The 230,686-nt window shown below is 65.2% G+C and carries 185 protein-coding genes and 3 pseudogenes (2 of these 188 running past the window's edge); 56 read left to right on the top strand and 132 right to left on the bottom strand.

All coding sequences use genetic code 11. From position 1 onward, the window contains the following. Positions 1-867 carry the 5' portion of an NAD(P)H-hydrate dehydratase gene (locus QM590_RS07705; protein ID WP_269594417.1) on the bottom strand. It extends 567 nt beyond the left edge of the window, so 867 of the gene's 1,434 nt are visible here — the first part of the coding sequence; its start codon is at positions 865-867; its stop codon lies off the left edge, out of view. Between the two features lie 8 nt (positions 868-875). Continuing rightward, the gene (gene glmS, locus QM590_RS07700) at positions 876-2,738 is read right to left on the bottom strand and encodes a glutamine--fructose-6-phosphate transaminase (isomerizing) (RefSeq protein WP_269594416.1); all 1,863 of its coding nucleotides are present in this window, start codon (positions 2,736-2,738) and stop codon (positions 876-878) included. 100 nt (positions 2,739-2,838) lie between these two features. Here glmS and QM590_RS07695 point away from each other — a divergent pair, with 100 nt between their 5' ends. Further along, the gene (locus tag QM590_RS07695; RefSeq protein WP_269594415.1) at positions 2,839-3,699 is read left to right on the top strand and encodes a dienelactone hydrolase family protein; all 861 of its coding nucleotides are present in this window, start codon (positions 2,839-2,841) and stop codon (positions 3,697-3,699) included. Between the two features lie 12 nt (positions 3,700-3,711). Here the strand turns inward: QM590_RS07695 and QM590_RS07690 are convergent, their stop codons facing one another. The 3 genes from QM590_RS07690 to QM590_RS07680 are packed head-to-tail and all read right to left on the bottom strand — an operon-like array spanning position 3,712 to position 6,124. Next, a complete protein-coding gene (locus tag QM590_RS07690; protein WP_149405354.1) occupies positions 3,712-3,981 on the bottom strand; it encodes a hypothetical protein in 270 nt (89 codons plus the stop codon). After that, positions 3,978-5,822, bottom strand: a complete 1,845-nt coding sequence (locus QM590_RS07685) for a hypothetical protein (protein ID WP_269594414.1) — start codon at positions 5,820-5,822, stop codon at positions 3,978-3,980. The genes QM590_RS07690 and QM590_RS07685 overlap by 4 nt, the downstream gene beginning before the upstream one ends. Continuing rightward, positions 5,819-6,124 (bottom strand): type VII secretion target, encoded by a 306-nt coding sequence (locus QM590_RS07680; RefSeq protein ID WP_094639145.1) that lies wholly within the window; start codon positions 6,122-6,124, stop codon positions 5,819-5,821. The genes QM590_RS07685 and QM590_RS07680 overlap by 4 nt, the downstream gene beginning before the upstream one ends. Before the next feature lie 151 nt (positions 6,125-6,275). On the opposite strand from QM590_RS07680, the gene QM590_RS07675 reads away from it, so the two are divergent. Then, a complete protein-coding gene (locus QM590_RS07675; protein ID WP_269594413.1) occupies positions 6,276-7,316 on the top strand; it encodes an LLM class F420-dependent oxidoreductase in 1,041 nt (346 codons plus the stop codon). 6 nt (positions 7,317-7,322) lie between these two features. On the opposite strand, the gene glmM is transcribed toward QM590_RS07675, so the two are convergent. From glmM to eccCa, 18 genes and pseudogenes are all read right to left on the bottom strand, one after another. After that, positions 7,323-8,678, bottom strand: coding sequence for a phosphoglucosamine mutase (glmM, locus tag QM590_RS07670; protein WP_269594412.1), 1,356 nt, complete (start codon positions 8,676-8,678; stop codon positions 7,323-7,325). A gap of 107 nt (positions 8,679-8,785) precedes the next feature. Then, positions 8,786-9,310 (bottom strand): 30S ribosomal protein S9, encoded by a 525-nt coding sequence (gene rpsI, locus QM590_RS07665; protein WP_269594411.1) that lies wholly within the window; start codon positions 9,308-9,310, stop codon positions 8,786-8,788. Next, positions 9,307-9,750, bottom strand: coding sequence for a 50S ribosomal protein L13 (gene rplM / locus QM590_RS07660; protein ID WP_037188282.1), 444 nt, complete (start codon positions 9,748-9,750; stop codon positions 9,307-9,309). Before rplM ends, rpsI begins: the two co-directional genes overlap by 4 nt. A 174-nt stretch (positions 9,751-9,924) precedes the next feature. Next, positions 9,925-10,158 (bottom strand): annotated as a pseudogene (locus QM590_RS07655) (TraR/DksA C4-type zinc finger protein); the annotation flags it as partial. A gap of 28 nt (positions 10,159-10,186) precedes the next feature. Further along, positions 10,187-10,657 (bottom strand): hypothetical protein, encoded by a 471-nt coding sequence (locus QM590_RS07650; protein ID WP_269594410.1) that lies wholly within the window; start codon positions 10,655-10,657, stop codon positions 10,187-10,189. Positions 10,658-11,871: 1,214 nt separating this feature from the next. Then, positions 11,872-12,384, bottom strand: a complete 513-nt coding sequence (locus tag QM590_RS07645; RefSeq protein WP_269594409.1) for an AAA family ATPase — start codon at positions 12,382-12,384, stop codon at positions 11,872-11,874. 573 nt (positions 12,385-12,957) lie between these two features. Continuing rightward, entirely contained in the window at positions 12,958-14,223 is a 1,266-nt protein-coding gene (locus tag QM590_RS07640) for a phage major capsid protein (RefSeq protein WP_269594408.1), read from the bottom strand. A gap of 13 nt (positions 14,224-14,236) precedes the next feature. Further along, a complete protein-coding gene (locus QM590_RS07635) occupies positions 14,237-14,803 on the bottom strand; it encodes an HK97 family phage prohead protease (protein WP_269594407.1) in 567 nt (188 codons plus the stop codon). Positions 14,804-15,216: 413 nt separating this feature from the next. Continuing rightward, positions 15,217-15,456 carry a hypothetical protein gene (locus QM590_RS07630; RefSeq protein ID WP_269594406.1) on the bottom strand — a complete coding sequence of 80 codons (240 nt, stop codon included), beginning with the start codon at positions 15,454-15,456 and terminating at the stop codon, positions 15,217-15,219. Between the two features lie 399 nt (positions 15,457-15,855). Further along, positions 15,856-16,116, bottom strand: coding sequence for a helix-turn-helix domain-containing protein (locus QM590_RS07625; protein WP_269594405.1), 261 nt, complete (start codon positions 16,114-16,116; stop codon positions 15,856-15,858). A gap of 261 nt (positions 16,117-16,377) precedes the next feature. Further along, the gene (locus tag QM590_RS07620; RefSeq protein WP_269594404.1) at positions 16,378-17,748 is read right to left on the bottom strand and encodes a hypothetical protein; all 1,371 of its coding nucleotides are present in this window, start codon (positions 17,746-17,748) and stop codon (positions 16,378-16,380) included. Positions 17,749-17,912: 164 nt separating this feature from the next. Beyond that, positions 17,913-18,122 carry a helix-turn-helix domain-containing protein gene (locus QM590_RS07615; RefSeq protein ID WP_269594403.1) on the bottom strand — a complete coding sequence of 70 codons (210 nt, stop codon included), beginning with the start codon at positions 18,120-18,122 and terminating at the stop codon, positions 17,913-17,915. 359 nt (positions 18,123-18,481) lie between these two features. Next, positions 18,482-19,969, bottom strand: coding sequence for a recombinase family protein (locus QM590_RS07610; protein ID WP_269594402.1), 1,488 nt, complete (start codon positions 19,967-19,969; stop codon positions 18,482-18,484). Between the two features lie 15 nt (positions 19,970-19,984). Then, positions 19,985-20,113, bottom strand: a complete 129-nt coding sequence (locus QM590_RS07605; RefSeq protein ID WP_269594401.1) for a hypothetical protein — start codon at positions 20,111-20,113, stop codon at positions 19,985-19,987. Between the two features lie 97 nt (positions 20,114-20,210). Next, entirely contained in the window at positions 20,211-20,492 is a 282-nt protein-coding gene (locus QM590_RS07600) for a WXG100 family type VII secretion target (protein WP_068051312.1), read from the bottom strand. A 64-nt stretch (positions 20,493-20,556) separates the two neighbouring features. Next, a complete protein-coding gene (locus QM590_RS07595; RefSeq protein ID WP_269594400.1) occupies positions 20,557-20,922 on the bottom strand; it encodes a WXG100 family type VII secretion target in 366 nt (121 codons plus the stop codon). Between the two features lie 158 nt (positions 20,923-21,080). Further along, on the bottom strand, positions 21,081-22,535 hold the full coding sequence (locus tag QM590_RS07590; RefSeq protein ID WP_269594399.1) for a type VII secretion-associated protein: 1,455 nt from the start codon (positions 22,533-22,535) through the stop codon (positions 21,081-21,083). Next, a complete protein-coding gene (eccCa, locus tag QM590_RS07585) occupies positions 22,532-26,530 on the bottom strand; it encodes a type VII secretion protein EccCa (RefSeq protein WP_269594398.1) in 3,999 nt (1,332 codons plus the stop codon). Before eccCa ends, QM590_RS07590 begins: the two co-directional genes overlap by 4 nt. Before the next feature lie 232 nt (positions 26,531-26,762). Here eccCa and QM590_RS07580 point away from each other — a divergent pair, with 232 nt between their 5' ends. The 3 genes from QM590_RS07580 (at position 26,763) to mycP (ending at position 30,841) form a co-directional block, all read left to right on the top strand. Beyond that, positions 26,763-27,752: an LLM class flavin-dependent oxidoreductase gene (locus QM590_RS07580; protein WP_269594397.1), complete on the top strand. Its 990-nt coding sequence runs from the start codon at positions 26,763-26,765 to the stop codon at positions 27,750-27,752. Positions 27,753-27,881: 129 nt separating this feature from the next. Further along, complete coding sequence (gene eccD, locus QM590_RS07575) at positions 27,882-29,453, top strand: type VII secretion integral membrane protein EccD (protein WP_269594396.1); 1,572 nt, start codon at positions 27,882-27,884, stop codon at positions 29,451-29,453. After that, a complete protein-coding gene (gene mycP, locus QM590_RS07570) occupies positions 29,420-30,841 on the top strand; it encodes a type VII secretion-associated serine protease mycosin (RefSeq protein ID WP_317813170.1) in 1,422 nt (473 codons plus the stop codon). The genes eccD and mycP overlap by 34 nt, the downstream gene beginning before the upstream one ends. 8 nt (positions 30,842-30,849) lie before the next feature. Here the strand turns inward: mycP and eccB are convergent, their stop codons facing one another. Continuing rightward, complete coding sequence (gene eccB, locus QM590_RS07565) at positions 30,850-32,304, bottom strand: type VII secretion protein EccB (RefSeq protein WP_269594395.1); 1,455 nt, start codon at positions 32,302-32,304, stop codon at positions 30,850-30,852. Positions 32,305-32,435: 131 nt separating this feature from the next. Here eccB and eccE point away from each other — a divergent pair, with 131 nt between their 5' ends. After that, on the top strand, positions 32,436-34,124 hold the full coding sequence (gene eccE, locus QM590_RS07560) for a type VII secretion protein EccE (RefSeq protein ID WP_269594394.1): 1,689 nt from the start codon (positions 32,436-32,438) through the stop codon (positions 34,122-34,124). 6 nt (positions 34,125-34,130) lie between these two features. Here eccE and QM590_RS07555 read toward each other — a convergent pair whose 3' ends face one another. From QM590_RS07555 to infA, 9 genes are all read right to left on the bottom strand, one after another. Further along, entirely contained in the window at positions 34,131-34,688 is a 558-nt protein-coding gene (locus QM590_RS07555; protein ID WP_269594393.1) for an NADPH-dependent FMN reductase, read from the bottom strand. Positions 34,689-34,718: 30 nt separating this feature from the next. Next, complete coding sequence (truA, locus tag QM590_RS07550; RefSeq protein ID WP_269594392.1) at positions 34,719-35,615, bottom strand: tRNA pseudouridine(38-40) synthase TruA; 897 nt, start codon at positions 35,613-35,615, stop codon at positions 34,719-34,721. 5 nt (positions 35,616-35,620) lie between these two features. Next, complete coding sequence (gene rplQ, locus QM590_RS07545; protein ID WP_068051325.1) at positions 35,621-36,208, bottom strand: 50S ribosomal protein L17; 588 nt, start codon at positions 36,206-36,208, stop codon at positions 35,621-35,623. Positions 36,209-36,242: 34 nt separating this feature from the next. Next, entirely contained in the window at positions 36,243-37,307 is a 1,065-nt protein-coding gene (locus QM590_RS07540; protein WP_008718222.1) for a DNA-directed RNA polymerase subunit alpha, read from the bottom strand. Positions 37,308-37,406: 99 nt separating this feature from the next. Further along, a complete protein-coding gene (rpsD, locus tag QM590_RS07535) occupies positions 37,407-38,012 on the bottom strand; it encodes a 30S ribosomal protein S4 (protein WP_032397528.1) in 606 nt (201 codons plus the stop codon). Positions 38,013-38,033: 21 nt separating this feature from the next. Then, complete coding sequence (gene rpsK, locus QM590_RS07530; protein WP_027496331.1) at positions 38,034-38,447, bottom strand: 30S ribosomal protein S11; 414 nt, start codon at positions 38,445-38,447, stop codon at positions 38,034-38,036. Further along, a complete protein-coding gene (gene rpsM / locus QM590_RS07525) occupies positions 38,447-38,821 on the bottom strand; it encodes a 30S ribosomal protein S13 (protein ID WP_008718227.1) in 375 nt (124 codons plus the stop codon). Before rpsM ends, rpsK begins: the two co-directional genes overlap by 1 nt. Positions 38,822-39,025: 204 nt before the next feature. Then, positions 39,026-39,139 carry a 50S ribosomal protein L36 gene (gene rpmJ, locus QM590_RS07520; RefSeq protein ID WP_025347279.1) on the bottom strand — a complete coding sequence of 38 codons (114 nt, stop codon included), beginning with the start codon at positions 39,137-39,139 and terminating at the stop codon, positions 39,026-39,028. Between the two features lie 89 nt (positions 39,140-39,228). After that, positions 39,229-39,450 (bottom strand): translation initiation factor IF-1, encoded by a 222-nt coding sequence (infA, locus tag QM590_RS07515; RefSeq protein WP_005140011.1) that lies wholly within the window; start codon positions 39,448-39,450, stop codon positions 39,229-39,231. Between the two features lie 348 nt (positions 39,451-39,798). On the opposite strand from infA, the gene QM590_RS07510 reads away from it, so the two are divergent. Next, the gene (locus QM590_RS07510) at positions 39,799-40,692 is read left to right on the top strand and encodes a glycosyltransferase family 2 protein (protein ID WP_269594391.1); all 894 of its coding nucleotides are present in this window, start codon (positions 39,799-39,801) and stop codon (positions 40,690-40,692) included. 18 nt (positions 40,693-40,710) lie between these two features. Here the strand turns inward: QM590_RS07510 and map are convergent, their stop codons facing one another. The 9 genes from map to rpsH all read right to left on the bottom strand — a co-directional run bounded on the left by map (position 40,711) and on the right by rpsH (position 46,399). After that, complete coding sequence (map, locus tag QM590_RS07505) at positions 40,711-41,508, bottom strand: type I methionyl aminopeptidase (RefSeq protein WP_269594390.1); 798 nt, start codon at positions 41,506-41,508, stop codon at positions 40,711-40,713. Next, a complete protein-coding gene (locus tag QM590_RS07500) occupies positions 41,508-42,062 on the bottom strand; it encodes an adenylate kinase (protein WP_094639134.1) in 555 nt (184 codons plus the stop codon). The genes map and QM590_RS07500 overlap by 1 nt, the downstream gene beginning before the upstream one ends. Then, positions 42,059-43,381 carry a preprotein translocase subunit SecY gene (secY, locus tag QM590_RS07495; RefSeq protein WP_032397531.1) on the bottom strand — a complete coding sequence of 441 codons (1,323 nt, stop codon included), beginning with the start codon at positions 43,379-43,381 and terminating at the stop codon, positions 42,059-42,061. The genes QM590_RS07500 and secY overlap by 4 nt, the downstream gene beginning before the upstream one ends. A 316-nt stretch (positions 43,382-43,697) precedes the next feature. Continuing rightward, a complete protein-coding gene (gene rplO, locus QM590_RS07490; RefSeq protein ID WP_032397532.1) occupies positions 43,698-44,141 on the bottom strand; it encodes a 50S ribosomal protein L15 in 444 nt (147 codons plus the stop codon). 2 nt (positions 44,142-44,143) lie between these two features. Continuing rightward, complete coding sequence (rpmD, locus tag QM590_RS07485; RefSeq protein ID WP_008718256.1) at positions 44,144-44,323, bottom strand: 50S ribosomal protein L30; 180 nt, start codon at positions 44,321-44,323, stop codon at positions 44,144-44,146. Beyond that, positions 44,323-44,994 carry a 30S ribosomal protein S5 gene (gene rpsE / locus QM590_RS07480; RefSeq protein WP_032397534.1) on the bottom strand — a complete coding sequence of 224 codons (672 nt, stop codon included), beginning with the start codon at positions 44,992-44,994 and terminating at the stop codon, positions 44,323-44,325. Before rpsE ends, rpmD begins: the two co-directional genes overlap by 1 nt. Positions 44,995-45,028: 34 nt before the next feature. After that, a complete protein-coding gene (gene rplR, locus QM590_RS07475) occupies positions 45,029-45,445 on the bottom strand; it encodes a 50S ribosomal protein L18 (RefSeq protein ID WP_032365631.1) in 417 nt (138 codons plus the stop codon). Between the two features lies 1 nt (position 45,446). Next, complete coding sequence (rplF, locus tag QM590_RS07470) at positions 45,447-45,986, bottom strand: 50S ribosomal protein L6 (RefSeq protein ID WP_032397535.1); 540 nt, start codon at positions 45,984-45,986, stop codon at positions 45,447-45,449. Positions 45,987-46,000: 14 nt separating this feature from the next. Next, positions 46,001-46,399 (bottom strand): 30S ribosomal protein S8, encoded by a 399-nt coding sequence (gene rpsH, locus QM590_RS07465; RefSeq protein ID WP_008718266.1) that lies wholly within the window; start codon positions 46,397-46,399, stop codon positions 46,001-46,003. A gap of 481 nt (positions 46,400-46,880) precedes the next feature. Between rpsH and QM590_RS07460 the strand changes: the two genes are divergently transcribed. The 7 genes from QM590_RS07460 to QM590_RS07430 all read left to right on the top strand — a co-directional run bounded on the left by QM590_RS07460 (position 46,881) and on the right by QM590_RS07430 (position 51,925). Beyond that, positions 46,881-47,213, top strand: coding sequence for a WXG100 family type VII secretion target (locus QM590_RS07460; protein ID WP_269594389.1), 333 nt, complete (start codon positions 46,881-46,883; stop codon positions 47,211-47,213). Continuing rightward, positions 47,210-47,500 carry a WXG100 family type VII secretion target gene (locus QM590_RS07455; protein ID WP_269594388.1) on the top strand — a complete coding sequence of 97 codons (291 nt, stop codon included), beginning with the start codon at positions 47,210-47,212 and terminating at the stop codon, positions 47,498-47,500. The genes QM590_RS07460 and QM590_RS07455 overlap by 4 nt, the downstream gene beginning before the upstream one ends. Further along, complete coding sequence (locus tag QM590_RS07450) at positions 47,500-48,705, top strand: colicin E3/pyocin S6 family cytotoxin (RefSeq protein WP_269594387.1); 1,206 nt, start codon at positions 47,500-47,502, stop codon at positions 48,703-48,705. The genes QM590_RS07455 and QM590_RS07450 overlap by 1 nt, the downstream gene beginning before the upstream one ends. Positions 48,706-48,707: 2 nt before the next feature. Further along, positions 48,708-48,947 carry a DUF7683 domain-containing protein gene (locus QM590_RS07445; protein ID WP_269594386.1) on the top strand — a complete coding sequence of 80 codons (240 nt, stop codon included), beginning with the start codon at positions 48,708-48,710 and terminating at the stop codon, positions 48,945-48,947. Between the two features lie 15 nt (positions 48,948-48,962). Next, complete coding sequence (locus tag QM590_RS07440; RefSeq protein WP_269594385.1) at positions 48,963-49,214, top strand: DUF7683 domain-containing protein; 252 nt, start codon at positions 48,963-48,965, stop codon at positions 49,212-49,214. Positions 49,215-49,857: 643 nt separating this feature from the next. Continuing rightward, positions 49,858-51,225 carry a type I glutamate--ammonia ligase gene (locus tag QM590_RS07435; protein ID WP_269594384.1) on the top strand — a complete coding sequence of 456 codons (1,368 nt, stop codon included), beginning with the start codon at positions 49,858-49,860 and terminating at the stop codon, positions 51,223-51,225. Between the two features lies 1 nt (position 51,226). Further along, positions 51,227-51,925 carry a DUF6885 family protein gene (locus QM590_RS07430; RefSeq protein WP_269594383.1) on the top strand — a complete coding sequence of 233 codons (699 nt, stop codon included), beginning with the start codon at positions 51,227-51,229 and terminating at the stop codon, positions 51,923-51,925. Positions 51,926-52,018: 93 nt separating this feature from the next. On the opposite strand, the gene QM590_RS07425 is transcribed toward QM590_RS07430, so the two are convergent. From QM590_RS07425 to rplN, 4 genes are read right to left on the bottom strand one after another with little or no spacing between them, the layout of a single operon-like run. After that, complete coding sequence (locus QM590_RS07425) at positions 52,019-52,204, bottom strand: type Z 30S ribosomal protein S14 (RefSeq protein ID WP_008718273.1); 186 nt, start codon at positions 52,202-52,204, stop codon at positions 52,019-52,021. 4 nt (positions 52,205-52,208) lie between these two features. After that, complete coding sequence (rplE, locus tag QM590_RS07420) at positions 52,209-52,781, bottom strand: 50S ribosomal protein L5 (RefSeq protein ID WP_008718275.1); 573 nt, start codon at positions 52,779-52,781, stop codon at positions 52,209-52,211. Position 52,782: 1 nt separating this feature from the next. After that, positions 52,783-53,100, bottom strand: coding sequence for a 50S ribosomal protein L24 (rplX, locus tag QM590_RS07415; RefSeq protein ID WP_032397537.1), 318 nt, complete (start codon positions 53,098-53,100; stop codon positions 52,783-52,785). Beyond that, a complete protein-coding gene (gene rplN / locus QM590_RS07410; protein ID WP_032397538.1) occupies positions 53,101-53,469 on the bottom strand; it encodes a 50S ribosomal protein L14 in 369 nt (122 codons plus the stop codon). A gap of 238 nt (positions 53,470-53,707) precedes the next feature. Between rplN and QM590_RS07405 the strand changes: the two genes are divergently transcribed. Genes QM590_RS07405 through QM590_RS07390 form a run of 4 tightly spaced genes read left to right on the top strand, consistent with a single transcriptional unit; the run spans position 53,708 to position 59,901 of the window. Next, entirely contained in the window at positions 53,708-54,745 is a 1,038-nt protein-coding gene (locus tag QM590_RS07405) for an endonuclease domain-containing protein (RefSeq protein WP_269594382.1), read from the top strand. Then, a complete protein-coding gene (locus QM590_RS07400) occupies positions 54,742-55,407 on the top strand; it encodes a hypothetical protein (RefSeq protein ID WP_269594381.1) in 666 nt (221 codons plus the stop codon). Before QM590_RS07405 ends, QM590_RS07400 begins: the two co-directional genes overlap by 4 nt. Positions 55,408-55,424: 17 nt before the next feature. Further along, positions 55,425-58,550, top strand: coding sequence for an ATP-binding protein (locus QM590_RS07395; RefSeq protein ID WP_269594380.1), 3,126 nt, complete (start codon positions 55,425-55,427; stop codon positions 58,548-58,550). Between the two features lie 28 nt (positions 58,551-58,578). After that, positions 58,579-59,901, top strand: a complete 1,323-nt coding sequence (locus QM590_RS07390; protein ID WP_269594379.1) for an AIM24 family protein — start codon at positions 58,579-58,581, stop codon at positions 59,899-59,901. 72 nt (positions 59,902-59,973) lie between these two features. Here QM590_RS07390 and rpsQ read toward each other — a convergent pair whose 3' ends face one another. From rpsQ to rpsJ, 11 genes are read right to left on the bottom strand one after another with little or no spacing between them, the layout of a single operon-like run. Further along, positions 59,974-60,252 (bottom strand): 30S ribosomal protein S17, encoded by a 279-nt coding sequence (rpsQ, locus tag QM590_RS07385; RefSeq protein ID WP_032376635.1) that lies wholly within the window; start codon positions 60,250-60,252, stop codon positions 59,974-59,976. Continuing rightward, positions 60,249-60,494: a 50S ribosomal protein L29 gene (gene rpmC / locus QM590_RS07380; RefSeq protein ID WP_032376634.1), complete on the bottom strand. Its 246-nt coding sequence runs from the start codon at positions 60,492-60,494 to the stop codon at positions 60,249-60,251. Before rpmC ends, rpsQ begins: the two co-directional genes overlap by 4 nt. Beyond that, the gene (rplP, locus tag QM590_RS07375) at positions 60,494-60,910 is read right to left on the bottom strand and encodes a 50S ribosomal protein L16 (RefSeq protein WP_027496313.1); all 417 of its coding nucleotides are present in this window, start codon (positions 60,908-60,910) and stop codon (positions 60,494-60,496) included. The genes rpmC and rplP overlap by 1 nt, the downstream gene beginning before the upstream one ends. 3 nt (positions 60,911-60,913) lie before the next feature. Next, a complete protein-coding gene (gene rpsC, locus QM590_RS07370; protein ID WP_027496312.1) occupies positions 60,914-61,723 on the bottom strand; it encodes a 30S ribosomal protein S3 in 810 nt (269 codons plus the stop codon). Next, positions 61,723-62,145, bottom strand: a complete 423-nt coding sequence (gene rplV, locus QM590_RS07365; RefSeq protein WP_037188319.1) for a 50S ribosomal protein L22 — start codon at positions 62,143-62,145, stop codon at positions 61,723-61,725. The genes rpsC and rplV overlap by 1 nt, the downstream gene beginning before the upstream one ends. After that, positions 62,142-62,423 carry a 30S ribosomal protein S19 gene (rpsS, locus tag QM590_RS07360; protein WP_008718309.1) on the bottom strand — a complete coding sequence of 94 codons (282 nt, stop codon included), beginning with the start codon at positions 62,421-62,423 and terminating at the stop codon, positions 62,142-62,144. Before rpsS ends, rplV begins: the two co-directional genes overlap by 4 nt. Positions 62,424-62,436: 13 nt before the next feature. Next, on the bottom strand, positions 62,437-63,273 hold the full coding sequence (rplB, locus tag QM590_RS07355; protein WP_008718311.1) for a 50S ribosomal protein L2: 837 nt from the start codon (positions 63,271-63,273) through the stop codon (positions 62,437-62,439). A gap of 39 nt (positions 63,274-63,312) precedes the next feature. Beyond that, entirely contained in the window at positions 63,313-63,618 is a 306-nt protein-coding gene (rplW, locus tag QM590_RS07350) for a 50S ribosomal protein L23 (protein WP_027496310.1), read from the bottom strand. Further along, positions 63,615-64,292: a 50S ribosomal protein L4 gene (rplD, locus tag QM590_RS07345; protein WP_008718317.1), complete on the bottom strand. Its 678-nt coding sequence runs from the start codon at positions 64,290-64,292 to the stop codon at positions 63,615-63,617. The genes rplW and rplD overlap by 4 nt, the downstream gene beginning before the upstream one ends. Continuing rightward, a complete protein-coding gene (rplC, locus tag QM590_RS07340) occupies positions 64,289-64,954 on the bottom strand; it encodes a 50S ribosomal protein L3 (protein WP_027496309.1) in 666 nt (221 codons plus the stop codon). The genes rplD and rplC overlap by 4 nt, the downstream gene beginning before the upstream one ends. A 14-nt stretch (positions 64,955-64,968) precedes the next feature. Further along, positions 64,969-65,274 carry a 30S ribosomal protein S10 gene (rpsJ, locus tag QM590_RS07335; protein WP_003938093.1) on the bottom strand — a complete coding sequence of 102 codons (306 nt, stop codon included), beginning with the start codon at positions 65,272-65,274 and terminating at the stop codon, positions 64,969-64,971. Between the two features lie 491 nt (positions 65,275-65,765). Here rpsJ and QM590_RS07330 point away from each other — a divergent pair, with 491 nt between their 5' ends. The 8 genes from QM590_RS07330 (at position 65,766) to QM590_RS07295 (ending at position 72,998) form a co-directional block, all read left to right on the top strand. After that, a complete protein-coding gene (locus QM590_RS07330; RefSeq protein WP_269594378.1) occupies positions 65,766-66,260 on the top strand; it encodes a hotdog fold domain-containing protein in 495 nt (164 codons plus the stop codon). 12 nt (positions 66,261-66,272) lie between these two features. Next, positions 66,273-67,175: a prephenate dehydrogenase dimerization domain-containing protein gene (locus tag QM590_RS07325; RefSeq protein ID WP_269594377.1), complete on the top strand. Its 903-nt coding sequence runs from the start codon at positions 66,273-66,275 to the stop codon at positions 67,173-67,175. A gap of 34 nt (positions 67,176-67,209) precedes the next feature. Then, positions 67,210-68,163, top strand: coding sequence for an AurF N-oxygenase family protein (locus QM590_RS07320; RefSeq protein ID WP_269594376.1), 954 nt, complete (start codon positions 67,210-67,212; stop codon positions 68,161-68,163). Positions 68,164-68,285: 122 nt separating this feature from the next. Then, positions 68,286-69,257 carry a daunorubicin/doxorubicin resistance ABC transporter ATP-binding protein DrrA gene (locus QM590_RS07315; RefSeq protein WP_068051396.1) on the top strand — a complete coding sequence of 324 codons (972 nt, stop codon included), beginning with the start codon at positions 68,286-68,288 and terminating at the stop codon, positions 69,255-69,257. Next, positions 69,254-70,111: an ABC transporter permease gene (locus tag QM590_RS07310; RefSeq protein ID WP_149405331.1), complete on the top strand. Its 858-nt coding sequence runs from the start codon at positions 69,254-69,256 to the stop codon at positions 70,109-70,111. Before QM590_RS07315 ends, QM590_RS07310 begins: the two co-directional genes overlap by 4 nt. Before the next feature lie 10 nt (positions 70,112-70,121). After that, positions 70,122-70,976, top strand: coding sequence for an ABC transporter permease (locus QM590_RS07305; protein WP_149405330.1), 855 nt, complete (start codon positions 70,122-70,124; stop codon positions 70,974-70,976). Between the two features lie 46 nt (positions 70,977-71,022). Then, positions 71,023-71,913 carry a glycosyltransferase family 2 protein gene (locus QM590_RS07300; protein WP_269594375.1) on the top strand — a complete coding sequence of 297 codons (891 nt, stop codon included), beginning with the start codon at positions 71,023-71,025 and terminating at the stop codon, positions 71,911-71,913. Positions 71,914-72,062: 149 nt separating this feature from the next. Continuing rightward, positions 72,063-72,998: an esterase/lipase family protein gene (locus QM590_RS07295; RefSeq protein ID WP_411741305.1), complete on the top strand. Its 936-nt coding sequence runs from the start codon at positions 72,063-72,065 to the stop codon at positions 72,996-72,998. Positions 72,999-73,067: 69 nt separating this feature from the next. Here QM590_RS07295 and QM590_RS07290 read toward each other — a convergent pair whose 3' ends face one another. The 9 genes from QM590_RS07290 to QM590_RS07250 form a co-directional block, all read right to left on the bottom strand. Further along, positions 73,068-78,923 (bottom strand): non-ribosomal peptide synthetase, encoded by a 5,856-nt coding sequence (locus QM590_RS07290; protein ID WP_269594373.1) that lies wholly within the window; start codon positions 78,921-78,923, stop codon positions 73,068-73,070. A 111-nt stretch (positions 78,924-79,034) separates the two neighbouring features. Beyond that, positions 79,035-100,787: a non-ribosomal peptide synthase/polyketide synthase gene (locus tag QM590_RS07285; protein WP_269594372.1), complete on the bottom strand. Its 21,753-nt coding sequence runs from the start codon at positions 100,785-100,787 to the stop codon at positions 79,035-79,037. A 53-nt stretch (positions 100,788-100,840) separates the two neighbouring features. Beyond that, positions 100,841-121,711, bottom strand: coding sequence for a non-ribosomal peptide synthase/polyketide synthase (locus QM590_RS07280; protein WP_269594371.1), 20,871 nt, complete (start codon positions 121,709-121,711; stop codon positions 100,841-100,843). A gap of 283 nt (positions 121,712-121,994) precedes the next feature. After that, positions 121,995-122,420 (bottom strand): PPOX class F420-dependent oxidoreductase, encoded by a 426-nt coding sequence (locus tag QM590_RS07275; RefSeq protein ID WP_269594370.1) that lies wholly within the window; start codon positions 122,418-122,420, stop codon positions 121,995-121,997. Between the two features lie 88 nt (positions 122,421-122,508). Then, the gene (locus QM590_RS07270) at positions 122,509-123,702 is read right to left on the bottom strand and encodes a glycerate kinase family protein (RefSeq protein ID WP_269594369.1); all 1,194 of its coding nucleotides are present in this window, start codon (positions 123,700-123,702) and stop codon (positions 122,509-122,511) included. Between the two features lie 30 nt (positions 123,703-123,732). Next, positions 123,733-125,232 carry an SLC13 family permease gene (locus QM590_RS07265; RefSeq protein WP_269594368.1) on the bottom strand — a complete coding sequence of 500 codons (1,500 nt, stop codon included), beginning with the start codon at positions 125,230-125,232 and terminating at the stop codon, positions 123,733-123,735. Positions 125,233-125,355: 123 nt separating this feature from the next. After that, positions 125,356-126,846 carry a sensor histidine kinase gene (locus QM590_RS07260; protein ID WP_269594367.1) on the bottom strand — a complete coding sequence of 497 codons (1,491 nt, stop codon included), beginning with the start codon at positions 126,844-126,846 and terminating at the stop codon, positions 125,356-125,358. Beyond that, positions 126,843-127,292, bottom strand: coding sequence for a hypothetical protein (locus QM590_RS07255; protein WP_269594366.1), 450 nt, complete (start codon positions 127,290-127,292; stop codon positions 126,843-126,845). Before QM590_RS07255 ends, QM590_RS07260 begins: the two co-directional genes overlap by 4 nt. A 100-nt stretch (positions 127,293-127,392) precedes the next feature. Then, on the bottom strand, positions 127,393-128,850 hold the full coding sequence (locus QM590_RS07250; RefSeq protein WP_269594365.1) for an amidohydrolase: 1,458 nt from the start codon (positions 128,848-128,850) through the stop codon (positions 127,393-127,395). A 52-nt stretch (positions 128,851-128,902) separates the two neighbouring features. On the opposite strand from QM590_RS07250, the gene QM590_RS07245 reads away from it, so the two are divergent. After that, on the top strand, positions 128,903-129,358 hold the full coding sequence (locus QM590_RS07245; protein ID WP_269594364.1) for an acyl-CoA thioesterase: 456 nt from the start codon (positions 128,903-128,905) through the stop codon (positions 129,356-129,358). Here QM590_RS07245 and QM590_RS07240 read toward each other — a convergent pair. From QM590_RS07240 to mftE, 13 genes are all read right to left on the bottom strand, one after another. Further along, positions 129,334-131,280: an acetoacetate--CoA ligase gene (locus QM590_RS07240; RefSeq protein WP_269594363.1), complete on the bottom strand. Its 1,947-nt coding sequence runs from the start codon at positions 131,278-131,280 to the stop codon at positions 129,334-129,336. The genes QM590_RS07245 and QM590_RS07240 overlap by 25 nt on opposite strands. Before the next feature lie 13 nt (positions 131,281-131,293). After that, positions 131,294-132,928 carry an AMP-binding protein gene (locus QM590_RS07235; protein ID WP_269594362.1) on the bottom strand — a complete coding sequence of 545 codons (1,635 nt, stop codon included), beginning with the start codon at positions 132,926-132,928 and terminating at the stop codon, positions 131,294-131,296. A gap of 53 nt (positions 132,929-132,981) precedes the next feature. Further along, positions 132,982-133,758 carry an ethanolamine ammonia-lyase subunit EutC gene (eutC, locus tag QM590_RS07230; protein WP_269594361.1) on the bottom strand — a complete coding sequence of 259 codons (777 nt, stop codon included), beginning with the start codon at positions 133,756-133,758 and terminating at the stop codon, positions 132,982-132,984. Then, entirely contained in the window at positions 133,755-135,167 is a 1,413-nt protein-coding gene (locus tag QM590_RS07225; protein ID WP_269594360.1) for an ethanolamine ammonia-lyase subunit EutB, read from the bottom strand. The genes eutC and QM590_RS07225 overlap by 4 nt, the downstream gene beginning before the upstream one ends. Further along, entirely contained in the window at positions 135,164-136,618 is a 1,455-nt protein-coding gene (gene eat / locus QM590_RS07220) for an ethanolamine permease (protein ID WP_269594359.1), read from the bottom strand. Before eat ends, QM590_RS07225 begins: the two co-directional genes overlap by 4 nt. A gap of 136 nt (positions 136,619-136,754) precedes the next feature. Beyond that, complete coding sequence (locus QM590_RS07215) at positions 136,755-137,738, bottom strand: cation diffusion facilitator family transporter (RefSeq protein ID WP_269594358.1); 984 nt, start codon at positions 137,736-137,738, stop codon at positions 136,755-136,757. Positions 137,739-137,818: 80 nt separating this feature from the next. After that, a complete protein-coding gene (locus QM590_RS07210; protein ID WP_269594357.1) occupies positions 137,819-138,358 on the bottom strand; it encodes a DUF779 domain-containing protein in 540 nt (179 codons plus the stop codon). Beyond that, positions 138,358-139,881 carry an acetaldehyde dehydrogenase ExaC gene (exaC, locus tag QM590_RS07205; RefSeq protein ID WP_269594356.1) on the bottom strand — a complete coding sequence of 508 codons (1,524 nt, stop codon included), beginning with the start codon at positions 139,879-139,881 and terminating at the stop codon, positions 138,358-138,360. Before exaC ends, QM590_RS07210 begins: the two co-directional genes overlap by 1 nt. Before the next feature lie 121 nt (positions 139,882-140,002). Next, entirely contained in the window at positions 140,003-141,298 is a 1,296-nt protein-coding gene (locus QM590_RS07200; protein WP_068051494.1) for a sigma-54-dependent transcriptional regulator family protein, read from the bottom strand. 109 nt (positions 141,299-141,407) lie between these two features. Then, complete coding sequence (locus QM590_RS07195; RefSeq protein WP_176460347.1) at positions 141,408-141,545, bottom strand: hypothetical protein; 138 nt, start codon at positions 141,543-141,545, stop codon at positions 141,408-141,410. A 92-nt stretch (positions 141,546-141,637) separates the two neighbouring features. After that, on the bottom strand, positions 141,638-143,119 hold the full coding sequence (mftG, locus tag QM590_RS07190; RefSeq protein WP_411741302.1) for a mycofactocin dehydrogenase MftG: 1,482 nt from the start codon (positions 143,117-143,119) through the stop codon (positions 141,638-141,640). Between the two features lie 33 nt (positions 143,120-143,152). Continuing rightward, entirely contained in the window at positions 143,153-144,550 is a 1,398-nt protein-coding gene (gene mftF, locus QM590_RS07185; RefSeq protein WP_269594456.1) for a mycofactocin biosynthesis glycosyltransferase MftF, read from the bottom strand. Between the two features lie 125 nt (positions 144,551-144,675). Further along, positions 144,676-145,362 (bottom strand): mycofactocin biosynthesis peptidyl-dipeptidase MftE, encoded by a 687-nt coding sequence (gene mftE, locus QM590_RS07180; RefSeq protein ID WP_068051498.1) that lies wholly within the window; start codon positions 145,360-145,362, stop codon positions 144,676-144,678. Positions 145,363-145,432: 70 nt separating this feature from the next. Here mftE and QM590_RS07175 point away from each other — a divergent pair, with 70 nt between their 5' ends. The 3 genes from QM590_RS07175 (at position 145,433) to QM590_RS07165 (ending at position 148,657) form a co-directional block, all read left to right on the top strand. Next, positions 145,433-146,149, top strand: a complete 717-nt coding sequence (locus QM590_RS07175) for a GntR family transcriptional regulator (protein ID WP_269594455.1) — start codon at positions 145,433-145,435, stop codon at positions 146,147-146,149. 200 nt (positions 146,150-146,349) lie between these two features. Further along, the gene (locus tag QM590_RS07170) at positions 146,350-147,903 is read left to right on the top strand and encodes an NCS1 family nucleobase:cation symporter-1 (protein ID WP_269594355.1); all 1,554 of its coding nucleotides are present in this window, start codon (positions 146,350-146,352) and stop codon (positions 147,901-147,903) included. 10 nt (positions 147,904-147,913) lie between these two features. Next, positions 147,914-148,657 (top strand): aspartate/glutamate racemase family protein, encoded by a 744-nt coding sequence (locus QM590_RS07165; RefSeq protein ID WP_269594354.1) that lies wholly within the window; start codon positions 147,914-147,916, stop codon positions 148,655-148,657. An 18-nt stretch (positions 148,658-148,675) separates the two neighbouring features. Here QM590_RS07165 and QM590_RS07160 read toward each other — a convergent pair whose 3' ends face one another. The 4 genes and pseudogenes from QM590_RS07160 to QM590_RS07150 all read right to left on the bottom strand — a co-directional run bounded on the left by QM590_RS07160 (position 148,676) and on the right by QM590_RS07150 (position 152,446). Further along, positions 148,676-148,927 (bottom strand): hypothetical protein, encoded by a 252-nt coding sequence (locus tag QM590_RS07160; protein ID WP_269594353.1) that lies wholly within the window; start codon positions 148,925-148,927, stop codon positions 148,676-148,678. 48 nt (positions 148,928-148,975) lie between these two features. Further along, positions 148,976-149,062: pseudogene (locus QM590_RS25840) on the bottom strand (hypothetical protein); the annotation flags it as partial. 55 nt (positions 149,063-149,117) lie between these two features. After that, positions 149,118-149,861 (bottom strand): annotated as a pseudogene (locus QM590_RS07155) (WD40 repeat domain-containing protein); the annotation flags it as partial. Next, positions 149,765-152,446: an AAA family ATPase gene (locus QM590_RS07150; RefSeq protein ID WP_269594351.1), complete on the bottom strand. Its 2,682-nt coding sequence runs from the start codon at positions 152,444-152,446 to the stop codon at positions 149,765-149,767. The pseudogene QM590_RS07155 and the gene QM590_RS07150, both read right to left, overlap by 97 nt. Before the next feature lie 224 nt (positions 152,447-152,670). Here QM590_RS07150 and QM590_RS07145 point away from each other — a divergent pair, with 224 nt between their 5' ends. Beyond that, entirely contained in the window at positions 152,671-152,997 is a 327-nt protein-coding gene (locus QM590_RS07145) for a LuxR C-terminal-related transcriptional regulator (protein ID WP_269594350.1), read from the top strand. 81 nt (positions 152,998-153,078) lie between these two features. Here QM590_RS07145 and mftD (QM590_RS07140) read toward each other — a convergent pair whose 3' ends face one another. Genes mftD (QM590_RS07140) through mftA form a run of 5 tightly spaced genes read right to left on the bottom strand, consistent with a single transcriptional unit; the run spans position 153,079 to position 157,117 of the window. Continuing rightward, complete coding sequence (gene mftD / locus QM590_RS07140) at positions 153,079-154,266, bottom strand: pre-mycofactocin synthase MftD (RefSeq protein WP_269594454.1); 1,188 nt, start codon at positions 154,264-154,266, stop codon at positions 153,079-153,081. Further along, the gene (mftD, locus tag QM590_RS07135; RefSeq protein ID WP_269594349.1) at positions 154,263-155,441 is read right to left on the bottom strand and encodes a pre-mycofactocin synthase MftD; all 1,179 of its coding nucleotides are present in this window, start codon (positions 155,439-155,441) and stop codon (positions 154,263-154,265) included. Before mftD (QM590_RS07135) ends, mftD (QM590_RS07140) begins: the two co-directional genes overlap by 4 nt. Beyond that, complete coding sequence (gene mftC / locus QM590_RS07130; protein WP_037188381.1) at positions 155,441-156,673, bottom strand: mycofactocin radical SAM maturase; 1,233 nt, start codon at positions 156,671-156,673, stop codon at positions 155,441-155,443. Before mftC ends, mftD (QM590_RS07135) begins: the two co-directional genes overlap by 1 nt. Before the next feature lie 34 nt (positions 156,674-156,707). Then, positions 156,708-157,001 carry a mycofactocin biosynthesis chaperone MftB gene (mftB, locus tag QM590_RS07125; RefSeq protein ID WP_068051521.1) on the bottom strand — a complete coding sequence of 98 codons (294 nt, stop codon included), beginning with the start codon at positions 156,999-157,001 and terminating at the stop codon, positions 156,708-156,710. 2 nt (positions 157,002-157,003) lie between these two features. Then, complete coding sequence (gene mftA, locus QM590_RS07120) at positions 157,004-157,117, bottom strand: mycofactocin precursor MftA (protein WP_094639111.1); 114 nt, start codon at positions 157,115-157,117, stop codon at positions 157,004-157,006. 105 nt (positions 157,118-157,222) lie between these two features. Between mftA and mftR the strand changes: the two genes are divergently transcribed. Further along, the gene (gene mftR, locus QM590_RS07115) at positions 157,223-157,876 is read left to right on the top strand and encodes a mycofactocin system transcriptional regulator MftR (RefSeq protein WP_269594348.1); all 654 of its coding nucleotides are present in this window, start codon (positions 157,223-157,225) and stop codon (positions 157,874-157,876) included. A 56-nt stretch (positions 157,877-157,932) separates the two neighbouring features. Here mftR and QM590_RS07110 read toward each other — a convergent pair whose 3' ends face one another. Next, on the bottom strand, positions 157,933-158,574 hold the full coding sequence (locus QM590_RS07110; RefSeq protein WP_269594347.1) for a TetR/AcrR family transcriptional regulator: 642 nt from the start codon (positions 158,572-158,574) through the stop codon (positions 157,933-157,935). 49 nt (positions 158,575-158,623) lie between these two features. On the opposite strand from QM590_RS07110, the gene QM590_RS07105 reads away from it, so the two are divergent. Continuing rightward, the gene (locus QM590_RS07105) at positions 158,624-159,343 is read left to right on the top strand and encodes a TetR/AcrR family transcriptional regulator (RefSeq protein WP_269594346.1); all 720 of its coding nucleotides are present in this window, start codon (positions 158,624-158,626) and stop codon (positions 159,341-159,343) included. 312 nt (positions 159,344-159,655) lie between these two features. Continuing rightward, positions 159,656-160,483 (top strand): mycofactocin oligosaccharide methyltransferase MftM, encoded by an 828-nt coding sequence (mftM, locus tag QM590_RS07100; protein ID WP_269594345.1) that lies wholly within the window; start codon positions 159,656-159,658, stop codon positions 160,481-160,483. Positions 160,484-160,564: 81 nt separating this feature from the next. Here the strand turns inward: mftM and QM590_RS07095 are convergent, their stop codons facing one another. From QM590_RS07095 to QM590_RS07045, 11 genes are all read right to left on the bottom strand, one after another. Then, positions 160,565-161,830, bottom strand: coding sequence for an acyl-CoA dehydrogenase family protein (locus QM590_RS07095; protein WP_269594344.1), 1,266 nt, complete (start codon positions 161,828-161,830; stop codon positions 160,565-160,567). A 149-nt stretch (positions 161,831-161,979) separates the two neighbouring features. Then, on the bottom strand, positions 161,980-162,780 hold the full coding sequence (locus QM590_RS07090) for a helix-turn-helix domain-containing protein (protein ID WP_269594453.1): 801 nt from the start codon (positions 162,778-162,780) through the stop codon (positions 161,980-161,982). A 363-nt stretch (positions 162,781-163,143) separates the two neighbouring features. Beyond that, a complete protein-coding gene (locus tag QM590_RS07085; protein WP_032405004.1) occupies positions 163,144-163,797 on the bottom strand; it encodes a MadR family response regulator transcription factor in 654 nt (217 codons plus the stop codon). Between the two features lie 23 nt (positions 163,798-163,820). Further along, positions 163,821-165,176 (bottom strand): MadS family sensor histidine kinase, encoded by a 1,356-nt coding sequence (locus tag QM590_RS07080; protein ID WP_068051604.1) that lies wholly within the window; start codon positions 165,174-165,176, stop codon positions 163,821-163,823. Further along, positions 165,173-166,360: an iron-containing alcohol dehydrogenase gene (locus QM590_RS07075; protein WP_269594451.1), complete on the bottom strand. Its 1,188-nt coding sequence runs from the start codon at positions 166,358-166,360 to the stop codon at positions 165,173-165,175. The genes QM590_RS07080 and QM590_RS07075 overlap by 4 nt, the downstream gene beginning before the upstream one ends. A gap of 185 nt (positions 166,361-166,545) precedes the next feature. Next, on the bottom strand, positions 166,546-168,063 hold the full coding sequence (gene madC / locus QM590_RS07070) for a MadC family VWA domain-containing protein (RefSeq protein WP_269594343.1): 1,518 nt from the start codon (positions 168,061-168,063) through the stop codon (positions 166,546-166,548). Further along, positions 168,060-169,097 carry a MadB family AAA-type ATPase gene (locus tag QM590_RS07065; RefSeq protein ID WP_149405306.1) on the bottom strand — a complete coding sequence of 346 codons (1,038 nt, stop codon included), beginning with the start codon at positions 169,095-169,097 and terminating at the stop codon, positions 168,060-168,062. The genes madC and QM590_RS07065 overlap by 4 nt, the downstream gene beginning before the upstream one ends. A 73-nt stretch (positions 169,098-169,170) precedes the next feature. Then, positions 169,171-170,442 carry an NDMA-dependent methanol dehydrogenase gene (gene mdo / locus QM590_RS07060; protein ID WP_269594342.1) on the bottom strand — a complete coding sequence of 424 codons (1,272 nt, stop codon included), beginning with the start codon at positions 170,440-170,442 and terminating at the stop codon, positions 169,171-169,173. 197 nt (positions 170,443-170,639) lie between these two features. After that, the gene (locus tag QM590_RS07055; protein ID WP_269594341.1) at positions 170,640-171,824 is read right to left on the bottom strand and encodes an MFS transporter; all 1,185 of its coding nucleotides are present in this window, start codon (positions 171,822-171,824) and stop codon (positions 170,640-170,642) included. 122 nt (positions 171,825-171,946) lie between these two features. Further along, positions 171,947-172,723 (bottom strand): glutamate racemase, encoded by a 777-nt coding sequence (locus tag QM590_RS07050; RefSeq protein ID WP_269594340.1) that lies wholly within the window; start codon positions 172,721-172,723, stop codon positions 171,947-171,949. Continuing rightward, the gene (locus QM590_RS07045; protein WP_269594339.1) at positions 172,720-173,892 is read right to left on the bottom strand and encodes a cystathionine gamma-synthase; all 1,173 of its coding nucleotides are present in this window, start codon (positions 173,890-173,892) and stop codon (positions 172,720-172,722) included. The genes QM590_RS07050 and QM590_RS07045 overlap by 4 nt, the downstream gene beginning before the upstream one ends. A gap of 81 nt (positions 173,893-173,973) precedes the next feature. Here QM590_RS07045 and QM590_RS07040 point away from each other — a divergent pair, with 81 nt between their 5' ends. Then, the gene (locus QM590_RS07040) at positions 173,974-175,146 is read left to right on the top strand and encodes an acyl-CoA dehydrogenase family protein (RefSeq protein ID WP_269594338.1); all 1,173 of its coding nucleotides are present in this window, start codon (positions 173,974-173,976) and stop codon (positions 175,144-175,146) included. A 53-nt stretch (positions 175,147-175,199) separates the two neighbouring features. Here the strand turns inward: QM590_RS07040 and QM590_RS07035 are convergent, their stop codons facing one another. Next, positions 175,200-176,585: a cystathionine beta-synthase gene (locus QM590_RS07035; RefSeq protein ID WP_121870491.1), complete on the bottom strand. Its 1,386-nt coding sequence runs from the start codon at positions 176,583-176,585 to the stop codon at positions 175,200-175,202. A gap of 97 nt (positions 176,586-176,682) precedes the next feature. Here QM590_RS07035 and QM590_RS07030 point away from each other — a divergent pair, with 97 nt between their 5' ends. Beyond that, a complete protein-coding gene (locus tag QM590_RS07030; protein ID WP_269594337.1) occupies positions 176,683-177,696 on the top strand; it encodes an SGNH/GDSL hydrolase family protein in 1,014 nt (337 codons plus the stop codon). Positions 177,697-177,767: 71 nt separating this feature from the next. Next, complete coding sequence (locus QM590_RS07025; protein WP_269594336.1) at positions 177,768-178,988, top strand: acetyl-CoA C-acetyltransferase; 1,221 nt, start codon at positions 177,768-177,770, stop codon at positions 178,986-178,988. A gap of 66 nt (positions 178,989-179,054) precedes the next feature. Here QM590_RS07025 and QM590_RS07020 read toward each other — a convergent pair whose 3' ends face one another. Continuing rightward, positions 179,055-179,903: a Bax inhibitor-1/YccA family protein gene (locus QM590_RS07020; protein ID WP_269594334.1), complete on the bottom strand. Its 849-nt coding sequence runs from the start codon at positions 179,901-179,903 to the stop codon at positions 179,055-179,057. Between the two features lie 197 nt (positions 179,904-180,100). On the opposite strand from QM590_RS07020, the gene QM590_RS07015 reads away from it, so the two are divergent. Continuing rightward, positions 180,101-180,526: a hypothetical protein gene (locus QM590_RS07015; protein WP_068051629.1), complete on the top strand. Its 426-nt coding sequence runs from the start codon at positions 180,101-180,103 to the stop codon at positions 180,524-180,526. A gap of 3 nt (positions 180,527-180,529) precedes the next feature. On the opposite strand, the gene QM590_RS07010 is transcribed toward QM590_RS07015, so the two are convergent. The 4 genes from QM590_RS07010 to QM590_RS06995 form a co-directional block, all read right to left on the bottom strand. Beyond that, entirely contained in the window at positions 180,530-181,657 is a 1,128-nt protein-coding gene (locus QM590_RS07010) for a class I SAM-dependent methyltransferase (protein ID WP_269594333.1), read from the bottom strand. 229 nt (positions 181,658-181,886) lie between these two features. Further along, positions 181,887-182,411 (bottom strand): peroxiredoxin, encoded by a 525-nt coding sequence (locus QM590_RS07005; RefSeq protein WP_269594332.1) that lies wholly within the window; start codon positions 182,409-182,411, stop codon positions 181,887-181,889. Positions 182,412-182,427: 16 nt separating this feature from the next. Next, positions 182,428-183,195, bottom strand: a complete 768-nt coding sequence (locus QM590_RS07000) for a tyrosine-protein phosphatase (RefSeq protein WP_269594331.1) — start codon at positions 183,193-183,195, stop codon at positions 182,428-182,430. 24 nt (positions 183,196-183,219) lie between these two features. Further along, positions 183,220-183,792, bottom strand: a complete 573-nt coding sequence (locus QM590_RS06995) for an antibiotic biosynthesis monooxygenase (RefSeq protein WP_269594330.1) — start codon at positions 183,790-183,792, stop codon at positions 183,220-183,222. A 170-nt stretch (positions 183,793-183,962) separates the two neighbouring features. On the opposite strand from QM590_RS06995, the gene QM590_RS06990 reads away from it, so the two are divergent. Further along, a complete protein-coding gene (locus tag QM590_RS06990) occupies positions 183,963-184,460 on the top strand; it encodes an Lrp/AsnC family transcriptional regulator (RefSeq protein WP_094686552.1) in 498 nt (165 codons plus the stop codon). Further along, the gene (locus tag QM590_RS06985) at positions 184,457-185,602 is read left to right on the top strand and encodes an NAD(P)/FAD-dependent oxidoreductase (RefSeq protein ID WP_269594329.1); all 1,146 of its coding nucleotides are present in this window, start codon (positions 184,457-184,459) and stop codon (positions 185,600-185,602) included. Before QM590_RS06990 ends, QM590_RS06985 begins: the two co-directional genes overlap by 4 nt. A 39-nt stretch (positions 185,603-185,641) precedes the next feature. Here QM590_RS06985 and QM590_RS06980 read toward each other — a convergent pair whose 3' ends face one another. Then, complete coding sequence (locus QM590_RS06980) at positions 185,642-186,289, bottom strand: TetR/AcrR family transcriptional regulator (RefSeq protein WP_262498277.1); 648 nt, start codon at positions 186,287-186,289, stop codon at positions 185,642-185,644. 130 nt (positions 186,290-186,419) lie between these two features. Between QM590_RS06980 and QM590_RS06975 the strand changes: the two genes are divergently transcribed. After that, entirely contained in the window at positions 186,420-187,901 is a 1,482-nt protein-coding gene (locus QM590_RS06975; protein WP_269594328.1) for an MDR family MFS transporter, read from the top strand. A gap of 1 nt (position 187,902) precedes the next feature. Here the strand turns inward: QM590_RS06975 and QM590_RS06970 are convergent, their stop codons facing one another. From QM590_RS06970 to pdhA, 4 genes are read right to left on the bottom strand one after another with little or no spacing between them, the layout of a single operon-like run. Next, positions 187,903-190,050 (bottom strand): thiamine pyrophosphate-dependent enzyme, encoded by a 2,148-nt coding sequence (locus QM590_RS06970; RefSeq protein WP_269594327.1) that lies wholly within the window; start codon positions 190,048-190,050, stop codon positions 187,903-187,905. A gap of 51 nt (positions 190,051-190,101) precedes the next feature. Continuing rightward, positions 190,102-191,391, bottom strand: coding sequence for a dihydrolipoamide acetyltransferase family protein (locus tag QM590_RS06965; protein ID WP_269594326.1), 1,290 nt, complete (start codon positions 191,389-191,391; stop codon positions 190,102-190,104). Between the two features lie 48 nt (positions 191,392-191,439). After that, positions 191,440-192,435: an alpha-ketoacid dehydrogenase subunit beta gene (locus tag QM590_RS06960; RefSeq protein WP_269594325.1), complete on the bottom strand. Its 996-nt coding sequence runs from the start codon at positions 192,433-192,435 to the stop codon at positions 191,440-191,442. After that, positions 192,432-193,514 carry a pyruvate dehydrogenase (acetyl-transferring) E1 component subunit alpha gene (gene pdhA, locus QM590_RS06955; RefSeq protein ID WP_269594324.1) on the bottom strand — a complete coding sequence of 361 codons (1,083 nt, stop codon included), beginning with the start codon at positions 193,512-193,514 and terminating at the stop codon, positions 192,432-192,434. The genes QM590_RS06960 and pdhA overlap by 4 nt, the downstream gene beginning before the upstream one ends. Positions 193,515-193,648: 134 nt before the next feature. On the opposite strand from pdhA, the gene QM590_RS06950 reads away from it, so the two are divergent. Beyond that, the gene (locus tag QM590_RS06950; RefSeq protein WP_269594323.1) at positions 193,649-194,128 is read left to right on the top strand and encodes an Lrp/AsnC family transcriptional regulator; all 480 of its coding nucleotides are present in this window, start codon (positions 193,649-193,651) and stop codon (positions 194,126-194,128) included. 249 nt (positions 194,129-194,377) lie between these two features. Then, positions 194,378-195,406, top strand: a complete 1,029-nt coding sequence (locus QM590_RS06945) for a Glu/Leu/Phe/Val family dehydrogenase (RefSeq protein WP_269594450.1) — start codon at positions 194,378-194,380, stop codon at positions 195,404-195,406. Between the two features lie 88 nt (positions 195,407-195,494). On the opposite strand, the gene QM590_RS06940 is transcribed toward QM590_RS06945, so the two are convergent. Together QM590_RS06940 and gabT are read right to left on the bottom strand one after the other, a co-directional pair. Further along, the gene (locus QM590_RS06940; RefSeq protein ID WP_269594322.1) at positions 195,495-196,946 is read right to left on the bottom strand and encodes an NAD-dependent succinate-semialdehyde dehydrogenase; all 1,452 of its coding nucleotides are present in this window, start codon (positions 196,944-196,946) and stop codon (positions 195,495-195,497) included. Then, positions 196,946-198,310: a 4-aminobutyrate--2-oxoglutarate transaminase gene (gene gabT / locus QM590_RS06935; RefSeq protein WP_269594321.1), complete on the bottom strand. Its 1,365-nt coding sequence runs from the start codon at positions 198,308-198,310 to the stop codon at positions 196,946-196,948. Before gabT ends, QM590_RS06940 begins: the two co-directional genes overlap by 1 nt. A 131-nt stretch (positions 198,311-198,441) precedes the next feature. On the opposite strand from gabT, the gene QM590_RS06930 reads away from it, so the two are divergent. Then, complete coding sequence (locus tag QM590_RS06930; protein ID WP_269594320.1) at positions 198,442-199,938, top strand: PucR family transcriptional regulator; 1,497 nt, start codon at positions 198,442-198,444, stop codon at positions 199,936-199,938. 28 nt (positions 199,939-199,966) lie between these two features. Beyond that, entirely contained in the window at positions 199,967-200,752 is a 786-nt protein-coding gene (locus tag QM590_RS06925; protein WP_269594319.1) for a YoaK family protein, read from the top strand. Here QM590_RS06925 and QM590_RS06920 read toward each other — a convergent pair. From QM590_RS06920 to QM590_RS06910, 3 genes are read right to left on the bottom strand one after another with little or no spacing between them, the layout of a single operon-like run. After that, entirely contained in the window at positions 200,668-202,353 is a 1,686-nt protein-coding gene (locus QM590_RS06920) for a flavin monoamine oxidase family protein (protein WP_269594318.1), read from the bottom strand. The genes QM590_RS06925 and QM590_RS06920 overlap by 85 nt on opposite strands. Continuing rightward, complete coding sequence (locus tag QM590_RS06915) at positions 202,350-203,186, bottom strand: carbon-nitrogen hydrolase family protein (protein ID WP_269594317.1); 837 nt, start codon at positions 203,184-203,186, stop codon at positions 202,350-202,352. Before QM590_RS06915 ends, QM590_RS06920 begins: the two co-directional genes overlap by 4 nt. Further along, positions 203,186-203,821, bottom strand: coding sequence for a helix-turn-helix domain-containing protein (locus QM590_RS06910; RefSeq protein WP_269594315.1), 636 nt, complete (start codon positions 203,819-203,821; stop codon positions 203,186-203,188). Before QM590_RS06910 ends, QM590_RS06915 begins: the two co-directional genes overlap by 1 nt. 111 nt (positions 203,822-203,932) lie before the next feature. Here QM590_RS06910 and speB point away from each other — a divergent pair, with 111 nt between their 5' ends. After that, a complete protein-coding gene (gene speB, locus QM590_RS06905) occupies positions 203,933-204,892 on the top strand; it encodes an agmatinase (protein ID WP_149405281.1) in 960 nt (319 codons plus the stop codon). Positions 204,893-204,896: 4 nt separating this feature from the next. On the opposite strand, the gene QM590_RS06900 is transcribed toward speB, so the two are convergent. The 7 genes from QM590_RS06900 to QM590_RS06870 all read right to left on the bottom strand — a co-directional run bounded on the left by QM590_RS06900 (position 204,897) and on the right by QM590_RS06870 (position 212,315). Beyond that, the gene (locus tag QM590_RS06900; protein ID WP_269594314.1) at positions 204,897-205,796 is read right to left on the bottom strand and encodes a universal stress protein; all 900 of its coding nucleotides are present in this window, start codon (positions 205,794-205,796) and stop codon (positions 204,897-204,899) included. Further along, on the bottom strand, positions 205,793-207,235 hold the full coding sequence (locus QM590_RS06895) for an amino acid permease (protein ID WP_269594313.1): 1,443 nt from the start codon (positions 207,233-207,235) through the stop codon (positions 205,793-205,795). Before QM590_RS06895 ends, QM590_RS06900 begins: the two co-directional genes overlap by 4 nt. A gap of 123 nt (positions 207,236-207,358) precedes the next feature. Continuing rightward, entirely contained in the window at positions 207,359-207,994 is a 636-nt protein-coding gene (locus tag QM590_RS06890) for an ABC transporter ATP-binding protein (protein ID WP_269594312.1), read from the bottom strand. After that, positions 207,991-208,902 (bottom strand): ABC transporter ATP-binding protein, encoded by a 912-nt coding sequence (locus tag QM590_RS06885; RefSeq protein WP_269594310.1) that lies wholly within the window; start codon positions 208,900-208,902, stop codon positions 207,991-207,993. The genes QM590_RS06890 and QM590_RS06885 overlap by 4 nt, the downstream gene beginning before the upstream one ends. Further along, a complete protein-coding gene (locus tag QM590_RS06880; RefSeq protein WP_269594309.1) occupies positions 208,899-209,717 on the bottom strand; it encodes an ABC transporter permease in 819 nt (272 codons plus the stop codon). Before QM590_RS06880 ends, QM590_RS06885 begins: the two co-directional genes overlap by 4 nt. Then, the gene (locus QM590_RS06875; protein WP_269594308.1) at positions 209,710-210,753 is read right to left on the bottom strand and encodes an ABC transporter permease; all 1,044 of its coding nucleotides are present in this window, start codon (positions 210,751-210,753) and stop codon (positions 209,710-209,712) included. Before QM590_RS06875 ends, QM590_RS06880 begins: the two co-directional genes overlap by 8 nt. Then, positions 210,708-212,315, bottom strand: a complete 1,608-nt coding sequence (locus QM590_RS06870; protein WP_269594307.1) for an ABC transporter substrate-binding protein — start codon at positions 212,313-212,315, stop codon at positions 210,708-210,710. Before QM590_RS06870 ends, QM590_RS06875 begins: the two co-directional genes overlap by 46 nt. Positions 212,316-212,426: 111 nt before the next feature. Here QM590_RS06870 and QM590_RS06865 point away from each other — a divergent pair, with 111 nt between their 5' ends. From QM590_RS06865 to QM590_RS06855, 3 genes are all read left to right on the top strand, one after another. Next, positions 212,427-213,641 carry a PucR family transcriptional regulator gene (locus QM590_RS06865; protein ID WP_269594306.1) on the top strand — a complete coding sequence of 405 codons (1,215 nt, stop codon included), beginning with the start codon at positions 212,427-212,429 and terminating at the stop codon, positions 213,639-213,641. A 353-nt stretch (positions 213,642-213,994) separates the two neighbouring features. Continuing rightward, positions 213,995-215,062 (top strand): TerC family protein, encoded by a 1,068-nt coding sequence (locus QM590_RS06860; protein ID WP_269594305.1) that lies wholly within the window; start codon positions 213,995-213,997, stop codon positions 215,060-215,062. Between the two features lie 78 nt (positions 215,063-215,140). Then, on the top strand, positions 215,141-215,689 hold the full coding sequence (locus tag QM590_RS06855; RefSeq protein ID WP_032397614.1) for a Dps family protein: 549 nt from the start codon (positions 215,141-215,143) through the stop codon (positions 215,687-215,689). Between the two features lie 66 nt (positions 215,690-215,755). Here the strand turns inward: QM590_RS06855 and QM590_RS06850 are convergent, their stop codons facing one another. Continuing rightward, a complete protein-coding gene (locus QM590_RS06850) occupies positions 215,756-216,199 on the bottom strand; it encodes a hypothetical protein (protein WP_269594449.1) in 444 nt (147 codons plus the stop codon). A gap of 140 nt (positions 216,200-216,339) precedes the next feature. On the opposite strand from QM590_RS06850, the gene QM590_RS06845 reads away from it, so the two are divergent. Further along, positions 216,340-216,537 carry a CsbD family protein gene (locus QM590_RS06845; protein ID WP_269594304.1) on the top strand — a complete coding sequence of 66 codons (198 nt, stop codon included), beginning with the start codon at positions 216,340-216,342 and terminating at the stop codon, positions 216,535-216,537. A gap of 82 nt (positions 216,538-216,619) precedes the next feature. Here QM590_RS06845 and QM590_RS06840 read toward each other — a convergent pair whose 3' ends face one another. Together QM590_RS06840 and QM590_RS06835 are read right to left on the bottom strand one after the other, a co-directional pair. Then, positions 216,620-217,348 carry an EAL domain-containing protein gene (locus QM590_RS06840; RefSeq protein ID WP_262498276.1) on the bottom strand — a complete coding sequence of 243 codons (729 nt, stop codon included), beginning with the start codon at positions 217,346-217,348 and terminating at the stop codon, positions 216,620-216,622. Next, positions 217,345-218,601, bottom strand: coding sequence for a PucR family transcriptional regulator (locus QM590_RS06835; protein ID WP_269594302.1), 1,257 nt, complete (start codon positions 218,599-218,601; stop codon positions 217,345-217,347). Before QM590_RS06835 ends, QM590_RS06840 begins: the two co-directional genes overlap by 4 nt. Positions 218,602-218,873: 272 nt before the next feature. Here QM590_RS06835 and QM590_RS06830 point away from each other — a divergent pair, with 272 nt between their 5' ends. Continuing rightward, positions 218,874-220,061: an esterase/lipase family protein gene (locus QM590_RS06830; RefSeq protein ID WP_269594301.1), complete on the top strand. Its 1,188-nt coding sequence runs from the start codon at positions 218,874-218,876 to the stop codon at positions 220,059-220,061. An 88-nt stretch (positions 220,062-220,149) separates the two neighbouring features. Here the strand turns inward: QM590_RS06830 and QM590_RS06825 are convergent, their stop codons facing one another. The 4 genes from QM590_RS06825 to QM590_RS06810 are packed head-to-tail and all read right to left on the bottom strand — an operon-like array spanning position 220,150 to position 224,160. After that, positions 220,150-220,968: a glycosyltransferase family 2 protein gene (locus QM590_RS06825; protein WP_269594300.1), complete on the bottom strand. Its 819-nt coding sequence runs from the start codon at positions 220,966-220,968 to the stop codon at positions 220,150-220,152. After that, positions 220,965-221,972: a glycosyltransferase gene (locus QM590_RS06820; protein ID WP_269594299.1), complete on the bottom strand. Its 1,008-nt coding sequence runs from the start codon at positions 221,970-221,972 to the stop codon at positions 220,965-220,967. The genes QM590_RS06825 and QM590_RS06820 overlap by 4 nt, the downstream gene beginning before the upstream one ends. After that, positions 221,969-223,078 (bottom strand): glycosyltransferase, encoded by a 1,110-nt coding sequence (locus QM590_RS06815; RefSeq protein ID WP_269594298.1) that lies wholly within the window; start codon positions 223,076-223,078, stop codon positions 221,969-221,971. Before QM590_RS06815 ends, QM590_RS06820 begins: the two co-directional genes overlap by 4 nt. After that, complete coding sequence (locus QM590_RS06810) at positions 223,075-224,160, bottom strand: glycosyltransferase family protein (RefSeq protein WP_269594297.1); 1,086 nt, start codon at positions 224,158-224,160, stop codon at positions 223,075-223,077. Before QM590_RS06810 ends, QM590_RS06815 begins: the two co-directional genes overlap by 4 nt. Positions 224,161-224,328: 168 nt before the next feature. On the opposite strand from QM590_RS06810, the gene QM590_RS06805 reads away from it, so the two are divergent. From QM590_RS06805 to QM590_RS06790, 4 genes are all read left to right on the top strand, one after another. Further along, the gene (locus QM590_RS06805) at positions 224,329-225,255 is read left to right on the top strand and encodes a WcbI family polysaccharide biosynthesis putative acetyltransferase (RefSeq protein WP_269594296.1); all 927 of its coding nucleotides are present in this window, start codon (positions 224,329-224,331) and stop codon (positions 225,253-225,255) included. Next, entirely contained in the window at positions 225,252-227,573 is a 2,322-nt protein-coding gene (locus QM590_RS06800; protein ID WP_269594295.1) for a glycosyltransferase, read from the top strand. The genes QM590_RS06805 and QM590_RS06800 overlap by 4 nt, the downstream gene beginning before the upstream one ends. A gap of 85 nt (positions 227,574-227,658) precedes the next feature. Beyond that, positions 227,659-227,892: a hypothetical protein gene (locus QM590_RS06795; protein WP_231893824.1), complete on the top strand. Its 234-nt coding sequence runs from the start codon at positions 227,659-227,661 to the stop codon at positions 227,890-227,892. Between the two features lie 10 nt (positions 227,893-227,902). Beyond that, entirely contained in the window at positions 227,903-228,727 is an 825-nt protein-coding gene (locus QM590_RS06790; RefSeq protein WP_269594294.1) for a CDP-alcohol phosphatidyltransferase family protein, read from the top strand. Here QM590_RS06790 and QM590_RS06785 read toward each other — a convergent pair. Both QM590_RS06785 and QM590_RS06780 read right to left on the bottom strand, forming a co-directional pair. After that, the gene (locus tag QM590_RS06785) at positions 228,675-229,511 is read right to left on the bottom strand and encodes a YihY/virulence factor BrkB family protein (protein ID WP_269594293.1); all 837 of its coding nucleotides are present in this window, start codon (positions 229,509-229,511) and stop codon (positions 228,675-228,677) included. The genes QM590_RS06790 and QM590_RS06785 overlap by 53 nt on opposite strands. A 39-nt stretch (positions 229,512-229,550) precedes the next feature. Further along, the gene (locus QM590_RS06780; protein ID WP_269594292.1) at positions 229,551-229,943 is read right to left on the bottom strand and encodes an OsmC family protein; all 393 of its coding nucleotides are present in this window, start codon (positions 229,941-229,943) and stop codon (positions 229,551-229,553) included. 213 nt (positions 229,944-230,156) lie between these two features. On the opposite strand from QM590_RS06780, the gene QM590_RS06775 reads away from it, so the two are divergent. After that, a protein-coding gene (locus QM590_RS06775; protein WP_068050324.1) for a hypothetical protein crosses the window boundary here: on the top strand, positions 230,157-230,686 show its 5' portion. Its footprint extends 424 nt past the window's final position; only the first 530 of its 954 coding nucleotides appear in the window; it begins with the start codon at positions 230,157-230,159; the stop codon falls past the right edge of the window.

Raw genomic sequence — 230,686 nt, 5'->3', positions numbered from 1 at the left:
CTGCACCCTCCCAACCGTGTCGAGATCCGGGGCGGCAACGACCTCCGGATAGTGCGACACGACCTCTGCGCCTGCGCTTCCCACGTAGCGGACCATCCCGGAGGTGGCCGCGACAGCCGCGCCCGCGCAGAGCAGTGCGGCACCGGGGAACGTGGCGCTGCCGGCCAGGACACCCACCACGCCCTGCGAATACTTGTCGTCCGCGGCCGTGGGAATCGGCCACACCCGTCCTACGTCGGCCGGCTCGAGCGACGCCATCGCCGGCGCGGGCAGCTCGAGGCCGATGTCCACGAGTTCGATTCGGCCACAACGAGGTACGGCCAGTACATGCACAGGCTTGCGGGCTCCGAACGTCACCGTCACGTCGGCGGTCACGGCCGGGCCCGGTGCGGCACCGGTCTCCGCGTCGACTCCGCTGGGAATGTCCACGGCCACGATCGGTGCGGTGATCTGCTCGACCACCGCAGCCGCATCGGGCCGCAACGGACCCTTGCCGGAAATTCCCACGATGGCGTCGACCACGATGTTGGCAGGTCCGCACCGAGTCACCACTCGTCCGCCCGACGCTCGCAGGGCTGCAAGACCTTCGGCGTGCACCCGCATCGGGTCGAGCAGAAGAGCCGACACCGAGACACCGCGGCGACGCAGATATGTCCCCGCCCACAGACCGTCGCCGCCGTTGTCGCCCGTGCCCACCAGAATCGTCACGCGCCGCCCGGCGACGCCTCCCGTGCGCGCGGCCAGTTCGCCCGCCACGACGGTCGCCAAGCCGTACGCGGCGCGCCGCATGAGAACACCGTTGGGCAACGAGTTCAGCAGCGGCGCTTCCGCATTCCGAATCTGTTCGGGTGTGTAGTAACCGCGCATGCCGAGCGCTACTCGACGGTGACGGACTTGGCCAGGTTGCGCGGCTTGTCCACGTCGTAGCCGCGCGCCTGCGCGACCTCGGCGGCGAACACCTGCAGCGGAATCGTCGACAGAAGGGGCTGCAACAGCGTCGAGGCTGCCGGGATCTCGATGAGATCGTCGGCGAAAGGCCGTACGGCCTCGTCGCCTTCTTCGGCGATGACGACCGTTCGCGCACCACGAGCCTGAATCTCGCGAATGTTGCTCAGCATCTTCGAGTGCAACACCGCACGACCCTTCGGCGACGGCATCACGATGATCACCGGCACGCCGTCCTCGATCAGCGCGATAGGACCGTGCTTGAGCTCGCCCGCTGCGAATCCCTCCGCGTGCATGTACGCGAGTTCCTTGAGCTTGAGCGCGCCTTCGAGCGCAACCGGGTACCCGACGTGTCGGCCGAGGAACAGAATGGTCGTGGCCGTCGAGAGCTCTCGTGCGAGCGCCCGAACAGGTTCGACCGTCTCGAGCACCCGCTGCACCAACTCGGGCATCGCTTCGAGTTCGGCGAATTCACGCGCGACCTCGTCGGGATACTTGGTGCCGCGAGCCTGCGCCAACGCCAACCCGACCAGATAGTTCGCGGTCACCTGCGCGAGAAAGGCCTTGGTCGACGCGACGCCGATCTCCGGACCGGCACGCGTGTAGAGCACGGCGTCGGCCTCACGCGGAATCTGCGAGCCGTTGGTGTTGCACACCGCGAGAACCCGGGCCTTCTGATCCTTGGCGTGCCGAACTGCTTCGAGAGTGTCCGCAGTCTCGCCGGACTGCGAGATGGCGACGACCAGGGTCGATCGATCGAGAACCGGGTCGCGATAGCGGAATTCGCTGGCCAGTTCCACCTCGACCGGAAGCCGAGTCCAGTGCTCGATCGCGTACTTGGCGAGCAGGCCCGAGTGGTACGCGCTACCGCAGGCCACGACGAACACCTTGTCGACGTCGCGCAACTCCTGATCGGACAGTCGCTGCTCGTCGAGCACGATTCGACCGTTGTCGAAGTGGCCGAGCAACGTGTCCGCCACTGCGGCGGGCTGCTCCTGGATCTCCTTGAGCATGAAGTAGTCGTGGCCGCCCTTCTCGGCGGCTGCCAGATCCCAATCGATTCGGAACGGACGCCCCTGCGCCTCGTTGCCCTCGAAATCGCTGATGTCGTAGCCGTCGGCGGTGATGACGACAACCTGGTCCTGGCCGAGTTCGACAGCGTTGCGAGTGTGCTCGATGAAGGCAGCGACGTCGGACCCGAGGAACATCTCGCCCTCGCCGACGCCGAGAACCAATGGCGTGGAGCGGCGCGCCGCGACGATCGTGTCCGCATGATCGGAATGGGTGAACACCAGGGTGAACGCACCTTCGAGACGACGCAGGACTGCTTTTGCGCTGGCCACGAAATCGCCCGCGGTCGGGCCATCGGCGTAAGCACGCGAGACCAGGTGTACCGCGACCTCGGTGTCGGTATCGGAGAGGAACTCGATCCCGACCGCTTCCAGTTCGGCACGCAGCGGTCCGAAGTTCTCGATGATGCCGTTGTGCACCACCGCGACCGTTCCGGACGCGTCCCGATGCGGATGCGCGTTGCGATCGGTGGGACGGCCGTGTGTCGCCCACCGGGTGTGACCCATTCCGGTCGTGCCGACGAACGTATCGGTACCGATGTCGTCCAGTTCGGCTTCGAGATTCGCCAGTCGACCCGCCTTGCGCTCGACGGCTGTCGCTCCCGAACCGTCGAGAATGGCGATGCCCGCGGAGTCGTAACCCCGATATTCCATACGCCGAAGCGCTTCGACCACCACACCCAGAGCTGGGCGGTGGCCGACGTAACCCACGATTCCGCACATGGACAATCAGGGTACTCGGCGGGGCGCGCACGACCCATTCGCTCAGGTTGACGTGTCCGGTGTCCCCCTGACGCGCCGCGGTTCGGTAGCGTCATCTCTCGTGGCGAAACCGAAGAAGCTGGCATCTGCTCTCTCCAAGCGCGGCCCGCACAAGGTGCTGCGAGGCGACCTGGCCCTCGCCGGGCAACCCGGTGTCGTCTACACCCCAGCCGAGGGTTACGGCCTGCCCGGCGTCGCCTTCGCACACGGCTGGATGCTGCGTCCCAGTCATTACACCGACACCCTGAAGCATCTCGCGTCCTGGGGCATCGTGGTTGCGGCTCCGGACACCGAGCACGGTCTCGTACCGTCTCATCGCGGCCTCGCCACCGATCTGGGCACTGTGCTCGACATCATGACGGGCGTGCGACTGGGCCCAGGCAACATCAGCGTGCATCCGGACAAACTTGCCACGGCGGGCCACGCGATGGGTGCAGGCACCGCAGTGCTCGCCGCTTCCCGACGATCGGACATCAAGGCCGTCGCCGCGCTGTTCCCCGCACCGACTGCGCCCTCGTCCGAGGACGCCGCAGCCGGCCTTTCCATGCCGGGACTCGTCGTCGGAGACAACTCGAACGCCGATTCGCTCACCGACAATTCACTCGCTCTCGCCCAGGCCTGGCACGGGCCGTCCATCCTGCGGCGAATCGACGGCTCGACCGCAGATGGTTTCGTCGAGGGTCGCCGGATACTCGGCGCACTCGGTATCAACAAGCCCGACCGCAAGACTCAGCAGCGCACCCGCGCCGTCCTGACGGCCTTCCTGCTGTTCCATCTGACCGGTGACTCCGACTACGAGGAACTGGCCGGATCGACCGGCGAGATCGACGGCACCAGAGCTGTCGATCCACACGCGCCTCTCGACGCGCAGCCCAAGCCCAAGGCGTCCGCGTCGATCAAGGCGCTGCTCGGACGGGGTTAGTCCAGGCTGTTGTCAGACCAGCCAGGACCTCGGCCGTTCGTCGGGTTCGGTCTCGACGTGCGGTGGGGGCTCTCGCTGGTCGAGATGAGCCGGTTGCAGCACCGAGCCCGACCCTGGCTCGACGTCGGAGTCCGCTCCGCTCACCTCTGCTGAACTCCGTCCGCCTCGGTCGACTGCCGGAGCCTGTGCCCGACTCAACGTCTCCGCCGCCCGCCCCATCGCGATGCGGTGCTCATCGCGTATTCGATGCAACTCCCGACGCCACCCACTGTCGGTGCTCACAGCTCCCCTGCTTCACTGAGGCCCGCGCCGCTACCCGTGTCGGCGGGTTGCGGATCGGTGACCGGTCGATCCGCAACCACCGGATGCTGCACAGCAGGCTGCTCGATGTCGGGTGACTCCGGCGTGCACTGCACCGATGCATCCGAGTCGAATTCGGACGTGGGTGCCGGTTCGGCAGCCGGTACAGGTTCGACAGGAGGCACGGGTTCCGCCGCCTGCACGGGTTCCGCCGCCGCGACGGATTCGGCAGTGGGTTCCGGTTCGGACGGGGGTTCCGGTTCGGACGGGGGTTCCGGTTCGGACGGGGGTTCCAATTCGGACGGCACCGCTGCCGCCGGGGCCGGCGCGTCCACCGCGTCGACGACACCGGGGACCTCGACGATCTGAGGTAGGCCGAGCGGTCCGATTCCGAGCTCGAACGAGCGAGTTCCGAGTCCGGGAGTCTCGAGTTCGACAGACACCGTGCCGTCGTGTTCGAGTGCGATGCGGGCGCGATGCCCGTCGAGCTCGGCCTCGAGATGGCCGCGCTCGTCACCGGCCCCGGGCAACGACTGCCCGGGCTGCGGCAACGGGTCCGACTCGGGTTGCCGGTAGGCGCTCATGTCCGGAGAAGCTCCCTCGGTGTTCTCGTCACCTGTCCGGCTGTCGACTGCGGTGTCGCCTGAGCCCTGGAGATCTCCACTGTCGATCGTCTCGGCCAGCGCGTCGTCGACACGGTCGACGATCTCGGCGACGACTCGATCCACGAGTCCGTCCAGAGAATCGGCCAATCGATCGACGACACGACCGTCGGCGATCAGGGATTCGGCCGGATCCACACTGTCCGATCCGGCGAGTGCGTTGCCGCCGGATGGCGAGACGGCCGGGCCGACAGCGGCGGGTCCGACCGCTGGCGGCCCGACAGCGGCGGGTCCGACCGCTGGTCCGACTCCGGAACCGGCAGGCGTGGAACCGATCCCGGCAGGAGTCGGGTCTACCGAAGAGCTGTCGGGCCCCGTCCACGGCACTGCTGTACCGGGCTCGAGTGCCCAACTGCGCTCGTCGAGTCCGCCGAACGAAGGCTCGTGGACACTGCCCAGAATGTCCACCACCAACTTCAGACAGTCTCTGACGGCGGTGTCCGTGGCGCTGCATGCTGCGAGGACGGCCTCGCACGTGCCCTGCACCCGCGGAACGAACTCGGTGTCGATCCAGCGCCCGCAGCGTTCGGTCACCTCGGCAGCGAACTCGTCGGAGACATCGCCGCTGCGCACACCGTCGTTCAGATCCTCGAACGCAGACGCCAATCGTGGGAACACCGACTCTCGATCGACCGGCAGGCACTCGATTCCCGACGCAAGCAGAATCGCATCGATCTGGACGACGTCTTTGCCGTCCACCAGGTCGGTGTCGAGGCCGCCGACGAGCTCGGCCTTGTCGGTCACTGCCTCACGGAGAACGTCGACGGCCGCACACATCGTCTGGTGAGAATCTTCGATCGACGCGAGGAACTGGGAAGCCTTTTCCTGTTCGGCCGAAAGGTAGGTCTGCACGGCATCCCCCGCGTCGCCGTGCCAGCGCAACTGCAGGACTCTACGAAGCTGAATCTGCTCCTCGAGTTGATCGGCGAGTACTGCGGACACCGTCCCCACGGCGTCTGCATCGTGTCCGAGTGCACCGAGGTTCAGCCCACGCTGCTCGTCGTACCTGGCGCACATGTCCTGGTACTGCGGAACCTCGACGCCCGGGACACGGCCGACCAGCGGCAGAAAGCGCTCGAAGAACAGCAATCCTTCTGCGTTCGCATCGAGAATCTCGTCGATCGACGCCCTGTCACCGGACGAGGCCGAAGGAGGTGTCACCGGGGTGACTCGATCGCGTACGCGGTGGCGTCGTCCTGTTGCTCGTACTCGTTCATCGCGGTGGTGAGGGCATCGGCAATGTCGTCGACCGCGGACCGCCATGCCCCGACTGCACGCCCGAGCCCGAGGTACGCCTGGGAGTACGCAGCGCCAAGGTCACCGTAGTTCCGTCCGGCCCCGGCTGCGCCGAAGCCTGCGTCGGCGACGGAATCGGCGGCGTCACCGAGCACTTCCGCCGACGACACCAATGCATCTGCCACCCCGCGAACCCGGTCCGCGTCCACCCGAACTCCGTCGCTCATACGTTCCCGTTCCCCCTCCGAGTACCCCTTTCTCACTATGACGTGCGCCGACTCACATCGGTTCCCCAGGGAGCGGTAACGTCCCGATGTGAAATGTCCGTAACAGGTACCTGAAGTGGCTGCACCAGCTACTCACCGAACGAGGAGTCCCATGCACATCGGAACGATGCTGAACTACAGCGGTGGTTTCAACGAGACCGTTGCCGAGGTCGCCGAGCTCGAGAAGGCAGGTCTCGACATCATTTTCGTGCCCGAGGCCTACTCGTTCGACGCCGTCAGCCAACTCGGATTCCTCGCGGCCAAGACGAACACGATCAAGATCGCGTCCGGCATCTTCCAGATCTACACCAGGACACCATCACTGACCGCCATGACCGCCGCCGGTCTCGACTACGTCTCCGAGGGCCGATTCGTGCTCGGGCTCGGCGCATCGGGACCGCAGGTCGTCGAGGGCTTCCACGGCGTCAAGTACGACGCACCGATCGCCAGAACCCGCGAGGTCATCGAGATCTGCCGCCAGGTCTGGCGTCGCGAGAAGGTGCAGTATCAGGGCAAGCACTATCAGATCCCGCTGCCGGCCGACCAGGGAACCGGTCTGGGCAAGCCGCTCAAGCTGATCAATCACCCTGTGCGCGATCGCATTCCGGTCGTCATTGCCGCACTGGGCCCCAAGAACGTCGAACTCACCGCCGAGATCGCCGAAGGCTGGCAGCCCATCTTCTACTTCCCGGAGAAGGCCGCCGACGTGTGGGGCGATTCCCTCGCAGCAGGCAAGGCCAAGCGTGACCCGTCACTCGGCGAGCTCCAGGTCTTCGCAAGTCCGACGCTGGCCATCGGCGAGGACGCGGAGAAGTACCTCCCCTGGGTCAAGCCACATCTGGCGCTGTACATCGGCGGCATGGGAGCCAAGGGCAAGAACTTCTACAACTCCCTGGCTCAGCGATACGGATACGAGGCCGAGGCCGAGAAGATCCAGGACCTCTACCTGGCCGGCAAGAAGGAGGAGGCCGCCGCGGCAGTTCCCGACGAGCTCGCGCGCGCGGTCAACCTCATCGGCCCGGAAAGCTTCGTCAAGGAGCGGGTCGCAGCCTTCGCCGAAGCGGGTGTCACCACCCTCAATGTCGCGCCGCTCGCCGAGAACACCGCAGGCCGCGTGGCGCAGCTGACCGCACTGCGCGAACTGACGGCCTGAGAAACGTCAGACAGACGCGACCCGGCCCGCCAGCTCTTCGGCGAGCCGGGTCGCGACGTCGAGTTCGGACGCTTCCACCATCACCCGCACCAACTGTTCGGTACCGCTGGGGCGCAACAGAACTCGACCCGATTCCCCGAGTTCGCGCTCGGCCGACGCGACGGCGTCCGATACCGACGGTGCCGACGCCACCGCTGCTTTGTCCGACACGCGGACGTTGATCAGCACCTGCGGCAGTGTCCGCATCGCCGACGCCAGGTCCGCGAGGGACCGCCCGGTCTGCGCCATCCGCTCTATCAGTCGCAGGGCAGTGGCAATTCCGTCTCCGGTCGTTCCGACTGCGGGCAGCACGACGTGTCCACTCTGCTCACCCCCGAGCGCGAACCCGCCGCGGCGTAGCTCCTCGAGCACGTATCGATCTCCGACCGCGGTGGTACGCAACGTGATTCCGGCCTCGCGCATCGCAATGTGCAGACCGAGGTTGCTCATCACCGTTGCGACCAACGTGTCGTCGGTCAGGTGGCCGGCGTCGTGCATCGCGATGGCCAACACCGTCATGATCGCGTCGCCGTCCACCACGGAACCCGATGCATCGACGGCGAGACAACGGTCGGCATCTCCGTCGTGCGCGATACCGAGGTCGGCACCGTGCTCCACGACGGCCTTCTGCAATCCCTCCAGGTGCGTCGACCCGCACCCGTCGTTGATGTTGATGCCATCGGGTTCTGCATTGATCGCCACGACCGTCGCACCGGCCCGTCGGTAGATCTCGGGCCCGACGACAGAGGCGGCACCGTGCGAGCAATCCACCACGACGGTCACGCCGTCGAGTCGATGCGACACCGACGAAGCGAGATGCTCGGTGTAGCGGGCTGCCGCGTCGTGCGCGACGTCGATGCGGCCGATCGCGGCACCGGTGGCGTCGTAGGGCTGTGCGTCGTTCCGGGAGCGCCCCTCGGGATCCAGGGCAGCTTCTATCCGGTCTTCGACGTCGTCGTCGAGCTTGTGTCCGCCTGCGGCGAAGATCTTGATTCCGTTGTCGGGCATCGCATTGTGAGACGCCGAGATCATCACGCCGAGCGCCGCGTCGTATTCGGCGGTGAGGTAGGCAACCGCAGGCGTGGGGAGAACTCCGACGTCGATCACGTCGACACCCGACGCGGTCAGTCCCGCGGACACGGCTGCGCTCAGCATCGCCCCACTGATACGCGGATCACGACCGACCACTGCCACCCGCCGGACGCCGTCGACGTTCGGTGCCAACACGGCGGCTGCGGCTCGCGCGATCGTCAACGCCAGTTCTGCGGTCAGAACCCCGCCTGCCAGTCCGCGAACTCCGTCGGTGCCGAACAATCGCGCCATGAACCAAGAACTCCTTCGAGCGGAGAGAATGTGGTGGGAAATGCCTCGAGGGCAGGCGTCCGATACTGCTGGATGCCTGCCCTCGAGGATGAAACGGGTAAGACGCGTCAGCGCTTGGAGTACTGCGACGCCTTACGGGCCTTCTTCAGGCCGTACTTCTTGCGCTCGACTGCACGCGCGTCACGCGTGAGGTAGCCCGCGGCCTTGAGCGGCGGGCGATCGTCGGGTGCGAGTTCGATCAGTGCGCGCGAGATGGCCAGACGCAGTGCGCCTGCCTGTCCCGACGGTCCGCCACCGTGCAGCAGTGCGACGATGTCGAAGGACTCCGCGCGGTCCACCAGAACGAGAGGAGCCTTGATCAGCTGCTGGTGCACCTTGTTCGGGAAGTAATCCTCGAGGGTGCGGCCGTTGAGCTTGAATCCGCCGGTGCCCAAGGACAACCGAACACGAGCGACGGCTTCCTTACGGCGACCGACAGTCTGGATCGGGCGATCGAACACGATCGGGGCCGGAGCGGCTGCGGCTTCGATGTCCGAGACGACCTCGGGATCTTCGACTGCCACGAACTCGTCGGCGGCGATCTCTTCGATGTTCTCCTGCGACGTCACGTCATTTCCCTCCGGTGCCGTCACTGGGACACCTGCTTGATCTCGAACGGAACGGGCTGCTGAGCGGCGTGCGGGTGGTTCGGTCCCGCGTAGACCTTCAGCTTGCTCGCGATGGCACTACCGAGCTTGTTCTTGGGGATCATGCCGACGACGGCCTTCTCCACGAGACGATCGGGGTTGCTCTCGAGGACCTGACGGGTCGAGCGCGACTTCAGACCGCCCGGATGGCCGGAGTGGTGGTGGTGGAACTTGCCATCGAGCTTGTTGCCGCTGATGGCAACCTTCTCGGCGTTGATGATGACGACGAAGTCGCCGCCATCGACGTTGGGTGCGTAGGTGGGCTTGTGCTTACCGCGGAGCAGTGTCGCGGCCTGGACGGCGAGGCGTCCGAGCACGACGTCCGTGGCGTCGATCACATGCCACGTCCGGGTGGTGTCCCCGGCCTTCGGGGCGTAAGTAGACACAGAAAATTCCTGTCTTCATGATGTCGCTGCTGGCCAAGACGTGTGGATGCCCTCGGCGGCCAGTTGAGACCCGAGGACAAGAGCTCGATACGCACGTGAATACGTGGCGAGCCCATACACGCCAACGGGGAACGATACCGGGAGCGGACGCCCAGGTCAAAACGCCTCCGCTCGTCAGCGCAGGCGCACACACTGCACGCACCGACGGGCAGCGGGCAGCGCCTCGAGCCGGATCGCCGGAATCTCACCACCGCACCGCTCGCAGAAGCCGTACGTCCCGGCCGTGAGCCGCGACAACGCCGCACCGATCTCGCGTATCTCGGATTCGGTGTCGGTGATCAGCGCCGCGATCTTCGCTCGCTCGAACGCGATCGTCGATCCCTCAGGATCGTGCTCGTCGTCGTCGGTGATTGGGGCTTACCGGACCCTTCGCGCGTCAGCGTGTACCCACCAGCTCCGGCAGACGCGATTCGACCCCGACGTATCCGGCCAGCAGTAGCGCAGCTACCCGCTGAATTCCCGGCCAGTGCTCTTCGAGTTGCACGTCCCACGCCTGATCACGCCGCCCGCCATGCACTTCTCGCAGCGCCTTCCGGTAAAGCACCCCGTCCGATGTCGGTCCCGCAGTCTGCTCTTTGAGCGCGTCTTCGACGGCCCGTCTAAATCCCCTGGCTTTCGAGTGACACTTCAACCGCGTCTCGGCCCATGGACCGGCGTAGGTTATGAATGCCTCGTCAGCGTCGACGGAGGTGATTCCGCTGGGCGAGAAAGAGGTATAGCTCCATTCCGACGGCCCATGATGCGTCAGACCGCGAGCGTCTCCGTCTCCGTCGATGTCGATCTTCCGAACGTCGCAACCAGAGAGGAACGCAGCGACGGCGTGACCTGCTTCGTGATGCGCCGTCACGAGACGAGCCTCAGCCGCTTCACGACGGCGTTTTCCGCGTGACCACTGTTGCCGACACTTGGGCGAACAGGTGACCGCGTCCTCCCGACCCCTGAACCGGGAGACGCACACAGCGCAGTAGTGCAAGGAATTCATATCCGTGACGATACACGTCACACATAGCCGTGACAATAAATGTCACTCTTATTGTGGAGAGCTACCAAACAGACCCTCGAACGCACGAAAGCCCCGACCAACCGGAATCGACGACCGGATGTTCGGGGCTTTCGTCGCACTGGGAGCGAATCAGCGCGGTACTCATCAACAGAACGGGGAGAGCTTTCGATCTCCCGCACGCTCAGCATACCCGCGATCCTCGGCGCGCGCTGGCCCGATCCGAATGCATGATTATGCAGAATGTCTGTTCCGTAGAGTTCGATCGGCGTAGACTTTCATGCCATTTTGCCCGCAGATTCGGCGTGCCCAATCGGCAAAAATCGGCAGAACGCTGGTGAGAGGTGCTAAGCCCCAGGTAGGAGGCGTAGAGAGAGGCGCGGCTGACTGGTCGCGGGGTCAGCCAGGCCCCCCGAACGGTCGGTCGGTATCCCCCCTACCCCAGTCGGGGGCTCCGTATGTCATTGCATGAACCTGCATGATCATTCATCGGGTGCCGACCTGGACAACGGTTCACAGTCGTGTCACTCTCGAGTTATGGGATCGAGCGAACCCATTCACACACAGGATCGGCAGGCACCAGACATGTACGCAGACATCGCATTCGGAGGCAGTCCACTACTCCCAGCGCCCACCACTCCAGCGGCACCGAGCACGGACACGATCGACACCGAGACCATCGACACGAACGATGACAGTTCAACTGAGACAACAACAATCACAACAACGATTACGAATATTGTTGTGAGAGTGTGGAACACAGGAACGATACAGACGATCACACGTTGGGCACTGCGACTGCTGGTGGTCTACGTAGTGGTGGGTGTGGCATGCGCTGCTGCACTGTTGGTGCATGTGTTGCCAAGGTCTGTGCAGTTGATGGTCAACACAGTGTCATTCAGTTGGTGGACAGCACAGTTGGTCATGTTCGTTGGGTGTGCAGCGACAGGACAGGGGGCACGGTGCTCACGTCGACCACGTCTGCTGCAGGTCCACCCGACCACACCATGGTTCAACACCGAGAACGCCCGGCTCGTGTGGACCCGAACGGCGTGGATGGTCTAACCCCACTGGCGAGAGGTGCGAGGCTTGAACGGCACTCTGCGGCCTTCGGAGGTGTACACGAACTGTTGAGCCTCGGCGGCTTTCTTCTGCGCCCTGCGGATCTCTCGGCGCTCGGGGTAGTAGTAGTCGAGGGCAACGTCTTTCAGATGCGGCGGGCGCTCGGCAGCGATACGTTGCATGACAGTTTCCTCGCCAGGATCGAGCACGTGGATCGTGGCATCGACTTCGGCATATCGTGTGCGCTGGTGAGCATTCGGAGCTGTGTGCACGATGTAGGCATCGAGAGCGAGCCCGCGCCAGTGATCGGACTTGAGAACGTAGTCGACCGCAGCGCGTCGTGAGGCCTGGACCATCCGAGCGAACGCCTGGTCGTACGTTCGAGATCCACCCGCGCCGAACGCGTCGGCCATCACGTCGAAGTCGATCACGAGATCCACACCGGCCCGCGCATGCTCGGCGACGAACGTCGACTTCCCCGACGCTGGTGGTCCTGTGACGACGTGGATCATGATGATTCTCGGCTCTCAGTCGATCTGTGGCAGCGTTTCGAGGCGCTGGTGATACTGGAACACCCCCGCCGATCATCGGAGACTGCTGCGGCTTGGTGGGGTAGCCGAGCGCTCGACAAAGATCGGTCGGGGGTGTCGATCCCGCTCGGGAGGCTCCGCGAAGAACTACCGAGCGGGAAGTGTTGCTCTGTAGGCGAACTCGGACCAACACGTCCAGTCGCTTACGCCGGGGTGAAAGAAGTCACAAGCCCCTCGGCGTACATCGGACTACTGAGCTATCGGATCACGCGGACCCGACCTCTCGACCCCGCAATTGAGTCGAGAGAAATCTAGGGACCTGCAGTGCGGTAGCCGCGTCCGACGAATACCGCACTGCAGGTGGTTCTTACTGCCTGAGCTTGTCAGGCTCGGCGGTCGGACTATCGGGCAGTGAGCGCCACTGAGAGACAGGAATACCCTCCCGCAGTGGCTCACCGATCAGATCGTCCTCGCCAGCCAGGAGACGCTGAGCCTGCGACCACTCGGAGGCGAGCCAGTCGACTCCCCCGGCACTACCGCCGACGATGCTCGGCATTACGCACGGAGCCCGAGATCGACCTGGAAGGCCTTGGGCTGAGCAACTGCCACGTCCCAGCGGCTGGACGCGAGGAATGCGACCTGTCCGGTATCGGCGTAACGCTCTTCGAGCACCTTGATCGTGAACTCGCTTCGGAGACCGATGTACAGCTGAGTGAAGTCACCGGTAATCAGGTAGCTCGTGTCGGTGCTGGTGCCCTGCAGCACGTTGTTCGGGACGACCGAACTGACCAGTCCCGAAGGCAGATTCGCGGGCGGTGCGAGGTAATCACCCTGCGAGTTCTTGAGAAGCGCCAGCGACGTAGCCGTACGGGGCGATCCGATCTGCGCGGTAGGCAGGAAGTTCTCGGAGAGCACGTTGCCGTAGGCCTGGATCAGCCAGTCGTAGTTCGTGACCGCGGTACCGTTGGATCCGTGCGAAACCTTCGGCACTGCAGGCACGTTCACGATACCGAGCGGATTGGGAGCTACCCCGTCGCCGAACAACGCGAACTTGTCGATACCCACGGCATACTGTGCCGCAAAAGCATTCGAGATCACGTCGCCGATATCGGGGTTCGAGTCTTCGAGCAGTTCCTTCGAGATCAGGATCAGCCGGTCGAACGTCTTGGCGTCGAGGGTCACCGAGTCGAACGTGAGGTCCTGCGCGACACGTTGCGCACCCTCGGCATAGAAAGCGGGCTGCCCCTCGCCGGTCAGTCGCGGCACCCGCAAGGTCTTCGAGGTCATCGGGACGACGGTAGCGCCAGCCTGCAGAACAACGGCTTTCGCGCGCGCCAGGTCGATCACCTCGGACCCGAGTGGTGTCGGCACGATCGCAGTCGAGTTGGTCGTCACGAGAGCGCGCTCGTCTGTTGCGCCTTCCCAGCGACCGGTAGCCATACCCCGCAGGAGCTTGTCGAGACTGAGACCCGTTCCGCGGCCTTCGATGTGGCCGTTCTGAGCTTCCCACTGGCGCAAGCTCTCACCCTTGGACAGAGTGAGCTTTCCGCGAAGTGCGTTGGCCGACTTGTCGTCCCGGTTCTGCGGCTTCGGATCGTCGGTGTGGTCGGAATTCGCCCCGAACTGCTTGAGCGCGTCCATCCGTGCCTCGATCTTCGCCAGGTGCTCGCGGGCTTCCTTGTGCTGAGCTTCGAGGGTGTCGAAACGCTCGGCGTCCTCGCCCACGAGATCGGTTCCGCGGGTCGCCAACTCGGTGAGTTCGGCACGTGAGTCTGCGAGGAATTTGGTGACTGCCTCGCGGTTCATCTTCGAGATATCCATGATTATTCCTTGTCTAGTTGTCTAGGGAGAGCAAACGCAAACGTCGCTGCGCTGCTTCGGAACTGAGTGATTGTGTGTCCGCGTGTCGTGAACCTGTAACGGCTGCAGCATCGCCATAGGCCCCTTCGAGGACCAGTGAGACCTCGGAGAGTGCTACCTCGGTGAGCGTGCGCTGTGTCGACTTGCGATCCCAGATCTCGGTGATGGCGCGGAACCCGATCGAGAGATGATCGAGGCTGCCGTCCCGTACCAATTCGAGCGCCTCGTCGCCTGCCTGAGTGCGTGAAACTCGGAACTCGGCATAGAGACCCTCGGTGCGCTCTTCCAGAAGTACGGCGCGGCCCAGGGGCATCTGCGAGCGGTTGTGCAGACCGAGCAACTTGACCCGATCGCCACGCTCGCGAATGGTCTTCGCGAAAGCGCCCTTGCGGATCACTTCGGTGAACGTGCCCTCCCAACTGTTGATCTCGGCAGGCGAGTCGAAAGGGGCGGCGATACCGGCGATGATCCGTTCGTCTGCGGCGTCGGACCTGAGTTCGAGCTGTAGCGGAGTGGTGCGGTGAAGGAGACTGGTAGACATGGGATTTCCGTTCGAGGTTCTGCGCGGCGTGGACACACGTATCCTTCGAGAACGGCCCTAGGTGCGCTGCGACCAGTGGGTTTCCTTCCCCGGCTGGTGCTTCTTCGCTGGTGAGCGTTGCTGCGGCGCTGGCGTATTCCCGTGGCTCGTGAGAGCTGAGTCGGGGCGACCTGCTATCGCTCAGGATACCCCCCTGGGGTACCAAGGTCCAGGCGCGCGCCTTGGATCGGTCGATACCCCCTCGGGTCAACGGAGCTTGACGGGCCGATGACGCTTACCGGGCCGTGCTGGCGCTACGTCGATCCGCTCGCCAGGATGGACCCAGCGCCCGAACGACTTGCCGGTGTCACCGATATACCCGATGGTCTGGAACATCAGCCGTTGACGGCACTCGGGGCACGTACGGCGGCGTCTCAGTGTTGGACCAGGTTCGGCAACAACTGATCCTCGTCGTCATCGAGCCACCACCGCGGTACGGCCACGATCACGCGATCCTCGGCCCTGACTTCGACGAACTCGGGAGTGATGTACGGCTGCAGCATCGGCAGGGCGGCACGGGCGTCGGGGTCCATCTTCGACAGCACGTAGTCCAGGCAGGCACCCAGCTTGATAGCTACCAGCTCCTCGTGCAATAGAGATTCGGGCGCGGTCAACGTATCTTCTCGGCCACCGGCAACGATTGACCACACGAGGTGCAGAACTTCGTCGGTGTGTTGCCTGCCTGGCATTGACCGCCGCCGCACACGAGCTGCCTACCGCTGGCGGTGTCGAGGTACTTGACGAGCATTCCTTTTTCTATTTTGCGGGTGCAGCGGCCACACTGGCCGGATGAGAATCGGGCTGGAAAAGGTCTCGGAGCCTTGTTCACTGATTTGTCTCCTGACTCGGGTCTATTGCGATGTAGTGCAGTCTGTCGGCACCGGACAATCGGATGCGCTTGCTTTGAATGAGGGTCGCGATATCGGTTGTCGTGAATCCTGAATCGAGTACCGATCGAACAGTGCAGCCGGATATATGGGTGCGGATGTGTAGCGTCAAGCGATCGAGGTCGTTCACGGTAATTCGCCCTTGGACTTCTCGGTTATCTTATATTCGCCGCTGTGAATTTTGGTCGATCCCACGAAATGCGCCGGAGACTTGGTGATGTCATCGACACGAACGAGGGCGGTGAGAATGCGCCTGGTGGCGACGGAGGAAAATCCGACGATCGCGCTTATCTCGTCGTCGGTCATCGGGCGATCGTGCGAGGCGAGAACCTTGAGGACTTCGATCTCGCGGGCGGTGCGGTAGCGGGGTGCGCCTGCTTCGGACATGGGTGCTCCTTGGGTGGTTGAGGGTGAGGTGACGAGACGATTTGGAAATGACGAGACGACGAGACGTGACGAGACAGGGGGGTGTGTATTTTTCGAGAGTGAACCGACGAAGCGCCTCGGTCACTCGAATGCGCGCTGTGACCAGGTAATATATAGAGAAGATTAAATTTCTATACAGGCGCTTCGTCGGGCGGTCTTGTCGAAAACACCCACCCCCTTCGTCTCGTCACGTCACGCGTCTCGTCATTTTTCGGTGGCGAATCAGTCCGGCGCTTTGCCGACGACGAGGTTCTGGAACTGTCGACCGTTGGGCGCTTTGTACGAACGGCGGTGGACCAGGTTGTCGCCTTCCATGGTCTCGACAGCGTTATCCATGTAGCGGCGCAATCCTGGGGTGATGCTCCGGCGCACTTCGGACATCATTCTCCCGTCAGGCCTGTCTTTGATCAGTCCCAGGATCTTGTCGCACGTCTCGTCGATTCGCTTCTGGTCGTAGTTGGCCCGATAGTTGTCGGCGTTGGCATCGACGACCGCTCGCTCGAATGCAACAGCGCTTCGACGTTCGGTTTCCTTGTCGGCTATGGCGCGCTTGATATCCTCGCGGGTTTCGTCGGACTTCGTGTAGATCGTCTCGGCGGTATCCCAATCGTCCTGAGTGACATCGAGCCGGCCGTCGAGGCAGGCCAGCGCAATAGCGACCCGTTCGATTCCTTGCAACCGGTGGCCGTCCATTCCGCTGCCGTTGATAGACAGATTCGCCTCGGCCACTTTCCGGTAGATCATTTCGGTTATCGACTCCGGCAATCTGAAGTCGATGTACTCGCCGGGTTTCGGCATATGCCAATTGATGCCCTGCCAGATGATCGGTTCGGGCATCTCGGGAATGATCGACCTGATAGGACGATCCTCGAAAGGATTCGCCGGACCGTACCGATTCGATGCCGGTAGCCATACGAGGCGCTGAGGAAAGCCGTCGGCCTCGCCGGACATCAACCAATTGGACTCCGACGGCTGCGCCCCGACGATCATCGAGAACCGGTAGCTATGCGCCTTGAGGATGTTCCGCTTGTCGTCGCCTGCGTACGCGTAACCGAGTTCCGAACCGGTCCATGCTTGCTTGATGGTGTCCCTGAGCGTGTTGGATGATTCAGCGAGCGCACCGACCGAATTGACCTCCATCGCTGTGAAGATCGCTCGGTCGGTGATGGTCTCTATGTGACCCGGCTCGGGAGGCTCGCCCTTGAGCGCTCGTTTGGGAGGTACGTACCGCTGATACGTCTTGGGGATGCCCTGAGCGGAACCCAGGGGCGCTACCGGTACGTCGTCAGCGAACACCACTGCAGCGTTCGCAACGGCGCGTGAGGAATCTTTCGATGTGCCGGAGCCGCCGACGGCGATGCCGATCAGATTGAGCGGCTGCCTGCCGCCGACGATCGCGGGCAAGGTGTAGCCGGGTGCCACGTGGGCCGTGACGTTGACGAGCACGTTGAGCAGGACTGTCCAGGGGCCGACTCCACGAGCGAGCGCGCACTGGTGAATGTGTCGGAGGATGGGCCTCGATTCCCAGAACGGGCGTTCCGGGTCGGGGTTGGACGGGTGACCGTAGTAGTCACCGTTCGGGGTGGTGGTCATAGGTGGTCATGCGTTCCTTGTCTGTCGTGGCTATTCGGCGTGCACGATGCAGCGGTCACCCAGGACGGCCGGACGATCGCACTCGGCGCATCGGGGCTTGGGTGCGGCCGGGTGTTCCGAGATCTCGTTGCAACACGTCCCGTTGACGGTCCCGTACGAGCGCATCAAGCTTGCTTCTCACGCTGCGCCACAAGGGCTTCGACTTCCCGGCGATCGACGAGTGTCATGCGCCCTACGGGCAGCCGGTAGCCGGTCAGGTGCTTGAGGTCGATGTGCTTCTGGACTGTCGGCAGAGAGCAACCCAGGGCCGCTGCGGCCACCTCGCGGGTGACGAGGTTCGGGTCGATGGGGTGCTCGATGGTGAATGTGGGCATGGCTGTGTCCTTCTCGTGTTTCGGGCATGAAAAAACCCGGCCCCATCATGGGTAACCGGGTTGGATTGCGAGGTCTCGCTGTACGTGAGTCTACTGCTGAAAACGTCACGCCGCTTGCGTAGAAATCTCGCTGAAGCTCAGCTTACAGGGTGGGGCGTCACGGCGCTGGTGTGAAATCTCGCTGAAGCGAAGCCTACAGGCTGGGTGGTGTCACCGCTTGCGTAGAAATCTCGCTGAAGCTTAGCGTACCGGGCAAAGGTAATCACCGCTCGCGCGTCAGCGCCGATGCGTGGTCTGCAGGTAGACTGGGGTCTGCGCTCCTTGCTCATGGATGCACGAAAATCCCCCTACTCGGCTGGTCACCGGGCAGGGGGATTTTCGCCGTCAAGGGGTCCGTAGTGCTCGAATCCCTCGGGTTGGGTGCGGAGATTCTTGTGCATCGTGATCTGAATCCGGTCAGGGTCGAAGGTGCGCCCCTCGGCAGGCAGCATCACTATGTCAGCGGCCGATCTGATGAACTCCCGCTTCTCGTCGAGCGACCATGACGCCCATAGGTCCTCGGCCGGGGTGTTCAGGATTCGCGCTGCCGGATCGGACACACGAGCGGCACTCTGGGCGGCTGCATTGGCGGCGTCGATTCTCTTGCGCAGTCGGGCGGTCAGTCTCAGATACTCGGGCCTTTCGATCACTCCGTCGGCGGCATCATCGGTGTACCCGTCGAGAACCTGCTGTAGTCGCCGCGCCTCGGCTAGGTGCACTCCCACCTCTGCCATCGTTGGGTCGACCGGTTGGTCGTCATCGTCGTATTCTGCTGTGACGAAGACCAGTTCGAGGCGATAGTGCTCGATCGCCTGCAGAATTCGTTGCACGACAACGTCATCCACCTTCGATAGCTCGCGCGCCATATGCGATGGCCGACCCGAGCACTTGTAGATCGGCCTGCCGTGGTTTGCGCTCTTGTACAACGGGATTCCGCAGACTCCACACTTCGCGATGCCCGACAGTAGGTAGCGCGGCGGCGTGCCACGCGGGATATGGGCAGTCCTTATCGGGTCGGTCAACACGGCCTTGAGTCGCGCATGCTCTTCCTCGGAGAGAATCGGTTCCCAGCTACCTCGAATCAAGGTGCCCTTGTGGACCCGAAAACCTGCATAGGCTGGCCGCATCACCATGTTTCGGATCGTGTAACCGTGCCAGCGCTCGGTCCCGTTCGCGGTGCGCAGTCCGCGCCCCTGGAAGTCGAGCCCGATGCTGCGCAACGATTCGCCGGTCAGTACTCGCTCGGCCGCTTCCCTGACGATCGGTGCCGTCGACTCGTCGAGTACCCGTTCGATGATCTTCCCGGTGTTCGGGTCGCGTACTGCCCTGTATCCGTAGATAGTTCTGCCGTGCCAGCGCCCGTCTGCGGCGTTGGATGCGAGCGTGCGGCGTACTCGGTCCCTGGTCTCCTCGGCCGCTTTCTCTGCAATGAGCGCGTCGAGCCCCGTCGAGAAGCGAGAGTCGCCCTCGGTCAGGTCGTAAGTTCTGCCGCTGTAGTTCAAGAGAACGTCACGCTCGGCGCAGAGGTTGCGGAGCGCCAGATAGGTATCCATGTCCCGAGCGGCGCGGGAGGCTTCCCAGATCACCAGGACCATGCCGGGGCGCAGCACTTCGGTCAGTCGGGCGTACGCGTCACGAGTGCCTCTGGAGTGTCGCGAGGCTCCCCTGTCGTTGTCCTGGAGCACCTCGGCAACCGGCCAACCCTCGCGCTTGCATACCTCGCGACAATCCGTTTCCTGGTCGTTGACGCTGCGACCGTGGTTCTTGTCGCTGCTCACCCTGGTGTAGATAACAGCTCGGCGTGTCATCTGACCAGCGTATACCTAAAGCGCAACGTCGTCGGTGGTGAGCCGCGATCCCTCGATCACCGACGCGAGTTCGCCACGAAGCGACTCGAGACGATGCAGGGAGCGCGACCGCTCCGTCCCGAGTGCTGCTGCGAAGTCCGTCACCACTCCAGTAGACTCCGCGACGGACCGGCGTGCGACGAAACGACGTCTGCCCCGACCGATGTTCTCGGTCGGGGCAGATGCGTGGTGTCGAGACCGGTCAGCGAGCCATCCGCGCCTTGTTGGCCATCTCGACGCCGTGCATCGTCTCGCCACCGGTACGGGCGGCTGCGACGAGGCTCGACAGAATGAGGTTGAGCTCGTCGGATGCAGAATTCCACTGACGCTGCAGCTCGTAGTAGGACGTCATCGCGTCGCCCTCCCACGACTGGTAGAGCCGCTTCGCGGTGCTGTCCACGTCCCCGAGGAGGTCCTTGGTCACGTTCGCCTGCTTGTTCATCGCCTCTGTCAGCGCCGCGATCTGCGCGAAGTCGTATTTCATATCGGATCGGTCTCCTTGGTCGAGCGTGGTCGTGTGAGTTGTCGTGTGGTCACCGGATGCGGCGTCACTTGAACGAGGACAGTCCCGAGTTCAGGGATCCGGCCACCTGGTTCACGGCCGACACGTTGTCGTCGTCGGCGTCCGAGTAGCCGTGGCCGTTGGTCTTGATGTCCGCGGAGATCTGTTCGAGCGCACTGCGCATCTTCTGCGCACTGGTGTCCCACTGGGCCATCACGTCCTGAAACGATTTGCCCGCCTTGCCGACCCACGCCTCGGCGGTCTGCTCGACGATCGAGCGAACGGCCGAATTGGACGCGTTGATCGACACGCTCAGGCCTTCGATCGTGGCTCCGGCAGCCATGAGCTCCTGCGGCGTGACCGTGACGCCGTTCGACGAACCCGTAGATTCCGGTCCCCCTGGATATCCCACTTCGACTCCTTGTCTTCGATACTCGATTCACCTGCACCCGCGGCGCACGTGCTGCTCGACCGAGAGGCCACTGTCGGCCCGCTCACTCCCCTACATCTCCTTGGACGCAACGACCCCTCGATTCGGTTCCGGCCGTGCGCGAAAAATGTGGGCCGCTCTCACGAGGCCGGAACGATGTCCAACGTCTGCGTCGCCTGCCCGCATTCGACGTCGATCACCGCCGCGTCGTCTCCCTCGAACTGACAACCGATGCTGACCTGCAGGTCGGATTCGACGAACACCCGCCACAGCACCGTCGAATCGTCGATTGGCCTCTCGGTGTAGGCGATTCCGACGCGGCCGCCGAAATCTCGTGTGGATTCGAGAGATCCGATGGTCGAATCCGGCCCACGGGCATCGACGGCCGACCGGAGCTCGGCAGCGACCTGCTCCTGCGTCGAGCCCGGCAACAGGTCCGCCACGGTGACGACGATCCGACGCTCGGGCGGGGTCGGTGGAATCAGCACCATGCGGTCGGGGTCGTCCAGCTTCGTCCAGGTGCTCGGCAACTGCATCGACACCCGCCCGGACACGAAGGTGACCGTCTCGACCGGCGGTGGCGCATCCGCTGTCGTGGTCGGTAGCGGTGCGGCTACGGACGAGGATGTAGCACTCGGGACCACGACCGGCGAAAACGGTTGCGCTGCAGTCCCATCCGGCTCTATTGGAGACTGTCCGGCGAAATACCCAGCTGCGCAGACGAATACGAGGATCGCCGCCACGGCACCCACGGCTGCGAACAAAGGGCGACGTCTTTTCTCCCGGGACCGCGGCGGCGCGGCGACGTCGTCGAGCCATGCCGCCGATCGCGTCGTCGCGGCACGTACCGACGGTGCCGGGACGAGATCCGCCCCGGCTCGCCGGTACAGCGATCCGGCGACATCGAGACCGGTCAGCCATTGCGTGGGGTGATCGACGACGGGATCCGCTCCGATGGGCGCCCCCACCACGTACACCTCATCGGGGCAGCGCGTGATCGACGACCGAACGTAGTCCCCGATCGCTCGTCGCCACGCATCGTCGTCACCGATGCCGAACGGAAGGATCGCGCCGGTGTCTCCGCCGTGCGCCCCCGACTCGTCTAGCACGACGACGGACGTATCGAGAGCTCCGACTTCTACGACCACGGCGGCCGACGGTGCCCGTTCACCCGAGGACGCAACGGCGGCCTCGGACGTCTCCACGAGCACCACCTCGTTTGCCGAGGTCGCGAACATTGCACGAACGATGCCCACACGTTCCTCGCCCCAGGTCGACGGATACGCGATCTCGAGCACGTCGAGTCGGTCGTGTACGCCGGCACCGCGCAGGGCCGACCACACGATTCCGTGGAACACCGCCTCTCGATCCCACACCGTGGTCCCGACCGGGATCGACGCATCGTCGATGCACAGCAGCGGCGGTATCTCGTCTTCGGCTGCGCCCCGGCCGAACACCAGTCGGCCACCCTCCTCGGTGGCGAACGCCGATCCGACGCTCTCTCTCGGCCCCTCGAAGGCTGCGCCCGTGGCGACGACGGAAATTTCCGTGTAGCCCAGATGCACTGCGGCATAACGCCACGAGTGGCCCGTCAACTCGAATGTCCGAGCTGGACGAGCGACTGGCCGGAGCGGTCGACGAAGACCCCGCGTCCGGGTGGCATGGCACTGGGACGAACCGTCCCGAGCAGGTTCCCCTCGTCGCGGCTTCCGCTCATGACCAGTCTCGGCGTCACCAGATCGCGCAACCGTCCGATCACCGGGTCGAACAGCGCCCGGCCTGCCCCGCCCGAACGACGCGCCACGACGACGTGCAGCCCGATGTCCCGCGCATGAGGAAGGTGTTCCACCAACGGGGCCAACGGATTTCCCGACGACGTGGCAACCAGGTCGTAATCGTCGACGACGACGAACACCTCGGGGCCGTTCCACCACGACCGCTCGCGAAGCTGTTGCTGGGTCACGTCTGCTCCTGGCATGCGATCGGCCATGCGGCCGGCGAGGTCGACGAGCATGGCCGTCAGCGTCGCCTGCGAGGCCGCGTACCCGGCCAGATGCTCCGAATCGACGGTGCCGAGCAGCGTTCGGCGGTAGTCGGCGACGATGAGTTTGACGCTGTCGGGCGAGTTCGCCTCGACGAGCGATCGACAGATTCCACGCAACAAGGAAGTCTTGCCGCACTCGCTGTCACCGAACACTACGAAATGTGGATTCTCCGCGAAATCGACCACCACCGGCGCCAATTCGGCCTCGTCGATGCCGATGGGAACTGCGAGCTCAGGGATGCCGCCACGGGTTCGTGGCCACGCATCACCGAGCTGATCGAGCACCGCTGATCGTTCGAGCAGCTCCGGCAGCATCCGCACCGGCGGCGCTGGAGTTCCCGCAGATGCAGCCGCGATCGCGGCGACCGACTCACCGACTGCGCGAGACAGGTCGTCGACGGAACAGACGTTGTCCACTCGCGGAAGTGCGATCAGCAGATGCAGTCCGTCCCTGGTCATGCCCCGGCCCGGCCGCCCCTCGGGAACGCTCGCCGCCTTGGCGCGACCCATGTCCGAATCCGACGGGTCACCGAGCCTCAGTTCCAATCGGGTACCGATCAGGTCCTTGGTCGCGGGCCGAACTTCCGCCCACCGCGAGGCGGTGAGGATCAGATGCAGACCGAAGGCGAGGCCCTGCGTCGTCAAAGTGGCGATCTGCTGTTCGAGACTCTCGAAATCGGACCTGATCGACGGCCAACCGTCGATGACGAGAAAGACGTCGCCGAAACGATCCTCCGGGTCGACGGGTTGCGTTGCACGTCGCCGTCGGAACTCGGCCATCGAGTCGATCCCGCGATCCCGGAACGTCCTCTCTCGCTGCCGAACGACGCCGGCGACCTCGGCCACGGTCCGCCGAACCCGATCGACGTCGAGCCGGTTGGCCACCGATCCGACATGCGGCAGATCGGCCAACCCGGCCAGCGTTCCGCCGCCGAAATCCAAGCAGTAGAACTGGACCTGCGCGGGCGAGTGCGTCATCGCGAGCGCCAGGATCAACGACCGAAGCGCCGTCGACTTACCCGATTGCGGGGCACCGACGATGGCGACGTGGCCCGCAGCACCGGACAGATCGACGGTCAGTAGATCGCGGCGCTGATCGAAAGGCCGGTCGATGATCCCGATCGGGGCGCGGAGGGTGCTGAGCGGACCGATCCGCTCGGTCAGAACCGATGCGGGCAGCAACCGGTTCAATGTCGGTGCGGTGTCCAACGGCGGCAACCACACCTCGTGGGCCGGCACTCCCCGACCCCGAATTCGTCCGACGACAACGTCGAGCACCGTCGCACCGGTGCTCTCGGAGTCGACCGGATCCGGTTCTGCCGCCGGCGCAGTGGCAGCCTCGATCCGGCCGACATCGATGGAATCGAGTGGTACCGCGTAGGCAGTGAAGGGCTTCGGCCTGATGTCACTGCCGAGCGAGGGCCGCGCGCCAGGACCGGAACGCGGCGGCGAGTAAGGACCGGAGACGTATGCCGCAGCGAACCTGACGATCTCGGCCGAGTCGCACTTGAGATAGCCCGCACCCGGCTGAGCAGGAAGGTGATACGCGTCCGGAACCCCGAGCACCGAACGAGACTCGTTCGCGGAGAACGTCTTCAGACCGATTCGGTACGACAGATGACTGTCGAGACCGCGTAGTTTTCCTTCTTCGAGGCGCTGGCTGGCCAGCAGCAGGTGCATGTGCAGCGAGCGCCCGAGCCGACCGATCGCGACGAACAACTCGGCGAATTCGGGTTGCTGACTGAGCAATTCCGAGAACTCGTCGACCACCACGAACAGGGCGGGCATCGGTGCCAGATCCGCTCCCCCGGCGCGCGCCCTCTCGTAGTCGGAGACGTTCGCGAAGTTGCCGGCCGAGCGCAGCGACTCCTGCCGCCGGTTCATTTCGCCGGCCAACGCATCGCGCATTCGATCCACCAACGCCAAGTCCTCGGACAGGTTGGTGATGACCGCGGCCACGTGCGGTGCCGATTCGAGACCCGCGAACGTCGCGCCGCCCTTGAAGTCGACGAGCACCAGGTTCAGCTGTTCCGGCGAGTGAGTCGACACCAAGCCGAGCACCAGCGTACGGAGAAACTCGGATTTACCGGAACCCGTTGCGCCGATGCACAATCCGTGCGGCCCCATACCGTTCTCGGCAGATTCCTTCAGGTCGATCTCGACAGCACTGCCGTCGGGGGCGACACCTATCGGTACCCGCAGCCTCTCGCGTCCCCGGCGCATCGTCCACGCTCGGTCCGTGTCGAGTGCGCCCACATCGGCGATACCGACCAGGCTGTTCCACCCCGAAATCCGGACTCCGCCGTCGTCGACCACATCGACGACCGACGAGGACGACGGCGCGCGGTACGGCGACAGGCGTCGCGCAACGGCGTGTGCTTGCGTGGTGCTCATCGAATCCGCGACGGCGAACACCTCGACCGTGGTTCCGCTGACCGCTCCGATCGACCCGTTCTCGACGAACAGCTGGATTCCACGCAATGCAGCCAGTCGTGGGCACAGGCCGGACAGATCGATGATCGTGACGGAATCGAGGCCCGTGTCGGTGAGATCGGTCGAACGGTTGTCGAGAAGCCCGCCGTCCACCACGATCACCAACTGCACGACGCCGGCAACAGGCACAGCTCCACGCGCAAATCGATTCCGCACACTCAGCACGTCGCCCAGCGCACCCTCGAGTTCGAGAAAACTACCGAAGATCATCCGAGCGGACCCGGCCCCGTCGCGCAGAACGTCGTGCTGAGTGTGTGGAAGCCACTTGGCCCACTCCCACTGCTGCACGGTGTCCGGACCACAGACGATCGCGACCGCGACGTGGTCGGGCCCGTGAAAGGTGCACAGCGAGGCCAACATCGCGCGCACCATCGCGCGGGCACCGTCCCGGTCGCCCGCTATGGACAGCGCCGCGAACCCCCTCAGTGACACCGCAGTCGGCAGCGCGGGCACCACCGAATGCGCCCGCACGAATCGACGCAGGGACACCGCCGAAACCGGTTCGAGTTCCTCCACCGGCCCGGTCTCGGGCGGAACCAGTCGAGTGGCAAGCCGCTGATCCCCCAGGCCGACTCGGACGTGAGCGAAATCCGGATCCGACAGTCGCCGTTCCCACATGCGCTCGGTTCCGGCGACCGACCACAACGTATCGGGGCCCGGGTGGCTCCATTCGAGGGCTCGGCGCTGCGCGCGTTCGGTTTCCGCGACGTCGCGGCGGAGCTGATCGAGATAGCGGAGGTAATCCTTGCGGTCCTCATTGGCCTCGGCGGTGCGCGCCCCGCCGGACTTCCCGCCGCCGGCCAACATCCCCACCATGGACATCAGCATCATGGCCGGGAACATCAACATCATCGGGTTCGCCGCTGCGCCGGAGGTGAACATCAGCGCGACCATCCCGACCATCGCGGCAACCATCACGAGCGGCATCAGCTTCATCAGCAGATTGCCCGGCACCGCGCGTGGGATCTCGGGCGGCGGCTGCAGGGTCACTTCACCACCAGGAGATCGAGGCACTTCCCGTCGGGCACCGCGAACGAAGCGCACGGTACTCATAGATCCGCCCCCACGGCCACGCCCCCAGAACTGCATCGCGGCAGCCTCCCCCCGAGGCTGCAGGACGACAGGCTAACGCATCGAAGACCGGGCGGTCCACAGTCGGCATCGCCACCCCGGACGGACATGACCACCGGTACGTCCGACGAGAAATAGAACGCTGCCCGACACCGTTGCAATTGAATGCGGCTCTTCGGCCGCGTGCTCGACGAACGAAAGGCTGGCCCCAACCGTGTCCGTACCTCTGTCCATCCTCGATCTCGCTCATGTGGGCGAGGGCGAAACAGTCCGCGACAGCTTCGATGCAAGCGTCGCACTCGCTCAGCATGCCGAGAACTGGGGATACCGACGCATCTGGTACGCCGAACACCACAACATGAAGACGATCGCGTCGTCGGCCACGTCGGTTCTCATCGCGCACGTAGCTGCCCACACCGAGCGCATCCGGCTCGGATCCGGCGGAATCATGCTTCCCAATCACGCGCCGCTGACCATCGCCGAGCAGTTCGGCACCTTGGCGACGCTGTACCCGGGACGGATCGATCTGGGGCTGGGCCGCGCACCCGGCAGTGACCAGGTGACGATGCGGGCGATGCGGCGCGATCCCGCGTCGGCCGATCGCTTTCCGCAGGATGTCCAGGAATTGCAGGGCTACCTGTCGGAAGAGTCTCTGATCCCCGGAGTGAGCGCGACTCCCGGCGCAGGTACCGAGGTACCGCTGTACATCCTGGGGTCGTCGCTCTTCGGCGCGCAGCTCGCCGCTGCACTCGGCCTCCCCTATGCCTTCGCCTCGCACTTCGCACCCGACGCTCTCGAGCAGGCCGTCGAGATCTACCGACGTGACTTCCGGCCGTCCGCTCAATTGTCCGAGCCACACCTGATCGTGGGCGTCAACGTGATCGCGGCCGACTCTCTGGCCGACGCGCAGGCCCAGTTCCTCCGCACCAAGCGCAGCCGCGTCAGCCTCCTGCTCGGCCGCGGCCGGACCTTCACCGACGAGGAAGCCGACATGGTCCTCGAAGCGCCTGCGGGCCAACAGATCACGAAGATGACCAAGTACTCGGCCGTCGGCACTCCGGACATGGTGAAGGACTACCTCGACCGTTTCGCCGAACGCACGGGAGCGGACGAGCTGATCGTCGCGTCCGGTGTGTCCGACCGCGCATCGTGGCTTCGCTCGTTCGAGTTGCTCGCACAGGTGAGTGACCTGGTTCCTGCCTGACGGCGGTGCCGCGTCACCGGCAGATCCCGACGGGCGATTGCTTGTCGCCGCGATGTCGTAAGGTTTGGACACCGATGCCCACTGGGGCGGGCATCGGAACGCGAATCGAACGTATCCGGGGGGATATCCATGACACGCGCCGACAGCCGTCCATCGGCCGGCATTGCGCCGTCACGCACGGCACCTGCCGATCCGACACAGTCACCCGCCGCGTCGGACGTGGGTCGGCGGGCATCGGGTGGGCAGTCCGTCTTTGCGCAGGAAGTCTGTCGGGTGACGGTGTTGGCCAGGTCCACGCAGGTGGACATGGCGCTGCCGGTTGACGTTCCGGTCTCGCTTCTCGTACCGGGAATCGTCGACCTGATCGCGGCGGGAGTGGAGCCTGCGGAACGAGCGGTGCGCTGTGAACCCGGCGACGAGGATCCCGCGTCGGACGGGTTGCCCGTGGCGTGGACGCTCGCGCGGATCGGGTTCCCACCGTTGTCACCGACTGCGACGTTGGCGGAGCTGTCGGTGCGTGACGGTGAGTTGCTCGTGTTGGGTGTGGCCGAGCGGCCCGCGCCGGTTCCACTGTTCGACGACCTCATGTATTCCGTTGCGCGATCGGGTACCGACGATGTTCCGCACTGGATTCCGCGTACCGCGCGCACGGTGGGTTCGGTTGTCACCGGTGCGCTGGTGTTGCTGGCGTGCGCGGTCCTGTTACGTGGGCCGATCCGGGCCGGAGCCGAGCACGTCGGCAGTCTCGTCGAGGGGCTCGCTGCCGTCACTGCGTCGATACTCTTCGCGATCGCGGGAGTGATTCTGGGGCGGGTGTATCACCAGCACGCCGTTGCAGTCCTCTTCGGCGGGTGTGCTGTCGCGCTGATGTTCACCGGCGGAATCGTGCTGGTACCCGGGCAAATCGGCGCGGCTCAGCTGATGCTGGGTTCGGCCATGGCGGGTGCGACAGCTCTGCTGTCCCTTCGTATCGGCGGGACCGGGTTCGCACTGTTCACCGCTGCGATATCGGTGGCGCTTCTGACGTTCGCTGCCGCGGTGTGCGCATCGTTCACCACGATGGCACCACCGGCGATCGGTACTGCCGCGGCCCTCACCGGCCTGGCGGGTATCGCGCTCTCTGCCCGCGTGTCGATGATGCAGGCCAAATTGCCGCTTCCACCGGTCCCCACCGCGGGAGCACCGCTGGACACCGTCGAGGAAGCCGAACTCGACGCGATCTCGTTCGAAGATCTGCAGGTCGCCGCGGCCGAAGCGCGTAGTTACCTGACCGGTCTGCTGTCGGCGTTCAGCGTCGCCGTGGTGGCGGGCGTGCTTGTCGCGGCGGGAGCCGATCCAGGAGGTGGCGTCCGTTGGCCTGCGGTTGCGCTCGCGGCGCTGTGTGCGCTCGTCCTGCTGCTGCGTGGACGCACCTATGCCGTTGTGACGCATGCCGTTCCGCTGGTCGCAGGCGGAGCGACGATTCTGCTGGCAATCCTCGTCGGTGCGGTCGTCGCACTACCGGATCTCGTCCTCGCCCTGTTCGGGGTGGCACTGGCCGGCGCGGTGGCCTCGTCGATCTTCGGGGCATTGGTGCCCACCCGCACGTACTCGCCGGTGATGCGGAGAGCGGCCGAACTACTCGAATACGCCGCCATCGCCCTGGTCATTCCGATCGCAGTGTGGGTGTGCGGTCTGTACAGCGTCGTCCGCGGGCTGTGACGCCGCACCGACGGCGAACGGTCGTCATCGCGGCGTTCACTGCTCTGTCGCTGTCGTCCAACGTAGTCTTCGGCGGGTATCCCGCACGCGCCGAACGTCCGCTGATCGACCCTCTCCAGCTGCCTGAGCCGAGCGCTCCCGGCCCACTCGAACCCACCGAACAGAAGAACTCCTGCGCGCTGCCGTCCTCGACCGCCGATGCCCAGGACGTCCCGACCGCGCTGAAGGCGCTCGACTTCGCATCGGTTTGGCCCATCACCCGTGGGGCAGGTCAAGTGGTTGCCGTCATCGACACCGGCGTCACCGCACATCCGCGCCTGCCGGGTCTGATCGCCGGCGGCGACTATGTCAGCGCAGGCGACGGGCTGTTCGACTGCGATGCACACGGAACGATGGTCGCCGGCCTGATCGCCGCGCAGACCGCACCGGGCAGCGGATTCGCGGGGGGCGCGCCCGACGCCCGCATACTGTCGATTCGTCAGTCCAGCAGTGTCTTTCAGATCGTCGACAACCGGCCCGAGGAGGAGAAGACGGCAGAGCCGGAGAATGCCGCGGGCTACGGCAACGTGCGCACCATGGCGATGGCCATCCGCACCGCGGTGGACTCGGGTGCCTCGGTCATCAACATCTCCGAGGTTGCCTGTGTGCCTGCGGGAGGCGGTGTGGCCGACGGTCCGCTCGGTGCGGCCGTGCAGTACGCCGTCCGAGAAAGAAATGTCGTCGTCGTCGCAGCAGCTGGAAATCTCGGCAGCGCTGCCTGCCAGGCACAGAACCCGATGGCCGATCCGCTTCGGCCCGACGCGGACCCGTGGTCGTCCATCGCGACCATCGCGACTCCGGCGTGGTTCGACGACGTGTTGACTGTCGGTTCGGTCGAGTCGGACGGCACACCGTCTCCGTTCAGCCTGGCCGGTCCGTGGGTCGACGTCGCCGCTCCGGGCGCGGATATGACGTCGCTGTCGCCGACGGGCAACGGACTGGCGAACGGTACCCGGGGCACCGATGGCGTGATTCCCATGACCGGAACGAGTTTTGCGGCACCGCTGGTTGCTGCGGTGGCAGCGCTGGTGCGCTCCCACCGGCCCGAACTGTCGGCGCTGGAGGTGGTGGATCGGATCGAACGAACGGCGCACGAGCCGGCCGAAGGGTGGAACCCCTTTGTCGGCCACGGCATCGTCGATCCGCTCGCAGCGGTGACCGATTCGGTGACGCCCATCCCCCGGTCGGTTCCTGCAGACAGCATTGCGATGAGTGCGCCTTTGCCGCCGCCCACGCCGGATCATCGCCCGCGGACCGCAGCGGTCACCGGTTCGGTGCTGGTGGCAGTGATCCTGGCACTCGGACTCGCACTGTCGGTACCGTTGCGTCGGCGCGGCAGAACCGACTGAGCCAGGCGCTACTTCGTCGGAAGTGCCGCGGCCTGCGGGTCGGGAGCAACACCGTCGTGCATCGTCAGGGCCTGGCTGCGCCCGAGAGTGGGTCCACTGCCGAGCAATTGGAGTATCTGCCAGGGCGCGGGTGCCGGCGGTCCGAACCCCAGCGCCGACGCAGCCTCGGCACCGTCGACGCCGTAGCGCACTCCGGTATCGGCCACGAAGAAGACGCTGCCCTGACGTGTACTCGACGCGGAGATACCGGTACTGCGCACGAAACCGCCGCTACCGGGTGCCAGATAGACCTGGTCGACTGCGTCGCCGCCACCATCGGCCTGAGCCAGCGCAACCGGTTGTGCATCTGCCTCCAGCGGCAGCCCGCGACCGGCGGACTCGAACAGTCGAGCCGACGGCCCGCCGTCGGCAACTGCGAGTGGCTCCCACGTCAAGCAACCCACCGGGCGCTCCCCGGTATCGACGATCGTGGGAGCGCTCTCCGGAAACGTCGAAACTTCCAGCCCGAAGGACGTTTTGGGAGCATTCGCGAGCAGGTCGGGATTGACGGCTGCGATTTCGGGACTGCCCTGCGAATCGGTGAATTTCAGGAGCAGGGCCGCAGTTTCGTTGATCGCTTGTATTCCGTCCTCGAGAACCACGTAGTACTGGACGTCGCGACCGGCGACCTTGACGACCGAACCGATCGTCCGGCCGTCGAACGGAAACGCAGGAGCCTCACCCGCTCGAGGCACGAACGGTGCTGCGACGGGGGGCGATTCGGGTACGGAATTGAGCAGACCGGCACTGACCGGAGACGGTGTCGCGTCCTCGAGTCCGAGTGCGCGGACCACTGCCCTGTTGTTCAGGTCGACCGGCGATTTGGTGCCGTCGTGCACGAGATAGGCAGTGCCGTCCGATGTCCAGAGGAACGCCTCGGAATCGGCGAGCGCAGCCGTGCTTTCACCGAAGCGAGGATCAGCCACCACAACCGTTGTCGAGGTCACTCCCGTGATCCGGTCGACGGTGTCGCAGACGGTCCACGTTTCTGCGCTGCCGTCACTGTCGTGCGGTAGCGCAGACGGAGCACCGGGAATACCCACCAGCGCCCCGCGGGGTCGTGCGGACAATTCGGATTCCTTGACCGTCAACGGGTCGTCGGGCTTGCCTACGATCAATCGAGCCGACGCGAGATTGAGCACCGGATGGAACACGTCGTCCACTTTCACGAACATCGCGGCCGAATCCTTGCCCACCACGATCGACGCGTCGCCGATCTTGTCCTGCGGCCGAAACAGCGCCAGCGCAGCACATCCCGCCAAGCCGATGCAGGCGACGACGACTCCCACCAGCAGTGCCCGCGACTGCGACTTCATCGGATCGTGCAGCATCCGCACGTCGCGTCTGATCAGTGCATGTTCCATTCTGCGGACGAGAAAGCGGTAACCGCCAACCTGCCACTTCGTTGTCGGCGTCGACGCCACGCTTCCTCCCCAGGATTGTGCGGACCCAATCCCCATTCGGGTCACGCGACACAGTACAGTTCGTCCGCACACCTCGGCGACCGCGTTGGCGTTCGTCGATGGGCACTGCGACCTTCGGGGGGAGGGTTTCGATGACGCGTACCGATCGGGCAGGGCGTGGGCGAGCCGCCGTTCCTTTCGTCGCGCCCACGGTGCGGCGGGTGATCGTGGCCGAGACCGCAGCCGTGGCGATCGGCTCGGCTCTGTTCGCGGCACAGGTGAAACCAGGGCTGACTCTGCTCGCTGTTGCGACGGTAGCGCTCGTTCCGTTCGTCGCCGTTCGGCGCAGATCGGTCGTGGACTGGGTCCGGACAATCTGGCGGTTCCTCGCCGATCGTGCCCCCGACGTCGGTGTGACCACGGACCACACCGACACGGCAGTCGGCCCGGTCGGGGTCCACTGGCAGCGCGACACCGTCACCTGCACCATCGAGATCGTCCCGCCCGGGCACGCCACCACGGTCCTCGGCAAGGCGAGCGCCGAAACGCAACACACGCTTCCTGTCGACGCGTTGGCGTCGTGTTTGCGACAGCACGACATCGAGGTCTGCTCCATCGACGTCGTTGCACTCGGATTCCGCAGCTCGGCAGGCTCGGTCGCCACCGAGGTGTACGAGTCACTCATCGGTCCGCTACCGGCAGTAGCGGTGCGAACGGTCTGGGTGGCAGTCACTCTCGACCTGCGTGCGAATGCTCGTGCGATCGGGGCCAGAGGCGGAGGTAGGGCCGGGGCAGCCCGCGCCGCTGTCGTCGCGACCACTCGCGTACATCGCGCTCTGAACGCCCACGGGCTGTCCTCGCGACTGTTGACGAGCTCCGAAGTACGATCGGCTGTATTGCACCTGTGCCGGGGCGTGAATATCGACGACCTGACCCAGACGTGGTCGACAGCACCCCTACCGGGTGCGTCGAGTACCGGCTTCGGAATCGATTGCAGCACAGTCACTGCCGAGGACATCGCCACCCTGTGGGCAACACCGTCCCTCGGCACGACGCTGTCCTTCCGCCTGCAACCGACCCACGACACCGGGAAGGTGCGCATCCGTGGGTCGTGCAGATTCGCCACTCGAACACCGATCACGAAGCCTCGTGTACGCGCGCTGACCTCGATGAGCGGGAGTCAACGCGACGGCATCTTTTCCCAGCTCCCGTTGGCCGTACCCGCCCTGGATTCGTTGTCTCCCAGCCGAATTATCGACACAAAGACGATGAACGAGCTGAAACTCCCGGTAGGCGGGTGCGGCCAGCTGTTGGGATCCGACGCTCACGGATACGGTGTCGCGGTGCGGCTGTTCGGACCGGGCCTGACGCGAGTTCGAATCGCCGGAGAGCTCTACCTCGCCCAGCAACTGATCTTCCGCGCCATCGCCACCGGTGCCAGGGTTCTCGTCCGCACGGATCGCCCGCACGCCTGGCGCGCGATCCTCGACGCCATCGGCGCACCCGATCGACTACTGGTCGACGGCACCGCGACCCGATCCCGGCCGTCGTACGACGTGATCCTGATCGACTTCGCCGACGGTTCGGCACCGCCTGTGCAACAGGGACTTTCGGGTGTCACCGTGATCTCGTTGTCCGAGCACCTACCGCGAACCGGCCGCCCCGAACAGGAGCGAAGCGTGCCGGAGCCGGATCTGACGATCGTCCAGCCCCATGCGTCGGGAGATCGAATTCGAGTCCGTTCCGGTCCACTCGACGTCGAGCTGACACTGGTCACCATTCCGCAGGAAACGGCGTTCATCGGCCGCCCCAGGAGTCTGCGCCCCGCGGTTCGTGCATGACCGTCTTCAGCCGGGGTAGTCGGCGTTTCCACGAGCGCCGGCCACCGCGTCGGCCCACCACTCCAGCTGGTCGAGAAGACGCCCGAGAGCGTCGACGGCTGCGGCATCGTCGATCCGTCCCGACTCGTCGAACCGCTTGCGCACCCGGTGCAGCGACACGGCATCTCGGACCGAGACCATGTGCAATTCGGCCGTGATCTGCCGCAGCTGTTCGGTCGCTCGAATCCCACCGCCCAGCCCGCCGTAGGAGACGAATCCCACCGGCTTGCCACGCCACTCGTACTTCACCGTGTCGAGCGCACTCTTCAACGCACCGGGTACGCCGTGGTTGTACTCGGGAGTGACGAACACGAAGGCGTCGGCGGCACCGATGATCCCGGTGAAGCGTTCGGAGTCCTCGCACGGAACGAGAGAATTCGGTAACTCGAAATCGGCCAGGTCGACGTCCACCACCTCGACGGTGGTGCGTTCGGCGGCAACACCTCGAACCCAGGCCGCGACGGTCGGTCCCACTCGACCGGCACGCACACTACCGACGACGATGGCGAGCTGTATCGGCTGCATCGCTCCGACACTAGACCCGGTGACGCTCGGTCAGCCCTCTCCCCCACAGCAACCGTCGCCGGTGATCGCCGAGCGCACTTCTCGGGTGGCCGCGTTCCGGGTAGCCAACTCGCCGGCCGGCGGGTAGTCGACTCGAACCAAGGACAGGCCGTGCGCCGGAGCCACCGCAACCTCGCTCGCCCGCTCGCGGCGAGTCAACAGCGACCGCGCCCAGTCGGGAGTTCGGCGTCCTTCGCCCACGGCCTGCATGGCACCGACGAGGCTACGGACCATCGACCAGCAGAATGCGTCGGCGCTGACGTATGCGGTGAGACGATCGCCGTCGCGCTCCCAGTCGAAGCGCTGCAGTTCCCGAACGGTGGTGGCACCGTCACGTCGCTTGCAGAACGCGGCGAAATCGTGCAGACCGATCAATCCCGCGGATGCCTCACGCATCGCACCCAGATCGATGGGCCTGGGCCAGGAGACGACACCGGCGACGTCGAGGGGGTCGACACCGTATGGCGCAGTGCCGAAACGATATTCGTAGTGCCTGCGGTATGCCGAGAATCGCGCGTCGAAATCACGGGAGACGGCGGTGATGGCCCGCACTCGAACATCGGTGGGCAGAAACCGGGCCATTCGGCGGACCAGTCGGTCGTGATCGTCGGGAACGTCGACGGCGTCGAAGTGCGCCACCTGTCCCGTCGCATGGACTCCCGCGTCGGTTCGTCCCGCCACGGTCAGCTCTATCGATTGCCGCAGCACCGTGGAGAAGGCTTCTTCGAGCACTCCACAGACGGTGCGGATACCCGGTTGGCGCGCCCACCCGGAGAAGCTCGTGCCGTCGTACGAGATGTCGAGCCGAAATCTGGTGGGGACCGACAAAGCGGGCCCGCCTTCCCCTGGGGGAATGGCGGGCCCGCTTCGATCGTGCGCGGAGCTCAAAAGGACTAGTCCTTCTTGGCTTCCTCGGCCTCGGGGGCGTCCGACGCGTGTGCGTCGTTGTCCTCGATGCCTTCGATGACTGCGTCGGCGTTGGCCACCTCGGCGTCGGTCGCGTCGGCTTCGACAGCCTCGACGACGTTCTCGTCGGTCGCGTCCTCGGCCGGAGCCTCGGTTGCGGCGGGAGCAGCCTGCGAAGCCTTCACGCGGCGAGCGCGATCGGCTTCGTTGGACACCGTCTGCTCGTTGACGAGCTCGATGATGGCCATCGGCGAGTTGTCACCCTTGCGGGGGACGGTCTTGATGATGCGCGTGTAGCCACCGTCGCGATCGGCGAAGAAAGGCCCGATCTCGGCGAACAGCTTGTGCACGACATCTTTGTTGTTGATCGTCTTGAGAACCTCACGACGATGCGCCAGATCACCCTTTTTGGCGTGGGTGACGAGCTTCTCGGCGTGGGGACGAAGGCGCTTGGCCTTCGACTCGGTGGTGGTGATGCGGCCGTGCTCGAAGAGTGACGTCGCCAGGTTGGCCAGGATGGCCTTCTGGTGCGACGCCGACCCGCCGAGACGGCGGCCCTTGGTGGGCTTGGGCATGATGAATCTCCTAGTAAGAGCTCCAGCGAGCTGATTACAGCTGTTCTGTCTCGGCGTAGTCCTGCTCGGCACCTTCGGTGTCGCTGAAGGAGCCGGCGTCGGTGTCACTCCACGTGCCCGTGGTGGCGTCGTAGCCAGGCACGGTGCTCGGATCGAACGACGCGGGGCTGTCCTTGAGGGAGAGGCCGAGCGAATGCAGCTTGACCTTCACCTCGTCGATGGACTTCTGCCCGAAGTTACGGATGTCGAGCAGATCGGACTCGGTACGACCAACCAACTCGCCGACGGTGTGAACACCCTCGCGCTTGAGGCAGTTGTAGGAACGGACGGTGAGGTCCAGATCCTCGATGGGGAGTCCGAAGGAAGCAATGTGATCGGCCTCGGCGGGCGAGGGTCCGATCTCGATGCCTTCTGCTTCGACGTTCAGCTCACGGGCGAGGCCGAAGAGCTCAACCAGGGTCTTGCCCGCCGAAGCGAGCGCGTCCCGCGCGGTGATGGAATTCTTGGTCTCCACGTCGAGAACGAGCCGATCGAAGTCGGTGCGCTGTTCGACGCGGGTGGCCTCCACCTTGTAGGTGACCTTGAGCACGGGTGAGTAGATCGAGTCGACCGGAATACGGCCGATCTCGGCACCCGAAGCCTTGTTCTGAACGGCGGGGACGTAGCCGCGACCGCGCTCGACTACGAGCTCGATCTCCAACTTGCCCTTGTCGTTCAGGGTCGCGATGTGCAGATCGGGGTTGTTCACCGTGACGCCGGCCGGAGGCACGATGTCGCCTGCGGTCACAGCGCCGGGGCCCTGCTTGCGGACGTACATGGTGACCGGTTCGTCTTCTTCGGAGCTCACCACGAGGCCCTTGAGGTTCAGGATGATGTCGGTGACATCTTCCTTGACTCCGGGGACGGTGGTGAATTCGTGGAGGACGCCGTCGATACGGATGCTGGTGACAGCAGCGCCGGGGATCGACGACAGCAGGGTGCGGCGGAGCGAGTTGCCGAGTGTGTAACCGAAGCCGGGCTCGAGCGGCTCGATGACGAATTTCGAGCGGTTGTCGGCGATGACCTCTTCGGTCAGCGTCGGGCGCTGTGAAATGAGCATTGTGTGTTCCTCCTGTACGGGCGTCCGCTATTTGACGCCCACGTGTGGAGGCGAAGACGCATGTGAGCCTCACGGGGAGACTCACATGCGTGCTGCGCCTTACTTCGAGTAGTACTCGACGATGAGCTGCTCCTGGAGCGGCACGTCGATCTGTGCGCGCTCCGGCAACCGGTGCACCAGGATGCGAAGACGGTTGGGGACGACCTGCAGCCACGGCGCGACGGGACGGTCGCCGTAGCTTTCGCGGGCGATCTGGATCGGCAGAGTCTGTGCCGACTTCTCACGCACGTCGATGATGTCGTACTGCGAGACGCGGTAGCTGGGGATGTCGACGCGCTTGTTGTTCACCAGGAAGTGACCGTGCGTGACCAGCTGACGGGCCTGACGACGCGTGCGTGCCAGTCCGGCGCGGTAGACGACGTTGTCGAGACGACTCTCGAGGATGGTCAGCAGGTTCTCGCCGGTCTTGCCGACCGTCCTGTTGGCTTCCTTGTAGTACAGACGGAACTGCTTCTCCATGACGCCGTAGGTGAAGCGAGCCTTCTGCTTCTCCTGCAGCTGGAGGAGGTACTCGCTCTCCTTGATCCGCGCGCGGCCGTGCTGGCCGGGCGGGTAGGGACGACGCTCGAACGCCTGGTCGCCTCCGACGAGGTCGACGCGCAGACGACGCGACTTGCGGGTGATAGGACCGGTATAACGTGCCATTTTCTAAACCTTTCCTTCCCGCTAGACCCGACGCCGCTTGGGCGGACGGCAGCCGTTGTGCGGCTGAGGGGTGACATCGGAGATGGTGCCGACCTCGAGGCCAGCGGCCTGAAGCGAGCGGATCGCGGTCTCACGGCCGGAGCCGGGACCCTTGACGAACACGTCGACCTTCTTGACGCCGTGCTCCTGTGCCTTGCGCGCAGCGTTCTCGGCTGCGAGCTGTGCGGCGAACGGAGTCGACTTGCGCGAGCCCTTGAAGCCCACGTGTCCCGAGGACGCCCACGAGATGACGTTTCCGGCGGGGTCGGTGATCGACACGATCGTGTTGTTGAACGTGCTCTTGATGTGCGCAGATCCGTGCGGGACGTTCTTCTTGTCCCTGCGACGCGTCTTCTGCGCCTTCTTCGGACCGGTACCGCGTGCTTTGGGGGGCATTACTTCGCCTTCTTCTTGCCGGCAATGGTGCGCTTGGGTCCCTTACGGGTACGCGCATTGGTCTTGGTGCGCTGTCCACGGACGGGCAGACCACGACGGTGGCGAAGACCCTGGTAGCAGCCGATTTCGATCTTGCGACGGATGTCGGCCTGAACCTCGCGGCGCAGGTCGCCCTCGACCTTGAGGGACTCGTTGATGTAATCGCTGAGCTTGCGCAGATCGTCGTCGCCGAGATCCTTGCTTCGCAGGTCGGGGCTGACGCCCGTCGCTGTGAGGATTTCCTTGGAGCGGGTACGGCCGACGCCGTAGATGTAAGTCAGTGCGATCTCCATGCGCTTTTCGCGCGGCAGATCCACACCTGCGAGACGTGCCATGTGGCATTTCCTTTTCTTGTCCGGAGGTCTGCTCCCAGTCCGTCCCCTGTGTCCTTCTCACCGCTGGGGTGTGAAGCGTCTTTCAACTAACTCAGTGGGGCCCCGGCCTCCGTGCCGGGGGTCTGCCGCGACGCGTGTGTCGCGGTTGGTGCTGGGAGGTCATCTTCTAGCTGTTGCCAAGCCGACGTGCGAAGTGCTCGGTGGTTATCCCTGACGCTGCTTGTGACGCAGGTTGTCGCAGATCACCATGACGCGTCCGTTACGACGAATCACCTTGCACTTTTCGCAGATCTTCTTGACGCTCGGCTGAACCTTCACGTCGTTGATCTCCTGTGTGTAGCTCGGTCCCGCTGCGTGCAGTGGACCCGAGCATGGTTCTCCCCGACCGGACGTGGCCGGGGAAGCTGTTACTTGTAGCGGTAAACGATGCGTCCACGCGTGAGGTCGTAGGGCGAAAGCTCTACCACGACGCGATCCTCGGGAAGGATGCGGATGTAGTGCTGACGCATCTTTCCGCTGATGTGAGCGAGTACCTTGTGGCCGTTTTCGAGCTCAATGCGAAACATCGCATTGGGCAGCGGTTCGACAACTCGGCCCTCTACCTCGATAGCACCGTCTTTCTTGGCCATATCCTCCGCGATCCTGGCTCTCACACCTGGTTGATTGCATCTGTTTCCGTTACCGTGATGCCCACTGACCGACCCGAATCAACGGGTCGACGTATCGCCGGAACGGTTCGCAGCCCACCAGGGCACGCGAACATCCGGTACGCAGGGCGCACCGTCGATCCATGCTACCGGGTAATGCACGTCTGGCCAAATGCGTCCAGTGTCCATACTCCAGGTCAACGTTTGCCCCAGTTCGATTTCCTGAGCTAACGTTCCGCCGGGCTGCATCACAGCCGCACCACCACTGGCCGTACCGACTGCGTTCGCAGCGGCGGCCGTGTCCGCGACGACGACTACAAGGCACCCCTCTTGAGATCAGACACGCGCGCCGGCGACCCGGTCGTATCCGTCATCATCCCGGTTCACAACGCCAAGGATGTTCTCGACGATCAATTGCGAGCTCTCGCTCGACAGGACTACGAGCATCCGTTCACGGTGATCATCAGCGACAACGGCTCGACCGACGGCCTTCGCGAACATATCGAAAGCCATCGCCTTCGTGGCGCTCTGGACCTGAGATACGTCGATGCTGCGGGAACCCCGGGGGCATCGTTCGCACGCAACAGGGGTGCAGACGCCGCCCGCAGCGAATTGCTTGCATTCTGCGACGCGGACGACGCGGTGCACCCGAGCTGGCTCCGACGCATCGTTGCGGGCCTCGACAAGTACGACCTCGTGGGTACCGGCCTGGAGACGGAGACACTGAATTCCGTTGCCACGCGAGAATCGACACCTTTCGCACCGCCCACGGATCAGGGCAAGTCGACATTCCTGCCGTTCGTCATCGGTGCCAGCATGGCGTGCCGTACATCGACCTACCGTCAGCTCGGCGGCATGCTCGAATACGTACACGCCAGCGAGGACATGGAATTCTCGTGGCGCGCACAGCACGCGGGCCGTCGGTTGCACTTCATCGCCGAACCACTGGTCTCGTACCGACTGCGCACCGGCCACCGGGAGAACTGGAAACAAGCGGGAGCTCTGGGATACGGATCGGCTCACGTGCGCGGCCTCTACCGAGTCCACGGCTGCCCGCCGTTCCGGGCCCGCTCGATCTCCGTCGCCCTGCTGATGCTGGGCGTACGAAACCCTCTGCTTCCGACCGCCGTGACCAGGATGCCCACTCGACTCTGGCTACGTCTGGTGGCTGCGCACCTCGGCCTGCTCCGTGGCGGGCGGCGCTACGGCTCGTTGGCCTGGTGACCCCGGCCGGGTCTGCCCCTAGCTGGGTCGTAGCGTCAGGATCCGCGGCCCGTCCTCGGTGACGGCAACGGTGTGTTCCCAGTGCGCGGATCGGGATCCGTCGGTGGTCACGACCGTCCACCCGTCGTCGAGAATGTCGGTCTCGTACGTTCCGAGGGTCAGCATGGGCTCGATCGCGAGGGTGGATCCGACCACCAACTCCGGCCCCTTGCCGGGCGCACCCTCGTTCGCGAGGAACGGGTCCATGTGCATTTCACGGCCGATGCCATGACCGCCGTACCCGTCGACGATTCCGTACTTGCGGCCGTGCGCCTGCTCGGCCGCGTGGGTTCCGGATTCGATGGCGTGCGAGACGTCCGTGAGCCGGTTGCCGGGAAGCATCGCGGCGATGCCGGCCTCCATCGACAGCCTCGTCGCCTCGCTCAGCATCGCATCGGCCTCGATGATGTCGCCGACACCGAACGTCCACGCAGAGTCTCCGTGCCAACCGTCGAGAACTGCCCCACAGTCGATAGAGACCAGGTCGCCTGCGACCAGCAGCTCATCCGCCGACGGAATGCCGTGCACCACACGGTCGTTCACCGACGAGCAGATGCTCCCGGTGAAGCCGTGATACCCGAGGAACGACGGCACTGCACCCGCGTCGCGAATGACCGCCTCGGCCACTCGGTCGAGTTCGAGAGTCGAGACACCGGGTACCGCCGCTGCCCGGACGGCCACCAGAGCCGCGCCGACGACCGCGCCGGCCGCAGCCATGGCGTCGAGTTCGCCGGCACTGCGGAACGGTACGACCTTACGTTTACGGCCGAACGCCATTACTTGCCGTGGTCCTCGATGGACTTCAGCGCGCGAGCGTTGACCTCGTCCACCTCACCGATCGCGTCGACCGTCACGAGTTGACCCTCGTAGTAGTCCAGCAGCGGCGCGGTCTCGTCCCGGTACACCTTGAGTCGGTTCCGGATGACGTCTTCCTTGTCGTCCTCGCGTCCGCGCGAGAGCATGCGTTCGACGACGACGTCCTCGTCGACGGCGAAGGAGAGTACTGCGTCGAGCTCGGCGTTCAGATCCGCCAGGATGCCGACCAGCGCCTCGGCCTGACCCACCGAACGCGGGAAGCCGTCGAGCAGGAAGCCGTTCACCGCGTCGGGCTCGGCGAGGCGACTGCGGACCATGTCGATGGTCAGCTCACTGGGAACAAGGTCGCCTGCATCGAGGTACTTCTTCGCTTCGAGTCCGAGCGCCGTCTTCTCACCGATGTTCGCGCGAAACAGGTCGCCGGTGGAGATGTGCGGAACGCCCAGCTTCTCGGACAGGAGGACGGCCTGGGTGCCTTTGCCGGCACCGGGGGGACCGAGCAGAACAAGTCTCACTTGAGGAACCCTTCGTAGTTACGCTGCATCAGCTGGCTTTCGATTTGCTTCACGGTATCCAAGCCCACGCTGACCATGATCAGTACGGCGGTGCCGCCGAACGGGAGGTTCTGTCCTCCACCCGAACTTCCGATGTCGAGGAACAGGTTCGGGAGCACGGCAATGGTGCCCAGGTAAACCGCACCCGGCAACGTGATGCGACTGAGGACGTAGTTCAGATAGTCGGCGGTCGGCTTGCCCGGGCGGATACCCGGGATGAACCCGCCGAACTTCTTCATTTCGTCGGCGCGCTCTTCGGGGTTGAACGTGATCGCCACGTAGAAGTACGTGAAGAAGACGATCAGACCGAAGAAGATCGCGATGTACACCGGGTTTGCGGGGTTCACCAGGTACTCGTTGATGATGCGCTGCCACCAACTCGGGTCGACCGCGGTGCTCGCCGAGGTGAGCTGGGCGATGAGGTTCGGCAGGTACAGCAGCGAGGACGCGAAGATCACCGGGATGACGCCGGCCTGGTTGACCTTGAGCGGAAGGTACGTGGACGAGCCGCCGTACATCTTCCGACCGACCATCCGCTTGGCGTACTGGACGGGAATTCGGCGCTGACCCTGCTCGACGAAGACCACACCGGTGATGATCAGGAACGCTGCGAAACAGACGAAACCGAAGACCAACCCGCCGCGGCTCTCGAGGATCGAGTTGCCCTCGGACGGGATACGCGAGGCGATTCCGGCGAAGATGAGCAGCGACATGCCGTTGCCGACGCCGCGCTCGGTGATGACCTCGCCGAACCACATGACGACGGCTGCGCCGGCGGTCATGACGAGCACGATGATGACGAGGCCGAAGATGGACTGGTCGGCGATGATGTCCTGCTGGCAGCCCTGAAGCAGCTGGCCGCGCGAAGCGAGTGCAACCAGGCCGGTCGCCTGCAGGATGGCCAAGGCGATCGACAGATAACGCGTGTACTGCGTCATCTTGGCCTGCCCGGACTGGCCCTCCTTGCGGAGTTCCTCGAACTTCGGGATGACGACGGTGAGCAGCTGCACGATGATGCTGGCGGTGATGTACGGCATGATGCCGATCGCGAACACCGAGAGCTGAAGGAGCGCTCCACCGGAGAACAGGTTGATCAACGAGTAGATGCCCGCCGAGTCTCCACCGGAGACCTGGTCGATGCATGCTCGGACATTGGCGTAGTCGACGCCCGGCGACGGCAGCGTGGCACCGAAGCGATACAGGGCGACCAGACCGAGCGTGAAGAGGATCTTCCGTCTCAGGTCAGGAGTCCTGAGGGCCGACACGAAGGCGGAAAGCAAAGATCCTCCTGGCACGACTGCATTGACGCTGCGAGTACTTCGTCGGGAGCGCAAACCGGTGCTCCCGTGAGCCTCACGAGCATGGACTGCAAGCGACATGCGTCGCCCGCATCGAAACGAACTTCTGTGAACTCTAGAACTCTAACAGTGCGTATCGAACCGCCCGACGGTCAGTGTTGGACCCCGTCCGTTCGGTCGACCACGGCACGTGGTGCCGAGGCAACGATGGCCGCAGCTCAGCTGCGAGAGCTGTGGCTGCGGCCATCGTCACGAACTGCTGGTCGATGCACTGCTACTCAGCACATCGAACCGATGCTCATACCTCGGTTGCAGAACCGCCGGCAGCGGCGATCTTTTCCTTGGCGGAGCCCGTGAACTTGTTGGCCGAGATCTCGACCTTCACGGTCAGGTTTCCGTCGCCGAGAACCTTGACGGGCTCGTTCTTGCGAACGGCACCCTTGGCGATGAGCTCGGGGATACCGATCTGACCGCCCTCGGGGAACAAACGCTCGATGTCGCGCAGGTTCACGACCTGGAACACGACACGGTTGCGGTTGGTGAAGCCCTTGAGCTTCGGGAGCCGCATGTGGAGGGGCATCTGGCCACCCTCGAAGCGTGCCGGCACGTTCTTGCGTGCGCCGGTTCCCTTGGTACCGCGACCTGCGGTCTTGCCACGCTTGCCACCTTCACCACGGCCGACGCGAATCTTCGTCGACTTGGATCCGGCTGCGGGGCGCAGGTGGTGCAGTTTGATGGTCATGGTTAGACCTCCTCAACAGTTACGAGGTGGCGCACCGTGTTGACCAGTCCGCGGTTCTGCGGGTTGTCCTCGCGGACGACCGTCTGGCGGATGCCCTTGAGCCCGAGAGTACGCAGGCTGTCACGCTGGTTCGCCTTCTGGCCGATGGTGCTCTTGATCTGGGTGACCTTCAGCTGAGCCATTACTTCACCGCTCCTGCCTGTGCGCGTGCGCGCAGCATTCCGGCGGGTGCAACCTCTTCGAGGGTCAGGCCGCGGCGAGCCGCAACTTCCTCGGGACGCTGCAGACCCTTGAGGGCTGCGACGGTCGCGTGCACGACGTTGATGGCGTTGTCGCTACCGAGCGACTTCGACAGCACGTCGTGGACACCGGCGCACTCCAGCACGGCACGCACAGCGCCACCGGCGATGACGCCGGTACCGGCGCTGGCCGGACGCAACATGACGACGCCTGCTGCGGCTTCGCCCTGGATGGGGTGCGTGATGGTGCCGGCGATCATCGGGACGCGGAAGAAGCTCTTGCGAGCCTCCTCGACACCCTTCTGGATGGCCGCGGGAACTTCCTTGGCCTTGCCGTAGCCGACGCCGACCAGTCCGTTGCCGTCACCGACGATGACGAGGGCGGTGAAGCTGAAGCGTCGACCACCCTTGACCACCTTGGAGACGCGGTTGATCGTGACGACCTTCTCGATGAAGTTCGACTTGTCCGCAGCGTTGCCGCCACGGCCGTTGTCACGACGGTCACGACCGCCACCGCGGTTGTCGCCGCGCTGGTTGTTGTCGCCACCTGCGTTGGGGCCACTGTTCTGTCCGGCGGGGCCGCTTCCGCCGTCACGCCGTTGACGTCCCGGCATCAGGCTGTCCTTCCGTTGTCAGTCATTGTCATCATCAGAACGTCAACCCGCCTTCACGGGCTGCGTCTGCGAGTGCCGCGATGCGGCCGCTGTAGTTGTTGCCGCCGCGGTCGAACACGACTGCCTCGACGCCGGCTGCCTTCGCGCGGCTGGCGATGAGCTCGCCGACCTTCGCGCTGACGGCCTTCTTGTCGCCCTCGAGGGCGCGCACATCTGCTTCGATGCTCGACGCGCTGGCCAGCGTGTGGCCGGCGAGGTCGTCGATCAACTGCACGTGGATGTGACGCGAGGACCGGTTGACGACCAAGCGGGGACGCTCGGGCGTGCCGGAGATCTTCTTGCGAAGGCGGAAGTGACGACGTGCCTTCGACAGGCGACGCTTCGTCGAGACGTCGGTGCCACGCGGAGTGCGCTTGACGACGTTCGCCTTGTCTGCTGTTTGCTGGCTCATATCACTTACCCGTCTTTCCGACCTTGCGGCGGATCACTTCACCCTCGTAGCGGATGCCCTTGCCCTTGTACGGGTCCGGACGCCGCAGACGACGAATGTTGGCAGAGATCTGACCGACCTTCTGCTTGTCGATGCCGACAACGGTGAATCGCGTGGGCGACTCGACCGTGAACGTGATGCCCTCGGGTGCTTCGATCAGCACGGGATGGCTGTAACCGAGTGCGAACTCGAGGTCCTTGCCCTTGAGTACGACGCGGTAACCGACGCCGTGAATCTCCATCTTGTTGGTGTAACCGTTGGTGACACCGGTGATGAGGTTCGCGACGAGAGTGCGCGAAAGTCCGTGCAGTGCACGGCTCTTGCGCTCGTCATCGGGCCGGGTGACGGCGATGGTGCCGTCGTCGGCGCGAGCGATCTGGATGGGCTCGGCGACCGTCAGGCTCAGGGCACCCTTGGGGCCCTTGACCGCAACGTTCTGGCCGTCGATGGTGATATCGACTCCAGCGGGGACCGGTACCGGCAATTTTCCAATACGTGACATGGTGGTGGCCTCCCCTACCAGACGTAGGCGAGGACTTCTCCGCCCACACCCTGCTTGGCCGCCTGACGCTCCGTGAGCAGACCTGTGGACGTGGAGATGATCGCCACGCCCAGGCCGCCGAGAACCTTGGGCAGATTGGTGGATTTTGCGTACACCCGGAGACCGGGCTTGGAGACGCGTCGCACGCCGGCGAGGCTGCGCTCACGGCTCGGGCCGTACTTCAGATCGACGATGAGGGTCTTGCCCACCTCGGCGTCTTCCGTGCGGTAGTCGGAGATGTAGCCCTCGCGCTTGAGGATCTCGGCGATGTTCGCCTTGAGCTTCGAGTGGGGAAGCTTCACCTCGTCGTGGTACGCCGAATTGGCGTTGCGCAGACGGGTCAAGAAGTCTGCAATTGGATCGGTCATCGTCATGGTGTGACCTGTGCACCTTTCTCGCAGCGGTTCCCATGCAGCACGCGCGAGCTGGTGCCCCTGGATTCTCGAGAACCCGGCGGGCCTGGCTCGTCACATCGTGGGCCTACAACGAAGTGAACATGTCCTGACCGACTGTTGCCGGTCAGGGGTTGCGCTCCAAGCAATGCATCGCTGCACTGCCAGGTGTTTCGAGCTTCCGCATTTCGATGCTGACGTACGGAGAACTCGAGGTTGCGTTTCCATTGCAAGGACTCGCGTGCAGGCACGACGAAGCCCGGGCAACCGCTCTAGTGTAGGGAACCGGGTGCCATTCTCAAAATCGGTCGTGGTAGAGCTCGAGCGGCACCCTGCCAGTAGAACTCGCGAGACACAGCCGTGCTCGTCAGTTCGGTGCAGTAGTCTTCCGACATCATTTCATCGCTCCGGGGGGTTCGATGCGCACAACCGATTCCGTTGCCAGGACGGTCGACGTCCCACCATGGCCGGGTTCGTCCCGCACGACGCAGTGAAAGCCGATCCCGATCGGATCCGCCGTGCCTCTGCTCGGATGTCCGGCCTCGCCGACGGTTTGTGGGATGACATCGATCTCGTCCGTCTCGCCGTGGAGGAATTGCTGGAGACCTCCTGGACAGGCGCTGCGGCCGATTCCCATGCAGTTCTGTGGGCGGAGTGGGTCGATTCGGCTCGGAAGATATGCGGCGCGCTCGCCGAGGACGCGTGGCTGCTCGATGGCATTGCGACCGAATATGCGGCAACGGACAACGTGATCGATGAACACGTGGTGGATTCCGGCCTTCGGTTGGACCGTTGACGGCGCGCTACGTCGCCGACGTCGAGCAGATTCTCGCTCTTGTGGATCGCGCACACATAGTTGGAGCCACGATCGAATCGGCTGTCGCCGATGTGGAGCGCGAGGTGAACGATCTCGGCATCGAATGGAAGGGCGAAGCGGCTGAGGCTCACCGCTCGAAGCACGAGCTGCTCCGGCAGGAATTGAACGATATGCGAACCGCGCTCGCGCAACTCGGCACGCTGGCGCGAGGCGCCCATGATCGCTACCGCGCAGCCGTCGACCACAACAAGCGAATGTGGCCCTGATGGCCCCGATCAGCGTCGACCCCCACATCCTTGCCGATGCGGCCTCCCAGTACAGCAGCGCCAAGACCATCTCGAGCGGCGCGATAACTGAACTCGCCGCGGAACTCCACCGGAACCGGGGCTGCGCAGGCACCGACAACGCCGGAAAGTCTTGGGCAGACAGCTACGATTCCGCGGCATTCGACGCAGTCACCGCGGCGACCGACATCGCGAATGCGTTCGGCAAGCTCCACGACCTGCTTGCAGCAACCGGCGTCAATCACGCCAACGCAGAGAATGCGAACACCGTTCCGCCGACCCCGCCGCTGCCCGCTCCCCCACAACTTCCTCATACGAATACACCGCGGTTCAACGGTTCCTACGGCGGCGACACCGACGCCCCGATGGGGTGGGGGCTGATCACGCGATGGCTACAGGGCCACATGTGGCCCAACGGTGATCCGGAGAAGTTGCGGGGGCTCGGAAGCGCGTGGCGCACCGCCGCCGAAGAGCTGAGACGAGCGAGCGACGCCACGAACTCCGCGTGGACCGACATCGAGAAACTTGCCTCCGACGAATTGCCACAGGTCCTCGCCCAGATGGACGGCGTCCACAGCGCTGCGCACAACGTCGCCGACCAATTCGACACTCTCGCGAGCGCTTGCGGCGAATGGGCGTCGACCATTCAGGACGCTCACCAGAGCGTCATCGATATCGTAGGAACCGCCATCGTTGCCGGCACGATCGCCGGTGCAGTTGCCGGCTTCTTCACCCTCGGCGTGGGAACAGTCGCCGTTACCGGCGCGACGGGAAGCGTCATCGCCGGAAGTGTTATCGCCGTCCTGACCGGAGTGGAAGCGGCGTCCGCAATTGCCGTCGGTGTCACCGTGGCAACCGGGGCGGCGGCCATTGGAATTGCATCGGACGTGCAACCGCTCCTACAAGCAAGTCCGACCACCTTCAACGCAAACACCGGCGGAGGAAATTGGCGCTACAACCCTCCCCCGGCTGATCGACGGCTTCCTGGCTTTCCTGATGCCAAACAGACGAAGCCGTTGAATAATCGACCGCGTTGGACTGACAGCAGAGGAAATATTTTGGAGTGGGACTACCAGCACGGAGCTATCGAAAAATACACGAAAAATGGAAAACACCTAGGCGAGTTCGACCCAGTAACGGGCGACATGACCAAGGGGCCAGTGCCCGGCCGAAAACCAGGGAGATGACAATGTGGTACTTGGACGCGTACGAGAACAAATCTGAACTTCTTGCAAAAAGCTATCCGCTTCAGGGCGCAACCAGCACGACTATAGAAGAATTGATCGGGACAAATGAAGAAAGCGGACCGATTGAAGCCGCAATGCACGAGGTTGCGCTCGCAGACTTACCCAGATTCGCCAGATATATTGATGGCAAGCTGCTGATCGACCTCGGCTGTACATACTTCGTAGGCCTTTTCGCAGACTGACTAAAGTAGAAGGAAATGTGGTACTTGCAAGAATTCGATGATGAAACCGAGTTGGGAACAGAAATACACCTTCTTCGCGACATGACTGTCGAATTCGTCAAACGCACGCTCCAGATCGATGACAGCGACTTCGACCTACCCGTTGCAGTCGGCCAGAACGACGTTCCGGCGGAGAAGATACCCAACTTTGCTCGGTTCATGCCAATGCCGTTCGAGGCGAAGGAGAATCATTCGTACGAAGTCTCGTTTCTTGCCGAACCGAAATAGAGTTCACACTCCGCCGCCATGGCCGGTAAGCAAGAAGTAGCGAGACGGCGTGTGGTATTTGGAATCTTATAACAAACGAACCGATACGATCGCACACAGCTATGTCCTGACTGCTATCACCGGAGACGAATCAGAGAACTGATTGACGTCGACGAAAGTGAACTTCCCCTAGAAATGGGACCATATCCAGTCGGATTGGCCGACGTGCCGAAGTTCGCGCGGTACATCGAGGGCGATTTCAGGATCAGCTCCGATAATGAGTACTTCATCGGCCTGTTCACCGACTGAGGAAGGGCAGTCTGGCACCTGGAGACCAGCTGTAACGCGACTGAAACCAGGCCCGAAATTCACGTGCTCGGGAACATGACTGTAGACATTCAGAATCTGTCATTCGGCACCTGACATCACAACGCGCCCTGACACGGCCCGGAGGTTCAGATACAAGCCTCGGGCACGTTCCAACCCTGTTCCAACTTCGTCCGTGAGACTCACGCCGCGTCGACGCCGCTCTGGACTCCACCGCAGACACGGTAAAGCGCACTCAACGGCTCAGTTCGGCGCGGCACACGCTCAGCCCAGCCATTTCGCAACCCGCAGGCCCACTTGGACACCCGGACTTCGACTTCTTCGCTAACGTCGGACCATGACGGACTCGAAGGCAGTCGACATCGACCATCTCACCCACTCGCTGCGCGACCGCAACATTGCCGGGGTGACCATCGGCTGGGTCGACAACAACGGCATCGTCCGATCCCGCACCGTGCCCACCGCAGAATTGACGGCAGTCGCGCGACGCGGAGTCGGAGTCACCGCGGTGTTCGCGGTGTTCGATTCGCACGACGGGATCACGTTCGCCCACGACGGACTGTCGACTCCGTCCGGCGATGTGCGGTTGATTCCGGTGATCGACAACGCGTCGAGCGTGGTCGCACTGGCTGGCCAACCAGGGCTTGCCTGGGTACACGGCCGGCAGCTCTCGGCGGACGGCTCTCCCTGGTCCTACGATCAGCGCGCGGTTCTCGAGCGTCAGGTGCAGAAGGCGTCCGATGCCGGATTCGAGGTGCGGGCGGGATTCGAGATCGAGTTCGCGCTGACTCGCGAATCGGACGGCCTGTCCGCTCATCGCGGACCTGCCTACTCCGCGAACGCAGTACGCGATGTCGACGAATTCGTCGTGCTGCTGCTCAACGCGCTTGCCGCGAACGGTCTGAATATCGGCCAGATTCACGCCGAGTACGGCGCTTCCCAGATCGAGATCGCGCTCAGTCCACTCGATCCACTCGCCGCGGCCGATGCGCAGATCCTCGCGCGGCAGACCATCCACTCAGCGGCACGTGCTCTGGGTCTGCGGGCCAGCTTCGCTCCCTTGCCGTCGTCGAGCAGTGCAGGCAATGGTTGGCATCTGCACACGTCGCTGGTCCGCGACGGCCGGAACGCTCTGACCGGAGACGGAGAGCACGGATTGTCCGAGACCGGGCGGTCCTACATCGCCGGCCTGGTTCGAGAACTGCCGGGACTCACTGCCATCACGGCACCGAGTTCGGGATCGCTGCTGCGTCGTCGACCCGGCTACTGGGCCGGTGCCTTCGGGTTCTGGGGCGTCGAGAACCGGGAGGCTGCAGTGCGGCTCGTACCGTCGTCGCCGCTGCTCGGTCCGAATCACACAAACGTCGAGTTGAAAGCGTGCGATGCGTCCGCCAACCCGTATCTGGCGCTGGCCGTCACGATTGCGGCCGGCCTGTCGGGAGTAGCGGATTCGGCCCAGTTGCCGCCATCCGTTCAAGAGGATGTGGGCGGCTGGGACGACGCACGTCGTGAGGCCGCGGGTATCTCCCCACTCGCGACGACCCATACTCAGCAGCGGGAGAACCTGCTGTCATCCGAACTCGTCGCGAACGTGTTGGGCGAGGATCTTCTGGGCGCGTTCGTTGCGTGCCGGGACGCCGATGCCGCGTGGGCAGAGAGTCACACCGAGGACGAACTGCTCGAGTCGTTGCGCTGGATTTACTGAGATGCTGCGACGGTTCCCCGGCGCAGATGCAATCGTCTCGGCACTCGATCGTGTTCTGCCGCAACCGGATCAACTCTGCGGACCGTTCTCGGCATCGGTAGCGTTGACCGCTGTTCTCGACGAGGACGCACCGGATGTGACGGCACTCGCGGTCGCATCGGGATCCGCGATCTGGCCGGGCGAGATCGAGTCGGCCCGTCCTCCCGGAACGCCCCGGCTCACCGATGGGTGGGATGTGTTGCCGAGGGCCGTATCGACCGACACGGCCGGGACCACGGCGGCAGGTCTTGCGGCGGGCATCGAGACGGCGACCGTCCACCGCGTTGCCGTCGTTCCGATCATGGGGCCCGGTGCCGAGGGACTGCGCCTGCTACTTGCTCGCCTTGCCGACGCGCCCTTCCGATTCGGCCTGGTGGCGAATGTACATACCGCAGAGTTGACCGAATTCGATTGGAGTGTAGGACATTTCGTGACCGTCTGGGGATTCGATCCGGTCGCGGACGTAGTAGCGATTGCCGACACCTATCGAGAACTCGGAGACCCGGATATGCCACCCGGATGTAGGACCGTCTCCGCCGATGCTTTCGCGTCGGCGATGTCCGAACGTGGCCTGCTCGTGATCGTCGAGAGCGGTGATCACGATGCCGCACTGGCTCTGACCCGATCGCTCGACCTGCGACACGACGTGTGGTCGGTATGAAGCTCCGGGCCTGAGAAACACGAAATGGGCGTGGGCTCCTCGGAAGGAACCCACGCCCATCAGCGTGGTGTGGTGAAGCCCGGAGGCCTCAGATCACCAGGAGCTCTTGCGAACTCCGGGAAGCTCTCCGGCGTGTGCCATCTCGCGCACGCAGATACGGCAGAGGCCGAACTTGCGGAACACGGAATGGGGACGGCCGCAGCGGTTGCAGCGAGTGTATGCACGCACCGCGAACTTCGGCTTCTTGTTGGCCTTGTTGACCAATGCCTTCTTCGCCATGGACTCAGTTCTCCTTGAACGGGAAGCCGAGGTGCTTGAGCAGCGCGCGGCCTTCTTCGTTGTTGGTTGCGGTGGTTACTACGGTGATGTCCATGCCGCGCGGACGGTCGATCTTGTCCACGTCGATCTCGTGGAACATCGACTGCTCGTTGAGGCCGAACGTGTAGTTTCCGTTGCCGTCGAACTGCGTACCCGAGAGTCCGCGGAAGTCCCTGATTCGGGGAAGGGCAATGGAGACCAGACGGTCGAGGAACTCCCACATGCGGTCGCCACGGAGGGTGACGCGTGCGCCGATGGGCATTCCTTCACGCAGCTTGAACTGTGCGATGGACTTGCGAGCCTTGCGGATCTCCGGCTTCTGGCCGGTGATGGCAGCGAGGTCGGCAACTGCACCGTTGATCAGCTTGGCGTCACGGGCGGCGTCGCCGACACCCATGTTGACGACGACCTTGACGATGCCGGGGATCTGCATGACGTTCTCGTATGCAAATTCGGTGTTAAGGGCGTCTTTGATCTCGGCGCGGTAGCGCGCCTTGAGGCGGGGCTGTTCGCCCGCGATGTTTTCGGTGGTAGTCATCTCAGATGTCCTTCCCGTTCTTCCGGGAAACACGAACGCGCTTGCCGGTTTCTTCATCGGTCCGGTAGCCCACGCGAGTGGGGTTTCCGTCCGAGTCGACCACTGCGACGTTCGATACGTGGATCGGAGCTTCCTGGGTGACGATGCCACCCGAGGATGCGCCGCGCTGGTTGGCGGAGACCGCGGTGTGCTTCTTGATGCGGTTCACACCCTCGACCAGAACCTTGGAGTCAGCGGGGTAGGCCTGAATGACCTTGCCCTTGGCACCCTTGTCCTTGCCTGCGATCACGAGAACGGTGTCGCCCTTGTGCACCTTCATTTACAGCACCTCCGGGGCGAGCGAGACGATCTTCATGAACTTCTTCTCACGCAGCTCACGGCCGACCGGGCCGAAGATACGAGTTCCACGGGGATCGTTGTCGGGCTTGATCAGCACCGCAGCGTTCTCGTCGAAGCGGATGTACGAGCCATCCGGACGGCGACGCTCCTTGATGGTGCGGACGATGACGGCCTTGACGACCTCACCCTTCTTGATGTTTCCACCGGGAATGGCGTCCTTCACCGTAGCTACGATGATGTCGCCGATTCCGGCGTAGCGACGTGACGAACCACCGAGAACGCGGATGCAAAGGATTTCCTTCGCGCCCGTGTTATCAGCGACGCGCACTCGCGACTCCTGCTGAATCACTAACTTCTCCTTGACCTGGATGTACGTACGTGCCGGATTTCCGTCCCGACACGCGCGGTCGGCTGCCGGGAGCGGGCGCACGAAGGCACACCGCTGCCACAGGCAACCGGTCAAGTGTAGGGGAACGGATCCCTGGGATCCAAATCGCCATCGCGCGAGCACCGGCTGTCGCCTGCGAACCCGGAACTCTCGGTACGGTTTCGGGGATGGGACATCTTCGGATCAGCGGGGCGCGGCGATGACGTCGACGGGCGACGGCGGCCACTGGTGGTCGAGTCTGCCACTGGATCGGGTCGTCCGACTGCACGGTGCCACCGAGCGTGAACTCGCCGAGTCGGTGAACCCTCTGCCGTCGGACGCGCCCTCGATCGTGTTCTTCGCGGTCGATCCAGCGACGGCGAATCGTGCCGTCGATCTCGTCGATGCGGTGGTCGCAGAACTCGAGAACGCTGCAGTCGACTCGGTTCCGCTGTTGCTGACGGAATTCGACCATCAGGAAGGCTCGTCGACGTTGCATCGACGCGCTGCACGCGCCGCCGCTGTGCGGCTCGCCGGCGACACAGCGCACTTCGGTCCGTACGTCGGGGCCCTCGCAGATGCCGCAGTCGCGGGGCGGTCGCCGCGTCGAACCGCATTCACCGTCGAGACCCGAGCAGCAGGGTCGGCCCGAGTACTTGCCTCCGCTCAGCACAGAAGCACTGTTGCCCTCGTGTTGGTCGTGCCCGTCGGAACGGACGCCGGAGTCGTCGCGGGAGCCGCGGAATGGTTGTGTGCCCACGCCGGGGCAGGGGTCTGGGTGACGGGCGACGGGGCGTCGAGCATGGACCGATTCCCGTCGGTCTCGGTACGTGCGCCGGAAGTACCCGACGGCGTCAGCACTGTCCTCGATCGATTCCGGCCGCTCAGCTATCCCCCGATCGCGGGTCACCCCCACCCGGCGAGCGAACCCGAGAAGCGTCTGTGTCGCGCGCTGAACGCGCATGACTGGGCCACCGGGCGTGAGCACAACCGCTCGATTCGGCTCGACGAACTCAGCCGACCGTTCACGGTCGACGTACTGTGGCGCACCGAGAAGGTCGTGGTGGAAATCGACGGAAACGAGCACCGGGCCGTCGATCGGTTCGCCGAGGACCGCGTCCGTGACAACCAACTGCAGACACACGGCTACATGGTGTTGCGCTTCACCAATGCTCAGGTGATCGACGATCCGCAACGTGTGGTCGCTACCATCCGCGAGGCAGTATCGAGAAGACGATCGAAGGGGGATCCTCGATGAGCACCGAAGACCTGAACGGGACGGAAGCGGCAGTGCTGCTCGTCCTGATGGCCGAGGCAAGTCCGGTCAAGAACTCCGAACTCAGAGGGATGGGACCCGAGCTCGCGAAGCCGTCCCGGGACAAGCTGAAGAACGCCGGTCTGATCGAGGTGAATGCATCCGTCCGACCGATGACTCTCGAACTGACCGACAAGGGTTGGCGCACCTGCGGCGAACTCATCGGTGGTGAGCCACCGGCCCGGTCGACAGGAGCAGGAAAGGCCATGTTCACCATCTTGGCCGGGTTGCGTCGGTGGCTCGACCGCACCGACAGCCGTCCGGCAGACGTGTTCTCGCCCCGCGGAGACAAGGCTGCACCGGACGAACCTGCAACCGACGAGAAGGCCGTCGATTCCGATACCGTCGACATCGAAGCCTCGATTCGTGCGGCGTATGCCCGGATCGCGCGCGAACCCGGCAGCACCGTGAGACTCTCGCGCCTGCGAAACGAGTTGCGCGACATACCCAGAACCGATCTGGACGACGCCCTCGCACGTCTGCGTCGTGCGGCGGACGTCTCGTTGATTCCCGAAGAGAATCAGAAGACCCTGACCGACGAGGAACGCGCCGCGGCCGTCGTCGTCGGTAATCAGCAGAACCACCTTCTCTCGATCGAACCATGATGGGCGTTGACTCGACGATGACGGACAACGAGCAGATCAGAGCTCTCGAATCGGTGCGGTTGAGCTGGGCACCGACCCCCGACGACGTGTGGCGTTCGCAGTCGAACGTGCACGTGCCGGGAATGCACGAACGAGTGTTCCTAGAAGTGATGAACGCATACGACGACGCGGACGCCTCCGACGACGCCAGTCCCCTCGGGGTCGTCGTGCGCGGCCCGGCCGGTTCGGGCAAGACGCACCTGCTCGGCCAGGTACGCGAAGAAGTGCAGCTCAAGGGCGGCTACTTCTTCCTGATCAGGTTGCTCGACGCTGCCGGATTCTGGCGCTCGACGCTGATGGGGATGCTCGACGACCTGATGCGTCCGTCCGGCCGCGGATCGGACAGCCAGCTCGGACTGTTGCTCCGACGCCTGTGCGAGATCGGCGAGATTCCCGACGATCGACGCGCAAAGATCATGGGCGAGAACATGATCGACGCGGACACGTTGAACGACTTCGTCACCGCGGTGTACAAGGTTCACCCCCGCCACCGCCGGACGTCGCAGCACACGCTGCGCGCACTCGTGCTGTCCATCGCCCCCGACTCGGCAGTGCAGGACCTGGGTGACGCGTACCTGCAATCGATCGACGATGTCGATCCCGACGAGTTCTCGGCCTGGGGCATCCGCCGGGCCGAACTCGGCCATCAGGGCATCGCCGAGAACATCTCGCGTCTGCTTGCCATCACCGGTCCGACGATTCTCGCGATCGACCAGATCGACACACTCGTGGCGCAGTCTCGTACCGGATCGGATCAGGAGTTCGCCGACGCTCAGGAAGACAAGGTCGTCGAGCAGCTCGCGCACGGCTTGATGTCGTTGCGCGAGACCCTCCCCCGCACCGCCTCGGTACTTTCTGCGCTGTCGAGCGCCTGGGAACTGATCGCCGCCCGCGGAGTCGCGCCGATGCGTGACCGCTTCCGAGTCACTCAGTCGCTCAAGCCGATTCCCTCGTCGGACATCGGACGCCTCCTTCTCGGGCGACGTCTGGCAGCGTGCTTCCTCGAAGCCGGGTTCACTCCGCCGCACCCCACGTGGCCGGTCGCGCCCGACGCGTTCGAGCAGGCCCCCGATTTCACTCCGCGCCAGCTGCTCATCGCCGTCGATCGCCACATCAGGCACTGCCTCGACGCCGGCGTCGCGTCGGAGTTGGAGAGCTTCACCGACAGGTCGGGTCCGGCCGATGCGCCGGATCTACCCACGGCGCGGGTCAACGAACTCGACGCGCTCGACGATCGCTACAAGCAACTCCGCGAGCAGGTCGACGTCTCGATTCCGCTCCGACCCGACAGCGAGGACTCGATCGTTCCCGCACTACTGTCCGCGGGCCTGACCGCGTGGATTCACGAGCATCAGTCGTCCGACGACAGCCTGGCCCAGGATCCGCCGCCGAGCGGCAAGCCCGCGCTGCACGCTCGCCTGCGCCACACCGTCGACACCGATACCGACGACGAAGAGCACTGGTGCTTCCGCGCGGTCACGTCCGGTAACGCCCGCGCCGCGCTGGCCCGAGTGGAACGGGCCGTGACGACGGCTGGCCTGCGGATAGACATGCCGAGGCGTCGGCTGATCCTGATCAGAAACGATCCGTGGCCGAACGGAGCGAAAACCGAGCAGACAATCGCGGCCCTGCGCCGCGCCGGCGGCATCGTGGTGCCCTTCGGTGACGAGGACCGCAGGGCTCTGGCGGCGTTGTCGACCCTGTTGACCGAGAACTCCCCCGCACTCACGTCCTGGCTGCTCGCACGCAAGCCGGCGCACGATGTGGAATTGTTCCGGGCGGTGCTTCCCGCTGTCAGTGTCGTCGACGACGACACAGCCCTCATCGAACCCGAGACGCCGAGCGTCTCCGCGCAGCCCGCGGCGCCGCGGCGGCCGTCCATCGTGGTCGGTGCCGAACTCAGCACAGGTGCGGACGTCGCCGTTCCACTCGAAGCGTTGCGCAAGCACACTGCGATCTTCGCGGGCTCCGGTTCGGGCAAGACGGTGCTGATCCGTCGCCTGGTGGAAGAGTGTGCACTGCAGGGAGTTTCGGCGATCGTACTCGACGTCAACAACGACCTGGCTCGGCTCGGCACCGCGTGGCCCGAGGACGAGAGGACGTGGCCACCGGGGGACGAAGCGAAGGCGACCGCGTATCTGCGCGACACCGACGTCGTGGTCTGGACGCCTCGCAAGTCCTCGGGTCGGCCGCTGAGCTTCCAGCCACTTCCGGACTTCGTCAGCGTCCTCGGCGACGCCGACGAGTTCGAGGCCTCCGTCGAGTCCGCACTGGCCTCACTCGAACCGGCTGCGGGAGTTCTGGGCACGTCACAGAAGGCCAAACACGGTCGGGCCGTGTTGAAGTCAGCGCTCGATCTGTTCGGTCGACGGCCGCAGGGCGGGGACCTGACCGCCTTCATCGACCTGTTGGAAGAGTTCCCCGAGGACGCCAGCGAGATGCGCGATGCGGTGCGCATCGCGGCCGGACTGGCCGAGAATCTCAAGGCCGCCGCCGCGAACGATCCGATGTTCGCGGGAGCGGGTACCCCGGTCGACCCGGCCGTTCTGCTCACTCCTGCCGAGGGCAAGAAGGCCAGGGTCTCGGTGATCAACCTCGCCGGCCTGACCACCGACGAGCAGAAGCAGAGCTTCGTCAACCAGCTGCAGATGGGTTTGTTCGCCTGGATCAAGAAGAACCCGGCGGGCGACCGGCCGCTGGGTGGGCTGTTCGTGATGGACGAGGCGCAGAACTTCGCGCCTTCGGACAGGACGACCGCTGCGACACACAGCACTCTCGCTCTGGCCTCGCAGGCACGCAAGTACGGACTCGGTCTGGTGTTCGCCACCCAGGCCCCGAAAGGCCTGCACAATCGAATCGCCGGCAATGCGTCCACTCAGTTCTACGGCCTGCTCAACAGTCCCTCGCAGGTCGAGGCAGCCAAAGAGATGGCGCGGGTGAAGGGTGGCTCGGTTCCCGACGTCGGACGCCTGCCCGCCGGTCAGTTCTACGCGGCCGTGGAGGGCGCAGAATTCCGTCGTACGGCCACTCCGCTGTGCCTGTCCTACCATCCGAAGAGTCCGCCGACCGAGGAAGAGGTCATCGAGCTGGCGCGCCAGTCCTGACGCCCTCGACAGTGGCACACTGGATTCGATGAAAACCCTCGCACGCGGGGAGAACTGCCCCGCTCCTGCCGGTCCCCTGACGGTGACACTCGCAGCGTCGACCTCGGTCGACGTCTCCGCGCTGCTTCTGGGGCCGGACGGGCGGGTCCGTTCGGACGCGGACCTGGTGTTCTACAACCAGCCATCCGCCCCCGGTGTCGAGTATCGCCGTGCATCGACCGGGCACCTGCTGATGTTCGACGCCACCGCCGTCCCCGCCGGCGTCGATTCCGTGGCCGTTGCCGCGTCCCTCGACGGAACGGGGCCGGCAACGTTCGCGGCTGCGGGTCCGACGGCGGTGACGGTGTCCGATGTGTCGGACACAGCCCTGGTGGCATTCACTGCCGATGCACTCGGAGACGAGAGCGCGCTGGTGTGTCTCGAGTTCTACCGCCGCGGCGAGCAGTGGAAGATCCGTGCCGTCGGCCAGGGCTACGCCGATGGTCTGGCGGGGTTGGCCACGGCGTTCGGGATCAGTGTCGAAGACGACGAGCCGACGCCCGACACCCCCGACGAGCCATCAGCAGACGCCGCCGCGCCACCCGTGAATTCACCCGTCCCTCGAGGAGTCCTGGCCATGAGAAGTGAACTGTTCACGCCCGCCCACGCCGAGGTTCCCGGCTCGGGCATTCAGAAGCAGGGCAGCAAGATGTGCCGAATCGGGATGAACGGTGACGTGATGGCCCGGGCCGGTTCGATGGTCGCGTACCAGGGCGATCTCCGGTTCGAGGCCAAGGGCTCGGGTGGTATCGGCCGGGCGCTCAAGCAGGCGCTCTCGGGCGAAGGTGTCCCTCTGATGAAAGTCACGGGCCGGGGCGACCTCTTTCTCGCCAACGCAGCTCAGGACGTCCATCTGATCGACCTGGACGGGTCCGACGGTCTGACCATCAACGGTGCCAACGTTCTGGCTTTCGAGTCCACGCTGAGCTACGACGTCAAGCGCGTGCAGGGCGCTGCGGCAGGCGGTAACGCGGGCTTCTTCAACTGTGTGTTCACCGGGCGCGGACGGATCGCCATCACCACGGACGGGATTCCGGTGGTGCTGAACGTCGATCAGCCCACATTTGCCGATCCGCAGGCTGCGGTTGCGTGGTCGTCCTCGTTGCAGACGAGAGTCAAGAAGAACGATTCGTTCGGTCTCGGCACGCTGATCGGCCGATCGACCGGTGAGCGGTTCACCCTCGAGTTCGCGGGCCAAGGGTTTGTCGTCGTACAGCCGTCGGAGCAGCCGCCGGGCGGGATGATCGGTGGCAGCGGCAGTGGTGAGCAGGCCGGTGTGGGCGGCGCGCTCGGCGGCTTGTTGGGCAGGTAGTCGGCAGATGTGCCGATACGACAAGACCCACCCCCAATCTTCCGGGGGTGGGTCTTGTCGAGCACGAGGTGCTTACTTGGCCTTTTCGAGAACCTCGACCAGTCGCCAGTGCTTCGTGGCGGACAGCGGACGGGTCTCCATGAGCTGAACGCGATCGCCTACGCCGGCGTCGCCCTTCTCGTCATGTGCCTTGACCTTGGTGGTGCGACGGATGATCTTGCTGTAGAGGGGGTGCTTGACCCTGTCCTCGAGCTCGACCACAATCGTCTTTTCCATCTTGTCGGATACGACGTAGCCGATCCGAACCTTACGGTTGTTGCGCTCTTCAGTCACAGTGTTTTCCTCGCTCATGCTGCGTCACCTGCTGTGTCCTCGGAAGGACCAGAGGCCAAGCCGAGCTCACGTTCACGAAGCACCGTGTAGATACGCGCGATTTCGTGGCGCACCACGCGCAGTCGACGGTTGTTGTCCAACTGGCCGGTAGCCATCTGGAAACGAAGGTTGAACAGCTCTTCCTTCGACTCACGCAGCTTGGTGACCAGCTCTTCACCGGTGAGCTCGCGGAGCTCTGCGGCTGGGGTTCCGGTAGCCATCAGAACTGCTCCTCCCTGGTGATGATGCGTGCCTTGATGGGCAGCTTGTGGATGGCGCGAGTCAGTGCCTCACGCGCGATGGTCTCGTCGGGGTACGACAGCTCGAAGAGCACACGACCCGGCTTGACGTTGGCGATCCACCACTCGGGCGAACCCTTACCGGAACCCATGCGGGTCTCGGCAGGCTTCTTGGTGAGCGGGCGGTCCGGGAAGATGTTGATCCAGACCTTGCCGCCACGCTTGATGTGGCGAGTGATCGCGATACGAGCGGACTCGATCTGACGGTTGGTGATGTAGGCGGGCTCGAGAGCCTGGATGCCGTAGTCACCGAATGTCACCTGAGTTCCGCCCTTGGCGGCACCCGAACGCTTCGGGTGGTGCTGCTTGCGGTGCTTGACCCGGCGGGGGATCAACATGCGTCAGCCCTCCTGAGTGGGCTCGGTCGAGGCCGGAGCCTCGGTTGCGGATGCCGCGCGGCCGGCCTCGGTGCTGGTCGCCGTGGTGCCCGAGGCACCGCTGCGACGCGGACGAGTGGGACGCTCACGACGGGGACGGTCTGCACCGGCGGCCGGAGCCGCAGCGGCAGCGAGTTCACGCCGTCCGCCGACGATGTCGCCCTTGTAGATCCAGACCTTCACGCCGATGCGGCCGAAGGTGGTCTTGGCCTCGTACAGTCCGTAGTCGATGTCGGCACGGAGCGTGTGCAGGGGAACGCGTCCCTCGCGGTAGAACTCCGAGCGAGACATTTCGGCACCACCGAGACGGCCGGAGCACTGAACACGAATGCCCTTGACGTTCGGCTGACGCATGGCCGACTGGATGGCCTTACGCATTGCGCGACGGAATGCGACGCGGTTGCTGAGCTGCTCGGCAACACCCTGGGCCACGAGCTGAGCCTCGGACTCGGCGTTCTTGACCTCAAGGATGTTGAGCTGAACCTGCTTGCCGGTCAGCTTCTCGAGAGCTCCGCGTATGCGGTCGGCCTCGGCGCCACGACGACCGATGACGATGCCCGGACGTGCCGTGTGGATGTCCACGCGAACACGGTCACGGGTGCGCTCGATCTCGACCTTCGCGATGCCTGCGCGCTCCATGCCGGTGGCAAGAAGCTTGCGGATCTCGACGTCTTCCTTGACGTACTCCGAGTACTGCTTGTCTGCGTACCAGCGCGACTTCCAGTCAGTGGTGATACCCAAGCGGAAGCCGTGCGGGTTGATTTTCTGACCCACTACTGAGCCCCTTCCTTGGACGCCTGGCCCTTACGACGGTTGCGAGACGTTCCGCCGGTCTTGGGCAGGCTTTCGACGATCACCGTGATGTGGCTGGTGCGCTTGCGGATCCGGAATGCCCGGCCCTGAGCGCGCGGCTGGAATCGCTTGAGGGTTGCACCCTCGTCGACGAATGCAGTGGCGACGATCAGTGTGCTGGGATCGAGATCCAGGTTGTTCTCGGCGTTGGCCGCTGCGGAGGCGATCACCTTGGCGACCGGCTCGCTCGCTGCCTGCGGCGCGAACTTGAGGATGTTGAGCGCGTCCTCGACGGAGCGCCCGCGAACCAGATCCACGACGCGACGTGCCTTCATCGGCGTGACGCGAACGTGCTTCGCTACGGCCTTGGCAGTCGGATTGGCGGTGGGGGTGAAGTTGGTCATCGCCTCTTCGCCTTCCGGTCGTCCTTGATGTGACCCTTGAACGTGCGGGTCGGTGCGAATTCCCCGAGCTTGTGGCCGACCATGGAGTCGGACACGAACACCGGCACGTGCTTGCGACCGTCGTGGACGGCGAAAGTGTGACCGATGAAGTCGGGCAGGATTGTCGATCGACGGGACCAGGTCTTGATGACCTGCTTGGTTCCCTTGTCGTTCTGGACGTCAACCTTCGCGAGGAGGTGATCGTCTACGAACGGGCCTTTCTTCAGGCTGCGTGGCATTCTGAACTCCCTCCTAGCGCTTGTTCTTGCCGGTACGACGACGACGGACAATCAGCTTGTCGCTCGCCTTGTTCTTGCGGGTACGGCCTTCCGGCTGTCCCCAGGGGCTGACCGGGTGGCGTCCACCGGAGGTCTTGCCCTCGCCGCCACCGTGCGGGTGGTCGACCGGGTTCATCACGACACCACGAACGGTCGGGCGCTTGCCCTTCCAGCGCATGCGGCCGGCCTTGCCCCAGTTGATGTTCGACTGCTCGGCGTTGCCGACCTCGCCGACGGTTGCGCGGCAGCGCACGTCGACGCGACGGATTTCACCGGACGGCATACGCAGCGTGGCGTAGGGGCCTTCCTTACCGAGGAGCTGGATGCTCGCTCCGGCGGAGCGGGCCATCTTGGCGCCACCACCCGGACGGAGCTCGACCGCGTGGATGGTCGTACCCGTCGGGATGTTGCGCAGGGGCAGGTTGTTGCCGGGCTTGATGTCGGCATTGGCACCCTGCTCGATCGGCGAGCCCTGGGCGATGCCCTTGGGTGCGACGATGTAGCGCTTCTCGCCGTCTGCGAAGTGCAGCAGTGCGATGTTCGCGGTGCGGTTGGGGTCGTACTCGATGTGAGCGACCTTGGCCGGCACGCCGTCCTTGTCGTTACGACGGAAATCGATGAGACGGTACGCACGCTTGTGACCGCCACCCTTGTGCCGGGTGGTGATACGACCGTGTGCGTTACGTCCACCGCGACCGTGCAGCGGGCGGATCAGCGACTTCTCGGGGGTCGAACGCGTGATCTCAGCGAAATCGGAAACGCTGGAGCCACGACGGCCCGGGGTTGTCGGCTTGTATTTACGGATTGCCATGAGTCTTCTCGTCCTCTATATCCGAAGAGTCCCAGTCGCTTACGCGACCGGACCTCCGAAGATCTCGATGGGCTTGCTGTCGGCGGAGAGCGTTACGAGCGCGCGCTTGGTGTCCTTGCGCTTGCCGTAACCGAACCGGGTCCGCTTACGCTTGCCCTGACGGTTCATCGTGTTGACGCTGGTCACGGTGACGTCGAAGATCTTCTCGACGGCAATCTTGATCTGCGTCTTGTTCGAGTCCGGGTGCACCAGGAACGTGTAGGTGCCTTCTTCGATCAGTCCGTAGGACTTCTCGGAGATGACCGGTGCCAGCAAGATGTCGCGGGGATCGGCGATCGTGGTCACTTGCTTGCCTCCTCGTTCTTTGCAGGCCCAGCGATGAAGGTGTTCAGCGCTTCCACGCTGAAAACGACATCATCGGCGTTGAGCACGTCGTAGGTGTTGAGCTGGTCGGGTGCGATGGGATGCACGCCGTCCAGGTTCTGAACGCTCTTCCAGGCTGCGATGTCCTCGCGGCCGACGACGAGCAGGACCTTCTTGCGGTCCGAGATCTCGGCGAGGAACGTCTTCGCACCCTTGGTGGACGGAACCTGTCCGGCAACCAGTTCGGTGATGACGTGCAGACGCTCGCTGCGGGCCCGATCCGAGAGGGCTCCGCGCAATGCGGCGGCCTTCATCTTCTTGGGGGTCCGCTGGCTGTAGTCGCGCGGCTGCGGTCCGTGGACCGTGCCACCGCCGACGAACTGAGGAGCGCGGGTCGAGCCCTGACGGGCGCGGCCGGTGCCCTTCTGCCGGTACGGCTTCTTGCCGCCGCCGCGAACCTCGCCACGAGTCTTCGTGGAGTGGGTTCCCTGACGAGCAGCTGCCAGCTGTGCGATGACGACCTGGTGCAGCAGCGCGATGTTCGCCGGAGCGTCGAAGATCTCCGCGGGGAGATCGACGGTGCCGTTGGTCTTGCCGCCGGCTTCCTTGACATCGAGCGTCAGCTTGGTCTCGGTGTTCTTCTCGAGGCTGGTCATGCCCGTGCACCACCCTTCAATGCAGACTTGACGATCACGACGTTGCCGCGACGGCCCGGGATCGCTCCCTTGATCAGCAGCAGACCGTTCTCGCTGTCCACCTTGTGGACCGAGAGGTTCTGCGTCGTGACGCGGTCGCCACCCATACGTCCGGACATGCGCATTCCCTTGAAGACGCGACCGGGCGTTGCGCAGCCACCGATGGATCCGGGACGACGGTGCACGGCCTGTGCACCGTGGCTCGCGCCCTGACCCTTGAAGCCGTGACGCTTCATGGTTCCGGCGAAGCCCTTGCCCTTGCTGGTGCCGGTGACGTCGACGTAAGCGCCGTCCTCGAACACTGCAGCGGTGAGCTCCTGGCCGACCTCGAACTGCGAGGCGTCGGCAACGCGAATCTCCACGATGTGGCGACGCGGCGTGACACCTGCCTTCTCGAACTGGCCGGTGGTGGGCTTGTTCACCTTGCGCGGGTCGATCGCACCGAATGCGACCTGGACGGCGCTGTAGCCGTCACGTTCCTGGGTGCGGATCTGGGTGACCACGTTGGGGCCTGCCTTGATCACGGTCACCGGAACGACGCGGTTGTTCTCGTCGAAGACCTGGGTCATTCCGAGCTTGGTGCCCAGAATTCCTGTTGCAGGCCGGTTCTTGTTATCAGTCATCGTTGTCTCCGCGCTCACTGGATGTTGACGTCGACACTGGCCGGGAGGTCGATGCGCATGAGCGCGTCCACCGTCTTCGGTGTCGGGTCGAGGATGTCAATGAGCCGCTTGTGAGTACGCATCTCGAAGTGTTCGCGCGAGTCCTTGTACTTGTGCGGCGAACGGATGACGCAGTACACGTTCTTCTCTGTCGGCAACGGCACCGGTCCGACGACGCGGGCACCCGTACGGGTGACCGTTTCGACGATCTTGCGCGCTGACGCGTCGATCGCCTCATGGTCGTAGGCCTTGAGCCTGATGCGGATCTTTTGTCCCGCCACGCTTAGTGTCCTTTTCTTGCCGCTTGGTCGTAGAACGGGCCGTTCGGCCTGCTCCACCTCGTCTGCACAGTCCCCGAGCCGTGGGAAACCCACCGACTCGAACTGCCTTCGTGCACACACGACAGTGAAAAACGTTGACGACCAGGCGTGACCTGATTCCGTTGCCGCTCTTCATCTGTCATGGTTCTCCGGTCCACGCGCTCGGGCGTGTCGCGATTCCGCTCATTCTTCTGGGCTGAAACTTTCGCTTCAACCATCCGAATCCAACGAAATCCGCACCGATCGAGCTGGTGTTCCGGACGCGCTCACGTGGAGCGCTGGTCTCATGTTCTTGCTCAGTCGGCTTTTCGGCCAACTCACCTGTGTCAGGCCGCACGCATGCGCGTCCCGTGTCCAGGCAACCCGACCAGTATGCCGCAGACCGGGCATCAGATCAACTCGGGGCCGATCGATCGTCACCGCGCTACCTTACCGAGCAGTAAGGTAGCGCCATGACCACCGTCGAGAACACCACCGGCGCCACGTATCGCGCCTGGTCGAAGCTACCCAACAACGGTATCGGCTCCACCCTCTTCTCTGTCGGCATGTGCCTACGGGTTCCGTACTTCGCATCCGTACTGCCCCGTGTCGTCGCGCTCGAGCCGGGGCGCTGCGAGGTCACTGCCCCCAAGTGGTTCGGCATTCGAAACCACCTGGGCACCTTCCACGCCATCGCGGCCTGCAACCTCGCCGAGGTCGCGATGGGCATGCTCGCCGAGGCGACCGTCCCCACCTCGCACCGATGGATCCCCAAATCGATGACGGTCCAGTATCTGACGAAGGCCACCACATCACCGCGCGCGGTCGCCGCACTCGACGATCTCCCCGACTTCGGGACGGTCACCGATGGCATCGACATCGTCGTGCCGGTCGCGATCCGAGACACAGCCGGCGTGGAGGTGGTGCACGCGGACATCACCATCTGGGTCTCTGCCGCATCTCGTTGACATACTCGACCGATGAACTCGGTGACGCGGTCGGAGCCCGACAACTCCGTGATTGTGGTCGGAGGTTCGGGAGCGGTCGGACGTCTGATGGTCGACCTGCTGCGCGGTGACGGCGCTTCGGTCACCGTCGTCGACATCCACGACGGTCCCGACGCCTTTCCCGTCACGGTCGGTGACATCACTGCGCCCGACGAACAGCTCGCAGCGGTGCTGGCACGTGCGGCGACGGTCATTCTGGCGTTGCCCGAATCCGTGGCGCTGGCGGCGGACCTGTCTGCGCTGCGGCCCGACGCTCTGCTGGTGGAGACCCTGTCGGTCAAGTCCGGCTTCTCGCGCCATGTGCAGGGCGCACGTCCGATCGGTGCCGTGGTGGGAATCAATCCCATGTTCGCCCCGTCGCTCGGAATGGCCGGACGTCCCGTCGCCGCCGTCGTGCACCGACCCGGCCCGCCGGTGGATCTCTTCATCGAGGGAATCTCGCGGTGGGGCGGTCGAGTAGTGCTCCTCGACGCTGCACGCCATGATCGCCTCGCCGCCGCGACGCAGGCGCTGACACACGCCAGTGTGCTGGCGTTCGGCCTGACTCTGGCCGAACTGGACCTTCCGTTCGTCGACATCGACGCCGTTGCGCCTCCCCCACACGCGACGATGCTCGCGGTGCTGGCGCGCATCACCGGCGGTGAACCCGAGGTCTACTGGGACGTACAGGCAGGCAATCCGCACGCCGCCGATGCCAGGGCGGCGCTGCATCGAGCGACGCAGACGGTGAGCGAGACCGTCGATTCCGGCTCCGAGGCCGACTTCGCTCGCCTGTTGACGCAGGCCGAAGCCGCTCTGGGCGGGAACGGCGATCGGTATCGAGCATTGTGTGCGGAGATGTTCGGTATCGTTCGAGGCAGCGGCGGTAACCGATAGCCGCAGTCGGACGAGCGGAAAGCGGGGGCACGCGATGTTGGAGCAACCGTCGTTGCCGGAATTCGACTCCACCGATGTCGTGGAGAGCGCCGTCGTCGCGCGGTTGGCGAAGAACTGGTCACAACGCGCGACGGTCAAGAAGCCCGAACCCGAACTGGACGATCTGTTCGACGTCGCCAAGCAGGATTTCCCCGACGCTCTGATCCCGTTCGGTGAGCACGACACCTTCACCGGTGCCACTCCCGAGCAACAGAATCGACTTCGGGCGTGGGGCTGGATCGCGTTCAACAAGAACGTGATGGACGTCGAGCAGCATGTCGTTCATCCCGGCTTCGCCCTGCTGGCGCAAGACGTGTTCGAGACCGGGATGGGTGACACCCTCGCAGTTGCGGTGACCCAGGCCATGGTGGACGAGCAGTACCACACCCTCATGCACCTCAACGCGAGCGCAGCCACCAGGCGCGGACGCGGTTGGGCCCTGTCGGAACGCTCTCTGCCGTTCAGCTCCACCGTGCGCCGGCAACGCGCGGCACAGGCGAACAGTGACGACCCCTGGTCGGCCGCGATCAGCTCCCTCGCGTTCATGACGGTTGCAGAGATCTCCATCACGTCGTACCTGGACCTGATCGAGGACGACGACGTCATTCAGCCCATCAATCGGGCAACGGTCAAGCTGCACAACCGCGACGAGTACTGCCATGCGTCCATCGCCGACGACATGGCCGCGATCGTCTTCGAGCGACTCGGTCCCGACGACCGGCAGAAGTTCCTGGACGGCCTCGTCGATGGCATGGACGCGTTCTCGAGCAGCGATTTCTCCACCTGGGGACGCATTCTCGAACTCGAAGGCGTGCTGGGAGCCGAGTCGATGCTCGCCGATGTCGAGCAGGACAAGAGCCGGCGCGCGTTGGTTCAGGACTACAGCGGGTTGCGGTCTCTGTGCCGAAAACTCGACGTCGAGAACAGTATCGATATCGACTGGGGCTGACTGCGGAACTCACGCAACGACGCCCCTCCACGTAACATCCACGGCGAATTTCGCTATCAAGTAGTGGCCCTCGACTCCACGGGGTCCGGTCCCACCACTCCCCCCGACAGCTCGGAGATTCGATGTCGTCAGCTCAACACGCAGCCGTACACGTGGAGGACGTACACAAGTCCTTCGGCGATGTGCAAGCGTTGCGCGGCATCAGCTTCTCCGCGGAGCGGGGAACAGTTCTGGGCATTCTCGGCCCGAACGGTGCAGGCAAGACGACGACCGTGAAGGTGCTCTCCACCCTGATCGCACCCGACAGCGGCAGAGCCTTCGTGGCGGGTCACGATGTCGCAACCGACGCTCCGGCAGTACGCCGCTCGATCATGATGACCGGGCAGTACGCGGCCCTCGACGACACACTGTCCGGCCGGGAGAACATCGAGCTCTTCGGTCGTCTGATGGGTCTGGACAAGAAGGCCGCGAAGGCCCGCGCCAAGGCGCTGCTCGACGAGTTCGACCTCTCCGATACCGGCAAGCGCCCCGTGCGCGGCTACTCGGGTGGTATGCGTCGCCGCATCGACATCGCCTGTGGCCTCGTCGTGCGGCCGGAGGTCGTGTTCCTGGACGAGCCGACCACCGGACTCGACCCACGCAGTCGGCAGGGAGTCTGGTCGCTGGTCGAGGCACTCAAGGCGCAGGGCATCACCGTGCTGTTGACGACGCAGTACCTCGAAGAAGCAGACGTTCTGAGCGACAACATCATCGTCATCGACAAGGGCACGGTCATCGCAGAGGGCACGTCGGACCATCTCAAGGCCATGACCGGAGGAAGCTACTGCGAGGTCGTTCCCCTCGATCCCGGCCAACTCCGTGCGGCCGCCGAAGCCCTGGGCGACATGGTCCCCGCTGCAGTTCACGCCGAGATCACTGCTGCCTCGGACCGGCTCTCCGTTCCCGCACCCGACGGCGCGGCAACGCTGTCGGAGATTCTGCGCCGTATCGATGCGAGGGGAATCGTGCTCGCCGACATTGCCCTGCGCCGCCCGTCGCTCGATGACGTGTTCCTCACCCTCACCGGGCACTCACAGACGAGCACCACACCGTGACGGCCACTACGCGAGGCGTCGCCGATTCGAAGGCCAGGACCGTCCAACGGGCCGATGTCGGTTCGACCGCTCAGCAGCCGAAGCGGCGGTCGAGGACGAAGCCGTCGGGGTTCGTGCAGTGGCAGGCCCTCACCGGCCGCGCACTGTGGACCATGCTGACCAAGGGCGAGTTGCTGGTCGCAGTCATCGCACCGCTCATCTTCACCGTCGGCTTCTATCTGCCTCTCAAGTTCGTCATGGGTTTGCAGGGCATCGATTACGCCCAGTTCCTGATGCCGATCATCGTGTTGCAGGCCATGGCGTTCACCGCGATCTCGGCGGCACAGCGCGCCTCGGCCGAGGCGATGAGTGGTCTGAACTCACGGTTGAAGACCATGCCCGTCGTACGGGGCGTGCCACTCGTGGCACGAATCTCGAGCGGTGTCGTCCGCTCGTTGGTCTCGCTCGTATCCGCCCTCGGTTTCGGCTATGTCATCGGTTTTCGCTTCACGGCAGGGTTCGGTCAGGCCCTGTTGTTCTGCGCACTCGCCATGCTGATCAGCACCACGTTGTCGATCGGGGCCGATGCGATCGGAACTCTGTCGAAGAGTCCCGAAGCAACCAGCCAGGTGTTGACCCTCCCCCAGCTCATTCTCGGGATGGCGTCGTGCGGGTTCGTTCCGGAAAGTGGATTCCCGGAACTCATCCGACCGTTCGTACGCAACCAGCCCATCTCGCAGTTCTCCTTCGCAATGCGAGATATGGCCGAAGGAGGAGTCACCTTCCAGGTGTTGTGGCCGTCGCTCGCGTGGGTGACCGGATTGATCCTGTTCTTCGTACCGCTCGCCATCTGGGCGAGCTCCAGGCCAGAGTGAAGAGTCCGACATGACGATGTCCGAAGCGTCGGTGAACACGACCCGCGTGTCCGGCTTGACCTTCCCCGAACCCAACATGGTCCTGGGCGAGAGGTCTGTCCGTGCCCTCTGGACCCACAGTCTGATCCAGGCCAAGCGTCTGTTGATGCGATGGATGCGCGATCCGTCGACGATGATCCAGGCGTTGTTGTACCCCGCCTTGATGCTGGTCATGTTCCGTGTCGTACTCGGGAACTCGATTTCGGCGGCCACCGGTGCGCCGGCGATCTACGGCCAGGTGCCGATGATCGCTCTCGTCGGAGCCATGTTCGGATCGATCGTGAGTGCTGTCGGTCTCAAAGGCGAACGCAAATCGGGTTTGCTGTCACGGTTCTGGACGACACCGACGCACCGTGCCGCCGGTCTGCTGGGCAGGATGATCGCCGAAGCAGTTCGAGTGCTCGTCACCACCATCGTCATCACCTTGGCGGGTGTCGCGATGGGGTTCCGATTCACCCAGGGAATTCCGGCCGGCATCTTGTTGATTCTGGTGCCGATCGTGTTCGGTATCGGGTTCGCGGTCATGGTGACATTCCTGGCCACCGTCGCCGGCGACGCACCCCTGGTCGAAGTCGTGTCGATCTTCGCCACTCTTCTCATGTTCTTCAACGCCGGCTTCGTACCTGTGCTGGCCTACCCACCATGGCTTCAGCCCGTCGTCGCGGCGCAGCCGATGTCGGTGGCGGTCGATGCAATGCGAAACCTGGCAATGGGTGGTCCGGTCCTGACACCGGTGTTGCAGACTCTCGCGTGGTCGCTCGGAATGGCAGCAGTGTTTCTGATCCCGGCAATTCGCGGCTACAAGAAGGCGTCGTCGGACGGCTGATCGAAGTGGCTCCGGTCGACCCACGGCCCGGAACGGAGGTGACGTCGTGAAGCATGCGCACTCCGCACATCCGTCGATCTCGGTGATCATTCCTGTGGGCTCGTTGGATCCCCTGCTCGACGCCCAGTTGCAGGCGTTGGCGGAGCAAGATGTCGACCATCCGTTCGAGGTTCTGATTTCGGACAATGCAGGCGACGGACGAGTCAGCGATCACGTCGCTTCGCATCCCCTGCGGGATCGACTGCAGTTGACCTGCGTAGACGCGTCACAGCAGGTCGGTGCGGCGCACGCACGCAATCGCGGTGCCGAGAGCGCCTCCGGCGACCTGTTGATGTTCTGCGACGCGGACGACGTGGTGCATCCGTCGTGGCTACGAACGCTCGCCGAACTGGCTCGGACGTTCGACGTGGCAGGTACCGCAGTGGAGACGCACACGTTGAACAGTGCGCGAGCGCTGTCCTGGACTCCGACCACACCGCCCGAGAACCAGGGCCGTACGGATTTCCTGCCGTTCGCCATCGGGGCCAGCATGGCCTGTTGGGCGTCGGTCTATCGCGATGTCGGTGGCATGGACAACCGGTTCAGGGCCAGCCAGGACGTCGAATTCTGCTGGCGCGCGCAACTGTCCGGCTACACCCTCGGTTTCAGTACCGACACTGTCGTGGCCTACAGACTGCGCGCCGAGCTCCGACCCATGCTGCGCCAGTCGTTCCGGCTCGGATTCGGCTTCGCCAAGCTGCGGGGAATCTATCGGCCCCAGGGGTGCCCGGCCATGAAAGTTCGTACGGTCCTGTCGTGGTGGACAGCCCTGTTGGTTCGCAATCCGCTGCTACCGACGGCATGGACCGGGCTGGCCCGTGGTCACTGGTCGAGGGCTCTCGTCATCCGGGTCGGCGAAATTCGCGGGGGCATTGCCTATCGCGCGTTCAGCTGGTGACGTCGGACACACCCACTGGCTCACCGACCCACCCGGCCTGCAGTCTTGATCCGCGCGACTGTAACGGATGGATGACCGATGTTACGGTCGACAACACAGGCCTGCCGAAACCGGCGGCGCGTCCCACGCCTTCACACGAGATCGAGGCCATGTCGAACACGCTTTCCCGAGTGCTGCCCACGGCGGTTGCTGCCGCCGTCGCCGGTGCCCTGGGCTTGACCGGGGCGGGAACGGCGACCGCAGCACCCTCTCCCACCGGCACCTCGGTGTCGGCCACCCCCGTACTCGAGGGTGCCAACGACTTCGGCTGCGTACCCAGTGCGGCCCATCCGCGCCCGGTCGTTCTCGTACACGGAACCAAGATGGATGCGTCGACGTGGAAGACACTCGCACCACAGTTGAAGAGCGAGGGGTACTGCGTCTTCGCCCCCAACTACGGTGGCGTCTCGCTCCTGCTCGATCCGAGCACCACCATCTGGGGTTCGGGCGACATCGCCGAGTCGGGACGTCAGATCGGCCGCTTCGTCGACGAGGTACTTGCCGCCACCGGTGCCGAACAGGTCGATCTCGTCGGCCATTCACAGGGTGGTACTTCTTCACGCCAGTACATGAAATTCGACGGCGGCACCGATCCGCAGGACCCGGCCCGCAACAAGGTTCACACCTTGGTCACCCTCGGTGCCACCAACCACGGGACGACGTTCGGCGGATTGCAGCAGCTCTCCGAACTGCTGACCTCGCTCGGACTCCCCGGCGACGCGCTCACCCCGTTGACGTACAACATGGCCGGTGCACAGCAGTTGGTCGGTTCGACGACGTTGACGAGCCTGAACGACGGCGGTGACGTCCAACCGGGAGTCGAGTACACCGTCGTCGCCACACGCAACGACACGGTGTCGACACCCCCGGGGAACACCTTCCTCCGGTCGGGTGATCCGTCGACGGTGCACAACGTCTGGGTCCAGGACGTGTGCCCGGCCGCCACGACATCGCACATCGGCCTCGTCACCGACCCTGTGCCTCTGTACATGGTCAAGTCGGCGCTCGATCCCGACTACGCAGCGACGACGCCTGCACCCTGCTGACACAGCACGAACCTTCACCACCGGGGCCTCACGACATCACGTCGTGAGGCCCCGGTCGTGTTCGACGGTCTACCGGTCCAACTCGGACTGCAACACCGGTCCGATTTCGGCGAGCGCAGACTGCGACGCCATCTGCCAGTGGGTGGAATGCACGGGCACCACGTTCACGCCCCCGTCGACCGCGTCCTCCCACGTCGACGCTGCAACGGTTCCGGTCGGATCGTCGACGACCGACGCGAAGAGGATCGACCGCCCGACGAATGTCCGTGGCACGTACGAGTCGATCAGCTCCGCCGAGCGGGCGATCCCGTCCAGTATGCCGGCTATCCGTTCGCGGGATATCGCGTCGAACGGAGCAGGCATCGATGCCAACAGTTCCGCCACGGAATCGACCGTGAGCTCTCCGATCTCGATATCGGAGTCTGTTCCCAGGCCGAGGCCGCCGAGCATCTCTCCGGCCGACACGGGGCGGTCCACGAGGTGGTCGGTCCTGCCCGCGACGAACGAGTCCATCATCGCCAGCGTTGCTACCGACTCGCCTTCGTGCTGCAGTTGCACAGCCATGGCGTGCGCGATCGATCCGCCCATCGACCAACCGAGCAGGTGGTACGGGCCGGACGGCTGCACGCTGCGAATCCTGTCGACGAACAGGGCGGCCCACTGTTCGATGGATTCCGGCAGGGGTTCGGCACCGGAGAGGGCAGGTGACTGCAACCCGTAGATCGGACGATCTTCGCCCAGGTACGCCGACAATCCTCCGAAGGCCCAGGAGAGCCCGACGATGGGATGGATGCAGAACAGCGGTGACGCGGAACCACCGATCCGAAGGGGAATCAATGTGTCCAGCCCGCTGGATTCGGCCCCCTCGACAGGCGACGCTGTCGCTGCGGTGATCCGCGCGGCGAGCGAGGCCACGGACGCGTCGACGAACAACCAGTTCAGCGGTATCGGCCCGCCCACGGCCGCTCCGAGCTTGGACACCAACTTGACCGCCAGCAGCGAGTTGCCACCCAACGCGAAGAAGTCGTCGTCCAACCCGACGCGCTCGACTCCCAGGACGTCCGAATACACCGCCGCGATCGATTCCTCGACCGGTGTCCGCGGAGCGCGGAACTCGCGGATCTCGAATTCCGGGGCAGGCAACGCCCGACGGTCCAGCTTGCCCGCCGCATTGAGCGGCAACGCGTCGAGCACCACGAACGCGGACGGCACCATGTACGACGGCACCGCCGACCCCAACTCCGACCGGACCGCCTCGACCTCGATGTCGGCTCCGACCGCGGGCACAACGTACGCCGCCAACGACTCCCCCACCGACAACTGCGCAACCACCACAACGGCCTGACTCACCGCCGGAGACGCCGTCAAGGCAGTCTCGATCTCCCCCAACTCGATTCGCTGCCCACGGAACTTGACCTGGAAGTCCGTCCGACCGATGTACTCGAGCCGCCCGCCATCCATCGACCACCGAACCAGATCGCCGGTGCGATACATTCGCGCCCCAGCATCGCCGAACGGGTTCGCGACAAAACGCTCCGAAGACAGGTCCGGCCGCGCAACGTAACCCCGAGCCAACTGCACCCCGGCGAGGTAGAGCTCGCCCGGCACACCCGCAGGCACCGGATGCAACCGCGAATCGAGAACGTGGACAGAGGTATTCCACTCCGGCACCCCGATGGAGACCGAGCCATCCACCCCGACGTCCTCGGAGACGTCGCGATACGTGACACTCACCGCCGCCTCGGTCGGTCCGTACAAGTTGTGCACCCGAGCATCCGACACCGCGCGGCACGTATCCACGGTCCGCGCGGGCAACGCCTCACCGATCACGAAGATGTGCCGAAGCGAAGAGATGGACTGTGCAGCAACCGATTCGGCGAACACCGTGAGCATCGACGGCACGAAATCTGTCACCGTCACACCATGACGGGCGATCTCGGCCGCGACGGCCTCCACGTCGCGCTGCGCGCCCGGGGCCGCCACGATCAACCGACCCCCGGTACGCAGCGGCAGGAAGAACCCCCACAACGACACGTCGAACGTCGTAGCCGTCTTCTGCAAGTAGACGTCCGACGCGTCGAGACCGTACTCCTGCGCCATCCACACCATCTGGTTGACGATGGCACGATGCTCGACGGCCACCCCCTTCGGCCGACCTGTCGACCCGGACGTGAACAGCACGTACGCGAGATCGACACCGGAGGCACGAGGGAATGCCACCGACCCGACCGGCGGCGGCGGATCCGTGATGTCGACAACCGGAATCGCTGTCCCCGTGGCGAAGTCGTCTCGCGCCGTCGACAGAACGACAACCGGCGACGCCGTGTCGAGAATGTAGTCGTTTCGCTCGGACGGCTGATCCGGATCCACCGGAACGTACGCCGCACCGGACCGCAGCACGGCATACATGCCGACCACCAGCTCGATCGATCGACGCATGGCCAACCCCACCGACACACCCGGCCCGGCACCGTGCTCCTGCAACAACCACGCAGTCGCATCCACCCGGTCCGAGAACTCCCGATACGTCAACGACTGTTCGCCGAACACCAACGCCACCACATCAGGCGACTCGGCCACCACCCGGTCGAAACCATCCAGCAGCACCTCGTCCGAATCGACAGCCACCGCGCTGCCGTTGCCCCGCAACGAGAGTTGTTCACGCTCAGCCGAATCGAGAACGTCGATGTCGCCGACCGCGAGTTCGGGTCGAGCGGTCACGGAGTCGAGAACGGCCACCAGCCGGTGCCCGAAGGACGTCACTGTCGGCTCGTCGAACAGATCCGTGGCGTACATCAACTCGACGGCGAGCCCTGCGCCGTCGCCCCGCTCGGTGAACGTCACCTGGAGGTCGAACTTGGCCGATGCCACGCCGGACCCGAACGCCTCGACGGCGAGATCGGGCAGCTCGAACGAACCCTGCGAGAAGTTCTGGAAGAACAGTGCAACCTGCACCAGTGGGTGTCGTCCTTGCGAACGCACCGGATCGAGTACCTCGACCAGACGCTCGAAGGGAACGTCGACGTTGTCGAACGCCTCGAGGTCGGCCGTACGTACCGTGTCGAGAACCTCGACGAACGAGGCACCCGAGTCAACAGGGGTTCGAAGCACCACCGTATTGACGAACATGCCCACCAAATCGTCCAGCCGCGCGTCACCACGGCCACCCACCGGCGCTCCGACGGCGATGTCGCCCGTACCCGACAGTGTCGCCAGCAACACGGCCAACGCGGCGTGCACCACCATGAACGGGGTCGACTCGTTGGCCCGGGCGCATTCGACCACTCGGGTGTGCAGCTCGGGATCGATATCGAACGACACCACCGCCCCTCGTCCCGACGCGACTCGGGGGCGCGGCCGGTCGGCGGGTAAATCCAGTTGTTCGGGTAGGCCGTCGAGTGCGTGCTGCCAGTACTGAATCTGCTTGCTGGCGACGGATTTCGGGTCCGATTCGGAACCGAGCATGTCGAGTTGCCACAGCGTGTAGTCGACGTACTGAACCGGCAGCGGCGTCCACTGCGGTGCCGATCCACTGCGTCGCGCGAGATATGCCGTCATCACGTCCCGAGACAGCGGAGCCATCGACAGCCCGTCGGCCGAGATGTGGTGTGCCACGAAGGCCAATACGTACTCCGGCATCGGACCGGCGGGGTCGGTGACCTCGAACAGCCGAACGCGGAACGGAATTTCGACCGTCACGTCGAATCCACGGCTGAAGAATTCGGTGACGTCGGCCAAGGCGCTGTCACGGGTGACGGAAACCGCGGCCGTGTCGACCTGCGCATCGGCCTCGTCGAGCACCTGCTGATAGCCGCTGCCGTCGATGTCGGGATAGATGGTGCGCAACGATTCGTGGCGACCGACCACATCGAGGACGGCGGCCTGCAGCGCATCGATGTCGAGGGAACCGCGCAGCAGCAGAGCAACCGGCACGTTGTTGAGCGCCGACGCGGTGTCCAGTCGGTTCAGAAACCACATGCGTTGCTGAGCGGACGAGAGCGGAATGTGTTGCGGCCGAGCCCTCGAGGCGTCGAGCTGGGCCCGGACCGGAGCGTCGACCGAGTCGACTGCGTTCGCGAGCGCCTCGACGGTGGACGACTCGAACACAGAACGCGCGGGCACGTGCACGCCGAGAGCCGAACCCAGTCGCGCGGCGAGTTTGGTGGCGATCAGCGAGTTGCCGCCGAGCGCGAAGAAGTCGTCGCCTGCACCGACTCGTTCGACTCCGAGCAGCTCGACGAATATCTCTGCTACCGCCTGTTCGGTGGGGGTCGACGGAGCCCGGAACTCCGTGGCCTCGAACACCGGTTCCGGCAGTGCGTCTCGGTCCAGCTTGCCGGTGGGAGTCAGCGGGATCGTATCGATCCGCGTGATCACCGAGGGCACCATGTGCGCGGGCAGACTCCGCCCGGCCTCGTCCAGCACCCGGTCCAGGTCGACGTCCGCCCCTGCCACCGGCAGTACGTAGGCTGCGAGAACGGTTGCGCCAGTAGGACTGCGGTGACCGAGGGTCACAGCGAAATCGACCCCGTCCTGCGCTGTGAGAACGGCGTCGATTTCACCGAGTTCGATCCTGAAGCCTCGGATCTGGACCTGAAAGTCGTTGCGGCCCAAATATTCGATGGCACGTCCGGACGCCACTTCCCGCCACCGCACCAGGTCACCGGTGCGGTACAGTCGACTCTGATCCGAGATGCCCTCGGCTGCATAGGGATTGGCTACGAATCGCGCCGCGGTCAGCGCAAATCTTCGATGGTAACCCCGCGCAAGGCCGGCACCGGTCAGATACAGCTCCCCCGGCACCCCGGCCGGTACCTGCCGCAACCGGTCGTCGAGCACGTGGTAGCCCATGTCTTTGGTGGACGGCCCGAGCAGCACGGTTTCGCCGGCGTTCAACGGCGGCGAGATGTTGCACACCATCGACGCTTCGGTCGGGCCGTACACGTTGAGAAACCGTCTGCCCGGTGCCCACTTCGACATCAGCTCCGAGGTGAATGCCTCGCCGCCGATCGCGAGCACTCGCATGTCGGGAACCTCAGCCGGGTCGAGCGAGGCCAGCGCTGCCGGGGTGATGAACGCATGGCTGACGCGGTGGCGGCGGAGCATGTCAGCCAGATCGGAACCGCCGTAGACGCCGGGTGGGACTATGACCATCGTCGACCCTGCGCCCACGGCCATCAGTAGCTCCAGCACGGATGCATCGAAGCTGGGGGACGCGAAATGCAGTGTGCGCGAATCGGAGTCCAGCCCGTAGGTCTCGACCTGAGTGGAGGTCAGCGGAGCCAGTCCGGCGTGGGAGACGGCGACGCCTTTCGGCAGACCGGTCGAGCCGGAGGTGTAGATGACGTACGCGAGCGTGGACGGGCGAATCGGTGCCCGTCGGTCTTCCGCTACGACGGGATCGTCGGAGAACCCCTGGAGTGCGCCTTCGGTGTCGGACGAGTCGAGGCTGATCCACGACACCGACGTCGGCATCGTGTCCTCGAATTGTGTTGCAGTGACACCCATTCGCACGCCGGAGTCGTTCACCATGTGCGTGATGCGGGCGGCCGGGTAATTCGGGTCGATGGGCACGAAAGCAGCACCGGTCTTCGCCACGGCCCACACGGCCGTGACCGATTCGATCGAACGGGTCAGTGCCAGAGCCACGAAATCCTCGGGACCGACCCCGCGTTCGATGAGCAGCCGGGCGAGCCTGGACGACCGGGAGTCGATCTCCCGATAGGTGAGCGACCGGGTGCCGAACTCCACCGCGGTACCGTCCGGGTTCTTTTCCACCGCCGCGGCGAGCAGAGTCGGCAGCGCGACCGTACGGGCCGGTCGCTGTCGGGTGGGTCGTGCACGGGTAGGCCTGGGGCGGCTCGACCGTCCACCCACTCGGCCGCCCGACTCGGACGGTGTGCCGGTCGATCCATCCGAACTCATCTGAACTATGACTCCTCACCAGTGTTGCCCCGCGCTCGGTCGTGGACGACGCGTCGGCCGATCCGACCGTTCATCGTCCGCGACGCGGCGAGCGTTGCAGTTCGCTTCACCCTATCGGTCGGCGGTTCCCATCGACCCGGGCAGACGATGCACCGGAATGTCGACACCGCTCATCTCAACACCGTCACCGTCACCGTCGACCGACACGATCGCAACGAGGTCCTCGATGTCCTCGGGTTGCAGTCGATCGACCGCGGCGATGTCTGCTGCGGCGAGGAACGCATGGGTCACCCATTCTGCGGACACGATGTCTGCGGCGTCTTCGGCGGACTCCGCCCGGTCGGTCACCAGAGCTGCACCTGCCGTCACGGCGACCACGCCGGCCAGAACTGCTGCAGCGGAATCGAACCGGGTGGGAACGGCCAGCCGTGAATCGAACGCCACTGCCCACTCCGTCACTGCGCTCGTCGCCAGTGCGGCGAGTGTTCCGTGGTCGATCACGGTGTCGTCGTCGACCGAGACCAACGCTGGGCTGTCGGGTCCCAGAACCGCCGTTCGGTCCGAATACGTCACCGGCCGCGCAGAACTCGCGGCAATGGCGTCGACCACGTCCGGTTGTCCGAGGTGGACGGTCGTGGCGGGCCCGGCCGAGCTCGGCGCATCGTCACCGTCCAGAACGAGGACGGATGCGCCTGCCCGCTCCAGAACGTCGGAGGAGTTCGAAGTGGTGATCGGTGCCACAGCTCCGCCTGCCTTGGCCACCGCCCACCGCGTCACGACGGCCGCGACGTCGCCGGTGACGGAGACGCCGACCACGACTCCGGGCCGGACGCCACGCTCGATCAGTACCCGAGCCATCCTCGACGACTGCTCGTCGAGCTGACGATAGGTGGTCTCGACTCCGTCCGACGACAACGCGGGCGCATCGGGATCTGCGTCCACCGCCGAGGTGAGTACCTGCGGCAAGGTCAGGTCCGACCGGACCGGTGCCGCAGGGGAGTCGGCGGTCTGCGGGGTCTCGGTCAGTGCGGCCCGCTCGGCGGCGTCGAGCACGTCGATGTCGCCGACGACGACAGCTGGTGTTGCCGCTACCGCACCGGCGATACGAGCGAATCGTTCCGCCAAGGAGGCGACCGTGGACTCGTCGAACAGGTCGGCGGCGTACACCCATTCGACGTTCAGGGTTCCGGTGCCGCTGTTCCCGTCGGCGTGTTGGGTCTCCACCGTGACCTGCAGGTCGAATTTCGCCGTCGGCTCGAAGCCGCTGACGGGTTCGACCACCAGGTTCGGCAATTCGAACCGCGCCTCGCCGTGGGGCTCCACCGACAGAACCGTCTGGAACAGCGGGGTGTACCCGGCGTTCCGGTCCGGTGCGATGGTGTCGACGACCCGCTCGAACGGCACGTCCGAATTCGCGAAGGCCCGCAGGTCGGTCTCGCGGAGGGCGGTCAGCAGCTCTGCGAACGTCGCGTCCGGGTCCACGTCCGTGCGCAGCGCCAGCGTGTTGACGAACATGCCGACCAGTTCGTCGAGCGCCTCGTGCCCGCGGCCGGCGATAGGCGTGCCGACGGCGAAGCTGCGGGAGCCACTCATCCGCGACAACAGCACCCCGAGTACCGCGTGCAACACCATGAACAGAGTCGCGTTGTTCTCGCGCGCGATCGCCGCGAGCCCGGTGTGTACCGACTCGTCCAGCTCGACACTCACACTGGCTCCGCGCAGGTTGGCGGTAGCCGTGCGCGGCCGATCCCACGGCAACGACACGACCGGGGTGATCCCGCTGAGCTCGTCCGCCCAGAAGGCCAACTGCTGCGACAGAATCGACGTGGGGTCGCTGTCCGAGCCCAGCACCTGCCGCTGCCAGACCGCGAAGTCCGCGTACTGCACCGTCAGCGGTTCGGGCGTGTAGTCGGTTCCCGACGCGGCAGCGAGGTACGCGGTCATGACGTCACGGGCCAGTGGTGCCATCGATGCGCCGTCTCCGCTGATGTGGTGCATCACGATGACGAAGACGTACTCGTCCGGACCGAACCGGAACAGTGCTCCCCGGACCGGGGGTGCGACGGTGACGTCGAAACCCTGGTAGACGAGTGCGCGAATCCGTTCGGCGGTGTCGGAGTCGTCGGTCGCGTCGATCGGAGTCAGATCGGGTACGACCGATCCGGCGTCGACGAACTCCTGATACGGCGAACCGTTCGCATCTTCCGGGTAGCGCGTGCGCAGTGCCTCGTGGCGTTCCACGGTGCTGGACACGGCGGTCTGCAGTGCCGCGACATCCAGCTCGCCTCGCAGACGGAGCGCCAGCGGCATGTTGTAGGCCCCGGACTCGGGGTCGAGTCGGTTGAGTACCCACATGCGCTGTTGCGCGAGCGACAACGGCACGGTCTGTCCGGCCGGTCGGCGGCGCAGCGGCACATCGTTCGCGTCGTCGATACGCGACTCGGCACGAGCTGCGAGCGCGGCAACGGTCGACGCCTCGAACAGGTCTCGGACACCGACCTTCTTGCCGAGCGCCGCCGACACCCGTGCCGCCACTCGCGTGGCGATCAGCGAGTTACCACCGAGATCGAAGAAGTCGTCGTCCGATCCGACACGCTGGACGCCGAGCAGCTCGGCGTAGATCTCCGCCACGATCTCCTCGACCGGCGTTGCCGGAGTACGGAACTCGCGAACCTCGAACACCGGCTCCGGCAGTGCTTTTCGGTCCAGCTTGCCGCTGGTGTTCAGAGGGAATTCGGCGAGCACCATCACCGTCGCCGGCACCATGTACTTCGGCAGCGCGCCGCCGACGAAGGTGCGTACCTCGGCCGGGTCCAGTGTGCTGCCCGGTGCAGGCACCACGTATCCGACGAGCTGGTCGCCGGCACCGGTGGTCGCCACCACGGCCGTGGCCTGGTTGACGTCGGGATGGGCCAACAGCGCGGTCTCGATCTCACCGAGCTCGATCCGCTGGCCACGGAACTTGACCTGGAAGTCGGTGCGCCCGATGTACTCGAGTACCCCCACAGCGTCGGGGCCCGGCCGCCATCGGACGAGGTCTCCGGTGCGATACATGCGCTCGCCGGCAGCCGAGAACGGGTTCGCGACAAAGCGGTCCATCGTCAGGTCGACGCGGCCGAGATATCCGTCGGCGAGCTGGGTACCCGCCAGATACAGCTCACCCGCGGTCCCTGCGGCCACTGGATGCAGCCTGCCGTCGAGGACGTAGGCCTGGGTGTTCCATTCCGGCGCACCGATCGGAACCGTCGATACATCTTCCGGCTCGGTCTCCCAGAACGTCACTGTCACAGCAGCTTCGGTGGGTCCGTACAGGTTGTGGATCCCAGCAGAGGTGATCGCACGGAAGTCGGTCACCGTTTCCGGCGGAAGCGCTTCACCGACCACGAACACATGCCTAAGCGAACGGCACTGGTCCTCGGTGGCGTACGCGGCGAACACCGTGAGCATCGCCGGTACGAAATCGGTGACGGTCACCTTGTGCCGAGCGATCCGATCGGCGACGTACGCGGGATCGCGGTGGCCGTCCGGAGTCGCCAGAACGACCGTTGCACCGACCCAGAGCGGCAGGAAGAACCCCCACAGCGACACGTCGAATGTCGTGGCGGTCTTCTGCAAGTAGACGTCGTTCTCGTCGAGCGAGTACTGGTGCACCATCCAGGCCATCTCGTTGACGACGGCACGGTGCGACACCGCCACGCCCTTGGGGCGTCCCGTCGAGCCCGAGGTGAAGATGACGTAGGCGGTGTTTCCAGGACGCACCGGTGCCAGTCGATCTGCGTCGGTCAAGGCACCGTTCGGGTACCCGGTGAGATCGACGGTGTCGAGTTCGAGAATCGGGAAACGCTCCGGTAGACCTTCCCGATCGTGACTGGTGGAGAGCACAACCACCGGCTCGGCTGTGTCGAGGATGTACTCGATGCGATCCGCGGGGTGGTCCGGATCGATGGGCACATAGGCACCACCGGCTTCGAGGACGGCGTACATGCCGACCATGAGGTCGATTCCGCGCCGCATCCCGAGTGCGACAAGCGACTGCGGGCCCACACCGAGAGACACCAGGTGTCGTGCGAGGCAATTCACTCGGTCCGAGAACTCCACATACGTGACGCTCGCGTCCTCGAACACGACTGCCGGAGCATCCGGGTTCGCGGCCACTCGCGCCCGGAACTGCCCGGTCAGCATGACGCCTGCGTCGACCTCGTGTGCGGTGTCGTTCCACGTCTCGATCACTCGAGTTCGTTCTGCCGAGCCGAGCAGATCGATATCGCCGACCGCCGCAGTGGTGTCGGAGACGAAGGTCTCGAGAACTCCGACCAGCCGGGACAGAATGGAGTCGATGTACGCAGCGTCGAACAGATCGCTGATGTACTTGAGCGTGAACGAGATTCGATCCTCGGCAACGACCAACAACGTCAGCGGATAGTGGGTGTTGTCGTTGGAGCTCACGCCCTCGACGGTCATGCCGTCGATGGCCGCGGCCTGTTGCGTCAGTTGTGCTTCGTCCACCGGGTAGGACTCGAAAATGGTCAGGGTGTCGAACAGATTTCCGACGCCGATCGCCCGCTGGATATCGACCAGTCCCACGTGGTGGTGGTCGAGAAGATCGGCTTGTTCGCCCTGGATCCGGACCAGGTAGTTCTCCACCGTGTCGGCGGGATCGAATCGAACCCGCACCGGGATGGTGTTGATGAACAGCCCGATCATCGACTCGACGCCGGGAAGAGCAGCCGGACGACCGGAGACCGTGGCACCGAACACGACATCGGTGCGGCCGGTGAGGTGCGCGATCAACAGTCCGTACGCCGCTTGCACCAGCGTGTTGACGGTGACGCCGAGCCGGCCACCGAGCGCTACCAGCGCCGCTGTCGTGTCGACATCGACCGACTTCTCCGCCTCGGCCGATCTGGACGAGATTTCTCGTCCGACGCTCGGCTGAGCGACGAAGGTCGGTTCCTCGACACCGTCCAGTGCCCGGGTCCACGCGCTCAGCGATACGGCCGGATCCTGTCGATCGAGCCACGCCAGATACGAGCGGTACGACCGCACGCGAGGCATCGACGCCGTGGAGCTCTGCGCCGCGTACAGGTACAGCAGTTCCTTCATCACCAGCGGCAACGACCATCCGTCGAGCAACACGTGATGATTGGTCATCGCGAGCTTGTACGTGGTCGGCGTGATCCTGACGAGCAGGAACCGCAGCAGGGGTGCCGTGGACACGTCGAAGTGCCGTCGCTGATCCGCGGCCAGTGCGTCGGCGACGGCAGCGTCGCGTTCGAGCCCGTCGAGATGAGACAGATCGAGGGTGTTCCAGGGCAGACGAACGTTCTGCTGGACGATCTGCACAGTCTCGCCGTCCGCGGTCGCGGTGAACGAGGTACGCAGATTCTCGTACCGATCCAGCAGTGTCTGCGCGGCGCGGTGCAGCCGTTCGGCGTCCACCTCGCCGGCCAGGTCGAGCACGACCTGCATCGTGTAGACGTCGATCGACGCGTCCGCGAACAGTGCGTGAAAGAGCAATCCCTGCTGCAGCGGCGACAGCGACCAGATGTCCGTCAGCTCCGGGTACCGCGCCTCGAACGACGAGATGTCGGGCTGTGAGAGCCGCACGAGCGGAACGTCGGACGGGGTCAAGCCACCCGAGCCGGGTGCCTCGGAGTACGTGGCCAGTGCCGACAACGCATCGGACCACAGCCCGGCGAGACGTTCGACCGTGTCCGCGGACACGGCTTCGGTGGGGAATGCGAAGCTCGCGCTCAGGACCCCGCCCTCATCGGTGTCGAGCACGATCGCGTTGATGTCGATCGTCTTGTTCGCGGCCATGTCGGCGTCACCGGGCGCGGAGAGCTCACCGTGGGCGGCAGGCAACCAGCCGAGCGACTTCATCTCGTCCGGGACCTCGCCGGTGTCGACGCGACCCAGGTAGTTGAAGCTGATCTGTCCGGTCCCGAGTTCCGCCAGTTCCGCAGCTGTCTCGGAGTTCAGGTAACGGAGCAGTCCCCAGCCCATGCCTCGATCGGGCAGCGCCAGCATCTGTTCCTTGACGGCCTTGACGGCGTCGCCGAGCTGCGGTCCGCCCGCGAACGCAGCGTCGACGTCGATTCCGGTCAGGTCGAGGCGGGCGGGGAACAGGCTGGTCAGCCAGCCGACGGTGCGTCCCAGATCGGCTCCGGGAACCACCGCTTCCTCGCGGCCGTGGCCTTCGAGCTGCACCAGTGTCGCCGGTGCGGTGACGCCGCGCTCGGACCGCAGTCTCGTGACGGCCAGAGCGAGTCCGGCCAACAACCCGTCGCCCACACCGCCGCGGAAGATCTCCGGAACGGTGGTCAGCAAGGTGCGCGTGACGTCGGGTGCCAGTTCGATGTTGACCCGTTCGAGCGTCGCGACGACGTCGACCGCGGGATCGAAGGGACGGTCGCCCAGCACGGGATCCTCGGTGTCGGCGATCGAGCGCCACAGCGGCAACTCGGCCAGCCGCGCTTCACTCGCTGCCGCGTCGACCAGAGCATGGGTCCAACGCCGCATCGAGGTTCCGACCTCGGGCAGGCTCGGGTCCACTCCCCCGGACACCTGAGCCCAGGCGGAGACGAAATCGGGGACCAGAATTCGCCACGAGACTCCGTCGATCACGAGGTGGTGCGCGGCGACGGTCAGCGTGCCCGCTTCGTCGGGTCCTCGATCGACCCAGACGAGTGCGAGCATGCGCCCGGCCGTGGGGTCGAGCGTTCCGACTGCATCGTCGAATACTGTTGCAGCCGAATCGGTATCGGTCCGGACGAGCAACGCATCCACATCGACGGCACCGCTGCCCGCAACATCGAGACCCCAGCCCCGGTCGTCGTGCACCAGGGTCGAGCGCAGCACGTCGTGTCGATCGACCACTGCAGTGACCGTGGCGAGAATCCCGGCTCGGTCGATACCGAGCGGCAGCTCCAGTGTGACGGCCTGATGGAAGCGCGACCAGCCTCCGCCGCGCTCGATCATCGCCACACCGAACGGGGGTAGCGGCATCCAGCCGACGCCGCCGCCGTCGAGTTCCTCGAGCACGGCCGCGTCACTGCCCTCACCGACGATGACAGCCACCTCGGCCAGCCCGGCAACGGTCTTGCGCTCGAACACATCTCGTGGGCCGAACTGGATTCCTCTCGCTTTGGTGCGAGAGACCAACTGAATGGAGACGATGCTGTCGCCGCCGAGCGCGAAGAACGAATCGTCGACGCCCACGGTGTCGAGGCCGAGGACGTCTGCGAAGACCTCGGCAATGACGCGTTCGGTATCGGTTGTCGCCGTACGGAATTCGGCATCGCTACCGAATTCCGGTTCGGGTAGTGCTCTGCGGTCCAGCTTGCCGTTCGGCCCGAGTGGGAGGGCATCGAGCACGACGAGCCCGGCCGGCACCATGTACTCCGGAACCAGGGTAGCAACCGAGGTGGTGACCGCTGCGGTGTCGATCGTCTCCCCGGCGACAGGAACGACGTACCCGACCAGTAGTTCACCTGCCGACGGCGTCCTGCGCACGAGAACCACGGCTTGGTCGACCGACGGATCTGCGGTCAACGCGGCTTCGATTTCGCCGAGCTCGATCCGTAGGCCTCGGAGTTTGACCTGGAAGTCGGTGCGGCCGAGGTACTCGAGCTCGCCGCCTGCGTTCCAGCGAACCAGGTCTCCGGTGCGATACATTCGCGAGCCGGCACTGCCGTGCGGGTCGGCGACGAACCGGTCGGCGGTGAGGTCCGGACGGCCGAGGTATCCGCGGGCCAGTTGCCGCCCGGCGAGATACAGCTCCCCGGGTACCCCGACCGGAACCGGGTGCAGGCGTGCATCGAGCACGGTGACTCGGGTGTTCCAGACCGGAGCACCGATGGGGACCGACGCGATGTCGGTCGGCACGACGCGGTGGTAGGTGACGTCGACTGCGGCCTCGGTCGGTCCGTACAGGTTGTGCAGTTCGGTGGCAGGCAGTGCAGCGCGAAGCGCCGAGGCAACCGATGCAGGCAGTGCCTCGCCCGATGCGAAGACCGCACGCAGGCCGCTGCAGTTCGAGACACCGTCCGCGGCGGCGAACACGGCCAACAGCGACGGGACGAAGTGCGCGACCGTGATGCCGCGTTCGGCGACGGTGCTCACCAGGTATGCCGGATCTCGGTGGCCGTCGGGCACGGCGATGACGAGTTCGGCTCCGATCTGCAACGGCCAGAACAGTTCCCAGACCGATACGTCGAACGTGACCGGCGTCTTCTGCAACACCTTGTCCTGCTCGGTGAGACGGTATTCGTCCTGCATCCACAGCAGACGGTTGACGATGGCCTCGTGGCTGACCGCAACGCCTTTGGGGCGACCGGTGGAGCCGGAGGTGAAGATGACGTACGCGGTGTCCGCCGGTCGCAGCGGCGCGGTTCGCTCGGCATCGGTCACCGGTGCCGTGGACAGGCCTGTCGTGTCGACGGTGTCGACCAGAATCCTGGCGGCGTCGGTCACGAGAGATGTGCCGTCGTGCTCGGTCGTGAGCAGTACCACCGGTGCCGCCGTGTCCAGAATGTAGCCGATTCGTTCGGCCGGAAGATCCGGGTCTACCGGGACGTAGGCACCACCGGCGGCGAGCACGGCGTAGATACCCGTGAGCATGTCGATCGAGCGGCGCATGGCCGTTGCCACCACGGTTTCCGGGCCGACCCCCTCGGCGATGAGCAGGCGCGCGAGCGCATTGACCCGCTCGGCGAATTCGCGGTAGGTCACTCGGTCGTCGGCGAAGCTCGTGGCGATGTTGTCCGGTGACGCCGCAACTCGGGCCTCGAACAGCGACACCAGAGTTGCGCCGGGATCCACCTCGTGTGCGGTGGCGTTCCATTCCTCGAGGACGCGGGTACGTTCGCCCTCCTCGAGGATGTCGATGTCGCCGACGACTGCGTCCGGTGCGTCGGTGAGCGCGTGCAGAACCCGAACGAGCCGCCGCCCGAGAGACGCCATGCTGGACTCGTCGAAAAGATCGGTGGCGTAGTCGAATTGGACGTCGATGCCGGCTGGAGCGCCGGATCGGTCGACGTTCTCCCACAGCGTCACCTGCAGGTCGAACTTTGCGAACGCGCTGCCGAGATCGATTCCCTCGACGCTCAGCCCGGGCAGGGCCAACGTCTGACGGTTCAGGTTCTGGAACGTCAACATGACCTGGAAAATCGGGTGACGAGCCTGAGAGCGGTCCGGGGCCAGCTCGTCGACCAGCCGCTCGAACGGCACGTCGGCGTGCCCGAAGGCACCCAGGTCGGCCTCACGAACCGCGGCGAGTTGCTCGCGCAACGTTGCCGCGGGGTTCATCGCGGTACGGAGGGCGAGCGTGTTGACGAACATGCCGACGAGTTCGTCGAGATCCGCGTCACCGCGGCCGGCGACCGGGGTTCCGATCGTCACGTCGTCGGTTCCCGCCATCGCGCCGAGGAGCACCGCGAGCGCGGTGTGCACCACCATGAAGTTCGTGGCGTTTCCGGCTCGGGCGGCCCGAGCGATGTTCGACTGCAGGGTCGAGTCGATCGAGAAGTTGTATGCCGCACCGCGATACGACGCCACCGCCAGGCGCGGCCGGTCGGTCGCGAGATCGAGCTGCGCCGGGGCACCGGCCAGAGCCGCCGTCCAGTAGGCGAGCTGCTTCGCCAACGGCGAATCGGGGTCGTCCTCGGAACCGAGTACCTCGCGTTGCCACAGGGCGTAGTCCGCGTACTGCACCGGAAGTGGTGCCCACTGTGGACTCTCCCCCGCGGCACGGGCGGTGTAAGCCACCATGACGTCGCGCGTGAGCGGTCCCATCGAGAACCCGTCCGCGGCGATGTGGTGGGCGACGAATGCCAGTACGTGCTCGGTCTCGCTCACCCGCAGGATCCGGATTCGCACCGGGACCGCTCGGGTCACATCGAATCCCGTGGACACGAAGTCGCGCAGGGACTGCTCGATCGAACTTTCGTCCACGTCGTCGACGACAACCGTCACGCCGGCCTCCGCGGTACCGAGCACAACCTGCTGGCCTCGCCCGTCGACCTCCGGGTACACGGTGCGCAGAATTTCGTGGCGCGCCAGCACGTCGTGCACGGCGCTGACGAGTGCATCGACATCGACGCTGCCGGACAACCGAATTGCGACCGGGATGTTGTTCACGGCGGACGTCGGATCGAACTGGCTCAGGAACCACATGCGCTGCTGGGCCATCGACAGCGGCACCGTGTCCGGTCGTGTTCGAGCCGTCAGTGCCCGGCGTGCACCGGTACCCACCTCGGACTCGATGGCGCGTGCGAGCGACTGCACCGTGGGAGACTCGAAGATCGAGCGAACCGGCACCTGTGTATCGAGCGCCGCTCCCAGCCGGGAGACCACCTGGGTGGCGATCAACGAGTTACCGCCGAGTGCGAAGAAGTCGTCGTCCAGACCGACCCGCTCCACCGAGAGCACCTCGGCGAAGACCGCCGCGACGGCCTCTTCCACCGGATTGGTCGGTGCGCGGAACTCGGCTGTCTCGAACTGCGGTTCGGGAAGCGCCTGTCGATCCAGCTTCCCGTTCGCGTTGCGGGGCAACGCATCGAGAATCACGAAAGCCGACGGAACCATGTACGACGGCAGCAGGCCGAACAGGGCTGTGCGCAACGTGTCGGCATCCACCGTGGCACCGACTGTGGGCACGACGTAGGCCACGAGCCGTGCGCCCGACCCCGTGTCCTCGAGAGCGATCACGGCGACGTCACGAATCTCGTCGAGCGATCCGAGAGCGGCGTCGATGTCGCCGAGTTCGATACGGAAACCGCGAATCTTCACCTGGAAGTCGGTACGGCCGACGTACTCCAGTTCGCCGTCGGCGCGCCAGGACACGAGGTCACCGGTGCGGTACAGGCGGCCACCGGGGGTGAACGGGTCCGCAACGAAACGCTCGGCGCTCAGATCCGGCCGCGCGAAGTAACCGTCGGCCAGCTGCGCACCCGCGAGGTAGAGCTCGCCGGCGACGCCGACCGGAACGGGAGCCAGACGCGAGTCCAGCACGTAGACACGGGTATTCCACTCCGGGCCACCGATGGGAACAGTGGTGCCGTCGACGGTCGACACCCGATGCGCGGTCACCGACACCGCTGCCTCGGTCGGTCCGTACAAGTTGTCCAGCCGCGCAGCAGAACTGCGCAGAGCGCGCTCGGCCGTCGCGACCGGCAGCGCCTCGCCGATCGCCAGGATACGGCTCAGATGCCGGGGTAGGACTCCCGCCGACGCCGTGATCAATGCGTCTAGCACGGACGGCACGGTGTGCAGTGTCGTCACCGATTCCCGGTCCATCAGATCGACGAGATAGGCGGGATCGCGGTGGCCCTCGGCGTCGGCGACCACGATCGCACCACCGGAGACGGTGGCGACCCAGAACTCCCACACGGACAGATCGAAGGTGGCGGCGGTCTTGAGCAGCACCCGGTCCGTGTTGCCCAGCCCGTAATGGGCGCTCTGCCACAGCAGCTGGTTGACGATGGCAGCGTGACCGACCGCGACGCCCTTGGGGCGACCGGTGGATCCGGACGTGAAGATGACGTACGCGGTGTTCGCAGGCCGCAGCGGCGAGGTGCGCTCGCTGTCGGTGACGGGCGCGTCCGAGACCTCGGCACCCAGCAGTCGAGGATCGGTGTCGACCAGCAGAACCGGAATCGACTCGACGTCGACATCGTCACGCGACGTGCTCAGAACCAGAGCGGGAGCGGCTACCTCGAGAATGTAGGCGTTGCGGTCCGCCGGCTGATCCGGGTCGATGGGTACGTACGCCCCGCCTGCCTTCGCGACGGCGTACATCGCCACGAGCAGATCCACCGAGCGCCTGATCGCCAGAGCAACCGTCACCTGCGGGCCGACGCCGGCACCGATCAGGACGCGAGCCAACCGGTTGATTCGACGATCGAACTCGGCGTACGACAGCGATTCTCCCGCATGGACCACCGCGATGGCGTCGGGCTGCGCCTGCACCTGTCGATCGAACAGCGATACCAGGGTCTGCGACGCATCGACATCGTGATCGGTGTCGTTCCACGTGCGCACGATCCGGGTGCACTCCTCGGGCGAGAGCAGAGCAAGATCGCCGATGACGGCCGAGGGGTCCTCGGCCACGGCGGCGAGGAGGCGCACGAACCGGTCAGCGAACGCTTCGATCGTGGTGCGATCGAAAAGGTCGGTGGCGTAACTGAATTCGGCCGACAGTTCCGCAGGCGAGCCGTCCTGGTCGTAGCGATCCGAGATCGACAGTTGCAGATCGGTTTTCGCAGTCACAGCATCCGCCTCGACGGCGCTCACCGTCAGACCCGGCAGCTCGAACGTCGACTCGGCGAGGTTCTGGAAGGACAGGCCCACCTGGAACAGAGGGTTGCGCGCCGTGGACCGCACCGGGTTCAGCACCTCCACGAGACGCTCGAACGGAACGTCGGAGTGCGCGAACGCGGCCAGGTCCCGCTCGCGGGCCTGGGCGAGCAACTGGCGGAAGGTCATCGACGATTCGACGGTCGATCGGAAAACGAGAGTGTTGACGAACATCCCGATCATCGAATCGAGAGCCCGCTCGCCACGGCCGGCGATGGGCGTTCCGACGGCGATGTCCTCGGAACCGGACAGGCGCGCGAGCAGCACCGCGAATGCCGAGTGCACCACCATGAACAACGATGCCTGCTCGGTACGTCCGAGTTCGGCGAGAGCGGCGTGCGTGTCGGCGTCGACGGTGAACCGCACGGCGTCGCCGCGGAAACTCTGCGCAGGCGGGCGCGGGCGATCGGTAGGCAGTACCAGTTGATCCGGCAGCTCGGCGAGCGCATCTTTCCAGAACGACACCTGCTGCGCTGCAACAGAATCGGGATCCGATTCGGAACCGAGGACGGTTCGCTGCCACAACGCGAAGTCGACGTACTGCACGTCGAGCGGCTCCCAATCCGGCACCGACCCTGCAGATCTCGCGGTGTACGCGGTCATGACGTCGACGGCCAGCGGGCCCATCGACGCGCCGTCGGCCGACACGTGGTGTACGACGAAGGCCAAGACATGCTCGTTCTCACCGACGCGGAACACACGCGCGTCGACCGGCACCTCGACGGTGACATCGAAGCCGCGTCCGAAGAACTCCGTGACTGCCGCAACGACATTCGCACCGGCCACGTCGCGGACGGCGAGGTCCATCCGCACGTCGGACGCCGGGAGCACCTGCTGGAACGGGCCCTGTGCCGAGTCCGGGTACCGGGTACGAAGAGACTCGTGACGTTCGACGACGTCGCGTACCGCCGACTGCAGCGCAGCGACGTCGAGCTCGCCGGACAACCGCACGGCGAACGGAATGTTGTCCACCGACGACGTCGTGTCGAACTGGTTGAGGAACCAGTACCGCTGCTGCGCCGGCGAGAGCGGCGGGCGCTCGGGACGCGGACCGGCCACGAGTGCAGCTCGACCGCCCGAACCGACAGCGCTCTCCACGTGCGCCACCAGCGCGGCGACGGTCGAGCTCTCGAACAGCGCGCGCACCGGCACGACGGTGTCCAGGGCCGCGCCGAGTCGCGAGACCACCTGGGTGGCGATCAACGAATTACCGCCGAGGGCGAAGAAGTCGTCGTCCAGTCCCACTCGATCGATGTGCAGGACGTCGGCGAACACTCCGGCGACGATCTCCTCGACCGCGGTGGTGGGTGCTCGGAATTCACGGGCCTCGAACACCGGTGCGGGAAGTGCGGCGCGATCCAACTTGCCGACAGGGGTCAGCGGAACGGTGTCGAGCACGATGATCGACGACGGAATCATGTAGGCCGGCAGTGATTTTCCGACGAACGCGGTCAACTCGTCGACGTCGACGACGGAACCGCGCGTCGGCAGAACGTACGACACGAGGGTCGTGACGCCCGACGGCAGTTCGTGACCGACGGTGACGGCGAAGTCGACCTCGGGAACGGCGGTGAGCGCGGAATCGATCTCGCCGAGCTCGATACGGAAGCCGCGCACCTTGACCTGGAAGTCGGTGCGTCCGACGAACTGCAGCTGTAGGTCGTCGGTCCATCGCACGACGTCGCCGGTGCGGTACATCCGTGCGCCGTCGATGCCGTACGGGTTGGCCACGAAGCGCTCGGACGACAGACCGGGCCTACCGAGATAGCCGCGAGCGAGCGCACCACCCGACAGATAGAGGTCACCCGCGACACCGGTCGGAACCGGTTCGAGTCGGGAATCGAGGATGAGCACGGACATCCCGTGAATCGGTCGACCGATGGTGATCGGCTCGCCCGGCGTCAACTCGGCGAAGCTGGAGATGATCGTCGTCTCGGTCGGTCCGTACCCGTTGAAGTACTTCCGGTCCCCCGCCCACCGGGCGAGCAATTCGGGAGTGGTCACGTCTCCGCCGACCGAAAGGACTTCGAGCGAATCGATCCCATGCGGGTCCATGGTCCCCAGCACGGCCGGCGTGATGATGGCGTGGGTGACCTGCTCGGACTGCAGTAGATCGGACAACTCTGTGCCGCCGAGAATCGATGCCGGCACGACCACCAACGTCGCGCCGACGGAGAACGCCGCCATCCACTCCAGGACCGAAGGGTCGAAGTTGGGCGAGCAGACGTGCAGGAACTTCGAGGCCGGTTTCAGGTGGTACAGGTCGGTTGCTGCGTCGAGTACACCGCCGAGCCCGGCGTGCGTGACGACAACACCCTTCGGCTTGCCCGTCGAGCCCGAGGTGTAGATGACGTAGGCCGGGTTCTGGAACGTGACGGGTCGCAGGCGGTCGGCGTCGGTGACCGGCTCGGCAGAGCGGGTGCGGACCTCGGCCACGAACTCCTCGTCGTCGACGCTCAGCCAGACCGGATCCTGTTGTCCGCCGGCGAGCCGATCCGAGTGCGCCCGGGTGGTCAGGCCGAGTACGGCCGCGGAGTCCGAGACCATGTGAGCGATGCGATCCTGCGGGTACGTCGGGTCGACGGGTAGGTGCGCAGCCCCGGATTTGGCCACTGCCCAGACCGCGAGCACCATGAAGTAGGAGCGCTGGAATCCCAGCGCCACAACGGATTCGGGTCCGGCCCCGCGCTCGATGAGCACCCGGGCGAGCTGCGAGGACGTCGCATCGAGTTCGGCGTACGAGATCGAGCGGCCCTCGTAGCGTATCGCGGTCGCCGACGGGTCGAGTGCGGCTCCGGCAGCGAAGATCTCGGCCAGAGTGCCGCCTGCCAACACGTCGTCGCCGTGGACGTGGGTGAGCCGGTCGTACTCGTCGTCGTAGAGGATGGACAGATCGCCCACCGGGGTGTTCGGTGTCGCTACGATCGCGTCGAGCAACCAACGGAAACGTCGCGAGAACACCTCGATCGTGTTCTCGTCGAACAGGTCTCGCGCGTAGAGGAAACCGGCGGACAGACCGGTGCCGTCGGACTTCTCGTGCAGCGTCAACGACAGGTCGAACTTGGCGGTGTCGACCTCGACGTCGACCGCCGAGACCGTCAGACCGGGTAGCTGGAATTCGCTCGGTGGCAGGTTCTCGAACGCGATCGCCACCTGGAACAGCGGATGCCTGGCTGTCGTGCGCTCGGGTTCGAGCAGATCGACGAGCCGCTCGAAGGGGATGTCCGCGTGTGCGAACGCATCGAGGTCGACGTCCCGAACGTGGCCGAGGAGGTCGGTGAATCCCTTGCTTCGATCGACCGAGGTGCGGAGCACCAGGGTGTTGACGAACATACCGATCACGTCGTCCAGGACGGCCTCGCCGCGGCCTGCGACGGCGGTACCAACCGCGACGTCGTCCGAGGTGGACATGCGAGCCAGGAACAGCGCGAGCGCACCGTGGAGCACCATGAACAGGGTGGTTCCGGTCGACCGGGCAAGATCGTCGAGCGAGGCGCGCAGATCCGCGTCGATGTCGAACTGGAATCGCCCGCCCGAGTACGACTGGACCGCAGGACGCGGTCGGTCGTACGGCAGGGTCAGCTCACTGGGCAGGTCCGCCAGGGCCGAACGCCAGTAGTTCGCCTGTGCTGCCATCAGGCTGCTCGGATCCGCGTCGTCGCCGAGCACGGCGCGCTGCCACAGCGCGAAGTCGGCGTACTGAACCGACAGCGGCGTCCACTGCGGAGCGTCGCCGGCCACACGAGCGAGGTAAGCCGTCATCACGTCGCGGGTCAGCGGCCCCATGGACCACCCGTCCGCGCTGATGTGGTGAACCACGACGACCAGCACGTACTCGTCGTCGGTGACCCGGAACAATCTGGCGCGCAAAGGAATCGACTGGGTGACGTCGAATCCTTCGGAGGCGAAAGCGATCAGGTCGGCAACCGCACCGTCGGCGGACGGTGCGGTGGGCGTCAGGTCCGGTGCCACCGATTCGGCAGGCAGGATCACCTGGTGTCCCGCTCCGTCCACACTCGGGTAGACGGTCCGCAGCGCTTCGTGCCGGTCGAGAACGTCGACGACCGCCGCGTTCAGGGCCGCGGTGTCGAGTGCTCCGGTGAGCCGGATCGCCACGGGGATGTTGTTGACCGCCGATTCGGGCTCGAATCGGTTGAGGAACCACATCCGCTGCTGGGCGAGAGAGAGCGGAATTCGTTCGGGGCGTTCCTGCGCCACCAGAGGCGCGGATGCTCCGTGGCCGACGTGGCTTTCCAACGCAGCAGCCAGGGCTGCCACCGTGCCTGCCTCGAACATCGTTCGGACGGGCACCGTGGTACCGAGTTCGGCACCGAGTCGCGCGGCGACCTGAGTTGCGACGAGCGAGTTGCCGCCGAGCGCGAAGAAGTCGTCGTCCACACCGACTCGGTCGAGTCCGAGCACGGCTCCGAACACCATCGCGACGATCTCTTCGACCGGATTGCTCGGTCCTCGGTAGGGCGTCGCCTCGAATTCCGGATCGGGCAGTGCTTTTCGATCGAGCTTGCCGCTTCCGCCGAGCGGAAACTCGGTCAGTTCCACCACGGTGGACGGCACCATGTACTCGGCCAGACGTCCACGTAGCGCGGTGCGTATCCGGTCCGCATCGACCGGGCCATCGGTGGGGACGACGTAGGCGACCAGTTGCTCTCGTCGCACGAGCACCACGGCCTGAGCGATCTCGGACAGATCCAACAGAGCCGATTCGATTTCGCCGAGTTCGATACGCAGGCCACGCAACTTCACCTGGAAGTCGGACCGGCCCACGTACTCCAGTTCACCGGTGGGCAGCCACCGCACCACGTCGCCGGTCCGGTACATCCGCGCACCGTCGACTGCGAACGGATCGGCGACGAAGCGATCCGCGGTCAGATCGGGTCGGCTCACGTATCCCCTGGCGAGCTGGACACCCGAGAGGTAGAGCTCTCCCGACACCCCGACCGGAACCGGCCGCAGCGACGAGTCGAGAACGCGCACATCGGTGTTCCACACCGGTGAGCCGATCGGCACGACCGCGGTGTCCGCGTCGGAGACCGCGTGATAGGTCACGTCGACGGCAGCTTCGGTCGGGCCGTACAGGTTGTGCACCGACACCTGTGGGAGCGCGCGGCGCAACGAATGTGCAGTAGCGGGCGCAAGTGCCTCCCCCGAGGCGAACACCGTACGCAGCGACTCTCCCGCCTCCGGCCTGCGCTGTGCCTCGGGTGCGAACACCGACATCATCGACGGCACGAAGTGCACCACCGAAACATGTTCGCGTGCAATGACATCGAGCAGGTACGACGGGTCCCGATGACCCTCGGGAACCGCGACGACCACCGATGCGCCGACCTGGAACGCCCAGAAGAACTCCCACACCGACACGTCGAACGTCGCAGGCGTCTTCTGCAACACCACGTCCTGCAAAGCGAGCGGATACTCGTGCTGCATCCACGACAAGCGGTTGACGATCGCCGCGTGCGATACGCCGACGCCCTTCGGGCGACCCGTCGAACCCGAGGTGAAGATGACGTATGCGAGGTTCTCTGCCCGCAGCGGTGCCGTCCGCTCCGCATCGGTCACCGGTGCCGACGAGAATTCCGACACGTCCACGGTGTCGATGTCCACCGTCTCCACACCCGGGAACTCGACGTGGTCTCGAGTGCTCGAGAGCACCCGTACCGGCGAGGCCGTGCTCACGATGTACTCGTTGCGCTCCGACGGCTGACCCGGGTCGATGGGTACGTAGGCGGCACCGGCCTTGACGATCGCGTACATACCGACGAGCAACTCGATACTGCGACCGACCGCGAGGCCGACCGTCGAATCGGTTCCGACACCCACGGACAACAGGTATCGCGCAAGGCGATTCGCGCGCGCGTCGAGCTCCGCGTACGTCAACCGCACGTCCTCGAACACCAGGGCCTGAGCGTCGGGGGTCTGCTCGACGCGAGCGTCGAACTGCCCCACCAATGTTGTCCCGCCGGGGATCTCGTGCGCCGGCCCCGAGCCGAACGCCAGCACCGACGTGCGCTCGACCGAGTCGAGCAGGTCGATCTCGCCGACTGCTGCGGCGGGCGCTGCGGTGACCGCACGAAGAACACGAACGAACCGTTCTCCGAATCGGGCCATCGTCGATTTCTCGAAGAGGTCCGCGGCATAGGTCAGGGCGACGGTCAGGCCCGCGGGCTCGGAGCCGGCCGGAGCCGAATCCCACAGCGTCACCTGCAGATCGAACTTCGCCAGGTCTGCCTCGTAGTCGACCGCCGCGATGGTCAAGCCGGGGAGTTCCACCGAGGTTCGGTCCAGGTTCTGGAACGTCAACATCACCTGGAACAGCGGGTGCCGTGCCTGCGAGCGCACCGGGGCCAACACGTCCACCAGACGCTCGAACGGCACCTCGGCGTGCGAGAACGCGGCGAGGTCCACCTCCCGCGTCTCGCGGAGCAGATCGTCGAACGACGTCCGTGGATCGACTTCGGTGCGCAGCACCAGTGTGTTGACGAACATCCCGACGACGTCGTCGAGGGCCGCATCACCACGACCGGCGACCGGCGTACCGATACTGATGTCGTCGGCGGCCGCGAGCTTGGCCAACAGCACGGCCAGTGCGGCGTGCACGACCATGAACGTCGTTGCGTTGTGGTCTCTTCCGAGCTTCTCCAGCTCGCGGACGAGTTCGGCGTCGATCTCGAACGTGTGTGTACCGCCGTTGGTCGTGGCGACCGCCGGGCGTGGACGATCGGTGGGTAGCTCCAACTGGTCGGGTGCGCCGCCGAGTTGGTGCCGCCAGTAGTTCTCCTGCGCCGAGATCAGCGAATCCGGATCGTCCTCGCTACCGAGGACGGCCCTCTGCCACAGCGTGAAGTCGGCGTACTGCACCTCGAGCGGAGTCCATTGTGGTTCCTGCCCGTTGGTGCGGGCAACGTAGGCCGCCACCACGTCGCGGGTCAGCGGCCCCATCGAGAATCCGTCGGCCGCGATGTGGTGTACCACGAACGCGAGCACGTGCTCGGTCTCGGACGTCTCGAGAAGCACTGCGCGGAACGGCAGCTGTATCGCCAGATCGAAGGGCCTGAGTGCGAACTCGAGCAGCACGGCGGGCACGTCGGCCTCGGTTGCCGTCGCTCGCTCCAGTTCCACTGTCACCGAATCGGATTCGAGTACTCGCTGGAAGCCGACACCGTCGTGGTCGGGGTAGACCGTCCGCAGTGACTCGTGCCGATCCAACACGTCGACCAAGGCCGACTGCAGGGCCGTGAAGTCGAGTTCTCCACTCAACGCGATGGCGACCGGGATGTTGTTGACAGCCGAGTCCGGCTCGAATCGGTTGAGGAACCACATCCGTTGTTGGGCAAGCGACAGCGGCACACGTTCGGGCCGCTGCTGCGCAACCAACGCCGGTCGCGCGTGCGTCGAGCCCGCGGCGTCGACTGCGGCGGCCAGTTCGGCGACGGTCGGTGCGTCGAAGAACGACCGCACATCCACCGCAGTGCCCAGCTCGGCGTTGACCCGCGCGATCACGCGGGTGGCGTTGAGCGAGTTGCCGCCGAGTGCGAAGAAGTCGTCGTCGACGCCGATACGGTCGAGGCCGAGCACGGTCTCGAAGATCGCGACCAATGCCGACTCGGTCTCCGTGCTCGGTGCGCGGTATTCCCGCGCCAGGGACGCGAAATCGGGCGCGGGCAACGCTTTTCGGTCGAGCTTTCCGCTGGCGTTCAGCGGAAACTCGTCCAGGACGACGAACACCGACGGCACCATGTACTCGGGCATGCGGCGTCTCACCGCGTCCGCGAGGCCGTCGTGGTCCAGATCGGGATCGGTACTGACGACGTAGCCGACGAGCTGTTGTTCCGACTGCTCCGACGAATGAAGCAGTACAGCCGCCTGGGTCACCTCAGGCTCGCCGAGCAGGGCCGATTCGATTTCGCCCAGCTCGATACGCAGGCCGCGCAGCTTGACCTGTAAGTCGGTGCGCCCGATGTATTCGATGAGGCCGTCGCCGCGTCGACGCACCAGGTCGCCGGTGCGGTACATGCGGTCACCCGGCTCACCGAACGGGTCGGCCACGAACCGATCGGCTGTCAGGTCGGTGCGTCCGAGGTATCCGCGAGCGAGCTGCACGCCCGCCAGATAGAGCTCGCCCTCGACTCCACGGGGCGATCGCCGCAGTCCTTCGTCGAGCACGTACAGATCGGTGTCGTCGACGGCAGCGCCGATGGGAACCGAGGCTTCTTCCACCTGCTGGGTCCGGTAGTACGTGACGTCGACGGCCGCTTCGGTGGGACCGTACAGGTTGTGCAGTTCCGCGTTCGAGATCTCGTGGAACGCGTTGACGGTGCGCGCCGGGAGAGCCTCGCCGGAGGCGAACACCATCCGAAGCGAATCGGCTTGCGCAGCAGTGGGTTCGGCGACGTACACCGAGAGCATGGAGGGCACGAAGTGCGTCACGCTCACGCCGCGCTCGCCGATGACGCGGGCGAGGTAGGCGGGGTCGCGGTGGCCCTCGGGCTCGGCGATCACGAGCGTGGCACCGATCTGCAACGGCCAGAAGAACTCCCACACCGATACGTCGAACGTGAACGGAGTCTTCTGCAACACGACGTCGGCAGCACTCATCGAGTACTCCCGCTGACGCCAGGAGATGTTGGCGACGATGGCCCGGTGGCTCACCGCCACACCCTTCGGACGTCCCGTCGAACCGGAGGTGAAGATGACGTAGGCGAGATCGTCCTCGGTCAGGGCGGAGAGCCGATCCGCATCGGTGATCCGGCCTTCCGGCACGTCGGTCAGGTCGAGCTCGTCGACGAGAACGGTGGCGGTCCCCTCTGGCAACTGCGGTAGGTCGTTCGTGGTCGTCAGGACCAGGACAGGTGTCGCGATGTCGAGAACGTAGCCGAGTCGGTCGACCGGGTGATCCGGGTCCAACGGCACGTAGGCTCCGCCTGCTGCGGAGACGGCGTACATACCCACCAGCAGATCGAACGATCGGCGGATCGACAGTCCCACCGCTGAATCGGGGCCGACTCCCCGTGCGATCAGCACGCGGGCCAGACGCTCCACCGAGGCGGCGAACTCGGCGTAGGTTCGCGTGTCGTCGCCGAAGACGAGGGCAGGTGCGTCCGGGGTGCGCTCGGCCTGATCGGCGAACAGCGCGTACAGCGTGGCGGCTTCGGGATGGGCGGAGCTCGACGTCGACTCGTCGTCGCCGAGAACCGACACGGCATCCGCGACCACGGTGGATACGACCGCGTCCAGACCACCCTCGGTGGCCTCGATGAGGCCTGCAAGCGTGTTGGACAGCACGACCGGGACCAGCGCGTCGGGGCCGAGGACGCCCCCCATGGCCGCATCGAGGGTGGTAATCTCCTCGTCCAGGCGGGCGTAGGTCAGTTCCGTACCGAGGTGCGTGAGAGCTACGCGGTCGGGTTCGACCGCTGCGACGCTCCGAACCAAGCGCGGAAGGTCCTCGACCGTCAGAGCTGCAGCGCTTCGACGTCCTACCGCCATCTACCTTTTCCTCCTGATCGATCCACGTGCACAACCGGCGAGCTCGGCATTCGTCACGACGACGCGATCACCGACTCCGCCCGTTCGATCAACGATGCCAGAGCGGTGTTCAGCCCCTCCGCACCGAGGGCGGGCAAGATCCCCGGAACCAGTGCCGACAGAGTGACCGTCACCAGAGCCTGCGGCTTCATCGCCGAGCCCATCGTTGCCGACATCTGAGCCAGTTTGGCGTGCAGAGCCGCGAAACCGACCGTCGTCGACTCGTGTTCGAGTGCCACCGCATCGGGTGCGACGGCCGCTGCGCGGGCAACGAGATCGGGCAGATCGTCCACCGTCTTGGGCTTGGTTCGCGGTGCGAACTCCGCTTTCTCCTCCTCGGAAAGGATGTCGATGGACCGCAGCACCACATCCGGATCCGAGACCACGGCATTCAGAATCCGCAGCAGCCGATCTGCGAACGTCGCGATCGACGACTCGTCGAGGATCGCCGTCGCGTAGGTGAACGTCGCCTCGATGTCGCGCAGTGCTCCGGTGTCGTCGAATTTTTCGACGGCGGTCAGCTGCAGATCGAACTTGGCCTGGTCGTCGCCCGCGGGCAGGGCCTGCACGTGCAGACCCGGCAACTCGAACGACCCGGTCACGTGGTTCTGGAACGTCAGCATCGCCTGGAACAGCGGAGTGTAGGCACTCGACCGCGCCCGGCCCAGTGCGTCGACGAGCCGCTCGAACGGGACGTCGGCGTGGCCGAACGCTGCCAGATCCTTGTCCTTGGCCTGCTGCAGCAGCTCGGCGAACGTGCCGCTCCGATCGAGTCGAGTTCGCAGCACGAGCGTGTTGACGAACATGCCGACGAGCTCGTCGAGTTGCTGTTCACCGCGACCGGCAGTGGGTGTGCCGATGCTGATGTCGGAGGAGTTGCTCAGCCTCGAGAGCAGCACGGCGAAGGCACTGTGCACCACCATGAACGTCGTCGCGGAGTGTTCGCGAGCGATCTTCTCGATCGCCGATGCGATGTCGGAACCGAACGAGAATTCGTACGAGGCACCCTGCATCGTCGGGCGAGGCGGTCGCGGCCGATCCAGCGGAAGCGCCAACTGTTCCGGCGCACCTGCCAACTCGGTCGTCCAATACGCCAGTTGCTTCGCTAGTGGACTCTCGGGATCGTTCTCGCTGCCGAGCACGTCACGCTGCCACAGCGCGAAGTCGGCGTACTGGACCGGCAGCGGAGTCCATGCCGGCATCTCCCCCGCAATCCGAGCGGTGTACGCCACCATGACATCGCGGATCAGCGGACCCATCGAGAAACCGTCGGCAGCGATGTGGTGTGCCACCACGGCGAGCACGTGCTCGTTGTCGGCGACCTGCAGCAACGCAGCACGCACCGGGACCGACTTCGTGACGTCGAACCCGGCACCGAGGGTTTCGGTCAGGCGGGAGATCACTGCATCCGGTTCCACCCGCTCGGGCGTCAGATCGACCCCTACCTCGGCGACGGAAACGATCTGCTGCACCGGCCCGTCCACAGAATCCGGGTATGCCGTGCGCAGAATTTCGTGGCGCCCCAGAACGTCGTCGAATGCCCCACGCAGCGAGTCGACGTCGAGTGCGCCGGTCAGCCGGACCGCGACAGGAATGTTGTACGCCGAGGAACCGGGGTCGATCCGGTTGATCGTCCACATTCTTTCCTGAGCGATCGAGAGTGGAAGCAGATCGGGTCGCTCACGAACGGTCAGTTCTCGGCGCGCACCGCCCCCGACGAGCGGGGCGATGTGGGCGGCCAGGCCTGCGACGGTGGACGCCGCGAACACTGCTCGCACCGGAATCTGGGCGTCGAGAGCCTGGCCCAGCCGCGAGACCAATTGCGTTGCGACCAATGAGTTTCCGCCGAGCGCGAAGAAATCGTCGTCGAGTCCGGCACGGTCCAGACCGAGCAGTTCCGCCACGGTGGCCGCGACGATCTCTTCGACCGGAGTGACCGGGGCGCGGAACTCGGCAACCTCGAACTGCGGTGCCGGAAGTGCCCGTCGATCCAGTTTGCCGTTGGCGTTGAGCGGAAGGGCATAGAGGACGACGAATGCTGCCGGAACCATGTACGACGGCACGGCGCGGGCGAGTTCGGCTTCGACACTCGCCACGTCGAGTACTGCTCCGGACGTACCGACGACGTAGGCGACCAATTGGTCCCCCATCGATTCGCCGGTGTGCACCACGACGGCGGTGTCGGCCACCGTCGCCTGTGTACGCAGGGCTGCCTCGATCTCACCGAGCTCGATGCGGAAGCCGCGAATCTTGACCTGGAAATCGGCACGCTCGATGTATTCGAGGCGGGCCGCGCCCGGTGCGCCGTCGACGACCGGAACCCGCCAGCGCACGAGGTCGCCCGTGCGATACATCCGCGTTCCGTTCGCGTCGAACGGATTCGCCACGAACCGTTCGGCGGTGAGGTCCGCACGCCCGAAATATCCTCGCGCCAGCTGTGCACCGGCGAGATACAGCTCTCCCGTGACTCCGGCAGGAACCGGATGAAGGCGCGAATCGAGCACGAACACGGCGGTGTTTGCCTCGGGCACGCCGATCGGCACGGTGACGGTATCGGCATCGGTGACCGGATGCGAGGTCACCGACACCGCAGCCTCGGTCGGGCCGTAGAGGTTGAACAGCTCGGCGGAACCGTTGTGCCGCCGGAAGTCCTGTGCCACCGCTGCGGGTAGTGCTTCACCGATGGCCAGGACACGTCGCAGATCGGGTGACAGCTCGCCCGCGGCAACGGTGCCGAGCATCGACAACATCGACGGCACCAGATGCAACGTCGTCACCGCATGCCGACGGATCAGCGTGAGCAGGTAGTCGGGATCGCGATGACCCTCCGGGTTCGCGATGACGAGTCGCCCACCCGAGGTCAGTTGCGACCAGAACTCCCACACCGACAGGTCGAATGTCGCTGCGGTCTTGAGCAGAGACGCATCGGTCTCGTCGAGGCCGTACTCCGCGCGCAGCCAGTTCAACTGGTTGACCACTGCGCCGTGCGAGACCGCCACGCCCTTGGGCCGGCCGGTGGAGCCGGACGTGAAGATGACGTAGGCCGTGGTGTCGGCGGAGAGTTCACCGCAGCGCTCGGAGGCCGCGACCGGCGCGGACGAGTAGCCCTCGAGATCGAGTTGCGCCATATCGACGACCGTTGCTGCAGAGGAGATCTCCGGGCCGACAGCACCGGATGTCAGTACGCACAGCGGAGCTGCGGTCTCCAACACCAGCGCGTTGCGCTCGGCCGGCTGATCCGGATCGATCGGGACGTAGGCACCGCCGGCAACGGAGACGGCGTACATGCCCACGAGCAGATCCACCGAACGCCGAATGGCAAGCCCCACCGGCACTTCGGGTCCGACACCCAGACCGATCAGATGACGGGCCAGGCTCGACACCCGCTCGGAGAACTCGCCGTACGTCAGCGTGCCGTCGTCGTGCACGAGTGCAACGGCGTCACCGTTGCGCGCTGCCGAGCCCGCGAACAGATCGGCGAGGGTGGTGCCACCTTCCGAATCGAAGTCGCGGTCGGTGTCGTTCCATTCCTCGACGATGGCGGGCAGCTCACCGTCGAGGAACAGATCGAGATCGCCGATCGGGGTCGCCGGTGCCGCTGTGACAGCGTCGAGCACGGCCTCGAATCGGGCTACGAGCGAACGCGCGGTGCGCTCGTCGAACAGGTCGGTCGCGTAGGTCAACAACGCATCGGCCCCGCCCGACGCCTCGTCGCTGCTCGATGCGTCGGAGACGATCAGATGCAGGTCGAACTGCGAGGTTCCGGTCTCGGTGTCCAGGGCCGAGATGTCCAGTCCGTCGAGCTCGAATTCTCGGCGCGCGAAGTTCTGGAACGAGAAGCCGACCTGGAACAGCGGGTGACGCGCCGTCGACCGAGTGGGGTTGACGACCTCGACGAGCCGCTCGAACGGTATGTCGGAGTTGGCGAAAGCCTGCAGATCGGTTTCCCGAGCCGCGTCGAGGAGGTCTTCGAAGCTCGCTCCGCCCGCCACGTCGAGCCGCAGCACCAACGTGTTCACGAACATACCGACGAGGTTCTCGATCTCCGCTTCGCCGCGACCCGCGATGGGAGTTCCGACGACGATGTCCGACGACCCCGACATGCGCGAGAGCAGCACGGCGAACGCCGCGTGCACGGCCATGAACACCGTCGCGTTGTGTGCGCGTGCCAGTTCGGTCAGTCGAGTGTGCGCGGCTGCGTCGATCCGGAAGTCGACGCGGCTGCCCCGGAAGCTCTGCTCGGCGGGTCGCGGGCGATCGAGCGGTAGTTCGATCTGCTCGGGCAGCTCGGCCAGAGCGCTTTCCCAGTACCGAATCTGCTGCGCAGCAATCGATTCCGAATCCTCCTCGGATCCGAGAACCTGGCGTTGCCACAGCGCGTAGTCGGCGTACTGCACCGGCAACGGTGCCCACGTCGGATCGGAACCACGGGTGCGCGCGGCGTATGCGGTCATCACGTCGGTGGACAACGGCATCACCGACAGACCGTCGGCGCTGATGTGGTGGATTACCATGCCGAGTACGAATTCGGTGTTCGAGACTCGGAAGAGTGCGGTCTTCAGCGGAACCTGGGTGGTGACGTCGAACGTCGCCGACAGGAGCTCCAGAACCCGCGCGGTCACCGACTCCGCGTCGGTGTCGATCACCTCGAGGGTGGTGGGCACCTGGGACATCGGCACGATCACCTGATGCGGGCCTTCGGGTGAATCCGGATAGACCGATCGCAGAGTCTCGTGACGCTCGATCACGTCGGAGACGGCCCGCTGCAACGCGTCGACGTCGAGACGCCCGCTGAGCCGAAGCGCGAACGGGATGTTGTACGCCGTGGACTCGGAATCGAAGCGGTTGAGGAACCACATCCGCTGCTGCGCGAGCGAGAGCGGTACTCGGCTCGGTCGCGTCGATGCCACCAGCGCCGGACGCGCGCCTGCGCCCGACCCCTGCTCGACCCGCGCTGCCAGAGCCGCGACGGTCGGGGCCTCGAACAGTGCGCGGACGGGGACAGTGGTGTCCGCTGCGGCACCCAGCCTGGACACCACCTGCGTTGCCACCAGCGAATTGCCGCCGAGCTCGAAGAAGTCGTCGTCCAGACCGACGCGCTCCACTCCGAGAACCTCGGCGAAGACGTCGGCGACCATCTCCTCCACCGGAGTGGTCGGTGGCCGGAACTCACGCGTGCGCGCAGCCGGTTCGGGCAGCGCTCGTCGGTCCAGTTTTCCGTTGCCGGTCAACGGAATCGCGTCGAGAACCACGAACGCCGAGGGCACCATGTACTCGGGAAGGTGCTCCCCGATCGCTGCCCTGACGACGTCGATGTCGATGGTCGACTCGGCCACGGGCACGACGTAGGCAACCAGGCGTGCTGCACCGGGAGTGTCCTCGCGCACGATCACCGCGGCCTGCCCGACGGCAGGAGCGGACGCGACGGCGGATTCGACCTCGCCCAGCTCGATTCGGAAACCGCGGATCTTGACCTGATCGTCGGCGCGACCGACGAATTCGAGTTCGCCGTCGGTCGACCACCGTGCCACGTCGCCGGTGCGGTACAGGACCGATCCGTCGCCTGCGAAAGGATCGGCGACGAACCTCGTCGCGCTCAAACCGGCTCGACCGAGATACCCGCGCGCAACCTGACCACCGGAGACGTACATCTCCCCCGGCACGCCCGCGGGCACCAGCGACAACCGCGAATCCAGTACGTGCACCGAGAGCCCGGAAATGGCGCGTCCCACCAGAGATCCCGAAGCCTGCGCTGCGGACTGCGCGTCCACGACGCGGTGCGAGACGTGGACGGTGGTTTCGGTGATGCCGTACATGTTGACCAGTTGCGGGGATTCGTCGCCGTGACGATCGAACCAACCGGCCAGTCGTCGCAGTTCCAGTGCCTCGCCACCGAACACGATGTACCGCAACGAATAGTCGCCTGTCGAGCCTGCGGTCCGATCGACCTGATCGAGCTGGTAAAACGCGGACGGAGTCTGATTGAGAACGGTGACGCGCTCACGAACGAGCAGCTCTCGCAACGCTTCCGGCGACCTGGAGGTGAAGTAGTCGACCACGACGACGCTGCCGCCGGTGGTGAGCGGGCCCCACAGTTCCCACACCGAGAAGTCGAACGCGAACGAGTGGAACAGCGTCCACACGTCGTCTCGACCGAAGTCGAAGTGCCGCTCGGTGTTCGCCAACAGCCGTACGACGTTGCGATGCGGAACGAGTACGCCCTTGGGCTTGCCCGTCGAGCCCGAGGTGTAGATCACGTACGCTGTCGCAGCCGCGGTGGCCGGAATCGGATCGGCCACCAACACGTCGCCCATCGTCGAGGCGGTGTCGATATCGATCCGGGGAAGCGCTGCGGGGAGCTTCACGTCCACACCGGTCCACGTCAGGACGGCCACCGGACGAGAATCGGTGAGTACGAACTCGATACGGTCGGCCGGGTAGGACGGATCGATCGGAACGTAGGCACCGCCGGCTTTGAGCACCGCGAGCAGTGCGACGACGAGATCGGCGGTACGCGGCAGCACGACCGCCACCAGCGACTCCGGCCCGACACCCTGGCCGGCGAGAATTTTCGCCAGTGCCGTCGAGGACTCGTCGATCTCTCGGTAACTCCTGGAGGCACCCTCGAACACCACTGCGGGAGCGTCCGGGTCCTCGGCCACCCGAGCGGCGAAGAGATCGACGATCGTGTCGAGCGAATCGGCAACGGCAGGCGCGTCCTGGGCGAGTGCGAGAACACGGCCGCGTTCGGCGTCGTCCATCACGGGGACGTCGCCGATTCGCTGACTCGGATCGCTTGCCACGGATTCGAGGACGCGGATCAGGCGTTCCCCGATGACACGCGCTGTGCTGTCGTCGTAGAGATCGCGAGCGAAGTTGACGTCGACGGTCATGCCGCCGTCGACGTGGTTCTCGGTGAACGTGACCTGAACGTCGAACTTGGCCGTCTCGACGTCGAGATCGACTCCGCGCACGCTCAGGCCGGGGAGTTCGAGCTCGGTCTGCTCCATGTTCTGCACGGTGAGCATCACCTGGACGAGCGGGTGCCGAGCCGCCGACCGCGGTGGGTCGAGTACCTCGACGAGCCGCTCGAACGGCACCTCGGCGTGGGCGAACGCCGACAGGTCGGTCTCGCGTGCCCGAGCCAGCAGCTCGGTGAACGCGCCGCCGTGATCGATGTCGGTCCGCAGTACCAGCGTGTTGACGAACATTCCGATGACGTCGTCGAGTGCGGCCTCACCGCGTCCTGCGACCGGAGTACCGATCGCGATGTCGGTCTCACCGGACAGCCGGGCCAACAGCACGGCGAGCGAGGAGTGCAACACCATGAACAGTGAGCTCTGGTTGGCGCGGGCCACGTCACCGAGGCGTCCGTGCGTGGCTGCGTCGAGGGCCAGCGTGATGTTGCCGCCGCGATACGACGACCTGTCCGGGCGGGCGCGATCGCCGGGGAAGGTGACCTCGTCCGGCAGCGACGCCAATGCCCTCGTCCAGTGCCGAATCTGGTTCGAGACCGGTGACGACGGATCGTCCTCGGAACCGAGAACGGCCTGCTGCCAGAGGGTGTAGTCGACGTAGCGGACGGCGAGCGGATTCCAACCGGGCTCGGTGCCCGCGCTCCGGGCCGCGTACGCGACCATCAGATCCCGAGTCATGGGGCCGATCGAGAAGCCGTCGGCAGCGATGTGGTGGGTGACGAACGCCAGAACGTGGTGGTCCGAGCCCAGCTCGAACAGCGCAGCACGCAACGGCGGCTCCGCGGTGACGTCGAACCCGCCCATCGCCAGCGCCGCCAGCGCCGACGGCAGTTCGCCCGTGGTGGTCGCTGTCGGTACCAGATCCGGAACCACCCGCTCCGCCGGGACGATCACCTGGGAGGCGACGCCGTCGACCTCCGGGTAGACCGTTCGCAGCGACTCGTGCCGCTCGATCACGTCGGCCACTGCTGCGCGCAGAGCGGGGATGTCGAGATCGCCACTGAGCTCGATGGCGACGGGGAGGTTCTCCGTCGCGGACTCCGGGTCGAACCGGTTGAGGAACCACATCCGGCGCTGCGCGAGCGAGAGCGGTACCAGATCCGGCAAATCGGTGCGCACCAGCGGAATTCGACGGCCCGAACCCGAGAGCTCGTCGAGCCTGGCTGCCAGTGCGGACACGGTCGATGCCTCGAATATCGTCCGCACGGTCACCGTGGTGTCGAGTGCAGCGCCGATTCTCGACGCCACTCTCGTGGCGACGAGGGAGTTGCCGCCGAGCGCGAAGAACTCGTCGTCGACACCGACCACATCGATACCGAGAACATCGCGGAAGACCTCGGCCACAACGGTTTCCGACGTCGTTGTCGGTGCACGGAACACACGCTGCTCGATGTTCGGCTCCGGCAGAGCGCGACGATCGAGCTTGCCGTTGGGCGTCAGTGGCAGCGCGTCGAGCACGACGGTCGCGGCCGGGACCATGTAGCTCGCGAGCGAACGCGACGCGAACTCCGTCAGTTCGGCGACGTCGACGGTCCCGCCGACCGTGGGTACGACGTAGGCGACCAGCTGATCGCCCGCGGCAACGGTCTGCCGAACCAGTACGACGGCGGATTCCACGGACGGATGCTTGCGCAGCACGGTCTCGATCTCGCCGAGTTCGATGCGCAGTCCTCGAAGCTTGACCTGGAAGTCGGTGCGGCCCAGGTACTCCAACCGTCCCGAACCGGGGGACGCCGCGCGCCAGCGCACCAGGTCACCGGTGCGGTACATGCGCGAGCCCGGTTCTCCGAACGGGTCGGGAAGGAATCGATCGGCCGTCAGGTCCGTTCGTCCGAGATATCCGCGGGCCAGTTGAACTCCGGCGAGGTACAGCTCGCCGGCAACCCCAGGAGCGACCGGAGACAGTCGAGCGTCGAGGACGTACGTTCTGGTGTTCCACACGGGGACACCGATCGGGACGAGGTCGACGTCCGCCTCCGTCACTGCGTGGTAGGTGACGTCGACGGCCGCCTCGGTGGGGCCGTAGAGATTGTGCAGAGCCACGCCCGGCAGGACGCGACGGAGCCGATCGCCGACCTCGGCGGGCAGCGCCTCTCCTGATGCGAACAGTGTCCGCAGAGAGCCGGCCGCAGGCGACGGCGCAGCTGCCACGACGGAGACGAAGACCTCGAGCAACGACGGTACGAAGTGCGCCGTGGTGACCGACTGTGCCTCGATCGTCTCGAGCAGGTACTGAGGGTCACGATGGCCGTCGGGCTTGGCGATGACCAACGTAGCGCCGATCTGCAACGGCCAGAACAGTTCCCACACCGACACGTCGAACGTGACGGGGGTCTTCTGCAGCACCACGTCCTCGGGACTCAGCTCGTACTCCGACTGCATCCACAGCAGGCGGTTGACGATCGCCTCGTGTGAGACGGCCACGCCCTTGGGCTGCCCGGTCGAACCCGACGTGAAGATGACGTAGGCGGTGTTGGACGGTGCCAGCGCACTGATTCGGTCCGCGTCGGTGATCGGCGCATCGGAGAAGCCGGACAGATCGAGGGTGTCGATATCGAGCACCTCGTAGCCGTCGGCTTCCACCGCGTCACGTGAGGTGGTCAGCACGCAGACCGGTTCCGCGGTTCCGAGAATGTGTGCGATCCGCTCGGTCGGCTGGTCCGGATCGATCGGTACGTACGCACCGCCGGCGGCGATGATGGCGTGAATGCCGACGAGGACTTCCACCGAGCGACGGGCAGCGATGCCCACCGCGCTCTCGGGTCCGACACCGCGGGCGATCAGGAACCGCGCCAGACGGGAGACCCGTTCCTGGAATTCGCCGTAGCCGAGCGTGTCGCCCTCGAAAATCAGTGCGGCGGAGGTCGAGTCGACCTGTCCGGCGAGTGAGGCCAACGTCTGTGCCCGGTCGAGCTCGTGCGCGGTGTCGTTCCACTCCACCAGCACCCGACTGCGTTCGACGGGCTCGAGCAGCTCGATGTCGCCGACCACGGTCGAGAGGTTGTCGGCGACGGCTTCGAGAACCGTGATCAACCGATCGCCCAGCGTGACGACCGTGGCTTCGTCGAAGAGATCGGTGGCGTAGGTGACGTCGACGGTCATGCCCTGCGGAGCACCGCTGGGACCGATCGACTCGACGAACGTGAACTGCAGATCGAACAGCGCGACCAGCGTCTCGAAATCGACACCGGAGACCGACAGTCCCGGCAGTTCGAGATCCTTCTGTCCCAGGTTCTGGAACGCGAGTACCACCTGCACGAGGGGATGCCGAGCCGTGGATCGGGCGGGGTTGAGAATTTCTACCAGCCGCTCGAACGGTACGTCCACGTGGGCCAGAGCCGACAGGTCGGTCTCGCGGGTGTCGGCGAGAACCTGGTCGAATCGCCGCGACGTGTCGATCTCGGTGCGCAACACCAGCGTGTTGACGAACATGCCGATCAAGTCGTCGAGGGCGGCCTCACCGCGACCGGCGACCGGGGTGCCGATCGCGATGTCGGCCTCGCCGGACAACCGCGACAGCAGTACGGCCAACGAGGTGTGCACCACCATGAACAGCGAGGCGTTTTCTGCTCTGGCGGCATCGATCAGCGCGCGGTGCAGATCTTCGTCGATGGAGAAACGTACGAGCGCGCCACGGTTCGACGCCACGACAGGCCGCGGTCGGTCGGACGGCACGTCGAGCTGATCCGGAAGGCCGGCCAGAGTGGCTGTCCAGTAGTCGATCTGCTGCGAGACGACCGACTGCGGGTCGTCCTCGGAACCGAGTACTTCGCGCTGCCAGAGGCTGTAATCGGCGTAGTCGACCGGCAGCGGAGACCAGAAGGGCTCCTGGTTCAGCGAGCGAGCCGCGTACGCGTTCATCACGTCTCGGGTGAGCGGGCCCAGCGAGAACCCGTCGGCCGCGATGTGGTGGACGACGAACACCAGCAGGTGCTCGGTGGGGCTGACCTCGAAGAGTCTGGTTCGGAAGGGCAGGTCCTTCGACAGGTCGAATCCGGTGGTCGCCAGTTCACGCAACGCATCCGCGACCTCGTGCGCGGCGATGTCGACAGGCGTCAGATCCGGTGTGGCCGTGGCTGCGTCGACGATCACCTGATGCGCGGTTCCGTCGGTCTCCGGGAACACCGTGCGCAGGGACTCCTGCCGAGCCACGACGTCCGCGACCGCGATCTGCATTGCGCGACGGTCCAGCAGACCGGACAGTCGCACGGCGATCGGGATGTTGTTGGCTGCCGATTCGACGTCGAACTTGTTCAGGAACCACATCCGCTGCTGCGCGAGCGACAACGGAATGTGTTGCGGCCGTTGCTGAGGCACCAGCGGCGGACGGCTTCCGGTGGCGACCAGTGTGCCCAACCGCGCGGCCAGATCGGCCACCGTGGAGGTGTCGAACAGCTCTCGAACCGCAATTCGAGTGTCCATGGCGACGCCCAGTCGCGACACCAGTTGTGTTGCGATGAGGGAGTTTCCGCCGAGCTCGAAGAAGTCGTCGTCGAGACCGACGCGCTCGACTCCGAGGACCTGGGCGAAGACCTCCGCAACGGTGCGTTCGATGTCGTTGGTCGGTTCCCGGTACTCGGTCACCTCGAAAGCGGGATCGGGCAGAGCCTTGCGGTCGAGCTTTCCGCTGGCACCGAGCGGAAACTCCTCGAGCACGATCAGCGTCGACGGCACCATGTACTCAGCGAGTCGAGAGCGCAGGGCACCGAGGACGGCTCCGGTCTCCACCGAGGCACCGGACGGTACGACGTACCCGACGAGTTGGTCGTTGCGGACCACGACGACTGCCTGGGAGATGGAGCGTTGTGCCAGCAATGCGGATTCGATCTCGCCGAGTTCGATGCGCAGGCCGCGCAGCTTCACCTGGAAATCCGAACGACCCACGTACTCCAGTTCGCCGTCACGGTTCCACCGCACCACGTCGCCGGTCCGATAGAGGCGCTGCCCGCCCGTTGCGAACGGATGTGCCACGAAGCGATCCGCGGTCAGGTCGGGGCGGCTCACGTAGCCGCGAGCCAGCTGTGTACCTGCGAGATAGAGCTCACCTGCGACACCGACGGGAGTGGGATTCAGTCGCGAGTCGAGCACGTACACGGCGGTGTTCCACACCGGCGCACCGATGGGCATCACGTCCGAATCCTCGTCCGTGACAGCGTGATAGGTCACGTCGACGGCGGCCTCCGTCGGGCCGTAGAGGTTGTGCAGCTCGACTCCCTTGACAGCTCGGCGCAGTGCACGAGCCGTGGTGGGAGCCAGCGCCTCGCCGGATGCGAACACCAGCCGCAGTGTGGCACCCGATGCTCGGCGGCGCTCCACCTCGGGGACGAAGACGGACATCATCGACGGCACGAAGTGCACCACCGAGACATGTTCGCGCGCAATGACGTCGAGCAGATACATCGCGTCGCGGTGACCGTCCGGAACAGCGATGGCGACCGATGCGCCGTTCTGCAGAGCCCAGAAGAACTCCCACACCGAGACGTCGAAGGTCGACGGAGTCTTCTGCAGCACCACGTCGTCGGCGTTCAGCCGATACTCGTGCTGCATCCACAGCAGGCGGTTGACGATCGCCTCGTGCGAGACCCCGACCCCCTTGGGGCGACCTGTCGATCCCGACGTGAAGATCACGTAGGCGATGTTCGAGGGCCGCAGCGGGGCTGCACGGTCGGCATCGGTCAACGGCGTCGAGGACAGGTCCGACACGTCGAGTGTGTCGATGTCGATCGTCTCGACGCCGGCGAACTCCACGTGATCTCGCGTGGTGGACAGCACTCGGACCGGTGCGGCCGTGGCCACGATGTATTCGTTGCGATCGGCCGGCTGCGTCGGATCGATCGGAACGTACCCGGCTCCGGCCTTGACGATCGCGTACATGCCCACGAACAGGTCGAGGCTGCGTCCGATGGCGAGCCCCACGAGGGAGTCGGGTTCGACACCGGTCGACACCAGATGTCGCGCAAGACGATTGGCTCTCGCCGCGAACTCCGCATACGTCAGCCGCTCCCCCTCGAACACCAGAGCCGGTGCATCGGGGGTCCGGTCGACCTGACGGTCGAACAGGTCGACCAACGTCACCTGCTTCGGCACGTCGTGTTCGGTCCGGTTCCACGCCGTGACGACGCGCTCGCGCTCGCCGTCGTCGAGTAGGTCGATGTCTCCCACCGACAGCGAGGGATCTGCGACCACGGCCGTGAGCATCCGCACGAAGCGTTCCGCAAATCCTCGGACCGTCGCGGCGTCGAAAAGATCGGTCGCGTAGGTCAACTCGGCTGCCATGCCCTGTCCGCGACCGTCCACTCCGATGGACTCGGTGACGGTCAGCTGCAGGTCGAACTTGGCCACCTCGGCATCGAGGGCGACGCTGTCCACCGACAGTCCGGGTAGGTCCACGTGCGTACGGGTGAGGTTCTCGAACGAGAGCATCACCTGGAACAGCGGGTGCCGAGCCTGCGACCGGGACGGGTTCAGCACCTCGACCAAGCGCTCGAACGGCAGATCGGCGTGCCCGAACGCACCGAGCGCGACCTCGCGGGCGCGGCCGATCTGCTCCGAGAACGTGCGACCCGACTCGATGTCGGTGCGCAGCACGAGGGTGTTGACGAACATGCCGACCACGTCGTCCAGGGCTGCGTCGCCGCGGCCTGCGACCGGGGTACCGATCGCGATGTCCTCGGTGCCGGACAGGCGCGCGAGCAGTACCGCCAGAGCGGCGTGCACGACCATGAACAGCGATGCGTTGTGCGTGTGAGCCAGCGAGGACAGGCCTCGGTGGACCTCGGCCGGTACCTCGAATCGGATCGACGATCCCTGGTACGACTGACGATTCGGGCGCGGCCGATCGGTCGGCAGGTCCAGCTGGTCGGGCAGACCGGCAAGCATGTCGGCCCAGTAGTCGACCTGACCGGAGATCAGCGATTGCGGATCGTCCTCGGAGCCGAGAACCGAACGCTGCCACAGGCTGTAGTCGGCGTACTGCACCTCGAGCGGCATCCACGCCGGGTTCTCCCACGCGGTGCGTGAGGCGTACGCGATCATGAGATCGCGGGCCAGTGGACCCATCGACCAGCCGTCGGCCGAGATGTGGTGCACCACCATGGCGATGACGTGCTCGCGAGGACCGATCTCGAAGAGGCGAGCCTGAATCGGAACGTTGACCGTCACGTCGAACGTCGTCGACGCAAGCGTGAAGACCTGCCGCTGGATATCGGTCGCGGACGTCGGAACCGGCATCAGGTTCGGCACCGTCTGCGCGGCGTCGAGGATGGTCTGCTGCGGGCCGGCCGCGGTGTCCGGGTAGACCGTGCGCAGCGATTCGTGGCGGTCGATGACGTCCATGATCGCCACCTGTAAGGCGGCGACGTCGAGTTCGCCGGTCAATCTCAGTGCGAACGGAATGTTGTACGCGGTCGAATCGGCGTCGAATCGATTGAGGAACCACATACGCTGCTGCGCGAGTGAAAGCGGAATGCGCTCGGGCCGCACGGTTGCAACGAGCGCGACGCGGCCGCCCTCCCCTGCGGCCTGCTCCACCCGTACCGCGAGCAGCGCTACGGTCGATGCCTCGAACAGCATGCGCACCGGCACGGTCGCGTCGAGAGCGACTCCCAGGCGCGAGACCACCTGCGTGGCGATCAGCGAGTTACCGCCGAGCTCGAAGAAGTCGTCGTCGAGACCCACGCGTTCCACGCCGAGAACGTCGGCGAAGACGTCGGCGACGATCTCCTCGATCGGTGTCGTCGGGGCGCGGAACTCGCGCACCTCGAACACCGGAGCCGGCAGTGCCCGGCGATCGAGCTTGCCGTTGACGGTCAGTGGGATCGCGTCGAGCACGACGAAAGCCGACGGCACCATGTACTCGGGAAGTACCTCTGCGATACCGGTTCTGATGTCTTCGATGTCGACGATCGGCCTGCCCTCGACCGCGGCGGACACCACGTAGGCGACCAGTCGAGCTGCACCGGGCGAGTCCTCGCGCACGACCACGGCGGCCTGGGTGACGGTGGGCTGAGCGGACACCGCCGCCTCGACCTCACCCAGTTCGATGCGGAATCCGCGCACTTTGACCTGGTCGTCGGAACGTCCGAGGTACTCGAGTTCGCCTGCGGCGTTCCACTGTGCGAGGTCACCGGTTCGGTACAGCAGCGATCCCTCGTCGGCTCCCGACGCGAACGGGTTCGCCACGAAGCGGACCGACGTCAGTTCCCGGCGACCGAGGTAACCGCGGGCGAGTTGTCCACCGGCGACGTACATTTCGCCGGGCACTCCGACCGGAACCGGATGCAGGCGAGTGTCCAGTACGAATACCCGCAGCCCGGCGATCGGCTTACCGACCACCGACGCACTGGTCTCGACGGACGCGGCATCGAGCGCACGGTAGGACACGTGCACGGTCGTCTCGGTGATGCCGTACATGTTGACGAGCTGGGGCGCACTGTGCCCGTGCCGTTCGAACCAGCCGGTCAGCCGTCGTTGTTCGAGGGCTTCACCGCCGAAGATCACGTACCGCAGCGCCAATTCGCCGTGCGCGGTCGCCGTCGTGCGATCGGCCTCGGAGAGCTGATAGAACGCCGACGGCGTCTGGTTGAGCACCGTGACCTGCTCGTCGACGAGCAGTCGGTGGAATGCCTCCGGCGACCGTGAGGTGAAGTAGTCGACGACGACCAACGTGCCGCCGTAGAGCAACGGGCCCCACAGCTCCCACACCGAGAAGTCGAACGCGTAGGAGTGGAACATCGTCCAGACGTCGTCGGCACCGAAACCGTAGACCGAATCGGTGTTGTCGAGCAGCCGAACGACGTTGCGATGCGGAACCATCACGCCCTTGGGACGGCCCGTCGAACCCGAGGTGTAGATGACGTAGGCGACGTTGTCGGGCCGCAGCGGAGCAGTCCGATCCTCGTCGGTGACGGGATCGTCGGACACCGAGGACAGCTCGACGGTGTCGATATCGAGCAACGCTGCGCCGGTACGTGATTCGACGTCGGACGGCAGTTCGACTCGGTCCGAGCCGGACAACAGAACGGTGGTGGGCCGAGCATCGTCGAGCATGTACTCGACCCGGTCGAGTGGGTAACTCGGATCGACGGGGAGGTATCCACCGCCGGCTTTGATCACTGCGACGAGCGCGACGACCAGTTCCGCCGACCGAGGAAGTGCTACGGCGACCAGGCTTTCGGGGCCGACGCCGTGCGAGACGAGAACGCGCGCAAGGCGATTGGACTGCGCATCGAACTCCGCGTAGGTCATCGACGAGCCACCGAACCGCACCGCGACGGCGTCCGGGTGATTCGCGGCAGCTGCATCGAGCAGATCCACCAGGGTCAGCTCTCGTGAGACGTCGTCTCCCGAGACGTTCCACTGCGACACCACGGCACGGTGCTCCGCGGCGTCGACGATCGTGACGTCCCCGACCGGCACTGTCGCGTCCGTGGTGACCGCGTCCAGAATCGCCAGGAAGCGACGCGCGAAGCTCTCGACGAGATCTTCGTCGAACAGATCCGTTGCGTACTCGAACACCGCATCGATACCCGCGGGCGCTCCGTCGTCGAGGTGCTCGGTCAGCCACAGCTGTATGTCGAATTTGGCGATGGGAACATCGAATTCGGCGGCTTCCGCGCGCAGGCTGCCGACGGTGAGCTCGCGAGACATCGCCGATTCGAGTGAGATCGCGACCTGGAACAGCGGGTGCCGAGACGTCGAGCGGACCGGGTTCAGCACCTCGACGAGGCGCTCGAACGGCACGTCTGCATGCGCGAACGCGGACAGATCCGTGTCACGTACGCGCGAGAGCAGATCCTCGAACGTCAACGCCGGATCGACCTCGGTGCGCAGTACGAGCGTGTTGACGAACATGCCGACCAGGTCGTCCAGCGCGGGCTCTCCCCGACCGGCCACGGGCGCACCGATGGCGATGTCGGTGGTACCACTGAGCCGAGCGAGCAGCAGCGCGTACGCGGATTGCATGACCATGAACAGCGAGGCGTTGTTCGCTCGGGCCAGGTTCGCCAGCGAGGCATGCAGATGCGCCGGAACGTCGACCCGGAGCTTGCTGCCCGCATTCGAGGACACGGCGGGCCGTGGCCTGCTCGACGGCAGCGCCAGTTGATCGGGCAGATCTTCGAGAGTCGCGCTCCAGTAGGCGATTTCGCGCGACGCCAGAGACAATGGATCGGTCTCGGGACCGAGCACCGCTCGTTGCCACAACGCGTAGTCGGCGTACTGGACCTCGAGAGGGGTCCACTCGGGTGCGCGCCCCTTGACGCGGCTCGAGTACGCCACCAGCACGTCCCGCGCCAGCGGGCCGAACGACGCGCCGTCGGCGGCGATGTGGTGGAGCACCATCGCGAGTTCGTGTTCGGTCGGTGAGATCTCGAAGAGTGCGATGCGGAACGGTGTATCGACCGTGACGTCGAATCCCTTGGCGACCAGTTCGTGCAGCCGGCCACCCAGTTCGTTGCGTTCGATGCGGACCGGCAGGATCGTCGCCGGAGTCCGTGCGGCCGTAAGCACGACCTGTTCCGGTGAGCCGTCCACTTCGGGGTAGACGGTGCGCAGCGTTTCGTGTCGATCGACGACGTCGGCGAATGCGGCAGACAACGCCACCACGTCCAGCGGGCCGGTCAGACGAACGGAGAACGGCAGGTTGTACGCCGCGGTGGTCGGGTCGAAGCGGTTGAGGAACCACATCCGCTGTTGCGCAGGTGAGAGCGGAATACGCTCGGGGCGTTCCCGCGACTCCAGAACCGGGGTGTCCGCCCCGAGCCGGGCCGCCGATTCGGCCCTGGCCGCGAGTGCGCCGACCGTGGGAGCCTCGAACAGCTCACGGACACCGAGTCGCACACCGAGAGCGCTGCCGACTCGCGTCACCAATTGCGTGGCGATCAGAGAGTTACCACCGAGCTCGAAGAAGTCCTCGTCCAGACCGACCTTGGAGGCTCCGAGCAGATCCTCGTAGATGCCCGCGACGACGTACTCCGCTCGGCTCTGCGGGGCCCGGTACTTCTTCGCACTGCTGAACACCGGTTCCGGCAACGCTTTTCGGTCGAGCTTGCCGCTGGTGTTCAGCGGCAGGGCGTCGAGGACGACGACCGCTGCAGGCACCATGTACGACGGTAGGGCGTGACCGGCGAACTCGATCGCCGCGGCCGACTCGATGGATCGCCCGGGAGCCGCGACCACGTACGCCACCAACTGATCACCGGTGACCGTCTGGACCACCAATACCACTGCCTGCGAGATGGATTCGTTGGCGAGCAGAACCGTTTCGATCTCGCCGAGCTCGATGCGTTGGCCGCGGAACTTGACCTGGAAATCGGTTCGTCCGATGTAGTCCAGCACGCCGTCGCTACGCCAGCGCACGAGGTCACCGGTGCGGTACATCCGCTCGCCGCCGGTGCCGAAGGGGTTGGCGACGAAGCGATCCGAGCTCAGATCCGGTCGGCCCACGTAGCCGCGCGCCAACTGGACTCCGGCGAGGTACAGCTCGCCCGATTCGCCGATCGGGGTGGGTCGCAACCGACCGTCGAGAACGAAGGCCCTGGTGTTCCACTCCGGGACACCGATCGGGACGGTACGGGTGTCCTCCGGTCCGCTGGGGTGATAGGTGACCGAGACCGCGGCCTCGGTGGGGCCGTAGAGATTGTGCAGCCCCGCCGAGCACAGCGCACGGAACGACGCTGCCGTCTCGACCGGCAGTGCCTCACCGATGACGAACACGTGGCGCAGCGAACTGCAGGTGCCCATCGGCGCATTGGCCACGAACACCGTCAGCATCGACGGCACGAAATCGGTGACGGTGACCCGATGTTCGGCGATCTTGTTGGCCACGTAGACCGAGTCTCGATGCCCGTCGGGGGTGGCGAGCACCATCGTCGCGCCGACGCGCAGCGGTAGGAAGAATCCCCAGAGCGAGACGTCGAAGGTGGTGGCCGTCTTCTGCAGATAGACGTCGGATGCGTCCATCGGATACTCCGAGAGCATCCACTCCATCTGGTTGTGGATGGCCGCGTGTTCGACCGCGACACCCTTCGGCCGTCCGGTGGAACCGGAGGTGTAGATCACGTACGCAGTATTCGAAAGTCGAAGTGGCGCAGTGCGTTCGACATCCCGAACGGGTGCCGTGGACCTCGCGGCACAGTCGACGAGATCGACCGCAACCGTCTCGGTTCCCTCGTGCAGCGCCACGTCGTCGCGGGAGGAGATCAGCACGCACCGCGGCTGCGCGGAATCCAGAATGTAGGCCGTGCGATCCGCGGGGTGGTCGGGGTCGATCGGCACCCAGGCACCGCCCGCCGCGACGATCGCGTACATGCCGACGACGAGGTCGAAAGAACGGCGAATCGACAGTCCGACGAGCGTCTCGGGACCCACACCCATGTCGATCAGGTGGCGGGCGAGGCCGTTCACGCGCGCCGAGAGGTCACCGTAGGTCAGCGCCTCGCCCTCGTACACCAGGGCTGTCGCATCCGGGTTCGCGGCCGCGGCTGCCTCGAATGCAGAGAGCAGAGTCCGTGGTTCGGTCTCGTGCTCGGTGTCGTTCCACCGGTCCACGACCTGCTCGCGTTCGAGACCGTCCGTCAGTGCCAGATCCCATACCGCGTCCTTCGGTCCCGACGCCACGAAACGGGCGAAGAAATCGACGAAGCGTTCGTGGTTCCGGCCGGCTTGTTCCGGTCCGTACAGATTGGGGTTGGACTCGAAGTCGATGTGCGTGGTGGACCCGGCGACGCTGGTGTAGAGATTGAGCCCGAAATCCTCGATGAGGCCGGTCGAGAGAATGTTGATGCCGCCGACCATCGAACCGAGGCGCACCTCACCGAAGAACAGCATGATGTTGACCCACGGGCCGAAGAACGAGGCCTGACCACTGGCCGAGCCTGCATCGCGCCGGATGTCCTCGTGCCGGTAACGCTGGTGGCGCAGGGCCCCGGAGACCTCGGCGTTGACGCGCGCGAAGAGGGTCTCGACGGTGGTGTCTCCCGACACGTCGAGCCGCAGGGGAACGACGTTGGAGACCATGCCGCCGGAACGGCGAAGTACAGCGGTGGTGCGTGCGGTGACCGGCAGCGACAGTACGACGTCTTCTCGTCCGGTCATCTGGGCGAGGTAGGCAGCGAAGCCGGCGATGACGATGGTTGCCATCGTCGTGTCCGTCTCGGCACGAAGAGCCTCGAGCCGTTCCATCGTCTCGGTGGACAGAGCTGTGCTGTCGATCTGGCTCTTCGCTGCGGGCGGAGCCGTGTGCCCGGCGAGAGTGGTGACTCCGTCGATGCCGTCGATGCGTGACGCCCAGTACTCGCGGTCGGCCTCGAAACGGGACGAATCACGGTATGCCACGTCGATGTCGTAGACCTTGGTCAGGTCCGATGCCAGATTCTTGCTCGGCTCGGTACCCTCCACCGCTGCGGTGTACAGCTCCGCCGCACGGTTCATGAACGTGACGGCACCGAAACCGTCGAGCACCACGTGATGCACGCGCTCGTACCAGAACCACACGTCGTCCTCGAGGCGCAGGACGATTGCCGCGATGAGTCGGTCGCGGAGAATGTCGATCGGCGCGCTGTAGTCGCCGTGCATCCACGCCAGGGCCGCTGCCCGCGGATCGGCCTCACCGCGCAGATCGAGGTAGTTCAGAGAGTCGTCGAGAGTGGGGTCGACGATCTGCCGGGGCTCGGCGTCGACTTCGACGATGCGCACGAATCCGGATTGCAGTTCGAGTGCCGCCTGCGAGGATGCTCGGCGAAGCAGCTCCACGTCGAGGTCGCCGTGCAGTTCGATGTACTGGGCGATGTTCGCGGGTACCGAGGGGTCCACGTGCTGCGCGAACCACATTCCCAATTGGGCCGGTGACAGTGGGAACGACGAATGCTCGGAACTGCCGACTCCGTCGTCGTGTCCAGCACCTTCCACACCTAGCGGGTCCAATCGAAGCCTCTCTTTCCCACAATCACACGCGCCCCCACCGGCTGCCACACGGGCAGCGATCGGCAGGCACCGAACACATCGAGCAAGTTGCTTACTTCGTTCTCTATTTTCTCACCGGAAACAACTCGAAGTTACCTTTCAGTACATATCCGTCCGTATGTACCGGACCGTTACAAGTCGATACCCGATCCGAGCTCACCCGACACACTCCGACTCGATTCGGCACCCGGTCAATCTACAGTGCCGACCGGGCGAAGACCGTCGCTCGTCATGCCGTCATGTCGAAAGCGGCGATCACCTTGTTCGGTGTCACTCGAACGATCAGTTCGCCCGGAACACCGTTGCGTGCGCCGAACTCCTCGGCGCGATCGCGGCCCATGTACCGAGCCCCCAGCTCGGTGGCGGTGCGGATCAACTCGGCGGGATCCTCGTCGACCGACGCGATGCCCTGCACCTGGACGAATCCGTACGGCGGCTCTTCGAGATCGACGGTCAGCACCACGCGGGGATCACGGCGAATCGACTTACCCTTTGCGGTGTCGGCCCCCGTGTTGAACACGATCTCGTCGCCCTCGACGATGAACCAGACGGGGGCCACCAGGGGCCTGCCGTCGGAGGCCAGGTACCCGAGCTTGCCGGTGCGGGTACCCGTGGACAGAAACTCGCGTACGCGCGGATCGGTGATCGACGTCATCGCAGACACGCTACGCGGGTGGTCCGACAGAATCGGCGATCGCGGACACTTCGGCAGGTCCACGAGATCCATTCACGCTGCTCCGGCCTCACCGGCCGAGAGTCGCTCCGACCAGAAGCAATCTCATCGCTCGCTCCGTGGCGTCGGTCAGGAACTCGGCACCCCGTTCGAGTGCCTCGACCAACTCGACCGGTGAGGGCAGGATGCCGGCGAAGGCGTCGATACCCGAGTCGTAGTTGGCGCGGGCGTCGAGACCGATGGTTCCCGCGAGCGCCACCACAGGTTTGCCGTGAAGCTTGGCTCGGCGGGCGACCTCCGTCGGGATCTTCCCCTTCGGCGTCTGCTTGTCGATGGACCCCTCGGCGGTCAACACCAGGTCTGCTGTCGCGATGAGGCTGTCGAGGTCGACATGATCGAGCATCACCTCGAAGCGCGGTAGCAGCTCGGCCCGCAGGACCGCTGCCACGCCTGCCCCCATCCCGCCGGATGCGCCGGTACCGGGCCCGGTGCGGAGGTTCAGACCGGCCGGCCGCGTCGACACGTCACGCTCCAACACCTCGGCCCAGCGGTCCATCGCAGCCGACAGGATCTCCACTTGCGTCGCGGTGGCCCCCTTCTGCGGTGCGAAGATTCGGGCGACTCCGCCGGGCCCACAGAGAATGTTGTGTGGGTTGCATGCGACCCTGATCTCCACACCGCTTCCCGGACCGAGCCGTGAATCGAGGCCGGATACATCGACGTGGTCGAGCCGAGTCAACTCGCCTCCGCCGTCGCCCAATTCGAGGCCTTCGGCATCGAGGAGTCGCACTCCGAGCGCCTGTAGGAGCCCCGCACCGCCGTCCGAGGTGCCGGAGTCGCCGCAGCCCAACAGGATTCGTTCGGCACCGTAGTCGAGAGCGGTGCGGATGAGCTCACCGACTCCGTGGCTCGTGGTCAAGGTCGGGTCGCGCATGTCTCGCGGTACCAGTGACAGACCGGCGGCTGCTGCCATCTCCACGACCGCGGTGACCGGCCCGTCCGTTCCCAGCAGAGCGAAATGGGAATCGACCGGCTTGCCCACCGGCCCGGTCACGACGGTGTCGATCACCTTGCCCAAGGTGGCACCGGCAAGGGCGCGGGCGGACCCCTCACCCCCGTCGACGAGGGGGACCGAGTTGACGATGGCCCCGGGCACCACCCGGCGAATACCAGCGGCAATGGCCGACGCGACCTCGTCGGCACCGAGAGATTCCTTGAACCCGGACGGGGCGACGACGAACCGGAGTGGGGTGGAAGACGGCATGGTGATCGATTCCTTTTCGAGGGTGGGAGATCAGGAGATGGGGGTGCCGAGCAGCGGCCACACGAACACGGCGAAGAACAGCACGGTCCCTGCGGTCAGCGGCGCGAGAAAGGCGGACAGGCGTAGCAGGTCCTTCGGTGAATACGTCTCCGCACCTTCGGCTTTGGCGAAGATTGCCACCGGCTTCGCCGAGGACGGCATGGTGTGACAGAAGCCTGCTGCAGCCGTCGACGCGAAGGCCGCAGCCATGGGGTCGACTCCGAGCGCCGAAGCCGTGGTGACGACGAGCGGAACGAGGACGGACGAACGTGCCGAGCGAGATTGGATGAGAAGGTGCGAGGCCACGGACAGCACGATCACCACCGCGATGAACACCCAGGGCGGTGCCGAGCCGATCGGAACCAACGTGAACAGCCCGTCCGAGAGCCACCCTGCCGCACCGGACGTCGTCAACGCGGTCCCGAGGGCAAGCGTTGCCGCCATGAACAACAGCAGCGACCACGGCACGGTAGCGAGCGCCTTTCCGAAGTCGGTGGTACCCACACGCGGTGAGGTGGAGATCAAGGCACCCAGCAGGGCGATGATGGCGGGGTGCACGCCGTGCAACGGTTCGGAGCACCACAGCACGATGACGACGGCCAGCAGCGTCGCGGCCCGGTTCTCCGCGATGGTCAGCGGTCCCGTCACCGGTGTCGGGAGTCGCGATGCCATATCGGATACGTTCACCGCCAACGGTATTCGGCGATCCTCCCGATCGGTGAACAGCACCAGTACGAGTTCGGCGGCGCAGTGGCTGCTGACCACGGCCAGCGGCACACCGAGCAACAGCCACGCGGTGAAGCTGATCCCGGTACCCGTCGCACTCTCGAGCACCTGGCTGGTGATCAGATGCGCCCCCGCCCCGATGAGCGTCGCCACCGCGGACAGCAGGATGACGGTAGGAAACAGAATTGCCAAAGCCCGCACCACCCGCTTGCGCTCGGCGAGCGCCTGCGCCAACGCCAAGAACACCGGCAGCGCAAGGGCCGCGCGACCCGAGGTGGCGGGGATCGCGAAAGCGGTCACGATCAACGCGGCCGTCACCAGATGGGCGAGCTGGCGTACGCTACGCGCGCCACTGACGATGAATACTGCTGCGCGCGTTGCCAAACCGGACTCGCGGACTCCGGCGGCGATGATGAATGCCGCGATGAGAAGCCAGATGGTCTCCTCGCCGAGAGTGTCGAACAGTGCGTCGGTGCTCACCACACCGGTCAGTACCAGAGCAAGTGCGGCACCGAGAGCTACGTAGGTGTCGTCGATCTTCGTGAACACCCAGAGCGCGACAGCTGCGGTGAAGACCACGAGCGTGGTCCGCCCGGCGCTGGGCAGCCCTTGCGCCGCGCCGGCGAGTACGGCCAGGAGTACCAGCAGCGCAACCGAACTTGTGACACCCTGGACCAGTCGGCGGGTCAACAGATCGCGAAAGCGCCACGAGCGCATCGGTTCCGGGACAGGAGGTGGCTGCGTTCTGTAGCTGACCGTGTTCATGGTGACCAGTCTCGGTCCGTCCGATGAAACGCCGATGAACGTTCCATGAGCGTTCTTTCATGTGCCGTTCCACTGCCGTGGGTGACGTGGAAACATTTCTGGCAGAACGAAATCGTCGGTCGCTCACCGTGCCGGTAGATCGAGCCCGAATGTCGCACCGGCACCGGGCCGACTGTCGAGTGTCGCGGCACCGTGATGCCCGTCGGCGATCGCTCGCACGATACTCAGGCCCAGACCCGCTCCGCCGTTGCCCGAGCGAGGCGAAGTACTGGTGCCGCGCGCGAATCGTTCGAAGATGGTCGGCGCGTCCTCGCTGGACACACCGGGACCGGTGTCGCTCACCCACAACAGAACTCGGTCCTCGACGAGCTCGGAGCCCACGACGATTCGGTCACCGGGGCCGGTGTGCGACACCGCATTCTGCGCCAGCTGAAGCACTGCCTGCGTGACTCGTTGTGGATCGACCCGCACCGAGCCCGTGCCGACGTGCCCCAGTATCCAGTCGCGGTCGGCGAGCGCGCGTACCTTCGCGTCGATGTCGCGCGTGAGGGTCTCGAGATCCACCGGTTGCTTGTGCACGAAATCCGGCCGCTCGGCTTTGGCGAGGAGCAACAGGTCTTCCACGATCCGGTTCATTCGGTCCAACTCGTCGGTGACGAGCCGGACCGTCTCTTCGCGCTCGCGTGGGTCATCACCCATCAGTTCGAGATGCCCCAGCACGATCGTGATCGGCGTACGAAGCTCATGGCTCGCGTCGTCGACGAACTGTCGCTGCGCGGCGAACGCGGACTCCAATCGATCGAGCATGTCGTTGAAGGTGTCGGCGAGTTCGGCGACGTCGTCTCGGCCGTCCACTTCGATCCGCCTGGACAGGTCGTCGGTGGTGATCTGGGCTGCGGTCCGCCGAACCAGACGCACGGGCGCAAGGATCTGCCCGGCCACGACCCAGGCGATGCCGCCGGTGAACAGCAGTGCCATCAGTGACACTCCGATCACCACACGAACGGTGTCGGATACGTCCGCGCGTTCGCGGTCGACGAGGATCCCGATCGCGAAAGTTCCGGCCTGGCCTCCGCCGGAAGGTTCGGCGACCTGTTTCGCCCAGGAGACTTCGCCTTCCGAAGTCTGCGTCGATCCCACACTGTCGGGTGAGTCCACGATCGCCGATACGACGGCCGCGTCGGCGACCAGATCTCCCGGGCCGCTGCGCTCCTGACGCAGCAGTCGGTCGGTGTAGCCGAACAGGATCTCGTCGTCGTCCGGGTATTGGCGCTGTAGGTGCAACTGGAGCAGATCGGCGACATTGCCGAACGGCAACCCGTCGTCCGGATCCCGGCCGGTCGCGGCGAACTCGCTGAACTCGCCGATCTCTTGCTCGAGCGCCACCGCAGTGTCTCTCTCGACATCGGCGAGGAGGATCGTTCGCACGGCAACCCCTACGGCCAGCATGGCCAGTGCCATGACGAACAACAGCCAGCCGAGGATGCGCACCCGCGCCGGAACACGGGTTCCCACCCGGGGACGACGAGTCGCAGGCTCGGGCGCAGGGCCCTTCCGCGCGAGCACCTCGGTGCGGGCATCACTGCCGTCGATCAGTTTCTCGGTGGAGTTCACCCGTCGTCGTCTTCCACATCGTCGTCGCCATCCACATCGTCCTGGCCACCGACGTCGTCGTCATCATCGTCATCACCGTCCGGAATGACTTCGACGGGCGGAGGGGCAGGGACGACGATGGACTGCGGTGCTGCCGGCGGCTCCGCTGCAGCAGGAGCCGTACCGCCCACCGGGCCCGTGGCCGCGGGAGGAATTTCAGCCACCGAGGGGTCCGCGGTCGAGGGTGCAGCGGTCGGGGGTGCCACGGTCGAGGAGGCCGGTGTGTCCGATGGGGGCGGTGCCTCGCCGGAGGTCTGGGATGCGCTCGGTGCCGCGACTCCGACGGTGACTCGCGGCTCGAAGCTCGGTGGCTGCGGGGGGTCGGCGAGTACGGTGCTCGCCAGTGCCACGCCCACCGGAACGATCACCACGGCCGCCAGGGCGGCGATCTTGGGTGCGAACTTCACATCACCACACTGTCTCGAACGAGTGAGACGCCGATGAGGGCAACATGAGTGAGTTCTCATGTCCGGGTAGAGACCGAAGCGTCGTAGGCGAACCCGGTACCTATCCGGCGGACGCGTGGGTCAGCGCGCCGGCGCAGATCGTCGCTCGGATCTCGGTGTCGGCCAGATCGTGTGCCGATCGGTGCACGGGATGCTCGACGAGAACGACGATGTCCGCCGTATCCCCCACGCGGAGTATCCCGCGGCCACCGCACGCCGCCCGCAGTGCCACCTCGAGAGGTACGGCTTCCTCGGGGTGCCACGGGGGTCGGTCGTCGTCGGTACGGAACACCGCTGCGGCGACTCCGGCCAACGGCTCGGGCGGACTGACCGGGGCGTCGGAACCGAACAGCAGCGTCGCCCCGCTGCGGTGCAAGGTTCCGTATCCGTACGCCACCGAGCGCCGTCCGGCCCACAGATCCTCGGCGATCTCGCGATCGGCCATCGCGTGCTGCGGCTGCACCGATGCCGCGACGCCGAGCGCTGCGAAACGCGTGATGTCCTCCGGCAGGATCTGTTGCGCATGTTCGATTCGACCACCGCAACCGGCACGCTCGAACGCATCGAGAGCAATCCCGTTCGCGCGGTCACCGATCGCGTGGATCGCCGGAACGATGCCGCCGCGCGAGGCCCGCGACACGAGCTCGAACAGACCTTCCTGGGTCTCGAGCAGCAGACCGTACGCGTCGTCACCCTCGATCCCCGGGTATCGGTCGTGGCAGCACGCGGTCCGGGTGTTGAGCGAGCCGTCGAGCATCACCTTGAGTGGTCCCCGCCGGATCAGTTCCGACAGAGCCGAGACGTCTCCGGTCCGCTCGCCGCGCTCGAGTGCTTCGTCGAGCCATTGCGGCCACACGGTCGTGTCGACGCGTACCGCGGGAGAGCCGGCCGTCAGGCGTCGATCCCAGACCGTCTTGTTGTCGGCGAACTCGAAATCCACGACGCCGGTGACTCCGCGGACCGCCAGTGCCGCGGTGGCGTCGAGCACGGCCCGATCGAGTTCGGCCGGGTCCTCCTGCTCTTCGAGAGCCATGACCGCTTCGAGGCCGTCGACGTCGCGCAACACACCGGTGGGGTGGTCGATACCCAGGTCGTCGAGCAACGCCGGGCTCAGCCACAGCGTGTGCAGGTCCATGCTCGTCATCGCCACGCGGGCACCGGGCAGCGCATTCTCGAGCAGGTCCTTGTGTGGCTCCTCCGGCCACTGTGCGTCACGGAAACCGTTGGCGCGCACCACGGATTCACCTGCCGTACGCGCGTAGGGGTACACCAGCGCGACGGCGTCGGCCGCCGACATCGCCGGCCCGACGTCGATTCGCCTACGGGCTGCCGCCCACTGCGTCAGATGCACGTGAGAGTCCACGAACCCGGGTAGCGCCACCCCGCCCCCACCGTCGAGCACCTCGTCACCCACTGCGCGTCGAGTACCTGCGGGGGTGATCGCCGCGATGACCGACCCTGCCAGTTCGATGTCGAAGAGCACGCCGGAACCATCCAGTGCGACATTGGCGATAATCACTCCTGGGACTCTAGAGCGTCGACTTCACGGGCGCGCATGCCATCCTCTAGCAATGAAGACAGAGCCTGTTGCGATGCAGACGAAGCAGACCGGTCCCGTCGGATATCACGCGAGCGTGACGGTGCGCTGGTCCGACATGGACGCCTTTGCGCACATCAATCATGCACGGATGGTCACCCTGCTCGAAGAAGCGCGAATCGAATGGCTGCTCAGCGAGGGCGAGGCCAACGAGTCGCTGATCAAGAGTGCGTTGATCGCCAACGTGACCATTGCGTACAAGAAGCCGCTCCGTCATTCGGACGGTCCACTCGACGTCACCCTGTGGTTCGAGAAGGTGCGCGCTGTCGACTTCACCATCGGGTACGAGGTGCGCGCCGCGGGCGCGGCACCGGATTCGCCGCCCGCGGTCGTGGCGACCACCCGGATGGCGATGGTCGACGTCGGTGCCGAGACTCTGCGCCGCATCGCGCCGGAGGAGAAGGCTTACCTCGCGCGCTGGACTCGCTGAAACTCGGCCGCCCGGTCGACGAACCACGCCAACGCCGCCGGGTCGTCGACGGCACTCGCATCGACGGTGCCTGCCGCAGCGGCACCTTGGAAAAGTCGTTTGAGCGGTACCTCGAGTTTCTTCCCGGTCCGAGTGTGGGGCACCGCGGGCGTGGCGATGACGTCGTCGGGAACGTGTCGCGGCGACACCTGGGTTCCGATGACGGATCGGATGCGTTCACCCAACTCGTCGGTCGCGCCGCCCGGGACCACCACGAACAGCGGCATCCAGTATCCGCCGTCGGGTAGTTCGATGCCCAGAACGAGCGCCTCGGTGACCTCGTCCAGCGATTCGACGGCCTGATAGATGTCAGCGCTCCCCATACGAATTCCGTTGCGGTTGAGCGTGGAATCCGACCGGCCGTGGACGAGCACACTGCCGCGATCGGTCCTGGTGATCCAGTCGCCGTGCCGCCAGATTCCCGGATAGGTCTCGAAGTACGCCTCTCGGTAACGAGATCCGTCCGCGTCGTTCCAGAAGTACAGCGGCATCGACGGCATCGGCTCGCTGACCACCAGTTCACCGACGGTGCCGCGGACGGGCTCGCCGTCCTCGTCGTAGGCGTCGAGCGCGACGCCGAGGAACGGCACCGACAGCTCTCCCGCCCGGACCGGCGCAGTCCGCACTCCCCCGGCGAATGCCGACACCACGTCGGTGCCGCCGGAGATGGAGAAGACCGGTACGTGGGCTCCGATGTTCTCCGACAACCAGATCGACGACGTCGCAGGCATCGCGGATCCGGTGATGCCGATGGCCCGCAGTGCCGAGAGATCGTGATCGGAGCCCGGATGTGCGTCGGCCTTGATACATGCGAGTACGTACCCGGGGCTGGTGCCGAGATAGGTCACACCCAGCCGAGCGGCGATGTCCCACAGTGCATCAGGCGTCGGAAATGCGGGATTGCCGTCGGCGCACACGATCGTGGACCCGGCCAGCAGACCGGCGACCTGAAAGTTCCACATCATCCAGCTGGGGCTGGTGTACCAGAAGAACACGTACTCCGGCCCCAGGTCGGAGTGCAGGGCAACGGATTTGAGATGTTCGAGCACCACGCCGCCGTGGCCGTGCACGATGCCCTTGGGCAGACCGGTGGTACCGGAGGAGAACACGACCCACAGTGGATGATCGAACGGCACTGCGACCGGTTCCAATTCACGGCTCTGCGCTGTTGCGGCAGACCAGCTCACTGCACTTCCCGACGCCTCGCCGACCGTCACCACCAACCGCAGCGTCGGCAGCCCGGTCGTGAGCGCGTCGACATCGGCGGCCTTGTCTCGGAACTTCCCTCCGTAGACGTACCCGTCGGCCGTGATCAGTGCCGTGGGTTCGAGCTGCCCCAGACGATCGAGCGCTGCCGAGGCCGAGTAGTCCTGCCCGCACGCGGACCACACCGCACCCAGACTCGCGGTCGCCAGGAACGCGATCACCGCCTCGGGAACGTTGGGCAAATACCCGACGACGCGGTCGCCGCGTCGAACTCCCGCACCGGCCAACGTCCCCGCCAGCGCTCCGGCCTGATCGATCATCTCCTCCCACATCACGGTCCGCGTCGAACCGTCTTCGCGGGCGTGCACGATCGCGACGCGATCGGGTCGAGCGTGCCGAGTCACGTGGTCCACGTAGTTCAGTTCCGTACCCGGAAACCACTGCGCGCCAGGCATCGTGCGCTCCGCGAGCACCGTTGTCGGCACGCTGGAGGAGCGAACCTCGAAGAAGTCCCACACCGCTCGCCAGAACAGCTCCAGCTCGGTGGTCGACCATCGCCACAGAGCGAAGTAGTCCGGGAGAAGCACATCGTGACGTTGCTCGACGAAGCGCGCGAACTCGGTCACCCGAGCCTCGGCGAGATCGGAATCCGTCGGCGTCCACAGCGCACTGGTCATGGAAGCGAGTATGTCAGCCGAAGGGCAGCTGTTCGATCAGGCCGAGCGATCGCTCGCGCATCTCCACCTTGCGCACCTTGCCGGTGACCGTCATCGGGAACTCGTCGACCACGTGCACGTACCGCGGGATCTTGTAGTGCGCCAACCGCCCGTCGCAGAACTCACGCACCGCTGCCGAATCGAGCGGCGCAGCATCGTCTTTCATCCTGATCCACACCATCAGCTCTTCACCGTACTTCGGGTCGGGCACACCGATCACCTGCGCGTCGAGGACGTCGGGATGTGTGTACAGGAACTCCTCCACTTCGCGGGGATAGATGTTCTCGCCGCCGCGAATCACCATGTCCTTGATCCGCCCGGTGATCGCCACATAGCCATCGTCGTCCATCACCCCGATGTCGCCGGTGTGCATCCACCCCTCGTCGTCGATGGCCTCGGCGGTCTTCTCCGGCTGCTCCCAGTAGCCCAACATCACCGAATACCCGCGCGTGCACAGCTCGCCCGCCTCCCCACGCGGCAGTGTGCTGCCCTCGATCGGATCGACGATCTTCACTTCGAGGTGCGGACCGACGCGTCCGACGGTCGACACCCGTTGCTCGATGGAGTCCTCGCTCCGAGTCTGCAGCGACACCGGCGAAGTCTCGGTCATGCCGTAACAGATCGACACCTCGGCCATCCCCATCCGCTCGATCACCTGCTTCATCACCTCGGTGGGGCACGGCGATCCGGCCATGATGCCGGTACGCAGACTGCCGAGGTCGAAGTCCTCGAAGTTTTCCAGTGCCAGTTCGGCGATGAACATCGTCGGGACTCCGTAGAGCGAGGTGCACTTCTCCGTGGCGACGGCCGTCAACGTCGCGACCGGATCGAACGAGGGCCCGGGAATCACCATCGCAGCGCCGTGCGACGTGCACGCGAGATTGCCCATCACCATGCCGAAGCAGTGGTAGAACGGCACCGGAATGCACACTCGGTCCTCGGCGGTGTAATGGCAGAGCTCGCCGACGAAGAATCCGTTGTTGAGGATGTTTCGATGACTGAGCGTCGCACCCTTGGGGAAACCCGTTGTCCCCGAGGTGTACTGGATGTTGATGGCGTCGTCGCAGCGGAGCCGCTCGGACACATCGGTGATCATGCGCGGAGTCTTCGCCAGCGCTCGATGCCCGCGATCGGTCATCGCTTCCCACTGGATGCTCCCGATGAACAGCACCTCACGCAGGGACGGCACCTCGGGGCGGGCGTCGTCGATCATCGCCGCGTAGTTCGATCCCTTGAACTCTCTGGCCGACAACAACACCGACACCCCGGCCTGCTTCAGCACGAACTGCAACTCGTGCGAACGGTACGCGGGGTTGATGTTGACCAACACGGCACCGACCTTGGCCGTCGCATACTGCGCCAGAACCCATTCCGGGCAGTTCGGTGCCCACATTCCGACTCGGTCCCCCACCTCGACTCCGGCCACGAGCAACCCGGCCGCCAACAGATCGACGTCGGCGACGAACTCCGAGTAGGTCCACCGTCGCCCGGACGCAACATCTATCAGCGCATCGCGATCCGAGTACCGCGCCGCAGTTCGATCCAGATTCGCACCGATCGTGTCGTCCAGCACCGCTGTGCCCGACTCACCGGAAGAGTAACTGTCCATACGGCCACGGTAGTGAGCCCGGTCACCCTCGGCCACCCCCGAATAGGGGGATGTCACTCGAGGGTGAGGGCCTCGGCTGCCTCGAGCACATCGGCTCGCGAGGTGTCCTTCAACGCCACACCCGACCGCCCGAGCTTCCTGGCACCGGCCAACAGGCCGGCCACGATTCGTGCCGACTGCGCATACCCCTGGCCTTCCGGCGGATGGATGTTGGATACGCAGTTGCGATCGGCGTCGGTGCACCCGGGCTTCGGCAGATGCGTCAGATAGATACCGAGACTGTCGGCGACCGACAACCCCGGGCGCTCCCCGATCAGCACCAACACCGTCCGCACACCCATCGCAGCCGCGATGTGGTCACCGAGCGCCACCCGCGCCTCAGTTGCAATCACCGGAGCCGCGATCGAATAACGATCGGAGAGCTCTGCTTTCAGCGCCTCCAGCATCGGCACGCCGTGATCGGCGAGCGCACGTGGGGACAACCCGTCGCCCAGCACGATGCCGATCTCGCTCTCGGAATTCACCACCTCCGACAGATCCTTCGGTTGCCGACCGAGATCGGGCCGTCGCAGATACTCCGCGCGACTCGTCGCCAACGACGTCACCACCGACGGCGCACCGAGACCGACCTGCTCCACCCGGCCCACGAGCTCCTCGACCTCGAGCGGCATGTGCACAGCGTCGCGCGCCGCAGCATGCGCCGAGCGAAACTCGAGCACCCGCGTGGTCGGCAACGAATCACCGATGCGGCCCAACCCGATTCGAGCCTGCGTCATCGCGCGCAACTCGCCCCAGAACTCTGTTTCCGGTCGTTCCGCTGGCGTGCTCATCGCGCACCCATCAAAGCGCGCAGCGGCGATCCCGCGGCATCGACGTCGAGGACTCTGCCGTCGGCGTCCACCATGCCCAGTCGGGAGAGCCACGACTCGAATTCCGGTGCGGGCCGCAGACCGAGAACCTGCCGAACGTAGAGCACGTCGTGAAAGCTCAACGACTGGTAGCCGAGCATGACGTCGTCGGCACCCGGCACCGCGATGACGAACGCGACCCCGGCGGTGCCGAGGAGCGTCAGCAGGGTGTCCATGTCGTCCTGGTCGGCCTCGGCATGGTTGGTGTAGCAGACGTCCACTCCCATCGGCAGTCCCAGCAGCTTGCCGCAGAAGTGATCTTCGAGGCCCGCCCTGATGATCTGTTTGCCGTCGTAGAGGTACTCGGGCCCGATGAATCCGACGACGGTGTTGATCAGCAGCGGCTCGAGATCGCGGGCCACCGCATACGCACGCGTTTCGAGGGTCTGCTGATCGACGGGGCGGTCGCCGGTACCGATGTGCGCGCCCGCCGACAACGCCGAACCCTGGCCTGTTTCGAGATACATGACGTTGTTCCCGACGGTTCCGCGGTGCAGCGATCGGCCGGCCTCGTTGGCTTGCCGAAGCAGCGGGATGTTCACTCCGAAGCTCGAATTGGCTCCTTCGGTGCCCGCGATGGATTGAAACACCAGATCGACCGGAACGCCCTTGTCGATCAGTTCCATCGTCGTCGTCACGTGCGAGAGCACGCACGATTGCGTGGGAATATCGAAGCGTTGCCGGATCTCGTCGAGCAGGTGCAGCAGTTCGGCTGTCGCCTGAGGCGAGTCGGTCGCCGGGTTGATCCCGATGACCGCATCACCCGATCCGAGCAGCAACCCGTCGAGCGTGGCCGCGGCGATTCCGCGGGGGTCGTCCGTCGGGTGATTGGGTTGGAGCCGGGTGGTGAGTGTTCCGGGCAGTCCCACCGTCGTACGAAACGCCGACGTCACCTGCACGGCTCGAGACACCGCGATTAGATCCTGGTTTCGCATGATCTTGCTGACCGCTGCCACCATCTCCGGAGTCAGTCCGGCGGCCACCGACCGCAACGTCGCGGCCGCATCCGGCCTCGCGGTGACCTGGAGCAGCCAGTCCCGCAACCCGCCGACGGTCAGGTGCGAGACGGCACCGAAGGCGATGCGGTCGTGTGAATCGATGATGAGGCGGGTGACCTCGTCGCTCTCGTACGGCACGAGCAGATCGTGCAGGAAGACATCGAGCGAGACCTCCGACAATGCCCACTGGGCTGCGGCGCGCTCGGCATCCGATTCGGCTGCGCAGCCTGCCAATTCGTCGCCCGATCGAAGCGGTGTCGCCTTGGCCATCAAGTCCACCAACCCGTCGAAGGTGTAGGTGGTGCCCGAGACCTGCTGGGTGTAGATCGTCATTCCAGCTCGGCCTCGGCCTTGGCCAGCGCAGCGAACTCCTCGTCCGGCGAGTTCGCGACCAGATGATGCCGGCTGTAGATGCCGAAGTAGGCCATGAACGCGACGAACACGCCGAGGCACCACAGTGCCGCGGTGGAATCGACGACGAACGTGGCGACAACGGCGAGCGCTGCGACGATCAACGCGAATCCCGTTGTCACGACGCCGCCGGGGGTTCGGTACGGGCGTTCCATGTTCGGCTCCTTGCGACGGAGCACGATGTGACTGACCATCATCAGTACGTAGCTCAGCGCCGCGCCGAACACGGCCATGTTCAGCAACATTGCGCCCTGACCGGTCAGTGAGAGCAGGAAGCCGATGACGCCGGGGACGATCAAGGCGAGTGTCGGGGCCTTGCGAGAGTTGGTGATGGACAGTGTCTTCGGCAGGTATCCGGCACGCGAGAGCGCGAAGAGCTGGCGCGAGTACGCGTACATGATCGAGAAGAAGGACGCAACCAGTCCGGCGAGGCCGATGTAGTTGACGATCTTGCTCGCAGTTCCGTCACCGAGGGCTTCCACCAATGGATTTCCCGATTCCTTGACGGCGTCGGCACCGCCTGCGCCGGTCACCAGGAGCAGCACGACAGCACCGGTGACGAGCAGCACGCCCATGGCGGCGATGATGCCGCGTGGGACGTTCTTGGTCGGATCCTTGGCCTCTTCTGCGGCCAGCGGAACGCCTTCGATCGCGAGGAAGAACCAGATGGCGAACGGGACGGCAGCCCAGATGCCCAGGTAGCCGAACGGCAGGAATCCCGAGGCTCCGGCTGCGTCGGTGGGCGCGATGTCGGTCAGGTTGCTCGCGTCGAATTGTCCGATGGCGGCGACGGCGAACACGATGAGTCCGACCAAGGCGATCGCGGTGATGACGAACATGATCTTGAGGGCTTCGCCTGCGCCGGAGAGATGGATTCCGATGAACACCGCATAGACCACCAGGTAGACCCACCACCCGTCGGTGATGCCGAACAGCCCGAGGGATTCGACGTAGGCACCGATGAACGTCGCGATGGCAGCGGGAGCGATGGCGTACTCGATGAGAATCGCTGTACCGGTGGCGAATCCGCCCCACGGGCCGAGAGCGCGGCGGGCGAAGGTGTAGCCACCGCCTGCCGCGGGCAGCGCCGAGGACATCTCGGCCATGCCGAGGACCATGGCCAGGTACATGCCCGCGATGATGATCGCCGCGATGAGCAGACCACCGAAGCCACCCTCGGCGAGACCGAAATTCCATCCGGAGTAGTCGCCGGAGATGACGTAGCTGACTCCGAGGCCCGCCAGCAGGACCCAGCCTGCCGTCCCCTTCTTCAGGGTTCGCTTGGCCAGGTAGTCACCGCCCTCGACGTGTGACTGAGTGCTCTCGTGGGAGCCCGATTTCGGAGGAGACGACTGGGGGTCTACTACGGACATGACAAGCCTCTCGTAGCCATAACGCTCGGGACGACGGTCACGCCCGAGGGGACGATTCACAACAGGTGTGGCGCGCGAATCGGTTCACGATAGGCGCGTGATGTAAGCGGCGCGTCATCGATGAATGACGGGCGAATTACGGCTGGTACCCGACGGCGTTGACGTCGCCGAGGTCTCCCTCGTCCGGTTCGGCGACTGTCAGTACTGCGTCCACCACAGCTCTGTTGGCTTCCAACTCACGCTCCAGCCGCCGGAGCGTGTGCGCGATGCGTGATTCTGCGAAATCACCGACGAGATCGACACTCGCCACCACGTAGAGCTGTTTGGGACCGACGAACTCGATGCGAACGAACCGGACCGACGCCACGTCGGGAAGTTCCTCGATCCGCTGCACCACCGCGTTCCATAATGCTCTCGATCCCGGTTCGCCGGTGAGGAATCGGCGGTTTCGATCGATCAGTACGAACGCGACGATTCCGAGCAGCACACCCACCAGAATCGAGCCGATGGCGTCGAAGGCAGCGTTACCGGTGAGCTGATGCAATCCGATTCCGGCACCGGCGATGACGATGCCGATCAGTGCGGCACTGTCCTCGGCGAACACCGCGCGCAGTGTCGGATCCGACGTCTCGAGTGCGTAATCGAGAAAGTCTCTGTGGTACTCGGCTGCCTCGCCGCGAATCTGTCGAACCGATTGCAGAAACGACACGCCCTCGAGCAAAAATGCGATGCCGAGCACCACGTATGCGACGAGGTAGTTCTCGCTGCTCGATTCGCCGGCGAACAGCGAGGTGATGCCGTGCCACACCGACACCGCCGCACCGGCGACGAAGAGTCCGACCGCCGCGAGAGTCGACCAGAAGTAGGTCTCCCGCCCGTACCCGAGTGGCCGTCGATCGTCCGGTCCGCGCGATCCCCGGCGATTGGCGACGAGCAGAAAGATCTCGTTCCCGGCATCGGCCCACGAGTGCGCGGCTTCGGCAACCATCGACGCAGATCCGGTGAACACCGCTGCAAAGGTCTTCGCGATCGCGACGCCGAGGTTGGCGACGAAAGCGATGACCACGGTCCGCAGGCTCTCGTCACCCTCGACGTGGTCGGACTTCGGTGCGCTCTTCATCGTTCGCACTGTATGCGCTCCGCGCAGTGGTGCGGCTGAGTGCCGCCTGGGGCTCTCAGCCGCACCACTGCCGCAGGCATTCAGCCCTGGAGCATCCCCGGAACGGGACATGCGTCGACGGCCTCGGCGACCACCAGCGGATCGTCGGGGATCTCCGGCCGTCGGCCTTCTTCCCAGTCGACGCCAGCAAGCGGTGGGTGCTCGGCGAGAATGTCGTTCTCCTCGGCGGTGTACGCACGTCCGCGGCTGAGGAAGCGCACTCCCTCGGGCGATTCGAGCGAGAACCCACCGCCGCGGCCGGGAACCACGTCGAGCACGAGTTGCGTGTGCTTCCACGCCTGGAACTGAGACCCCGAAATCCACACCGGGACACCGTCGCTCCCGCTCGGGAGGTCCTGTGGGACCTCGCCGACCCCGAGCCTGAGGTCGATGTACCCCAGGAGAACGTCCCGGTCGCCGACGATGAATTCGCCTGCGGGATAACACATCGGCGACGACCCGTCACAGCATCCCCCGGACTGATGCATCATCAGTTCGCCGTGGATACCGCCGAGGCGACGGAGCAGGTCCATCGCCTCGACGGTGGTCTTCAGCCGCGCAGGCGGCCGAGGGGCATTCATCAGAAGAAGCCCTGTGCCTTCTGGGCGTAGCTGACCAACAGGTTCTTGGTCTGCTGGTAGTGATCGAGCATCATCTTGTGGTTCTCACGGCCGATACCCGACTGCTTGTAGCCACCGAACGCCGCGTGCGCGGGGTACTGGTGATACGTGTTGGTCCAGACGCGACCGGCCTGGATATCGCGGCCGGCACGGTAGGCGATGCCGCCGTCCCGCGACCAGACGCCTGCGCCGAGCCCGTACAGGGTGTCGTTGGCGATCTCGATGGCGTTGTCGTAGTCGGTGAACGACGTGACCGAGACGACCGGCCCGAAGATCTCTTCCTGGAAGATGCGCATGTTGTTCTTGCCGGTGAAGATCGTGGGCTGCATGTAGTAGCCGCCGTTGAGGTCGCCGCCCAGCTGTGCGCGCTCGCCGCCGGTGACGACCTGTGCGCCCTCGCCCTTGCCGATCTCGATGTACGACAGGATCTTCTGGAGCTGATCGTTCGAGGCCTGTGCGCCGATCATGGTCTCGGTGTCGAGCGGATCTCCCTGTCGCACAGCCTTGGTACGGATGGCTGCGAGGGCGAGGAACTCGTCGAAGATGTCGGCCTGGATCAACGAGCGCGACGGGCAGGTGCACACTTCACCCTGGTTGAGGGCGAACATCGTGAAGCCCTCCAGCGCCTTGTCCTGGTAGTCGTCGTTGGCCTGCAGCACGTCGGAGAAGAAGACGTTGGGGCTCTTGCCACCGAGCTCGAGTGTCACCGGGATCAAGTTCTGCGACGCGTACTGCATGATCAGGCGGCCGGTGGTGGTCTCGCCGGTGAACGCGATCTTGGAGATACGCGGGCTCGATGCCAGCGGCTTGCCTGCCTCGACGCCGAAGCCGTTGACGATGTTGAGCACGCCCGCGGGCAGCAGGTCGCCGATGATCGAGATCAGGTGCAGGATCGACGCGGGCGTCTGCTCGGCGGGCTTGAGCACCACTGCGTTACCGGCGGCGAGGGCGGGGGCGAGCTTCCACACGGCCATGAGGATCGGGAAGTTCCACGGGATGATCTGCCCGACGACGCCGAGCGGCTCGTGGAAGTGGTAAGCGACTGTGTCGCTGTCGATTTCGGACAGCGATCCCTCCTGCGCGCGGATGCAGCCGGCGAAGTATCGGAAGTGATCGATGGCCAGCGGGATGTCGGCGTTCAGTGTTTCGCGGATCGGCTTGCCGTTGTCCCAGGACTCCGCCAGCGCGATGGACTCGAGGTTGTCGGCGATGCGGTCGGCGATCTTGTTCAGGATCGCGGCACGCTCGGCCGCGGAGGTCTTGCCCCATGCGGGGGCTGCGGCATGTGCGGCGTCGAGCGCGAGCTCGATGTCCTCGGACGTGGAACGGGCGACCTCGCAGAAGTTCTCACCGGTGACGGGAGTCGGGTTCTCGAAGTACTGGCCCTTGACCGGCGGTACCCACTCGCCGCCGATCCAGTTGTCGTAGCGCGACTGGAACGACATGACGGAATCGGCGGTACCTGGACGGGCGTAGACGGACATTGAAAATCCTCCTGATCGACACGTGCTTCACAGTTGATGCGGTGTGTGATTCAGGACACTAGGGCTTGCAACGTTGCAACTACGTTGCCGATTCCGAGGACGGCCTGGAGCGACCGGTTCCTCAGATGCCGAGATCGCGGTCGAGAAGGTCGATACGCGCACTGACCTGCCCGTAGAGCGCGGAGTCGCGGCTGAGCGTGGCCCGGTACGCCTCCCATGCGATGACGTCCGTGCGCCCGTGGATGGACGAGGTCCACTGCGCCAGCAGCACCGGATCTCCGAGTCGGAGCAATGCGGCCTGCATCCGAGACCGCAGTTCCTCGCGGATCTCCTCGATTCCCGGCGCGGACGACCCGGGAAGCACCGGGCCCGAGTAGATGCGCAGAGCAGCGTCGACGTCGCCTCGATCCAGGGCTCGTCGGATATCGCCGACGTCGGAGGACAATTCGCCGACCAGCCGGTAGGGCCGCGATGCCAGGCCTGCAGTACCGAAGGCCTTGCGCAGCCTCGACATCTCGGCGCGAATGGTGACCGAGTCGAGTTCCTGCTCGTCGAGCAGCACTGCGAGGTGGTCGGAGCTCAGGCCTTCGGGATGCTCACCGAGCAGAAGCAGAATTTCGGCGTGCCGCTGCGAGAGCGGTATCCGGCCGGATCCGCGCACCACTCCCGGCCGTCCCGATCCCAGCACCTCGAGCCGGGGAGCTGTGTCGCCCAATGATTTCGGCGAGTTCATCAGATGCAGGCGCAGCTCGGATTCAGCAGCGGCGACCGTTGCGCGCACCAACGAGAGCACCTCGGGCACCGCTACCCGCGGGCCACCGGTGATATCGATGGCTCCCAGGATGTGACCGCTGGTGGGGTGGTGCACCGGTGCCGCCGAGCAGCTCCACTCGTGCACCGACCGCGAGAAGTGCTCGGATGCGAAGATCTGCACGCTGTGATCGACCGCGAGCGCAGTGCCGGGGGCGTTGGTACCTTTGCTCTCCTCGCTCCAATCGACCCCCTCGGCGAAGTCCATGGCGAGTGCTCGGTCCTTGGCCGCAGAATCACCCTCGACCCACAGCAGGCGCCCCTCGGCATCGGAAATCGCGACGAGCAAACCGGTGTCGGACGCGTCCTCGACCAGAAGCTTTCGAATCACCGGACGGATGATGGCCATCGGGTGTCCGTTGCGGTAGCGCTCGAGGTCCGCACCGGTCAGCGCAGGAGTGTCGTTGCCACCGTCCGGGTCGACACCCTTGGTTCGGCTGCGCATCCACGAATCGAGAACGACCGACCGGACGGCCGACCCATGGGTACGAACATCGTCGACGAAAGATTGATGGGCACTGGACATCTGGCGCGCGAGCACAGCGACGTCCTCGCCGGGGCGCACTGCGACCCAGGGGTTGCCACCACTGTCCGATCGGCTTGCCATTCGACGCTTCCTCCGTGACCTGTCCACATCGTTGTAACCCAGCTCACACGCAAGGATACAGCCGTGGCCGACGCGCGCGGCCGTGGCCGGTTGCGCCGACCCCGAGTGCCTACTTCTTCTTGACGGCCGTGGTGATGATGTCGTTGCTGGTGTCACCACTCGATTTGGCCCGCTTGTCTGCGCGCTTGTCCTTGAGTGATTTGCCGGATTTCTTGGTCATCGTGTTGCGGGGCGATTTGTCCGACATGGCAGTAACCCATCTATCGGGGAACCTGAACGGTCCCCAGACCACGAACGGTACGCCTACACACCCTCACCGTGGTCTGCAACAACCACCTGTCAGTCCGCCTGCTCCTCTCCCATCAAGGCAGCGGCGCGTTCGGCGAACATGATCGCCGTCGCATGCGGGCCGCGGCTCGGCACCACCGGGAACGCCGAAGTATCGATCACGAAGACTCCATCCACTCCGCGCACGCGGCAGTGATCGTCGAGCACCGACCCCGGATCCGACTCGGGTCCCATCCTGGCGCTACCGGACAGGTGCAACGACGTGCCCAGTGCCGCGAGAGGGTCGTGGGTCGCAGGGACCTCGACGCACGCCATGGACGGCGATGCGATCAGATCTCGCGCCAGTGCGACGCCGCCTCGCATCGCCCGCCGATCACCCTCCGATGCGAGATAGCGGTACCGCACGTCCGGAGCCTCGAACGGATCCGTGCTGCGCAGCGCGACGCTCCCTCGTGCCGTCGAGCGCATGAGGCCGACGCCGAACACATGCGGACCTGTGGGGAGCCCGGAAATGAGTCGGTCGAATCTCCCGGTGTACGGCCTGATCTCCACGTCGCCCGCATGCAGCACCGCTTCCAGAGCACGAGATGCCGTCGGGAATTCGTTCGTCGTGACGACGGGAACGGCAACCTCGGGATGGTCACTGAAACCCTGGCCGACTCCCGGACTGTCGACAACGACCGAAATGCCCAGCGCAGCAGAGCTTTCCGACGGCCCTATGCCGGATCGAAGCAGCAGGGCAGGAGTATGCACCGCGCCGGCCGAGACGACAACGGTGTCGGACTCGACGACACTGCGTACACCGTCGGCGATGATCTCGACCCCGATCACTTTGCTTCCCTTGAACATCAACGATGCGACCGTCGTATTCCCCTGTACCCGTAGGTTCTTCCTTCCGACGACCGGCAACAGATATGCCAGAGCGGCACTTACGCGGACCCCTTCGCGGATGTTCGAGGGCACAACGCCCACTCCCCCCACGGCCGCGTCGGGAGCGTTCAGGTCCTCGTGGAACAGAAAGCCCGCGTTCGTACCGGCCTCCACGAAGGCCGCCGTCACGGGATGTCGGTCCTGCGCGGGAGTGCGCGAGACCGGCATCGGTCCGCGGGAACCGTGCCACCGACCGGTAGCCCCGACATCGAGATCGGTTTCGGAGCCGATGTAGAACGGCAACACCTGATCGAACGACCACACCGACTGCGGCCACGCGTCGAAGTCGCCCGGCGTGGCGCGGACGAAGTATCCGCCGTTCACCGCTCCGGAGCCCCCCAGCACCCGGCCTCGCGCGATCACCCGAGACACATCCGCCGCGAGTTCGGCCGTGTAGATTCCCACCCATTCGCTCCCCGGGCCGATGGGAAGCGTCGACGCGTCGAGCAAAGCCGCCGGAACATCGGCGACGCCGGAGAACGCAGGCCCGGTTTCGAGCAACAGCACCGACCGATCCGGATTCTCACTGAGCCTCGACGCAACGACGCAGCCACAGGAGCCGCCTCCCACGACGATGACGTCCGCGTGCTCGATTCCGATCACACCGTCTGCGGGGCGGGCCCGGCTCGCACCGCGTCAGCCGTCCAGGCGGGGCTTGAGCGCGTCGATGCTGCGCGCGGACAGTGCACCGCGCCACAGGCCTGCGCCGTACGCAACATCATCGGCACGTTTGTAGAACGCGTACCGAACCGGGTCGAGACCGCCGAGTTCCCGATGCTTGTACCAATCCGAAAACGCCTCTGCAACAGCCAATCCCAGCGCTATTCTACGAATACGACTCGACAGCAGCACGGCGAGCAGGGTGATCGGCCAATAGTGTCGACACAGGGCCGACGCCAACTGCCACAACCCCGCCACGAAACCCTCGGCAGCGAGAATGGCCGCGATTCGCGTGGGCTGATCCAGACCGACGAACATCCTGCGCAGGCGAACGATCGTGACACCGAGTGTGGCGGCGGCACCGACGAGTCCGATCCTCGTCAGACTCGCGGCGAGCAGACACGCGACCAACGTCCACGGCGACATCGCGATGGGCGGCACCATTCCCGGATGACGTGCCGACAACGGTGTGGCACCGGTCCCGTAGAACAGCTTGCGTGCGAACCACTCGACGAAGGTGACGCGATGCTCGTGCGCGACGTGAGCGACGGGTTCGTAGCGCAGTCGCCAACCCGCTTCCTGCAATCGCCAGCACAGGTCCACGTCCTCGGCCACGTGCATCGACTCGTCGAATCCCTCGCAGTCCATCGCCACCGACCGACGAATCAGCATTGCCGCACTGGGCACGTAGGAGACCGAGCTGCCTGCGCGTACCGCTGCTTCCCTGCGACCGAGGTCGAGGGACGAGCGCGCGTGTTCGTACCTGGCCAGGGCGCTGCCCTCGGGCTCCAGCGCGACGATTCGGGGTGCCACCAGCGCCACGGCCGGATCCGAGAAGTGCCCCAGCATCACCTCGAGCCATCCCTTGCGCGGAACCACGTCCGAGTCCAGGAAAGCAACAAAATCTGTTGTGGCACATCGCAATCCCGTGTTTCGCGCCGCAGCGGGTCCGCGCGAGTGCTCGTGTCGGAGCACCGTCACGCTGCCCACACTCCACGAGACCCGCGGCACTGCGACCGGAACGTCCGACCCGTCGTCGACGATGATGACGTGCAGACCGTGGAGTGCTGCGATCAAGCGCTCCAACCCGGCCTCGTTGTTCTTGAGCGGTACGACCACGGTGACGTCGCTCGGCGACGGAATCGACATCGGGCGCGGGTTCCCGACACCCGAGTCGAGCAGTTTGCGAGCGACGAGAGCGGACTGCGAGTCGGTCACTTCGATGAAACCGTCACCGATCATCGCCGCTGCCGTCGGTGCGAGCTTGAGCATGCGTGTCGGTGAACCACCGATCAGGACTCGTCCTTCGGAGAATGTGCGTACGCGTGGATCGACTCGCACCCCGAAGCCGTCAGGCAACCGACCTTCACCCATCAGGAGATCGTAAGCGGACGAGACGCCGAAGTGTCGGCCACCCGTGAAATCGGACGGAACATACCCATGCCCCGTTTTTCCGGAATCGTCGGACGGCCCCTCAGCAGGCATTCCATCGAGCTCGTTCATGTGATCACTCCGTGCTCGGAGGGACTCCATCTCTGCACAGCGTCGCCGGCGCGGGTGCAGAGCTGCTCGAACATCCGACGCCCCTCCTCCGGATCGGCCCCGGTGGGATCACCGAGCACCCCGTTCGCAGTGATCGGTGCCATGCCGTCGACGCGAAGCGCAGGCAACAGGTCGGCGATGTCGGCGACATTGCCCACCTCGGCCTTGCTCATGTTCACCACCTCGGGCGAAAGGTGCAGCAGCAACGACGTTTCGGTGCGCCCGGCGTGAGCATCTGCTCCCGGTATCGCGCACGGAAACCACACGACGTCGCGGCCCTCGTAGCGCAGCAGCAGTACGGCAGAGCGCACGGTGGGGCCGTTGCCTCCGTGTCCGTTGACGAACACCACTCGCTCGGCCCAGCGGCATGCAGAACGTCCGTACTCCACCAGAACCGATTCGAGCGCTACGGCCCCGATCGAGACGGTGCCAGGAAATCCCTCGTGCTCGCCACTGGCTCCGTACGCGATCGCGGGGGCCACGAGAGCATCCTCGATGGTGTGCGCCACGGCGGTTGCGATACGAGTGTCGGTATCGAGCGGGAGGTGCGGACCGTGCTGCTCGATCGAGCCGACCGGCACCACCAGGGTGCGAGACCCGTCCAGGTCCGGCCAGTACTGCGTACCGAGGGGGTCCGTGGCCATGAGTGCAGATGCTATCGGATGGAACGAGGACGTCACGCCGCCGAAACACTGCGACGATAATCTTCGATTCGTGCCACCCCGTCGCCGATCCGTATTGCTCTCGCAATTGTCGATATCGGCACCCGGCGGCCCGCAACCGACAATTCTGCAAGAGTTACGCCGAGTCATTCTGGCCGGCGATGCGCCGCCGAATACCCCGATTCCACTCAATGAAGTAGCGGAACTCTTCGGGGTGAGCAGAATTCCGGTGCGCGAATCCCTCAAGACACTCATCGGCGAGGGACTGGTCGATCATCGACCGAATCTGGGCTACACGGTTGCGCAGTTGACCGCAGCCGAACTTCGCGAAATGTACATTGTGCGAGAGGTATTGGAGACGGCTGCACTACCGTCCGCAGTCGGGCTCGCCACCGAGGCCGACCGGGCCCATATCGTCGAGATCAATCGTCAACTCGAGGCCTCGCTGGCCCAGGACGACTCGCGAGAATACCACCGCCTCTCGCGTGAGTTCCACCTGTCCCTGACCCGTCCGTCCCGCATGCATCGATTGCTGCACATGCTCGAATCCGCCTGGAACATCACCGAACCCGTGCAACCCATGGTGCATGTCGCCGGGTCGGACAGGGCGTCGCTGCACAGCGATCACGCCGAAATGCTCGCGGCATTTCTGGCCGGCGATTCCGCGGGCTTGCTGCGCGCCGCGCAGCATCACCACACGCGTCTCAATTCGGTCATTTCGACGCTGTCGAACGATCACGGATTGTTCGCCGATCCGTCGTCGGAATAGAGCCTCAGCAACAGCCGGAAAAGATGCGGGAGTGGAGCCGGCAGGAACGACCGGAAAAGATACGGGAGTGGAGCCTGCAGGAACGACCGAAAAGATATATCGCTCTCGTCACGAGTGCGCAACACTTCGCCGCTAACTTTTCCTCATTCGCTCGTTCACCTCCTTCGTTCGTCTCATACGCCATGCCGTCAGGAGCATCGATGACAGATACAGCGCACGGTCCCGCTCAAACGGGAGATCTCGTGGAAGCCGCGGGCCACCCCGTCGGTGGTGGACTGATCAAGGACACCTATGACCCACGGCTGACCAACGAGGATCTCGCTCCGCTGAAGAAGCAGACGTGGACTTCGTACAACCTCTTCGCCTTCTGGATGTCGGACGTGCACTCGGTCGGCGGTTACGTGACGGCGGGCAGCCTGTTCGCGCTCGGGCTGGCCAGTTGGCAGGTGCTGATCGCGTTGCTCGTCGGCATCACGATCGTCTACTTCTTCTGCAATCTGGTCGCCAAGCCGAGCCAGGTGACGGGGGTTCCGTATCCGGTCATCTGTCGTAGCGTGTTCGGAGTGCTCGGTGCCAACATCCCGGCGATCATCCGTGGCCTGATCGCGGTGGCCTGGTACGGCATCCAGACATTCTTGGCGTCGGCTGCCCTCGACATCGTGCTGATCAAGCTGTTCCCGTCTCTGGCTCCGTACGCCGTCACCGCGGACTACGGTTTCGCCGGACTGTCGCTGCTCGGTTGGGCGAGCTTCCTGTTCCTCTGGGTTGTCCAGGCTGCGGTGTTCTGGCGTGGGATGGAGTCGATCCGCAAGTTCATCGACTTCTGCGGCCCTGCCGTCTACGTCGTCATGTTCATGCTGTGCGGCTACCTGATCTGGAAAGCCGGCTGGGGCGCAATCGATCTCACCCTCGGCGATGTCGAGTACACCGGCTTCAGCGCCGTTCCCGTCATGCTGGGAGCCATTGCGCTCGTCGTCTCGTATTTCTCCGGCCCGATGCTCAACTTCGGTGACTTCTCTCGATACGGAAAGTCCTACGCTGCCGTCAAGAAGGGCAACTTCCTCGGTCTGCCGGTCAACTTCCTGGTGTTCTCCATCCTCGTTGTCGTCACCGCCTCGCTGACTCTGCCGGTGTTCGGCGAGCTGATCACCGACCCTGTCGAGACGGTCGCCCGCATCGACAGCACCTTCGCCATCGTCCTCGGTGCCCTCACCTTCGCCATCGCGACGGTCGGCATCAACATCGTCGCCAACTTCATCGCTCCGGCGTTCGACTTCTCCAACGTCAGCCCGCAACGCATCAGCTGGCGTGCCGGTGGCATGATCGCCGCAGTCGGTTCGGTACTGATCACCCCGTGGAACCTGTACAACAATCCCGAGGTCATCCACCTGACGCTCGAGACCCTCGGCGCGTTCATCGGGCCTCTGTTCGGAATCCTGATCGCCGACTACTACCTGATCCGTAAGCAGCACGTGGCGGTCGACGAGCTCTTCTCGATGTCCAAGACCGGCCTTTACTGGTACTCGAAGGGCTACAACCCGGCGGCGGTGTACGCGACCGTCGCGGGCGCAGCGGTGGCGATGTTCACCGTGCTGTTCAACGGAGCCGTCGACGGCCTGGAGATCGCAGGTATGTCCACGGCGTCGAAGTACAGCTGGTTCATCGGCTGCGGCATCGGATTCGCCACGTACTACTTCCTTGCGACGCGAACCAAGCTGGCTGTCACCAGCTTCGACGTTCCAGCGAAGGCATAGGGTCTCTTCCGTGCTCATCAAGGTCATCAATCCGAACACCACCAGTTCGATGACCGCAACGATCGGTGACTGTGCCCGGGCCGTGGTCGGCCCGGGCACGGTCGTCGACGCGGTCAGCCCCTCGATGGGGCCCGTTTCGATCGAGAGCCATGTCGACGAAGCCCTCAGCGTCCCAGGAATTCTCGCCGAGATCGCCAGTGGCGAGGCCGCGGGGGTCGACGGCTACGTCATCGCCTGCTTCGGCGATCCCGGCATCGACGCGGCTCGCGAGCTCGCGGCCGGGCCGGTCATCGGTATCGCCGAGGCGGCCATGCACGCCGCGAGCTTCCTGGGCCGAGGATTCAGCGTCGTCACCACACTCGGGCGCACCGTCGGGCGTGCCCAGGATCTGGCGAACCACTACGGCTTCGGACGCCACTGCCTCGGTATCCACGCGTGCGACCTGCCGGTCCTCGATCTCGAGACGGACCCCGACGCCCGCAAGATCGTCACCGAGGCGTGCCGCATCGCCGTGGAGACGGACGGTAGCGATGCCGTGGTCCTCGGATGTGCAGGGATGGCCGATCTGTGCCAACACATTTCGGCCGAGATCGGCGTACCGGTCGTCGACGGCGTCGCCGCGGGAACACTGTTCGTGCAGTCACTGATCTCGCTGGGACTGGGTACCGGAAAGCGCGGCGAATTCGCCGCCCCGCCGCCCAAGCGCTACACCGGGATGCTGGAGGGTTTCAGCCGACCGATCCCTGATCCTTAGCCCTGGCTCCGCGGTCGATCAGGTCTCGCACAACTGCCGATACGGCACCCCGGGCAGATAGCGGGCCCATTCGGCCTCGGTGGCCACCGAGCCCCCGGATTCGCACAGGCGACTGCGGACTTCATCCGGCTCGGTGCGCCACACGCGGACATCGCGGCCCGTGCCGCCGCCGAAGAGCACCTGTCCGGCCGCGCCGAACACCGCGGTGTAGACACGCTGGCCGTACGCGGTGAGGGCGGCATACTCCTCGGGTGCGTACCGATCCCCCACGTTCCACAGCCACAGCGTCGATCCCCCGTCACCGGCGGCCAGCCTCGCACCGGATGGATCGAACGAGAGCGACCAGATCGGGCTGGACGGCCCGACGATACGAGACAGGTGCTGTGGGTTGTCCGGGTTCTCCATGTCCCACAGTCGGAGAGCGATCCGCACTCCCGGCGGCGAGTGTTCGCCCGTCCGGTGAGATGGCCACGGCCTGGACGTCACTTCCGAAACCGCCCAACGTGGTCTTTCGACGCGGATCGGTGGGGTCGGCGATGTCCCACAGTTCGACCACGCCACCGACACTGGCGATGACGAGTACCGAACCGTCGGGTGACAGCGCCATACCCGCGGGGTAGTTACCCGCCTCCAGGGTCGACAACGCTCGCGGGGTCGTTGGGTCGGCCAGCGACCACAACGACACGTCGTTCGAGTTCTGGCCGGAGACGACCAGAAGCGATCCCGTTCCGTCGAAGACCAGCCCCGCAGTCAAGCTGGTCGTTGCCTCCCGAATGCCACCGAGGGCGACCGGATCGGTGAGATCGGTTGTGTCCCAGAGCCGAAATCCACCGGTGGTGGTACCCACAGCAGCACGGGTGCCGTCGGCGGTCAGTGCTACCGCCCCCGTCTGTTGGGCACCGTCGCCGATCACCAACGGTGCCGACGCCACCGGATGCTCCACATCGGAGACGTCCCAGACGATCGTGGCCGGGGCTCGGCTACCGGAACCGACGAGCAGCCGCGTGTCCGATGCACCGATGGGGTTCTGAAAGATCGTGTCGCCTGCATCGACGAAAGCCGGTCCGGGAAGTGGCCAGATCCGGGTGATGCCATCGCCACTGGCCGTCACGATCGACGAGCGATCCGGTGAGAACGCGAGCGAAGTGACCTGGACCGGGCCGGGCAGTGTCCGCTGCAGCGTTCCCGAGGCGGCGTCCCACACCTTCGTGGTGTTGTCCGAACTCGCCGCAGCATCAACACCCCGTCCCCGCTGAACGCGACATCGTTGACGTAGCTGGTGAATCCCGTCAACGCCGGTAGTGCAGTCAGCCGACCGCCGTCCACCGCCCAGCGCAGCACCTCGCGACCGGTGGTACCCGCGATCAACGTGGTGCCGTCAGGAGAGAATGCCAGCTGTAGCGCGGTGTAGGTCGATCCGTCCGAGGGGACGTCGATCAGCGGAACGACAGGGGCTGATGGAGACGCGGTCAGTCGGGTCGCGTCCCACAGCCGCATCGCGCGCCCCGGACCGGCCGTCACCAGGTATCGACTGTCGGAACTGAATTCCGTCGCTGTCGGCGAACCAGGTTGAGAGACTTCACCTATGGTGCGCGGCGCGGTGGGTTCTGCAACGTCGAGGAGAGGCAGTGTGTCATCTCGGGTTCCGACGAGGAGCAGCCGGCCGTCGGGAGAGCACGACAGGCTACTGACGCCAGTTGCGTCGATGCGCGACAACAACATCGGTGCCGACGGGTTCGCCACATCCCACAGCTCGACGCCGTACGATCCTCCCACAGCGAGCACGCTCCCCTGCGGATCGAACGTCAACACCCGGGCGTCACGCAAGACAATTTCACCGAGCTTCGCGTGCCCGCCCTCGAGGGACCACATCCGCACGCGTCCGTCCGAACCGGCTGTTGCCACGATGTTTCCGCGCGGGTCGACCGCGGTCACCGCCCCGCCCTCCACTCCGAGCAGCCGCACAGGAGTGTGGATCGCAGATGAATCGAGTAGCGACGACCGCGCCTCCGTCGTGCGGTCCACCTCGTACGACGCCAACGCGAAATATGCCGCCAGCCCGGGATCTTGACTCCTCAATTGCTGTGCGACACCGGCGATCTGACGTGAGACAGCCTCTGCCTCCGCGCGCTCGGCCTCGACCCGTCGGTTGTTCGCGTCCGACCGAGCAACGAACGCGGTCACTGCCAGTGTCACAGCCAGTACGGTCAGCAGCGCGAGTGCAGTGACGAGCGTTTCGAGGGTGCGTCGCCGACGTCGGTCGCTTCGGTTCTGTTGCTCGATTCGGTTCGCACTCGCGTCGAGGTACCGCCTCTCGACCGAGTTGAGATCTCGCCGACGTACCGGACCGAGGGATTCCTGCACCAACGCCAACCTCGATTCCGGCAGCAACGAACCGTCGTCGCGATCGTTGTTCTCCCACAGTTCTGCGGCCTGGGTGAGTCGACGGTGCTCGACGAGCCACTGACGATCGTCGTCGAGCCACTCGCGCAGCCGCTGCCACGCCGTCAGCAACGCCTCGTGGGTGATCTGGACGGTCTCTTCTCCGACGGTCAGCAGTCTGCGTGCGGCAAACCGTTCGACGACGATGTCGACGTCGGTGACCGCGTCCGCGTTCTCGTCTCCGTTGAACAGCTCCACGCGATCGACGCGGCGACGAGTGACGACCTCGTCGTCGAGATTGATCAACCGCATGAAGATGCGCCGTGTCTCGCGCTGCTGTTCGGCGGTCAAGGCGGAGAACACTTCTTCGGCGCTCTGCCCCACGGCACCGCCGATCCCGCCGGTTGCGAGATAGTCCGTGACAGTCAACGTTCTGCCGCTCGACACCTGCCACGTGGTGAGCAGGGCATGGGACAGCAGCGGCAAAGCGCCGGAGTCGTGGGCGAACTGCGATCCGCGTGCGCCCAATTCGCCGACCAAGACCTGCACGAGGGCGGCCTCGACGGAGAGACCCGCCTTCGCGGCAGGCGACACGATGACCTCCCGCAGTTGTGACTCGGTGAGACGCCCGACAACCACCGGGTTGTCGGACAGGCCGGCGAGCAGCGCGTCCTCGGACACGGCGTTCTGGTAGAAATCCGCCCGCAGTCCGACCACGAGAACCGACCCCGCGCTCGGCAACGCCGCTGCCGCACGCAGAAAGTTCTCGCGCTCGAGCGGTATCGCCAGTGTCCACAACTCCTCGGCCTGATCGAGGACGAGAACCGATCCCGGCGCAAAGGATTCGGCTCGCTCGGGGAAGGCACGAATATCGCCGACGCCGGAATGGACTTCCGAACCGGGGAATCTCGATGCCAGCCCGGCACGCAGGAGCGAGGACTTGCCGGAGCCCGAAGCACCGACGACGAAGACGATGCCTCCACCAGAGCCGAGGGCCTCACGGACGCGCGTGCCCAGACGCTCGATCACGTCGTCACGGCCGAAGAACCACTCCGCATCGGCCGGCTCGAACGCCTCGAGACCCTTGTACGGAGGGTCGCCCTTCACCGGATCGACGGTCCGCCTGCCCGGGATCGACCGCACCCTCGACACCGCGTCCCACCACAGGGCGCGCTCGTCCTCGTCGGCGACGCCGCATGCGATCAGTACGGCGGCGAACATCTCGGCGCTGGCTTTGGTCGGGACGTGATGTCCGGAGAACCAGCCACTGATGGTGCCGTGCAAGCCACCGGAACGCTCGACGATCTCCCGGACCGTGGCACCCGCCTCTGTCCGGATCGCACGCAATGCTGCCGCGAATTCCGTGCGGTCCGTGATCGACGAAGGATCCGGACGGTCGATGGTCATGAGCGAGAACTATAGAACCGGGAAAACCTCGATAGAGGCACTCGCGCGTCGCGCTGAGCTGCACGAACAGCAAATTGATGCGTTTGAATGACGCTCGTACGGAGTCCGTGGCCGTCCGTATTGACCTTGTACGGACATGCTCGTCCAGCTGGATCCGCGACAAAGTCCGGTCGACGATGGACGGTGTGGTCGGGGCAGGTGGACACTCCAGGGGGGAAATTTTCGTGCTCGAACAAACGCTGGTATCGGCAGTGCATCACCCGTTCCGAAGGCCGACACAGCGGGGACCCGGTGCAGTCCCGACACCGCTCGAAGCTCGCCACCGCAAGCCTGCGTTGAGCGCCCGCGAGATCGAGGTCATGCTCGCTTGGTTCGCCTCCGACTCGAAAACGGTCGCAGCTCGGTCCGTCTACATCTCGGTGGGCACGATCAACACCCACATCACCCGCATCCGGCAGAAATACGCGGCGGTGGGACGCAGCGCGCCGACAAAGGCCGCCCTGTTCGCTCGCGCATTACAGGACGGCCACACTCACCTGTCCGAATGGTGACTGTCGATCCTTCTCCCTGTGGCGGCCGTCCACGTCGAATCGGCCCCTCGGTTCTGGATCCCGGCCTCCGATCGGCGTCGGTTATCCCAGACCGGGGAGCTGATTCGACGGCGTGAAGTCAGGCGGCACGAGGAGATCCGACGGTGACAGTTCGTGGACCGACGTGCGACCGAGACCGAGTACGGCGGAGTCCAGGCCGCCGCGCAGGATGTCGAGGACGTTCTCCACTCCGGCCTGACCGTTCGCCGCCAGACCCCACAGGTATGCGCGTCCGATCAGCACTGCCCGCGCACCGAGCGCGAGTGCCTTCGCGACGTCACTTCCTCGACGCACACCACCGTCGAGGGTGATCTCGACCTGAGCACCCACGGCCTCGGCGATGGACGGAAGCACCCTGATCGATGCCGGGGAACCGTCGAGATTGTTGCCACCGTGATTGGACACCGAAACTGCGGTCACGCCTGCGTCCACGGCCCGCAGTGCGTCGTCGACCCGCGAGATGCCCTTGAGCATGAACGGCCCGTCCCACTGCTCGCGCAACCACGCGATGTCGTCCCACGTGGGCAGCGGGGTGGATTTCCACTCCCTGTACGCAGCGAAGAACGTCGGCGCAGGCCCACCGGGCGGCGCGAGGTTCGGGGCAGTCAGATCAGGGAACGCGCCCGACCGCGCCCACTGCGTCAGCCACCGTGGCCGACACAGCGCTTCCGGTGCGAACCGGATCATCGCCCTCGGATCGAGGCGTTCGGGAATCACCGGGCTACCCCAGTCACGGCCCTCCGAGAACGACCAGTCCATCGTCAGAATCAGCCCGACCGCGCCGGCATCACGTGCACGATGAATCATGTGCAGCAACAACTCTCGTGAACCGGCCCAGTGCAGCTGAAAGAACGTCCGTGGGTTCGCGGCCACGACCTCTTCGATCGGTTTGCTCGCGAACAGCGACAACCCCATCGAAATACCCCGCGCCGCTGCAGCTCTGGCGACGGCGACCTCACCGTCCGGGTGTACCGCCTGCACACCCGTCGGGGAGATCATCACGGGAAACGAAAGAGACTGTCCCATCAGTGTTGTCGACAACTCACGGGTGTCCGACAGCCCTGCCACGTGTGGGGCGAACCCGAGTTCGGCGAACGCGGCGGTGTTGTCGCGACTGGTCAGCCCCTGTTCGGACCCTGCTACCAGCGCCGAGTACACCGACGGCGGTAGACGTTTCCGGGCTCGCCGCTGCGCTTCTGCAACGGTCTCGAACCACACGCTGGTGCTCAGACGCCGAGCTTCCGGTCGAACCCGGGCGGCATCACCACATCCGACGGCGAGAGATCGTGTACCGAGGTGTGTCCGAGTCCGAGGACGGCGGAATCGACTCCGCCGCGCAGAATGTCGAGCACGTTCTCCACCCCGGCCTGACCGCCGGCCGACAGACCCCACAGGTACGCCCGCCCGATGAGCACCGCACGCGCACCGAGTGCCAGCGCCTTCACCACGTCGCTGCCGCGTCGGATTCCGCCGTCGAGGGTGATCTCGATCTGATCGCCGACTGCTTCGGCGATCGCAGGCAACGCCCGGATCGGTGCCGGGGTGCCGTCGAGATTGTTGCCGCCGTGATTGGAGACGGAAATAGCAGTCACGCCCGCGTCGACGGCTCGTTTGGCGTCATCGACCCGCATCACTCCCTTGAGCATGAACGGCCCACCCCACTGCTCACGCAGCCACGCCACGTCCTCCCACGTCGGCAACGGGGTGCCCATCCATTCCCCGTACGCACCGAAGAACGTCGGCGCAGGACCGCCGGTGGGTGGCGTCAGGTTCGGGGTCGTCAGGTCGGGAATCTTGCCGGTCTTGGCGAACTCCCACAACCACTTCGGTCGCATGATGCCCTCGGGGGCGAACTGCACCATTGCCTTGAGGTCCATCTTCTCCGGAATCGACGGGCTGCCCCAATCGCGGCCGTTCGAGAACGACCAGTCCAGGGTCATGATCAATCCGACGGCTCCCGCGGCGCGCGCCCGCTCCATCCGCTGCAGCAAGATCTCACGCGAGCCCACCCAGTACATCTGGAAGAACGTCTGCGGATTCGCCGCAGCGACCTCCTCGACGGACTTGCTGGCGAACGAGGACAATCCGATCGGAATACCCCGCGCTGCAGCAGCTCTCGCAACAGCAACCTCCCCGTCGGGATGAACCGCCTGGACACCCGTCGGGGAGATCATCACCGGGAACGACAGGGGTTGCCCCATCACCGTCGTCGACAGGTCCCGCTTGTCGGACAGTCCGGCAACGTGCGGGGCGAACCCCAGTTCGCCGAATGCTGCCATGTTGTCGTCGATCGTCAACCCGCGTTCGGACCCCGCCACGAGTGCGGCGTACACGGACTTCGGTAGACGTTTCTTCGCTCGCCGCTGCGCTTCGGCAACGGTTTCGAACCACGCACTCTTGGCCATCAGTGTTCCTGTTCCATTCCTGCGAGCGGGTTCTCGTCGCAGATCTTCGCCGGGGGACGCATCATCAGCGTCAGCGGCACCGACTTTCGTGGGGTCTTGCGCTGCCCGGTACGGGAATGGTCGACGCTGGACTTGGGGATCTCCCCCGCCGCCGCCAACGCCATTTCGCCGTTACCGATGACGCATTCGGGATCCGGACCGTCCATGGGCAGGCCAGTGAAGAATTTCGCCGCCATGCAGCCACCGCGGCACGCATCGAAATGAGCACACTTGGTGCATGCTCCCGAAGTCTGCGGAGACCTCAACTCCTGGAACAATTCGGAAGTCTGCCAGACGGATTGGAACCCGCCCATGCCGTCTTTGGCGTCTCGCACGATGTTGCCGGCGAGGAAGTTCTCGTGGATGGCGAAGGGGCATGCGTACACGTCGCCGATCGGGTCGATCAGACACACCACGCGCCCGGCACCACACAGGTTGAGTCCGGGCAGAGCATCACCGAATGCCGACAGATGGAAGAACGAATCACCGGTCAACACCCCCTCACCGTTCGCGACGAGCCAGTTGTAGAGCTCTCGCTGCTGCCCCGCAGTCGGATGCAGATCGTCCCAGACATCCGCGCCACGTCCCGACGGTCGAAGCCGCGTGATGCGTAGTGTCGCAGCGTATTTGTCGGCCAAGGCCTTGAAGTCGTCGAGCTGAGAAACGTTGTGCCGGGTGACGACCACCGAGATCTTCGCGTCCCGGAAGCCCGCCTCCTTCAGATTCTCCAACGCCCGGCAGGCCATGTCGAACGAGCCCGGCCCGCGGACCGCATCGTTGACCTCTGCCGTAGCGCCGTCGATGGAGATCTGCACATCCACGTAATCCGACGCAGCCAAACGCGCCGCGACCTTCTTGTCGATCTTGACCCCGTTGGTGGAGAACTTCACCCCCACCTGATGCGCAGTCGCATAGTCGACGAGCTCCCAGAAGTCCGACCGCACCGTCGGCTCACCGCCACCGATGTTGACGTAGAACACCTGCATCTTCTGCAGCTCGTCGATGATCGACTTGCACTGCTCGGTACTGAGTTCGCGCGGGTCACGGCGACCCGACGAGGACAGGCAGTGCACGCAGGAAAGGTTGCAGGCGTAGGTCAACTCCCACGTCAGACAGATGGGGGCGTCGAGTCCGAGTTCGAATTGATCGACCAGTTTTCCTACCGGAGCTGGTCTTTCGAGGGTGGAGGTCATGGGCGGAAGTCCTCTTCTGCGATAGGTCAGGGCTTTACGGGCGAGTGATCATGTTCGAGCGGGCCAGCGTCGCGAGTGCCGTCACATACGGCGCCGACTGCGACTCGGTGATGCCCGCAGCCGCAATCGCCGACCGCATATCCGGGTGGTCGGGCAGCGATTCGATGATCGCCACGATCGTGCGGTTCTTCAGGAACGAGAGCTTGCGAGTTCCGAAGTGGTAGAGCAGCGCCCCGAACGACTCCGGCCGCAACGCCACCTGCGGATGCAGAATCCACCGCACATCCAGGTCCAACTCGTCGAGGTCCTCGCGCACCGCAGTGGTCATGATCAGTACACGCCGCACATGCCGTCGATGGATACTTCCTCGACCAACGACTCTTCGACCAGATCGGATTCGACGACTGCCGTATCGACTACAGCGTTCTCGTTGTTCTTCGACATCGGAAACCTCCTGAGGTTGTTCGGACCACAATCGGAGTCGACAGTGGCTTGGGTCACCAACATAATGACACTGAGTGCAGAAAACCAGAGAATGGAAAGAAGAAAATGGTCAGGAGCGCAAAACCGTCCAGTCAGCCAGGTAGGCGCCCGTCCACAACGCGGGGCGAGCTGAGCGATCTCGGAATCGAACTGTTCGCCGCCAAGGGATTCGAGGAGACCAGCGTCGACGACATAGCCGATGCCGCGGGCATCGCTCGACGCACGTTCTTTCGCTACTTCCCGTCCAAGAACGCAGTTCCCTGGGGCGATTTCGACGCTCAACTCACGGCATTGAGGACGCATCTGAACGACCTGCCCGGCAACGTCGGACTCGCGGACGGATTGCACTCGGCCCTGTTGCAGTTCAACACATTCCCCGAGGAAGAAGCAGCCGTTCACCGTCAGCGCATGGCACTCATCCTGGGAAATCCAGCACTGCAGAGCTACTCGATGGTGATGTACGAGGGCTGGCGTCAGGTCATCGCCGAATACGTGGCAGCTCGGACGAACTCCGACCCCGGCGACCATCTTCCGCGCACCGTCGGATGGATGCTCTTGGGGGTGGCGATCTCGGCGTACGAGCATTGGCTGATCGACGAGAACAACAGCCTTCCCGAGCTTCTGACGGCAGGAGCGTCGGTTCTCTTCACCGGTGTCGGTCCGCTTCGAGCGTCCGGCGGCACTGCCGAGAGCCGACTGGACGGAGAGCGCATCGAGTGAGCACTGGGAAAAAACTCCAAAGATACTTCGTGAAATCGGTGCCGCGAGACCCCTCGTCAGACGCTCGAGATGTCGGCCGCCAGCTCCCGAACTTCCTCGGAGAACCGACGTCGGCCGAGACCGGCCAGAACCGCATCCTCGGTGAGCCATGACGAGGCTGCCACTTCGAGCAGGGTAGTCAACGCAACAGCTGCGGCACCCTGCTTCGCTTTGGACGCGATACCGCTTCGAGTGCGCAGTTCGGCCGAGAACAGCGCCAACATCACCGAACGCACTTCTCTTCGCAGGGTTTCGATGGACAGACTCCAACCGGGCGATCGGGTGAAGTACACCAATGCGGCAGCACGGTGCTGATCCGTCCACTCGAGCAACGAAGAAATGATGTCACCCAGAGCAGCGTCCGGATCGGCCGCGATCTCTGCCCGAAGTTCGTCGAGGAGACCATCCGCGAACAAACGTAAACCCGCGAGCAGAACCTCGTCCTTCGACGGGTAGTGGTAATACACGGCCGCCGACGTCATCTGAGCCTCCGCGGCGATATCGGCCACGGTGACGTCCTCGATGGACCTGACCGAATACAGATGCATGGCGGCCTCGACCACTACTTCGCGCCGCGAGGGCCGATGCGCCGCACGCTTGGCCCCCTTGTCCGCCGGGGGCGTCACCGTCGATTTCGGCTTCACTGCCTTTGCTGCCATGACGGAGATCATGGCACCATGCACTGACCCAGGTGGCGAGGAGGACGCTGTGCCGCGACGAACCAGCAGCTCGACGTCCGAAGTCGACGAGAGTTCCGCGCTCGGAGCTGCAGTCGATGCTCCGATTGCGTCCGAGCCCGATGCCCAGCCCCCCAAGGGATCTGCCCACCGGCCCTCTCGCCGCCACCTCATCGTCCAGGCGGCGGTGCGTGTCTTCTCCCGCAAAGGTTTTGCGGAAACGTCCATTCAAGAGATCGCCGAAGCAGCGGGCATGGTTCCGACGGCGGTCTACTACCATTTCGCCGGCAAGGAAGAGCTGTTCGATACCGCGCTCGGATACGCGATGGATGCCAGTACCGCCGCAGCCCAGGCAGTTCGACCGGACGACACCGAGGCCGATTCCGCCGCGTTCAAGGAGGCCGTCGACGCCGTCTGGGACTGGACGGCAGAACACCCCGATGCGGCCCGGATGCTGTTTCTTCAGGTGGCCGGCGGTGCCACCCCTGGGACGCGCCTGCTGACCAAAGAGTACGAGGACAGGCACGTACGCCGCGCCTTCGACTACTTCCCCGACTCGGAGACACCGGCGGACAAGCGGTCGGCCGCGGCGCATCACGCCGCTCGGTCGCTGCGAGCACGCACGATGATCGCCACGACCATCGCCATCCAGCCCTTACGGATCGAGGGCGGGCCCTTGTCCCACATCGCGGTGGCGCGTCTTCGGTCGGCCACCACAGATGTGTGCGCGAAAATGATCGAGGGTCGCTGAAGCTCCGACGGACGTCCACCACCGTCGAGTAACTCGACCGAAACAACAGTCGAAACTCGGAGTGGACCTCCCTCATGCGTATCGCGTCTTTTTCGTGGACACTCCTTGGATCGTGACGCGTTCGCCGAGTTTCGGGAGTCGACACGAACTGACCTTCCGGGTAGGCAGTGGCCCGTCCGGCGCGTGGGGTCCACGTCCTCCGAACGGCCCGATCTGCTCTGGATCGGACCGTTCGCACACCGTCGTGTGGAACGCTCTACGGTGTGCGAAGGGATGGCTTCGCCGAGAGTCCGACGAACAGAATGGCTTTCGATGACCGAGTTGGATGCACTCGCACCGAGCCCGGATGGAGTCTGGGCTCACGAGAACGTGGTGGTTCGGCACCTCCCCGGACTGGAATTCGACGCGGCCCGAACAGGGTCGACCGTGCAGGTCTGCCACGGCCTGACGTCTGCGGGTATCGGTGAGCGCCTGGTTCCGATGGTCACCGCACACGCCCGCCATGTAGGTCTTTCGCAGCGCGAGTTCGAGTTGGTGTTGGTCGGGATCGTCCGCACCACGGTCGCCGATCCGGTCGACGCATGGGCCACCTATTACCGCAATTCGTTGGACGAGCTGCTCTCGGGCACCGCCGATTTCGCGCCTGTCCACGAACGGGCGGAGAACCTGATCGTCGGGTCGGTGCTCGACCTGGGTTCGTGTTTCGGCTTCTTTCCACTGCGGCTGGCGATGGAAGGCCACTCGGTGACTGCGACGGACCTGTCGGCCGGAACCATGCGGTTGCTCGCCACCGTGGCCCCACACCTCGGGGTCACGCTCGACACCGTGGTGTGCGACGCCGCGAATGTTCCCGTTGCCGACGGCAGTGCCGACACGGTGACTGCACTGCATCTCCTCGAGCACGTCGACGCCGAGACCGGCTCCCGCATAGTGGAAGAAGCGCTACGCATCGCGCGCACCCGTGTCGTTGTCGCCGTGCCCTTCGAGACCGAGACCACCGCCTGCCACGGACACGTCCGCACATTCGACGAGGCATCACTGGTCGAGCTCGGTCGGTCGTCGGGCCGCGCATTTCGGACCTTCGAGCACCACGGTGGGTGGCTCGTGATCGACAAGACCTCGACCCCCCAACTGGTCTGACAGGCCGCTGGGAGTACCACATCGCAATACCGACGTGGTGTCAGGATCGCAATGGATCCTGACACCACTGCGTCCGTCGACCTAGGCGTACTCGGGTACCGACAGTCGATTCTCCGCTGCACCGAGTGAGTCGAATCCGTCTGCCTTGAGCAGATTGTGGACGTTACGCCGTCGGACCCCCATGTTGCCGCCGTCGTAGACCGGGAAACACAGGACGTCCTCCATGATCGCGGCGATCGGTGTCAGGTTCGTGTACGCATCGACGCCGACGAGACGCATGGCGTCGTACACGACCTGCACGGCCGTCTCGGATGCGAAGATCTTTGCTTCGTTGGCCAATTCCCGATCCCGTCCGCCGGTGCGGTCGAAATGGTCGGCGGCCTTCCACGCGAAGTAGCGCACCGCCTCGATGCGAGTCTTGATGTCCACCAACATGTAGCCGGCGTTCTGATACTCGATGACGGGTACCGGACCGGAGCGGTGGTCGGTCTTGGCGAAGTGCAAAGAGTAGTCGAATGCAGCTCGCATCCTGCCCACGCACGCGGCAGCGATGGACGAGCAGGTCCAGGAGAACGCGGTGGCGACGATGTCCAACCCGTCGCCCGGCTTGCCGACGATGTTGCCGACCGGCACCCGCACGTCGCGAAATTCCACCCGCGGCGAATTGGTGGCGCGATGTCCGATGGTGTCGATCATGTCGGTGATCTCGACCCCGGGCGTTCCCTTCTCCACGACGATGACGGCGAGCGACTCCAACGGCGGCAGTGCAGGATCGGTACGGCAGACCACACTGATCAGGTCGGCACCCTGACCGTCCCAGCCCGAGGCATTGGTGGTGTAGTGCTTGGCACCGTTGATGACCCACTCGTCGCCCTCGCGACGCGCGAAGGTCCGAATTCCGACGGTCGGGTCCTCCGAGTCGTAATTGGCCCCGCCGGTCACCTCTGTGTAGGCGATCGCAGCCAATCGGGGTTCGCCGTCGCAGAACAACGGGAGCCACCGGTTCTTCTGCTCCTCGGTACCGAAATTGATGATCGGGTTGAGTCCCAATCCCGTGCCCAGCAACGCAGTCGGAGCGTTGATGTCGACCCGAGCGAGTTCCTCGGCTGCGAGCGCGAAGGTGAGATTGTCGAAGTACGCGCCGCCGTATTGGTCGGGAACCAGTCCCTTCACGAAGCCGAGACCGGCCAGCTGCTTGTAGACCGGCTGCAGCGCGTAGAAGCGATCCTCGGGGCGCGGTATGGAGGAAATAGCGGGCGCTACTTCGCTCAGAATGTCGTCTGCCACTTGCCGCGCCTGCATGCGCACTGCCATCTGCTCGGGGCTGAGCTCGAAACTCAGGGTCATGTGAGACTCCTCGATGTCTGTCCTGGTGGGGGTGAAGAACGGAATCGGGCGACGCTGCCCTACCCACCATGTTTCACGGCCCGACGCATCCCGGTCTTGTACCGGACTGCGCCGTCATCGGTACCGTTCTGCATTGTCGAACAAACAGTTCACCCCTGCGCCGACTGCGGCACTTCCCCTGTCTGCACCAACGCGCGGTATTCGACCGGACTGCATCCGAAGCGTGATCGAAAGGTCTTGGCCAGATGGGCGGAATCCGAGAATCCCCAGGCTGCCGCTATCGTTCCGATCGATCGATTGTCCCGAGAATCGGCAAGCTCACGCCGACACGCTTCGACGCGATGCTCACGGACCACGGCACCGAACGTGGTTCCCGTCCTCTCGAAGAGGGCATGGAGCGTGCGTACAGATACCCCGACATGGCGGGCCGCATCGGTGGCGGGAACTCGGCCGAATGCAAGCCTGGAGTCGATGTACCGAACGACGGAGACCCGAAGTGCTTCGTCGGTCTCCAACGAGCATCCGGTGCGCCGTTGTGTCCCTCCCAGTACGGCACGCAGCAGATCGACATGGGCCGCTCCGATCATCTGCCGCTCGGCGGTCTGCAGCGAGGAATCGGTCCGCCAGGTCTCCACCATCAACGAGCTGAGCAGCCGAGCAGAACCCGACGAGCTTGCGAAACGCCGCGCAGTCGTCGCTGCCGACGGGCCGACCACATCTGCCAGCAGAGGGCGCGGCAGTCGGAAGGACAGCACTCGCCACAGTTCGTCGTTGCCGGGCTCGACGAACTCCAGCCGGTACGGGCGAGTCGAGTCGACGATGGCGAACTCACCTCGGGAGACCGTGCACTGCCGCCCGTCCTGAGTGGTCGTACAGTGCCCGTCCAGTTGCAGATTGACGAAGACGACATCCTCGTCCGCGCGGGCTACCTCGCGTTTTCCGTGATCGATTCACTGTGTGCAGGAAGCGATCTCCGCTGCGTTGCCACCTCCGATCGCCGCGGAGCGCACCCATCCGGGGAGTCCTGAACGTGACGAACTGTGTTCGACGTGGTCCCGGGATCGCCACGGTGCCAGCGGCGTGAATGCCTGGCAGAGAACATCGGCCAATAGCTCATCTGATCGGCCGGGCCGAGTCCCCGGGTTGTCCAATACGACGTCATGATGCACTCCGCGCTAGGTTCGAGTGCACACACGGTAAGCCCTGGGCGTAAGCCATCCGAGGCATTTGCGTTACGAAATGTGTGCACTCTTCTCACACCGGCGGGCTAGGCGCGGAGAGCTTCCCCGCACCTTCGGATGTTTGGGCGTGGCTCAGATCAACCCCTGCTTACTCGCCGCGTACACGGCCTCGGCTCGCCGAGACACTGCGAGCTTGCGCATGATGTTGCTGACGTGAAATTTCACTGTCGTCGCCGAGATGAACAGTCGGGTCCCGATCATGTTGTTGGACAGGCCCGTCGCGAGCAGCCGGAGTACTTCGAGTTCGCGCTCGGTCAGCCGCTCGATGCTGCTCGGGGTGCCGTTGAGTGATCGCACGACAGCCGAGGCACTGCGCGAATCGAAGGCACTCTCGCCTCGCGAGACAGCACGTATCGCCCGCACCAGTTCGGTGGTATCGACGTCCTTGACGACGTATCCGCGCGCACCGGCGTGCACCGCCTCCACCACGAGTCGGTCGTCGAGGAAAGTTGTGAGCACCAGTAATCCGATTCCGTTGTGCGCCTTGGCCAATTGTGCGCACAAGGCAAGGCCCTCGTAATCCGAACTGGCCGAGAGCTTGAGATCCATCAGCACGATATCGGGCTCGACCCGCGCGACGACGGCCAATCCCTCCTCCCGCGTCGACGCCTCCCCCACGATCGTCAGATCCGACTCGCGCTCGAGCACCGAACGCAGCCCGTCGCGCAGAATTGCATGATCGTCGACCAGGACGATGCGGACAGTAGGTGCCGCCACCTGCCCCATGCCCGTGCGAACCGTCGGAACGCTCACTGTGTTTCGCCCTTCTCGGATCTTTCCTGGAAGGGAATGCGCACTGCCACACGCACACCCCCGGTTCGGGCGCGGCGAATCTCGAAGACCCCGCCGTGTTCACGGGTGCGGGCCGCCATGTTCGCCAATCCGCGGTGGCGGCCGTCGACATCGGTGGACTCGGCCAGGTGCAGCATCATTCGCAGGTGGGCCGGATCGCCGTCGCCGTCGTCGGCGATCGACAACTGCACCTGATCGAGCGAATAGGTCAACCGAAGAATCGCCCGCGACGCGTGCGCGTGCACCGCTGTGTTGAACAATGCTTCGCCGGCGATACGGAGCAATGCATGCTCACACTCGCTGCTCAGCTCGACGGGGGTTCCCTCCACACGCAACGAGACCTGCAACTCGTCGGGCATGTGGACCACGGAAAGCTGTTCGAGCATTTCGGGAAGCGACGTTCGATCCGCGTCCTGCGGATGATTGAGCGCGTAGATCGCCGACCGCAGTTGTTCCACAGCTCGACGCGTCAGATCCTTCGCAAGATCCAATCTGTCGCTGCGTTCTTCGGCCGAGATCTCGCTGCGACACACTTCGATCTGCATACCAGCGGACAACACGGCCTGAGTGACGCTGTCGTGCAATTCGCGAGCGATGCGGTGGCGTTCGTCGTCGAGGACCTGATGCCGGTGCGCGGCACCCAATTGCCGCTGTGTCAGCAACAGTTCGGCATTGCGGGCTGCGAGATCGGCCGCTGTGCGGTTCGCCTGGGCGTAGGCACTCTCGGTTCGCTCGAGCAATTGCCGTCGACTCTGGAAGAGCGCCGAATTCTGCAGCGCCACCGCCGTTTGACTGGCCAGAATGCTCAACACCGCCGCGTCGGTGGCGTCCAGCACCCGCTGCTCTCCGGTCCACGCCGCAAAAGCACCCACGACGCCTCCGTCGAACGCGATCGGCACGAAGGCGTGATGAGCGGAGATCACCGGTGTCTGCCCGTCGCCGCACGTCGACTGTCGAATCGACTCGAGGCAGTCGACGACGTCGTCCGGCAACGGTGGCCCCTCGACGTTGTCGACCAGAAACGGCGTGGCGTCCGGTCCGAGCACGAGTCGACGAGGACCGGCATCCGGCAGAGCGCCATCGGCAAGAGCAAAGACCACCCAGCGTGCGCTCAGATGGGCACGAGCTGCTTCCGCGACCGCGCACACCAGCGTCTCGGGCCCGTCGACCGTCCGAACCAGTGCCCGTGAAATCAACTCCAGCGCATAGACGACGCGCTCCAAACGTTCGGCCGCGCCGCGATATTGGGGGTAGAACGTGTTCTTGCCCGAACGCAGTCCCGTCAGCAGCGACAGGTCGGGTCCGGACGTCACAGCGCACTCCTGAACAGATCGACCATCTCGCGGTGCGTGGCGGAGCGAGGATTGGTGGACATGCAGGCATCATGTAAAGCGTTGGTGGCCAACACATCCAGATCGGACTCGCGGACACCGATCTGTGCCAGACCGGTGGGAACGCCGACCTGACGTGCAAGGCGATCGACACGCTCCGCCACAGCCATTGCGGCTTCCTCCGGCCTGGCTCTGCCTTCCGGCAATCCGAGGCTCGTCGCGATGGCAACGTAGGGCAACGGATCCTCCGCGGCGTTGAAACGAATGACATGCGGCAGCAGCACTCCGTTGATCACCCCGTGCGGGAGGTCGAGGAGTCCTCCCACCTGATGGCTCATGGCATGGGTGGCACCGAGAATCGCATTCGTGAACGCCAGACCGGCTTCCAGACTTGCCTGCGCCATCGAACCACGCGCGGCCATATCGGTGGGCTCGTCGATGGTGCGCGCCAACTGCGACATCACCATGGTGATGGCCCGAAGTGCATGGTGGTCGGTGAGCTGGTTGTGACCCAGCGAGACGAATGCCTCGATTCCGTGCGTCAGAGCGTCCAAACCGGTTGCCGCGTTGAGCCATTCGGGCATCGTTGTGAGCAACATCGGATCGATCACGGTGATATCGGGAACGAGTGCCCGGCCGAGGATGGTGATCTTGGTCGAGCGCGCCGTGTCGGTGACGATGCAGAACTGCGAGACGTCGGCCCCGGTGCCCGATGTCGTGGGCACCATCACCAGCGGGGGAATCGGCCGAGTGGCCTGATCGACGCCCTCGTAGTCGAGGATTCTGCCGCCGTTGCCCGCGAGGATGGCGATCCCCTTGGCCGCATCCATGACCGACCCACCGCCGATCGCCACCAGCACGTCGCAACCGTTCTCTGCGTAGTAGCCGTGCCCGGCCTCGATTTCGACGTCCTTGGGATTGGGCGTGAGCGCGCTCCAGACCTGGGGGTCGAGGCCCTGGGCAACGAGTAGGTCGACCAGCTGCCCGGCCCAGCCGCTCTCGATCAACCCCGAGTCCGTGACGAGCATCGGCCGGACCCCACCGAGACGACATGTCGCGTGCGCGACCTCGCCCAGCGAATCCGGACCGAACACGATCTCGGGTGCGTGGAATTTGAGAACTCGTGGCGTCTCGGCTCGGCTGCGCTGCGCATCGAGGTCGTGCAGCGCCTTGCCGACGTCCGCCGTAGCTGCCTGGTCCACCGTTCACACCCTCGCTGTCCATCGATCCCAGAACTCTCGGACCTGTGATTCAGGTTACAACCTTACGAGCACGGCTGGTCCGATCCCACCAGCACCGGGCCAGGTTCCTACCTGCCCGATCGGGTAGGTAGGCGGCACGATCGGTCAGGTCAGGACAGCGCATGGCCCAGTTCGGCCGCCTGCGAGGTCAACTGTTCGCCATCCCGCGCGACAACGACCCGGTCGCAAATTCGCTCGTAGTCCTCCATCGAGCACGCTGCCTGCGACCAGTAACGACGAGCTTCGGGGGTGATCCACGCGATGCGGTGCACCTTCGACCGGATCTCGTCCAGGGCCTCCAGGCCAGCCGGGCGTCCGTTGCACCGGCCGTCACCGACGATGATGACCGCGGTGCGCTTGTCCAGGACTTCTGGGTGTGACTGCAACAGATCGGTGAAGGTTCTGCCGTAATCGCTGCTCGCTTCGAGGTCCAGCCGCGCGTCCGCGAGCACCGCGGCCAGTGCACCGTCGCCGGTACTGCCGAGCAAGGTGGTCGTCACATCGACCGGTGCGTCGACGAACCCCATCACCGTGCATCGGTGTGCGCGCGCATGCATGGCTTGCGCAAGCCTCAGGGTGAACGCGGTGATGGGCCTGACCGACAACGACACATCCGCCAGTACCAGCAACCGAACCTTACCCGGCACAGGGGTTTTCGTCACCAGACGGAACGGGATGCCGTCGGTACGCAGACTGGACCGGACGGTGCGCCGCATGTCGAGCGGTCCGCGTGAATGCTCCCGTGGTCGTGGGCGAGGAGTGCCCCGCATGTGTTTGAGCACTTCGTGACTCGCGCGCTCGATCTCGGCATGCCGGCCGATCGCCTGCGCCGCGCCGTCGACCGGCACCGGTGACGACATCGTCCCCGTCACATCCCCCAGCGCCGCGACGAAAGCCTCGACGGCATCGGTGATGCGGTCGAGCATCGCAGCGCTCAGTGGACCGGAATCACCCCCGTCACCGTAGACGCTACTCGGATCGTAAGCATCGAACCACGCCAGGATGCTCGCCGGATCCTCCCAGTTCAGCTGTCCCGCAACAGCTCCGCTGGTGCTCGACGCCAACTCCCCGGCCGCCGTCGACCCGGACCGCTCCAGGTCGACGGTGTAGGTGACACCCCGTCGACCCATGTCGCCGTCGGTGTCGATCGACAGATCGTGGTCCTCGGACGAGAGACTGATGTCGTCGTCGTCCTTGTGCGGGTTGAAGCCCTTGTCCGCTTCCGGGGCGTCGAGCAGATCACCGATTTCGACCGCACGCTCGTTGTATTCGGCGTATTTGGCCGCTTCCTGGTCTGCGCCGACGTCCAGGTCCGTCGGCAATCCGCCTGCTACCTGCGCTCCCAGTGGCGAACGATGCTCGTCCGTGGCGCTCTCGACGAGTGCCCTGAACATCGACTCGAAGGCCAGATCGAAACCGTGCTGTTCGTGGTCGTACTTGGCGCACGTCGCACGCAAGGCCGCGCGCAACACCGCCAGGTCACGTGCCCCGAGAAGTCCGAGGACGCGTCGTACCTCGATGACCTCTGCCGGCGACGCAGCTACTCCGAAGTGCCTGAGCGTGCGCCCGAACACCGCAGCCAGCACATCGAGCACCACCGATGCCGAGAACGTTTGTGCCACGGTCATCGTCGTATTCCGATGCCACCCTTGTCGCGTCCACCGTGCCCTCTGAAGGCCGACGCGGTCGTGTTGACGACCGTTCCGAGTGATGTTGCTGCAGAGGGTGTTTCTGCGACCGGTCCGGCCAGCGCGATCTTCATGTCCGACGAGTACTTCACCAGGGCCGCGAGCAGGTACTTGCGGGTGTCTTCGGTGTGACCGAGGACCGAGGCGATACGAGCCGCATCGATCACTTCCGAGATCGACGGGCTCTTGCGGAGCGGTAGCTCACGCAATTCCGTTGCCAGCTCCACGATCTCGGACACGATGTGCGCGGGCACCTCGGGGGCACGAGCAGTGACGATCTCGCGCTCACGCGCCGCGGTCGGATAATCGAGATGGAAATGCAGACAGCGACGTTTGAGGGCCGACGACAGCTCACGAGTGTCGTTGGAGGTCAGTATTACCCACGGATCGCTGCGCGCGGTGAACGTACCGACCTCGGGGATCGTCACCTGTTTCTCGGCAAGTACCTCGAGCAGCAAGGCCTCCATCGATTCCTCGGTGCGATCGACCTCGTCGACCAGGAGCACCACCGGCTCCTCGGAGAGCACCGATTCCAACAGGGGCCGCACGGCGAGGAAGGGCTCGGAGTAGAGGCCGAAATCTTTGGCGGCGAGCATCTTCGAGGCGTCGTCGATGTCGGTGACGTGCTGGGTGAGTGCACCGATGTGCTCGCGCAGCATCTGCACGTGCAGAAGTTGCTTGGCGTAGTCCCACTCGTAGAGGGCCCGATTGTCGTCGAGACCCTCGTAGCACTGCAGGCGCACCAGCTTGCGTCCGCTCGCCGCGGCCAGGGACTTCGCCAGCTCGGTCTTGCCCACTCCCGCGGGGCCTTCGAGCAGCAGTGGGCGATCGAGTGCTGTCGCCAGATGCACCACGGTGGCGAGATCGTCGTCCGCGATGTAGTCCTGCTCTCCGAGCGCGCGCTGCAGATCGGCGGCGTCGGTGAATCGAACGGTGCCGGTGTCGTCGCTACGCACTGTCGACAGCGAGGTCATGTGCTTCCTTTCAGGCGGCGCAGTGGTGCGCTTGTGCGCCGCCCGGGGCACACAACCGCACCACTGCGAAGCATCAGTACGACTCGTTGATCGCGTGCGAGACGACGGGGAGCATCGACTGGACGGTCACCTCACGGGGGTTGCCCGGGGTGCACCAGTCTTCCTGGATGTGCTCGGAGATCTTCAGTACCGACTTCTCGTCGCCCTTGATCACGTCGCCCTTGCCGGCGTACTTGCCGGTGTTCATCCGGTTCTTGTCGTACGTCGCCGAACGGATCGATCCGAAATTGTCCGGAATTCCGACGTCCTTGGCGAGCCTGATGGCCGCCTCGACTGCCGCGTCGGCAGCCTGAACGGTGGTCATGTTCTTCGTGTCCACGCCCATGGCCACGGCGATCTCGGCGTAGCGCTCGTAACGCGAGGGCAGGTTGTACTCCCACACGCGCGGTAGAGCGATGGCGTTGTTGAGGCCGTGCGCGCTGTCGTAGAAAGCGCTGATCGCGTGCGAGATCGAGTGGATGACGCCGAGTCCACCGGAGTTGAAGGCCTGTGTGGCGATGTACTGGGCGTTCATCATGCCCTCGCGAGCCTTCAGGTTGCCCGGGTCGTACACAGCTTCACGAAGATGCTTGGAGACCAGCCCGATCGAGTAGATCGCATTGCCCAGCGACGGCGCGAAGTCCAGCCGCGAGACGTACGGCTCTGCGCCGTGGGCGAGGACGTCGAAGCCGCAGAACGCGGTCCACTGCTGGGGGCAGGTGTAGTAGAGCAGCGGGTCGTCCAGTGCCAGCGTCGGTGTCGACGCCTCGTCGAAGGCGAGCCACTTGTGCGGCTTCTCCATGTCCGAGGTGTCGGTGATGACGTAGGCCCAGGATGTCTCCGAACCCGTTCCGGCAGTGGTCGATACGGCGATGTGCGGCGGGTTCTGCTTGTTGGTCGACTTGGAGAATCCCTCGAACTCGTTGATGTTGCGGCCGTCGTGGGCGACGACGACGCGGATGCCCTTGGCCGCATCGTGGCTCGAGCCACCACCGACGGAGATGACGCTGTCGCACTTCTCCTTCTGGTACAGCGCGGCACCGTCCATGACGTTGTAGTCCTTGGGGTTGGACTCGACCTTGTCGTAGAGGACCACCTCGACGCCCTGGTACTCGATCTTGCCGATCAGTTCCTCGATGATGCCCGATCCGCGCAGACCGGTCGTGACCAGCAGCGAGCGCTTGAATCCGAGTTCCTTGGCCTCGACACCGATCATGTCGTGGGCGCCGACTCCCAGCTTGGCGCGCGGCAGCGGGTGAAACTCCTTGATGGGGAATTCCCAGATCTGGTTGAGCTCGATGACCATCGGTGTCTCCTCGGTGAGTGTGAGTACAAGACGCCTTCCTCTGTGATCGGCGTCTCACTGATGACCACACTCCCCTGCCCGGTACCGCGTGGGAACACCTCGAGGCGGGAACCCTGCCAACGACTCGACCGAACTACCCGATCGGGTAGGAGTACTCGCTCACCCTCGGCAGAGGAGAACTCACAAGCTTTGGTGCACTATCGATCTCGCCGCTGCGCCAGAGAGAATCCGAGAACCGAGATCAGCGCGAGCGTGATGACGAACCCTCCGTACACTTGCACCGTCGTGCTCAGGCCGAGGCGATGCACGGCCAGCCCGGCGACCACGGCGGGCAGGCTGAACGCGAGGTAGCTGATGACGAACGTCGTGGCGAACACCCCACCTCGCTCCGCTGCGGGGACCAGCGCGCCGAGCGTGCGCATCGAACCGAGGAATGTTGCTCCCCAGCCCGATCCGGCGATGACAGCCCCGACGAAGTACAGCACGATCGACTCGATCTGCACCGACGCCAGGGAGAGCGCGACACCTGCCGCCAACACCGTCGCCCCGATCATCATCACGGTGCGGGGAAACCCGTTGCGTACCACTGCAGCTGCCACCGCGCCCGAGGCGAACATCGCGAAAATCTCCAACCCGCCCACTATGTGGTTGTCCACGTCGAACACCGTGCCGATGATCGACGGCCCGAGCGAGAGATGAAACCCGCCGAGCGACCAGGTCGCGAACAGAGCGGGAGCGATGAGCAGGAACGGTGCCCGCACCGCCGTGGGGATCGACATCCTCGGCAACAGGGTCGAGGCGAGGTGACGGCGGGAATCGAAGCCACGCAGTGCCGAGGTCTCGGGGACGAACAGCAGTGCCACCGCGAGGATCAGTGCCGCGCCGATCAGCAACGCGAACACCAAGATGTCGGGCGCAGGAGCCAATTGGACCAGCAATCCGGCCCCGAGCGCGCCGCTTGCCAGGCCGAGAGAGGGCGCGACACTGTTGAGCAACGGTCCGGTGGACGCGTCGGGCTGCAGGTCGATGACGGCTGCGCTCAGCGCACCGGTGGCCGCACCCGCAGCAATTCCCTGCACGACGCGAGCCGCGAGGAGTACCGGGACGCTGTCGGCGACGATGAACAGCATCAAGCTGACGGCAAGGAGAATCAGTGAAGCGATCAGAATGGGTTTGCGCCCGATGTGGTCCGACAGACTACCTACGGTGAGCAACGTCGACAGCAACGCGACCGCATAGACGGCAAAGATGACCGTGAGGGTGAGAGCGCTGAATCCCCAGGCCTGTTGGTACACCGGGTACAGCGGTGACGGTGCCGACGCCGAGGCCATCAAGACCAGGAAGGCGACGCCGACGACCCAGAACGCGTACCGATGCGGCATGCGCACCGCCGTCCGTTCCACTGGAGTCCGAGTGCCCACGCCGACCATGTGTTTCCCTTCACCGCAGTAACCGTTAGCTCAGTGAAGGACAACGCTCGGGAGCGCCCGGCATTCCCCGACGGTCAGTGTTGCTCGGCTCGTGCGTCGCCCCGCACCAGTTTTCCTTCGCGGTACCGCTGCGCGCTCGCGGGCAAGTCGCCCTCGATTCCGCTCAACCACACCGAGACACGGCCGGTGCCCGAACCGCTCGAACCGACTTCGTCGACGCGTCGCACCGTCTGGTTGGCCACCGCCTCGGCGCTGTCGAACATCGTGACGTCGCCCGGCAGCTGCGAGACGATCCGGTCCAACACCAGCGGGTAGTGCGTGCAGCCCAGCACGATCGATTCGACGTCCGCGGGTGTCGCGGCCACGGCCGCGGTGATGGCGGCACCGATCCCCCGTTCGTCACCTCGGTCGATCGAGTCCGCCAGTCCGTGGCACGCCACACTCGTCACCGTTCGGTGCGAGGCGAATTGCTCGATCAAACGCCCCTGATAGGCGCTTGCGGTCGTGGCCGCCGTCGCCCAGATCGCTATCCGATCGCTCACTGCTGCAGCGGGTTTTATCGCCGGAACGGTACCCACCACCGGAATCGTGTCACCGAGCGCAGCCCGTACCTGGCTCAATGCCGTCACACTGGCGGTGTTGCACGGAAGCACGACCACCTCGGCACCGAGTTCGACGGCATGCCGAGCGGTACCGACCACCCGGTCGATGACCCACGCATCCGGCTTCGGACCCCACGGAGCGTTGTCGGGGTCCATCATCAGCACCAGATCGAGCTCGGGGCGCGCTTGTCGTAGCCGCGCAGCCGTCGGGAGCATCCCGAGGCCCGAGTCGATCAGTGCGACGATCATGCCAGCGCTTGCTCGACGTCACCGACCAGATCGGCGCCGTCCTCGATACCGACCGACAGACGCACCAGATCGTCGGGCACCTCGAGCAACGAACCGGCCGTCGAGGCGTGGGTCATCGCACCGGGATGTTCGATCAACGATTCGACGCCGCCCAGAGACTCGGCGAGCGTGAAGATCTCGGTCTTCGCGCAGAAGTCCAGCGCAGCCTGCTTGCCACCGGCCAGACGAACGGAGACCATCCCGCCGAACCGTCGCATCTGCTTGGCGGCGACAGCATGAGACGGGTGAGATTCGAGTCCGGGGTAGATGACCTGCGAGATGGCCGGATGCCCGTCGAGGAATTCGACGATCTTCTCGGCATTGTCGCTGTGTCGCTCCATCCGCAGCGCGAGAGTCTTGATGCCGCGCAAGGTCAGGAACGCGTCGAACGGTCCGGGAACGCCACCCGCGCCGTTCTGCAGGAACGCGAAGGCCGTGTCCAGTTCCTCGCTGTCGGTCACCAGAGCGCCGCCGACGACATCGGAGTGTCCGCCGATGTACTTGGTCGTCGAGTGCAGCACCACGTCGGCACCGAGGCTCAGAGGCTGCTGCAGATACGGCGACGCGAAGGTGTTGTCGACGACGAGCTTGGCCCCACCCTCGTGCGCAACGCCCGACAATGCCTCGATGTCTCCGACGTTGAGCAGTGGGTTGGTGGGCGTCTCGACCCAGACGAGCTTGGTGTTCGGACGCATCGCCACGCGCACCTCGTCGACGTCCGACACTGCAGCCACCGAGTACTCGATGCCCCACTGGGTGAAGACCTTGTCGATCAATCGGTACGTGCCGCCGTACGCGTCGTTGGGGATGACGAGGTGATCACCGGGACGCAGCGCCGAGCGCAACAGGCAGTCAGTGGCCGCCATGCCGGAGGAGAACGCGCGACCGTAGGTGCCGGACTCGATGGCCGCGAGATTGGCCTCGAGCGGCCGACGCGTCGGATTGCCGGTGCGCGCGTACTCGAATCCACTGCGCATGCCGCCGACGCCGTCCTGAGCGAAGGTGGAGCTGGCGTAGATCGGCACGTTCACCGCACCGGTCAGCGGATCCGGCTCGTATCCGGCATGCACTGCCTTCGTGGAAAAGCCCTGCCAGGAGGTGTTGTCGGCCTTGCTGCGCTGCTCACTCATGGCCTCCACCCTAATCGGCCTGCGTCGCCGCGCGGGGGCGTGGGTAACCTGCGAAGACAACCCCCAGCGGAAAGAGGCACCGTGGCCAACTCCCAGAGCGTCGACGAACTGTTCGCGATCGATTCACTCCTCGACGACGAGGAACGTCAGATCCGGGACACCGTCCGCAAGTTCGGTAACGAGCGCATCCGCCCGCACGTCGCCGATTGGTTCGACGAGGGCACGGTGCCGGCGCGCGAGCTGGCCAAGGAGCTGGGCTCGCTGGGCCTGTTGGGCATGCACCTCGAGGGCTACGGCTGCGCCGGAACGTCCGCGACGGCGTACGGCCTGGCCTGCCTCGAGCTCGAAGCGATCGACTCCGGTATTCGATCGCTCGTCTCGGTGCAGGGCTCGCTCGCGATGTTCGCCATCTGGAAGTACGGCTCCGAGGAGCAGAAGCAGCAGTGGCTTCCGGGAATGGCCGAGGGATCGCTGATCGGCTGCTTCGGGCTCACCGAGGCCGATTACGGATCGAACCCCGGCGGCATGCTCACCCGTGCGAAGCGCGACGGCGACGACTGGATCCTCAACGGCAGCAAGATGTGGATCACCAACGGACCCGTGGCCGACGTCGCCGTCGTGTGGGCTCAGACCGACGACAAGATCCGCGGATTCGTCGTTCCCACCGATACACCGGGATTCACCGCCAACACCGTGAAGAAGAAGCTGTCGCTGCGTGCCTCGATCACCGGCGAATTGGTGTTCGACGACGTCCGACTGCCTGCCGACGCGATGCTGCCCGAGGCCAGCGGTCTGCGCGGACCTCTGAGTTGTCTCAATGAGGCGCGCTTCGGCATCGTCTTCGGTGCGATGGGCGCGGCGCGGGACTGCATCGAATCGGCGATCGAGTACTCGCAGAGCCGCGCGGTGTTCGACAAGCCCCTCGCCGGGTACCAGCTCACTCAAGCCAAGCTCGCGAATATGGCCCTGGAGCTCGGCAAGGGCCAGCTGCTCGCACTGCATCTGGGCCGACTCAAGGACAAGGGCGAACTGCCGGGCGAGCGAGTGTCACTGGGCAAGCTCAACAACGTGCGCGAGGCCATCAAGATCGCTCGTGAATGCCGAACGATATTGGGGGCCAACGGAATCACGCTGGAATACCCGGTGCTCCGTCATGCCAACAACCTCGAATCCGTCCTCACCTACGAGGGCACATCCGAGGTCCACCAACTCGTGATCGGCCAGGCACTGACCGGAACCAGCGCAGTGCGCTGACGCGCAGTGGTGCGGTTGAGTGCCCCCTGGGGCGCTCAACCGCACCACTGCCGCTAGGCACCCTTGCTGAGGAATCCGAGCAGGTCGTGGCGAGTGATGACGCCGACGGGCTTGCCTTCTTCGACGACCATCAGCGCATCGGACTCGCCGAGTGCCTTGGTGGCGTCGGAGACGGTTTCGCCGGCACCGATCAGTGGGAACGGCTCGCTCATGTGCTTCGCGACCGGGTCTGCCAACGCGGCGCGACCTTCGAAGACGGCGCTGAGCAGATCGCGTTCGGTGACGCTGCCGGCAACCTCGCCTGCCATGACGGGAGGCTCGGCACCGACGACCGGCATCTGCGAGACGCCGTACTCGCGCAGGATTTCGATGGCGTCGCGCACGGTTTCCGACGGGTGAGTGTGCACCAGATCCGGCAATGCGCCGGACTTTCCGCGCAGCACCTCGCCGACGGAGGTCTCGTGAGTCTTGCCGTCCAGACGCGAACGCAGGAAGCCGTACGAGGACATCCACGAGTCGTTGAAGATCTTGGCCAGGTAGCCGCGGCCGCCGTCGGGCAGCAGTACGACGACGAGGGCGTCGGGACCTTCGCGCTCGGCGACCTGGATCGCGGCGACGGCGGCCATACCGCACGAACCGCCGACCAACAGGCCTTCCTCGCGAGCGAGACGCCGAGTCATGTCGAACGAGTCGTTGTCGGAGACGGCGATGATCTCGTCCGGGATGGACGGGTCGTAGGCGGTCGGCCAGAAATCCTCGCCGACACCTTCGACGAGGTACGGACGCCCGGTTCCGCCGGAGTAGACCGAGCCCTCGGGGTCGACGCCGATGACCTTGACCTTGCCGCCGGAGACCTCCTTGAGGTACTTGCCGGTGCCGGAGATGGTTCCGCCGGTACCGACGCCTGCGACGAAGTGCGTGATCTTGCCGTCGGTGTCGGCCCAGATCTCCGGACCGGTGGTCTCGTAGTGGCTGGCCGGGCCGGCCGGGTTGGAGTACTGGTTGGGCTTCCAGGCTCCGTCGATCTCGCGGACGAGTCGATCGGAGACGCTGTAGTAGCTGTTGGGGTCGTCGGGTGCGACAGCCGTGGGGCAGACGACGACCTCGGCTCCGTAGGCGCGCAGCACGTTGCGCTTGTCCTCGCCGACCTTGTCGGGGCACACGAACACGCACTTGTAGCCACGCTGCTGAGCGACCAGGGCGAGACCGACGCCGGTGTTGCCGGACGTGGGCTCGACGATGGTGCCGCCGGGCTTCAGTTCCCCTGCTGCCTCGGCCGCGTCGATCATCTTCACCGCGATGCGATCCTTGGACGAACCACCCGGGTTGAGGTACTCGATCTTGGCCGCGACAGTGCCTGCACCGTCGCCGACGACGGTGGACAACTTCACCAACGGGGTGTTGCCGATGAGTTCGGTGATGTGCTGTGCGATGCGCATTGCTCCATCTTCCCAGATGCACCTATTTCACTCTCGGTCACGGCCGTCGATACCCCGCATACGATGGTCACAACGGCACGAGGAGAGGGATCGATCTGTGACGGCGAGCGGATGGCGTACCGCAGCGAAAGCGAGCGCCGCGACAGTACTTGCAGGCTCCGGAGCAGGGACTGCATCCTGGGCCGCGTACCGACATCTGATGGCGCAGGCCGCGGCGGCCCGCGGCGTCATCGGGCGCACCACCGCCAAGCCACCGGAGGCGGACGGCGTCTACACCGCCGGATGCGCGGCCCCGGAACGGTGGCGGATGGGAAATTCAGCAGATATTCACCTGATGATCTTCGGCGACTCCACCGCTGCCGGCGTGGGCTGCACCGTAGCCGACGAAGTTCCCGGCGTACTGATCGCCCGCGGACTGGCCGAGGAAACCGGGCAACGAATTCGATTGAGCACCAAAGCGATTGCCGGTGCCACCTCGAAGGGGCTCGAAGGCCAGGTCGACGCGATGTTCGTCGCGGGCCCGCCCCCGGACGCGGCGGTCATCTTCGTGGGCGCGAACGACGTCACCAAGAAGTTCTCCATTCCGGCGTCGGCGGCCCGGCTGGGCGACGCCGTCGAACGATTGACGGCCAAGGGCTGCGTCGTGGCAGTGGGCACGTGCCCCGATCTCGGTGTCGTGACGGCTATCCCGCAGCCGCTGCGCACCGTCGTCCGCAATTGGGGTCGCCGTCTCGCCAATGCCCAGACGGCCAGGACTCTCAGCGCCGGTGGGCATCCGGTGGCTCTGGCCGATCTGCTTTCCCCCGAGTTCCTGGCAGCGCCCGACACCATGTTCTCGGCCGACCGCTTTCACCCGTCGGCCGCGGGGTACGAGCTCGCCGCTCAGCAGATTCTGCCGGTACTCGCATCGGCGCTGGGCGTGTGGCACGGCGGACCGTTGCCCGAGCTGCCGACCGTGTCCGCTGCCGCCGAGTCACGCAAGGCCATCCCCCGCGCGACGGCCGCACTCGATCGCTTCCTGCGCCGGAGAAGCGCCGAGCTCGACGCCGAGATCGTCACTGCGTCCGAGGATCTCGTACGTCGTGCCGGTGACCGATCGGCGGGGTTGTAAGTTCGGACAGAAGACATCGCCTACCCGGCGGTAGCACCGTAGTCACGCAGTATCGATTCGAAGGAGATCTCATGCCAGAGGCAGTCATCGTCGCCACCGCGCGCTCACCGATCGGCAGGGCCATGAAGGGGTCGCTCAAGGACATTCGTCCCGACGACCTCACCGCCCAGATGGTGGCCGCAGCGCTGGCCAAGGTGCCCTCGCTCGACCCGAAGGACATCGACGATCTCCTCCTGGGCTGCGGTCTGCCCGGCGGCATGCAGGGCAACAACCTCGCTCGTATCGTCGCAGTGCAGCTCGGCTACGACTCGCTGCCCGGAACGACGATCACGCGCTACTGCTCCTCCTCGCTGCAGACCACCCGCATGGCGCTGCACGCGATCAAGGCAGGCGAGGGTGACGTGTTCATCTCCGCTGGTGTCGAGAGCGTGTCCAGCTTCGTCCACGGCAGCTCCGACTCGCTGCCCGAGAGCCACAACCCGATCTTCGCCGACGCCGAGGCCCGCACCAAGAAGGCGCAGGAAGAGGGCGCGGACAGCTGGACCGACCCCCGCGAGAACGGCGAGCTGCCCGACGCGTACATCGCGATGGGCCAGACCGCCGAGAACGTCGCGCTGCTCACCGGCATCACCCGCGAGGATCAGGACCACTGGGGCGTCCGCAGCCAGAACCGCGCCGAAGAGGCCATCAACGCCGGCTTCTTCGAGCGGGAGATCACCCCGGTGACCTTGCCCGACGGCACCGTCGTCAACACCGACGACGGCCCTCGCGCCGGCACCACCTACGAGAAGATCAGCCAGCTCAAGCCGGTCTTCCGCCCGAACGGCACCATCACCGCCGGTAACGCGTGCCCGCTCAACGACGGCGCAGCAGCGCTCGTCATCATGAGCGACACCAAGGCCAAGGAACTGGGCCTGACCCCGCTCGCCCGCATCGTCTCGACCGGCGTGACCGGCACGTCCCCCGAGATCATGGGCCTCGGACCCATCGAGGCGACCCGTAAGGCGCTGAAGATCGCGGGCATGTCGATCTCCGACATCGACCTGTTCGAGATCAACGAGGCCTTCGCCGTGCAGGTCCTCGGCTCGGCGCGCGACCTCGGCATCGACGAGGACAAGCTCAATGTCTCCGGTGGTGCCATCGCGATCGGCCACCCGTTCGGCATGACCGGTGCGCGCATCACCACCACGCTGCTGAACAACCTGACCACGCACGACAAGACGTTCGGCGTCGAGACCATGTGCGTCGGCGGCGGCATGGGTATGGCGATGGTGCTCGAGCGCCTCAGCTGATCCGAGACACACAACGAAAAAGCCCCGCCCTCCTTCGATGGAGTGGCGGGGCTTTTCGCGTGAGTACTAGTCGTTCTGGAAGTAGCTCAGCAGACGCAGGATCTCGACGTACAGCCAGACCAGCGTGATGGTCAGACCGAGGGCGACTCCCCAGGCTGCCTTCTCGGGAGCCTGTGCGCGGATCAGCTGATCGGCCTGATCGAAGTCGAGCAGGAAGCTGAACGCCGCGATGCCGATGCAGACGAGGCTGAAGATGATGGCGATGGGCCCACCGTCGCGCAGTCCGAAGCCGCCGTCCATGAAGAAGCTGGCGACGAGGTTGCCGAGCATCAGCACGACGACACCGATGAGGGCACCGACGATCATGCGGGTCAGACGCGGGGTGACGCGGATGGCTCCGGTCTTGTAGACGATCAGCATGCCGAAGAACACGCCGAACGTGCCGAGGATCGCCTGGCCGATGAGGCCCGATCCACCACTCATGCCGAAGATTTCACCGGTGAACACCAGCGACAGCGCACCGAGGAACACGCCTTCGGCTGCGGCGTACGCGAGCACGATGAACTTGTTGTCCATCTTGCGACCGAAGGTCGCGAACATGACCAGACCGAACCCGATCAGACCGCCAGCGATCAAGAGTGCGGGCGCTGCCGAGGGGTTGGCAGAGGCGTATAGGTACGAGATGATCGCCGTCACGCTCAGCACACCGAGGGTGATGCCGGTCTTGGTGACCACGTCGTCGATCGTCATGGCCCGCTGAGCAGGCTGCGTCGTGTACGGGTCGGCCTGCGTTCCGGGATGCTGGCCGAAGGTTGCGGCCTGCGAGGCTCCAGCCGTCGCAGATCCGAATGTGGCGTATCCGCCGCCCTGCTGCTTGGGCAGGTTGCGGAACACCGGGTTGCTGGAGGTGCGCACCGTGTCTCTTCCCTTCGTAAGTTCTGATCCCCACCGGGGATCTCCCCGTCGGTCATCAGTAGAACGTCTGACATCCGGACAAAAGTTCCCAGGAGGAGAACTTCTACGACGGACAAAACGGACTCTACCGGGTACCGGGCACACACGCGGAGACGACCGCGTGTGTGACACCGAATCGAAACGGGCAGTATGAGGAAATGGCAATCGAAGACGGACCCGACCAGACCTTGGACCCCAGTGAAAGCGTCGACTCCGACGAGGTGCGCAACGACGACGGCGACACCGTGGTCGATCCCCCCGACCATTGGAGCGAGGCCAACAGCTTCGGCACCACCGCTCGCGAGGCTGCCGAGGGCGAGAGCCTGGATCTCAAGCTCAGCGAGGAAGAACCCGACATCGCCGTCGAGGAGGAACTCGACCGCCCGATCACCGAGACTCCAGACGACGAACTGACCGAGGAACTCGTCGACCACGTCGTCGAGGAATCCGACGAGGATCCCGACATCGACTACGCGGAAGGCCAGCGTCAGGCCGAGATCGTCGAGGGCACCCTCGTCGAGGACCTCGGGCGCAACCGGGGACAGATCGACGGAACTCCCGAAGACGGCGGCCCGGTCACCTGACAGTCATCGTTGCTCGCTCGGGCGTACCGAGCGAGCGACGGTGAACTTGCCGTTGCGGCCCATGAGATCGGTTGGACCCACCGCGTCGGCCAGTTCACGCCGGTAGTTCAAGTGTGTGTTGTAGACCGTCCACATCTGTCCGCCCGGTCGCAGCACCCGACCGGCGGCGGCGAACAATTTGCTCGCCGCGCCCGTGTGCACCGCGGCACCCTCGTGGAACGGTGGATTGCAGACCACCAGATCGACCGATTCGGAATCGAAGGTCGACATCGCGTCGTCGGCGATCACCGAAATTCGAGTCCCGTTCGCCGCCGCAGTGGCCGACGCCGATGCGATCGCTGCCGCCGAGCGATCTGTCGCGATCACCTCGAGTTCGGGCCTGGTCCGAGCCAGCTCGGTGGCGAGAATCCCTGTGCCACAACCCAAATCGACGGCGGTGCGAGCCCGCGGCAGCATCTTCGGTATGTACTCGAGCAGAAAACGAGTTCCGATATCGAGGCCGGCCCCCGCGAACACCGCACCGTGCGCCACCACCGTCATGTCCACATCGGCAATCCGCTTGCTCACCGGATACGTCATGCCCGACGCCACCGCCCCGGTTGCGGTGAGCACTCGGGCTTTCTGCCGGCCGCGGCCGGCCGTGACGGTCTCGAACGACTTTCTCAGGACGTCGTTCATCGCGGGGGTCATGTGCTTGTCTCGCCCGCCCGCGAGGACGACGACGTCCGCCGCCGCGTGTGCCGCGATGTGCTCGGCGATCTCGGTGAGTTCGGCAAGACTTCGCGGCAATTGCATCAGTACTGTGCCCACGTCGGTCAGCAGCTCGGTGCCCAAGGCGTGCTGGGTGTAGGAGTCCGACAACGAGACCCGCGCGGCGTTCAGCTCGAGTGCCCGCGCGCCGGTGACGGCGTCCTGATGAACGCGAACCGCGGTGAAACCGAGAGAAACGGCCCCGAGGGTCATGGCTCCGTACCTGTCGCCGATCACCGCGATCGGCATCGTCCTGTCGATTCCGGGGAGTTCGTCGACGGTATCGAGGACGAGGCGGTCCGCGGCGTCGACGGCATGGAGGTTGGGTGCCTCGGCGTCGGGCTCACGGCGGAGGGCGTCGAACAGGGATTCATCGGGCACCCGAGCAGTATCCCACCCTGCACACCCACGACAGCCCGCGCGGCGAGTGGCTATTGCGGCGAATCAGGGGCATGCTCGGGGAATGGAACACAAAGACAAGAACGAGGCACTCTTCAGCCATCCTGACGATGCATCGACCGATGCACACGCCGAAGCTTCGAAGCCTGCCGTCTACACCGCCCTGTTCAGCGGCGCGAACGAATGACGTTCGGAACGTAACGAGCAACTCTCACGACAGGTAGCGCAGGTACTCGAGCGCCTTGGTCGCATGCACGTGACCGCGCTCGTTCCGCACCGTCATCCGCACCACTCGGTGCCGATCGATCACGAATGTCGTCCGCTTCACGGACAGTAATTGCCTCACATATCCGCGACGGCCCGCGTTCGAGTGGCCGCGTTCGAGCTCTCGGAGCCGACGCCGCCGCGTGAACCACCCGCCTCGACGCACTCCGAACTGTTCGGCGACCGCCCCGTCGGGATCGGAGAGAAGCGGAAAGTCGAACGACCTCTGCAGCGCGAAATGATGGTTGCGATCTCGGGTGTCGGTACTGATGCCCACACGTTGTGCGCCGAATCTGTCGAATTCCGTGCCCAAATCCCTGAAGTGACACGCTTCGGCTGTGCAGATGGGGCTGTTGGCCGCCGGATAGAAGAACAGGACGACCGGACCCGACGCCGTCAGGTCGGAAAGCGCACGCAGTTCACCGGAATGGTCCGGCAACTCGAAGTCCGGGGCGGTCTTTCCGATGCGCATGGGGCGAGGTTACCGCTCAGCCCTGTACGAGGGCAGCAGTCAGGCGTTGCCGGAGATCCCGATCGATACCCAGGTGGGTCAGATATCCGCCGAACGAACCCTGGTTCGACTCCATGGTGGCCCATCCGTGCTCCAGATAGGACGCACGAACTCCCAGGATCGCCTCGGTCGGCAGAACGTCGTGGAGTCCGGCCCAGGTCCGGCGGACGTGCGCGAGCAACGGCTCCATCGCATCGTTGCTCCTCAGATAGTCCGCGACGATGTCGTCCTCGTCGACGCCTGCCGCTCGCAACACCGTCGCGACCGTCCACCCCGCGCGGTCCTTACCCGCTGCGCAGTGCACCAGGACACCGCCGCGACGCCCCACGATCTCGTCCACCACCCGCTTGATCGCATGCGACGCACCGTCGAGAGTCGAGAACGACGCATAGGCGCGCATCATGTAGTCCACCTGACTCTGCTCGTCGAGAATCGGTGCCGCCTCGTGTGGGGCTCGCTCGCCCTTCAGATTCTCGTACGGCACGGAGATCGACTCGACGCCGGCGGGAACCCTGTCCACACCGCTTCGTTCGGCCTCCGCATCACCGCGGAAATCGAACACGGTACGGATGCCGAGATCCGCGACAACGCGCTGCCCGACCTCGGTCAACCCGCTCAATTCGGATGCGCGATAGAACAATCCGGGCCGAACCGTCGCCCCGTCCGTGGTACGCACACCGCCGAGATCACGGAAGTTCCAGGCCCCGTCGAGGGCGAATTGATCGTGTACCGGGGCGTCGGGCATGCTTCGACCCTATCGAAGGTGATGCTACGAGCGCGGTACCAGCCACCGCCGTAGCCGGGCGGTGACGAACGGCATCACCACGTAGACCATCAGCGGCGTGCACATCATCACCACCACTGCGGTGCGCAGAGCCACGTTCAGCTCCGTCAGGTGCGGAGTGAGAACGATGTTGACGAGCAGACTGACAGCGTAGAAGGCCACGCCGATCGAGATCGCCTGCTTCCACCGCGGCGGCGGTCCACCGATCACCCGAACGGCGTCGGTGAGGTTGGACTGCGGCTCGAACCATCCCTCCACACCGGAGAGTCGATGGGTCGCAACGTCGTCGGCGATGGGACGGCCGGTGGCGAGCCAGGTGCGCCTGGCATCCGAGCGCAGCCAGGCGTCGAGGTCATCGTGGGTCTCGAATCGGTACACCACGTGATAGTCGCTGGAATCACCGGAACTGCGCAGCCAGCCGCCACCGAGAAATCCGGGAAAGGTTCGGACCAGATCCATCCCGTGATCGGTCCACTCCACGAAGTCTGTTTCGTATCCCTGTCGAACGCGTCGTGCGACCGAGGTCGTGACGTGATCGAGCGTGTCGGTCGTGGTCATGACTACCCCTTCTGCGCGTGTTCGTAGCGGATCGATGTGTTCTACACAGAGTGCGGCCAGATGGACCGACTTTCAAATCGGGAGCCGAATCGAAGATCGATGGCTCACGGCCAGGAAAGATGTGACAATTCGTCTACACAGACCCTTTCCGAGCGACCTGGAGTGGACGGATGGCACAGCACCGACCCGAGTACCGTCTCGACGACGTGGACCGACGCATCGTCACCGAGCTCAGCCGTGACGGCCGAATGTCCATGCGCGCCCTGGCCGAGGCCACCCACATCTCGCGGGCGCACGCCTACGTGCGCGTCGACCGCCTCGTCGACGAAGGTGTCATCGAGGGATTCACCGCACGCATCGCCTACGAGAAGGCGGGGTTCGGCGCGTCGGCCTATGTGGCACTGTCCATTCGGCAGGATTCCTGGCGAGCCGTCGCCGACGACCTGAGCACCTTTCCGTTCGTCGAACACGTCAGCCTCATGGGCGGCGACTTCGACGCACTCGTTCTGGTGCGAGCTCCCGACACCTCGGCGCTACGCCATCTGGTACTCGACAAGCTGCAGGGACTCGACGGGATACTGTCGACGCGAACCTGGCTGATCTTCGACGAAGCGATCGGACCGGGCGCGCAGTGGACCGCAGAGACAACGAACGGAAGCAATCCATGACCACGTCCGAGCGAGATCCGAACTCCACCGACGTCATCGTGATCGGCGGCGGAATCGGGGGTGTCTCGCTCGGGTACGAACTCGCGAGCGACCGACGCGTCACGCTGCTCGAGCGCGAGAAGACCCTGGCCTTCCACACCACCGGCCGCTCGGCCGCACTGTTCCTGGAGACCTACGGCAACAGCACCATTCGCGCTCTGACGACGGCGAGTCGAGAATTCCTGACGAATCCGCCGGAACACTTCCGATCCGAATTGCTCGCCCCGCGTCCGCTTCTGCAGTTCGCGGCCAGTGGCCGCGGTGACGCGCTGGAGGCAATGTACGCGGACGTCAGCCGACTGACACCGGACGCCCAACTGGTATCCCCGGCCGACGCGCAGACGCTCTTTCCGCCGCTGCGTCCCGAACTGATCGATTGTGCACTGTACGAACCACATTCGATGGAGGTCGACGTACACGCGCTGCATCAGGGGTTCGTGCGGGGGCTGCGCGATCGAGGTGGTCGAGTCCACACCGGGGCAGGTGTGACGCAACTGCGACGCATCGACGGACTGTGGCACGTGCACACCACGGACGGGTCGGTCCACACCGCGCCGCTCGTCGTCGACGCAGCAGGCGCGTGGGCGGATGTTCTCGGAGCGATGGCGGGAGCCGATCCCATCGGACTCGTGCCGATGCGTCGGTCGGTGTTCATGGTCGCCGCACCCGATGATCTCGACACCGCGAATCTTGCGACGTTGAGCGACATGGACGAGAAGTTCTACATCAAACCCGAAGGCGCACAACTGTTGTGTTCGCCTGCGGACGAGACGCCCACCGAACCGAGTGATGCGCGCCCGGACGAGCTGGAGATCGCGCGGGCGTTCGACGACATCGCCGAGGCGACCACGCTGACGGGAAGGCATCTGCGCTCGTCCTGGGCGGGTCTGCGCAGTTTCGTTCCCGATCGCACCCCGGTCGTGGGCTTCGATCGAGAAGTCGAAGGTTTCTTCTGGTGCGCCGGTCAGGGCGGATACGGAATCCAGACGTGTGCGGCGCTGGCCAGGGTGGGCGCGTCTCTGATTCGGCGGCAACCACTTCCGGTCGATGTGACCGAGCGTGGACTACGGCCGGGCGACGTGGCTCCGCAGCGCTTCGGGTGAGAGGCGCTTCGCGCCACGTGCACGAAAACTCGACCCCTGCTACGAAGTTTCACTCACGTGCGGCGCAGCCGCTCTACCGACGACGCGTCGTAGATCACGCACCGTGGTTCGGTAGATGTCCAGTAGATCGGCGTCCTGTCCACCGTCGACCCGCTCGGCCCAGTCGTCGAAGGCGATGCGCATGACCATGCCGGCACCCTCCACCAGAAGTCGTGCATAGGAACGCGATTCGTGGCCACCGAGCCGTTCGGCCACCGCATCGGTGACGCGGCACAATGTCATCGCGTCGTGGGCGAAGGCCGCGGATCGCAGGTGCGCGTCGGCCCCGATCAGCCGTCGGGTGCGAAGGAGACGATCACGCACCTCGTCCGGTGCGGAGGAAAATCGTTCGACGGATCGCTCGTAGAGTGCTTCGATTCCGGTGATGGTGATGTTCTCCGGTGCCGTGGACGCCAGCCAGGCGTGCAGATCGACGTCCAGCTCGGGGTCGTTTCCGAGGACGGATTCTTCCTTCGACGCGAAACTACGGAAGAACGTGCTGGGCGATACCCCTGCCCGACGCGCGATCTCGTCGACCGTCGTCGCGGCGCACCCCTGCTTCTCGAACAGGTCGAGCGCTGCGCAGGAGATCTCGAGCTGGGTGTCTCGGCGACGTCGTTCTCGCAGATCCAACACTCGTTCGGTCATCCTCGTCACTCCTTCGGGTTCTCACCGTCAACTTACCAGTAATATTCAAGTTGACAGTCACTGTCATGGTGACTCAAGCTATCTAGGCGGTCCGTTGTCCGCACCTTGTACCGATACTCGAAAGCTTCCGATGAACTCACCTCAGACCGACCACACATCCGAGTCCGCGCTGGACGACGAACTCGCGCCGGGCAGCAAACTTCTGATCGGCATTCTCGTCATCGCCGCGTTCGTCATGATCCTCAACGAGACGATCATGAGCGTGGCACTCCCGACCCTGATGGTCGACCTCGACATCACGGCGACGACGGCGCAGTGGCTCACCACCGGATTCCTGTTGACGATGGCCGTGGTCATCCCCATCACCGGATTCCTGTTCCAGCGCTTCACGTTGCGCCAGGTATTCGTGGCTGCGATGAGTCTGTTCACCGTCGGCACACTGCTCGCAGCCTCTGCCCCGGGCTTCGAGCTACTCCTGCTCGGACGCGTCACGCAGGCCAGCGGCACGGCGATCATGTTGCCGCTGTTGATGACGACGGTGCTGACCGTCGTTCCCGCGCACAAGCGCGGCGCAATGATGGGCGTGATCTCCATCGTCATCGCCGTGGCCCCCGCCATCGGTCCGACGATCTCGGGCATCATCCTCGATTCGCTGAACTGGCGTTGGATGTTCTGGCTCGTGCTGCCGATCGCGCTCGTCGCGTTCGCCATCGGGACCACCCTGGTGAAAAACGTGACCCAGACCGGTCGGCCGTCGTTCGATCCCCTGTCGGTCGTCCTGTCCGCGTTGGCTTTCGGCGGTATCGTCTACGGCCTGAGCAGCCTGGGACATTCGGCCGAGGAGTCCGTGGTGCCGGTATGGCTGCCACTGGTGGTCGGAGCAATCGCCCTCGTGGTGTTCGTGCTGCGTCAGATCTCGCGTCAGGACCGCGGCGGCGCGCTGTTGGACATGCGTCCGTTCCGTACCCCGACCTTCAGCATCGGCCTCGGCATGATCGCGATCTCGATGATGGCCCTGTTCGGCGCCCTGATCCTGCTACCGATGTACCTGCAGAACGTTCGCGGTCTCGACACCCTGGACACCGGACTCATGCTGCTTCCCGGTGGACTGCTGATGGGCCTGCTCGCGCCGTTCGTCGGACGTATCTTCGACCGAATCGGACCGCGCCCGTTGGTCATTCCAGGTGCGATGGTGGTAAGTGCCGCGCTGTGGTCGATGACCGTGCTCGACGCGCAGACCGCGCTGCCCTTGGTGATCGGCATCCACATGCTGCTCTCGGCGGGGCTCGCGCTGATCATGACGCCGCTCATGACCTCGTCACTGGGATCGCTTCCGACCCAGCTGTACTCGCACGGTAGTGCCATCTTCAACACGGTGCAGCAGTTGGCAGGCGCTGCCGGGACCGCACTGTTCGTCACCGTCATGTCGAATACCGCGGCAGCCCGAATCTCCGACGGCGCAACCGAGGTGGGAGGTTCGGAGGCAGGCATCCACACCGCCTTCCTTTACGGCGGTGCAGTATCGCTGGTTGCGGTGGTGGCGTCGTTCTTCATCCGCGCCCCGGCACGTAGTGATCTCGACGAGGTCGCTCCCGTACAGCCGGTGCACTGACTCAACTGGATCGAACCATCGTCACAGCCGCAGACACGATCTCGTCTTCCGACAGGAGGACGAGATCGGCTGCTCCGCCGAGTGGCACGAACGAGTTCTTGCTCGCCACTCGGCGGACCGTGCCCGCGTAGCCACCCTCGATCAGGGCCGTCACGACGCCTTCTCCCACTCCCCCGTCGTGCCGGGTCTCGTCGGCGACCAACACTCGATCGAAGCCGTCGAGCCGGCGCAGAAGGTCGTCGATCGGCAGCGGAACGATCCACCGCAGGTCGACGATCGTCACGCCGATTCCGTGCTCACGCAACCTCGGCACCGCACGCCTGCTCATCACCACCCCGTTTCCGAACGTGACGATGGCAAGATCGCCTCCGTCCGAATGCTTTGCGACGGTATCGAATTGGGCCGGGCCTTCGTCGGTGCAGCGGAGCGCCCCGTCACCGTCGAGCAGGTCGGTGCGGTGATACAACGCGATCGGCTCGAGAAAGACACATACCCGTCCCTCCTCCACGGCCAGTGCCACACAGGTTCGCAGCAGGGCTGCGGCCTCGGCCGCGGAACTCGGAACGGCAACCACGATGCCGGGGATATCGCGCAGAACCGCAACCGCGTTGTCGTTGTGAAAGTGCCCACCGAAACCACGCTGATACGCCAGGCCTGCGATACGCACGACCATGCCGTTGGTGAACTGCGAATCGGAGAAGAACTTGAGCGACGCGGCCTCGCCGCGCAACTGATCCTCCGCATTGTGCAGGTACGCCAGATACTGAATTTCGGGTATCGGAACGAACCCGGCGAGCGCAGCACCGAGGGCGGTGCCGAGCACCGTCTGCTCGTCGAGCAGAGTATCGAAAACCCGTGCTACACCGAACTTCTTGCGTAGACCCTTCGTGACACCGTAGACGCCGCCCTTGACGGCCACGTCCTCCCCGAACACGAGGACGTCCGGTCGCGCTGCCATGATGTCGGTGAGGGTCCTGTTGATCATGGCGGCGAGCGTCAGATGCTGCCCGCCCTGTGCGGGCCGCAGGCTCTGCTCGGTGGCGGCCACGGCAACGGGTCGCCGTTCGGTGAGCGGAGCCATCACCTCGTCCGCGGTGGCCAGGCGCGACGACGCCCCGGTCCGCAGTGACTCGACCATTGCCTCGGCCTCGGCCACGACGGTCTCGCGCACCGCCTCGTAGCGCACTTCGACGTCGGCTGCCGAGAGCACCCCGGCCCCGATCAGCGTACGTGCAGTGGCGAGCAACGGATCTCGAATGTAGTCGCCGACGATGTCTGCATTGGTTCGGTACGCGAGCTCGGCGTCGGATCCGGCGTGGCCCATCAGCCGCACCGTCTCGAGATGGAGGACAACCGGTCGACGGCGAGTCCGCACGGTAGCAACGGCAGCGTCGACGGTATGCATCAATGCATCAGGATCGTGTCCGTCGGCCCGCACGTACTCGATCGAGGGAAATCTGCCGAGCGACTGCGCTATCCACCCTCGCGGCGATCGGGTACTGATGCCGATCCCGTTGTCCTCGCAGACGAACAATATCGGCATCGGAACGGATTGGTGCGCGCAGTAGGCCGCCGAGTTGAGCGCCCCCACCGTCGTCGAATGGTTGGCCGAGGCGTCGCCGAAGCTGCACACGACGATGGCGTCCTCGGGCCACGGGGTGCGATGCCGCAGAGCCTTCGCCCGGCCGAGTGCGAACGCCAGACCGACTGCGCGCGGTACCTGAGAGCCGATGGTCGATGTCTGCGGGACGATGCCCAGTTCCGGATGCCCGAACACCTTGTGGCGGCCGCCGGACATCGGATCGCCAGTCGAGGCGACCAGACTCGCCAGCACATCCCGGATCGGGGTCACGTCCGAATACTGTTGTGCACGTGCCGCGTAGAAACCACCGGAGCGGTAGTGCAGCAGTGCCGGGTCGGTGACCGTTGTCGCGGCACCGACGGCTGCGTTGGCCTCGTGCCCGGACGAGCCGATGGTGTAGTAGCCGAAGCCAGCTGATTGCAACCAGCGCGCGGCGAAGTCGAGATGCCTGCTTGCGAGCTGCGCGTCGAAGTACCGGAGCAGTCGGTCCGGATCGGCAACGGCCGAATCTCCGTTCCGAGCCGACCGAACCTGCTTCAGGAAGTACTCGTCGATCGCCTCGGCCACACTCGCACCTTTGTCTCCATCGAGCTGTCTGCGTCGAGCCGAGCTGAGGAATCAGCTCAGGGCGATCATATCCATCGGAGTGCTCAGCAACCGGCCGACGAGGGCCAGGAACTGCGAACCTTGCTGGCCGTCGACGAGGCGGTGATCGAACGAGAGCGACAGGGTCGTCACGGACCGCAATGCGATCTCGCCCTCGTGCTCCCACGGCATGCGGCGGATCGAACCGAAGCACAGGATGGCAGCCTCGCCGGGATTGAGAATGGGAGTGCCCGCGTCCACTCCGAACACTCCGACGTTGGTGATCGTGATCGTGCCGTCCGCCAGGTCGGCCGGACTGCTCTTGCCCTCCTTGGCCGTTCGCGTCAGGTCTGCCAGTGCGCGGGCGATGTCCACCAGGGACAGTTCGTGTGCATCCTTGATGTTGGGCACCATCAATCCGCGCGGGGTTGCTGCGGCGATGCCGAGGTTGACGTAGTGCTTGGTGACGATCTCCTGAGCAGCCTCGTCCCAGGAGGAGTTGAGCGAGGGATTCGATTTCAGCGCAACGAGAACCGCTTTGGCGACCAGCGCCAGCGGGGTCAGCCGCACGTCGGCGAAGTGGGCGGAGGACCGTAGCGAGTCCAGCAAAGTCAGGGTGTCGGTGACGTCCACCGTGACGAACTCGGTGACGTGCGGAGCGGTGAATGCACTGCGCACCATTGCATCCGCAGTATGTTTGCGCACCCCCTTGATCGGGGTCCGCTCTTCGCGGCCGACCTGCAGTGGGGTCTGCTCCCCTGCAGTGTCGGCTCCGTGCAGATACGACTCGACATCGTCTCGGGTGACGTCGCCGCGAGCTCCGGTCGGGGGTACCTCGGATAGGTCGACGGCGTTGTCCTTGGCGATCTTTCGCACCGGCGGTGCAGCCAGCGGTTTGCCGTTCTGCCCGGTCGATGCCGCAGAGACCGGAGTGGTCCCCCGGCCGCCGCGTCGACTCGATCCTTCCTTCGCCACGCCGTAACCGACGAGAACCGGAACGCGTTCCTCGCTGTCCTCGACAGGACTCGCGTCGTCCACATCGGTGCCGGTGACGACGACGTCGGGGTCCTCGGTGTCTCCATCGACTCGGATGTCGATGATCGGAACCCCGACCTCGACGGTGTCACCCTCCGACACATGCAGGGCAGCAACGACGCCCGCGAACGGTGACGGAAGTTCGACGGCGGCCTTGGCCGTTTCGACCTCGGCGATGTTCTGGTTCAACTCGATCGTGTCGCCGACCGCGACCAGCCAGGTCAGCAGATCGGCTTCGGTGAGTCCTTCCCCGAGGTCGGGCAACGGAAAGCTCTTGATGGTGGGCATCGTCGAATCCTGTTCGGTACGTATCGGCGGCGGTCGGTGAGCGCGAGGTCAGTGCGAGCGGCAGCGGTCGACTGCGTCGAGAATCCGGTCGACGTCGGGGAGATAGAACTTCTCCAGCTTCGATGCCGGGTACGGAGTACCGAAGCCGCCGACGCGCAGTACCGGTGCCTCGAGGTTGTAGAAGCAGCGTTCGGAGATCCGAGCGGCGATCTCGGAGCCGAGGCCCATGAACACGGGGGCCTCGTGCGTGACGACCAGACGCCCGGTCTTGCGTACCGAGGCCTCGATGGTCTCGAAGTCGATGGGTGAGAGTGAACGAAGATCGATGACCTCGATCGACACCCCCTCGTGGGCCGCGACTTCGGCGGCTTTGCGGGCAGTGGCGACGAGCGGTCCGTACGCGATCAAGGTGAGGTCGGTGCCCTCGGTGACCACCCGCGCCCGATGCAGCGGGTACGACGCGTCGGCATCGAGGTCGATCGGGCTCTTCTCCCAGTACCGACGCTTCGGCTCGAAGAACAGGACCGGATCGTCGCTGGCAATGGCCTGCTGAATCATGGAGTAGCCGTCGGCGGCGTTGCTGCACGTGACGACGCGAAGTCCTGCGGTCTGCGCGAAATAGCCTTCGGGAGACTCCGAGTGATGCTCGACGGCACCGATTCCGCCGCCGTAAGGCACCCGAATCGTCATGGGGATATTGACGTTTCCACTGGTGCGGTAGTGCAGTTTGGCGACCTGCGAGACGATCTGGTCGAACGCCGGATAGATGAAGCCGTCGAACTGGATCTCGCACACCGGGCGGAATCCCCGCATCGCGAGTCCGACTGCGGTGCCGATGATGCCCGACTCCGCCAGCGGCATGTCGAGTACCCGTCCGGGGCCGAAGTCCTTCTGCAGGCCGTCGGTGATGCGGAAGACGCCGCCGAGCTTGCCGATGTCCTCGCCCATCAGCAGAACCTTCGGATCGTTCTCCATCGCTCGTCGCAGACCTGCGTTGATGGCCTTGCCCAACGGAAGACTGGTGGGCCGTTCCAGGGTGGTCATGACGAAGCTCCTTCGAATCCGGCTTGGTACGAGGCGAACTGGGCTCGCTCGTCGTCCAGGAGGGGGTGGGGGTCGGCGTAGACGTTGTCGAACACCGACATCGCAGCCGGTTCGACGGTCTCGAGGCATCCGCGACGAAGCTCGGCCGCGACGTCATCGGCGGTGCGCTTGACCGAGGCGGCGAATGCGTCGTCGAACACGCCGATTCGCCTCAGTAGCTTCTCGATTCGGTCGATCGGATCCTTGGCGCGCCATTCGTCGTCGGTGGCACCCGAGCGGTATCGCGTCGGGTCGTCGGAGGTGGTGTGCGGGCCCATGCGGTAGGTGACGGCCTCGATGAGAGTCGGGCCGCTGCCCTCGCGGGCGCGAGCGAGCGCTGCCCTGGTGACGGCCAGGACGGCGAGAACGTCGTTGCCGTCGACGCGGACCGACGGAATGCCGTAGCCCTCACCGCGGGCGGCGATCGTTGCCTTCGTCTGCACCGTCACCGGCTCGGAGATCGCCCACTGATTGTTCTGACAGAAGAACACCACCGGTGCATGGAAACTGGCGGCGAAGCCCAGCGCCTCGGAGATGTCGCCCTGGCTGGTCGCGCCGTCACCGAAGTAGGTGATGGCCGCGCCCTCGGCTCCCTCGAGTTGCATGCCGATGGCGTACCCGGTGGCGTGCAATCCCTGCGAGCCGACGATGATCGCCGGTGTAGTCATGCGGTACTCGTACGGGTCCCAGCCCGAGAGCGTCGAGCCGCGCCAGAACCGCAGCATCTGGGTGGGGTCTACTCCGCGACAGTAAGCAACGCCGTGCTCGCGGTAGCTGGCGAACACGAAGTCCTCGGTGTCGAGCGCACGAGCGGAACCGACCTGTGCCGCTTCCTGCCCGAGCAGCGGTGCCCACAAGCCCAGTTCGCCCTGTCGCTGTAGCGCGGTCGCCTCGGCGTCGATGCGCCGGACGACCACGAGATCGCGGTACATCTCCATCATCGCGGCCGTGTCGATGTCCGCGACGAGAGGTGAGTAGGTCTCGTTGCGGACCACCGTTCCAGATTCTTTGATCAGCTGTACCAGCGAGGTGGTGTTCATGTTCGTCGCACTCTCCGTCGTGGTGTGATGTCCTTCACAAGAACACCACCGACAGCCAGGGTGCACAAGTGCTGACTTCAGAACTGCGCACGATGCACAATATTGGGTAACGACCGAGCGACAGGAAGTGCGCAATGACCGATCTGGACAAGACCGACGCCCGACTCCTCCTCGCCCTCTGCGCCAAGCCGCGAGCCACCGGCGTCGAACTCGCCACCACCTTGGGCCTGTCCCGCAACACCGTGCAGGCGCGCCTCGGTCGATGGGACGACAAGGGATCGCTCACGCCGATCGATCACCGCATTCCACCGAAATCTCTCGGCCGCCCGCTGCAAGCATTCGTCACAGCTCAGGTCAACCAGCACACCCTGGCTGCGGTCACCGAACACCTGTGCACCATTCCGGAAGTGCTCGAGGTGTTCGGACTGTCCGGTGCTGCGGACATGCACATTCGCATCGCCGCAGTCGACGCCGACGACCTGTATCGCATCGCAGGCCTCATCCTCGATATCCCCGGCGTCGAGCGCACCAACATGTCCATCGCGATGAGCGAGTTGATCCAGTACCGCACCAAGCCGTTGCTCGAGCAGCTCGCCGAGGAGGGCCGGCGCTGAGCAGGCAGACCAGCTCTGCCGAATCGATTCACGCGCCACAGTGCAACATGCACGTTCTCGGCGACGGTGGTTGACCAGCGTGCACGTTCACGGCACTCTTCGACGGACATGTTCCCGGACACCATCCATTTCCGGGTACCGCCGCCTCATCACCGAAAGAGACTGCCTGTGTCCATCGTTGCCGACCGCCCCGCCGTCGTACCCACCCCGAACGATCCCCTGCCGACGGGCGTCTTCGATCGCCCCGACATGCCGCGCGACTCCGCACACGAACGCGTCGTGTTCTGTCAGGATCCCGACACCGGTCTGCGCGCGATCATCGCGGTCCACTCCACTGCGTTGGGACCCGCTCTCGGCGGAACTCGCTTCTACCCCTACGCATCCGAGCAGGATGCGTTGACCGATGTACTACGACTCTCCCGGGGAATGACCTACAAGGCGGCCGTCGCGGGAGTCGATCTCGGCGGCGGTAAAGCGGTGATCATCGGCAACCCCAACGCCATCAAGACCCCGACCCTGCTTGGCGCGTACGGCCGGTTCGTCGAGTCGCTCGGCGGAACGTACGTGACGGCAGGCGATGTGGGCACCAACAGCGACGATCTCGACATCATCGCCGAAGAAACGGCGCACGTCGTCGGCAAGAACACCACCGCAGGCGGGACCGGCGACAGCGGCCCCCAAACCGCGCTCGGAGTCTTTCTCTCTCTTCTGGCCGCAGCCGAATCGACCTGGGGCTCGGACGATCTGACCGGAAAGCGCATCGGCGTCGAGGGCGCGGGCAAAGTGGGCTACAACCTCGTCGCCCTGCTTCGCGATGCCGGTGCCGAGGTGATCGTCAGCGACTCCTACGCGCCCGCCCTCGATCGCATCGTTGCCGACTTCCCCGGTGTCACCGTCGGATCCGACATAATCGGTGCCGACATCGACGTCTACGCCCCGTGCGCCATGGGTGCCACTCTCGACGCGTCCTCGGTGGCCCGGTTGTCGGCGTCCATCGTGTGCGGCGCAGCGAACAATCAACTCCTCACACCCGATGTCGAAGCCATGCTGGCTGCGCGCGGAATCGTCTGGGTACCCGACTACGTCGCCAACGCCGGTGGCCTGATCCAGGTGGAAGGCGAACTGCGCGGCAAGGATTCGGCCGAGGTGATGGCCACGATCGGCAAGATCCGCGATACAGTCGCCGGCATCTTCGCCATCGCCCGCACAGAGGGCATCCTGCTGGGAGCCGCGGCAGATCGCCTGGCCGAGGATCGAATCGCCGCCGCGCGGCACTGACCAGCGGCCTGCACACGACGCTCCACTCCCTGCCGTAAATCGGCGATACCCGCGCCACAGGCCGCGGAGTGGAGCGCCATGTGCACCCTCACCGAAGCGCGATGTACTTGGTCTCGAGGTACTCCTCGATGCCCTCCGAACCACCCTCGCGTCCGAAGCCCGATTCCTTGACGCCACCGAACGGGGCGGCGGCGTCGGAGATCGCACCGCGATTGACCCCGACCATGCCGGTGTCCAGTGTCGCCGACACCCGCAGGGCACGGTCGAGGCTCTCGGTGAAGAAGTACGCCACCAACCCGTATCGGGTGTCGTTGGCAGCGGCCACGGCCTCGGCCTCGGTGTCGAATCCGATGATCGCCGCCACGGGGCCGAAGATCTCGTCCTGCAACAGATTCGCGTCGGCAGGAATCGAGTCGAGAACCGTGGGTGAGTAGAAGAAGCCGGGTCCCTCGGGCGTCGTGCCCCCGGTACGCACCCGGGCACCCTTGGCCACGGCGTCGTCGACCAACGCGGTCACCGTCCTGCGCTGCTTGTCGTTGATGAGCGGGCCGATGTCGGTGCCCTCCCGATCACCGGGACCGACCGTCAATGCCTCGATGCGCGCCGTCAACTTCGCGGTGAATTCCTCCCGCACGGAGTTCGCGACGTACAGCCGATTCGCTGCCGTGCAGGCCTCGCCGCCGTTGCGCATCTTGGCCAGCATCGCCCCGTCGACAGCGGCGTCGATGTCGGCGTCGTCGAACACGATGAACGGCGCATTGCCGCCGAGCTCCATCGATGTCCGTAGCAGTCGGTCGGCTGCGTTGCGCACCAACAGCTTTCCCACTCCGGTCGATCCGGTGAACGTGACCTTCCTCAGTCTCGGGTCGTCCATCAACGGCCCGGTGACGGAGGCGGCGTCGGAGGTGGGAAGTATCGACAGCACACCGCTGGGCAACCCCGCGTCGGCGAACACCTGTCCGAGCAGAAGCATCGTCAACGGGGTGTCCTCGGCCGGTTTGACGATGACGGTGCAGCCGGCCGCGAGTGCCGGGCCGATCTTGCGTGTGCCCATGGCCAACGGAAAGTTCCACGGGGTGATCGCCAGGACCGGCCCGACGGGCGACTTGCTGACCAGGATCGAGCCGTTGCCCGCAGGGGCGGGGGTGAACCGGCCGCCGATTCGGACGGCCTCCTCGCTGAACCAGCGTAGGAATTCGCTGCCGTACTTCACCTCACCGTGGCTCTCCGCCAACGACTTTCCCATTTCGAGTGTCATCAGCAGAGCGAAATCGGCAGCACGCTCCTGCAGCAGGTCGAAAGCGCGCCGCAGAATCTCGGCTCGCTCACGAGCGGGCGTCGCCGCCCACCCCGGCTGCGCCTCGGCGGCACGGTCGAGCGCGGCGATGCCGTCGGCCGCGGTGGCGTCGGCGACGGTGATCAGCTCCTCGCCGGTCGCCGGGTTCAGCACGGCGAATCGTGCGCCCGACGCAGAGGTCGACTGCACACCACCGAGCCAGAGATCGGTGGGCAGCGAGGAGATCAGATCGTGAGCACCCATCAGTTCCCCTGCGCCACAGTGCGAAGCGAGTCTTCGAGCACGGTCAAAGCATCATCGAGCAACTCGTCGGAGATCACCAGGGGCGGCAGCAACCGGATGACGTTGCCGTAGGTGCCGCACGTCAGCACGATCACTCCGGCCTCGAGTGCCGCCGCCGCAACGGCTTTGGTGGCCTCCGGGTTGGGCTCACGCCCACCCGTGACGACGAGCTCGAGCGCAAGCATGGCTCCGCGGCCACGCACCTCACCGATAATGCCGACCTCGGCACTCAACGCGTTCAGTCGCTCGAACACGATGCGTTCGATGTCGCGTGCTCGGGCATTGAGCTCGAGCGTCTCCATCTGCTCGATGGACGCCAGGGCCGCGGCGCAGGCGACGGGGTTACCGCCGTACGTGCCACCGAGCCCACCGGGGTGCACGGCATCGATCAGGTCGGCACGGCCGGTGACCGCGGCCAGCGGCATCCCGCCCGCGATGCCCTTCGCCATCGTGATCAGATCCGGTACGACGCCCTCGTGCTCGCTGGCGAACCAGGCCCCGGTCCGAGTGAAGCCGGACTGCACCTCGTCGGCGATGAAGACGACGCCGTTCTCGCGTGCCCAATCCGCCAGTGCCGGCAGGAATCCTTCTGCGGGCACGATGAAGCCGCCCTCACCCTGAATCGGCTCGATCAGGATGGCCGCGAGACTTCCTGCACCTATTTGCTTGTCGATGACGGAGATCGCTCGCGCCGCAGCCTGGGCACCGGTGACCGCGGAACCGTCGACGTTCAGACCTTCGCGGAACGGGTACGACATCGGCGCTCGATAGACCTCGGGAGCGAACGGCCCGAATCCGCTCTTGTACGGCATCGACTTCGACGTCAGTGCCATCGTCAGGTTGGTGCGGCCGTGGTACGCGTGGTCGAACACGACGACAGCGGACCGCCCGGTGGCGTGACGTGCAATCTTCACGGCGTTCTCGACGGCCTCGGCACCACTGTTGAACAGGACGCTGCGCTTGTCGTGATCGCCCGGGGTCAACTCGGCAAGCTTCTCGGCGACCTCGATGTAGCCCTCGTAGGGCGCGACCATGAAGCACGTGTGGGTGAAGTGTGCGACCTGATCCTGCACGGCGGCAACGACTGCCGGGTTCGAGGCACCCACGGTGGTCACGGCGATTCCGGCCCCGAGGTCGATCAGCGAGTTTCCGTCCACGTCGACTACGACGCCACCGTCCGCGTCGGCCACGTACACCGGCAGCGTCGACGCCACGCCTGCACCGACGACGGCCTTGCGCCGCTGCGCCAAGGCCGCCGACTTCGGACCGGGGAAGGCGGTGACGATCTTGCGCTCCTGCGGAAGTCGGTACTCGATCGAGGCCATGGGTCGCACCTTTCGTGTGGGCTTGTCGTGCAAGTATGCGACTCGACGAGCGCGACGGCCGGACGCCATTTCGTACACCTCGACGGCACATTGCACTCCATTTCGGCAGTTCTCCCGCTACAGTTTCACCGGTGAGCGTGCAGATGTCCTGGCTGTTGAGGCAGCAACACCTTCGCCTGAGTCACCGCGGCGGACCGGAGCGCAGCGCTGCGCCCATCACCTTCGCGCAGGCGACCGAACTCATCGATCCCAGTCCGTGGCTGTCCGGCGGTGAACTGATTCTCACGACCGGACTCGGCTTCGACGCCGACGGCCCAGCTCTCGGTACCTACGTCCGGACCTTGGCGGCCGCGGGTGTCGCCTGCCTCGGATTCGGAGTCGGGTTGTCCCACAGCACTATTCCCCGTCATATTCTCGACACCGCCGAGGATGTCGGGCTTCCCGTCGTGGAGGTTCCCTACGACATCCCGTTCGCCGCCGTCATCAGAGCGGTCATGAAACGCATAGCCGAGCAAGAATACGAGCAGGTTCTGCGTGCGGCGTCGGTCCAGACCCGCATCACCAGGGCAGCACTGCACGGCGGCGTCGACGCGATCGTTCGCGAACTGGCCGTCGCCACGTCCACATCGGTGGCGCTGATCGGCAATCGCACCGAATCGTTCCATCCCGCCGCCGCAGCCGATCTCGTAGAGCGCGCCCGCGACGTCGCCCGCAGCATTCGCCCGTCGTCGGCACCGGCCACGGTGTCGGTCAGCGAACCGGGGTGCACCGTCACTCTGCATTCGGTCGCCATCTCCGGCGGGGCGTCGAGCTTTCTCGCCATTCGCACCGCAGGCCCGGTGACGGGCGTCGAGCAGATCCTGCTCGGGCACGCGGTGTCGCTGGTGACCCTCGAACTCGAGAAGCCCACGCGGCTGCGCGCCGAGCAGTCGCGACTCAACACGCTCGCGCTCGGATTGTTGCTGGACGGCCATCTGCCCTCCCCCGACGGCACCGCGCTACCGAGCTATCTCGTCGACGCCGCCGACGACGACTCTCGCATCAGGGTCGCCGTTGTCCGTGGACCGTCCGAGCGCATCGTGGAGGCGATCGATGCCGAGTGCCGAGCCAGGGCGCGGCCCACGTTCACTCGGCAGACCGACACCGGTGTGGTGGTGTTGTTCCGCGGTACCGACGACTCCGAAATCGTTGCCCGACTGTTCGATTCACTGCCGAGGTCGGTGCGCGTCGGCCTCAGTTCCAGCCTCCCCATCACCGAGACTCCCGTCGCTCTGAAGCAGGCTTCGCTCGCGTGCGCAGCGGCCGGCTCGGGCGATCGGATCGTCGAGTTCACCGGATCGATGCTGTTGGCCTCCGAACCGGTACAGGAGTCGCTGCGCGCGATGGCCGCCGTGACCATTGCAGTGCTGTCCGAGTACGACCGCACCCACACCGCCGATCTGGTGGGATCGCTTCGGGCTTTCCTCGAAGCGAACGGACATTGGGAGACCGCTGCGGCGAATCTTTCCGTTCATCGCCACACGCTGCGAAACCGGATCACCCGATGCGAAGAATTACTGTCGGTCGATCTGACGTCGGCGCGGGTGCGGGCGGAATTGTTGCTCTCACTGCTTGCCGCGACATCGTGAACATCGGCAATCGTGTCAGTATTTCTCGATGAGCACGCCGCAGCCCCACATTGCCGTCGCCACTGCGAAATCGGTTCGACTCGGAGTACTGCTGGCGGCAGTCGGTGGATTCCTCGACGCGTACACCTACATCACCCGCGGCGGCGTGTTCGCCGGCGCGCAGACCGGCAACGTCGTGCTGCTCGGCGTCGATGTCGCCGCCGGCCGGTGGGTCGATGCGCTCGCGTTCCTACCCCCGTTGGCGGCCTTCGTCCTGGGGGTCGCGACCGCAGAATTCATCGCGCTGCCCGCGGTTGCGAGGATCGTCCGACGACCGGTGCGGGCGGTGCTGGTGTTCGAGATCCTCGTGGTCCTCGTCGTCGGATTTCTGCCGGCGACCGTGCCCGATGCGGTGGTCTCGGTGATCCTCGCGCACGTCGCCGGCGTGCAGGTGACCACCTTTCGTGTGCTGGTGGATTCGCCGTTCAACACTACGATGACGACCGGCAATCTCCGCAGCATGGCGATGGCGGCTTTCCATCGGGTGGTCGAACACGACCTGGAGGCCGGCACCCGCGCCCGACGGTTCGGCGCGGTGATCTCCGGATTCTTCGGCGGGGCGCTGCTCGGCGCACTCGCGGTCGAGCTGTTCGGGCTACGGGCGATCTGGGTCGTAGCCGTGATGCTGACCGTCGCTCTGGCACTGTTCGTGTTCGACGAGCGCACACCCAGGTCGTTGTCTCCGAAAGGTCAGTCGCCCAACCGAAGCGGAGCGATCGACTCGAACACATCGCCCGGTCCCGGGTTGCCGTCTGCCGACGAACCGCCCAAGTGATGCACGACGCCCCACACCGCGTTGAGTGCGGTGTGAATGGCTCCCTCGGCCCACCCTGCCGTCCACGAGATGTCGTCGCCGGCGAGAAAGATCCCCCGGTGTCGAGGTTCGAGATCGTGCTGCACGAAATGGGTGAACAGTCTTTCCTGGTATCGATAGTGGCCCGGCAGATTCGCCTTGAATGCGCCCATGAAATCGCGTTCGGTTTCCCAGGACAGAGTCACCGGCGTGGAAATGATGTGACTACGGAAGTCGACACCGGGATAGATCTCCTCCAGCGATCGCAGCATGATGTTCATGCGCTCGGTCGGATCCAGGGCCAGCAGCTTGAGCGAGTCGTCGGACCACGTGTAGGACAGGCAGATCAGCCCGGACTTACCCTCACCCTGGTCGAGTAGGTACGTGCCGCGGCTCATTCGGTCGGTCAGCGTCATGCTCACCAGATCGCGGCCGGTGACCGGATCCTTGTCCTTCCAGAACGGCCGATCGACGAGTGCGAACACCTTGGTCGACCCCATGTAGTGGGTGCGTTCGATGGCGGTCCAGTGGTCGATGGGGAACAGATCGTCGTCGCATCTGATGTTGCTCAGCAGCATCCAGCTCTGGGCGGTCACGACGGCGACGGCGTAGGTGCGGATGTTGCCGCGGTCGTCGTGGATCGTGGTGCCGCCGTCGGTGCGCCTGATCTCGGTGACGCGCGACATCGTGGTGCCGCCGTTCAGTGACGCGACCGATGTGCCTGCGGGCCAGTGCGCCATGTTCGCCGGCGAGTCGGTCCACAATCGCATCGGTAGTTGCTGCGATCCGCCGACGATTCCGCGATGGTGATCGTCCGCTGCCGTGATGACGACGCGAAGGATCTCGAGGATCGAGTTGGGATAGTCGGTGTCCCATCCGCCCGTTCCGAAACCGACCTGGCCGAACAGCTCTCGCATCCGAAACGACGAGAAGTGCTCGGACGCAGCGAGGAAGCCGTAGAAGGTCTGATCGTCGAACTTCACGATCAGCTCGTTCCAGATCCGCTTGATCTCGGCCACGTCTCGCCTGCGGATGGCACGCTGCAGCGGAATCAACTCGGCGTGTTCCTCGAGCGTCCTGTTCCACGCGTCGGCGACCTCGGCGAAGATCGGCGGGAGATCGTCGAGCTTGCGTGCGTAATGGCTCTCGCCCTTGAGGTCGATCACCGTACTGGGGGTCACCTCGGCCAGCGGGTTCGGAAACGGCGTCGTCTCGAGCCCGACGGCGTCGAGGTAGTGGAACAGCGCGGTCGACGACGGCGGAAAACGCATCGCGCCCATCTCTGCCACCACACCCGGGTGCCCGTCGAACGGTACCGAGCGCATCCGTCCGCCGATCCGATCCGATTCGTACACAACGGGTTCCATGCCGAGCTTCAGCAATTCGTGGGCGACGACCATACCGGCGAGTCCGCCGCCGATCACAGCGACCCGGGTACCGAGGGCCGCGTCGGGGATGCTCCCAAGGCCGGCCGGATGCGCGAGGTAATCGTCGTACGCGAACGGGAAGTCCGGGCCGAACATCGTGAGCGGCTGGTCGTCCTCGGATGTGATTGCGCTGTCCGGGGTGACGGGTGTGGTCATCGGTCGGTCTCCTGCTCGGCCCGTGAGGGTCCTGTCGGGTAGAGGTCGGTGCGGCGATCGGCCAGATGGGTGTTGACCGCACGCGATCGAGCGAGCTCGGCCGGATCCAGCTCGAAGGTCAGCAGTTCTTCGTGTTCACCGGCTCGCGCGAGGTCGTTGCCACCCGGCCCGACGGCACAGGTCAGCCCGCAATACCTCAGGCTCGCCTCGGTGCCGCAGCGATTGACGTAGGTGATGAACAGTTGGCTCTCGTACGCCCGCGTGGGAACGACGTGAGTGGCGATGATCTCGAACGGGGTCATCAGACCGGTGGGAACGATCAACCATTCGGTGCCGGCATCGGCGTGCGCGCGAACGGCTTCGGGAAATTCGACGTCGTAGCAGGTGAGTACACCGCACCGCAGCCCGCCGAAGTCGAACTGCACCACCAGGTCCGGCCCCGGAGTGAAGTGAGTGCGATCGAGGGCCCCGAACAGGTGCGTCTTGCGGTAACGCGCGACCGATAGTCCGGATGCGTCGACCACCTGCACCGCGTTGAACACGGCCTCGCCCCCGTGATTCGAATGACCGAGTTCGGGGTATCCGTACACGATTGCGACACCGTGTGTTCGCGCGATCGAGGCGATGCGCTCGAAGATCGAACCGTCGAACGTTTCGGCTCGTTCGCGCACCAGATCCCCGATGTCGTAACCGCTCACCGACATTTCCGGGGTCACCAGCATCGACGCGCCTGCTTCGGCTGCGCTGCGCGCCGCGGCATCGATTGCCGACAGGTTGGCCTCGACGTCGGCGGAGAACTCCGGCCCTTGGAACAGCGACATGATGACCGTCATCAGCGAAACTCCCGTTTCCTGTTGTGCAACTCTTCGGGCAGCGCGGGTGCCAGCACCCACAGGACCCGGGCACCACCACTGCTGTCGCTGCGAAAACTGTGCGGGCGTCGCGGCGAGAACGTGAACGCATCGCCCGGTCCGAGCAGCACGTCGTCGCCGCCGAAGGCACCGCCTGGATCTTCCTCGAAGGTCACTCGAACCTCGCCGGACAGCACGTGTACGAACGTGACGTCCAACGGCAGGGTGTACGCCTCCGCGCCACTGCCGCCACCTTCCTCGATCTCCCCCAGCAGTACCTGGACCCGCCGCTCCCCGACCGGGGTCAACAGATACTCCGTCATCGCCGTTCCCCCGAACATGATGCGCGGCAACGATTGCGCGCGCACCACTTCACCGGCGGGGGCGTCGTCGAACAGGGAGCCGACCGGAACGTCGAGCGCAGCACAGACCCGAACCAACGATGCGACCGATGCGTTCACCTGATCGCGCTCGAGCTTGGACAGGTACCCCTTGGTCACCCCGCAGGTATCGGCGAGGGCGTCGAGAGTCAGCCGCTTCTTCTTGCGCGCTTCCTTCAGCCGCGCGCCGATACGTGGCGCGTCGTTCTCGACCGAAGCAGCAATCGACACCGTCATCGCCTCTCAGGAAACTCGTGTTGACAAGATCGTGCATCAGAGTAACGCTTGCCGGGCGAACTGGTCGACTCCACTGTCACCGGACTCCTTAAAATTCGGAAGGAATTCTCGATGAACCCGAGTAGTCCCGAGCACCCACCGATCGGTCCGGTCGACGCGACCAAGGTCCCCCGCTACGCCGAGCCCACCACGTTCGCTCGGCTCCCGCGCCTCGACGAGGTGTCCCGAGCCGACGTGACCATCCTCGGCGTCCCGTTCGATTCCGGCGTGAGTTACCGCCCGGGCGCACGTTTCGGTCCGGGGCACATCCGCGCTGCCTCGAAACTGTTGCGGCCCTACAACCCTGCCCTGAAGGTCTCGCCGTTCGCCCGCCAGCAAGTTGCGGACTTCGGCGACATCGGAGTCAATCCGTTCGACATCACCGAGGCTCTCACCACGGTGCACGACGCGGTGACCGACCTGCGCGCCGACGGCTCCTCGGTTCTGACCCTCGGCGGCGATCACACCATCGCACTGCCGATTCTGCGCTCGCTCGCCCGGGACCACGGACCGATCGCAGTGCTGCACTTCGACGCTCACCTCGACACGTGGGACACGTACTTCGGTGCGCCCTACACCCATGGAACCCCGTTTAGACGAGCCAGTGAGGAAGGCCTGATCGATCTCGAACGCTCGCAACACATCGGCATTCGCGGCCCGCTCTACAGCGAGCAGGACCTCGAGGACGATCGAGTTCTGGGCTTCCAGGTCATTCGTTCCGACGATTACGAGGTCGACGGTGTCGCCAGCATCGTCGAGCGGATGCGCAGACGTCTGGACGGCGGCCCGGTCTACGTATCGGTCGACATCGACGTTCTCGACCCAGCACACGCGCCCGGCACCGGCACTCCCGAAGCCGGCGGCATGACCTCCCGAGAGTTGCTCAACACTCTGCGCGGACTCGTCGGCCTGAACGTGGTCGGTGCCGACATCGTCGAGGTCGCGCCGGCCTACGACCACGCCGAGATCACCGGAATCGCTGCGGCGCATGTTGCCTACGAGCTGTTGTCGGTTCTCGCCCTCAACCGATAGGACGTCACCGCCGCGGCAGCACCAGGATCGGCACCGGCGAATGACGGATGATCTTCGTCGCCCGGGAACCGAGAAACACCCGAGCGATGGGTCCCAGTGGCCCGGACGATCCGATGGTCAGTACTTCGCCGTCCTGCCAGTGCAATTCGTCGAGGGCTTCGCGCCAACTGCCGGCCGAGGCCAACTCGGTCGTCACCCGATCGACCGGGAGTCCCACCGCAACCGCGTCGTCCTCTGCTGCGGTGAGCGCCTCGCTGAGCCCCCGGGACAGCTCGGCGGCTACGTCGTCCTCGGCGCGCAGCCCGATTTCGGGCGGGTACATCGTCGCACCGCGGACAACGAACGACGCCAGACGAAGCGGAACGCCTGCTTCCCTGGCCAGTTCGGCGGTGGGTCCCACCACGCGCGAGGCCTCGCTGTCACCGGAGAACGCGCACGTGATCCGTGTCAGAGTCGCGCGCTCGCGCACGCGATAGCCGCGCGGGGCCAGCGCCACCGTCACCGGCGACGAGTGCAGCAGTTTGTCGGCGGTCGACCCGACGACGACCTGCCCGAGTGCGCCGTCGCCCGAGGAGCCGAGAACCAGAACCGCGGCCCCGAGACTGTCCGCCGCATCGGTCAACGCCGTCGACACCGAGCGGTGCGCGAGGCGGTGGAACGACGCGGCGATGTCGGGCGCTTTCTCCTGCAGATAGTGCCGCGCCTTCGCCTCGGATTCGGCTGCCGTTGCCGCCGCCCAATCAGCGAACTCGGCATCGACGCGGGCCATCGACGGCGTCGACCACGGCTTGGGAACCACCGTCGCCACGTCGATGTCGGCACCGGTCGACCGAGCGAGTTGGGCACCGAGATCGAGGGCACCGACGCTGCCCTTCCCCGGTGCGAACGCGATCAGCACGCTCATCGCGCGTCCTGCCCTGCACCACGCAATGCCGAATGGTGCCGACCCCAGAAGTAGTAGAACGCCAACACCACTGCGAGCCAGAGCCCGAACCAGAACCACGTGGTCCAGTGCAGCCCGGACAGGATGTACAGGCACGCGAGGACCGACAGCACCGGAGTCACCGGGTATCCCGGAACCTTGAACGGCCGCTCGAGATCGGGCATCGAGCGGCGCAGCACGATCACTCCGATGGACACGACGATGAATGCGACGAGGGTGCCGATCGACACCAGGTCCGCCAACTTGTCGAGCGGAATGAACGCGGCGAGGATCGAGATCACGACGGCGACGACGATCGTGTTGTTGACCGGGGTGTGCGTACGAGGACTGACCTTGGCGAAAGCTTTGGGCAGCATGCCGTCTCGGCCCATGGCGAACAGGATGCGAGTCTGCCCGTACATCGTCACCAGGGTCACCGAGAAGATGGAGATCACCGCACCTGCAGCCAGAATCGTTGCCGGCCAGGCCTGCCCGGTGACGTTACGCAGGATCTCCGCCAGCCCGGCTTCCTCCTGGCCGGCGAAGTCGGTCCAGGGCTGAGTGCCAAGGGCGGCCACGGCGACGACGAGATAGAAGACGATGACGACGATCAGCGCCGCAATGATGGCCCGCGGCATGGTCTTCTGCGGATCCTTCACCTCGTCGCCCGCGGTGGACACCGCGTCGAGTCCGATGAACGAGAAGAAGATCGTGCCGGCGGCCGCGGTCACACCTGCTGCACCCAGGGGCATGAAGTCGGAGAAGTTGCCGGAGTCGAAGGCGGTGAATCCTACGATCGCGAACAGAGCCAGCACGCCGAGTTTGATGACGACCATGACTGCGTTGACGGCCGCCGACTCGCTCGCACCGCGAATGAGCAGAACGGCGCACAGCACGATCAGCACGACCGCAGGCAGATTCATGATGCCGGGATCGGCGTCACCCGGGGCAGCGGACAGCGCGTGCGGGATGGTGAAGCCGAAGAGATTGTTCAACAACTCGTTGAGGTACCCGCTCCACCCGACGGCGACGGCAGCGCTGGACACTCCGTACTCGAGCAACAGGCAGGCGGCGACGCCCATCGCGACCACCTCGCCCATCGTCACGTACGCGTAGGAGTAGGTCGAGCCCGAAACCGGCACCGCCGATGACATTTCGGCGTAACAGATAGCTGCGAGACCGGCCGCGATACCCGCGGCCAGGAACGAGAGCACCACTGCAGGACCGGCTTCGGGAACCGCGAGCGACAGGACGAAGAAGATGCCGGTACCGATGGTGGCACCGACGCCGAACATCGTCAGCTGAAACGTGCCGATGGTGCGTTCCAGCCCGCCACTGTTCTGCTGGTCCGGATCCACGATCGGCTTCTTGCGAAGCAGTTGTGATCGCAGACTCGATGCAGGTCTGTTCGACGAGGTCATGTGGGCGACTCCCAACGTGGAGAGAAACTCTCGAATCAACCGGTTCGGCTGATTCTGCTCCCCGATCGAATGATTCGCACACCGAACCGGCTCGCTCGTCTCCGCGAGTTCTCGATGTGGTTCTCAGCTCAGATGGTGCACGGAAGAGCACAGAGCGTCCAACAGATCCTCGTCGTGGCTGATCACGAGCACACCGAGTCCGCCGTCGACGGCCTGTCGTTCGACCGATCTGGCGATCGACGCCGTCGTCGCCGCGTCGAGCATCGACGTCACCTCGTCGCAGATCAGATAGCGCGGGCGTTGCGCCAACGCCCGTGCGACACAGGCGCGCTGCAATTGCCCGTCGCTGACCTGGTGTGGTCGACGGGACAGCAGGTCCGCGGTCAGGCCAACCTGCTCTGCCAGATCCGCGACATCGACCGAGCGCCCGGCGATGACCCCGGGTTGCTCGATGATCGTGCGCAGGGTCATCCGCGGATCCGTCGCCTGCCGTGGAGACTGGAACAGCAGCGCGATCTGTGCGCGTGACGTCGCAGGTACCGAATACCCGACGCCTCGCACGGTGGTTCCGTCGAGCAGCACCGATCCGGTTCGAGGTTTCTGCAGCAGCGCAAGCACTCTCGCGAGGGTTGTCTTTCCGCTACCCGACGGGCCGGTCAGCCCCGTGAGCGTTCCCGGTTCGACCGAAACGCTGACCTGTGTCAACACATCGGGGCCACCCGGGTAACCGGCGCTCACGGCCATCGCGTCCAGACTCATCGGTGCACTCTCGTTCGGTACGACCGCGCGCCCACCGTCACCATTTCAGTGGGTCCACCGGAGTGTGGAGACAGTGGCCGGCGGAGGTGATAGACGCAGTCGTCGGGAAGGTCGGTCAACTCGGGCGGCGATCCCGGGAGCGGAGTCATCCCGCGAGAGGGCAGCGCGTCCAGCAGGTCCCGGGTGTAGTCGTGCAGGGGATTCTCGAGCACCGACGCGGCAGGTCCCGTTTCCATGAGACGCGAGGCGTACATGACGGCGATGCGATCGGCGACCTCCGTCCTGATCAACGACGACAGGTCGTGGGTGATCAGCAGTACCGCTGCGCCGTCGTCCGCGCACGCCCGCAGTAGCCCGAGCACGTGGTCGACGGCCGCGCGATCGAGGTTGGAGGTGGGCTCGTCGGCGACGATCACCGTGGGATCCGCGGCCAGCGCTCCGGCCAGAGCGACCCGCTGAGCCATTCCACCCGAGAGCTGATGTGGATGGAGATCGAGGTGTGCCGGGGCAAGCCCCACCCGCTCGGCGAGCCGATCGGACGTCGACGGCCCTCCGTGCGCGGCGATCGTCTCGTCCAGTTGCGATCGGACGGTTCGAGTCGGCGTGAGATGTGTTGCCGCAGACTGCGGAACGAGCGCGACGTCCCTGCCCCGAAACCCTGCCGCACTCGTCACGTCGAATTTTCGCTCTGCGGTGGTGACCAGGACCGATCCGCTCACGGTCGTCCCGACCGGCAACATCGCCATCACCGTCGCCGCGAGAATCGATTTGCCGCAGCCCGACTCGCCGACCAGAGCGGTCACGGTTCCGGCGGGAACCTCGAGATCGACATCGGAGGCGGCATGCACCCACCGTCGACCGATCGGAATGCGAACGGTCAGGTTTCGGACGGACAGACCACGGGTCACAGGCGAAGCTCCGACGGACGCGCAGGCGTCACCCGCGCCCGCAGTGCCGAACCCAGCACGGCCACGGACAGCGTGGCGACCAGCAGTATCGCGGCAGGGAACACCAAGGTCCACCAACTCCCCAGCAGCAGAGAACTGCGGGCTTCCTCGAGGAGGGTACCCAGGCTCGGCTCGTGTGGAGGCAGCCCGAACCCCAGGAAGGACAGCGTCGATTCGTGCCACACCGCGTGTGGGAGCAACAGGACGACGGCGATCATGGCCTGGGGTACGACGGCAGGAACGAAGTGTCGTGTTGCCACGTGAAAACGACTGGCCCCGGCCAGAATTGCCGCGTCGACGAACTCTCGCTCGCGCAACCGAAGGATCTCCGAGCGCACGATGCGAGCCACCTGGGTCCAGTGTGTCAACGCGATCGACGCCACGATGGCGACGACGCTACCGCGAAACATCGCCACGATCACGATGCCGAGCAACAGGTGGGGCAGCGCGTTGACGGCGTCGGTGCTGCGCATGACGATGCGATCGACCCGCCCACCCCATACCCCCGCGGCCAGGCCGACGACGCAGCCGAGGACCGTTGCCAGTGCCGCGCAGGCCACCGCGATGAGCAACGATGTGCCGATGGCCGATGCGCTGCGCACGAACAGATCTCGGCCGGCCGAGTCGGTGCCGAACGGATGCCGCGCCGAGGGCCCCAGCCTCGCCGACGAGAAGTCGACGACGCGATCGTCCACCCCCGCGAGCATGGGGACCGCTACCGCGTACACGGTCAGAGCGGCGAGGGCCACGCTCGCGATCGCCGTGCGCCTATCCATCCGCACGCACCCTCGGATCGAGTCGCACGACCAGTACGTCGGCGAGCAGAGAGCCAAGCATGACCGCGACAGTGGTTCCGAGAGTCAGCACGGCCAGCAACGGCATGTCGAGATCGCGTGCCGACTGCACGACAGCTCCTGCAACGCCCGGCCACCCGAATATCTCTTCCACCAGTACTGCCCCGACGACCAACTCGGGCAGTCGAACTCCGACGACGTTGACGAACGGGGCCAAGGCGGCGGGCACGATGTGGCGGCGAGTGATCTGGGCGGTGGGAATGCCGCGAGCCACCGCACCTGCCACGAAGTCCTCGCCACGCGCGGACGCGATGGACTCGCGAACCGACAACAGCAGCCACGGAACCTGAGACAGAGCCAGAACCGACGCGGGCAGCAGCAGATGGCGGAGTACTCCACCGAGGGTGGGATCGCTGCCGCCGTCGGAGAGTCCGGCCACGGGCAACCATCCGAGACCGAGCGCGAACACCGCGATCGCGGCGAGCGAGAGCACGAACGGCGGCACCCCCTGAACGGTGACGCACGCGGCGGCGACGAAGCGGTCCAACCGGCCGCCGGCACGAATGCCGGAAGCGATGCCGACCGTGAACGCAATCGCGATCGCGGCCGACAGCGCGACTCCCGCCAACAACATCGTCCACGGAATACGCTCGGCCAGAACCTGACTCACCGGCTGTCCGTAGGAACGCGACTGACCCAGATCTCCTGTCACGACGCCCTGCAACCACTGCCAGTAGGCGACGAACCACGGCCGATCGAGGCCGAGGGCAACCGTCATCGACGCCTTGTCCGCCTCCGTCGTCGTCGTGTATCGGTTTCCGAGGTACCCGACGAGCGGGTCGAACGGGGACGCCGCCGCGGCGGCGAAGAGCCCCAGCGAGACGACACCGCACACCGGAACCAGCAGCATCAGTCGACGGCGCACCATCGCTCCGATGCCGCGCGATTTCGTGTCGAGCCGTCGATCGACGGTCACGACGCGCGAGTCCACGTCTGCAACGACCACCACGGACCCCACGTGACGCCGTGAGAGTGCGGCTCGAGTACCGGGCCGGACATCGTCCAGTCCGAATCCTTCGATACGTACGTGTGATCGAGAAAGACCAGGAAGACGTATCCCGGATCGGCCACGTAAGCGCGCTGCATCTCCCGGTACGCCTCCGCGCGTACCGCAGGGTCGAGGCTGCGCCTGCCGGTGTCGAGGGCGGCGTCGACCGTCGGGTTCGAGTAGTCGGCCGCGTTGTCGTAGACACTTCCGACGCCCGGCGCGACGAACGACGAGTCGAGTGTGCGGTATGCCTGCGTATCGGCATCGAACGGCTCTTCTCCGCCGCCGAGCATCGTGGAATCCACGCCGATCCTGGGGTCTATCCGGTCCCACGACAGTGCTTCGAGGGTGACTTCGACCCCCACCGCCACCGCGTCGGACGCGAAGGCCTGCGCCAGATCTCGACGCACGGTATCGGTCGAGTTGTACATCACGGTGATCTCTGCGCGCTGTCCGTCACGCGTGCGAATGCCATCGGGACCGGGGATCCAGCCGCCGTCGGACAGGATCTGGCGGGCCGCGGCCGGGTCGTACTCGAACACCGCAGTCGGTTCGTAGGAATCGCCGAACACCGGCGGAACGGGTGTGGCCGCCGGTCGGCCGTATCCGCCGAGCACCCCGTCCGTCATCGCCTGTCGATTCACGGCGAGATTGAGGGCGAGCCGCATGTCCCGGTTTCCGGTGACCGGTGAATTCGTCGGCAACGACACACCCCGCCAATCCGCGGAGACATTGGCCGACAACGACATTCCCTCGCGTCCGTCCAGGCTCTGCGCGAGAAGCGGCGGTAGGTTCGTCCCGTCGATGTCGCCCGACGCCATCCGCTGGGCTCTGGTGTTGTCGTCCGGGACGTACAGAAGGGTGAGCTTCTTCACCTCGGGCGCACCGCCCCAGTAGTTGTCGTTGGCCTCGAATTCGGCTCGATCCGGTGACGGATCCACCAGAACGTAGGGGCCGGTTCCGACAGGTGCGCGGTTGAGTGGGGATTCGGCGGCGAGCCCGGGTTCCGCGACGGCCTCCGACGGGACGATTCCGATGAGCAGCTTCGTCGGAAACGGCGCGTACGAATAGGCAAGTCGAAATTCGACGGTCGAATCGTCGATCGCGACGACCTCGTCGATCATGTCGAACGACGATCTCGCCTCGGACGCCGATGCCGGATCCAGAATCGCCTCGTAGGTGGCGACGACGTCGGCTGCATCGAACGCGGACCCGTCGGAGAAGACCACTCCCTCGCGCAGCGTCGCCGTCCACACCGTCGCGTCGTCGTTCGCCGTGGGAACCTCGACTGCGAGTGCGGGTTCGAGCGGTGGCAGACCGTCGCCGCCGCCGATGCGCACCAGCCCGTCGTACATCTTCGCCTCGCCCGCGGCACCGTACCCGGCGACCGGGTTGAAACCGCCGAGTTCGTAACCGTCCGCCAACACCAGTGCATCGGCCGATGCCGCTCCCGATTGCGACGGTGCCGAGCACGCGCTGACCGACAGCACGCACGCGATCGCGACGACGGTCACCGAGCCGAGTCGTGTCATCTACCTACCTTCGTCGAACGCCGAGTCGCGCGCGACGATGCTTCCACACCCGTGTAACCGATCGGTTTCGGCGACTTACGATGATGGGAGTCGACGAGGAGCAAGACACACATGGCCACACAGCGCGATGCGCTACCGCTCGATTCCGTCGCTGCGCAGTCGGCTTCGGACGCCGGCGGACTCGACGTCGCTCTGCTGGGCAGCTTCCTCGAAGTCCTCGCCGACGCCGTCGATGCCGGCGTCCCACTGAGCCGCCCGCAGCTGCACGAGTTCCGAGCGCAGGGTGATGCCGCTGCCCGCGCGGGCGTCGCACTGCGGGCATTGCTGGATCTGTACCTGAGCTCGGCGTGGCGACTGTGGCGCGAACTACCCGCTGTCGTCGCCGCCGCGGAGGACCCGGCCGGGGTCGTCACGGCAGGCGAGGTGATGCTGCGCGCGGTCGACGACGCGGTGGCCGAACTGGCCGAGGGATTCCAGCTCGCCCGGCGCACTCTCGTGCGAGCCGAGGTACTCGCCCGCCGGGAATTCGTCGACGATCTGCTCTCGGGCACCTCCGATGTCGCCGGGGTGCTCGGGCGGGCGCAGACGTTCGGCCTCGATCTGTCGAGTCCTCATGTGGTGGCAGTGGTGACGTCGACCAAGCCCTTCACCGACGCCAGCTCTGCCATCACCCTCGTCGAACGCAGTGTGCAGGGCAGCAAGGGCGACGCCGAGTTGCTCGTGGCCACCAAGCAGGACAGGTTGATCCTGGTGTTCCCGGCACCCGACCTCGTCGCCGTCGACCACGTCCTCGACCGGGTGGGACGGGCCCTCGGTACGTCCACATCGACGTCGAGCGAATCGGTCGATCTCCGTCGTAAAGGGGAATACGGCCGGACACAGATCGGGGTCGGCCGCCCACGCAGCGGGGCGGTCGGTGTCGCGGCGTCGTACCGGGAAGCCCTCGACGCACTCGATCTCGCCGCCTCGCTCGGATTCGACGCATCGGTGGTCGATGCTCGTGATCTGCTCGTCTACCGCGTCCTGATCAGCGATCGCGCGGCGATCGCCGATCTGGTCGACACGTTGTTGACACCGTTGCTGAGCGCGCGAGGCGGCGCGGGTCCACTACTGGAGACGTTGCAGGTGTACTTCGACACCGGTGCGAACACTGCATCCACCGCGCGCCGCATGCATCTGTCGGTGCGGGCGGTGACCTACAGGTTGTCGCGAATAAAGGATTTGACCGGGCAGAATGTGGGCAACCCCGTCGAGGCATTCGCGCTGCACACGGCGGTGCTCGGAGCGAAGTTGCTCGACTGGCCCGAGATCGGCTCGTCGTCGTGACTCAGCGGGGCCGCTGAACTTGCCGTAACCCGGCAACGAAATCGGTCGAAACGTGTCCGCAAAACGACCATGCCTGCAGGAAAGCGAACAGTCACACTGGAGTAGTCGCGGAAAGACGCAGTATTTTCCGCCCAGGCCCGAACGTACGGCCGGAAAAACGGCAAGACGAAGACAGACGAGAACGAGAAGGAGCGTGTGAAGATGGCGTCGTTGACACAGAAGTTGACATCGTTCGCTCGCAGCCCACAGGGCAAGAAGATGATCGACCAAGCACGTCGGTACGCAACCAAGCCCGAGAATCAGGCGAAGTTGAAGCAACTCGGCAGCAAATTCACGAATAGAGGTGGCCGTTCATGAACGTCGTCCCCTGGTGGGCATGGGCGGCATTCGGTGCCGTCGTCCTGATCCTGTTGGCCATCGACCTGTTGGCACACCGCGGTGCCCACATCATCGGTTTCAAGGAAGCCGCATGGTGGAGCGCACTGTGGGTCGGCGTGGCCATCATCTTCGGCATCGTGGTGTTCTTCACCTTGGGCACCACGGCCGGCGTCGAATACACGACGGCCTGGTTGTTGGAGAAGAGTCTGTCCGTCGACAATCTCTTCGTCTTCGCGCTGATCTTCGGCTACTTCAAGGTTCCCCGTGAGTACCAGCACCGCGTGCTGTTCTTCGGTGTGATCGGTGCCCTCGTCTTCCGCGCGATCTTCCTGGCCGCCGGTGTGGCCATCGTCAGCAAGTTCGCTGCCGTTCTGTTCGTTTTCGCCGCCATCCTGCTCTACAGCGCATACAAGCTGATGAAGGACGAGGACGACTCGTACGACCCGAGCACCTCGATCGCAGTTCGTTTGCTTCGCAAGATCATTCCTGTCCGCGACGAGTACGAAGGCACCAAGTTCTTCGTCAAGGAAGCAGGCAAGCGAGTGGCCACGCCGCTTCTCGCCGTCGTGGTGGCCATCGAGGCCGCCGACCTGGTCTTCGCAGTCGACAGTGTTCCGGCAGTTCTTGCGGTGACCGACGACCCCTTCATCGTCTACTCCTCGAACGCGTTCGCCATTCTCGGTCTACGCGCCCTGTACTTCCTGCTCGCAGGGTTGCTCGAGAAGTTCCACTACCTGTCCAAGGGACTGGCGATCATCCTCGCCTTCATCGGCGTCAAGCTGATCCTGCAGGCCGGACACAAGGTGATCAGTACCTCGATCCCCGAGATTCCCTCGCTGGTCAGCCTGGTGGTCATCATCGTGGTCCTGGCAGGCTCGATCATTCTGAGCCTGAAGAATCCCCCGAAGGAGGACGACGCAGACGCCATCGACAAGGTCGCTGCCGACAGCCCGATCGTCGATCCGACGGACGGAACCTCCTCGGCCGGCACCTCGCCGACCGGCACGTCGAGCACGGATTCACCGCGACTCGACAAGCCCTGACCCTTCACCACACATGCCCCGCCGATTCGATTCGGCGGGGCATGTTTGTGTTCCAGGGGGATGGGGCAATCACTGCACATGGCTGAAAAGAACTCGTACACCGTTCCCGGACTCACCTCGGAAGTGGGCGCGCGCGTCGCCGCGATCCTTCAGGATCGACTGAACGCCTACAACGATCTCCACCTGACCCTCAAGCACATTCACTGGAATGTCGTCGGTCCCAACTTCATTTCGGTACACGAGATGCTCGACCCGCAGGTCGAAGCAGTTCGCGGATTCGCGGACGACGTCGCCGAGCGCATCGCAACCCTCGGTTCCTCGGCCAAGGGCACACCGGGCACCATCGTCTCCGAGCGCAGCTGGGACGATTACTCGATCGGTCGCGCGACGGCCATCGAGCACCTCGGTGCACTCGACCTGGTCTACACCGGGGTCATCGAGACCACTCGGAAGAACATCGAAGAGGTCGGCGAGATCGACCCGGTGACCGAGGACATGCTCATCGGCCAGAGCGCGCAGCTCGAACTCTTCCACTGGTTCGTGCGGGCACACCTGGAGAACTCCGGTGGTCAGCTCTCGACCGCCAACGCGACCAGCGAGGTCGACGCAGCGAAGCAAGCAGGCTAAACACTCACGCTTTACGCACCGACCTCGCCGTCAACCGGCGGGGTCGGTGCTTTTTCATGGCCGGCGTCAGTCGGACGGTCTCGCTTCGTGCCCGCTGCGGCCGTGGGTTCGACGCTTCTCCTTCATCTCGGCCTCGAACACGTGGCGACGTCCGCCGAGCAATTCGTCTCGGACGGCCCGCTCGTGTTCGCGCAACGGGCCCCAGTATCCGTCGTCGAACTCTTCGACGAGCTGGAACGTCCAACGCCCCGGTGCGATGTTTCTGCCGATCATGTCCGTGTCGATTCGCTGCGCGATCGCGTCGTGATCTGCCTCGGCGAGTGCCTCGACGGCCTCACCCAACAGCAGGTCCGAATGCCCCATCAGTTGGTGGAACGAGTACAGGTGTCCCCGGGCCCGCTCCACACACTCGAGTGCCTCGGACATCTTTCCCACTGCGGCCACGGTCGCATCGTCCACTCCGCTCGGGCGCCGGTGTTCGGGTGAGGGCATATCGGGGGCGGAATGCATATCGGTATCTGGGTCCATGGGCGTCGATTACCCGAATCGGGCCGGCAGAACCCGTCGCATGTGCAGTTCATGATTACCGACGTCGATCACGGGTATAGCTACTCGTGAACGGATAGACAATCGATTTCGAGGAGTTCACCATGGCTGATTTCATCGACAAGGCAAAGCACAAGGCAGAAGAGCTCGTGGGCGAAGCCAAGGAAAAGATCGGCCACAAGACCAACAACGACGATCTTGCTGCCGAAGGCGCAAAGGATCAGGCGTCGGGCAAGACCAAGCAGGTCGGCGACGACGTCTCGGACGCCGCAGGCAACATCAAGGACAAGTTCAAGAACTGATCGTCTCGATCGGTCGAAACGAAACCCCGCACCCAGGCCCCGGCCGTCGAGGGTGCGGGGTTTCGTCGTTCCCGGTCCCTCGTCAGATCGGCGGATTCGGCAGCGGCATGGGACGTCCGAACATCCAGCCCTGACCGAGGGTTGCTCCCAGAGACCTGGCGCGACGCAGATGCCTGCGGGTTTCGATTCCTTCGGCCAGCAGAACGGCGTCGCTCGAACCGACGTAGGCGCGCACCTGCCGTATCGCGGCGCGTGCGCGGTACGGGGACCGGACGATCGACGCGTCGAGTTTGACGATGTCCGGCGCGACCGAGGCCAACAGTGCCAACGTTGCAGGCGTGGCACCGACGTCGTCCATGGCCACCGAGATGCCGCGAGCGCGGGCTCCTCGGACCAGAGCCATCAGCAACGGCACGTTGCGGTCGAGGTCTCGCTCGGTGATCTCGAGGACGACGTCGAGGTCGTCACCGATCGCGTCGAGGTGGATGTCGACGTCGCGTTCGTCGGCGAAACAGCCCGGCTCGATGTTGAGAAAGAATCGCACCCGACGCGAGTAGGCGCGTTCACGCGCCGCCCGCAGCGCGGCGGCGCGACACGCGACGTCGACGCGACCTACCAGTCCGCGCTCTCTCGCCAGCGCGAACACGTCCTCGGGCACGGCCAGGCTCGGAGACGGCCACCTTGCCAGAGCCTCGTATCCGACGACTGTCCCGGTGGCCAGTTCGACGACGGGCTGAAACAGAGCGGCAACGGACTCCACCGAATCGAGTGCCGCCGACGCTGCGAGCACCGCGCCGTCCGGCGCGGTCACAGTGATCGCTCGTCCACCGGAACGCGACGGGCCTCGAGGCGGTCGGCGATCAGAGCAGCGTGCAGTCTTCGCAGTCCGGACGGCTTCATCGGATCGAGTCCGGTGAGCTGCTCCACCCTTTTGAGACGGTAGTCGACGGTGTTGGGATGCACCGTCAGCCAGGTGGCCGTCTTCTTTCGGTTGGAGTCCGAATCGACGAATGCCTGCAGCGTCGGCAACAGGTCGACCGAATCGCGCAGCGGATCGATCAGTGTCACAAGGTGTTTGCGCCCCAGGCCCGGCCTGCTCACCTGGTACTCGAACACGAGATCCGAAATCCGGTACGTCCCTGGTGCGTATCCGAGCCGACGCACGAGACTCAGCAGTTCGTACAGGTGAGGCGCGGTAGCGGCGATGTCGTCGATCGCGGCCGACCCGGTTGTCGCAGTCACCGCCACCTGACCCGCGTCGGCCAGACGATCGATCAATTCGCCGACGTCGACGCCGGGGACATCGGGCAGCAGGACGGTTCCGCCGGTGGGACTGATCGACGCGATGGGCACGCAGTCCGCGTCGAATGTGGCCAGCGCGGTGTGTATTCTTCGCAGTTTTCGAGCCGCCATCATCGCCGCGTCGATCCGACGGCCACCTTCGTCGGCATGGGCCGGAAAGTGCAGGGCTACAACGTGATAATCCTCGGCGAGTAGCGTTCCCATCCGATCGGCGATCTTGCGAGCCGTGCCGTCACCGGTCAACAGCGCGTCCAGCAGTTCCACGTCGTGACGGGGACCGTTCTGAGCCAGCGTACGAAATTCCGTCAGGTAGGCATCGGACACGGCCGCGGTGACGACGTCCAACAGTTCCATGACCAGGACGGTTCCGTCGGCGAGTCGATCGTCGGCACCCCCGTCGCCTGGGCGCGGTGCCTGTCGCACAGCCAGTGCGCAGCCCTCGTTGACGGCATGTTGGATACGGCCGAGCGGTACGCCGTCTCGGGCCCACCGGGTCGCTGCGTCGCGAAAGACGTCCATCGCACCGGGTATCGGTAGCCGCCCGGATTCGAGTACTCCGGTCGCCAGTTCGCAGCAGGTCGTCGTCATGTCGTCGAGTTCGCCGCGGGCGCACTCGCGCGGCGGTGGTGTGTCCTCGGGCTCGCCGAAGTACTGATCCAGCATGCGTGCGGCAGTCTCCCTCGGAGTCCGCAGACGGTCGGACGCCCGTCGCCCGCTGACGTATTCCTCCTGCGACACGTGCACGCTTTCCGTTGCCGTCACCGAAGACCCCACCCCTCGAACCTCGAAACCTACTTCAGGTTTGTTTCCCCGCCTCGCACTGTAGAACACCAATCAAACCTGCGGATTGTTTTCCCGAATATATCCGGCAGTCGGTTCGGATTCGGGTCGTCGGTGCTCAGTTGTGACGATCTCTCACATACGACTCGGCGGTTGCGGGCAGATTCCAAACGCCTGACAGGAGAACGAGAATCACCGAAATCGGCGCTTACTGTTCCGCCTTGTCCAACAACCCTCGTCGAAAGTCAGGCTCCATGACCACTTCTCGGTCCACCTCCCGCACGACGCGGAAGGCAACGACGGTGCGCGCCGCGATGATCGCCGCAATGGCGTGCTCACTCACCCTCGGTACCGGTGTCGCAGCACAGGCACAGCCCGCCACCGCACCTGCTCCGCCCGCCACCGTGCAGGGCGACACGGTCGTTCCGCCCGGTCCGACCGAGGCCTCACCCAAGGCCGCCGACCAGGGCATCGCCCAGCCGAACATCGAATCCGCCGCTCCCGCGACCGTCACCTACGACCCACGGACCGAGACCACGGGTTACGGACCGGAGCAGAAGAACTTCCTGGCCGGATTCCTGTACAGCATCGTCAACCCCAATGTCGCACCTCAGGGTGCCAACGACTGGAACTGCAAGCCGTCGGCAGCGCATCCACGTCCGGTCGTGCTGCTGCACGGCACGTGGGAGAACGCCTACAACAACTTCGCGCGGATGTCGCCTGCGCTGAAGAAAGAGGGCTACTGCATCTTCGCGCTCAACTACGGCGACCGGGACTCGAGCATCGTCGGTAATCTCGAGTCGCTGCGCGGCACGGCATCCGTCGCGTCGAGCGCGAAGGAGATCGCGACCTACATCGACGCCGTGCGCGCCGCCACCGGGTCCGCTCAGGTCGACATCGTCGGCCATTCCCAGGGTGGACTCGTGACCCGCCAGTACCTGCGCTTCGAGGGTGGCGCCAATCCGGCCGACCCGACGAAGAACAAGGTCAACACCGTCGTCAGCGTCGCCGGGTCGAACCACGGCACAACACTCGTCGGTATCGGCACTCTGGGTCGCACGATCAACAACCTGGGACTGAACGTACTCGGCGTCGTCGGGGCCATCGCCGGACCCGCCGCCTCGGACCAGGTCATCGACTCGGATCTGGTCAAGGGATTGGCAGTGGGCGGTGACACCGACCCCGGCATCAAGTACACCGTGATCGGCACCAAGTACGACGAGGTCGTCACCCCGTACAAGACGACGTTCCTCACCGCCGGTCCCGGTGCCACCGTCAACAACGTCACCCTGCAGAACGGTTGCGAGATCGATCTGTCGGACCACCTGTCGATCTCGGTCTCGCCTCGCGCGATCGGCATCGTGAAGAACGCACTGGATCCGAAGGGCTTCCCCACGAGGTCCATCCCGTGCGCATTCAACTCACCCATCACCGGCGGCTAGTCACCGGCGAGCAAACCTCGGTGAGGGCGATCGGCTGCGCAGGCCGATCGCCCTCACTGTTGCGCGGGGCCGTGCCGGTCCGAGCGAGTCAGCCGGCCGTGCGGCGGATCCCGGAGCCGTCGAACTCGACGAGTCCGCGAGCCGCGAAGGCGTCGAGCCATCCGATCATCGGCCACCGCCCCCATCGGTCGAAGAACGTGCGCGCGTTGGCGACGATGTCGTCGAGATGTTCCACCGGAGGATCGGAGACCGGATGGAACTGATGATAGGCGTGCGCCCCACCGACCCACCGCAACCCCATGCCCGACGCCTCCGCGGTGGCTGCGAAGTCGGTGTCCTCACCGCCGTAGCCGGTGTAGTCCTCGCAGAAGCCGCCGAGTTCGGTCCAGGTGGTTGCCCCGACCGCGAAGGACAGCGACCAGAAGAGATCGAAGTTGTCTCCGCGCTCGACGGTGTCGACCGGTGGGTTCGGCCGCGCCGGGTGCGGCGCGGTCAGCGACGTCAGAGCCGTGCCCTCGGCACCGATGTCCTTCTCTTTCAGATAGGTCACCGGACCGCAGAGCAGGGATCGCTCGTTGCCGGGCAGCGTTGCCGCACGGCGGTACAGCTCGATCATGTTCGGGCCCGGAATGCAGTCCACGTCCAGGAACACCAGCAGTTCCGCGCCACGTTCGATTGCTGCGGCCGCGCCTCGATTGCGGGCGCGGGCCAGCGGCAGCGGGGTCTGCGGGGGCATGTCGATGCATGTCGCCGCCGAACCCGATCGAGCGAGCACGTCTTCTATCGCGTCGTCGCCCATGGAGACCACGACGTGTTCGACCTGCTCTTCCGATGCACTCAGGCCGCGCACCTGAGCGGCCAGGTGCTCGTGTCGACCGGACACCACGGTGACGACGACGGCCTTCACTGTCGCGCCGTTCGAGGTGCGGCCTGCTCGATCGCCCTGGCGGCGCGGGCGGGTGCGCCCTCGGTACGCAACGCGGACCACCGCCGGCCACCGATCTCGAGAGCGCGCTCGGCCGCAGCATGCCATCGCGCGACGGACGGCCACGAGTCGAGAACCTCGGCGAACGGTCCGCCCGCCAGTGCTGCGGCGGTGGCATGCTGCTCGTCGAAGGGTCGGGCCTGCGGCACGACGATGGCCGGCGCGCCCGAAGCAGCGACGTCGGCGACGGCGTTCTGGCCGGCGTGCGTGACGACGAGTGCCGCCGAACACAGCACCGGCCACACGTCGTCGATCCAGTCGCCGCCTGCGACGCCGAGTGCGCGGAACTCGAAGCGGCCGTCCACCGCCGACCACGAGTCCACCAGGTCTCGGGTCAGCGCCGTGCCACCGGCGGCACCGAGAACCACCACGGTCGGATCGGCGTGGGCAGTGTCTCGCTCGCGTTCGGCGAACCGGCTGATCGAGCCTGCATAGGTGGTCTTCTCGGCGAAGGGGCGCAGCCAGGTCGGGTCGTAGACCTCGCGCGACCACGGTGCGACGATGTGGGTCGCAGCCCGGTAGGCGAGGTTGTGGATCGGATCATTCCGCTCCCCCGGTATCGCCATCACGATCACGCGAACACCCATGAGCCGCAGGAACATCGCTACTTCCACCGATACGTCGACCACCACCGCCCGCGGTCGCTCGCGCGCCACCCACTCCGCGATGATCGCCATCCGTTCGGTCAGACCGTCCACGTCGTGGGGAGCCCAGTGCAACACCCCTCCAGCCGAACTGTCCACCGCCGCATTGCCTTCCACGGAGTCGTCCACGTCGAGAGGAAGCGAGATCCACTCGGCCGCCGCATGCGCTGTCGGTCGAGCACGCGAGGACAACACCGTCATCGGCTCGGCCATCGACCGTGCGATAGCGTCGGAACGGGTGATGTGACCGACCCCGTGGTGGTGCGCGTAGTAGCCGATCATGCGATCGCGAGTCGATCGTCCACCGAGTCGACCGCCGCGGCCAGAGTCGAGTGGTACAGCGCCTCGTACTCGTCCACCATCCGGCCCATCGAGCACACCTTCTCCGCCCGGGCCCGGACATCGGACCTCCTCAGCGCTGCCGCCGCGGGGATCGCTGCGGCGAGGCCGTGTACGTCGTCGGCAGCCACCAGCACTCCCGACGAGCTGTCCACGATCTCCGGTATGCCGCCCCTGGCGAACGCGGCGACGGGAGTGCCGCAGGCCAGCGCTTCTGCGACCACCAGGCCGTACGGCTCGGACCACACCGGCGAGACCAGCGCGACCTCGGCACCTGCCACCAACGCCGCCAGGGCGGGCTGATCGAGGTGTCCGACGTACCGGATGTTCTCGTCGAGCATGGGTTCGACGAACTCGTGAAAGTACTCGAGATTGCTCAGCGGACCGGCGATACGCAGCGAGCGCCCTGCTTCTTTCGCAGCCGCGATGGCCAGGTGCAGCCCCTTCTCCGGGACCACTCGACCCGACCACACCACGTAGTCGCCCCCGGTGCCGAACGGCCAGTCCTCCAACGAGATTCCGTTGCGAATGACGACGGTTCCGGCGGTGACATCGGCCCACTGCGAGGCGGCGAACTCGCTGACAGCGGCAAAGGTGTTGGCACCCGGAGGAGCCAACGCAACCGCGGACTCCAGCCACGCGAACGGAGGTGTGTGCAGTGTCGTCACCATCGGTACCGACAGCGTCGCCGACATCGCCAGCGGCAGGTAGTGCAGGCTGTGGTTGTGCACGATGTCGAACGACCGAGACAGCGTCCCGGCCAGTTCCAACATCACCGCCAGATACGCGTGATGCTCACGGATCGCGGTGGGAGTGATCGCCACGTCGGCGATCGAGATCGGCGTCAGGTCCAACGTTCGGACCGGCAGCATCGTTGCGTCCAGGTCGACGCTCGATCCGTCTGCAGCGAACAGACTCACCTGATGTCCACGCTCGGTGAGCGCGCGCACCAGGTTGTAGATGTGCGCCTCCAGACCGCCGGCGAAGGGTTGTGCCACCGGAAAACTCGACGACGCCAACACCGCGATGCGAAGTGGCTTCTCGTTCAACGCATCTCCTTTGTCACTGCTGAATAGATCGCGGCATGAGTTGCTGCGATTCGCTGTCGTTGCTCCGCGCGAACGCCCGAATCGAGCGCAGGCGTCCGATCGGCGTGCGCTGCTCGCACGGCAGCAACGAGGGTGTCGGGATCGAACGAATCGATTCCCATCCGGAAACTGTGCACCCGGGCCTGATCTGCGTAGAAGCCGCAGTCCGACGCGACCACGGCGGTCCCGAGATCGCGGCAGGCCTCGAGCCAGCCCGAGTGTGTTCCGAAGCGATAGGGCAACACCGAGACATCGATCGACGACAGATAGTCCCACAGCGCGTCGTCGTCGAAACGTTCGTGTACGCGCACGTCGACATCGGGAAAACTCGTGTAGTCCAGCAACTTTGCGCCGACCGTCGGGCTGTACCAATGGCTGGAGGACTCGAACACGTCCTCGTCGATGTCCAACCGAACAGTGGCGTCGGGCAGCGATCGTGCGGCCTCGACCACGGCATCCATCACAGCCAACGGGTCCATGTTGGACCGCAGGTTCTTGGCGTGGACGCCGATGACGAACGAGTCCGACTCCGGGCGCGGCAGTGTCATCCGCTCCAGCGGCACGACGTGCGGATGGTCCACCACTGTTGCCTCGACGCCCCACCGATCGTGAATCCAGGCAGCGGCTCCCGCGGTGAGGGTGATGACGGCGGCGGCAGCGGGAATCAGTACGTCCAACTGTCGCAGGTGATCGGCGCTGTCCGCGAAATGGGGATTGTGCAGGTCGTGAACCGTCAGCACCAACGGCTGCCGGTGGGCGCGCAGATGCTCGACGGTGCGGGTGAGTTCGTCGGCCGTGAAGGACTCGAACCCGAAATGCACGTGCAGCACATCGAAGTGCACGTCGGTTTGCTCGGCGAGCCACCGAGCATCGAGCAGTCGTGGGGGCCACCACTGGCCGGGTACGTCGACTCTTACCGGGGTCGGATCGGGCAGCACGATCACCGCCGGGTCGACGGACATCTCGTGTGGCGCGGCACCGACGACGGGCTGCAGGTGTCGGACATAGGCGTGCGAGGACGGAACCGATGCAACGCGAATCATGAATTCCTTCGGGTACAGGCAGGTGGATCGTGCCTGGTCCCGACACGCGATACGTAGCCTGTACCCAGTTGGAGCCGGGTTCAATCGGGGTTGGCGAAGCCCGTCCGCCGGGTCTACGTTGACGAGAGAATGGTCCAACAAGAACGATCACACGACGTCGGGGCAAGCATGGACGGTCGCACCCGCCATTACGGCGAATTCTACGGACTGGCGGACGACGCCGAGAAGGACGGACCGCTTCTGCTCGTCTGGGGAAACTGCCAGGCCGAGGCACTGCGCATCCTCCTCGGTTCCGACCCGGCCATGCCGCTGCGGACGGTACGCATCCCTCCCGTACACGAGCTGGAAGCCTCGGACCTGCCCCACGTCGACCGCCTCGTGCGCCAGGCGTCGGTGCTGCTCACCCAGCCGGTTCGAGCCGGCTATCGGTCGCTGCCACTGGGGGTACCCGATCTCGCCGACGCGCTCGCACCCGGCGCCACCGTGGTCCGGTGGCCGGTACTGAGATACGCGGGGCTGCACCCCTTCCAGGTCATCGTTCGACACCCGAGCGACCCCGCTGCCGTCCCGAACATGGTGCCGTACCACGACTTACGGACGATTCTCGCCGCCCGTCGCGGCCTGGGCGGCGATGAGGACTGGGATCGATCGGTCTCGGACGACCGTCTGCGACAGGCAGCCGAGGCGAGCCTCGACGAGTTGCGCCGACGCGAACGCCGAGACACCGACATCGTTGCCTCCGACCTGTTCGCAGATGCCGGGATCGACGCCACCCACACGATCAACCATGCGACCAACGTGGTGCTCGGCGCTCTCGCCCAGCGGATACTCGATCAGTTGGGGACCGGGAGCACGGTGCGGGATCCGGGACGCGAGTTGCTCGGCGGCGTTCGCGCGCCCGTCGAGGGACGAGTGCTGAATGCACTTGGCCTGCAGGGCGATTCGCGGCCGAACTGGTCGGTGGACGGCGCTGCCGTGTCGCCGGATTCCGTCCACCGCGCTCACCTGCAGTGGTACGCGGATCGTCCCGAGTTCGTCGATGCTGCGCTCGAACGTCACGCCGAACTGATCCGAATCCTGGAGCTGGCACCGTGACCGGGACGGTACTTCATCTCGTCATGGGGCCCGACGAGCACGGTGTCGTCCGCTGTGCGCGCGAACTGGCCTCCGCCACAGCCAGTCCGGTGATATCGGATCTCGAACAGCTGCCCCTCGACAGTGCGACCCACGTGCACTTCACCGACCGGTTGTTCGGCCGCACTGCAGAGGCGGCGGCGGATGCTTTCGTCGCCTTCGCCCAGCGGCACCGCGCACCGATCACCCTCACGATGCACGATGTCCCGCAGGCATCCGACGGCCACGCATTCGAGGCGCGGAAGAAGTGCTACCGGCGGGTGGCCGATTGCGCCGCTGCCGTCGTCGTCTCCAGCATGCACGAGCGGCTTTTGCTCGATGACGTCCTGGACGGTGGAGACGACGTTCGGGTGATCCCGCTTCCGATCGGACGCGCGGAGCCACGAACCGAAGACCGCGTCGCCCCACGAAAACTCGTCGGCGTACTCGGATTCGTCTACCCGGGCAAAGGGCACGAGGAGGTGCTCGATGCCATGACGTCGCTGGACACCGACGTCGACTTACTCTCGATCGGGTCCGCATCACCGGGCCACGAATCCATGATCGAGGAACTCGGCCGTGCTGCAGAGCAACTCGGCCGATCGTTCACCTCGACCGGTTTCGTTCCCGATGCAGAGCTGAACGAGATCCTGCGGTCGATCGCGATTCCCGTCGCGTTCCACCGACACGTGTCGGCATCGGGTTCGATCAATTCCTGGATCGCGGCCGGCCGTCGACCACTCGTCCCGCGCGGTCGGTACGTGGAGGAAATGGAGACCAACTCCCCCGGGGCGCTGTGGATTCACGAGAATTCGGTCGACGGCCTCGCGTCTGCGATGGCGCAGGCTCAGCGCCATCCCGACAGGACCTGGCAGAACCGCGACGTGGTTACCTACCCCACTCTCGAGCAAGCAGCCGTGCTGTATCGCGCACTGTTCGACGAACAGTGCGAACGAACGGCAGACCAGCTACCCGACGGCCGATGGGTGGTTCCGGGCAATCGGTGGGATCTCGCCGAGCCGGTCGATCGGGAACCGCGAGTGTCCCTGGTGATCCCGTACTTTCGCCAGCAGCGGCAGCTGGAGTTCGTACTGACCGCGCTGACACTGCAGAGCTACCCGGCCTCGCTGCTCCAGGTGATCGTGGCCGACGACGGGTCCCCCGAAGCACCGGACGTCGACGGCTTCCGGACGGCCCTGGACATCACCGTCGTTCGACAGGACGATCTCGGCTTCCGCGCGGCGGCAGTACGCAATCTCGGCGCATCGGTGGCCGACGGGGAGATTCTGTGTTTTCTGGACGCCGATACCGTCCCCGAACCCGGCTACATCGCGGAATCGGTACGGCTGACAGGGGCGGTTCCCGATGCTCTCGCCGTGGGTCGGCGACGCCACGCCGATCTGACGGGCTGGTCCGCCGAGGACGTGGCCGGGTGGTTCGGCGGCGAATCGTCCGGACCGCCGGAGTTGTCGGAGCCGGGGTGGCTTCGGGACGGGTATTCCCGCTCGCGAGACCTGCTCGATGCCGATCGACGTTCGTACCGGTTCATCATCAGCGCGGTCATGTCGTGCAGCCGTCGGCTGTTCTTCGAGATCGGTGGATTCGACGAGACCTTCGTCGGCTACGGCGGAGAGGACTGGGAGTTCGCGCATCGCGCCTACGACGCCGGTGCCGTCCTGGCGCACCTGCCCCGAGCGGTCGCCTGGCACGACGGACCCGAATGGGCCGAGCGGACGGGCGGGGATCGCGAACGCAAGAATCTCGAAGCCCTGATGCTGTCCTCGCGCATCACCGACCCTGCGGCTCGCACTCACGGCCTCGTCTACGCCGTGCCCGAGATCGTCGTGGTCGTCGAGTGCGCCGGACACAGTTCTGCATCGCTGCTCGCCACGGTCGGTTCCGTTCTGCGCGAGCGAGATTGCGCGGTGTGGCTGGACGGTTCGGACGCGGCGTCGTTGCGAGAGCAGTGGGGCGACGTGGACCCACGGGTCCATCTGGGTCGGCCCGGCGACACCGGCCGCAGCCACATGGTCGTACACGTCCGCGGACTCGTACTGTTCGGTGAGCACGCTCTGCGCCGAATGATGGCAACCGGTGCCGATCGCATGACCGTGGACGTCGGCGGCTGCGGTGTCGTCGAGTGTCGCAGTTCGCGGTCGAGTGCGCGCGCGGCGCGGTGGGCCGATGCGCTCGGTCGTGATCGGCTCGATGCGGCCGAAGGCCTCTTCGGGCACATGCACCGCACGGCCGTCGAATTCGGGATCTCGACCGGTGAACATCAACCGAATCTGTCCTGGTGAAGGGGAATACGGTGCGGCGGCCACTGATGGAAGAATGGATGTCCGCGCTCGTCGGGGACGACGTAACAGCAAGGTCGGGTGAACAATGAACAGAACGCTGTATTCGATGCTCTGGATGATGGCGATCATCGCCCTCATCGCATTGATCTGGGGCACAGTCGGTTACGTGTACGCCGACGAACATCCTCTGCGCCGTGCGGCGTTCGTCGGTGGCGGAGTGTTGATCTCGGGCTGGCTGATCGTGCTCGCTGCCGTGGGCATCAAGATCTCGCGACTGAAAGCGCGGCGGAGAGCGAGTAACTCCGACGACGACCGATAGCCCGGTTGCGGTGCGGATTGAGAACGCCGCGGGCGGGTACTCCGCATCGAAGTCTCGACGCGCAATCGCCGGTCAACTGCTCGTCGAGTTCCTCTCAGTCAGTGCCGAGCAAGGGTTCTCGATGGTCAATCAGCGCAGTACGTCGAAGCAGCGGGGTGTGCCGGTACGTCCGGCGACTCGCGAGGAGTATCTGTCGACGTGGTCGACGCTGCACAACGGCATCGATCCTTCCGCTTCCGGGTTGGTCTCGGGTTGGCTTCGCGTCGTCTATGCGCTGAGCGCACCGTTGGTTCGCGCGTCCGTATCCGCCCACGCGGTCACCCTGACTGGCGTCGTCGTGGCAGGAGCAGCAGTGGCCCTGTCTCGCCCCGGCACCTCGGCACCGCTGATCGCGGCTGTGCTGATCGTGATCTCCGGCCTGCTCGACGGTATCGACGGTGGGGTCGCGATGATCGGTCGCTCCCAAACCCAGTGGGGGTACCTGCTCGATACCGTCGCCGATCGCTGCAGCGACCTACTGCTCCTGGCGAGCGGTCTTGCGCTCGGAGCACCGATGCCGCTCGTCCTCGCGGTCGGTGTGACCACGATGCTGCACGAGATGGCCCGTGCCCGCGCGGTGGGTTCCGGCATCGAGGATGTCGGTTTTCTGACGGTGTGGGAGCGCCCCTCGCGGGTGATCGCGGCTGCGGTCACGGCGACGGTCGCCGGTGCCGCTCCGGCCGCCGCCGGGTCATCGGCGACGATCGGAATGTCGGTGACGTGCGCGCTCGCGGTCGTCGGGTTCATGCAGTTGATGTTCGGGTTGCATCGACGGGCCGATCGAACTCGGCAGTGACCAGCCAGCCGGCCAGAGCCAGCACATGGAACACGAACATCCACAACATCATTGCCACTCCACCGCCGATCGCGGTGAGGCCTCCGAACGGCGCACCCAGGTCCACCGGTATCGCCAGGAACAAGATGAATCCGTGGACGAATCCGGTGACGATGGACGAGGTGACGAGTGATCCGACGATCAACGCCCGCCAGCCCACCGCACGTGGCGCAATCACGCGATAGGTCCATGCCAAGGGGACGGACAGGATCAACCATAGGCAGTTGAAGCCGAGGAACACGCGCACCGCCATGGCTCCGATTCCGCCGCCACCGGTCGTTGCTTCGAGAATCCGCGCTACGCAGAGGACGCCTGCCAGCAAGACCGGCGCTGCGGCGAAGAACGGCACCATAGCCAGTCGTCCCCGCCAACCGGTGAACGATTCTCGGATCGGAGCGAACCGCACGATCGCCCGGCGCAGACCCTCCCCGTAGAACGTCGCGGGGAAGATGGCGATCAGGACGCCGATCGGGCCGAGTTCGATTCCGGCAGTAGCCAGTCCGTCCACGGCCGCACGAGCACCCAGGGCATCGGGCAACAACGCCGAGATGGCGTCGAAGCCCCCGCGCACCCAGTCGGCCGACACCAGCAGGGTGCAGGCGCGGATGGTGAGGAGCAAGAGCGGCACCACGGCGATGACGGCGTAGAAGGTCAGACCGCCCGCGATCAAGGTGGTGTCCTCGCGGGCGAACCCGGCTTTGATCGCCTCGACTCCCCGCGCTGCCCTGGTGCGTATCGAGGTCATCTCGTGCGGGCACCGAAGTGCAGGGCACCCGTCGACGGGTCATTCAAGGGTGACCTCCACTCCGTCGATGACCTTGAGAAACGGGCAGATCGAGGTCGCCTGCGCCAACACTGCCTCGGCGTTGTCGGTGCCGGGAAGAGATACCGCGAGTGCGAAGGTCGCGTCGTAGCCGGATGCGTCGGAGTCGGTGAGCACCACGGTGCCCTTCACCGCGAGTTCGTCGACGCTGCCCCCGACGGTTCCGAGCGCGATGCGCAGAGATTCGACCAGGCAACTCGACAACGCGGCGGCCATCAGCTGTTCCGGGTTGGTGTGCTCGCCCGGCCCTCCGAGTTGCTTCGGTTCGCGCACACCGAGGGACAGAACCCCGTCGTCGGAGGTGACGCCCGTCGCGCTGGCAGAGACAGTTGCTGTGTACAGCTCGGTGTTCATCGATGTCGGATGTCCAGTCGGCAGCCGATCGAAACCGGCAGGTTCCGCACATGCGGAACGAGGCCGGCGGGTACGTGTCGCTGTTCACACCTCGGATACGTCAGTTTGACCGAACCTACCGACGGGTAATGCTGCAGTCAGGGCCGAGCATCACGCTGTGACCCACAGGCATCGGCCAGAGAAAATCGACCACCCAACCGAAAGGGGAGCACCATGAGCACATCGACGTTGATCGCCCAGTTGCGTGTCGCACTGCAGCTGACGAACACCGAAATCCAGATCGCCGAAACTCGCGTCGTTCAGGCGCGCACCGAGGCGGTACGCAGGGAGTTGACCCAGAACGCCGCGAACGGTCGCGACCGCGCCGCAGCCATCGAGGAAGCCCTTCGCGGACTCGGCGGACTGCCCGACCTCGTGTCGCCGTTCCTGGGACGCACGCTCGCCGCGGTCAAAGCAGTGGCCGAGCAAGCACAGCCGTTCGACGAGGCCCTGCTGGGCGATCTCGCACTCGAGCAGCAGCTGCTGGGCCGCGCCAAGTACATCAAGGCTCTGGCCACCGCAGCGAACGAGCCCACCGTCGTCGCTCTGGCGACTCGGCTGGCCACGGCGCACAGCGCCACGGTGGAATGGCTCGAGACCGTCCTCGCGGAAGATGCACTGGGCGGACCCGCAGCATTGCGTCGCACCCCGTTCCAGGCCGCCGCAGGCACCGCGGTCAAGATCGTCAACGCACCCGCAACCTG

This window comes from Rhodococcus sp. IEGM 1372, assembly GCF_030056835.1.
In the GTDB taxonomy this organism is placed as follows: Bacteria; Actinomycetota; Actinomycetes; order Mycobacteriales; family Mycobacteriaceae; genus Rhodococcoides.
The sequence above is the reverse complement of the archived record's forward strand: the minus strand, read 5'-3'. Positions and strand labels throughout refer to the sequence as shown.

Excerpts from the sequence above, each read along its gene's own strand:
- glmS (WP_269594416.1), bottom strand. The coding sequence starts at position 2,738 with ATGTGCGGAATCGTGGGTTACGTCGGCCACCGCCCAGCTCTGGGTGTG.
- QM590_RS07680 (WP_094639145.1), bottom strand. The coding sequence starts at position 6,124 with ATGAGCGACGGAGTTCGGGTGGACGCGGACCGGGTTCGCGGGGTGGCA.
- QM590_RS07675 (WP_269594413.1), top strand. The coding sequence starts at position 6,276 with ATGCACATCGGAACGATGCTGAACTACAGCGGTGGTTTCAACGAGACC.
- glmM (WP_269594412.1), bottom strand. The coding sequence starts at position 8,678 with ATGGCGCGATTGTTCGGCACCGACGGAGTTCGCGGACTGGCAGGCGGG.
- QM590_RS07645 (WP_269594409.1), bottom strand. The coding sequence starts at position 12,384 with ATGATCCACGTCGTCACAGGACCACCAGCGTCGGGGAAGTCGACGTTC.
- QM590_RS07640 (WP_269594408.1), bottom strand. The coding sequence starts at position 14,223 with ATGGATATCTCGAAGATGAACCGCGAGGCAGTCACCAAATTCCTCGCA.
- QM590_RS07635 (WP_269594407.1), bottom strand. The coding sequence starts at position 14,803 with ATGTCTACCAGTCTCCTTCACCGCACCACTCCGCTACAGCTCGAACTC.
- QM590_RS07625 (WP_269594405.1), bottom strand. The coding sequence starts at position 16,116 with ATGTCCGAAGCAGGCGCACCCCGCTACCGCACCGCCCGCGAGATCGAA.
- QM590_RS07620 (WP_269594404.1), bottom strand. The coding sequence starts at position 17,748 with ATGACCACCACCCCGAACGGTGACTACTACGGTCACCCGTCCAACCCC.
- QM590_RS07615 (WP_269594403.1), bottom strand. The coding sequence starts at position 18,122 with ATGCCCACATTCACCATCGAGCACCCCATCGACCCGAACCTCGTCACC.
- QM590_RS07610 (WP_269594402.1), bottom strand. The coding sequence starts at position 19,969 with ATGACACGCCGAGCTGTTATCTACACCAGGGTGAGCAGCGACAAGAAC.
- QM590_RS07600 (WP_068051312.1), bottom strand. The coding sequence starts at position 20,492 with ATGAAATACGACTTCGCGCAGATCGCGGCGCTGACAGAGGCGATGAAC.
- eccCa (WP_269594398.1), bottom strand. The coding sequence starts at position 26,530 with ATGAGTACCGTGCGCTTCGTTCGCGGTGCCCGACGGGAAGTGCCTCGA.
- eccD (WP_269594396.1), top strand. The coding sequence starts at position 27,882 with ATGACACGCGCCGACAGCCGTCCATCGGCCGGCATTGCGCCGTCACGC.
- eccE (WP_269594394.1), top strand. The coding sequence starts at position 32,436 with ATGACGCGTACCGATCGGGCAGGGCGTGGGCGAGCCGCCGTTCCTTTC.
- QM590_RS07555 (WP_269594393.1), bottom strand. The coding sequence starts at position 34,688 with ATGCAGCCGATACAGCTCGCCATCGTCGTCGGTAGTGTGCGTGCCGGT.
- rplQ (WP_068051325.1), bottom strand. The coding sequence starts at position 36,208 with ATGCCCAAGCCCACCAAGGGCCGCCGTCTCGGCGGGTCGGCGTCGCAC.
- QM590_RS07540 (WP_008718222.1), bottom strand. The coding sequence starts at position 37,307 with ATGCTCATTTCACAGCGCCCGACGCTGACCGAAGAGGTCATCGCCGAC.
- rpsD (WP_032397528.1), bottom strand. The coding sequence starts at position 38,012 with ATGGCACGTTATACCGGTCCTATCACCCGCAAGTCGCGTCGTCTGCGC.
- rpsK (WP_027496331.1), bottom strand. The coding sequence starts at position 38,447 with ATGCCCCCCAAAGCACGCGGTACCGGTCCGAAGAAGGCGCAGAAGACG.
- rpsM (WP_008718227.1), bottom strand. The coding sequence starts at position 38,821 with ATGGCACGTCTCGCAGGTGTGGATCTGCCGCGCGAAAAGCGCATGGAG.
- infA (WP_005140011.1), bottom strand. The coding sequence starts at position 39,450 with ATGGCCAAGAAAGACGGTGCTATCGAGGTAGAGGGCCGAGTTGTCGAA.
- map (WP_269594390.1), bottom strand. The coding sequence starts at position 41,508 with ATGGCGTTCGGCCGTAAACGTAAGGTCGTACCGTTCCGCAGTGCCGGC.
- rplO (WP_032397532.1), bottom strand. The coding sequence starts at position 44,141 with ATGACCATCAAACTGCACCACCTGCGCCCCGCAGCCGGATCCAAGTCG.
- rpmD (WP_008718256.1), bottom strand. The coding sequence starts at position 44,323 with ATGGCTCAGCTGAAGGTCACCCAGATCAAGAGCACCATCGGCCAGAAG.
- rpsE (WP_032397534.1), bottom strand. The coding sequence starts at position 44,994 with ATGCCGGGACGTCAACGGCGTGACGGCGGAAGCGGCCCCGCCGGACAG.
- rplR (WP_032365631.1), bottom strand. The coding sequence starts at position 45,445 with ATGAGCCAGCAAACAGCAGACAAGGCGAACGTCGTCAAGCGCACTCCG.
- rplF (WP_032397535.1), bottom strand. The coding sequence starts at position 45,986 with ATGTCACGTATTGGAAAATTGCCGGTACCGGTCCCCGCTGGAGTCGAT.
- rpsH (WP_008718266.1), bottom strand. The coding sequence starts at position 46,399 with ATGACGATGACCGATCCAATTGCAGACTTCTTGACCCGTCTGCGCAAC.
- QM590_RS07460 (WP_269594389.1), top strand. The coding sequence starts at position 46,881 with ATGGCCGGGTTCGTCCCGCACGACGCAGTGAAAGCCGATCCCGATCGG.
- QM590_RS07450 (WP_269594387.1), top strand. The coding sequence starts at position 47,500 with ATGGCCCCGATCAGCGTCGACCCCCACATCCTTGCCGATGCGGCCTCC.
- QM590_RS07445 (WP_269594386.1), top strand. The coding sequence starts at position 48,708 with ATGTGGTACTTGGACGCGTACGAGAACAAATCTGAACTTCTTGCAAAA.
- QM590_RS07440 (WP_269594385.1), top strand. The coding sequence starts at position 48,963 with ATGTGGTACTTGCAAGAATTCGATGATGAAACCGAGTTGGGAACAGAA.
- QM590_RS07435 (WP_269594384.1), top strand. The coding sequence starts at position 49,858 with ATGACGGACTCGAAGGCAGTCGACATCGACCATCTCACCCACTCGCTG.
- QM590_RS07430 (WP_269594383.1), top strand. The coding sequence starts at position 51,227 with ATGCTGCGACGGTTCCCCGGCGCAGATGCAATCGTCTCGGCACTCGAT.
- QM590_RS07425 (WP_008718273.1), bottom strand. The coding sequence starts at position 52,204 with ATGGCGAAGAAGGCATTGGTCAACAAGGCCAACAAGAAGCCGAAGTTC.
- rplE (WP_008718275.1), bottom strand. The coding sequence starts at position 52,781 with ATGACTACCACCGAAAACATCGCGGGCGAACAGCCCCGCCTCAAGGCG.
- rplX (WP_032397537.1), bottom strand. The coding sequence starts at position 53,100 with ATGAAGGTGCACAAGGGCGACACCGTTCTCGTGATCGCAGGCAAGGAC.
- QM590_RS07405 (WP_269594382.1), top strand. The coding sequence starts at position 53,708 with ATGACGTCGACGGGCGACGGCGGCCACTGGTGGTCGAGTCTGCCACTG.
- QM590_RS07400 (WP_269594381.1), top strand. The coding sequence starts at position 54,742 with ATGAGCACCGAAGACCTGAACGGGACGGAAGCGGCAGTGCTGCTCGTC.
- QM590_RS07395 (WP_269594380.1), top strand. The coding sequence starts at position 55,425 with ATGACGGACAACGAGCAGATCAGAGCTCTCGAATCGGTGCGGTTGAGC.
- QM590_RS07390 (WP_269594379.1), top strand. The coding sequence starts at position 58,579 with ATGAAAACCCTCGCACGCGGGGAGAACTGCCCCGCTCCTGCCGGTCCC.
- rpsQ (WP_032376635.1), bottom strand. The coding sequence starts at position 60,252 with ATGAGCGAGGAAAACACTGTGACTGAAGAGCGCAACAACCGTAAGGTT.
- rpmC (WP_032376634.1), bottom strand. The coding sequence starts at position 60,494 with ATGGCTACCGGAACCCCAGCCGCAGAGCTCCGCGAGCTCACCGGTGAA.
- rplP (WP_027496313.1), bottom strand. The coding sequence starts at position 60,910 with ATGTTGATCCCCCGCCGGGTCAAGCACCGCAAGCAGCACCACCCGAAG.
- rplV (WP_037188319.1), bottom strand. The coding sequence starts at position 62,145 with ATGACCAACTTCACCCCCACCGCCAATCCGACTGCCAAGGCCGTAGCG.
- rpsS (WP_008718309.1), bottom strand. The coding sequence starts at position 62,423 with ATGCCACGCAGCCTGAAGAAAGGCCCGTTCGTAGACGATCACCTCCTC.
- rplB (WP_008718311.1), bottom strand. The coding sequence starts at position 63,273 with ATGGCAATCCGTAAATACAAGCCGACAACCCCGGGCCGTCGTGGCTCC.
- rplD (WP_008718317.1), bottom strand. The coding sequence starts at position 64,292 with ATGACCAGCCTCGAGAAGAACACCGAGACCAAGCTGACGCTCGATGTC.
- rplC (WP_027496309.1), bottom strand. The coding sequence starts at position 64,954 with ATGACTGATAACAAGAACCGGCCTGCAACAGGAATTCTGGGCACCAAG.
- QM590_RS07330 (WP_269594378.1), top strand. The coding sequence starts at position 65,766 with ATGACCACCGTCGAGAACACCACCGGCGCCACGTATCGCGCCTGGTCG.
- QM590_RS07325 (WP_269594377.1), top strand. The coding sequence starts at position 66,273 with ATGAACTCGGTGACGCGGTCGGAGCCCGACAACTCCGTGATTGTGGTC.
- QM590_RS07320 (WP_269594376.1), top strand. The coding sequence starts at position 67,210 with ATGTTGGAGCAACCGTCGTTGCCGGAATTCGACTCCACCGATGTCGTG.
- QM590_RS07315 (WP_068051396.1), top strand. The coding sequence starts at position 68,286 with ATGTCGTCAGCTCAACACGCAGCCGTACACGTGGAGGACGTACACAAG.
- QM590_RS07305 (WP_149405330.1), top strand. The coding sequence starts at position 70,122 with ATGACGATGTCCGAAGCGTCGGTGAACACGACCCGCGTGTCCGGCTTG.
- QM590_RS07295 (WP_411741305.1), top strand. The coding sequence starts at position 72,063 with ATGTCGAACACGCTTTCCCGAGTGCTGCCCACGGCGGTTGCTGCCGCC.
- QM590_RS07290 (WP_269594373.1), bottom strand. The coding sequence starts at position 78,923 with ATGAGTTCGGATGGATCGACCGGCACACCGTCCGAGTCGGGCGGCCGA.
- QM590_RS07285 (WP_269594372.1), bottom strand. The coding sequence starts at position 100,787 with ATGGCGGTAGGACGTCGAAGCGCTGCAGCTCTGACGGTCGAGGACCTT.
- QM590_RS07275 (WP_269594370.1), bottom strand. The coding sequence starts at position 122,420 with ATGACGTCGATCACCGATCCGCGCGTACGCGAGTTTCTGTCCACGGGT.
- QM590_RS07270 (WP_269594369.1), bottom strand. The coding sequence starts at position 123,702 with ATGCCGTCTTCCACCCCACTCCGGTTCGTCGTCGCCCCGTCCGGGTTC.
- QM590_RS07265 (WP_269594368.1), bottom strand. The coding sequence starts at position 125,232 with ATGAACACGGTCAGCTACAGAACGCAGCCACCTCCTGTCCCGGAACCG.
- QM590_RS07245 (WP_269594364.1), top strand. The coding sequence starts at position 128,903 with ATGAAGACAGAGCCTGTTGCGATGCAGACGAAGCAGACCGGTCCCGTC.
- QM590_RS07240 (WP_269594363.1), bottom strand. The coding sequence starts at position 131,280 with ATGACCAGTGCGCTGTGGACGCCGACGGATTCCGATCTCGCCGAGGCT.
- QM590_RS07235 (WP_269594362.1), bottom strand. The coding sequence starts at position 132,928 with ATGGACAGTTACTCTTCCGGTGAGTCGGGCACAGCGGTGCTGGACGAC.
- eutC (WP_269594361.1), bottom strand. The coding sequence starts at position 133,758 with ATGAGCACGCCAGCGGAACGACCGGAAACAGAGTTCTGGGGCGAGTTG.
- QM590_RS07225 (WP_269594360.1), bottom strand. The coding sequence starts at position 135,167 with ATGACGATCTACACCCAGCAGGTCTCGGGCACCACCTACACCTTCGAC.
- eat (WP_269594359.1), bottom strand. The coding sequence starts at position 136,618 with ATGTCCGTAGTAGACCCCCAGTCGTCTCCTCCGAAATCGGGCTCCCAC.
- QM590_RS07215 (WP_269594358.1), bottom strand. The coding sequence starts at position 137,738 with ATGAAGAGCGCACCGAAGTCCGACCACGTCGAGGGTGACGAGAGCCTG.
- QM590_RS07210 (WP_269594357.1), bottom strand. The coding sequence starts at position 138,358 with ATGAATGCCCCTCGGCCGCCTGCGCGGCTGAAGACCACCGTCGAGGCG.
- exaC (WP_269594356.1), bottom strand. The coding sequence starts at position 139,881 with ATGTCCGTCTACGCCCGTCCAGGTACCGCCGATTCCGTCATGTCGTTC.
- QM590_RS07200 (WP_068051494.1), bottom strand. The coding sequence starts at position 141,298 with ATGGCAAGCCGATCGGACAGTGGTGGCAACCCCTGGGTCGCAGTGCGC.
- QM590_RS07195 (WP_176460347.1), bottom strand. The coding sequence starts at position 141,545 with ATGTCGGACAAATCGCCCCGCAACACGATGACCAAGAAATCCGGCAAA.
- mftF (WP_269594456.1), bottom strand. The coding sequence starts at position 144,550 with ATGGGTGAAGGTCGGTTGCCTGACGGCTTCGGGGTGCGAGTCGATCCA.
- mftE (WP_068051498.1), bottom strand. The coding sequence starts at position 145,362 with ATGGCCACGGACCCCCTCGGTACGCAGTACTGGCCGGACCTGGACGGG.
- QM590_RS07170 (WP_269594355.1), top strand. The coding sequence starts at position 146,350 with ATGACAGATACAGCGCACGGTCCCGCTCAAACGGGAGATCTCGTGGAA.
- QM590_RS07150 (WP_269594351.1), bottom strand. The coding sequence starts at position 152,446 with ATGACCATCGACCGTCCGGATCCTTCGTCGATCACGGACCGCACGGAA.
- mftD (WP_269594349.1), bottom strand. The coding sequence starts at position 155,441 with ATGGCCAAGAGTGCGTGGTTCGAAACCGTTGCCGAAGCGCAGCGGCGA.
- mftC (WP_037188381.1), bottom strand. The coding sequence starts at position 156,673 with ATGACCTCCACCCTCGAAAGACCAGCTCCGGTAGGAAAACTGGTCGAT.
- mftB (WP_068051521.1), bottom strand. The coding sequence starts at position 157,001 with ATGACCACTGCGGTGCGCGAGGACCTCGACGAGTTGGACCTGGATGTG.
- mftA (WP_094639111.1), bottom strand. The coding sequence starts at position 157,117 with ATGTCGAAGAACAACGAGAACGCTGTAGTCGATACGGCAGTCGTCGAA.
- mftR (WP_269594348.1), top strand. The coding sequence starts at position 157,223 with ATGGTCAGGAGCGCAAAACCGTCCAGTCAGCCAGGTAGGCGCCCGTCC.
- QM590_RS07110 (WP_269594347.1), bottom strand. The coding sequence starts at position 158,574 with ATGGCAGCAAAGGCAGTGAAGCCGAAATCGACGGTGACGCCCCCGGCG.
- mftM (WP_269594345.1), top strand. The coding sequence starts at position 159,656 with ATGACCGAGTTGGATGCACTCGCACCGAGCCCGGATGGAGTCTGGGCT.
- QM590_RS07095 (WP_269594344.1), bottom strand. The coding sequence starts at position 161,830 with ATGACCCTGAGTTTCGAGCTCAGCCCCGAGCAGATGGCAGTGCGCATG.
- QM590_RS07085 (WP_032405004.1), bottom strand. The coding sequence starts at position 163,797 with ATGGGGCAGGTGGCGGCACCTACTGTCCGCATCGTCCTGGTCGACGAT.
- madC (WP_269594343.1), bottom strand. The coding sequence starts at position 168,063 with ATGACCGTGGCACAAACGTTCTCGGCATCGGTGGTGCTCGATGTGCTG.
- QM590_RS07065 (WP_149405306.1), bottom strand. The coding sequence starts at position 169,097 with ATGACCTCGCTGTCGACAGTGCGTAGCGACGACACCGGCACCGTTCGA.
- mdo (WP_269594342.1), bottom strand. The coding sequence starts at position 170,442 with ATGGTCATCGAGCTCAACCAGATCTGGGAATTCCCCATCAAGGAGTTT.
- QM590_RS07055 (WP_269594341.1), bottom strand. The coding sequence starts at position 171,824 with ATGCCGCATCGGTACGCGTTCTGGGTCGTCGGCGTCGCCTTCCTGGTC.
- QM590_RS07050 (WP_269594340.1), bottom strand. The coding sequence starts at position 172,723 with ATGATCGTCGCACTGATCGACTCGGGCCTCGGGATGCTCCCGACGGCT.
- QM590_RS07045 (WP_269594339.1), bottom strand. The coding sequence starts at position 173,892 with ATGAGTGAGCAGCGCAGCAAGGCCGACAACACCTCCTGGCAGGGCTTT.
- QM590_RS07035 (WP_121870491.1), bottom strand. The coding sequence starts at position 176,585 with ATGCGCATCGCACAGCACATCACCGAACTCATCGGCAACACCCCGTTG.
- QM590_RS07025 (WP_269594336.1), top strand. The coding sequence starts at position 177,768 with ATGCCAGAGGCAGTCATCGTCGCCACCGCGCGCTCACCGATCGGCAGG.
- QM590_RS07015 (WP_068051629.1), top strand. The coding sequence starts at position 180,101 with ATGGCAATCGAAGACGGACCCGACCAGACCTTGGACCCCAGTGAAAGC.
- QM590_RS07005 (WP_269594332.1), bottom strand. The coding sequence starts at position 182,411 with ATGCGCATCGGAAAGACCGCCCCGGACTTCGAGTTGCCGGACCATTCC.
- QM590_RS07000 (WP_269594331.1), bottom strand. The coding sequence starts at position 183,195 with ATGCCCGACGCCCCGGTACACGATCAATTCGCCCTCGACGGGGCCTGG.
- QM590_RS06995 (WP_269594330.1), bottom strand. The coding sequence starts at position 183,792 with ATGACCACGACCGACACGCTCGATCACGTCACGACCTCGGTCGCACGA.
- QM590_RS06990 (WP_094686552.1), top strand. The coding sequence starts at position 183,963 with ATGGCACAGCACCGACCCGAGTACCGTCTCGACGACGTGGACCGACGC.
- QM590_RS06985 (WP_269594329.1), top strand. The coding sequence starts at position 184,457 with ATGACCACGTCCGAGCGAGATCCGAACTCCACCGACGTCATCGTGATC.
- QM590_RS06980 (WP_262498277.1), bottom strand. The coding sequence starts at position 186,289 with ATGACCGAACGAGTGTTGGATCTGCGAGAACGACGTCGCCGAGACACC.
- QM590_RS06975 (WP_269594328.1), top strand. The coding sequence starts at position 186,420 with ATGAACTCACCTCAGACCGACCACACATCCGAGTCCGCGCTGGACGAC.
- QM590_RS06965 (WP_269594326.1), bottom strand. The coding sequence starts at position 191,391 with ATGCCCACCATCAAGAGCTTTCCGTTGCCCGACCTCGGGGAAGGACTC.
- QM590_RS06960 (WP_269594325.1), bottom strand. The coding sequence starts at position 192,435 with ATGACCACCCTGGAACGGCCCACCAGTCTTCCGTTGGGCAAGGCCATC.
- pdhA (WP_269594324.1), bottom strand. The coding sequence starts at position 193,514 with ATGAACACCACCTCGCTGGTACAGCTGATCAAAGAATCTGGAACGGTG.
- QM590_RS06950 (WP_269594323.1), top strand. The coding sequence starts at position 193,649 with ATGACCGATCTGGACAAGACCGACGCCCGACTCCTCCTCGCCCTCTGC.
- QM590_RS06945 (WP_269594450.1), top strand. The coding sequence starts at position 194,378 with ATGCCGCGCGACTCCGCACACGAACGCGTCGTGTTCTGTCAGGATCCC.
- QM590_RS06940 (WP_269594322.1), bottom strand. The coding sequence starts at position 196,946 with ATGGGTGCTCACGATCTGATCTCCTCGCTGCCCACCGATCTCTGGCTC.
- gabT (WP_269594321.1), bottom strand. The coding sequence starts at position 198,310 with ATGGCCTCGATCGAGTACCGACTTCCGCAGGAGCGCAAGATCGTCACC.
- QM590_RS06925 (WP_269594319.1), top strand. The coding sequence starts at position 199,967 with ATGAGCACGCCGCAGCCCCACATTGCCGTCGCCACTGCGAAATCGGTT.
- QM590_RS06920 (WP_269594318.1), bottom strand. The coding sequence starts at position 202,353 with ATGACCACACCCGTCACCCCGGACAGCGCAATCACATCCGAGGACGAC.
- QM590_RS06915 (WP_269594317.1), bottom strand. The coding sequence starts at position 203,186 with ATGACGGTCATCATGTCGCTGTTCCAAGGGCCGGAGTTCTCCGCCGAC.
- QM590_RS06910 (WP_269594315.1), bottom strand. The coding sequence starts at position 203,821 with ATGACGGTGTCGATTGCTGCTTCGGTCGAGAACGACGCGCCACGTATC.
- speB (WP_149405281.1), top strand. The coding sequence starts at position 203,933 with ATGAACCCGAGTAGTCCCGAGCACCCACCGATCGGTCCGGTCGACGCG.
- QM590_RS06900 (WP_269594314.1), bottom strand. The coding sequence starts at position 205,796 with ATGAGCGTGCTGATCGCGTTCGCACCGGGGAAGGGCAGCGTCGGTGCC.
- QM590_RS06895 (WP_269594313.1), bottom strand. The coding sequence starts at position 207,235 with ATGACCTCGTCGAACAGACCTGCATCGAGTCTGCGATCACAACTGCTT.
- QM590_RS06890 (WP_269594312.1), bottom strand. The coding sequence starts at position 207,994 with ATGAGTCTGGACGCGATGGCCGTGAGCGCCGGTTACCCGGGTGGCCCC.
- QM590_RS06880 (WP_269594309.1), bottom strand. The coding sequence starts at position 209,717 with ATGGATAGGCGCACGGCGATCGCGAGCGTGGCCCTCGCCGCTCTGACC.
- QM590_RS06870 (WP_269594307.1), bottom strand. The coding sequence starts at position 212,315 with ATGACACGACTCGGCTCGGTGACCGTCGTCGCGATCGCGTGCGTGCTG.
- QM590_RS06865 (WP_269594306.1), top strand. The coding sequence starts at position 212,427 with ATGGCCACACAGCGCGATGCGCTACCGCTCGATTCCGTCGCTGCGCAG.
- QM590_RS06860 (WP_269594305.1), top strand. The coding sequence starts at position 213,995 with ATGAACGTCGTCCCCTGGTGGGCATGGGCGGCATTCGGTGCCGTCGTC.
- QM590_RS06855 (WP_032397614.1), top strand. The coding sequence starts at position 215,141 with ATGGCTGAAAAGAACTCGTACACCGTTCCCGGACTCACCTCGGAAGTG.
- QM590_RS06850 (WP_269594449.1), bottom strand. The coding sequence starts at position 216,199 with ATGCATTCCGCCCCCGATATGCCCTCACCCGAACACCGGCGCCCGAGC.
- QM590_RS06845 (WP_269594304.1), top strand. The coding sequence starts at position 216,340 with ATGGCTGATTTCATCGACAAGGCAAAGCACAAGGCAGAAGAGCTCGTG.
- QM590_RS06830 (WP_269594301.1), top strand. The coding sequence starts at position 218,874 with ATGACCACTTCTCGGTCCACCTCCCGCACGACGCGGAAGGCAACGACG.
- QM590_RS06820 (WP_269594299.1), bottom strand. The coding sequence starts at position 221,972 with ATGATCGGCTACTACGCGCACCACCACGGGGTCGGTCACATCACCCGT.
- QM590_RS06810 (WP_269594297.1), bottom strand. The coding sequence starts at position 224,160 with ATGATTCGCGTTGCATCGGTTCCGTCCTCGCACGCCTATGTCCGACAC.
- QM590_RS06805 (WP_269594296.1), top strand. The coding sequence starts at position 224,329 with ATGGACGGTCGCACCCGCCATTACGGCGAATTCTACGGACTGGCGGAC.
- QM590_RS06795 (WP_231893824.1), top strand. The coding sequence starts at position 227,659 with ATGAACAGAACGCTGTATTCGATGCTCTGGATGATGGCGATCATCGCC.
- QM590_RS06785 (WP_269594293.1), bottom strand. The coding sequence starts at position 229,511 with ATGACCTCGATACGCACCAGGGCAGCGCGGGGAGTCGAGGCGATCAAA.
- QM590_RS06780 (WP_269594292.1), bottom strand. The coding sequence starts at position 229,943 with ATGAACACCGAGCTGTACACAGCAACTGTCTCTGCCAGCGCGACGGGC.